Origin of the sequence: uncultured Xanthomonas sp., from assembly GCF_964278005.1 — a bacterium.
Lineage (GTDB): Bacteria > Pseudomonadota > Gammaproteobacteria > Xanthomonadales > Xanthomonadaceae > Xanthomonas_A > Xanthomonas_A sontii.
In genome coordinates this window covers 393,438-624,123 of the sequence record NZ_CAXYKF010000006.1, presented here as the reverse complement: position 1 = coordinate 624,123, position 230,686 = coordinate 393,438, and the positions used below count along the sequence as shown (strand labels likewise).

At 70.2% G+C, this 230,686-nt stretch carries 186 protein-coding genes, 1 other RNA gene, 4 pseudogenes and 2 riboswitches; of the genes and pseudogenes, 70 read left to right on the top strand and 121 right to left on the bottom strand.

Annotation, left to right across the window (positions count from 1 at the left end):
* Positions 1-90: 90 nt before the first annotated feature.
* The 5 genes and pseudogenes from ACHWVH_RS05120 (at position 91) to ACHWVH_RS05100 (ending at position 4,777) form a co-directional block, all read left to right on the top strand.
* Positions 91-1,089, top strand: coding sequence for a transglutaminase family protein (locus ACHWVH_RS05120; RefSeq protein WP_295912227.1), 999 nt, complete (start codon positions 91-93; stop codon positions 1,087-1,089).
* Positions 1,089-1,676, top strand: a complete 588-nt coding sequence (locus tag ACHWVH_RS05115; protein ID WP_295912230.1) for an RHS repeat-associated core domain-containing protein — start codon at positions 1,089-1,091, stop codon at positions 1,674-1,676. Before ACHWVH_RS05120 ends, ACHWVH_RS05115 begins: the two co-directional genes overlap by 1 nt.
* Positions 1,677-2,199: 523 nt before the next feature.
* A pseudogene (locus ACHWVH_RS05110) lies at positions 2,200-2,517 on the top strand (transaldolase family protein); the annotation flags it as partial.
* A gap of 281 nt (positions 2,518-2,798) precedes the next feature.
* Entirely contained in the window at positions 2,799-3,368 is a 570-nt protein-coding gene (locus ACHWVH_RS05105; protein WP_267085617.1) for a type 1 glutamine amidotransferase family protein, read from the top strand.
* 179 nt (positions 3,369-3,547) lie between these two features.
* A complete protein-coding gene (locus tag ACHWVH_RS05100) occupies positions 3,548-4,777 on the top strand; it encodes a hypothetical protein (RefSeq protein WP_394686786.1) in 1,230 nt (409 codons plus the stop codon).
* Positions 4,778-4,863: 86 nt separating this feature from the next.
* On the opposite strand, the gene msrA is transcribed toward ACHWVH_RS05100, so the two are convergent.
* Together msrA and ACHWVH_RS05090 are read right to left on the bottom strand one after the other, a co-directional pair.
* Complete coding sequence (msrA, locus tag ACHWVH_RS05095) at positions 4,864-5,514, bottom strand: peptide-methionine (S)-S-oxide reductase MsrA (protein ID WP_267117371.1); 651 nt, start codon at positions 5,512-5,514, stop codon at positions 4,864-4,866.
* A 103-nt stretch (positions 5,515-5,617) separates the two neighbouring features.
* The gene (locus tag ACHWVH_RS05090; RefSeq protein ID WP_394686785.1) at positions 5,618-6,139 is read right to left on the bottom strand and encodes an SgcJ/EcaC family oxidoreductase; all 522 of its coding nucleotides are present in this window, start codon (positions 6,137-6,139) and stop codon (positions 5,618-5,620) included.
* A gap of 127 nt (positions 6,140-6,266) precedes the next feature.
* Here ACHWVH_RS05090 and ACHWVH_RS05085 point away from each other — a divergent pair, with 127 nt between their 5' ends.
* Genes ACHWVH_RS05085 through ACHWVH_RS05075 form a run of 3 tightly spaced genes read left to right on the top strand, consistent with a single transcriptional unit; the run spans position 6,267 to position 9,333 of the window.
* Entirely contained in the window at positions 6,267-6,968 is a 702-nt protein-coding gene (locus tag ACHWVH_RS05085; protein WP_295923361.1) for a helix-turn-helix transcriptional regulator, read from the top strand.
* Positions 6,965-8,875 (top strand): ATP-binding protein, encoded by a 1,911-nt coding sequence (locus ACHWVH_RS05080; protein ID WP_394686784.1) that lies wholly within the window; start codon positions 6,965-6,967, stop codon positions 8,873-8,875. The genes ACHWVH_RS05085 and ACHWVH_RS05080 overlap by 4 nt, the downstream gene beginning before the upstream one ends.
* Entirely contained in the window at positions 8,872-9,333 is a 462-nt protein-coding gene (locus ACHWVH_RS05075; RefSeq protein WP_394686783.1) for a response regulator, read from the top strand. The genes ACHWVH_RS05080 and ACHWVH_RS05075 overlap by 4 nt, the downstream gene beginning before the upstream one ends.
* 153 nt (positions 9,334-9,486) lie before the next feature.
* On the opposite strand, the gene ACHWVH_RS05070 is transcribed toward ACHWVH_RS05075, so the two are convergent.
* Entirely contained in the window at positions 9,487-9,714 is a 228-nt protein-coding gene (locus ACHWVH_RS05070) for a DUF2007 domain-containing protein (RefSeq protein ID WP_295907683.1), read from the bottom strand.
* A 206-nt stretch (positions 9,715-9,920) separates the two neighbouring features.
* Between ACHWVH_RS05070 and ACHWVH_RS05065 the strand changes: the two genes are divergently transcribed.
* The 7 genes from ACHWVH_RS05065 (at position 9,921) to rlmM (ending at position 16,493) form a co-directional block, all read left to right on the top strand.
* A complete protein-coding gene (locus ACHWVH_RS05065; protein ID WP_152243394.1) occupies positions 9,921-11,672 on the top strand; it encodes a glutamine--tRNA ligase/YqeY domain fusion protein in 1,752 nt (583 codons plus the stop codon).
* Between the two features lie 507 nt (positions 11,673-12,179).
* A complete protein-coding gene (locus ACHWVH_RS05060; RefSeq protein ID WP_394686782.1) occupies positions 12,180-12,956 on the top strand; it encodes a helix-turn-helix domain-containing protein in 777 nt (258 codons plus the stop codon).
* 39 nt (positions 12,957-12,995) lie between these two features.
* Positions 12,996-13,955: a DMT family transporter gene (locus ACHWVH_RS05055; RefSeq protein WP_394686781.1), complete on the top strand. Its 960-nt coding sequence runs from the start codon at positions 12,996-12,998 to the stop codon at positions 13,953-13,955.
* A 46-nt stretch (positions 13,956-14,001) separates the two neighbouring features.
* Positions 14,002-14,382, top strand: a complete 381-nt coding sequence (locus ACHWVH_RS05050) for an STN domain-containing protein (RefSeq protein ID WP_152235587.1) — start codon at positions 14,002-14,004, stop codon at positions 14,380-14,382.
* A gap of 58 nt (positions 14,383-14,440) precedes the next feature.
* Entirely contained in the window at positions 14,441-14,848 is a 408-nt protein-coding gene (locus ACHWVH_RS05045; RefSeq protein ID WP_267103538.1) for a hypothetical protein, read from the top strand.
* A complete protein-coding gene (locus ACHWVH_RS05040) occupies positions 14,848-15,408 on the top strand; it encodes a nucleoside deaminase (RefSeq protein WP_010340017.1) in 561 nt (186 codons plus the stop codon). The genes ACHWVH_RS05045 and ACHWVH_RS05040 overlap by 1 nt, the downstream gene beginning before the upstream one ends.
* Before the next feature lie 20 nt (positions 15,409-15,428).
* Entirely contained in the window at positions 15,429-16,493 is a 1,065-nt protein-coding gene (gene rlmM, locus ACHWVH_RS05035) for a 23S rRNA (cytidine(2498)-2'-O)-methyltransferase RlmM (protein ID WP_394686780.1), read from the top strand.
* A 116-nt stretch (positions 16,494-16,609) separates the two neighbouring features.
* Here the strand turns inward: rlmM and ACHWVH_RS05030 are convergent, their stop codons facing one another.
* On the bottom strand, positions 16,610-17,725 hold the full coding sequence (locus tag ACHWVH_RS05030; RefSeq protein ID WP_394686779.1) for a Gfo/Idh/MocA family protein: 1,116 nt from the start codon (positions 17,723-17,725) through the stop codon (positions 16,610-16,612).
* A gap of 125 nt (positions 17,726-17,850) precedes the next feature.
* On the opposite strand from ACHWVH_RS05030, the gene ACHWVH_RS05025 reads away from it, so the two are divergent.
* From ACHWVH_RS05025 to ACHWVH_RS05010, 4 genes are all read left to right on the top strand, one after another.
* Positions 17,851-18,750: an SMP-30/gluconolactonase/LRE family protein gene (locus ACHWVH_RS05025; RefSeq protein ID WP_394686778.1), complete on the top strand. Its 900-nt coding sequence runs from the start codon at positions 17,851-17,853 to the stop codon at positions 18,748-18,750.
* A gap of 81 nt (positions 18,751-18,831) precedes the next feature.
* Entirely contained in the window at positions 18,832-19,554 is a 723-nt protein-coding gene (locus tag ACHWVH_RS05020; RefSeq protein ID WP_017907756.1) for a hypothetical protein, read from the top strand.
* A 43-nt stretch (positions 19,555-19,597) separates the two neighbouring features.
* The gene (locus ACHWVH_RS05015; RefSeq protein ID WP_394686777.1) at positions 19,598-19,993 is read left to right on the top strand and encodes an EF-hand domain-containing protein; all 396 of its coding nucleotides are present in this window, start codon (positions 19,598-19,600) and stop codon (positions 19,991-19,993) included.
* Between the two features lie 187 nt (positions 19,994-20,180).
* Complete coding sequence (locus ACHWVH_RS05010; protein WP_010340011.1) at positions 20,181-20,501, top strand: hypothetical protein; 321 nt, start codon at positions 20,181-20,183, stop codon at positions 20,499-20,501.
* Positions 20,502-20,755: 254 nt separating this feature from the next.
* Here ACHWVH_RS05010 and comJ read toward each other — a convergent pair whose 3' ends face one another.
* From comJ to ubiH, 3 genes are all read right to left on the bottom strand, one after another.
* The gene (gene comJ / locus ACHWVH_RS05005; RefSeq protein ID WP_394686776.1) at positions 20,756-21,238 is read right to left on the bottom strand and encodes a competence protein ComJ; all 483 of its coding nucleotides are present in this window, start codon (positions 21,236-21,238) and stop codon (positions 20,756-20,758) included.
* Positions 21,239-21,461: 223 nt separating this feature from the next.
* The gene (locus ACHWVH_RS05000) at positions 21,462-22,640 is read right to left on the bottom strand and encodes a UbiH/UbiF family hydroxylase (RefSeq protein ID WP_394686775.1); all 1,179 of its coding nucleotides are present in this window, start codon (positions 22,638-22,640) and stop codon (positions 21,462-21,464) included.
* Positions 22,637-23,851 (bottom strand): 2-octaprenyl-6-methoxyphenyl hydroxylase, encoded by a 1,215-nt coding sequence (gene ubiH, locus ACHWVH_RS04995; RefSeq protein ID WP_394686774.1) that lies wholly within the window; start codon positions 23,849-23,851, stop codon positions 22,637-22,639. Before ubiH ends, ACHWVH_RS05000 begins: the two co-directional genes overlap by 4 nt.
* Before the next feature lie 143 nt (positions 23,852-23,994).
* On the opposite strand from ubiH, the gene ACHWVH_RS04990 reads away from it, so the two are divergent.
* The 9 genes from ACHWVH_RS04990 (at position 23,995) to ACHWVH_RS04950 (ending at position 33,486) form a co-directional block, all read left to right on the top strand.
* The gene (locus ACHWVH_RS04990; RefSeq protein ID WP_295923335.1) at positions 23,995-24,579 is read left to right on the top strand and encodes a hypothetical protein; all 585 of its coding nucleotides are present in this window, start codon (positions 23,995-23,997) and stop codon (positions 24,577-24,579) included.
* A gap of 5 nt (positions 24,580-24,584) precedes the next feature.
* Complete coding sequence (locus ACHWVH_RS04985; protein WP_017913876.1) at positions 24,585-25,139, top strand: cob(I)yrinic acid a,c-diamide adenosyltransferase; 555 nt, start codon at positions 24,585-24,587, stop codon at positions 25,137-25,139.
* A gap of 24 nt (positions 25,140-25,163) precedes the next feature.
* A complete protein-coding gene (locus tag ACHWVH_RS04980) occupies positions 25,164-26,069 on the top strand; it encodes a histone deacetylase family protein (protein ID WP_267100011.1) in 906 nt (301 codons plus the stop codon).
* Positions 26,070-26,231: 162 nt separating this feature from the next.
* Entirely contained in the window at positions 26,232-28,583 is a 2,352-nt protein-coding gene (gene lptD / locus ACHWVH_RS04975) for an LPS-assembly protein LptD (protein ID WP_295923331.1), read from the top strand.
* Positions 28,580-29,941, top strand: coding sequence for a peptidylprolyl isomerase (locus ACHWVH_RS04970; RefSeq protein ID WP_150410673.1), 1,362 nt, complete (start codon positions 28,580-28,582; stop codon positions 29,939-29,941). The genes lptD and ACHWVH_RS04970 overlap by 4 nt, the downstream gene beginning before the upstream one ends.
* A 3-nt stretch (positions 29,942-29,944) precedes the next feature.
* Positions 29,945-30,922, top strand: coding sequence for a 4-hydroxythreonine-4-phosphate dehydrogenase PdxA (gene pdxA / locus ACHWVH_RS04965; protein ID WP_295923329.1), 978 nt, complete (start codon positions 29,945-29,947; stop codon positions 30,920-30,922).
* Between the two features lie 129 nt (positions 30,923-31,051).
* Positions 31,052-31,846 carry a 16S rRNA (adenine(1518)-N(6)/adenine(1519)-N(6))-dimethyltransferase RsmA gene (gene rsmA, locus ACHWVH_RS04960; protein WP_153751527.1) on the top strand — a complete coding sequence of 265 codons (795 nt, stop codon included), beginning with the start codon at positions 31,052-31,054 and terminating at the stop codon, positions 31,844-31,846.
* A 333-nt stretch (positions 31,847-32,179) separates the two neighbouring features.
* The gene (apaG, locus tag ACHWVH_RS04955; protein ID WP_043093104.1) at positions 32,180-32,563 is read left to right on the top strand and encodes a Co2+/Mg2+ efflux protein ApaG; all 384 of its coding nucleotides are present in this window, start codon (positions 32,180-32,182) and stop codon (positions 32,561-32,563) included.
* Positions 32,563-33,486, top strand: a complete 924-nt coding sequence (locus ACHWVH_RS04950) for a symmetrical bis(5'-nucleosyl)-tetraphosphatase (RefSeq protein WP_017916442.1) — start codon at positions 32,563-32,565, stop codon at positions 33,484-33,486. The genes apaG and ACHWVH_RS04950 overlap by 1 nt, the downstream gene beginning before the upstream one ends.
* Before the next feature lie 129 nt (positions 33,487-33,615).
* Here the strand turns inward: ACHWVH_RS04950 and ACHWVH_RS04945 are convergent, their stop codons facing one another.
* The 8 genes from ACHWVH_RS04945 to ACHWVH_RS04910 form a co-directional block, all read right to left on the bottom strand.
* A complete protein-coding gene (locus tag ACHWVH_RS04945; RefSeq protein ID WP_394686819.1) occupies positions 33,616-34,122 on the bottom strand; it encodes a dihydrofolate reductase in 507 nt (168 codons plus the stop codon).
* A 92-nt stretch (positions 34,123-34,214) separates the two neighbouring features.
* Positions 34,215-35,009: a thymidylate synthase gene (locus ACHWVH_RS04940; protein WP_026143716.1), complete on the bottom strand. Its 795-nt coding sequence runs from the start codon at positions 35,007-35,009 to the stop codon at positions 34,215-34,217.
* Positions 35,006-35,914, bottom strand: coding sequence for a prolipoprotein diacylglyceryl transferase (gene lgt / locus ACHWVH_RS04935; RefSeq protein WP_017916439.1), 909 nt, complete (start codon positions 35,912-35,914; stop codon positions 35,006-35,008). Before lgt ends, ACHWVH_RS04940 begins: the two co-directional genes overlap by 4 nt.
* 525 nt (positions 35,915-36,439) lie before the next feature.
* Entirely contained in the window at positions 36,440-36,931 is a 492-nt protein-coding gene (locus ACHWVH_RS04930) for a TPM domain-containing protein (protein WP_267085599.1), read from the bottom strand.
* Positions 36,931-37,890: a TPM domain-containing protein gene (locus tag ACHWVH_RS04925; RefSeq protein WP_394686773.1), complete on the bottom strand. Its 960-nt coding sequence runs from the start codon at positions 37,888-37,890 to the stop codon at positions 36,931-36,933. Before ACHWVH_RS04925 ends, ACHWVH_RS04930 begins: the two co-directional genes overlap by 1 nt.
* Before the next feature lie 42 nt (positions 37,891-37,932).
* On the bottom strand, positions 37,933-38,565 hold the full coding sequence (locus tag ACHWVH_RS04920) for a LemA family protein (protein ID WP_043093112.1): 633 nt from the start codon (positions 38,563-38,565) through the stop codon (positions 37,933-37,935).
* Positions 38,566-38,639: 74 nt separating this feature from the next.
* Positions 38,640-39,389 (bottom strand): TerC family protein, encoded by a 750-nt coding sequence (locus ACHWVH_RS04915; protein WP_010342213.1) that lies wholly within the window; start codon positions 39,387-39,389, stop codon positions 38,640-38,642.
* Positions 39,390-39,428: 39 nt separating this feature from the next.
* On the bottom strand, positions 39,429-39,809 hold the full coding sequence (locus ACHWVH_RS04910) for a diacylglycerol kinase (protein WP_010342212.1): 381 nt from the start codon (positions 39,807-39,809) through the stop codon (positions 39,429-39,431).
* Positions 39,810-39,997: 188 nt separating this feature from the next.
* Between ACHWVH_RS04910 and ACHWVH_RS04905 the strand changes: the two genes are divergently transcribed.
* Entirely contained in the window at positions 39,998-40,714 is a 717-nt protein-coding gene (locus tag ACHWVH_RS04905) for an SGNH/GDSL hydrolase family protein (protein WP_394686772.1), read from the top strand.
* Positions 40,715-40,748: 34 nt separating this feature from the next.
* On the opposite strand, the gene ACHWVH_RS04900 is transcribed toward ACHWVH_RS04905, so the two are convergent.
* The 3 genes from ACHWVH_RS04900 to ACHWVH_RS04890 all read right to left on the bottom strand — a co-directional run bounded on the left by ACHWVH_RS04900 (position 40,749) and on the right by ACHWVH_RS04890 (position 43,618).
* The gene (locus tag ACHWVH_RS04900) at positions 40,749-42,029 is read right to left on the bottom strand and encodes a sensor histidine kinase (protein WP_394686771.1); all 1,281 of its coding nucleotides are present in this window, start codon (positions 42,027-42,029) and stop codon (positions 40,749-40,751) included.
* 108 nt (positions 42,030-42,137) lie between these two features.
* On the bottom strand, positions 42,138-42,851 hold the full coding sequence (locus ACHWVH_RS04895) for a response regulator transcription factor (RefSeq protein ID WP_003481607.1): 714 nt from the start codon (positions 42,849-42,851) through the stop codon (positions 42,138-42,140).
* 92 nt (positions 42,852-42,943) lie between these two features.
* A complete protein-coding gene (locus tag ACHWVH_RS04890; RefSeq protein WP_394686770.1) occupies positions 42,944-43,618 on the bottom strand; it encodes an arylesterase in 675 nt (224 codons plus the stop codon).
* A gap of 109 nt (positions 43,619-43,727) precedes the next feature.
* Here ACHWVH_RS04890 and ACHWVH_RS04885 point away from each other — a divergent pair, with 109 nt between their 5' ends.
* The 3 genes from ACHWVH_RS04885 to ACHWVH_RS04875 all read left to right on the top strand — a co-directional run bounded on the left by ACHWVH_RS04885 (position 43,728) and on the right by ACHWVH_RS04875 (position 47,876).
* On the top strand, positions 43,728-44,330 hold the full coding sequence (locus ACHWVH_RS04885; protein WP_152180359.1) for an ABC transporter ATP-binding protein: 603 nt from the start codon (positions 43,728-43,730) through the stop codon (positions 44,328-44,330).
* The gene (locus ACHWVH_RS04880) at positions 44,327-46,810 is read left to right on the top strand and encodes an ABC transporter permease (RefSeq protein WP_394686769.1); all 2,484 of its coding nucleotides are present in this window, start codon (positions 44,327-44,329) and stop codon (positions 46,808-46,810) included. Before ACHWVH_RS04885 ends, ACHWVH_RS04880 begins: the two co-directional genes overlap by 4 nt.
* Positions 46,811-46,961: 151 nt before the next feature.
* Positions 46,962-47,876 (top strand): trypsin-like serine protease, encoded by a 915-nt coding sequence (locus ACHWVH_RS04875; protein ID WP_295937994.1) that lies wholly within the window; start codon positions 46,962-46,964, stop codon positions 47,874-47,876.
* Positions 47,877-48,076: 200 nt separating this feature from the next.
* On the opposite strand, the gene ACHWVH_RS04870 is transcribed toward ACHWVH_RS04875, so the two are convergent.
* The 5 genes from ACHWVH_RS04870 to ACHWVH_RS04850 form a co-directional block, all read right to left on the bottom strand.
* Complete coding sequence (locus ACHWVH_RS04870) at positions 48,077-49,015, bottom strand: DUF6607 family protein (RefSeq protein WP_267085595.1); 939 nt, start codon at positions 49,013-49,015, stop codon at positions 48,077-48,079.
* Between the two features lie 49 nt (positions 49,016-49,064).
* Positions 49,065-49,652, bottom strand: a complete 588-nt coding sequence (locus ACHWVH_RS04865; protein WP_394686768.1) for a Hemin transport protein — start codon at positions 49,650-49,652, stop codon at positions 49,065-49,067.
* Between the two features lie 6 nt (positions 49,653-49,658).
* The gene (locus ACHWVH_RS04860; RefSeq protein ID WP_394686767.1) at positions 49,659-51,887 is read right to left on the bottom strand and encodes a TonB-dependent hemoglobin/transferrin/lactoferrin family receptor; all 2,229 of its coding nucleotides are present in this window, start codon (positions 51,885-51,887) and stop codon (positions 49,659-49,661) included.
* A 173-nt stretch (positions 51,888-52,060) separates the two neighbouring features.
* The gene (gene hemP / locus ACHWVH_RS04855; protein ID WP_017907561.1) at positions 52,061-52,261 is read right to left on the bottom strand and encodes a hemin uptake protein HemP; all 201 of its coding nucleotides are present in this window, start codon (positions 52,259-52,261) and stop codon (positions 52,061-52,063) included.
* 192 nt (positions 52,262-52,453) lie between these two features.
* The gene (locus ACHWVH_RS04850) at positions 52,454-53,425 is read right to left on the bottom strand and encodes an aldo/keto reductase (RefSeq protein WP_394686766.1); all 972 of its coding nucleotides are present in this window, start codon (positions 53,423-53,425) and stop codon (positions 52,454-52,456) included.
* A 231-nt stretch (positions 53,426-53,656) separates the two neighbouring features.
* On the opposite strand from ACHWVH_RS04850, the gene ACHWVH_RS04845 reads away from it, so the two are divergent.
* The 5 genes from ACHWVH_RS04845 (at position 53,657) to ACHWVH_RS04825 (ending at position 58,581) form a co-directional block, all read left to right on the top strand.
* Positions 53,657-54,955, top strand: a complete 1,299-nt coding sequence (locus ACHWVH_RS04845) for a NupC/NupG family nucleoside CNT transporter (protein ID WP_017911618.1) — start codon at positions 53,657-53,659, stop codon at positions 54,953-54,955.
* Between the two features lie 65 nt (positions 54,956-55,020).
* A complete protein-coding gene (locus ACHWVH_RS04840) occupies positions 55,021-55,974 on the top strand; it encodes a ribokinase (RefSeq protein WP_394686765.1) in 954 nt (317 codons plus the stop codon).
* A gap of 94 nt (positions 55,975-56,068) precedes the next feature.
* Positions 56,069-56,674 carry a DUF4893 domain-containing protein gene (locus ACHWVH_RS04835; protein ID WP_152236693.1) on the top strand — a complete coding sequence of 202 codons (606 nt, stop codon included), beginning with the start codon at positions 56,069-56,071 and terminating at the stop codon, positions 56,672-56,674.
* Positions 56,675-56,728: 54 nt separating this feature from the next.
* Positions 56,729-57,727 carry a tRNA dihydrouridine synthase DusB gene (dusB, locus tag ACHWVH_RS04830; RefSeq protein ID WP_267103543.1) on the top strand — a complete coding sequence of 333 codons (999 nt, stop codon included), beginning with the start codon at positions 56,729-56,731 and terminating at the stop codon, positions 57,725-57,727.
* Positions 57,728-57,753: 26 nt separating this feature from the next.
* Positions 57,754-58,581, top strand: coding sequence for a class I SAM-dependent methyltransferase (locus ACHWVH_RS04825; RefSeq protein WP_267111117.1), 828 nt, complete (start codon positions 57,754-57,756; stop codon positions 58,579-58,581).
* Between the two features lie 21 nt (positions 58,582-58,602).
* Here ACHWVH_RS04825 and ACHWVH_RS04820 read toward each other — a convergent pair.
* The 5 genes and pseudogenes from ACHWVH_RS04820 to ACHWVH_RS04800 all read right to left on the bottom strand — a co-directional run.
* Positions 58,603-58,779: pseudogene (locus ACHWVH_RS04820) on the bottom strand (metal-dependent hydrolase); the annotation flags it as partial.
* 174 nt (positions 58,780-58,953) lie between these two features.
* Positions 58,954-59,637, bottom strand: coding sequence for a hypothetical protein (locus ACHWVH_RS04815; protein ID WP_394686764.1), 684 nt, complete (start codon positions 59,635-59,637; stop codon positions 58,954-58,956).
* Positions 59,638-60,310: 673 nt separating this feature from the next.
* Positions 60,311-61,384 (bottom strand): metal-dependent hydrolase, encoded by a 1,074-nt coding sequence (locus ACHWVH_RS04810; protein WP_394686763.1) that lies wholly within the window; start codon positions 61,382-61,384, stop codon positions 60,311-60,313.
* Between the two features lie 359 nt (positions 61,385-61,743).
* Complete coding sequence (locus ACHWVH_RS04805) at positions 61,744-62,421, bottom strand: hypothetical protein (protein WP_394686762.1); 678 nt, start codon at positions 62,419-62,421, stop codon at positions 61,744-61,746.
* Between the two features lie 126 nt (positions 62,422-62,547).
* Positions 62,548-63,210, bottom strand: coding sequence for a hypothetical protein (locus tag ACHWVH_RS04800; protein ID WP_394686761.1), 663 nt, complete (start codon positions 63,208-63,210; stop codon positions 62,548-62,550).
* A gap of 369 nt (positions 63,211-63,579) precedes the next feature.
* On the opposite strand from ACHWVH_RS04800, the gene ACHWVH_RS04795 reads away from it, so the two are divergent.
* The gene (locus ACHWVH_RS04795; RefSeq protein ID WP_148827875.1) at positions 63,580-63,966 is read left to right on the top strand and encodes a hypothetical protein; all 387 of its coding nucleotides are present in this window, start codon (positions 63,580-63,582) and stop codon (positions 63,964-63,966) included.
* Positions 63,967-64,035: 69 nt separating this feature from the next.
* On the opposite strand, the gene ACHWVH_RS04790 is transcribed toward ACHWVH_RS04795, so the two are convergent.
* The 3 genes from ACHWVH_RS04790 to ACHWVH_RS04780 all read right to left on the bottom strand — a co-directional run bounded on the left by ACHWVH_RS04790 (position 64,036) and on the right by ACHWVH_RS04780 (position 69,174).
* Complete coding sequence (locus ACHWVH_RS04790; RefSeq protein ID WP_394686760.1) at positions 64,036-66,006, bottom strand: tetratricopeptide repeat protein; 1,971 nt, start codon at positions 66,004-66,006, stop codon at positions 64,036-64,038.
* A gap of 637 nt (positions 66,007-66,643) precedes the next feature.
* A complete protein-coding gene (locus ACHWVH_RS04785) occupies positions 66,644-67,462 on the bottom strand; it encodes a UDP-2,3-diacylglucosamine diphosphatase (RefSeq protein ID WP_394686759.1) in 819 nt (272 codons plus the stop codon).
* The gene (locus ACHWVH_RS04780; RefSeq protein WP_267085457.1) at positions 67,459-69,174 is read right to left on the bottom strand and encodes a lysophospholipid acyltransferase family protein; all 1,716 of its coding nucleotides are present in this window, start codon (positions 69,172-69,174) and stop codon (positions 67,459-67,461) included. The genes ACHWVH_RS04785 and ACHWVH_RS04780 overlap by 4 nt, the downstream gene beginning before the upstream one ends.
* Positions 69,175-69,380: 206 nt before the next feature.
* Between ACHWVH_RS04780 and metK the strand changes: the two genes are divergently transcribed.
* Positions 69,381-70,592 carry a methionine adenosyltransferase gene (gene metK, locus ACHWVH_RS04775; protein WP_010342184.1) on the top strand — a complete coding sequence of 404 codons (1,212 nt, stop codon included), beginning with the start codon at positions 69,381-69,383 and terminating at the stop codon, positions 70,590-70,592.
* Between the two features lie 414 nt (positions 70,593-71,006).
* Here metK and ACHWVH_RS04770 read toward each other — a convergent pair whose 3' ends face one another.
* From ACHWVH_RS04770 to ACHWVH_RS04760, 3 genes are all read right to left on the bottom strand, one after another.
* Positions 71,007-72,224: a histidine-type phosphatase gene (locus ACHWVH_RS04770; protein ID WP_394686758.1), complete on the bottom strand. Its 1,218-nt coding sequence runs from the start codon at positions 72,222-72,224 to the stop codon at positions 71,007-71,009.
* A gap of 44 nt (positions 72,225-72,268) precedes the next feature.
* Complete coding sequence (locus ACHWVH_RS04765) at positions 72,269-73,345, bottom strand: Ca2+-dependent phosphoinositide-specific phospholipase C (RefSeq protein ID WP_394686757.1); 1,077 nt, start codon at positions 73,343-73,345, stop codon at positions 72,269-72,271.
* An 86-nt stretch (positions 73,346-73,431) separates the two neighbouring features.
* Positions 73,432-76,146 carry a TonB-dependent receptor gene (locus ACHWVH_RS04760; RefSeq protein WP_394686818.1) on the bottom strand — a complete coding sequence of 905 codons (2,715 nt, stop codon included), beginning with the start codon at positions 76,144-76,146 and terminating at the stop codon, positions 73,432-73,434.
* Between the two features lie 70 nt (positions 76,147-76,216).
* Between ACHWVH_RS04760 and ACHWVH_RS04755 the strand changes: the two genes are divergently transcribed.
* Complete coding sequence (locus ACHWVH_RS04755) at positions 76,217-76,531, top strand: hypothetical protein (protein WP_320744551.1); 315 nt, start codon at positions 76,217-76,219, stop codon at positions 76,529-76,531.
* A gap of 64 nt (positions 76,532-76,595) precedes the next feature.
* On the opposite strand, the gene ACHWVH_RS04750 is transcribed toward ACHWVH_RS04755, so the two are convergent.
* The 5 genes from ACHWVH_RS04750 to ACHWVH_RS04730 all read right to left on the bottom strand — a co-directional run bounded on the left by ACHWVH_RS04750 (position 76,596) and on the right by ACHWVH_RS04730 (position 85,599).
* Complete coding sequence (locus tag ACHWVH_RS04750; RefSeq protein WP_394686756.1) at positions 76,596-78,545, bottom strand: lipase family alpha/beta hydrolase; 1,950 nt, start codon at positions 78,543-78,545, stop codon at positions 76,596-76,598.
* Positions 78,542-79,522: a DUF4105 domain-containing protein gene (locus tag ACHWVH_RS04745; protein WP_167522050.1), complete on the bottom strand. Its 981-nt coding sequence runs from the start codon at positions 79,520-79,522 to the stop codon at positions 78,542-78,544. Before ACHWVH_RS04745 ends, ACHWVH_RS04750 begins: the two co-directional genes overlap by 4 nt.
* Before the next feature lie 59 nt (positions 79,523-79,581).
* Positions 79,582-80,157 carry a TetR/AcrR family transcriptional regulator gene (locus ACHWVH_RS04740; RefSeq protein ID WP_017912480.1) on the bottom strand — a complete coding sequence of 192 codons (576 nt, stop codon included), beginning with the start codon at positions 80,155-80,157 and terminating at the stop codon, positions 79,582-79,584.
* Between the two features lie 83 nt (positions 80,158-80,240).
* Complete coding sequence (ppc, locus tag ACHWVH_RS04735) at positions 80,241-82,955, bottom strand: phosphoenolpyruvate carboxylase (protein ID WP_394686755.1); 2,715 nt, start codon at positions 82,953-82,955, stop codon at positions 80,241-80,243.
* A 160-nt stretch (positions 82,956-83,115) separates the two neighbouring features.
* Positions 83,116-85,599, bottom strand: coding sequence for a prolyl oligopeptidase family serine peptidase (locus ACHWVH_RS04730; RefSeq protein WP_394686817.1), 2,484 nt, complete (start codon positions 85,597-85,599; stop codon positions 83,116-83,118).
* 210 nt (positions 85,600-85,809) lie between these two features.
* A riboswitch (S-adenosyl-L-homocysteine riboswitch) is annotated at positions 85,810-85,909 on the top strand.
* A 33-nt stretch (positions 85,910-85,942) separates the two neighbouring features.
* Here ACHWVH_RS04730 and ahcY point away from each other — a divergent pair.
* The 3 genes from ahcY to ACHWVH_RS04715 all read left to right on the top strand — a co-directional run bounded on the left by ahcY (position 85,943) and on the right by ACHWVH_RS04715 (position 88,233).
* The gene (ahcY, locus tag ACHWVH_RS04725) at positions 85,943-87,388 is read left to right on the top strand and encodes an adenosylhomocysteinase (RefSeq protein WP_017915311.1); all 1,446 of its coding nucleotides are present in this window, start codon (positions 85,943-85,945) and stop codon (positions 87,386-87,388) included.
* Between the two features lie 259 nt (positions 87,389-87,647).
* Entirely contained in the window at positions 87,648-87,932 is a 285-nt protein-coding gene (locus ACHWVH_RS04720) for a ribbon-helix-helix protein, CopG family (protein WP_267093507.1), read from the top strand.
* Between the two features lies 1 nt (position 87,933).
* The gene (locus ACHWVH_RS04715; protein ID WP_267085449.1) at positions 87,934-88,233 is read left to right on the top strand and encodes a type II toxin-antitoxin system RelE/ParE family toxin; all 300 of its coding nucleotides are present in this window, start codon (positions 87,934-87,936) and stop codon (positions 88,231-88,233) included.
* A gap of 267 nt (positions 88,234-88,500) precedes the next feature.
* Here the strand turns inward: ACHWVH_RS04715 and ACHWVH_RS04710 are convergent, their stop codons facing one another.
* A complete protein-coding gene (locus ACHWVH_RS04710; RefSeq protein WP_394686754.1) occupies positions 88,501-89,262 on the bottom strand; it encodes a class I SAM-dependent DNA methyltransferase in 762 nt (253 codons plus the stop codon).
* A gap of 533 nt (positions 89,263-89,795) precedes the next feature.
* Between ACHWVH_RS04710 and ACHWVH_RS04705 the strand changes: the two genes are divergently transcribed.
* Genes ACHWVH_RS04705 through ACHWVH_RS04695 form a run of 3 tightly spaced genes read left to right on the top strand, consistent with a single transcriptional unit; the run spans position 89,796 to position 92,792 of the window.
* Positions 89,796-91,184: a cytochrome P450 gene (locus ACHWVH_RS04705; protein ID WP_394686753.1), complete on the top strand. Its 1,389-nt coding sequence runs from the start codon at positions 89,796-89,798 to the stop codon at positions 91,182-91,184.
* On the top strand, positions 91,177-92,091 hold the full coding sequence (locus ACHWVH_RS04700) for a sulfotransferase domain-containing protein (protein WP_394686752.1): 915 nt from the start codon (positions 91,177-91,179) through the stop codon (positions 92,089-92,091). Before ACHWVH_RS04705 ends, ACHWVH_RS04700 begins: the two co-directional genes overlap by 8 nt.
* Positions 92,088-92,792: a sulfotransferase family protein gene (locus tag ACHWVH_RS04695; RefSeq protein WP_394686751.1), complete on the top strand. Its 705-nt coding sequence runs from the start codon at positions 92,088-92,090 to the stop codon at positions 92,790-92,792. The genes ACHWVH_RS04700 and ACHWVH_RS04695 overlap by 4 nt, the downstream gene beginning before the upstream one ends.
* A gap of 12 nt (positions 92,793-92,804) precedes the next feature.
* On the opposite strand, the gene ACHWVH_RS04690 is transcribed toward ACHWVH_RS04695, so the two are convergent.
* The 4 genes from ACHWVH_RS04690 to ACHWVH_RS04675 all read right to left on the bottom strand — a co-directional run bounded on the left by ACHWVH_RS04690 (position 92,805) and on the right by ACHWVH_RS04675 (position 98,345).
* Complete coding sequence (locus tag ACHWVH_RS04690) at positions 92,805-93,578, bottom strand: TorF family putative porin (RefSeq protein WP_394686816.1); 774 nt, start codon at positions 93,576-93,578, stop codon at positions 92,805-92,807.
* A gap of 5 nt (positions 93,579-93,583) precedes the next feature.
* Positions 93,584-96,124, bottom strand: coding sequence for a methyl-accepting chemotaxis protein (locus ACHWVH_RS04685; protein WP_319020012.1), 2,541 nt, complete (start codon positions 96,122-96,124; stop codon positions 93,584-93,586).
* A gap of 496 nt (positions 96,125-96,620) precedes the next feature.
* Positions 96,621-97,178, bottom strand: coding sequence for a DUF3228 family protein (locus ACHWVH_RS04680; RefSeq protein WP_017912964.1), 558 nt, complete (start codon positions 97,176-97,178; stop codon positions 96,621-96,623).
* Positions 97,179-97,424: 246 nt separating this feature from the next.
* Positions 97,425-98,345 (bottom strand): M14 family metallocarboxypeptidase, encoded by a 921-nt coding sequence (locus ACHWVH_RS04675; RefSeq protein ID WP_267103564.1) that lies wholly within the window; start codon positions 98,343-98,345, stop codon positions 97,425-97,427.
* A gap of 333 nt (positions 98,346-98,678) precedes the next feature.
* Here ACHWVH_RS04675 and ACHWVH_RS04670 point away from each other — a divergent pair, with 333 nt between their 5' ends.
* The 3 genes from ACHWVH_RS04670 to ACHWVH_RS04660 all read left to right on the top strand — a co-directional run bounded on the left by ACHWVH_RS04670 (position 98,679) and on the right by ACHWVH_RS04660 (position 101,826).
* Positions 98,679-100,049 carry an alpha-amylase family protein gene (locus tag ACHWVH_RS04670; RefSeq protein WP_394686815.1) on the top strand — a complete coding sequence of 457 codons (1,371 nt, stop codon included), beginning with the start codon at positions 98,679-98,681 and terminating at the stop codon, positions 100,047-100,049.
* Positions 100,050-100,200: 151 nt separating this feature from the next.
* Positions 100,201-101,043: a methylenetetrahydrofolate reductase [NAD(P)H] gene (metF, locus tag ACHWVH_RS04665; RefSeq protein ID WP_267117376.1), complete on the top strand. Its 843-nt coding sequence runs from the start codon at positions 100,201-100,203 to the stop codon at positions 101,041-101,043.
* 165 nt (positions 101,044-101,208) lie between these two features.
* Positions 101,209-101,826 carry a DUF4124 domain-containing protein gene (locus ACHWVH_RS04660; protein WP_267085445.1) on the top strand — a complete coding sequence of 206 codons (618 nt, stop codon included), beginning with the start codon at positions 101,209-101,211 and terminating at the stop codon, positions 101,824-101,826.
* Between the two features lie 312 nt (positions 101,827-102,138).
* On the opposite strand, the gene ACHWVH_RS04655 is transcribed toward ACHWVH_RS04660, so the two are convergent.
* The 3 genes from ACHWVH_RS04655 to ACHWVH_RS04645 form a co-directional block, all read right to left on the bottom strand.
* Positions 102,139-103,101, bottom strand: a complete 963-nt coding sequence (locus tag ACHWVH_RS04655) for a Nudix family hydrolase (RefSeq protein WP_394686750.1) — start codon at positions 103,099-103,101, stop codon at positions 102,139-102,141.
* Between the two features lie 234 nt (positions 103,102-103,335).
* A complete protein-coding gene (locus ACHWVH_RS04650; RefSeq protein ID WP_394686749.1) occupies positions 103,336-103,710 on the bottom strand; it encodes a VOC family protein in 375 nt (124 codons plus the stop codon).
* Positions 103,711-103,881: 171 nt separating this feature from the next.
* Positions 103,882-104,436 carry a TetR family transcriptional regulator gene (locus tag ACHWVH_RS04645; protein ID WP_267085444.1) on the bottom strand — a complete coding sequence of 185 codons (555 nt, stop codon included), beginning with the start codon at positions 104,434-104,436 and terminating at the stop codon, positions 103,882-103,884.
* A gap of 103 nt (positions 104,437-104,539) precedes the next feature.
* Here ACHWVH_RS04645 and ACHWVH_RS04640 point away from each other — a divergent pair, with 103 nt between their 5' ends.
* Positions 104,540-105,727 (top strand): FAD-dependent monooxygenase, encoded by a 1,188-nt coding sequence (locus tag ACHWVH_RS04640; protein ID WP_295926644.1) that lies wholly within the window; start codon positions 104,540-104,542, stop codon positions 105,725-105,727.
* Between the two features lie 117 nt (positions 105,728-105,844).
* On the opposite strand, the gene secA is transcribed toward ACHWVH_RS04640, so the two are convergent.
* On the bottom strand, positions 105,845-108,586 hold the full coding sequence (gene secA, locus ACHWVH_RS04635; RefSeq protein ID WP_295972765.1) for a preprotein translocase subunit SecA: 2,742 nt from the start codon (positions 108,584-108,586) through the stop codon (positions 105,845-105,847).
* A 163-nt stretch (positions 108,587-108,749) separates the two neighbouring features.
* Positions 108,750-109,697 (bottom strand): M23 family metallopeptidase, encoded by a 948-nt coding sequence (locus ACHWVH_RS04630; RefSeq protein ID WP_394686748.1) that lies wholly within the window; start codon positions 109,695-109,697, stop codon positions 108,750-108,752.
* Positions 109,698-109,707: 10 nt separating this feature from the next.
* On the opposite strand from ACHWVH_RS04630, the gene ACHWVH_RS04625 reads away from it, so the two are divergent.
* Positions 109,708-110,184: a DUF721 domain-containing protein gene (locus tag ACHWVH_RS04625; RefSeq protein ID WP_017909649.1), complete on the top strand. Its 477-nt coding sequence runs from the start codon at positions 109,708-109,710 to the stop codon at positions 110,182-110,184.
* 144 nt (positions 110,185-110,328) lie between these two features.
* On the opposite strand, the gene lpxC is transcribed toward ACHWVH_RS04625, so the two are convergent.
* From lpxC to mraZ, 15 genes are all read right to left on the bottom strand, one after another.
* Complete coding sequence (gene lpxC / locus ACHWVH_RS04620; RefSeq protein ID WP_010340119.1) at positions 110,329-111,243, bottom strand: UDP-3-O-acyl-N-acetylglucosamine deacetylase; 915 nt, start codon at positions 111,241-111,243, stop codon at positions 110,329-110,331.
* 252 nt (positions 111,244-111,495) lie between these two features.
* On the bottom strand, positions 111,496-112,722 hold the full coding sequence (gene ftsZ / locus ACHWVH_RS04615; RefSeq protein WP_017912957.1) for a cell division protein FtsZ: 1,227 nt from the start codon (positions 112,720-112,722) through the stop codon (positions 111,496-111,498).
* A 307-nt stretch (positions 112,723-113,029) separates the two neighbouring features.
* Positions 113,030-114,265 (bottom strand): cell division protein FtsA, encoded by a 1,236-nt coding sequence (ftsA, locus tag ACHWVH_RS04610; RefSeq protein ID WP_010340121.1) that lies wholly within the window; start codon positions 114,263-114,265, stop codon positions 113,030-113,032.
* The gene (locus tag ACHWVH_RS04605; RefSeq protein WP_017912956.1) at positions 114,262-115,116 is read right to left on the bottom strand and encodes a cell division protein FtsQ/DivIB; all 855 of its coding nucleotides are present in this window, start codon (positions 115,114-115,116) and stop codon (positions 114,262-114,264) included. Before ACHWVH_RS04605 ends, ftsA begins: the two co-directional genes overlap by 4 nt.
* A 121-nt stretch (positions 115,117-115,237) precedes the next feature.
* Positions 115,238-116,179: a D-alanine--D-alanine ligase gene (locus ACHWVH_RS04600; RefSeq protein WP_267093497.1), complete on the bottom strand. Its 942-nt coding sequence runs from the start codon at positions 116,177-116,179 to the stop codon at positions 115,238-115,240.
* Entirely contained in the window at positions 116,176-117,612 is a 1,437-nt protein-coding gene (gene murC, locus ACHWVH_RS04595) for a UDP-N-acetylmuramate--L-alanine ligase (RefSeq protein WP_267103105.1), read from the bottom strand. Before murC ends, ACHWVH_RS04600 begins: the two co-directional genes overlap by 4 nt.
* The gene (gene murG / locus ACHWVH_RS04590) at positions 117,609-118,856 is read right to left on the bottom strand and encodes an undecaprenyldiphospho-muramoylpentapeptide beta-N-acetylglucosaminyltransferase (protein WP_343229599.1); all 1,248 of its coding nucleotides are present in this window, start codon (positions 118,854-118,856) and stop codon (positions 117,609-117,611) included. The genes murC and murG overlap by 4 nt, the downstream gene beginning before the upstream one ends.
* Entirely contained in the window at positions 118,853-120,175 is a 1,323-nt protein-coding gene (gene ftsW, locus ACHWVH_RS04585) for a putative lipid II flippase FtsW (protein WP_295926636.1), read from the bottom strand. The genes murG and ftsW overlap by 4 nt, the downstream gene beginning before the upstream one ends.
* Positions 120,175-121,260 (bottom strand): phospho-N-acetylmuramoyl-pentapeptide-transferase, encoded by a 1,086-nt coding sequence (mraY, locus tag ACHWVH_RS04580; protein WP_010344435.1) that lies wholly within the window; start codon positions 121,258-121,260, stop codon positions 120,175-120,177. Before mraY ends, ftsW begins: the two co-directional genes overlap by 1 nt.
* Positions 121,250-122,785, bottom strand: coding sequence for a UDP-N-acetylmuramoyl-tripeptide--D-alanyl-D-alanine ligase (murF, locus tag ACHWVH_RS04575; RefSeq protein WP_394686747.1), 1,536 nt, complete (start codon positions 122,783-122,785; stop codon positions 121,250-121,252). The genes mraY and murF overlap by 11 nt, the downstream gene beginning before the upstream one ends.
* Positions 122,782-124,254 carry a UDP-N-acetylmuramoyl-L-alanyl-D-glutamate--2,6-diaminopimelate ligase gene (locus ACHWVH_RS04570; protein WP_394686814.1) on the bottom strand — a complete coding sequence of 491 codons (1,473 nt, stop codon included), beginning with the start codon at positions 124,252-124,254 and terminating at the stop codon, positions 122,782-122,784. The genes murF and ACHWVH_RS04570 overlap by 4 nt, the downstream gene beginning before the upstream one ends.
* Before the next feature lie 8 nt (positions 124,255-124,262).
* A complete protein-coding gene (locus ACHWVH_RS04565; RefSeq protein ID WP_043093186.1) occupies positions 124,263-126,131 on the bottom strand; it encodes a penicillin-binding protein 2 in 1,869 nt (622 codons plus the stop codon).
* A complete protein-coding gene (ftsL, locus tag ACHWVH_RS04560; protein ID WP_010344441.1) occupies positions 126,128-126,391 on the bottom strand; it encodes a cell division protein FtsL in 264 nt (87 codons plus the stop codon). Before ftsL ends, ACHWVH_RS04565 begins: the two co-directional genes overlap by 4 nt.
* Entirely contained in the window at positions 126,388-127,494 is a 1,107-nt protein-coding gene (gene rsmH / locus ACHWVH_RS04555; protein WP_394686813.1) for a 16S rRNA (cytosine(1402)-N(4))-methyltransferase RsmH, read from the bottom strand. Before rsmH ends, ftsL begins: the two co-directional genes overlap by 4 nt.
* Before the next feature lie 14 nt (positions 127,495-127,508).
* Complete coding sequence (gene mraZ / locus ACHWVH_RS04550; protein ID WP_026144304.1) at positions 127,509-127,955, bottom strand: division/cell wall cluster transcriptional repressor MraZ; 447 nt, start codon at positions 127,953-127,955, stop codon at positions 127,509-127,511.
* 326 nt (positions 127,956-128,281) lie between these two features.
* On the opposite strand from mraZ, the gene ACHWVH_RS04545 reads away from it, so the two are divergent.
* From ACHWVH_RS04545 to ACHWVH_RS04530, 4 genes are all read left to right on the top strand, one after another.
* A complete protein-coding gene (locus ACHWVH_RS04545; protein WP_295926628.1) occupies positions 128,282-129,076 on the top strand; it encodes an NRDE family protein in 795 nt (264 codons plus the stop codon).
* Between the two features lie 107 nt (positions 129,077-129,183).
* Positions 129,184-129,550, top strand: an RNA gene (rnpB, locus tag ACHWVH_RS04540) — RNase P RNA component class A.
* Between the two features lie 149 nt (positions 129,551-129,699).
* The gene (locus tag ACHWVH_RS04535; RefSeq protein WP_017914496.1) at positions 129,700-129,930 is read left to right on the top strand and encodes a DUF4160 domain-containing protein; all 231 of its coding nucleotides are present in this window, start codon (positions 129,700-129,702) and stop codon (positions 129,928-129,930) included.
* Complete coding sequence (locus ACHWVH_RS04530) at positions 129,927-130,391, top strand: DUF2442 domain-containing protein (RefSeq protein WP_017911117.1); 465 nt, start codon at positions 129,927-129,929, stop codon at positions 130,389-130,391. Before ACHWVH_RS04535 ends, ACHWVH_RS04530 begins: the two co-directional genes overlap by 4 nt.
* A 61-nt stretch (positions 130,392-130,452) precedes the next feature.
* Here the strand turns inward: ACHWVH_RS04530 and rsmI are convergent, their stop codons facing one another.
* Complete coding sequence (gene rsmI, locus ACHWVH_RS04525) at positions 130,453-131,277, bottom strand: 16S rRNA (cytidine(1402)-2'-O)-methyltransferase (RefSeq protein WP_394686746.1); 825 nt, start codon at positions 131,275-131,277, stop codon at positions 130,453-130,455.
* A gap of 81 nt (positions 131,278-131,358) precedes the next feature.
* On the opposite strand from rsmI, the gene ACHWVH_RS04520 reads away from it, so the two are divergent.
* Genes ACHWVH_RS04520 through ACHWVH_RS04505 form a run of 4 tightly spaced genes read left to right on the top strand, consistent with a single transcriptional unit; the run spans position 131,359 to position 135,379 of the window.
* Positions 131,359-133,083, top strand: a complete 1,725-nt coding sequence (locus ACHWVH_RS04520; RefSeq protein WP_394686745.1) for a penicillin-binding protein activator — start codon at positions 131,359-131,361, stop codon at positions 133,081-133,083.
* The gene (locus ACHWVH_RS04515) at positions 133,073-133,441 is read left to right on the top strand and encodes a YraN family protein (RefSeq protein ID WP_026143653.1); all 369 of its coding nucleotides are present in this window, start codon (positions 133,073-133,075) and stop codon (positions 133,439-133,441) included. The genes ACHWVH_RS04520 and ACHWVH_RS04515 overlap by 11 nt, the downstream gene beginning before the upstream one ends.
* 1 nt (position 133,442) lies before the next feature.
* Positions 133,443-133,994, top strand: a complete 552-nt coding sequence (locus ACHWVH_RS04510; RefSeq protein WP_267099979.1) for a metal-dependent hydrolase — start codon at positions 133,443-133,445, stop codon at positions 133,992-133,994.
* The gene (locus ACHWVH_RS04505; RefSeq protein WP_394686744.1) at positions 133,991-135,379 is read left to right on the top strand and encodes an FAD-binding oxidoreductase; all 1,389 of its coding nucleotides are present in this window, start codon (positions 133,991-133,993) and stop codon (positions 135,377-135,379) included. The genes ACHWVH_RS04510 and ACHWVH_RS04505 overlap by 4 nt, the downstream gene beginning before the upstream one ends.
* A 230-nt stretch (positions 135,380-135,609) precedes the next feature.
* Here ACHWVH_RS04505 and ACHWVH_RS04500 read toward each other — a convergent pair whose 3' ends face one another.
* From ACHWVH_RS04500 to ACHWVH_RS04430, 15 genes are all read right to left on the bottom strand, one after another.
* Positions 135,610-136,137, bottom strand: coding sequence for a hypothetical protein (locus ACHWVH_RS04500; RefSeq protein ID WP_267085431.1), 528 nt, complete (start codon positions 136,135-136,137; stop codon positions 135,610-135,612).
* 5 nt (positions 136,138-136,142) lie between these two features.
* Entirely contained in the window at positions 136,143-136,334 is a 192-nt protein-coding gene (locus ACHWVH_RS04495; protein ID WP_152235537.1) for a hypothetical protein, read from the bottom strand.
* An 85-nt stretch (positions 136,335-136,419) separates the two neighbouring features.
* On the bottom strand, positions 136,420-137,166 hold the full coding sequence (locus ACHWVH_RS04490; protein ID WP_152235536.1) for a response regulator: 747 nt from the start codon (positions 137,164-137,166) through the stop codon (positions 136,420-136,422).
* Positions 137,156-139,834 (bottom strand): sensor histidine kinase KdpD, encoded by a 2,679-nt coding sequence (locus ACHWVH_RS04485; RefSeq protein ID WP_267086345.1) that lies wholly within the window; start codon positions 139,832-139,834, stop codon positions 137,156-137,158. The genes ACHWVH_RS04490 and ACHWVH_RS04485 overlap by 11 nt, the downstream gene beginning before the upstream one ends.
* A 60-nt stretch (positions 139,835-139,894) precedes the next feature.
* Complete coding sequence (gene kdpC, locus ACHWVH_RS04480; RefSeq protein ID WP_394686743.1) at positions 139,895-140,521, bottom strand: potassium-transporting ATPase subunit KdpC; 627 nt, start codon at positions 140,519-140,521, stop codon at positions 139,895-139,897.
* Between the two features lie 39 nt (positions 140,522-140,560).
* On the bottom strand, positions 140,561-142,630 hold the full coding sequence (gene kdpB / locus ACHWVH_RS04475; RefSeq protein ID WP_394686742.1) for a potassium-transporting ATPase subunit KdpB: 2,070 nt from the start codon (positions 142,628-142,630) through the stop codon (positions 140,561-140,563).
* Between the two features lie 10 nt (positions 142,631-142,640).
* Positions 142,641-144,359, bottom strand: coding sequence for a potassium-transporting ATPase subunit KdpA (kdpA, locus tag ACHWVH_RS04470; protein ID WP_394686741.1), 1,719 nt, complete (start codon positions 144,357-144,359; stop codon positions 142,641-142,643).
* Between the two features lie 16 nt (positions 144,360-144,375).
* Complete coding sequence (locus ACHWVH_RS04465; protein ID WP_010341961.1) at positions 144,376-144,468, bottom strand: potassium-transporting ATPase subunit F; 93 nt, start codon at positions 144,466-144,468, stop codon at positions 144,376-144,378.
* 291 nt (positions 144,469-144,759) lie between these two features.
* Positions 144,760-146,268, bottom strand: coding sequence for an outer membrane beta-barrel protein (locus tag ACHWVH_RS04460; protein ID WP_394686740.1), 1,509 nt, complete (start codon positions 146,266-146,268; stop codon positions 144,760-144,762).
* A gap of 707 nt (positions 146,269-146,975) precedes the next feature.
* Complete coding sequence (locus ACHWVH_RS04455; RefSeq protein ID WP_394686739.1) at positions 146,976-148,559, bottom strand: CocE/NonD family hydrolase; 1,584 nt, start codon at positions 148,557-148,559, stop codon at positions 146,976-146,978.
* Between the two features lie 221 nt (positions 148,560-148,780).
* Positions 148,781-149,755 carry a thiamine-phosphate kinase gene (thiL, locus tag ACHWVH_RS04450; protein WP_394686738.1) on the bottom strand — a complete coding sequence of 325 codons (975 nt, stop codon included), beginning with the start codon at positions 149,753-149,755 and terminating at the stop codon, positions 148,781-148,783.
* Between the two features lie 133 nt (positions 149,756-149,888).
* Positions 149,889-150,359 (bottom strand): transcription antitermination factor NusB, encoded by a 471-nt coding sequence (gene nusB / locus ACHWVH_RS04445; protein ID WP_017910046.1) that lies wholly within the window; start codon positions 150,357-150,359, stop codon positions 149,889-149,891.
* Entirely contained in the window at positions 150,356-150,823 is a 468-nt protein-coding gene (ribH, locus tag ACHWVH_RS04440) for a 6,7-dimethyl-8-ribityllumazine synthase (protein WP_017910047.1), read from the bottom strand. The genes nusB and ribH overlap by 4 nt, the downstream gene beginning before the upstream one ends.
* 90 nt (positions 150,824-150,913) lie before the next feature.
* Positions 150,914-152,041, bottom strand: coding sequence for a 3,4-dihydroxy-2-butanone-4-phosphate synthase (ribB, locus tag ACHWVH_RS04435; protein ID WP_394686812.1), 1,128 nt, complete (start codon positions 152,039-152,041; stop codon positions 150,914-150,916).
* Positions 152,042-152,156: 115 nt separating this feature from the next.
* Positions 152,157-152,756, bottom strand: coding sequence for a riboflavin synthase (locus tag ACHWVH_RS04430; protein WP_394686737.1), 600 nt, complete (start codon positions 152,754-152,756; stop codon positions 152,157-152,159).
* A gap of 79 nt (positions 152,757-152,835) precedes the next feature.
* Positions 152,836-152,999, bottom strand: a riboswitch (FMN riboswitch).
* A gap of 219 nt (positions 153,000-153,218) precedes the next feature.
* Between ACHWVH_RS04430 and ACHWVH_RS04425 the strand changes: the two genes are divergently transcribed.
* Positions 153,219-153,845 carry a hypothetical protein gene (locus ACHWVH_RS04425; protein WP_394686736.1) on the top strand — a complete coding sequence of 209 codons (627 nt, stop codon included), beginning with the start codon at positions 153,219-153,221 and terminating at the stop codon, positions 153,843-153,845.
* A gap of 122 nt (positions 153,846-153,967) precedes the next feature.
* On the opposite strand, the gene ribD is transcribed toward ACHWVH_RS04425, so the two are convergent.
* The 6 genes from ribD to ACHWVH_RS04395 form a co-directional block, all read right to left on the bottom strand.
* The gene (ribD, locus tag ACHWVH_RS04420; protein WP_394686735.1) at positions 153,968-155,083 is read right to left on the bottom strand and encodes a bifunctional diaminohydroxyphosphoribosylaminopyrimidine deaminase/5-amino-6-(5-phosphoribosylamino)uracil reductase RibD; all 1,116 of its coding nucleotides are present in this window, start codon (positions 155,081-155,083) and stop codon (positions 153,968-153,970) included.
* The gene (locus ACHWVH_RS04415; protein WP_267082009.1) at positions 155,080-155,562 is read right to left on the bottom strand and encodes a GNAT family N-acetyltransferase; all 483 of its coding nucleotides are present in this window, start codon (positions 155,560-155,562) and stop codon (positions 155,080-155,082) included. The genes ribD and ACHWVH_RS04415 overlap by 4 nt, the downstream gene beginning before the upstream one ends.
* A 4-nt stretch (positions 155,563-155,566) precedes the next feature.
* Positions 155,567-156,097: a transcriptional regulator NrdR gene (gene nrdR, locus ACHWVH_RS04410; RefSeq protein ID WP_010340907.1), complete on the bottom strand. Its 531-nt coding sequence runs from the start codon at positions 156,095-156,097 to the stop codon at positions 155,567-155,569.
* Positions 156,098-156,311: 214 nt separating this feature from the next.
* Positions 156,312-157,580: a serine hydroxymethyltransferase gene (gene glyA / locus ACHWVH_RS04405; protein ID WP_017912204.1), complete on the bottom strand. Its 1,269-nt coding sequence runs from the start codon at positions 157,578-157,580 to the stop codon at positions 156,312-156,314.
* A 121-nt stretch (positions 157,581-157,701) separates the two neighbouring features.
* Positions 157,702-158,235 (bottom strand): RcnB family protein, encoded by a 534-nt coding sequence (locus ACHWVH_RS04400; RefSeq protein ID WP_394686734.1) that lies wholly within the window; start codon positions 158,233-158,235, stop codon positions 157,702-157,704.
* A 110-nt stretch (positions 158,236-158,345) separates the two neighbouring features.
* Positions 158,346-159,269, bottom strand: coding sequence for a helix-turn-helix transcriptional regulator (locus ACHWVH_RS04395; RefSeq protein WP_394686733.1), 924 nt, complete (start codon positions 159,267-159,269; stop codon positions 158,346-158,348).
* 182 nt (positions 159,270-159,451) lie between these two features.
* Between ACHWVH_RS04395 and ACHWVH_RS04390 the strand changes: the two genes are divergently transcribed.
* Both ACHWVH_RS04390 and ettA read left to right on the top strand, forming a co-directional pair.
* Complete coding sequence (locus ACHWVH_RS04390) at positions 159,452-160,924, top strand: MFS transporter (protein WP_394686732.1); 1,473 nt, start codon at positions 159,452-159,454, stop codon at positions 160,922-160,924.
* Between the two features lie 138 nt (positions 160,925-161,062).
* Positions 161,063-162,724, top strand: coding sequence for an energy-dependent translational throttle protein EttA (gene ettA, locus ACHWVH_RS04385; RefSeq protein WP_017908418.1), 1,662 nt, complete (start codon positions 161,063-161,065; stop codon positions 162,722-162,724).
* A gap of 337 nt (positions 162,725-163,061) precedes the next feature.
* On the opposite strand, the gene ACHWVH_RS04380 is transcribed toward ettA, so the two are convergent.
* The 13 genes from ACHWVH_RS04380 to ACHWVH_RS04320 form a co-directional block, all read right to left on the bottom strand.
* Complete coding sequence (locus ACHWVH_RS04380; protein ID WP_150411280.1) at positions 163,062-163,577, bottom strand: peptide deformylase; 516 nt, start codon at positions 163,575-163,577, stop codon at positions 163,062-163,064.
* 469 nt (positions 163,578-164,046) lie between these two features.
* Positions 164,047-168,525 carry a cellulose synthase subunit BcsC-related outer membrane protein gene (locus ACHWVH_RS04375; protein ID WP_394686731.1) on the bottom strand — a complete coding sequence of 1,493 codons (4,479 nt, stop codon included), beginning with the start codon at positions 168,523-168,525 and terminating at the stop codon, positions 164,047-164,049.
* The gene (gene bcsZ / locus ACHWVH_RS04370) at positions 168,513-169,679 is read right to left on the bottom strand and encodes a cellulose synthase complex periplasmic endoglucanase BcsZ (RefSeq protein ID WP_394686730.1); all 1,167 of its coding nucleotides are present in this window, start codon (positions 169,677-169,679) and stop codon (positions 168,513-168,515) included. Before bcsZ ends, ACHWVH_RS04375 begins: the two co-directional genes overlap by 13 nt.
* On the bottom strand, positions 169,676-171,964 hold the full coding sequence (gene bcsB, locus ACHWVH_RS04365; RefSeq protein ID WP_394686729.1) for a cellulose biosynthesis cyclic di-GMP-binding regulatory protein BcsB: 2,289 nt from the start codon (positions 171,962-171,964) through the stop codon (positions 169,676-169,678). The genes bcsZ and bcsB overlap by 4 nt, the downstream gene beginning before the upstream one ends.
* Before the next feature lie 59 nt (positions 171,965-172,023).
* The gene (bcsA, locus tag ACHWVH_RS04360) at positions 172,024-174,174 is read right to left on the bottom strand and encodes a UDP-forming cellulose synthase catalytic subunit (RefSeq protein WP_148829900.1); all 2,151 of its coding nucleotides are present in this window, start codon (positions 174,172-174,174) and stop codon (positions 172,024-172,026) included.
* A gap of 95 nt (positions 174,175-174,269) precedes the next feature.
* A complete protein-coding gene (locus ACHWVH_RS04355) occupies positions 174,270-174,656 on the bottom strand; it encodes a hypothetical protein (RefSeq protein WP_152181962.1) in 387 nt (128 codons plus the stop codon).
* Between the two features lie 47 nt (positions 174,657-174,703).
* The gene (bcsD, locus tag ACHWVH_RS04350; RefSeq protein ID WP_026143666.1) at positions 174,704-175,162 is read right to left on the bottom strand and encodes a cellulose biosynthesis protein BcsD; all 459 of its coding nucleotides are present in this window, start codon (positions 175,160-175,162) and stop codon (positions 174,704-174,706) included.
* Between the two features lie 219 nt (positions 175,163-175,381).
* On the bottom strand, positions 175,382-176,566 hold the full coding sequence (gene pncB, locus ACHWVH_RS04345) for a nicotinate phosphoribosyltransferase (RefSeq protein WP_279362481.1): 1,185 nt from the start codon (positions 176,564-176,566) through the stop codon (positions 175,382-175,384).
* Positions 176,567-176,639: 73 nt separating this feature from the next.
* On the bottom strand, positions 176,640-177,611 hold the full coding sequence (locus tag ACHWVH_RS04340) for a glycoside hydrolase family 113 (RefSeq protein ID WP_394686728.1): 972 nt from the start codon (positions 177,609-177,611) through the stop codon (positions 176,640-176,642).
* Positions 177,593-179,107, bottom strand: a complete 1,515-nt coding sequence (locus tag ACHWVH_RS04335) for a hypothetical protein (protein ID WP_394686727.1) — start codon at positions 179,105-179,107, stop codon at positions 177,593-177,595. The genes ACHWVH_RS04340 and ACHWVH_RS04335 overlap by 19 nt, the downstream gene beginning before the upstream one ends.
* Entirely contained in the window at positions 179,055-180,986 is a 1,932-nt protein-coding gene (locus ACHWVH_RS04330; RefSeq protein WP_043093229.1) for a glycosyltransferase family 2 protein, read from the bottom strand. The genes ACHWVH_RS04335 and ACHWVH_RS04330 overlap by 53 nt, the downstream gene beginning before the upstream one ends.
* Before the next feature lie 2 nt (positions 180,987-180,988).
* Positions 180,989-181,939 carry a hypothetical protein gene (locus ACHWVH_RS04325; protein WP_394686726.1) on the bottom strand — a complete coding sequence of 317 codons (951 nt, stop codon included), beginning with the start codon at positions 181,937-181,939 and terminating at the stop codon, positions 180,989-180,991.
* Positions 181,940-182,090: 151 nt separating this feature from the next.
* Positions 182,091-182,936, bottom strand: coding sequence for a glycosyltransferase family 2 protein (locus ACHWVH_RS04320; protein ID WP_152237103.1), 846 nt, complete (start codon positions 182,934-182,936; stop codon positions 182,091-182,093).
* A gap of 421 nt (positions 182,937-183,357) precedes the next feature.
* Here ACHWVH_RS04320 and ACHWVH_RS04315 point away from each other — a divergent pair, with 421 nt between their 5' ends.
* The 4 genes from ACHWVH_RS04315 (at position 183,358) to ACHWVH_RS04300 (ending at position 188,770) form a co-directional block, all read left to right on the top strand.
* Complete coding sequence (locus ACHWVH_RS04315; protein ID WP_295930708.1) at positions 183,358-184,509, top strand: phosphotransferase enzyme family protein; 1,152 nt, start codon at positions 183,358-183,360, stop codon at positions 184,507-184,509.
* 104 nt (positions 184,510-184,613) lie between these two features.
* Positions 184,614-186,794 (top strand): TonB-dependent siderophore receptor, encoded by a 2,181-nt coding sequence (locus ACHWVH_RS04310; RefSeq protein WP_394686725.1) that lies wholly within the window; start codon positions 184,614-184,616, stop codon positions 186,792-186,794.
* Positions 186,795-187,292: 498 nt separating this feature from the next.
* Positions 187,293-187,865, top strand: coding sequence for a nicotinamide riboside transporter PnuC (gene pnuC / locus ACHWVH_RS04305; protein WP_394686724.1), 573 nt, complete (start codon positions 187,293-187,295; stop codon positions 187,863-187,865).
* A gap of 173 nt (positions 187,866-188,038) precedes the next feature.
* Positions 188,039-188,770 carry a UTRA domain-containing protein gene (locus ACHWVH_RS04300; protein ID WP_394686723.1) on the top strand — a complete coding sequence of 244 codons (732 nt, stop codon included), beginning with the start codon at positions 188,039-188,041 and terminating at the stop codon, positions 188,768-188,770.
* Positions 188,771-189,420: 650 nt separating this feature from the next.
* On the opposite strand, the gene ACHWVH_RS04295 is transcribed toward ACHWVH_RS04300, so the two are convergent.
* The 19 genes and pseudogenes from ACHWVH_RS04295 to xerD form a co-directional block, all read right to left on the bottom strand.
* The gene (locus ACHWVH_RS04295) at positions 189,421-190,254 is read right to left on the bottom strand and encodes a hypothetical protein (RefSeq protein WP_043093238.1); all 834 of its coding nucleotides are present in this window, start codon (positions 190,252-190,254) and stop codon (positions 189,421-189,423) included.
* A gap of 4 nt (positions 190,255-190,258) precedes the next feature.
* Positions 190,259-192,550 (bottom strand): type II secretion system secretin GspD, encoded by a 2,292-nt coding sequence (gene gspD, locus ACHWVH_RS04290; protein ID WP_295926548.1) that lies wholly within the window; start codon positions 192,548-192,550, stop codon positions 190,259-190,261.
* 11 nt (positions 192,551-192,561) lie between these two features.
* The gene (gene xpsN / locus ACHWVH_RS04285) at positions 192,562-193,335 is read right to left on the bottom strand and encodes a type II secretion system protein XpsN (RefSeq protein WP_026143492.1); all 774 of its coding nucleotides are present in this window, start codon (positions 193,333-193,335) and stop codon (positions 192,562-192,564) included.
* A 178-nt stretch (positions 193,336-193,513) separates the two neighbouring features.
* Positions 193,514-194,152 (bottom strand): annotated as a pseudogene (gene gspM, locus ACHWVH_RS04280) (type II secretion system protein GspM); the annotation flags it as partial.
* The gene (locus ACHWVH_RS04275; RefSeq protein WP_267108107.1) at positions 194,133-195,257 is read right to left on the bottom strand and encodes a PilN domain-containing protein; all 1,125 of its coding nucleotides are present in this window, start codon (positions 195,255-195,257) and stop codon (positions 194,133-194,135) included. The pseudogene gspM and the gene ACHWVH_RS04275, both read right to left, overlap by 20 nt.
* Positions 195,254-196,111: a general secretion pathway protein GspK gene (locus ACHWVH_RS04270; RefSeq protein WP_017908494.1), complete on the bottom strand. Its 858-nt coding sequence runs from the start codon at positions 196,109-196,111 to the stop codon at positions 195,254-195,256. The genes ACHWVH_RS04275 and ACHWVH_RS04270 overlap by 4 nt, the downstream gene beginning before the upstream one ends.
* Positions 196,108-196,761, bottom strand: a complete 654-nt coding sequence (locus ACHWVH_RS04265) for a type II secretion system protein J (protein ID WP_394686722.1) — start codon at positions 196,759-196,761, stop codon at positions 196,108-196,110. Before ACHWVH_RS04265 ends, ACHWVH_RS04270 begins: the two co-directional genes overlap by 4 nt.
* Positions 196,758-197,174: a prepilin-type N-terminal cleavage/methylation domain-containing protein gene (locus tag ACHWVH_RS04260; protein WP_017908496.1), complete on the bottom strand. Its 417-nt coding sequence runs from the start codon at positions 197,172-197,174 to the stop codon at positions 196,758-196,760. The genes ACHWVH_RS04265 and ACHWVH_RS04260 overlap by 4 nt, the downstream gene beginning before the upstream one ends.
* A complete protein-coding gene (locus ACHWVH_RS04255) occupies positions 197,171-197,620 on the bottom strand; it encodes a GspH/FimT family pseudopilin (RefSeq protein WP_043082891.1) in 450 nt (149 codons plus the stop codon). Before ACHWVH_RS04255 ends, ACHWVH_RS04260 begins: the two co-directional genes overlap by 4 nt.
* A 78-nt stretch (positions 197,621-197,698) precedes the next feature.
* Positions 197,699-198,136 carry a type II secretion system major pseudopilin GspG gene (gspG, locus tag ACHWVH_RS04250; protein ID WP_026143220.1) on the bottom strand — a complete coding sequence of 146 codons (438 nt, stop codon included), beginning with the start codon at positions 198,134-198,136 and terminating at the stop codon, positions 197,699-197,701.
* 675 nt (positions 198,137-198,811) lie between these two features.
* Positions 198,812-200,026 (bottom strand): type II secretion system F family protein, encoded by a 1,215-nt coding sequence (locus tag ACHWVH_RS04245; protein ID WP_394686721.1) that lies wholly within the window; start codon positions 200,024-200,026, stop codon positions 198,812-198,814.
* Positions 200,027-200,159: 133 nt separating this feature from the next.
* Positions 200,160-201,890, bottom strand: a complete 1,731-nt coding sequence (gene gspE, locus ACHWVH_RS04240) for a type II secretion system ATPase GspE (RefSeq protein ID WP_043093251.1) — start codon at positions 201,888-201,890, stop codon at positions 200,160-200,162.
* A gap of 281 nt (positions 201,891-202,171) precedes the next feature.
* A complete protein-coding gene (locus ACHWVH_RS04235; RefSeq protein ID WP_320739636.1) occupies positions 202,172-204,067 on the bottom strand; it encodes a S8 family peptidase in 1,896 nt (631 codons plus the stop codon).
* 157 nt (positions 204,068-204,224) lie between these two features.
* Positions 204,225-210,245 carry a hypothetical protein gene (locus tag ACHWVH_RS04230; RefSeq protein WP_394686811.1) on the bottom strand — a complete coding sequence of 2,007 codons (6,021 nt, stop codon included), beginning with the start codon at positions 210,243-210,245 and terminating at the stop codon, positions 204,225-204,227.
* Positions 210,240-212,405: pseudogene (locus ACHWVH_RS04225) on the bottom strand (cell surface protein); the annotation flags it as partial. The gene ACHWVH_RS04230 and the pseudogene ACHWVH_RS04225, both read right to left, overlap by 6 nt.
* A 1,138-nt stretch (positions 212,406-213,543) precedes the next feature.
* On the bottom strand, positions 213,544-217,599 hold the full coding sequence (gene purL / locus ACHWVH_RS04220; RefSeq protein ID WP_394686720.1) for a phosphoribosylformylglycinamidine synthase: 4,056 nt from the start codon (positions 217,597-217,599) through the stop codon (positions 213,544-213,546).
* Positions 217,600-217,827: 228 nt separating this feature from the next.
* On the bottom strand, positions 217,828-218,634 hold the full coding sequence (locus ACHWVH_RS04215) for a DsbC family protein (RefSeq protein WP_017915605.1): 807 nt from the start codon (positions 218,632-218,634) through the stop codon (positions 217,828-217,830).
* 106 nt (positions 218,635-218,740) lie between these two features.
* Positions 218,741-220,936, bottom strand: coding sequence for a hypothetical protein (locus tag ACHWVH_RS04210; protein ID WP_394686719.1), 2,196 nt, complete (start codon positions 220,934-220,936; stop codon positions 218,741-218,743).
* A gap of 63 nt (positions 220,937-220,999) precedes the next feature.
* Entirely contained in the window at positions 221,000-221,974 is a 975-nt protein-coding gene (gene xerD / locus ACHWVH_RS04205; RefSeq protein ID WP_017916647.1) for a site-specific tyrosine recombinase XerD, read from the bottom strand.
* A gap of 231 nt (positions 221,975-222,205) precedes the next feature.
* Between xerD and ACHWVH_RS04200 the strand changes: the two genes are divergently transcribed.
* Positions 222,206-222,682, top strand: coding sequence for an RDD family protein (locus ACHWVH_RS04200; protein WP_043093259.1), 477 nt, complete (start codon positions 222,206-222,208; stop codon positions 222,680-222,682).
* 185 nt (positions 222,683-222,867) lie between these two features.
* Here ACHWVH_RS04200 and ACHWVH_RS04195 read toward each other — a convergent pair whose 3' ends face one another.
* Genes ACHWVH_RS04195 through lptF form a run of 3 tightly spaced genes read right to left on the bottom strand, consistent with a single transcriptional unit; the run spans position 222,868 to position 225,388 of the window.
* Complete coding sequence (locus ACHWVH_RS04195) at positions 222,868-223,197, bottom strand: hypothetical protein (protein ID WP_043093260.1); 330 nt, start codon at positions 223,195-223,197, stop codon at positions 222,868-222,870.
* Between the two features lie 2 nt (positions 223,198-223,199).
* Positions 223,200-224,306 carry an LPS export ABC transporter permease LptG gene (gene lptG, locus ACHWVH_RS04190; protein WP_017913040.1) on the bottom strand — a complete coding sequence of 369 codons (1,107 nt, stop codon included), beginning with the start codon at positions 224,304-224,306 and terminating at the stop codon, positions 223,200-223,202.
* Complete coding sequence (gene lptF / locus ACHWVH_RS04185) at positions 224,303-225,388, bottom strand: LPS export ABC transporter permease LptF (protein WP_295926527.1); 1,086 nt, start codon at positions 225,386-225,388, stop codon at positions 224,303-224,305. Before lptF ends, lptG begins: the two co-directional genes overlap by 4 nt.
* Before the next feature lie 107 nt (positions 225,389-225,495).
* Between lptF and ACHWVH_RS04180 the strand changes: the two genes are divergently transcribed.
* From ACHWVH_RS04180 to ACHWVH_RS04170, 3 genes are all read left to right on the top strand, one after another.
* On the top strand, positions 225,496-226,977 hold the full coding sequence (locus tag ACHWVH_RS04180; protein WP_017916643.1) for a leucyl aminopeptidase: 1,482 nt from the start codon (positions 225,496-225,498) through the stop codon (positions 226,975-226,977).
* 111 nt (positions 226,978-227,088) lie between these two features.
* Complete coding sequence (locus ACHWVH_RS04175) at positions 227,089-227,514, top strand: DNA polymerase III subunit chi (RefSeq protein ID WP_026144777.1); 426 nt, start codon at positions 227,089-227,091, stop codon at positions 227,512-227,514.
* Positions 227,515-227,629: 115 nt separating this feature from the next.
* On the top strand, positions 227,630-230,629 hold the full coding sequence (locus tag ACHWVH_RS04170) for a valine--tRNA ligase (RefSeq protein ID WP_394686718.1): 3,000 nt from the start codon (positions 227,630-227,632) through the stop codon (positions 230,627-230,629).
* Positions 230,630-230,686 lie beyond the last annotated feature (57 nt).

Here is a 230,686-nt window from a genome sequence, read left to right as displayed (position 1 = left end):
AGACAGTCCTCTTTGGCCAGACTAGGATGACCAAAGGACTTGGGGGGCAAAGGAATGCGACCAGCACTTCTTTTGTTTGGAACGTTTCTCATGCTTGGCGTATCGGGCGAGAGCTTGGCTGATCCTCCCAAGCCGGCGACTCGTCAGAGCCAGCAACGAACACCGGACGCCACGGTCACGGAGCTCCGAGCACTCCTGCAGACGCCCGAGAGCGGAATCGACTTGGCAAAGGCCAAGCTCGCTATCGACCGCATGATCGACCCGAAGGTTGACCCCACTGTCACCCTGCAGCAGCTCGACACACTGACTACTCGCATCAAGGCGCGTTTTCCGACGAATGCGACCAACCAGTCCAAGTTGGAATTGCTTGTGAACTCGCTGTCCCAGGCCGGGCCGTGGAATGACTATCGCCCTTTCAGTTACGACCTGAACGACCCATTCGGCAAAACGATCCACAATAAGCTGCTTTCAACCTACCTGAAGACCCGCAAGGGCAACTGCGTCTCCATGCCGGTGCTGCTTGTAATTCTGGGCCAGAAGCTAGGACTGGATATGACCTTGGCGACAGCGCCCGAGCACGTCCTGGCGAAGTTCCGGAACGACCGAGGCCAGTGGATCAACATCGAGGCCACCAGCTTTGGCACGAAGAGCAACGCCAGCTATGAGCAGGAAACCAACATCTCGCCGAAGGCCATGGCCAACCGCCTCTACTTGCGGCCGCTAAACAAACGCGAGTCTGTCGCAGTCATGCTGAGTACCTTGATGGAGTTTTACGGGCAGCAGCAGCGTCAGGAGCAACGCATCGCGATCGCCGACCTGGCGTTGCAGGCCGACCCCAAGGATATTGCGGCGATGCTACAGAAGGGCAACGCCTACTTCAGGTTAATGCAACAGTACATGGCGAAGTATCCGTCGCCTGCGGCCATTCCCCCAGAACAGCGTTTGGATTTCGATGCACTCCAACGCAGTAACGACCTTTGGTTTAATCGGGCCGAGGCGCTTGGTTGGACGATGCCACCCAAGACACAGGATGCGAACTACCTACAAACCATCCAACACGCAAAGGCAACGCAACAAGGAGGGCGGTGATGCACAAGCTAAAATGCGCAGGGAGCGTGCTAGCCATTCTAATCGCCGGGTTTGGCGGACCGGTCTCAGCACGTTACGTACAATCAGATCCAATCGGTATCGCAGGCGGCGTCAATACATATGCCTACGTGCAAGAAAATCCGGTTTCGTCCATAGACCCACTTGGTCTCAGAAAGGTGATCCTCTTCAACCCTGGCGACTATCCGTTCTACCAAGGCGCAATGGCGACTCCTGACATTCCAGGCGTCACCAGGGTGTTTGGGCACATGGGACCTGACCGCGTTCTCGACCAGCGCCATGATGGTCTTGCTGTGAAGCTGGACGTGGAAGGTGTCAAGTACATTATTGAGGGAGAGGGTTGGACTCCCGGTGAGCCGGTTGAATTTATGGGGTGCCGCTCAGGGCAGGGAGAGAACTCGATCGCCGAACAGTTCGCAAACAAGTATTCCACTGCTACATCGGGCGCCACGCAGTACATGTGGTACAACAATCTTGGCATAAGCGGAATCTATGGAAAGGTTCCTTACTTCCATTGGAAGAATTATGCCAATCCCGGAGTCATGCGCTCCTTTCCGCCTGGACCGTGAATATGACCATGGGAAAGCCTCTACTTCGCTGGCTCCTTCTTGCACCGTCCGTAGTTGCCAGCCTCTTATCGATGGCAGGCATGTATTGGCTATGCCATCAATTGCTGCTGCAGGCATGCCCTTCATCGTCAAAGTCGATAGAAGGGGTGACCGACCTAGCGAGTGACAACTACGGAATAGCCACCACTACATGTTCACAAAGTTGGTACCCATCTGCAGAATCTTCACTCCTGATTGTGATGCTTCTTCTATCAGTGCTGGTTTGCTGTCTCAGTGCTTATCGCTTGGCGCCCAGTCACAAACGACTTGTCAGCGCCCTTTGCGGAGTAGCGACAAGTGCATTTCTCGTCATGGCCTTTACTTGGCCAGAGTTGTAGCGCGCGAACTACTCGAAGCGCTCCTCATCAAGTCTGGCCCCTGCATTGGCAAAGGCAAGCGGCATTTGACTAGACCGATCGGAGATTAATGGGCGCTCATTCTTTTATTGCAGGGAATGGGCAAAGGGGAATGGGAAACTTGGCAGCGCCGCGGTTCGCAGACCGTGGTCATGGGCGCCTCGTTCCGTTCCACCGCGCAGATCGAGGCGCTGGCCGGCTGCGACCGCCTGACCATCTCGCCGGACTTGCTGGAGAAGCTCGACGCCGACCACGGCCCGCTGCCGCGCAAGCTCTCGCCCGGCCAGGCCGACGGCGCCAAGATCGAGCCGATCGACGCCAAGCGCTTCGCCGCCGACCTGGCCGCCGACCCGATGGCCACCGAAAAGCTGGCCGGCGGCATCGACACCTTCGCCAAGGACCTGCAGACCCTGCGCGACACGATCCGGCACAAGCTGGCCGGTTGAGTGTTGCCTGCACCCCAAGCGCGGTGATGCTGCGCTTGGGGTGCCGGGAAGAGGGAAACGGGAATGGGGAATTGGCCAAGCGGGTGCGCCTCTCGCCGCCGTTTTCCCGCCCGATCAGATGTCGTCGCTACAGGCGCTTGCGCTGCGCGATGCGCACCAACCACGAACGCCAAAACAGGCGCAGCCACAACGCGTATCACCCATGGCGCTTTCGACGCCCCGTTGGCGCGGCCGCAACTTTTCCCAGGCTATGCTGCGCGCCCGAGTGCAGAGGCAAGGCAATGGCGACGATCGCAGTGGTGATGGTGGACGGCGTGGCGGACTGGGAGATCGGCACCATCCTGCCGGCGGCGCGGGCCTGGTTCGGCGACACGATCCAGATCGCCAGCATCGACGGCAAGTCCATCACCTCGATCGGCGGGCTGGAGCTGCACCCCACCTATGCGCTGTCGGACCTGGCGCCATTGGACGCCGACCTGTGGCTGCTGCCCGGCAGCGACCGCTGGCAGGCCGGCGAGATTCCAGGACTGAGCGCACTGCTGCAGCAGCGCCTGGAGGCTGGCCGCGGCGTGGCGGCGATCTGTGGGGCGACCCTGGCGCTGGCCTACGCCGGCCTGCTCGATAGCCGCCCGCACACCAGCAATTCCGAAGCCTTCCTACGCGAGCACGCCGGCGTCTACGCCGGCAGCGCGCATTACCAGGAGCGCCGCGTGGTCAGCGCCGGCGGCCTGATCACCGCCCCCGGCACCAGCCCGGTCAGTTTCGCCGAGGAATGCCTGCGCCTGCTGCACCCCGAACGCGAGGAGCAGATCGCGCAGATGCGGCAGATGTTCGCGGCCGAGTTCGTGTAGCGCGACCAGTGCCACCTGTCATGCAGACGGTGGCGGCGCCACATGACTACACTTGTCGTCACACACCGTGAGGTACGCCATCGGCGGCTGAGCACAGCGCTGCGGTCGCCCATGACTCAGGCAGCCCGTCCCGAGGTGCGCCAGCAGGGTGCTTCCACGACGTCGACAGGAGAAGGCGCATGCGCGGATGGATGGCGCGTTATTTGTTTTCGCTGGCCCTGGCCGCCGCCAGTGCCACCGGCATGGCCGCCACACCGGCACCGACCCGGGTCGCGATCCTGGGCGTGGAGCACGCGGCGCAACTGGTTTCCGAACGCGACCAGCCGGGCGTGCTAGCGGCGTTCCTGGAGCAACTCGCGCCGGACGCGATCTGTATCGAACGCCCGCCGGAGCAGGCGGCGCGCGGCGATTACTACGAATACACCTACGAGGTGCAGGGCGTGATCCTGCCGTACGCCGCGGCGCATCCCGTCGCCCTCTGTCCGATCGACTGGATGCCGCCGGTGGAGGACGCCAGACTCGGCTTCGGCGTGGATCTGGACACGCCATTGGAACTACGCCGCGAGCAGGGGTTCCAGGGCTTCCTGTCGTTCCCCGACAAGACCGCATTGCAGCGCGATTTCCTCGCGGCGGATGTGGCCGAGAACGTGGCCGCGGTGCGGAAGTGGGCGCAAACGCCGGCGCCGCGGGCCGACCAGGACCTGCCGCGACGCCTGTACCTGTACCGCACCTTCCTGCAGGCCCAGCGCATCCGCGCCGCAGCACTGGCGCACCCGGGCAAGACCGTGCTGGTCGTGGTGGGCTATTTCCACAAACCGGACCTGGAGGCGATCCTTGCGCGCGACCCGGCGATCGCGCTGGTGCAGCCGTCGACGCTGGGGCGCCCCACCGTGGACGCAATCGCGCGCGCCACCACCGCGACGCAGCGCGCCGCGATCCTCGCCTTCAACCTGCTCGGCACCCAGGCCGACACGGGCAACGTCGATTGGGCGTGGATGGGCCGTGTCCTGGATGCCTACGCCGCCGACGCGCCGGCCGCCGAAACGGCGCTGTTGCGAACCCGCCTGGCCCTGCTGAGCGGCCAGATCGCGCCGGCCGAAGCACGGCGGCGCTACGCACGGCTCGCCGAGGAAACTCCAGCCGAGCTGGCATTCGGCTGGACCGGCGTGCAGGACCGCACCCGCGTGGATTCGTTCTTCGATCCCTTCGGCAATCTGACGGTCCGCCAGCGCGCGACGCTGGAACTGGCACGCACCGACTATGCGCTCGGCCGCAGCCGCGACGGCGATGCGGCGATCGTGCGGCTCAAGGCCGAGCTATCACCGCGCAAGGCGCTGCAACTGTCCGGCTATGCGGCGCGGCTGCGGCAGGCCGCCGCGAGCACGCGCGATTCGCGTGCCGCGAAGTAACGGGCTCGCGTCGAGACGTCACCCGCGGTCGGGGTGACCCTGGATGGCGACAGCATCCTGCGCGCACCACGCGCAGATGCGCTGGCTCAGGCCTCCAGCCCGATCGGGCAACTCACCCCGGTCCCGCCCAGGCCGCAGTAGCCGCCGGGGTTCTTGGCCAGATACTGCTGGTGCTCGTCCTCGGCGTAGTAGAACGGCGGCGCCGGGAAGCGGATCTCGGTGGTGATGGGGCCGTAGCCGGCAGCATCCAGGCGCTGCTGGTAGGCGTCGCGGCTGGCCAGCGCGGCCTCGTACTGCGCCTGGGTGGTGCAGTAGATCGCCGAGCGGTACTGGGTGCCGGTGTCGTTGCCCTGGCGCATGCCCTGGGTCGGGTCGTGGCTTTCCCAGAAGGTCTGCAGCAACTGCTCGAAGCGCACGGTCTGCGGGTCGAACGCCACCAGCACCGCCTCGGTGTGACCGGTCTGACCGGAGCACACTTCGCGATAGGTGGCATTGGGCGTCTCGCCGCCGGCATAGCCGACCGCCGTGCTGAACACGCCGGGCAGCGACCAGAACTTGCGTTCGGCGCCCCAGAAGCAGCCCAGGCCGAACTGCACCTGCTCCAGGCCGGCGAAGGCATCGCGCAAGGGGTGGCCGTTGACGAAGTGGCGGTTGTGCAGCGGCAGCGGCTGCGCGCGTCCCGGCAGGCTCTCGCCCGGGTGCGGCAGGCGCTGCTTGAAGGCACCGATTCCCAACATGGCATGGACTCCTGGCAGCGACGGCGATGTCAGGTGGATGGCGCTGCCGGAGCCCGCTTTCAAGTGCGCACGACCACCGCGGCGGCGGTGACAGGCGCGACGTTCACTTCGTTGCGGTGCTGGCCGTCGCGGCGGCGACCGGTTCCGGCATCGCCGAGCTGTGGTGGTTGATGATCAGCCAGCGCCCGTCGCGCTTTTCGTAGACGAAGGTGTAGCGCGCCTGCACCTGGCGGGTGCTGCCGTCGGGATTGTTCAGGGTGAAGGTGTAGACGCCGGCGTCGACCGCGCTGTCGTCGTCGAGCAGCCGCACCTGGCGGTAGTTGATGGCGCCGCGCGGCTTGGCGGCGAGGAAGTGGCTGAAGTAGTCCTCGATCTCGGCGCGGCTGGCGCGGACCTGGTTGGACACGGTGGGCAGCAGCACGCCGTCGCGAGCGTACAGGTCGGCCACGCGCTGCGGATTGCCGGTGGCCAGCGCCGCGTTCCAGCGGTCGAACAGGCCGGCGATCTCGCGTTCGGCGCTGCTGGCCGGTGTCGCCGGCGTACCGTCGTAATGCATCGCCGGCACGGCCAGCGCGGTGGAGGTGGTGGTCAGGCCCAGTGCCAGGGCGAACAGGATGCGACGCATGGGAAGTCTCCGTGTGCTGAGGGGATGCCGTCTCGGGGCGAAGCGAGTATCGGCAGCGGCGGCTTGCGCAACATCCGCCGGGCGGCATATCCTCGAATATGCCGTTCGGCATATCGGAGACGCGCCCGTGCACCCTCCCTCCAATGCAGGCCAGTGGCGTGAGGCACTGCGCCGCGACGCTGCCGACGCGGCGCGCTGGCAGGCGGTGGCCGCCGCCGCGGCGGCGCTGCGCGAGGCCGGCGATGCCGCGCAGGCCGCTGCGCACGTACTGGTATCTGCCAGCGCCCTGGTCGCGGCCCCGCACGCCGCGGTGCTGGCGGTGCGGGGCGCCCGCTGCCTGGTACTGGCCAGCCAGGGCGATGCGTTGCCGCCGGGCGCCAGCGTCGCCGTCGAGGCGCCGGCGCAGGCCTGGCGCCTGCGCGGCCATGCCGCCAACGAGGCGGGCGAACTGTGCCTGCCGATCGCCGCGCTGGGCGTGCCGCTGGGCACGCTGTGCCTGGGCTGGGACGCCCGCACCATCCCGGCGCCGGAAGACGTGCAGGCCTTGTCCGCGATCGCCGCGCTGCTGGCGCCGCTGGCGGCCGAACCGCCGCGTGCGCCGCGGCGACGCAAACCGGCGCATGCCGACCGCCTGGCCGTGCTCAGCGCGCGCGAGCGGCAGGTGCTGGCGCTGCTCTCGCGCGGCCTCACCAATGCCGCGCTCGGCGCCGAACTCGGCATCAGCGCCGGCACCGCCAAGGTCCACGTCGAGCGCATCCTGCACAAGCTGCAGGTGGCCGACCGCACCCAGGCCGCGGTGGTCGCGGTGCAGGCCGGGGTGGCGCTGTGAGGGCGCTGGCGCGGCGCTGGAACGACTGGCCGCTGACCCGCAAGAGCCTGGCGCTGGTGGCGTTGCCGCTGTTGCTGCTGGTGGCGGCGCTGGTGGCGATCTACAGCGTGGAGCGGCAGAACATCGCCGCCGAGAACGACGTGCGCCGCACCCTGCAGCTGCTCAGCGACCTGCACGAGGCGCATGCGCTGCTGGCCGAGACCGCCGCCGGCGTGCGCGGCTACCGGCTGGTGCGCCAGGACGCGTTCCTGACCCCGTACCGCGATGCCGAGCCGAGGCTGAAGACCGTGGTGCAGCGCCTGTCGCAACGCATCACCGACCCGCGCCAGGCGCAGCGCTTCGCCCGCATCCAGCCGCTGTTCGAGGAGAAGATGCAGGGCTGGCGGCGGCTGCTGGCGCCGGACCTGAGCCGCGAGGAAGAGATCCGCCAGCTGCGCGAGGGCAAGGTCACCCTCGACATCCTGCGCGCGGAACTGCGCGAGCTGCGCAACTACGAGACCGCGCAGTTGCAGGTGCGTACCGCCAAGGCGCAGGCGCTGCGCCAGCGCAACCTGCTGATCACCCTGTGCGCGGCGATGCTGGGCGGGCTCGGCGCGGTGCTCGCGGTGGCCTGGTTCGCCTCGTCGCTGTCGCGGCGCCTGCGCCAGCTCTCGGCCAATGCCGACCGCCTCGGCGACGGCCGGCCGCTGGCGCCGCAGCCGCCGGCCGGCGACGAACTGGGCCAGGTCGCGCAGCGCCTGCAGCAGGCCAGCACCCTGCTCGCCGCGCGCGCCGAGGAAGCGCAGTCGGCGCGCCGCGAGGCCGAGAGCGCCAACCGCGCCAAGACCGAATTCCTCTCGCGCAGCAGCCACGAACTGCGCACCCCGCTCAACGCCATCCTCGGCTATGCGCAGGTGCTGGAGATGGACCTGCCGGGCGCGGCGCAGCGCGACCACCTGCAGCACATCCTCGGCGCCGGCCGACACCTGCTGGGACTGATCACCGAACTGCTGGACATCGCCCGCATCGAGGCCGACCAGCTCGACCTGAGCCCGCGCCCGGTGCCGGTGCATGCCGCACTGGAAGAGGCGCTGGGCCTGGTCGCACCGGAGGCGCAGGCGCGCGGCATCGTGCTGCGGCCGCCGCAGTTGCCGCCGGAGTGGACCGTACGCGCCGACCCGCAGCGGCTGCGCCAGGTGCTGATCAACCTGCTGTCCAACGCAATCAAGTTCAACCGTCCCGGTGGCGCGGTGTGGGTGAGCGCCGTGCCCGAAGGCCAGTCCCTGGCCCTGACCGTGCACGACCAGGGCCACGGCCTGACGCCGGCGCAGGTGGAACGCTTGTTCACGCCGTTCGAGCGGCTCGGCGCCGAGCGCTCGGCGATCGAGGGCACCGGTCTGGGCCTGGCGCTGAGCAAGCGCCTGACCGAGGCGATGGGCGGGCGCATCGCCGTGGACAGCGGCGCGGACGGATCGCGGTTCACGATCGCGCTGCCGCTGGACCAGCCGCAGGCAGCGGCGCTGCCGGACCTGGCGGTGGCGACAACGACGGCGGGCGGGGGACATCGCCAGTTGCTGAGCGTGGAAGACAACCCGTCCAACCAGGCGCTGATCCGCACCCTGGTCGAGCGCCGCCCGCACTGGCGCCTGCACGAGGCCGCCAGCCTGGCGCAGGCGCACGCGCATCTGCAGCAGGCCACGCCCGACCTGATCCTGCTCGACCTGCACCTGAGCGACGGCAACGGCGAGGACCTGCTGCAGGCGCTGCGCGCGCAGCCGCACACCGCGGCGATCCCGGTGGTGGTGATCAGCGCCGATGCCACCGCGACCACGCTGGCCCGCGTGCAGGGCGAGCCCGTGCGTGCCTACCTGACCAAGCCGCTGGACGTGGCCGACTTCTTCTCCGTTCTGGACCGACACCTCGCATGACCCGCAACGATGTCCTCGCCGCCCGCATCCTGATCGTCGACGACGAACCGGCCAACGTGCGCCTGCTGGAAGAACTGCTGCAGCGCGAAGGCTTCCGCCAGGTGGTGGCGACCACCGACCCGCAACGGGTGCTGGGCCTGGTCGCGGCGTTCGCGCCGGACCTGATCCTGCTCGACCTGATGATGCCGGAGCTGGACGGCTACGCGATCCTGGAACAAATGGCGCGCCTGGCCGGCCCGTCCAGCTTCCTGCCGGTGATCGTGCTCACCGCCGACCCCAGCCGCAGCGCCCGCCACCGCGCCCTCGGCCTGGGCGCCAAGGATTTCCTGACCAAGCCGCTGGACACCTTCGAAGTCGCCCTGCGGGTCTGGAACGTGGCCGAGACCGTGGTGCTGTTCAAGCGCCTGCGTGCGCTGGCCGTGGCGGATGCCGTGCCCCCGGGGTGGCGGGCGGAGTGACGGGACCCGGGACCCGGGACCCGGAAAAGCGTAAATCGCGATCTGCGGTAAAAACGGCAAAGAACGTCCTCACCGGCAGTCCTCCTGCCGCAACTCGCCACGCTCGCGCTCGCCTCAGCCCCCCCGGTCCCGGGTCCCGGGTCCCGGCCTCTCCTACATCGCCCGCGTCACCTGCCCGCCCAGGCCCAGCGTCATCAGCACTTCCTGGGCCTTTTCCAGCAGTTCGTCGGCCACGCAGACATGGACCACGCCGAACGGCAGTTCGCCGGCGCCGCCGAGCAGGGCCTCGCCGAACACGAAGGCGGTGATGCCGGCGTCCTCCAGCGCGTGCTTGGCCAGGTGCGCATCGATCAGGTGCTGGGCGCGGTAGGCGATCTGCATGGCCGGCCCCTCAGCCGCGGGCGCCGCCGTCGGCGGGGTGGGCGCTGCAGGCGCGCTGCGGCCACGTGGGCTGGAGCAGATCGCCGACGACGAAGCAGGACAAGGACATGGCGGGATCTCGCAGCTGGGCCAAGCCTCAGCCTACGCGCCGGGGCGGCCGCCGGCCAGCTCGGCTAAACTTGCGCTTTACTTACTCGCTGACGCGCATGTCCGACACCCCCGCCACCGACGCCTCCGCCCCGGCCGAGAAGAAAGACTTCATCCGCCAGATCGTCCGCGAGGACCTGGCCAGCGGCAAGCACACGGCCATCCGCACCCGCTTCCCGCCCGAGCCCAATGGCTACCTGCACATCGGCCACGCCAAGGCGATCTGCCTGGACTTCGGCATCGCCGCCGAGTTCGGCGGGCGCTGCAACCTGCGCTTCGACGACACCAATCCGGCCAAGGAAGATCCCGAATTCGTCGCCGCGATCCAGGACGACGTGCGCTGGCTGGGCTTCGACTGGGCCGAGCTGCGCCACGCCTCGGACTATTTCGAGGTGTACTACCTGGCCGCCGAGAAGCTGATCCGCGACGGCCACGCCTTCGTCTGCGACCTCTCCGCCGAGCAGGTGCGCGAGTACCGCGGCACCCTCACCGAGCCGGGCCGCGACTCGCCGTACCGTACCCGCAGCGTCGAGGAGAACCTGGACCTGTTCCGACGCATGCGCGCCGGCGAGTTCCCGGACGGCGCGCGCACCCTGCGCGCCAAGATCGACATGAGCAGCGGCAACATCAACCTGCGCGACCCGGCGCTGTATCGGATCAAGCACGTCGAGCACCAGAACACCGGCAACGCCTGGCCGATCTACCCGATGTACGACTTCGCGCATTCCCTGGGCGATGCGGTGGAAGGCATCACCCACTCGCTGTGCACGCTGGAGTTCGAGGACCACCGCCCGCTGTACGACTGGTGCGTGGACAAGGTCGATCTGGCCGGCCACCCCGAACTGCTGCAGCCGCTGCTGGACAAGGGCCTGCCGCGCGAGGCGGCCAAGCCGCGGCAGATCGAGTTCTCGCGGCTCAACATCAACTACACGGTGATGAGCAAGCGCAAGCTGACCCAGCTCGTCGCCGAGGGCTTGGTCGATGGCTGGGACGACCCGCGCATGTACACCCTGCAGGGCCTGCGCCGCCGCGGCTACACGCCGGCCGCACTGCGCCTGCTGGTCGACCGGGTAGGCATCAGCAAGCAGAACTCGGTGATCGATTTCTCGGTACTGGAAGGCTGCCTGCGCGAAGACCTGGACGCGCACGCCGCGCGGCGCATGGCGGTGATCGAGCCGCTGAAGCTGGTGCTGAGCAACCTGCCCGAGGGCCACAGCGAGACGTTGACCTTTTCCAATCACCCCAAGGACGACAGCTTCGGCACGCGCGAAGTGCCGTTCTCGCGCGAACTGTGGATCGAGCGCGAGGACTTCGCCGAAGTCCCGCCCAAGGGCTGGAAGCGGCTGGTGCCGGGCGGCGAAGTGCGCCTGCGCGGCGCCGGCATCGCCCGCGTCGACGAAGTGATCAAGAACGACGCCGGCGAGATCGTGGAACTGCGCGGCTGGCTTGACCCGGAATCGCGCCCGGGCATGGAAGGCGCCAACCGCAAGGTCAAGGGCACCATCCACTGGGTCAGCGCCGCGCACGCGGTCGAGGCCGAGATCCGCCTGTACGACCGCCTGTTCTCGGTGGAAAAGCCCGACGACGAGTCCGACGGCAAGACCTACCGCGACCACCTCAACCCCGACTCCAAGCGCAGCGTGCGCGGCTACGTCGAACCCGCCGCCGCCCAGGCCGCGCCGGAGCAGGCGTTCCAGTTCGAGCGCACCGGCTATTTCGTCGCCGACCGCTACGACCACCGCGCCGACGCGCCGGTATTCAACCGCAGCGTGACCCTGCGCGATACCTGGAGCGGCGGCCAGGGCGGCTGACCAAGCGCGTGTGCGATGCCTCCAGCGACGGCGATGTCCTGGAGGAAGGCAGCGCATCGGCCGCAGACCGTGTGCCCGAACATCTGCCGCGTCGTTCGGCGCTATCGCGTCGGGACTGAAGTCCCTCCCACAGGATGGCTGCATGCGCGGCCGCTTCCTGCAGGGCTAGCGTTAGCGTTGTTTTATTGGTGAGGCATCGCGCTGAAGCGGGGGCTAAAAAGCCGGGATTGGGGACTTGGGATTGGGGATTCGGAACCCCGCAAATCGGGACCCGAAATTTTCCGCAAGTGCTGGGCGGTTGCGATTGCACTGTGGGAGGGGCTTCAGCCCCGACGGGCTTTACCGATAACGCCTGTCGGGGCTGAAGCCGCACCCACCGTGGAGTCGCGGAGTGGCTTTTTGTCGCCAGAGGCGCCGCACATACCGTGCACTCGCGAAAAATCCCCAATCCCCAATCCCCAATCCCCGCCCTTCCCCCGCCACCGCCCGCGCGCTAGCGTAACGGGCATGTCCCCCGCCTCGTCCTTCAGCCTGCGCAGCTACGGCCGCGACGGCGCCGCCCATCAGCACGACCACGTGCAGTTGGTGCTGCCGTTGCACGGCTCGATGGAACTGGAGGTGGACGGCCGCGGCGGCTATCTGGACCGTTTCCGCGCCGCGGTGGTCGCGCCGCAGACCCGGCATGCGCAGTCCGCGCTGGATGCCAACCGCTTCCTGATCGTCGATTGCCGCGCCGATGCCTTCGGCGACGACGCGCTGGAGCGCCTGCGGCGACGGCCGTTCCTCGACCTGCCGCCGCCGCTGCAGGATCTGCTCGCCGACCAGACACCGCATCCGGACCTCACTGCCGCCCATGCACGAGCCGGCGCCGCCGTGCTGGCCTGGCTGCAGGCGGACACCGCGCCGCGCGGCTGGCAGCGGCTGCAGGCGCTGTGCCGGCGCATCGAGGCCGCGCCCGGCCAGGACTGGCCGGTGCGGCGCATGGCGCTGCTGGCGCACCTGAGTCCGAGTCGCCTGCACGCGCTGTTCCGCGCCGCATTCGGGCGCACGCCGCAGGACTGGGTGGCGGCACGGCGGCTGGACTGGGTGCGCCGGCAACTGGCTTATGGCAGCCGGCCGATCGCCGCCCTGGCCCAGGACAGCGGCTATGCCGACCAGAGCGCGCTGACCCGCGCGCTCAAGCGCAGCACCGGACAGACGCCGGCCGCCTACCGTCGCCGTCATCGTCCGGCGCCAGGACAGGAGTCTGGGACAAGCCGGCCGCCGCAGGCGCCGGCATGCTGAGCCGTCACGGCTGACACGGCCGATACGGAAACGAACCGCATGCGCGAACGTCTATGGGCAGGGGTCGGCAGCGGCATGGTCGCGGGCGCGCTGTGGGGCCTGGTGTTCCTGGCGCCGCAACTGCTGAGCGCCTTTTCGCCGCTGCAACTGGCCATCTCGCGCTACCTGGCCTATGGCGCCATCGCTGCCGTGGTGCTGCTGCCGCACTGGCGCACCGCCACCGCGCCGCTGGGCGCGCCCGAATGGTGGGCGCTGCTGCGCCTGAGCCTGCTCGGCAACATCGTCTACTACGTGCTGCTGGGCAGTGCGGTGCAGTGGGCCGGCGGCGCCGCCACCGCGCTGATCATCGGCCTGTTGCCGGCGGCGGTCACGGTGATCGGCTCGCGCGCGGCCGGCGCGGTCCGCCTGCGCCGGCTCGCCGCGCCCTGCGCGCTGTGCGTGCTCGGGGTGGCGCTGGTCGCGGTGCAGACCCTGGCCGTGGCGCGGCCGCACATTCCCGCCAGCCTCGGCCTGCGTGCGGCGGGACTGGCCTGTGCGGTCGGCGCGCTGGCGTGCTGGACCGCCTACTCGATCAAGAACGCGCGCTGGCTGCGGCGGCGCCCGGACCTGTCCGGCCGCGACTGGTCGCTGCTGACCGGCGTGGTCACCGGCGCGCTGGCCCTGACCCTGGCGCTGCCGGCGTTCGCCCTGTCAGGCACGGCCCATGCCGGCGCCGACTGGATGCGCTTCTGGGGCATGTCGCTGGTGCTGGCGCTGTTCGCCTCGGTCATCGGCAACGCCTGCTGGAACCACGCCAGCCGGTTGCTGCCGCTGACCCTGGTCGGGCAGATGATCGTGTTCGAGACCGTATTCGCGCTGCTGTACGGCTTCCTGTGGGAACAGCGCTGGCCGACCGCGCTGGAACTGCTGGCGATCGCCTGCCTGCTCGGCGGCGTGCTGTGGTGCACCCTGGTGCATGCGCGGCCGCAACCCGCCGTGCGCGAAGCCAAGCCCGGTTAAGCGGCGCTGCCTAGACTTGCGCAGGTCCTCCAACGGGAATCGCGCCATGCACACCGTCCTGCGCCGTTGCTGTCCCGCTCTCGTCCTAGTCGCCGCACTGGCTGGCTGCCATGCCTCCAACGCGCCATCCGGCGCGGCGCCGAACCCGGCCGCCAACGCCAGCGCACCGGCGGCAACCGGCAAGTGCGACACCGTCCCCGACCACGCTTACGACCTGCCGGCCGGGCGCTTCGATGAGGTGTCGCAGCAACTGGCCCACGCCACCGGCTGCATGGTCGTGTACCGCGATCCAGGCCTCGCCTCGCTGCCGGTCAACGCGGTGAAGGGACAGGTCAGCATCCGCCAGGCGCTGCACCAGGCGCTGGACGGCACGGCGTTGCGGATCGCGCAGGAGAACGCGGACACGTTGACGGTCGTGCGCCGCTGAACCGGCGGCGGCGCGGGGGTTGCTACCATGGCCGCACTCCACCGCACGGAAGATCGCCATGCCCCGTCATTTCGCGTCGTTGCTGTGTTCCCTGTGCCTGATCGCCGGCATGCTGCTGTCCAGCGCCTGCGCGCGCAGCGAGACCGCCAAGCCGTCGGAGCCGGCGCCGGCACCCACGGCATCCGCACCGGGCCTGCCGATCAAGGTCGACACCAGTTGCCGCACCGATGCCGACTGCACCGTCAAGAACGTCGGCAACTGCTGCGGCGCGATGCCGGCCTGCGTCAACCGCGACAGCCCTACCGATCCGCAGGGCGTGATGGCGCAGTGCCAGGCCAGCGGGCGCATGAGCGTGTGCGGCTCGCGCGCGATCGCCGGCTGCTCGTGCGTGGCCGGGCAATGCAGCGCGCGCCCCGCGCAAGCCGATACACTGCGCGCCCCCCAGCCTGCCGAACCCGTCCGCTGATGCTCTACGCGCAAGTCCACCTCACCCTGCCCGCCTGGATCCACGACGCGGTCGATCCGCAGGCCGTCTACGCCAGCGACGCCGACAAGGTCGCGCTGGCGGTGGAACTGTCGCGGCTGAACGTGGATGCCGGCAGCGGCGGCCCATTCGGCGCGGCGGTGTTCGGCCCGGACCACCGCATCATCGCCGTCGGCGTGAATCGCGTGGTACCGCAGACCACCTCGCTGGCGCATGCCGAGAACATGGCCTACATGCTGGCCCAGCAGCGCCTGCAGACCCCGCGGCTGAACGCGGTGCTGTCGCCGGTGACCCTGGCCACGTCCTCGCAGCCGTGCTGCCAGTGCTACGGCGCCACCATCTGGGCCGGCATCGACCGCCTGCTGATCGGTGCCAGCGCCGAGGACGTGATGGCGCTGACCCCGTTCGACGAAGGCCCGCTGCCGGCGGACTGGGTCGGCGAGTTGCAACGCCGCGGCATCGAGGTGGTGCGCGGCCTGCACCGCGACGCTGCCTGCGCGGTGCTGCGCCGCTACGGCGAACTCGACAGCCCCCGCTACTGATCCCGCCGGAAGGCTTGCCCATGTCCTTCGAGAACGGCCCGCTGGTCCATGGCCTGCTGTGCTACTGCCGGCCCGGCTTCGAACCCGAACTGGCGGCCGAGCTCAACGCCCGCGCCGGCGAGGCCGGGCTGGCCGCCTACGCGCGCACCGAGCGCAACAGCGGCTACGCGCTGCTGCTCAGCGACACCGCGGTGCCGGCGCAGGCGCTGCCCTGGCGCGGGCTGATCTTCGCCCGGCAGAAGCTGCAGTTGCTGGCCGACCTGCGCGAGCTGCCGGCCAACGACCGCATCGCGCCGATCCTGCAGGCGCTTGCCGGACAACCGCGCTTCGGCGACCTGTGGGTCGAACATCCGGACTCGGACGCCGGCAAGCCGCTGTCGGGCCTGGCGCGCAGCTTCGGCAACGCGCTGCGCCCGGCGCTGCGCAAGGCCGGCCTGCTCAGCGACAAGCCGCAGCCGCGGCTGCCGCGCCTGCACGTGTGCTTCGTGACCGGCACCCACGCCCTGCTGGCGGTGGCCGACAGCGAGGACAGCGCGCCGTGGCCGCTGGGCATCCCGCGCCTCAAGCTGCTGCCGGAGGCGCCCTCGCGGTCGGCCCTGAAACTGGAAGAAGCGCTGCTGGCGCTGCTGACCCCGCACGAGCGCGAGACGCTGCTGCGCCCGAGCATGCGCGCGGCCGACCTCGGCGCCGCCCCCGGCGGCTGGACCTGGGTGCTGACCCGCCAGCACCTGCACGTGACCAGCGTGGACAACGGCCCGCTGCGCCAGCATGTGCTCGACAGCGGCCTGGTCGACCACCTGCGCGCCGACGGCTTCCACTGGAAACCGCCGCAGCCGCTGGACTGGATGGTCTGCGACATGGTCGAGCAACCGCGCCGCGTCGCCGAGCGCATGGCCACCTGGTTCCGCGAGGGCTGGTGCCGGCACGCGATCTTCAACTTGAAGCTGCCGATGAAGAAGCGCTGGGACGAGACCCGGCTGTGCCTGGACCTGTTCGCCGAGCGTGCCGAGCGCCCGCTGCAGCTGCGCGCCAAACAGCTCTACCACGACCGCGAAGAGATCACGGTGCTGGCGATCCCGGGCTGAGCGGTCGCGCGTCCACATCCGGTGTTTCGTAGCAGCGGCTCGGCCGCGATGGGTTTCCCGGGAAAGCCATCGCGGCTGAAGCCGCTCCTGTGACAAGCGCATTGGCGCCGCCACCGCTACAGCGCGATCCGCGCCCCGTCCTCCCGCGCCGAACGCTGGATGGCCTCGACGATGCGGATATCGCGCAAGCCTTCTTCGCCGGGCACGCGCAGCGGCGTGCCCTGCAGGATCGCCAGCGCATCCTCGTCCATCTGCAGCGCCTGCTGGTGGTGCACCCGCGCGTCGAACAGGCGGCCATCGCTGGCCCGGCCGCGCACGCCGTCGTAGGCCTGGAACGGCGCCAGTTCGTACCAACCCTTCGCGCACTCGGCGCGCAGCAGGTTCATGGTGCGGCCGAAGCTGGCCGCGCAGCTCGCGGTGATCCCATGCGGAAACTCCAGGGTGAAGTGCATGTGCTCGTCGACCTCGTCGAACAGCGCGGGCCGATCGGTGGAACGCCGCGCGCTGACTGCCAGCGGCTCGGCGCCGACCGTGTAGCGCGCCGCGTTGAGCGGATACACGCCCATGTCGTACATGGCGCCGCCGCCATACTCCGCGCGCAGCCGCCACGGCCGCTGCGCCGGGTCGGTGTCGCCATAGCCGGCGTAGCCCGCCTCGGCGCGCACTCGGCGCATCGCCCCGAACGGACGCGCGCCGGCCAGGGCGATGACGCGCCGGGTGTTGGGCTCGTGCTGCATGCGGTAGCCGATGCTCAGCCGCACCTTGTTGCGTGCGCAGGCCTCGATCATCGCCTGCGCCTGCTCGGCGTGCAGCGCCATCGGCTTCTCGCACCACACGTGCTTGCCGGCGGCCGCGGCGCGGAGGCTCAGCGGCGCATGCAGATGCGTCGGCGTGACCACGTAGACCACGTCGATGTCCGGGTTGTCGGCGATGCGTTCCAGCTCGTCGTAGCTGTAGACGTTGCGATCCGGGATGCGGTAGCGCGCCTGCCACTGCGGGATCTTCTTCGGCGAGCCGGTGACGATGCCGGCCAGGCGACAGTGCTTGGTCAGGGCGAGACCCGGAGCCAGACGGCTGCTGGCGTACTCGCCCAGGCCGACCAGGGCCACGCCCAGCGGCTTGCGGCGTCGCGCCGACGCGGCGGCCCAGGCGGGCGTTCCCAGCAGGCCGGCGGCACCGGCGGACAGGCCGGCCAGCAGCAGGCGGCGGCGATTCGGCGAGGACGGCAGCATGCGCAACTCCGACCGGGAGGGTTGCCCACCCTAACCGCTTGCGCGGCATCGCCACTGTGAGCGCCATCGCGCGACGCGCCGGGGCCTCTGGCACACTGCCGCCTCCCCCGCCGTCCGGAGACCCGATGCGCTGCCGACCGCTGCTCGCCGCCCTCGCCCTGCTGCTGGCTGCCCCGGCCGGCGCGCAGGAGCCCCTGTTCCGCGCCCGCGACCTGGTCGGCGATGGCATGTTCACCGACAAGATCGAAGGGCCTGCGACCGGCCCTGATGGTGCGCTGTACGTGGTCAACTTCGCCCACGACGGCAGCATCGGCCGGGTCCGGCGCGATGCCGCCGGCCGCGCGCAGGCCAGCCTGTTCGTGGATCTGCCCGACGGCAGCATCGGCAACGGCATCCGCTTCGACCGCCGCGGACGCATGTACGTGGCCGACTACGGCCGGCACCGCATCCTGCGCATCGCCTTGCCGAGCAAGCGCATCGAGGTCTACGCCACGCTGCCGGGCGCGTTCCAGCCCAACGACATCGCGATGGCGCCGGACGGCACCCTGTACGCCAGCGACCCGGACTGGAAGCACGACGGCGGCCAGCTGTGGCGCATCGACCGCGACCGCAGCGCGCATCTGCTCGAGACCGGCATGGGCACCACCAACGGCATCGAGGTCAGCCCCGACGGCAAGCGCTTGTACGTCAACGAGAGCGTGCAGCGGCGGATCTGGGTCTACGACCGTGCGGCCGACGGCGCCGTCTCCAACAAGCGGCTGTTCGCCAGCTTCACCGACGCCGGCCTGGACGGCATGCGCTGCGACGTCGACGGCAACCTGTACGTGGCCCGCTACGACGCCGGCAAGGTGATCGTGCTGGCGCCCGACGGCACGCTGCTGCACGAGGTCGCGACCAAGGGCCGCAAGCCCACCAACCTGGCCTTCGGCGGCGCCGACGGGCGCGATGTCGACGTGACCCTGCAGGACCGTGGCGCGATCGAAACCTTCCGCAGCGACCGCCCCGGCCGCGAGCACGGACGCTGATGGGATGCGTATCGCAGCGGCGTCTCAGCCCGCGCAATGGTCCCCTGGCATCCTGGCTGCACTGACTGGAGGGCCGCGCACATGCAGCCGATCGAACTGAACAACCCGGCCGGCTTCGCCGACGAATTCCTGCGCCTGACCCTGCTGCAGGGCTTCCAGTCGCTGACCAAGCGCGACCTGGAACTGCTGATCTTCGTGTTGCTGGAACGCGACGGCGCGATCTCGCGCAGCGATTCCAACAACGCAGTGGCGATGCGCCTGCGGGTGACCCCGGCCAAGGTCAAGGGCCTGCGCCGCGACGGCTATGCGCGCTGGCGTGCGCTGGTGCCGGAGGACAACGAGGCGGCGCTGCAGCGCATCGTCGCCACGGTGCTGACCGAGGACAACCTGCGCGCCGGGGCAAAGCATGTCAGCGAGCGCAGCAAGAAGGACGGCTTCCTGGCGATCCGCATCGAGCATCCCGACGACCAGCAACGCTTCGAACAGGCCATCGTCGACGTCGGCGCCATGCCCGTGTACGAGCGCAACCGCGACGTGATGGCGGTGCGCTTCGACACGCTGCTGAAGATCGCCGAGCGCTGGGGCTACCTGCAACCGGAGCCGGAGAAGGTGACGCACGAACTGCAGAAGCTGGCGCCCACCGCCGAGGAGGTCGCCGATCTATTGAAGAAGGACGTGAGCAAGCTACGCTGGGAGGACGTGCGCCGCGCGCTCAACAGCCTCGGCGCCAAGGCCGTCGCCAGCACCGCCGAGGGCGGGCTGAAGGGCCTGTTGAAGCTCGCGTTTCCGTTCATCCCCGGCTGAGCCGGGGCCGCCATCCATCGCCATACTGGAGTCCGTTGTGTCCATGTCCTGCCGTTCCCTCGCCCTGCTCTGCTGCCTGTGCGCCTGCGTCGCGCCGGCCGCGGCGCAGAATCTCAACACTGCCTCCAGCGCCACCACCGAGCCGCTGCGCGACGTGCCGGTCAACGTGCGCGCGCAGCCGCTCAGCAATGGCGTGGTCACTCACCAGGTGCAGTTGCCGGCCACGCCCGGCGAAGCGCAGGTGACCGTGCGCAGCATCCAGCCGGACCGTGTGGCCGGCAGCTACCGCATCGACTTCGAGGCGCTGGACACCGACCGCGACGGCTACATCAGCCGCAGCGAAGCGCAGGCCAATCCGTCGCTGGCCGACGAGTTCGACGCGCTGGACACCACCCGCAGCGGTCGCCTCAGCCGCGCGCAGCTCGCCGGCTGGCTGTAGCCGCAGCGACATGCGTCCCGGCGCCGCCGTGAAGGACGCCGGGACGCCGTCGGTCGCGGCCCAAGGCATATTGGAAACGCTTGCTAAACAGCGCCGACGTGCAGATGCGAACGCCCGATTTTTTTAGTGTCGATTAATTCGGCCAGGCCTATGTTCTTGACTCCTTCCCAGCAACAGGAGTCGTGCCATGAACCGCATCGTTCCTCGTCTCGTTCCGTTCGCGTTCGCGCTGCTTGCCGCGCCGGCGCTGGCCATGGCGCAGTCGGCGCCGGACGAAGTGACCCTGCACCAGAACGGCCAGATCATCAATGTCACCTCGGTCGAACCCAACTCGATCGTCGGCGACTACCACATCGACTTCGCCAAGCTCGACCGCAACCATGACGGCTACATCAGCCGCGCCGAAGCCAAAGCCGACCCGACGCTGTACGCCGAGTTCGATGCCGTCGACGTGCATCACCACGGCCGCCTGAGCAAGGCCGACCTGGAAGGCTGGATGTCGACGTGACGCGACTCACGCGTAGACTGACCCGCACCCTCTCCACCACGCGCGCCGCCTGCGGCCTTCCCGCCGCATGCGGCGCGATTGTTTTCTGAAGCGACAACACCGCAGACACCGGCAACGCGAGCGCCACAGCATCGCGCAACCGCATCACCCACACTGACGCCGCCATCGCCGCTGCATCGACCCGATCTCCTCGCAGCGCGTGTCTTCCACCACGCCACCCCGCCGCTCGGCCTCGCTCACCGCGCTGACGACAGCTACAGCAGTCCCTCCTGCAGCGGCGCATCCCGCACCCCGCCCCAGGGATCGTCCAGCAGATAGCGCGCCGCGACCGACTGCGCAGCCGGCACCAGGGTGAGCCGGTAATCCACCTCGTCGTCGCCTTCGCAGACTTCGTAGTACAGCGCGTAGTCACCAGGCTGCAGCGCCAGCGTCACATCGAAGGCCTCGGCGGCGGACGCCACCTGCACCCGCGCATCCGGATCCACCCGGAACGGCACCTGCATGCGCCGCTGCGCACGCGGATCGGGCGCGAACGCCTCGGCCAGCACCAGGTGCACCTGCGCGCCGAACGCGTCCTCGGGCAACGGATCGAACACCACGTAGTCGCGATGCAGGATCACCCCCTGCTCCAGGTTGCGCGGCCCCCAGCGGCAGGCGGCCTCGTCGAAGGCGCGGGCGCGCAGTTGCAGTTGGCTGTGGGAAATCAAAAGATCCACGTTCTGTGTCGCGTCTTGCATCGTCATCCTCCATGGCAGGGACGCGGCCTGCGTGCTGCGCTTCGCGCCCTCCCCTCACCCCACCCCCTCTCCCGAGGGGAGAGGGGCTCAAGCAAACCAGCCGAAGCTGGCTCTTCCTTCTCCCTCCGGGAGAAGGTGCCCCCGAAGGAGCGGATGAGGGTACGGGCGCCGCTCGCCGCGCGTGGTCGAATCTGCGGCCGCCGCGTCCGGCCGGAACGTGCGCTCACACGCCGGAAGCGCGCTTCCAGAAACCGTGCATCAACAGCGGCAGCTTGCCGGCCAGGCCCAGCAGCGGGCCGCGCAGCAGGGTGAGGTGCAGCTCGTCGTTGGAGAACAGCCGGTTGATCGCATCGAAGCCGTAGGCGGCGACGGTGTTGTCGCTACGGCGGCCACGCGCCCAGCGCGCCAACCGCTGCGGCGCCGCCCAGTCCACGCGCTGCGCCTGCGCCTGCTGCACCAGTGTCGCCAGCGCGGCGACGTCGCGCAGGCCCAGGTTGACGCCCTGCCCGGCCAGCGGGTGCACCACGTGCGCGGCATCGCCCAGCACCAGCAGACGACCGCGCTGGTAGGCCTCCACCAGTTGCCGGCGCAGCGGGAAGCCCAGCCGCGGCGACAGCGCGCGCACCGCACCCAGGCGGGCGCCGAAGGCCTGGGTCAGTTCGGCGCCGAACGCCGCATCGTCCAGCGCCAGCACCCGCGCCGCCTCGGCCTCGGGCAAGGTCCACACGATCGAGCTGCGGCCGTCGGCGAACGGCAGAAACGCCAGGGGGCCGCCCGGCAGGAAACGCTGCCAGGCCGTGTCCTGGTGCGGCTGTTCGGTCTGCACGAAGGCGACCACGCCGCGCTGGCCGTAGTCATGCGCCGGCGCGTCCAGCCCGGCCAGGCCGCGCACCGTGGACTCGGCGCCGTCGGCGGCGATCGCCAGACGCGCGTCCAGGCGGCTGCCGTCGTCCAGGCGCAGGCGCGCACGCTCGGCCGATGGCTCCAGCGCCTCCACCCGTGCCGGGCAATGCACCTGCACGCCGGCCGCCGGCAGCGCCGCCCACAGCTGTTCGACCAATAGATTGTGTTCGACGATCCAGCCGAGTTGGTCGCGGCCCAGGGTGTCCGCGTCGAAGGCCAGCTCGCCACCGCCGCCGGCATCCCACACGCGCATGCGCCGGTACGCGCTGGCGCGGTTGGCGACGACCTGCGGCCACACGCCCAGGCCCTGCAGCAGCGCCGCATTGTCCGGGGCGAAGGCGTAGACGCGCAGGTCCGGCGTGTCGGCCGACCAGCGCGGCGGCTCGCGGCCCTCGACCAGCGCCACCGCCAGGCCTTCGCCGGCCAGGGCCAGCGCGCAGGCCGCGCCGACCACGCCGCCGCCCACCACTACCACATCCAGCACACCGCGCCGGCTCATGCGCGCGTCTCCCGGCACAGCTGCGGCACATCGCCGCGGAAGCCCATCGCGCCGCCGACCAGGAACGACTGCAGCGGCGCGGCCTGCGCCGCCGCCAGCAGGCCCAGGCTGCGCAGCGGGCGCAGCAGCGGGGTCGGATTGGCGGTCAGCCGCGCCAGCCCGCCGGAGAACGTCACCGTGCGCTGGCGATCCTGCTCGCGGCGCTGCGCGTACTGCTGCAGCAGCGCCGGCGCGCCCGGGTCGGTGCCGTCGCGCTCGATCAGTTCGGCCAGGGTCAGCGCATCGCGCAGGCCCAGGTTGAAGCCTTGCGCGCCCAGCGGGTGCAAGGTCTGCGCGGCATTGCCCAGCAGCACCGCGCGCGCATCGGCCAGCCGCTCGGCCAGCACCTGCACGATCGGATAGGCACTGCGCTCGCCGCTACCGAGCAGGCGGCCGACGCGCCAGCCCAGCGCGTCCTGCAGCCGCTGCAGCCAGGCGCCCTCGTCCAGCGCCGCCACCGCGTCGGCGTCCTCGGCGGCCACCGCGTGGATCGCGCCGTAATGGCGGTCGCCGCGCGGCAACAAGGCAGTCGGGCCGTCGTCGCGGAAGCGCTCGTAGGCGGTGCCGTCGGGCTGGCGGCTGCCGCGCACCCGCGCCACGAACAGGGTCTGCTGGAAATCGTGGCGCGTTGCGGCGATGCCCAAGGCCTCGCGCACCGCGCTGGCGCTGCCGTCGGCACCGACCAGCAGGCGCGCGTGCAGGACCTGCTCGCTGCCGTCGCGCAGGATCCGCACCCGGCGCTCTCCATTCTCGGCGTCGGGCTCCAGCGCCACGAACTGCGCCGGGCGGTAGCGGGTCAGCTGCCGCGTCGCCGCCAGGCTGGCCTCCAGCGCCTCGCCGAAGTCGCGCGCGACGACCACCTGGCCGAAAGCCTCGCGCCCGTAGTCGGCGGCTTCCAGCCGCACCCGGCCGAAATCGCCGGCGCGGCTGACGTGGATGCGGCGGATCGGGCCGGTCGGCGTGCGCAGCCGCTGCATCACCCCAAGCGCGCTCAGCGCGTTCACCGTGGCGGCAGCGAAGCTGAGGTTGCGCTGGTCGAATACCGGCGGCAACGCGCCCGGCGGCGCGGCCTCGACCAGGCCCACGTCCACCCCCAGCCGGTCCAGGGCGATGGCCAGGCTGGCGCCGACCAGGCCGCCGCCGACGATCACTACGTCATGTCGTTTGCTCATCCGGCCATGATACGACCGGCACCCGTCTGGCCGGTGAGCGCCACCGCCCAGCTTGCGCACCGTGGCGGCAGCGGCGCACGGCGCTCGCGCGCGCCACGCTTCCAGTAGAATCCGGGGTCTTACGTGCCCCGGTGCCCGCCGTCATGACGCCTTCCGCCCACCGCCTCCCCGCCCTGCTGCTGTTGACCGCGCTGCTGGCCGCGACCCGCATCAACCACTTCGGGGCGATCCCGGACGCGTCGTGGGCGGTGTTCTTCGTCGGCGGCTTCTACCTGCGCAGCTGGACGCGCTGGGCGTTCCCGCTGCTGATGGCGCTGGCGGTGCTGGTCGACTACCTGGTCATCCGCAGCCAGGGCCTGGATTTCTGGCAGCACTACTGCGTGTCGCCGGCCTACTGGTGCCTGATCCCGGCCTATTTCGTGCTGTGGGCCGGTGGCGCCTGGCTGGCGCGGCGCTACCACGGTGCCGACTGGCGCGCCCTGGGCCTGGCCGCCGCCAGCCTGCTGGTGGCGGTGGCGCTGTGCCACCTGCTGGCGCAGGGCAGCTTCTACTGGGTCAGCCGCAGCGTGCCGAACCCGACCCTGGCCGGCTGGTGGCAGAACTACAGCGACTGGCTGCTGCCCTACCTGGGCAGCGCCAGCCTCTACGTGGCGCTGGCCGCGGCGATCCAGGTCGGCGTCGAGCAACTGGCGCGGCTGGGCCAGCGCGGCCAGCCGGTCGGTCACTGACCGGGATGGGCAACCGCCTCTCCAAGATCTACACCCGCACCGGCGACGACGGCAGCACCGGCCTGGGCGACGGCAACCGGGTCGGCAAGGACTCGGCGCGGGTCGCAGCCTACGGCACCGTGGACGAGGCCAACTCGGCGATCGGCGTGGTCCTGGCCTGCCCGCTGGCCGAGGACGTGCGGCACCTGCTGACCGCGATCCAGCACCAGTTGTTCGATCTCGGCGGCGAGCTGTGCATCCCCGGCCACGCGGCCATCCATGCCGCCGACATCGATGCGCTGGAACGGCACCTGGACCGCTACAACGACACCCTGCCGCCGCTGCAGGACTTCATCCTGCCCGCCGGCGGCGAGGCGGCGGCGCGCTGCCACCTGGCCCGCACCATCGTGCGCCGCGCCGAGCGCGAGACGGTGGCGCTGTCGCGGCAGGACGCGGTGCGCCCGGAAGCGGTGCGCTACCTCAACCGCCTGTCCGACCTGCTGTTCGTGCTGGCGCGGGTGCTGGCGCGGGCCGACGGCCACGGCGAAGTGCTGTGGCGCCACGACCGGCGCCAGGCCTGAGCCACGCCCGGGCCGCGGCCGCGCATGCTGATCTATACCCATCCTGCCTGCCTGGGCCACGCGCCCGGACCGGAACACCCGGAACGGCCCCAGCGCCTGGAGGCGGTGACCACCGCGCTGCGCGAGGCCTTTCCCGCGCTGGAATGGCGCGAGGCGCCGCTGGCCAAGCTCGGCGACCTGGCCCGGGTCCATGAGCGCGAGCTGATCGATCGCGTTCTGGCCGACCTCGACGGCCCGCAGATGCTCGACGTGGACACGGTCCTCTCGCCCGGCTCGCGCGCGGCCGCACTGCGCGCCGCCGGCGCCGGCATCGCCGCCGTGGATGCGGTGATGCACGGCGTCAGCGACACCGCCTTCTGCGCGGTACGCCCGCCCGGCCATCACGCCACCGCCGACACCGCGATGGGCTTCTGCCTGTTCAACAACGTGGCCGTGGCCGCCGCCCACGCCCGCGACACGCACGGCCTGGAGCGGATCGCCATCGTCGATTTCGACGTGCATCACGGCAACGGCACCCAGGCGATCTTCGAGCGCGAGCCGAAGGTGCAGTACCTCAGCACCCACCAGTCCGGGCTGTTCCCGCACACCGGCGGGGTCCACGACCGCGGCGTCGGCAACCTGCACAACGCATTGCTGCCACCGGGCAGCGGCGGTTTCCGCTTCCGCAACACCTGGGCCGACCAGATGCTGCCGCTGCTGGACGCGTTCAAGCCACAGCTGCTGCTGATCTCGGCCGGCTTCGACGCGCACATGCGCGACCCGCTGGCCGACCTGATGCTGGAGACCGAGGACTTCGGCTGGATCACCGCCGAACTGCGCGCAGTCGCGCAGCGGCACGCGCGCGGCCGGGTGGTGTCCCTGCTGGAAGGCGGCTACGACCTGCAGGCCCTGCGCGAGGGCAGCGTCGCCCACGTCGACGCGCTGCGCTGAGGGTCCGCGCCCGCGCGGCGGCGGCCGCGGCGCGCACACCCGGATCGAAACCCCGCCCCGCCAGGCCGATGAACCCCGTCCCCCGCCCCGGGGACGCCTTCATTGCCCCTATGCACGGGATGGGGCAAGCTAGCGACCGTTTTCGCCCGATACCTGACGCGCGTGCGCCGAACCCTTCGCCTGCTCCCTCTTCCGTTCAGTATCGCCCTGTGCCTGCCGGCATTGGCGGCTGAGAAGCCGCCGAACTGGGGCCTGTGCCCGACCCCGGACGTGCTGCCCAAGTTCGACGACGCGCAGCAGCCGGATCCCAAGCTGGCGCAGAATCGCGAGCAGCAGCCGACCAATATCGAAGGCGACCAGCTGTCGGGCACCACCACCATCCCCAACTACACCGGCAACGTCGCGCTCAAGCGCGGCGACCAGTTCATGGGCACGGACAGCCTGCGGGTGGACACCGAGACCGGCAACTACATTGCCGAGGGTCACGTGCGCTACCAGGACTCGTCGATCCGCATGATCGCCGATCGCGCCGAGGGCAATCAGGACACCGACACCCACAAGATCACCAACATCCGCTACCAGCTGCTGGCCCGCCGCGGCAACGGCAAGGCCGACTCGGTCGACCTGCAGGGTGCGCTGGGGCAGATGCATCGCTCCACCTACACCACCTGCGACCCCTCGCAGCGGGTGTGGGAGCTGCACGCACCGGAAATCGACGTCGACAACGACGAAGGTTTCGGCACCGCGCGCAACGCGATCCTGAAGATCTACAACTTCCCGATCCTGTACGCGCCCTGGTTCAAGTTCCCGATCGACGATCGCCGCAGCAGCGGTTTCCTGTTCCCGGCGATCGGCATGTCCAGCCGCAACGGCTTCGACTACACCCAGCCGTACTACCTGAACCTCGCGCCGAACTACGACGCCACCCTGTATCCGCGCTTCATGGCCCGCCGCGGCCTGATGCTGGGCAGCGAATTCCGCTATCTCTACGACGGCGGCAAGGGCGAGCTGCAAGCCGCCTACCTGCCGGACGACAAGTTGCGCGACAAGGATCGCGGCCGCTTCAGTTACCAGGGCTACCACAACATCAATGCGCAGTGGCAGGCGCGCGCTTCGCTGGCCTGGGTCAGCGACGAGCGCTACACCGAGGACTTCTCCAACCGCCTGCTCGGCAATGCGGTGTCCAACATCCAGAGCACGATCGGCGTCTACGGCACCGGCGAGACCTGGACCGCAGGCGTGATGGCCGACCGCTGGCAGCTGACCGACTACACCCTGACCGAGGATGCGCTGCCGTACAACCGCCAGCCGCGCGCCTTCTTCAACTGGGACCAGTCGTTCGGCAACTATTTCGAAGCCGGCCTGTACAGCGAAGCGGTGCGCTTCGTGCACGACGATATCCATCAGAAAACCACCGACGGCACCTACGAGCGAACCGGCGTGGTCACCGCGCGCCCCGGCGGCAGCCGCCTGGACCTGAAGCCCTACATCTCGATGCCGCTGGCCGGCGCCGCCTGGTTCCTCAAGCCGACCCTGGCCTGGCGTTATACCGCCTATCAGCTGGACAAGGATCTGGCGGCCACGCTCGGCGGCGACACCACGCCCTCGCGCAGCCTGCCGATCGCCACGGTCGATGCGGGCGTGTACTTCGACCGCGATACCAAGTGGGGCAACACCAACTATCTGCAGACCCTGGAACCGCGACTGTTCTACCTGTACACGCCGTACCGCGACCAGAACGACCTGCCGATCTTCGACACCCGCGAGTTCACCTTCAGCTGGGGCCAGTTGTTCCGCGATTCGCGTTACACCGGCGCCGACCGCCAGAACGACGCCAACCAGCTGACCATGGCCCTGAGCTCGCGCCTGCTGCGCCAGGACGATGGCAAGGAGAAGTTGTCGGTCAGCCTCGGCCAGATCCTGTATTTCAGCGATTCGCGGGTCAGCCTGCCCAACAGCGACACCACCATCGAGCAGGGCAAGTCGGCCTGGGTGGCCGATGCCAACTACATGATCAACGATCGCTGGAACCTGGGCGCCACCTACCAGTGGGATCCCAAGTACCGGCGCAAGGACCTGGCCAGCTTCCGCGCGCGCTACCTGATGCCCGGCGACGGCATCGTCAATATCGCCTACCGCTACCGCCGCGATCTGCTGGAACAGGCCGACGTGTCGTTCCTGTACCCGATCAATCCGACCTGGAGCGTCGTTGGCCGGCATTACTACTCGCTGATGGACAAGAAGCCGCTGGAAAGCATCCTCGGCGTGCAGTGGGACAGCTGCTGCCTGGCGGTGCGGGCGCTGGCGCGGCGCTACGTGCGCAACCGCACCGGCGCGCTGGATACCGCCTTCCAGATCGAGTTCGTGCTCAAGGGGCTGTCGTCCCTGGGCCAGGACACGGACCGCGTTCTGCGCCGTGCTATCCTCGGCTACAACCGCGACGACCTGTACTTGGTCCCGCCCAGCAACACCACGACCGATCCGGACGCTTACGATCCGAACCAGATTCCATGACCAAGACCCTTTCTGTTTTTCTCGCCGCCCTGGTGGCGATCGCCGGCGTGTCCGCTCCGGCCGCCGCGCAACAAACCCAACCGCTGGACCGCATCGCCGCGGTGGTCGACGAGGATGTCGTACTGCAGAGCGAACTGGATCGTGCCGTGCGCAACGTGAAGGCGCAGTATGCCGGCCGCGAGGCGCAGCTGCCGCCGGATAACGTGCTGCAGCGGCAGGTGCTGGAACGCCTGGTCTTGGTCAAGCTGCAGGTCGCGCGCGCCAACAGCACCGGCATCCGCGTCGGCGACGACGAACTGAACCGCGCCATCGCCAGCATCGCCCAGCAGAACGGCACCGACGTGGACGGCCTGCGCAAGAAGCTGGCCGCCGACGGCATGTCCTACACCGACTTCCGCAACTCGGTGCGCGACGAAATCACCGTGCAGCGCCTGCGCCAGAGCTTTGCGCAGAGCCGCATCAACGTCAGCGAGGCCGAAGTCGACGCGGCCCTGGCGCAGCAAGCCACCACCGGCACCCAGTACCACCTGGCGCACATCCTGGTCGGCCTGCCGGAAGGCGCCACCGCCGAGCAGATCAAGACCGCTCAGGGCAAGATCGACGGGGTCAAGAACCTGATCGACAAGGGCGAGATCGATTTCAACGCCGCGGCGGTGCGCTATTCCGACAGCCCCAACGCGCTGGAAGGCGGCGACCTGGGCTGGCGCAGCCTGGACGAGATCCCCAACGCGTTCGCGCAGCTGATCCGCGACATGAAGCCGGGCCAGGTCGCCGGCCCGCTGCGCGGCCCCAGCGGCTTCCAGCTGCTGAAGCTGGTCGAAGTGCGCGACGCCTCGGCCAATCCGGAAAAGAAGACGGTCACCGAGTACCACGCCCGCCACATCCTGATCCGGGTCAACGATGCGCAGCCCGACGCGGCCGCCAAGGCCAAGATCGAAACGCTGCGCGCACGCATCGCCGGCGGCGCCGACTTCCAGGCCGTGGCCAAGGAAGCGTCGGAAGACACCAACAGCCGCAGCCAGGGCGGCGATCTGGGCTGGTTCCCGGCCGACGCGTTCGGCCCGGACTTCGGCCAGCACGTCGCCAGCCTCCAGGACGGCCAGATTTCGCAGCCGTTCCGCACCGAGGCCGGCTGGCACATCGTGCAGCGCGTCGGCGAGCGCCAGACCGACGTGACCAGCGATACCCAGCGCGCCCAGGTCCGCGAGACCATCGGCCGCCGCAAGCTGGAAGAGGAATACAACCGCTTCCTGCAGGAAATGCGCGGCGAAGCCTACGTCGACCTGCGCGTGGGCAACACCGACGCCGCCACTGCGCCGGCGGCCACGCCCGCGCCGGCGCCCGCCGCCAAGCCCTGATCCATGCGCCCCTCGCTCGCGCTGGTGCCGGGCGAGCCGGGCGGGATCGGCCCGGAGCTGTGCGTGCGGCTGGCGCAACAGCCGCGCCACGACTGCCAGCTCCTGGCCTTCGCCGATCCCGACACCTTGCGCGCCGCCGCGGCGGCGCTGTCGCTGCCGCTGCAGCTGCTGCCCGAATCCAGCCCCGCCCTCGCCCCTGGCGACCTGCGCCTGCGCACGGTCGCCAATGCCGTGCCAAGCCGCTTTGGCGCGACCGAACCGGCCAACGCGGCTGCGGTGATCGCCGCACTGACCCAGGCGGCCGATGCCTGCCTGAGCGGGGAACTGGACGGCGTGGTGACCGGCCCGGTCCACAAAGCGGCGATCAACGCCGGCGGCATCGCCTACACCGGCACCACCGAACTGCTGGCCCAACATGCCGGCCGCGAGGTGGTGATGATGCTGGCCAATGCCATCGTACGCGTGGCTCTGGTCACCACCCACCTGCCGCTGCGCGCGGTCGCCGATGCACTCACGCCGGCCCTGCTGGAACGCAGCCTGCGCATCACCGAGGCCGCCTTGCGCCACGCGTTCGGCATCGCCGCGCCGACCATCGCGGTGCTGGGACTGAACCCGCATGCCGGCGAGGATGGCCACCTGGGCCTGGAGGAAATCCAGGTGATGCAGCCGGTGCTGGACGCCTTGCGCGCGGAAGGCATGCGCCTGCTCGGCCCGCTGCCGGCCGATACCGCGTTCCTGCCGCAGAAGCTGACGAGCGTGGACGCGGTGCTGGCGATGTACCACGACCAGGGCCTGCCGGTGCTCAAGTACAGCGGCTTCGAGCAGGCGGTGAACCTGACCCTGGGCCTGCCCTACCCACGCGTGGCGGTCGACCACGGCACCGCACTGGAGCTGGCCGGCCGCGGCGTGGCCGACCCGTCCAGCCTGTTCGCTGCCACTGCGCTGTGCGCGCAACTGGCGGCGCGCCGCGCGCAGTCCTAGGCGCATATCCGGGCGCCGTTCGCGATCTGCCGCAACCAGGGTACGCCGGGTGATGCCGGTCGCGGCTGAAGCCGCTTCTGCGTCGCTGCAAGCGCGCGCCGCCCCGTGCATGCCGATAAAATGCCGGCCATGACTTCCTCTTCCGGCTTCGGCGCCCCGGCCAAGAAATCCCTTGGCCAGCACTTCCTCAGCGATCGCCACTACATCGACAGCATCGTCCGCGCGGTCGATCCCAAGCCGGGCGACCGGCTGGTGGAGATCGGCCCCGGCCAGGGCGCGATCACCTTCCCGCTGCTGCGCCGGCATGGCCAGCTGACCGTGATCGAATTCGACCGCGACCTGATCGCGCCGTTGACCGCGGCGGCGGCCGACGTCGGCGAACTGACCATCCTCAACCGCGACGTGCTGTCGGTGGATTTCGCCGCCCTGGCCGAGGGCGCGCGCATCCGCCTGGTCGGCAACCTGCCCTACAACATCTCCTCGCCGATCCTGTTCCATGCGCTGGACCACGCCGCAGCGATCGCCGACATGCACTTCATGCTGCAGAAGGAAGTGGTCGACCGCATGGCCGCCGACCCGGGCAGCAAGGTCTACGGCCGGCTCAGCGTGATGCTGCAGGCGTATTGCGAGGTGACCTCGCTGTTCGTGGTGCCGCCGGGCGCGTTCCGGCCGCCACCGAAGGTGGATTCGGCCGTGGTGCGGCTGGTGCCGCGGCCGCCGCAGACGGTGGGCATCGCCGATCCCAAGCGCTTCGCCGACGTGGTCCGCGCCGCGTTCGGGCAGCGCCGCAAGACCCTGCGCAACGCCTTGAACGGTGTCTGCGATGCCGCGCAGTTCGAGGCCGCGGGCGTGCGTCCGGACGCGCGCGCCGAGCAGCTCGAGGTCGGCGACTTCGTGCGCCTGGCCAACATCGCGCACGCCTGAGCGGACGTCCCGCGCGGCGCGCGCATGCATGCGTGGTGCGAACCTCTGCGCACGCGTTGCTCCGCTCCTTGCATGTCGGCGCAGGCGTCGCCGACCTGCGCCGTAGACATGGTGATGACGGCACCGCCTCGAAACCGCAACTTGGCAAGCCGCACAACACAGACTGCCACCGCGAACGACAGCCCTCCTGCGCACTGCCAGCGGCAACAACAGGCCCGCACGGGCGGCTCGCGCAGGCGGCAGCCAGGGCCACTGCCACGCGTCAGCCGCCTGGCAGTGACAACCGCTGACGCATCTCGCCTCAAACGGCAAAACACGCTCTAAACTGTGGGGATGAACGATGACGCCCCCTATCGGATCGAGGTCGAAGTGTCGCCCCGATTCCTCGACGACCAATCGGCGCCGGAGGACGGACGCTACACGTTCGCCTACACGATCCGCATCCACAACCGCGGCCGCGTCGCCGCGCGCCTGATCGCCCGCCACTGGGAGATCACCGACGGCAACGGCCGCATCGAACGCGTCGACGGCGATGGCGTGGTCGGCGAACAGCCGCGGCTGCGCCCGGGCGAGGATTTCCGCTACACCTCCGGGCTGGTACTGGAAACCGAGCACGGCACGATGCGCGGCCACTACGACATGGAAGCCGACGACGGCACCCAGTTCATCGCCGCGATCGCGCCGTTCGTGCTGTCCGTCCCGCGGACCCTGCACTGATGGCGGTCTGGGCGATCGGCGACCTGCAGGGTTGCTACGACATCACCCAGCAGTTGCTGGAGAAGATCCGCTTCGATCCGGCGGTGGACCGGCTGTGGTTCTGCGGCGACCTGGTCAACCGCGGCGGGCAATCGCTGGAGACCCTGCGCCTGGTGCACTCGCTGCGCGAGCACAGCGTGGTGGTGCTGGGCAACCACGATCTGTCGCTGCTGGCGATCGGCGAGCGCAGCCCGGACGAACAGCGCAAGGTCAATCCCGACCTGCAGCGCATCGTGCTGGCCGAGGACCGCGACGAACTGCTGACCTGGCTGCGCATGCAGAAGCTGCTGCACGCCGACCGCCAGCTCGGCTGGATGATGATCCACGCTGGCCTGGCACCGAAGTGGACCACCGCGCTGGCCGAGAAGCATGCACGCGAGGTGGAGCAGCAACTGCACGGCAACGGCTACCGCAAGCTGTTCCGCAACATGTACGGCGACCGCCCGGCCTGGTCGCCGGGCCTGACCGGCTACGACCGCTCGCGCGCGATCATCAACCTGTTCACCCGCGCCCGCTACTGCACCCCGCGTGGGCGCATCGCGATCGAGGAAAAGGGCACGCCCGGCACCCAGGCGCAGGGTCTGTATCCGTGGTTCGAGGTGCCGGGGCGGGTCGAGCGCGACCTGAAGATCGTCTGCGGACACTGGTCGACGCTGGGCCTGACCATCACCCAGGGCGTGCACGCGATCGACACCGGCGCGGTCTGGGGCGGCAAGCTCACCGCCCTGCGCCTGGACAGCGAGGACCTGCAGGTCGTGCAGGTCCCGGGCCGGCCGGTGCAGGGACCGCCGCCGGCGGCGCGCACCGCCACGCCGCGGCGGCGCAGCGCACCGAACCGTGGACAACCGGCGCCGGCTGCTTCCGCTGCGCCCGAGCAGGAATAGGTCTAACGCGAGACGTTGCGGTTTCGCAGGAGCGGCTTCAGCCGCGACAGGCGTTCCCCGGAATGCGCGTCGCGGCTAGCCGCTCCTACGACAATCCCGGCATGTGCGCCGGCATCCGCCAGCCGCTGCTTACACCGCGCCCGCCCGGCGCCGGTAATCCACGAACTCGAAGGTCAGCGCATGCCGCGCATCCACCGGATGCGCCTGCCGCGCCACCACCTCCCATTGCGCCGGATCGAACGCAGGGAAATGCGCATCGGCGCCGTCGACCACCGTGTCGACATGGGTGAGGTACAACACGTCGGCCAACGGCAGGGTCAGGGCGAAGATGTCGCCACCGCCGATCACCGCCAGCTCCGCAGCGCCGGCCTCGCGCGCCGCGTCGATCGCCGCCTGCAGCGACGCCACCGCCTGCATGTCCGCGAACGGCACCTGCCCGGAACGGGTCATCACCAGGTTCAAGCGCCCGGGCAGCGCGCGCCCCAGCGACTGCGCGGTCTTGCGCCCCATCAACACCGGCTTGCCCAGGGTCAGCGCCTTGAAGCGCTTGAGATCGTCCGGCAGGCACCACGGCAAGTCGTTGTCGCGACCGATCGCATTGGCCCGATCCAGCGCCGCGAGCAGGCTCAACTGCAGCGAGGGGCGCGTAGACCGCTCCAAATCCGTCCCCGCCGCGACGGCGGCGCTCGCCGATTCCCGATTCCCCACTCCCGATTCCCAGCTGCTGTTCACACCGCCACCGGCGCCTTGATCGCCGGATGCGGGTCGTAGCCCTCGATGGCGATGTCGTCGTAGGTGAAGGCGAACAGATCGGTCACCGCCGGATTCAGCCGCAGCTGCGGCAACGGCCGCGGCGTGCGTGCCAGTTGTTCGCGCGCCTGTTCGAAGTGGTTGGAATACAGATGCGCATCGCCCAGCGTATGCACGAAATCGCCCACGCCCAGGCCGGTGGCCTGCGCCACCATGTGGGTCAGCAGCGCATAGCTGGCGATGTTGAACGGCACGCCCAGGAAAATGTCGCCGCTGCGCTGGTACAGCTGGCAGCTGAGCTTGCCGTCGACCACGTAGAACTGGAACAGGCTGTGGCAGGGCATCAGCGCCATCTGCGGCAGCTCGGCCACGTTCCAGGCGCTGATCACCAGCCGACGCGAATCCGGATTGCGCTTGATCTCGTCCACCAGCCACTGCATCTGGTCGATCTCGCGACCGTCGGCACCGGTCCAGCGCCGCCACTGCTTGCCGTACACCGGGCCGAGTTCGCCCTGCGCGTCGGCCCACTCGTCCCAGATGCTGACCTTGTTGTCCTTGAGATAGGCGATGTTGGTCTCGCCCTTCAGGAACCACAGCAACTCGTGCACGATCGAGCGCAGGTGCAGCTTCTTGGTGGTGACCAGCGGGAAGCCGTCGTTGAGATCGAAGCGCATCTGCCAGCCGAACACGCTGCGCGTGCCGGTGCCTGTGCGGTCGGATTTCTCCGCGCCGCGCTCCAGCACGTGCTGCAGCAGGTCCAGGTACTGCTTCACTTGCTCACCTCCGGCGGCGGCACCGGCTGCAGCACCGGCGCGCTGCGCGAGCGCCACAGCAGGAACAGGCCGAGCAGGATCAGCGGGATGCTCAACTGCTGGCCGCGGGTCAGCCAATGGAACGCCAGGTAGCCGAGTTGCGCATCCGGCACCCGCACGAATTCCACGGCGAAGCGGAACACACCGTACAGCAGCGCAAACAAGCCGGACACCGCATAGCGCGCGCGCGGCTTCATCGAGAACGTCCACAGCACCACGAACATCACCAGGCCTTCCAGTGCCGCTTCGTACAGTTGCGACGGATGGCGTGCATAGCGATCGAGCAGGCCCGCGGCGTATTGCTGCTGCAGTTGCGCGGCACTCTTCAGACTTTCCAGCGCCGGCGCATTGGCCACGCCGTCCTGTATCGGCGCGTGCGGGAAGATCACGCCCCAGCCGGCGTGGGTCAACTTGCCCCACAACTCGCCGCCGACGAAATTGCCGATGCGGCCGAAGCCCAGACCCAGCGGCACCAGCGGCGCGATGAAATCGACGGTGTCGAAGAAATGCAGGCGCGCCTTGCGCGTCCACCACAGGCAGGCCGCCAGCACGCCCAGCAGGCCGCCGTGGAAGCTCATGCCGCCGTCCCACACCTTGAAGATCAGCAGCGGGTCGGCCAGGAAATCGGACAGTGCGTAGAACAGCATGTAGCCGATGCGCCCGCCCAGCACCACGCCGAGCATCGCGTAGAACAGCAGATCGGAGAAGCCGTCCTCGTTCACCCCGGGCAGGCGCCCGGCGCGGATGCGGCGGCGGCCCAGCCACCAGGCCGAGATGAACCCGGCCAGATACATCAGCCCGTACCAATGCACCTTCACCGGCCCGAACGAGAAGGCGATGGGGTCGATCTGGTGGAGATAGGTCATGCGCAAACGTCGGCCGGGGGCAAAGAGTGCCTATTCTGCCACTGACTCCGCTGCTTGCCGCGCCTGCGGACGGCGCAGCGGGGTAGCGCTTCATCTGCTGTCAGGCGCACGCGTCTGCCACTGACTCCGCTGCTTGCCGCACCTACGGACGGCGCAGCGGGGTGGCGCTTCATCTGCTGGCAGGCGCACGAACCTGCCGCCGACCGACTCCAAGGCAATATGCTCAGCCCAGACGCCACGTGCCCCTCGTTGCTTGTGGGAGCGGCCCATGTGGCCTCCAGGCCATCAGCGGCAACGAGCAGAGCCATCGGGTTCACTCCGGCGCTATCGCGTCGGGACTGAAGTCCCTCCCACAACACCACCCGTCGCACCCATGCAGGAGCGGCATCGCCCTGATGTGGGAGCGGCTTCAGCCGCGACGAGCAGAGCCATCAGGCCCCAGCCCGGCACTCTCGCCTAGGGACCGAAGTCCCTTCCACAACACCGCCGCCTCTGCTGGCAGCGCGAACCACCACAGCAGCACACTCAATCCAGCACCTGCGGCAGGTTCGGCAGTTCGTTCTCGCCCGGCTGGCCCGGCTGTGCCGGGAAGTGCGCGGCCAGCAACGCGGACACCGCGCCAACACCAGCGATCACCGCCTGTTCGGGTTGGCCCGCACGCATCTCGCGCTCGATCAGCGCGCAGACCTGGCGCCATTGTGCGGCGTCCACCCGCCCGTGCAGTCCACGGTCGGCGACGATCTCGATGTGGTGATCGGCCAGCAGCAGATAGATCAGCACGCCGTTGTTGGCCTCGGTATCCCAGGTGCGCAACTGTGCGAACGCGTGCTCGGCGCGCAGCCGCGGCGCCATGCCACGCAGCACCTGCGCCGGTGCCAGCCCCGATTCCACTGCGAACATCACCTGCCCGCTGTGCAGGCGCTCGCCTTCGGCGATCGCCGCGCCGATGCGCTCCAGGCTGGCCGCCGGGAACAGGCGCTGTGCCGACGGCGCGAACAGGTGCCGGACCAAGCGCATCACCAGCTCCCCGAGGCGCCGCCGCCTCCGGAACTGCCGCCACCACCGCCCCAGCCGCCGCCGAAGCCGCCTCCGCCGCCACCCCAACTACCGCCACCGCCACCGCCGCCCCAGCCACCGCCGAAGCCGCCGCCACCCCAGCCGCCCCAACCGCCGCCGCCGGCCGAACGGCCCGGAGCGATTCCCACAAACAGGCCCAGCAGCAGGCCGATCGCGCCGGTCAGCGCACCGACGAACAGCGACAGGCTCAGCAGCAGGCCGACGCCGCCGCCGACCACGCCGCTCAGCACGCCGCGCACCGGGCGCGACAGCCGCGCGAACAGCACCTGCGCGACCAGCGCCGCGAACAGGCCGGCGAAGAAACCGAATCCCAGGCCGCCGCCGCGCGAGGCCGAGGCGTGCGCGCTGACCGGCGCCGGCAACGCTTCGCCGTCGATCAGCTTGACCAGCATCGCGGTCGCTTCGGAAATCCCGCCACTGTAGTCGCCTGCGCGGAAGCGCGGCACCAGGTACTCCTGGATGATGCGGTTGGCGGTGGCGTCGGGAATCGCGCCTTCCAGGCCATAGCCGGGCTGGATGCGCACGCGCCGGTCGTCCTTGGCCACCACCAGCAGGACGCCGTCGTCCACGCCCTTGCGGCCGAGCTTCCACTGGTCGAACACGCGCTGGGTGTATTGCTCGATGCTCTCGGGCGCGGTGCTGGGCACCACCAGCACCTGCAGCTGGCTGCCCTTGCGCTGCTGCAACTGCACCGCCTGCCGGTCCAGCTCCAGGCGCTGGTTCGGCGTCAGCGTGCCGGTGGTGTCGACCACCGGCGCGTCCAGCGGCGGGATCGGCGCCTCAGCCTGCGCCCAGGCCAGCCAGGGCAGCAGCGCCAGCAGCAGCACCAGCCAGACGCCGGCGAGCCGGCGGCGAGCGGCGCCACGCGACGCCGCCGATGCGACAGCGCGCTCAGTCACCACGGGTGCGGAACGCATGGTCACGCCGGCCCACGGCGGCGCTTAGTGCGCCGGCGCCGGCTGTTGCGGCTGCTGTGGAGCGGACGCGGGCTGGCCACCGAAGTTCACCGCCGGCGCCTCGGAAATCTGCGCTTCGTTCTCCACCGAGAAGTTGGGCTTCTCCTTGTAGCCGAACATCTTGGCGGTGAGCACCTGCGGGAAGGACAGGATGTAGGTGTTGTAGTCCTGTACCGCCTGGATGTAGCGGCCACGCGCCACGGTGATGCGGTTTTCGGTGCCTTCCAGCTGCGCCTGCAGGTCGCGGAAGGCCTGGTCGGATTTCAGATTCGGATAGTTCTCGCTGACCACCAGCAGCCGCGACAGCGCGCTGGACAGCTGGCCCTGTGCCTGCTGGAACTGCTGCAACGAGGCGGCGTCGTCGGCGTTGACCTGCACCTGGCCGACGCGGGCGCGGGCGTTGGTCACGTCGGTGAGCACCTGCCGCTCCTGGTCGGCATAGCCCTTGACCGTGTTGACCAGGTTCGGCACCAGGTCGGCGCGGCGCTTGTACTGGTTCAGCACTTCCGACCAGCCGGCCTTGACCGCCTGGTCCTTCTGCTGGATCGCGTTGTAGCCGCAGCCGGACAGCAACACCGCCAGCGCGGCCAGAAACAGGGAGCGGGACAACAGGCGCATGCGAGGACTCCGGCGGATGACTGCGCGCAGCTTGCCACGCCGCCGGTGAAAACGCAGCCGACCTCAGCGGTGGCTCACCACTTCCCCGCGCCGGGCACCTGATGCGCGGCGGCGCGCCGGCGCATCAGCAGGTTCAGCCACTCCACCAGCACCGAGAAGCCCATCGCCGCGTAGATGTACGGCTTGGGCACGTGCACGTCCAGGCCGTCCAGGATCAGCACCACGCCGATCATCAGGATGAAGGCCAGCGCCAGCATCTTCACCGTCGGGTTGGCGTCGATGAAGCGGCCCAGCGGATTGGCCGCCAGCAGCATCACCGCCACCGCCAGCAGCACCGCGGCGATCATCACCGGGATGTGCTGGGCCATGCCCACCGCGGTGATCACCGAATCCAGCGAGAACACGATGTCGATCACCGCGATCTGCGCGATCACCATCCAGAACACGCCCGAGGCCTTGCTGGTGGTGGGGTCTTCGTCTTCGCCGCCGGTGATCAGCTCGCGGATCTCCATCGTGCCCTTCACCAGCAGGAACAGGCCGCCGACGATCAGCACCAGGTCGCGGATCGAGATGCCCATGCCGGCGACGCTGAACAGCTCGCCCTGCATGCGCGCCAGGAACGCCAGCGACACCAGCAGCGCGATGCGGGTCAGGCACGCCACCGCGATGCCGAACTTGCGCGCGGCCGGGCGCTGCGCTTCCGGCAGCTTGCCCACGGCGATGGAGATGAACACCAGGTTGTCGATGCCCAGCACGATCTCCAACGCACTCAGCGTCAACAGCGTCAGCCAGGTGTTGGGGTCGGCGAGAAACTCGAGGGCCATGGCGTCGGATCCTTTAACGGAAGAAGAAACGGGCGGCGATCACAGCAGGCGCGGCAGCAGGATCAGGCCCCAGCACAGCACCACGTTGGCCAGCATCACGAAGACCGCGGCCGAGCCCATGTCCTTGGCGCGGCCGGCCAGTTCGTGATGCTCGGGGCCGTAGCGCTCGATCACCGCTTCGATCGCCGAATTGAGCAGTTCCACCGCCAGCACCAGCAGCAGCGAGCCGATCATCAGCACCTGCTGCACGGGCCCCTGCCCCAGCCACAGCGCCAGCGGCGCCAGGATCAGGAACAGGCACACCTCCAGACGGAACGAGGACTCGTGCAGCCAGGCCGCGCGCAGCCCCTGCCACGACCAGCGTGCCGCCATCAGCATGCGGCGCGGTCCGCGCGGCAGATGCCCGAACTGGTCGGCCACGGCTCAGCCCCGCCCCAGGGAACGGGGACGCGACGACGACGGCCGGAAGGAATCGGTCATGGGCAAGGCGCAGCGGGATAGGCGGCAATTTTGCCACAAGCCCCGCGGCACCGCCGGCATCGCCACGGATTTGCCTGCATGCGGCGCCTGCGGCACCATCGCCGATCCCCTTGCTTCGAGGAGGCATCATGCCCCGTTCGCCGCTGCGCGCACCGCTGCTCGCCCTGAGTCTGTTCAGCCTGTCACTGCTGGGCCTGTCGCCGGCGCTGGCGCTCACCCCACCCCCGCCGCCCAGCGTGCCCGACCAGGTCTCCAATGCGGCCTGGGAAGAGGACATGGCGCGTTTCGCCAAGGACGATGCCGCGCATCCGGTCAAACCCGGTGACGTGCTGTTCGTCGGCAGTTCCTCGATCCGCTTCTGGACCTCGCTGGCCACGGATTTTCCGGGCGTGCAGACGCTCAACCGCGGCTTCGGCGGCTCAGAGATCCGCGACAGCACCTGGTATGCCGACCGCATCGTGGTGCCGTACAAGCCACGCCTGATCGTGTTCTACGCCGGCGACAACGACCTCAACAGCGGCCGCAGTCCGCAGCAGGTGCGCGACGACTTCGTGGCCTTCGTGACCCGCGTGCACCGCGACCTGCCCAAGACCCGCATCGTCTATCTGTCGATCAAGCCCAGCCCCTCGCGCGCGGCGCTGATGCCGAAGATGGCCGAGGCCAACGCGCTGATCCGCAAGGCCGCAGCCGGCCTGAAGCAGGTGCAGTTCGTCGACGTGTACACGCCGATGCTGGGTGCCGACGGGCAGCCGCGCGCCGAGCTGTTCGGACCGGACAAGTTGCATATGAACGCGGCCGGCTACGCGCTGTGGCGCGACACCCTGCGTCCGTACCTGAAGGATTGAACCGTGACGCGCCCGCGCCGCCGTGCGCGGGCGCTCACGTGACCGGCGGGAACCGCACGGTCGCAAGAATGCCGCCGCCCTCGGCGCTCTCCAGGGCCACCTGCCAACCGAAACGGTCGCACAGCCGGCGCACGATCGACAGGCCCAGCCCGGTGCCTTGCGGGCGCTCCGGCTCGGCACGGAAGAACGGCTCGAAGGCGTGCCGCAAAGCGTCCTCGGACATGCCGATGCCGGTGTCGCGGATGCGGATGCGGTCGGCCTCGACCTCGACCTCGATGCGCCCGGTGTCGGTGTAGCTGCAGGCGTTGCGCAGCAGGTTGCTGACCACCACGTGCAGCACGCGTGGCGGCGCATGCAATGTCGCCGAGGCCAGCACACGCACGCTCAGGGTCACCGGCTTGCCGATCAGCAGTTCGCGCGCGTTCTCGGCCTCGTACTCGACCACGTCGGCGATCTCGAAGAGTTCGCTCTGCGGCACCACGTCCGCTTCCCGCGCCAGGATGAGGAAGGCGTCGATCACCGCCTCCATGTCGCGGCCGGCGCGCTGGATGCGCTGCAGGCTGCGGTGCAGGCGCGGCGGCAGTTCCTGCTCGGTCATGGCGATGTCGGTGGCGACGCGGATCACCGTCAGCGGGGTGCGCAGCTCGTGGCTGGCATCGCGGGTGAAGTTGCGTTCGCGGGCGACGTGGTCGGTGACGCGCAGGGCCAGCGCATGCAGGGCGGCGGCCAGTTGCCGCGCCTCGCCCTGTACGTCGGTCGGCAGGTTTTCCGGGGCCAGTTCGGCGGCGGCTGGATGCCGCGGATCCCAGCGCGCGACCCGCCGCGCCAGCCAGTTCATCGGCGACAGCAAGCGCCGCGACACCCGCCAGGTCAGCCAGGCCACCACCAGCACCGCGATCAGGGTGAGCAACGTCGGCACCACGCCGAACCAGAACGCCAGCCGCTGCGCCGGTGCGCGCAAAAACACCAGGTACAGGCGCCCGCTCTCGGTCTGGTCGACCAGCACCATCTCGCCGCCGGGGCGATCCTCGTGCAGACCGGGCGCCAACCCGCGCAGGTCGGCAGGCACCGCCGCATCGGATTGCCCGGCCGGCACCAGATAACCGCGCAGGCTGTGGCTGTTGGGCGGCGGTTGCTGCGGCAGCTGCGCGCGCAGGCGCCAGTAGTAGCGCGCCTCCTGCTTCAGGATCGAGCCGACCAGCGAGTGCTGCACGATCGCGACCACCAGATAACTGGCAAGCGTGACGACGCAGCCCGCAAACACGATGCGGGCGATCAGGGCGAGGCGAAGTTTGCGCGGCAACCCGTGCGGCATACGGCATCCGTGATCGTTGCCGCGATTATAGGAAGGCCGATCGTGAGCCTTTCGTGCAAGCGGCCCCGTTCACCGGGGCCGCTGCGGGGTCCACGATCGGGCGTTGCCTCAGCTCATCGGCTGGGCGATGTCGGCGATGCGGTAGCCGGCGCTCTGCACGGTGTGCAGCAGCGGGCGGTCGAACGGCTTGTCGATGATCTTGCGCAGGTTGTACAGGTGGCTGCGCAGGGTGTCCGAGTCCGGCAGGCCGTTGCCCCATATCTCGCGCTCGATTTCCTGGCGGGTGACCACGCGCGGCGATTCGCGCATCAGGATGGTCAGCAGGCGCAGGCCGATCGGCGACAACTGCAATTCGGTGCCGGCGCGGGTGGCACGCATGCTCACCGGATCCAGCACCAGGTCGGCCACCTTCAGCACTTCCGAACCGACCTGGCGGCGCTCGCGGCGGATCAGTGCGCGCAGGCGGGCTTCCAGTTCCTGGATCGCGAATGGCTTGGTCAGGTAGTCGTCGGCACCGAAGCCCAGGCCGGTGAGCTTGTCGTCGAGCGTGTCGCGCGCGGTCAGCATCAGCACCGGGGTCGACTTGCGCGCGTCGTTGCGCAGGCGGCGGCACACTTCGATGCCGTCCAGACGCGGCAGCATCAGGTCCAGCACCACCACGTCGTAGCTGTTCTCCGCCGCCAGGCGGTAGCCGTCCAGGCCGTCGCAGGCGTAATCCACTTCGAACCCGCGGCCTTCCAGGTACTCGCCGATCATCTCGGAAATATTGCGGTTGTCCTCCACGACCAGCACGAGCCCGGATGTTTCCTTGGTCTGACGCATAACGCTTCCTCAGTCTTCAGCTTTGTGAAACATGCCGGATGTGCGGTGGTGGCGGCGTGAAGACCGCTTCATCTGCCTGAGCGACAAAAAAATTACTGCGTGATCAATGGCTTGAGCTGAGGCCAGACATTATCCAGCACCTTGGGCTGGGCCGCCGCGGTGGGGTGCAGGCCATCGCCCTGCATCAGCGACGGGTTCAGCGCCACGCCCTCCAGCAGGAACGGCAGCAGGCCCGTCCGGTACTGCTTGGCCAGGTCCGCATAGACCGCGCGCAGGCGCTGCCGGTAGCCCGGTCCATAGTTCGGCGGCACATCGATGCCCAGCAACAGCACCTTCGCACCGGCGTCACGGCTGAGCACGATCATCTTCTCCAGGTTGCCACGCAGTTCGGCCGGGCTCAGCCCGCGCAATGCGTCGTTGCCGCCCAGTTCGATGACCACCACCGACGGCCGATGCTTCTGCAGCAGCGCCGGCAGGCGGGTCAGCGCGCCGGACGAGGTCTCGCCGCTGATGCTGGCATTGACCACCGCCGGTGGCGCCCGCATCTGTTGTTGCAGGCGCTTGTCCAGCAAGGCCACCCATCCGGACTGCACCGGGATGTTGTGCGCCGCGCTGAGGCTGTCGCCGAGCACCAGCACCGGCCCCGTCGCACCTTTGGCACAGGCGATGGCGGGCAGCAGCACCCACCATGCCAGCAGCAGCCAGGCGCGGCGCATCCAGGCCCGCTTGCTTCTCGTCTCGTCGCCACGCATTGGAGATTCCCTCATCGACAGTCAGGCCCCCACGCTTCGCGCCAGCATCGCCATCGACGTACGCGATGTCGGCAAATCCGTCAGCGGACCGGAGGGTACGGTCCACATTCTCGACAAGGTCGGATTGACCATCGGTGAAGGCGACAGCGTCGCCATCGTCGGCGCCTCCGGCTCCGGCAAGACCACCTTGCTCGGCCTGCTGGCCGGCCTCGACCTGCCCACGCGCGGCGAGATCGTGCTGGCCGGGCAGTCGCTCAACGCATTGGACGAGGAAGCGCGCGCCGCGCTGCGCGCGCGCGAGGTCGGCTTCGTCTTCCAGAGTTTTCACCTGCTGCCGTCGCTGACCGCGGCGGAAAACATCGCGCTGCCGCTGGAGTTGGCCGGACGCGAGGATCCGGCGCGGGTGCGCGAGGTGCTGGAGGCGGTCGGGCTGAGCGCGCGGGCGCGGCACTACCCGCGGCAACTGTCCGGCGGCGAGCAGCAGCGCGTGGCGCTGGCGCGCGCGTTCGTGGCGCGGCCGCGGATCCTGTTCGCCGACGAGCCCACCGGCAGCCTCGACCAGGCCACCGGACAACAGATCAGCGACCTGCTGTTCGCGCTCAACGAAGGCAGCGACACCACCCTGGTGCTGGTCACCCACGACATGCGCCTGGCGCAACGCTGCGAACACCGCTACCGGCTCGACGGCGGCCGCCTGCGCGCCGCCGACGCGGCGGATGCCGCATGAACGTGCTGCGCCACGCCGCGCGCGCACTGCGCCGCGAACTGTTCGCCGGCGATCTGCTGACCGTGTTCGCCGCGCTGGTGCTGGGCGTGGCGGTGATGACCGCGGTCGGCACCCTGGTCGACCGAGTGACCCTGGCGCTGACCGGCAGCGCCGCCGAGGTGATCGGCGGCGACCTCGGCGTCAGCGGGCGCCAGGACATCCCCGCCGCCTTCGCCGAGGAAGCGCAGCGGCGCGGGCTGCGCAGCACGCGCATGGTCAGTTTCCCGAGCGTGTTGTTCCATGGCGACGCCAGCCAGATGGCCAACATCAAGGCGGTGGGCGCGGGTTATCCGCTGCGCGGCGCGTTGCTGGTCGCGCGCGACACCGTCGGTGCCGGCAGCGAACGCGCCGGGCCGCCGCCACGCGGCGAGGCCTATGCCGATCCGCGCCTGCTCGAAGCGCTGGGGCTGAAGCTCGGCGATGCGCTGGAGTTCGGCGCCGGCACGCTGCGCGTGACCCGGGTGCTGCGCGCCGAACCGGATGCCTCCGGCGAACTGATGCAGTTGTCGCCGCCGCTGCTGGTCAACCGCGCCGACGTCGATGCCGCCGGCCTGCTCGGCCCCGGCAGCCGCGCCTCCTATCGACTGATGTTCGCCGGCGCGCCCGGCGAGATCGCCGCCCTGCGCGAATGGCTGGCGCCACGCGCCAAGGCCTATCGTCTGGTCGGCATCGAGGACACCCAGCGCGGCGTGCGTGGCGCCTTCGACCGCGCCGGGCGCTTCCTGGCGCTGGCCGCGTTGCTGGCGGTGCTGCTGGCCGGCGTCGCCACCGCGCTGGCGGCCAACCGCTTCGCCCTGCGCCGCATCGATCAGGTCGCGGTCTTGCGCTGCCTGGGCGCGCGCCAGCGCGACATCCTCGGTGCGCTGGCGGTGCAGTTGCTGCTGCTGGCGATCCCCGCCTGCGCGCTCGGCGTGGGCCTGGGCATGCTGGCCCAGGTCGGCCTGGTCGAAGCGCTGGGCAGCCTGATTCCCGACCGCCTGCCCTTGCCGCAGGCGACCCCGGCGCTGGCCGGTGCCGGCATCGGCCTGTTGCTGCTGCTCGGCTTCGGCCTGCCGCCGCTGCTGCGCCTGCGCGACGTGCCGCCGATGCGCGTGCTCAACCGCAGCTTCGCCGCGCTGCCGCCAACCTCACTGCTGGTCTACGCCGCGGCCCTGGTCGCCACCGTGGTGCTGGCGGTCTACGCCACCGGCGACGGCGTGCTGGCGGCCTGGGTGCTGGGCGGCCTGACCCTGCTGGCGGCGCTGGCCGCGGCGGTCGGCGGCGTGCTGCTGGCGGTGCTGCGGCGGCTGCAGGGACAGCTGCGCGGGCCATGGAAGCTGGGCCTGGCGGCGCTGACCCGGCGCCGCGCACTGAGCGTGGTGCAACTGGTAGGCCTGTCGCTGTCGCTGTGCGCCCTGCTGTTGCTGGCGGTGATCGGCCCCGGCCTGCTCGGGCAGTGGCGCGACCGGCTGCCGGCGGACACGCCGAACTACTTCCTGATGAACATCCAGCCCGATCAGGCCGAGCAGGTGCTCGGCACCTTGCGCACGCTCGGCGTCGCCGATGCGGCGGTGGAGCCGTTCAGTACCGGCAAGCTGGTGGCGATCAACGGCAAGCCGCCGCAACGCCGCGAGCAGGGTCCGGAGGACGATGGCGACGGCAGCGACCGGCCGATCAACTTCTCCTGGCGGCACGAGTTCCCCGCCGCCAACCGGCTGCTGTCCGGACGCTTCTGGGCCGCCGACAGCACCGCCGCCGAGGCCTCGGTGGAGGAAGGCTGGGCGCAGCGTTACGGGCTCAAGCTCGGCGACCGCATCACCCTGTTGCTCGGCGACCAGCAACGCAGCTTCACCGTCACCAATGTGCGCAAAGCCGACTGGGATTCGTTCCGGGTCAACTTCTTCCTGCTACTCAACGCCGGCGCGGTGCAGGACGCGCCGTACAACCTGATTTCCGCTTTCCATCTGCCGCGTGCCTCGGCCGCGCAACTGAGCGGACTCAGCCGCGCCTATCCGAACGTGTCGCTGCTGGACATCGACGCGATCCTGCAGCGGGTGCGCGAGGTCATCGACCGCGTCGCCCAGGCGGTGCAACTGGTGATGGGCTTCAGCCTGCTGGCCGGCGCGCTGGTGCTGTTGGCCGCCCTGCAGGCCACTGCCGGCGAGCGTCGTTACGACAGCGCAGTGCTGCGCACCCTGGGCGCGCGGCGTGGGCAGTTGCGCGGCGCGGTGCTGGTGGAGTTCGGCGCGCTCGGCCTGCTCGCCGCGCTGCTCGCGGTGGGCGCGGCGGCGATCATCGGCGTGGTGGTGGCCAAGCAGGCCTTCGACCTCGCGCTGTCGCCGCCGTGGCCGGCGCTGCTGCTCGGCGGCCTCGGTGGCGTGGCGCTGAGCCTGCTCGCCGGCTGGTCCGGTACCCGCCGCATCCTGCGCACGCCGCCGGCGCTGGCGCTGCGCGAGAACTGAGTGGAGCCGGGACTGGGGATTTGGAAGAGCGCCGCGGGCTGCGCGGACGCGATGCGGTCGCCACCGGCCCTCGGCGGCGGTCTGCCGCGACGACGGGAGCGATGCGTGCCGCGCCATGGGTAAGATCACGCTGCATCGAAAGGAGAACCACATGAAATGGATTGTCGCCTGTTGCCTGCTGGCCATCGCCAACACGGCCGGCGCCGTGGTGGTCAGGGCGGACCTGGAGGAAGCGCGCTATCGGATCCCGGCGGCGGCATTCCCTGCACTGGCCGACCTGCCCGGCGAAGGACACGGCGTGCTGATCGCGCCGCAGTGGGTCGTCACCGCCGCGCACGCGGCGCCGATGCAAATGCCCGGTATGGACCAGGAGGTGTCCATCGGCGGCGTGGCGTACAGGATCAGGCGCGTCGTCCTCCATCCCGGCTACCGCAAGCCGCCCGATGCGCTGGTGCAGGAGGCGCTGGCCTCGCGCGACTTCGCCAAGTTCTACGCGTTTCTGGCCGCCTCCGACGATATTGCGCTGATCGAGCTGGCCACGCCGGTAACGGGCGTGGCGCCGGCCGCGCTGTACCGCGGCGACGGCGAGGTGGGGATGACCGCCGAACTGATCGGTAAGGGCGCCACCGGCGACGGCAACGCCGGCCAGGATCCCCACGGCGCCCATCGCGGCGTGCTGCGCCATGCGTTCAACACGATCGTCGGCGCCGACCCACGCTACCTCTCGTATCGCTTCGACGCGCCCCCGGCCGCCCTGCCGCTGGAAGGCATCACCGGCAGCGGCGACAGCGGCGGCCCCTTGCTGATTGGCACCGGCGACGCGCGGCAACTGATCGGACTGGCGTCGTGGGGCAACTATCCGCCGGACCATCCGTTCTGGGCGACCTGGACCGCGGATCGTCCCTTCGTGCAGGGTCTTTACGGCCAGATCGTGCACGCCGTGCGCGTGTCGCGCTATCTGCCGTGGATCGAGCAGGTGATGTCCGCCTCCACGGGTGACGCGTCATCGCCAACGACGCCGCCCGCACCGGCGACGACCACACGCGCGCACGACGCGGGACGCTGAGAATCCCGCGCGGCGCCGTGCTGGCGCCGGCCTTGCGTCGCCTTGCCTCCGTTGGCGCACCTGCGGCTCAGAGCGTGAGCCGCGATCTACGCGCCTGCCAGCGCCAAGCACCATCTTCGGCGACGCGACACACGCAAGAAAAAGGGGAAGGCGCCATCCCGGCCGCCTTCCCCACCCTGGCTGTGTCGCCGGCGCTGTGCTCAGCGCGCGGCCGGCGCCGGCGCCGTCCATTGCGCGAACACCGCATCGAGTTGCGCATCGCTGACCGGCTTGCCCTGCTGCACCGCCTCGGCCTGGCCGAACAGCGGCACGATGATCGCCATGCCGTCGACTTTGGTCTTCAGCTGCACGCCCGGCGGCTTGCCGAGCAGGCCGTCCCAGCGCGCGCGCACCCTGGCCCAGTAGCCCTGGGTGGCCTTCCAGTAGGCGTAGGCCGGTGCAAAATCCACGGTCGTGGTCTTGACGTAGTCGTTGAAGCCGAATTCGCGGGCGATGGCCTGCTGGCTGCCATCGGGCTTGCGCAGCACCTTGGTGTTGAACTGCTCGTGGGTCCAGCCGGCCGGGGTCAGCGTATGCCGGTTGACCACCGCCAGCGCGTTGTAGTCGCTGCGCTTGGTGTACTCGCGGCGCGGCAACGGACGCCAGCTCAGGTCGCTGGTCCAGGTCGGATGGCCATCGGCGTAGTCCCAACGCCCGGTGCCGCAGTAGCGCGGCGCGTCGCTGACCTCGTACACGCACTGCGTCCAGGCGCCGCGGGTGGCCGCCGCGTCGAGCGGGCGCACCTGCCAGGTCTGGTCGGCGCTGAACTCGAAGCGCTGCGGCGCCTCGTAGATCCAGTCCTGGCGCCAGTGCTTGGTCACGTGGCCGCTCTTGGGCTCCACCAGCAGATGCTGCAGCACCACCTTGCGCGGACTGTCCTCGACCACGATCACCACTTCGTCGCCACCGCTGCGCATTGGCGCGGCGCGCGCGTAGCCTGGTTGCAGCAGCACGGTCTCGTCGAAGGCGAACGCCACCGTGTACTCGCCCTGCATCGCCAGGATGCTGGCACGGTCGCGCGCCGGGTCGGCGCTCTCGGCGTGGACGGGGAGGCTGCCGGCAAGCAGCAAGGCGCAGAACAGGGGCGGAGCTTTCATCATCGAGAGAGGAGTCTTGGTTGATGGGAAACGAGGAAACGCCAGCGGCCGCTCACAACCGCAGCAGCGGCCACGGCCGGTCGGGATCGGGGCGCGGCGCAGGGCATCCGGCGCGGGCGCAACAGCAGTCGTCGACCAGCACGTCGCCCTCGGCCGCCTCCAGGCGCGCGATGCGGCGGGCGATGCTGGCACCGAGCGGCGACACGCCGGCGACGCTGGCCGCCAGCACGCCATCGGCCGCGTGCAGGCGCAGCGCCCGCGCATGCCAGCCATCGCCGCGCAGGCGGCCGGCGACACGCCGCCACAGCCGCTCGGCGACGCCGCCGTCGGCGGCATCCTGCGCGGCGGGCAGCGCCGACAACAGCAGGTCCCAGGCGACGAAATCGCTGTCGGGCAGCAGGTACAGGCGCCAGCAGCACTGCTGCTGGCGGTCGTAGAAGCGCAGGCTCTCCAGCACGCCATCGCTGTCCACGTCCAGGTGCGCGGCCACGCCCCGGGCATGGCGCCAGCCGATCAGTTCGGCGCCGGTGCGGGCGCGGTACAGACACAGCACCGTGCCCAGGGCGGCCAGTTGCGCCGGGCGCGGCAGCGGCGCGGCGATCCGCTCCGGGCCGGTACGCGCTGGCGCGGCCGTGCGCATCCGCCGCTACCAGTCCAGCGCCAGGCTGACCGAGACGTTGCGCCCGGCACCGGTATAACGGTCGAGCACGGCGCTGCTGGCCAGGGTCGCGCCGGGCAGCATGTTCCAGTCGATGTAGCGGCGGTCGGCCAGGTTGAACACGCCCACGTCGAGCCGCGCACCTTCGGTGAAGTGCCAATGCGCGAGCAGGTCCAGCGTCGCGTAGCCGGCCGGCGTGTAGTAGGTCGGCAGTTCCGGCCGGCGCTTCTTCGCCACCGCGGTGGCGACCAGTTGCGCGCCCCAGCTGCTGCGGTCGTAGCCCAGCCCGACCACGCCGCGCAGCGGATCCACCGAATTGAGCGGGGTGCCGTCGGTGCGGTTGTCGCCGCGCGCATAGGCCGCGCTGGCCTGCAGCGACCAGCCAGCCCAGCGCGCATCGAGTGCGCCGAAGTCGACACCGGCCTTGGCCTCAACGCCACGGATGGTCACCCGGTCGACGTTGCGCGATTGATACAGCATCAGGCCGTCGGCGTTGAAGCCGACGAAGCGGTAGGACTCGATGAAATCGCGATAGGCGTTGCGGTAGGCGCTCAGGCCGGCATAGACGGCCGGACCGGCGTAGCGCACGCCCAGCTCGGCGCCGCGGCTGGTCTCCGGCTTCAGGTCGGGATTGGCGATCGCGGTGTAGCCGATCAGCAGATTGGTGAAGCCGATATTGACGTCGTTGTAGGGCGGCGCGCGGAAGCCGTGCGCGTAGTTGGCGTACAACGACCAGGCGTCGTCCAGGCGCCAGATCGCGCCGAGCTTGGGCGAGACGTTGCGATCGCTGATCTTCTTCGCCGCCACGCCGGGATTGTCGGTGGCGAAGATCGCGTCGACCTGCGGCGACAGCCGGTAATAGTCCGCACGCAACGCCGGGGTCAGGCTGAAGCGGCCATCGGCCAGCGCGATCTCGTCCTGCAGGTAGGCGCCGGCCTTGAGCGTCTCGGTGATCGGGAAGTCGCGGACCGGGAAGGTCTCCATGCCCACGGTCTTGCTGATCGCGCCGGTGCGCAGGTTCAGCGTGTGGCCGTCGCGCTTTTCGTGGGTGTCGGTGTGCGACAGATCGATGCCGTAGCTGATGTCGTGGACGACGCGCCCCTGATCGACCCGCTTGTGCAGATTCGCCTGCAGCCCGTACAGGCGCTGGTCGAAGTCGTGCTCCATGTGCCGCAGCGTGCCGTTGCTGCGGCGTTCGTCGGTGCGCTGCAGGCTCTGGCTGTCCTGGCGGTACAGCTGCCACTGCAGGTCGTCGGCGAGCAGCGTGTCGAGCTGGTCCACCTCATGTGCCAGCGACACGCGGGCGCGGGTCTGATGGTCGCGGCCGCGCTGCGACAGGATGCTGGCGGTGACGTTGCTCAGCGCATCGATGCGCGAGTAGTCCTCGTTGCCTTCGACGGTCAGCTTGAAGCGCTGATTGGCGCTGGGCGCGTAGACCAGCTTGCTGAGCAGGCTGCGGCCGTCGCTGCTGAGCGGATTGGGCGCGGTGCGGGCGGCGCCGATGCTGCGGTTGTCGCCCTGGGTTTCGCTTTCCTGGCCCTGGCGATGGCTGACCGCGGCCATGCCGCTCCAGCGGTCGCCGCCGAAGGCGACCAGCGCGCCGGCGAACAGGCCCTTCCATTCGCTCTCGTAGCCGAACTTCAGGCCGACGTAGCTGTCCTTGCCCGGCGCCAGGTAGTCGGCCGGGTCCTTGGTGACATAGGCGACCACGCCGCCCAGCGCATCGGAGCCGTACAGCGCGCTGGCCGGGCCGCGCACGATCTCCACGCGCTTGAGCGTGTCCATGTCGACGAAATTGCGGTTGGCGTTGAGGTAGCTGCCGAAGCTGAAGCTGTCCGAGACCGGGATGCCGTCGGTCTGGATCAGCACGCGGTTGCCGTCCAGGCCACGGATGCGGATGCCGGAGATGCCGCTGAAGCGGCCGCTGTTGCCGGTGGCGGACACGCCGGGCGTGTAGCGCAGCAGATCCTTCAGGTCGTGGACCAGTGCGCGATCCATCTGTTCGCGGTCGATCACATCGACGCTGCCGGGCACGTCGATGATGGCGCGCTGGGTACGGGTGGCGGTGACCTGCAGGCGATCGAAATCGCGGACGGCGGACGCCGCACTGGCGTCGGCGTCGGCGTTGGAGGAAGAGGGTGCGGATGCGGGAGCGGCATGCGCGCCGGCGGCCAGGGCCAGCCACAGCGCGCCGGTGAGCGGGGCGGTACGGAACATGGGGAGCATCGGTGGTCGCGGAAGACCCTCGACCGGCACGGCGCGGGGTCCGCGCCTGGCCGAGGGGGAGAGAAGGATCGCGACTGCGAGGCGTCCGCGGCCGACGCGCAAGGGCGGCGGCCAGGTGGCGGCAGATCGAGCGGGAGGCCGGCCGCGCGCGGCGGCCGGAGGCATTACTTGGTCAGGATCAGCTTGTCGTTGCTGGTGTGGCGCAGACGATAGACGCGGTCGCCGTGCTGGATCAGCACTTCGCGGCGGCCCTTGAGCAGCGCCTGGCTGCTGATGGTTTCTTCGGCCGGCACGGCGCGCGGCACGGTGCGCTCGCGCAGGCTCAGGGTCTCGGGGTGACGCAACAGCACGGGTTGAGCGGTCATGGTCGAACTCCATCCACGGGGTGCATCGAGATGATAATGATTCTCAATACTTAATCAAGACCCATTCTCGCCCGATTCGATTCGTAATCCCGATCGAAACCCCGACCACGAAAGATTCGAAAGATCGCCACACATCGACGCCTTCGCCACCGCGCCACCGCTGCACTGCGGCGGCGCAAGCGCATGCCGTCGTCAACGCACCGCAGCGTCGACCCGTTCCCACCACGCCGCGTCGTCGCGCGCGGCCAGCTCCAGCGCGGCCAGGTTCTCCAGCAGCTGCGACACCCGGCTGGCGCCGAGGATCACCGTGGACACGTGCGGGTTGCGCAGGCACCAGCCGATCGCCAGCGACGCCGGCGCCACACCCTCGGCCGCGGCCAGCGCGGTGAAGGCGCGCGCGCGCTCGATGCGGCGCTGCGCCGGCGGCCCGATCACCTCCTGCTGCAGCCAGGCATTACGCTCCTGGCCCAGCCGCGAGGCCGGATCGATGCCGTCGTTGTACTTGCCGGTCAGCAGGCCCGAGGCCAGCGGCGACCAGATGGTGGTACCCAGGCCGAGTTCGGCGTACAGCGGCGCGTATTCCTGCTCCACGCGCGCGCGGTGCAGCAGGTTGTACTGCGGCTGCTCCATCGATGGCCCATGCAGGCCCAGCGCGCGCGCCACCTGCGCCGCCTCGCGGATGCGCTCGGCCGGCCACTCGGAGGTGCCCCAGTACAGCACCTTGCCCTGGCGGATCAGCGCGTCCATCGCGCGCACGGTTTCCTCCACCGGCGTGTCCGGATCAAGGCGGTGGCAGTAGTACAGATCCAGATACTCCACCCGCAGCCGCTTGAGCGCGGCATGGCAGGCGTCGGTGACGTGCTTGCGCGAGAGCCCGCGCTGGGTGGGGCGCGGCGACTCGACGGCGCCGAAGTAGACCTTGCTGGACACGCAGAAGCCGTCGCGCGGCAGCCGCAGGTCGGCGATCACGTCGCCCATCACCTGCTCGGCGCGGCCGTGCGCATAGACCTCGGCGTTGTCGAAGAAGTTGATGCCGTGGTCCCAGGCGGCGGCGATCAGGTTGCGCGCTTCGTCGCGGCCGGTCTGCCCGCCGAAGTTGATCCAGGCGCCGAACGACAGCGCCGACAGTTGCAGCCCGGTGGCACCGAGGCGACGGTATTGCATGGCAACTCCTCCTGCTGAGCGAACCCGCGGCACGGCCGGCGGGCGGCCGCACAGTGTAGCGGCGCTGCCGCGAGGCACCGTCGGCGCCGCCACGCCGGCGGCAGCCAGGCGCCCCGCTCTTGCAAATCCCCAATCCCCAATCCCGAATCCCCCGACTGAACACGCCTCGCCTTGCCGGCCGTCACCCCCTGCACTAGGCTTCCCGTCTTTGGTCGGGGACCGGGGACGCAGATGGTCGAGGGATTGGGAAGGATCGGCTTCGGCCTGTTCGGTTTGGCGGTGTTGATCGGGATCACCTGGCTGTTCTCCAACAACCGCCGGGCGGTGGACTGGAAGCTGGTCGCGACCGGCCTGGTCCTGCAGATCGGGTTCGCCTCGCTGGTGCTGCTGGTCCCGGGCGGCCGTGAGGTGTTCGACTGGCTCGGCCAGGTGTTCGTCAAGGTGCTGAGCTTCGTCAACGAAGGCTCCAGCTTCATCTTCGGCAGCCTGCTCGACACCAAGACCTACGGCTTCATCTTCGCCTTCCAGGTGCTGCCGACCATCATCTTCTTCTCCGCGCTGATGGGCGTGCTGTACCACCTGGGGGTGATGCAGGCGGTGGTGCGGGTGATGGCCTGGGCGATCACCAAGGTGATGCGCGTGTCCGGCGCCGAGACCACCAGCGTCTGCGCCAGCGTGTTCATCGGCCAGACCGAGGCGCCGCTGACGGTGCGTCCGTACATCCCGCGCATGACCGAGTCCGAGCTGCTGACGATGATGATCGGCGGCATGGCGCACATCGCCGGCGGCGTGCTGGCGGCCTACGTGGGCATGCTCGGCGGCGGCGACCCGGCGCAGCAGGCGTTCTATGCCAAGCATCTGCTGGCGGCCAGCATCATGGCCGCGCCGGCGACGCTGGTGGTGGCCAAGCTGCTGATCCCGGAAACCGGCACGCCGCTGACCCGCGGCACGGTCAAGATGGAAGTGGAGAAGACCACCAGCAACGTGATCGACGCCGCCGCCGCCGGCGCCGGCGACGGCCTGCGCCTGGCGCTGAACATCGGCGCGATGCTGCTGGCGTTCATCGCCCTGATCGCGCTGGTCAATGCGCCGCTGACCTGGATCGGCGACGTCACCGGCCTGGCCAGCGTGATCGGCCGCCCGACCAACCTGTCCACCATCTTCGGCTACGTGCTGGCGCCGGTGGCCTGGGTGATCGGCACGCCGTGGCCGGATGCGACCACGGTCGGTTCGCTGATCGGCCAGAAGGTGGTCATCAACGAGTTCGTCGCGTATACCGAGCTGTCGCGTATCGTCCAGGGCCAGGTGCCGGGCGTGAGCCTGAGCGCGGAAGGCCGGCTGGTCGCCACCTACGCGCTGTGCGGCTTCGCCAACTTCAGCTCGATCGCGATCCAGATCGGCGGCATCGGCGGCCTGGCCCCCGAGCGCCGCCATGACCTGGCCCGCTTCGGCCTGCGTGCGGTGCTGGGCGGCTCGATCGCCACCTTCATGACCGCGACCATCGCCGGGGTGCTGTCGCACTTCGCCTGATCCGGTCGCGGCATCCGCTCCACCGTTTTCCTTTTTCAGTTCCAGTCGAGAAGCAGTACATGCCTATGAGTTCGGTCATCGTCGTCGGTTCGTTCAATGTCGACCATGTGTGGCGTTGCGAGAATCTGCCCGCACCGGGGGCGACCATCGCCGGCCGCTACAGCACCGGCCCCGGCGGCAAGGGCTTCAACCAGGCGGTGGCGGCGGCACGCGCCGGCGCGCGTACCAGCTTCGTCTGCGCGCTCGGCGACGACGCCGGCGGCGCGATGGCGCGCGGCCTGGCCGCGCAGGACGGTATCGCCCTGGTCGCCGAGGCCAGCAGCGAGCCGACCGGCACCGGCGGCATCTACGTCGACGGCCACGGCCGCAACACCATCGTCATCGGCGCCGGCGCCAACGCCGCGCTGAGCCTGGACTTCGTGCAGGCGCAGCGCCCGCTGCTGGGCTCGGCGCGGGTGCTGCTGGCGCAGCTGGAATCGCCGATCGAGACCATCGAGGCCACCCTGGCGCTGGCCCGCGAGGCCGGCCTGACCACGGTGCTCAACGCCGCTCCGGCCAATGCGCAGACCAGCATCGGCCTGCTCAAGCTGGCCGACGTGCTGACCCCCAACGAAACCGAGTTCGCCGCCCTGCTCGCCCGCCATGTCGGCGTGCGCGTGGACGCCAACGACGTCGCTGCCACCGATGGCGGCAGCCTGCACGCGCTGTGCCGCAAGCTGCTGCCGGGCGGCACCGTGGTGGTGACGCTGGGCGCGGTCGGTGCGTTCATCTCGCACCCCGAGGAGCGCCTGCTCGGCGACACCCAGCCCTACTACCGGATCGGCGCCGAAACCGCGCATACCGTGGACACCACCGGTGCCGGCGACGCCTTCAACGGCGCCCTGGTGGCGTCGCTGGCGCAGTCGCCGAACGCCGCGTTCGCTACCCATGTGCGCTTCGCCAACCACTACGCGGCGCGCTCCACCGAGGCCGAAGGCGCGGCGGCATCGATGCCGCGGCTGACGCCCGAGGCCGGCTGAGCGATCGGCGCGACGGCGCCGGCCGTCGCCGTTGCCTGCCATCACAAACCAGCGCCGGCGCTGCGCCGGCCACGCATCCGACAAGGAGTTGCCGATGCCCCGCCGTTCCGTCATCCCGTTCGCCGCGCTGTGCGCACTGCTGCTCCCGTTGTCCGCCGCCGCGGCACCGCACTGCGACTGGAACAGCCTGGCCGCCGACGCCGACCGCGCCGCGGTGACCGTCTCCGCCGAACGCCTGCAGCAGGTGATCGCGGCGCATTACGACGATGCCGAGCAGGAAAAGGGCGCGGCGCTGGCGCGCAGCCTGCTGCAGCGCGCGCAGACGCCGCAGCAGCCCGGCAAGCTGGAGGGCCGCTGGAAGGTGCGCTCGATCCAGATCGACCCACACTTCGCCTACGCCTATCCCTACTTCAAGGCCGAGATCCGCCGCGATCCCTGCGGCTACCACCTGAGCAAGACCAGCGGCTCGCAGCGCCGCAGCGGCACGCTGTATCCGCTGTCCGCCGGCAGCCATGAGCTGGCCTTCCTCGGCGCAAGCACGGTCAACGACGAGCCGGAAGCGGCCTACGCGCCCGGCCATGCCTCCGACGGCACGCACGGCAACAGCGTCGGCCGCCTGGTCGCGCTGGGCCCGAACGAACTGCTGCTGATCCTGGACGGCAAGGACAATGGCTTCGAGCTGTACCAGCTGATGCGCTGACGGCCGCGCGGGCCGCCCGGCCCGCCAGCGCATGCGCCCCGCTACACTACGCGCATGCGTATCGGCCCCTACACGATCGAACCGAAGGTGATCCTGGCACCGATGGCCGGGGTCACCGACAAGCCGTTCCGGCTGCTGTGCAAGCGGCTGGGCGCGGGCCTGGCCGTGTCGGAAATGACCATTTCCGATCCGCGCTTCTGGCAGACCCGCAAGTCGCTGCAGCGCATGGACCACGCCGGCGAGCCGGACCCGGTCAGCGTGCAGATCGCCGGCACCGAGCCCCAGCAACTGGCCGAGGCCGCGCGCTACAACGCCGACCACGGCGCGCAACTGATCGACATCAACATGGGCTGCCCGGCGAAGAAGGTCTGCAACGCCTGGGCCGGCTCGGCGCTGATGCGCGACGAGGCGCTGGTGGCGCGCATCCTCAGCGCGGTGGTGAAGGCCTCGCCGGTGCCGGTGACGCTGAAGATCCGCACCGGCTGGGACGGCGACCACCGCAACGGCCCGGTCATCGCGCGCATCGCCGAAGACTGCGGCATCGCCGCGCTGGCGGTGCACGGGCGCACCCGCGATCAGCACTACAGCGGCCAGGCCGAATACGCCACCATCGCCCGGATCAAGGCGATGCTGCACATCCCGGTGATCGCCAACGGCGACATCGACTCGCCGCAGAAGGCGGCACAGGTGCTGGCCGCAACCGGCGCCGACGCGGTGATGGTCGGTCGCGCGGCGCAGGGCCGGCCATGGATCTTCGGCGAGATCGCGCACTACCTGGCCACCGGCGAACTCCTGCCGGCGCCGCCGCTGGCGTGCGTGCGCGACACGCTGCTCGGCCACCTGCAGGCCCTGCACGATTTCTACGGCGAGGCGCAGGGCGTGCGCATCGCGCGCAAGCACCTGGGCTGGTACGCCAAGGATCGGCCGGAGAACGCGGCGTTCCGCGCCGTGGTCAACCGCGCCGAGAGCGCGCAGGCGCAACTCGCGCTGACCGCCGAGTACTTCGATGCGCTGATCGCCGGGGTGCCGCCGGCCTTGTCCGCCGCCGCCTGACGTCTTCTTCTCCCTGGAGCATCGCCATGCGCTCGTCTCCCGACACCCCGACCTATCTGCACGGCTATTCCGACACCGAACAGGCACGCCTGCTGAAACAGGCGCGGCTGCTCGAAGCCACCCTGTTCAACCAGATCGACTACACCGGCGCGCGGCGCCTGCTGGAAGTGGGCAGCGGCGTCGGCGCCCAGACTGAAGTCTTGCTGCGGCGTTTCCCGGAGCTGCATGTCACCGGCATCGACCTGAGCGAGGCGCAACTGCAGGCCGCGCGCGAGAACCTGCAGCGCATGCCTTGGTGCCAGGACCGCTACACGCTGCAGCAGGCCGACGCCGGCGACCTGCCGTTCCAGCCGCGCAGCTTCGATGCGGCGTTCCTGTGCTGGGTGCTGGAACACGTGCCGTCGCCGGCGCGGGTGCTCAGCGAAGTGCGGCGGGTGCTGGCACCGGGGTCGCCGGTGTACGTGACCGAGGTGATGAACGCCTCGTTCCTGCTGCATCCGTACTCGCCGAACGTATGGCGCTACTGGATGGCGTTCAACGACTTCCAGTACGACCATGGCGGCGACCCGTTCGTCGGCGCCAAGCTCGGCAACCTGTTGCTGGCCGGCGGTTATCGCGACGTCAGCACCGAGATCAAGACGCTGCACCTGGACAACCGCGAGCCGGCGCGGCGCAAGACCATGATCGGGTTCTGGGAAGAGTTGCTGCTGTCGGCGGCCGAACGGCTGCTACAGGCCGGCGCGGTGGATGAGGAGACCGTGGCCGGCATGCGCCGGGAAATGGCGCAGGTGCAGAGCGACCCGGACGCGGTGTTCTTCTATTCGTTCGTGCAGGCGCACGCGACGGTGTATTGAGCCGTGTTCGCGGCGACGTGCCGCACCGACCGGCTCGGGCGCGGCCGGTTCGACCCGGATCCGCCGCCACATCCGCGCCAGCGCTGCGCCGATCTGCCCGCGCGCCACCGGCGCCCGGTAAGCCGCCTGCAGCTGCCTCGGCGCGATCGCCTCCCAGCCATCGCCGCACTGCCGCGCCACCGCGAAGTTGGGGTTGTAGCGCGAAGCCACTGTGCTGGCGATGCGGAGTTGGCTCGGCCAGCTCCAGAAGCCCGGATCAACCATGCGCCTGCACACCGGAACAGTAGCGACACGGCCACATCCCCTGTTTGGTGAAAAGGCGTCCCGTCAGGAACGCCTCCCTTCATCCGCACCGCCTGAAGGGGAACACTATTAGTAAGCGTAGAGCGGGAAATATCCTTGTGAAGCGAGCGCATGAAAGGCTGCGCGGGAGGTGGAAGCGCCCATTTCGCCGTCATGAAACACGAAGTAACCCACTGCATCGCACGCTGCGACAATCGCCCAGCCCTTTTTCGGGTCCGGAGACGCGGCGTATTTGGATGCGGTGTCGACTGCAAATTTGGACCAGTAACGCGCGGAGTGTCTGATCACGCTCAGCCCGCCCAGAACCAGCGCGCCATTCTTCGACGTTGGATCGAGCCGCGCAATGCCTTCCCGTTCCAATTCCTCGAATTGCACCGCCGCCGCATCCAGGCCCTCGGCGTTCTGCACGATCTGATCCATTCGCACGATGAACGAGAACTCGTAGGCACTGAGCTGTTGGCGTAGCCCGGCCAGGTTTTCGGTCATCGGCCGGAGCGGATCGATGGCATCCAGCATGGGCTGCCGCGTGGCAATGAAGCGCTCCAGCGGCATCCCTGGGTTATAGCCGCACTTCTCGACCAGGACGGCGAGGATCTCGTCGGGCGAGGCTTTGGCATCCATCAGGCAGCTGAGGTACATGTTGTGCCGGATGCCCGCCTGGTCGATCGGGTTCTCGGCCGCCAGCACGGGAGCGGTACAGAAGGCACTGCCGACCAGGAGCGCGGCGGTTGCGACAAGAAGCTTTTTGTTCATCAACGTTCTCATGTAATGGATGGAGGGTGGCCCAGATCTCCCGACGTTCCCGCGGAGGACCCAGGCGAGGCGACCACACCGCATCGGCACACGGCGCGATGCGACGGTTTCAGGCTAGGCAGATCTGCGGCGACGCACGAGGACGAAACCGGGTCGCGACGGGAACGAACCGGGTCGAATTGGCGAATCGATGGCACCGTCACCACATCGCGCAAACGTGGCCCTGGCTGCCGGCGGACATTCCATGATCGAAGAATCAATGCCTTGCGCCGATTCGTTCCCGATCCGTCGCCGCGAATGCGCTGGAACCGCGGCGTCGCTGCAACGCGGCTGTTGCGCGCCTTGTGGTTAGGAAGCTCACCCACTCACCAGCGTCGCGTCGCCCATGCCGCGCTGGCCGCATCGCGGCCGCCGGCGCGCATTCCGTCGTCGCGGCCCTTCGAGTTTGCCGTTAGCCGTCCACGGCACGACATCGTACCTACCGTCGGACTGCTGCCTGCAGCAGGATCACAAGCCGCAGGTGGTGACGAAGTTCGATTTCAACGGGGAATCACCGCGGCAGGTGATGGTCACGTGCGGGGCAGCCGGGCACGAGAAGTATGCTCGTAAGCCCTGGCAGCCATTGCCGCTTCGTGCGACTTGGCGCCGGCAATGAAGGCGCATCGCGCCGCGCTCAACGCGCCGCGGTAGGCACCTGCGCGCTCACCGGCGCGGGCGATGCCGGCTCGGTCCAGATCCGTTGCCACATCCGCGCCAGCGCCGCACCAATCTGTCCACGTGCCACCGGCGCCCGGTACGCGGCCTGCAGCTGCCGCGGCGGCATCGCCGCCCAGCCGTCGCCCTGCTGTCGCGCCACCGCGAAGTTGAAGTTGTAGTCCGGTTCCAGGCCCATGCGCAGGTCGCTGAGCACCAGTTCGCCGTCCTTGACCTGCGCGCGCATGAAGCCGCGGTTGAACCAACTCAATCGCTGCACCGCCGGCAGCTCGCGCACCTGCGCCAGCGCCTGGGTGTTGGAAGGATAGCCCTGGAAGCGCATCGGCCCGTGGTCGGCGACCAGCGAGCGCTCGCCGATCACGTAGCCGCTCGGGGTCATCGCCACCACCCGCCACAGCAGCGTGTTGAACGGCATCGGCACCGAGAAGCGCGGCGCCTGCGCCAGGCCCATCGCCGCCAGCGCGCGGTCGGCCTCGCGGTCGACCAGCTGCTTGGCCAGCAGCGACCAGCCCAGGTAGACACTGCTCAACAGCAGTCCGACCAGCAACGCCTGCTGCGCCACGCGCCGCGCGCGGGCGAACCAGGCGATGGCGCAGGCCAGCAGCAGCCACAGCGTGTAGGCGGGATCGATGATGAACACGCTCGACCACATCGTCGGCGCTGGCCGCAGCGGCCACCACAGCTGCGTGCCGTAGACGGTGAACGCATCCAGCAGCGGGTGGGTGATCAGCGCCAGCTGGATCGCCCAGAACCAGCGGTGTGGCGCTTCGGCCACGCGTCCATGGCCGAAGCGCCGGAACAGCCACCAGATCAGCCAGCCGAGCAACGGCAGCGCGAACAGCGAATGGCTGACGCTGCGATGCACCGTCATCAGCGTCACCGGATCGCGGGTCAGCGGCAGCAGGATCAGCGCATCGAGATCCGGCACGGTGCCGAGCGCGGCGCCGGCAAGCAGTGCCGCGCGCCGATGTGCGGCCGGGGCGATGGCGGCGGCAATGGCGCCGCCGAGCACGATCTGGGTAAGGGAATCCATCGGCCGATGCTAGCAGCGATGCGGGAATGGGTGCGTGGCCGTGGCAGTGGCGCGGCAGTCGTTCGTTTGCTGCTGTCGCAGGTGTACAACACGCGGCACGGGCAGTTCGGCCCGATGCCGATCCTGCCAAGCGCTTCAAGCGAAAGCGCCGCTGCGACTGCAAGGCCATCTTCGATGACGAGGGAAGGCCATTTGCAGGAGCGGCGTTAGCTTCGGCGAGACGCCACAGGCTGAAGCCGCTCCTGCGACGACAACGGCATGTCCACGCCGAGTCGCAGCAAAGCGAATGAGCTGACGTCGCTCCCTCTGGGGAAAGGCACCCCATCAGGGTGCCCTTCCCTACCCAGGCAACGCCTGGATCAGAATCCGAATCCCTCGAAGAACAGGGTGTATGCATCGTCGGAGGACGTGGCCGCCGTGCCGGGATTCTCCGATTGGAAATAGCTGATCACGTCGGCTGCGATAACGCCCAGCCACTTCCAGAATCGTCCCTTCCTCTTCGAGGTGCCGCCCTCTGCCGCGAACTGACCGCTTTCGGCCGCCTGCCTGGACCAGTAGCGTGTGGAGTGCCTGGCCACGCTCAATCCACCCAGGATCAACGCGCCATTCCTGGAGGTGGGATCGAGCTTCGCCAAGGCGTCCCGCTCCAGCTCCTCGAATTGCGCTGCGGCGGCCTCCAAATCGTCGGCGTTCTCGACGATCTGATCGATTCGCACGATGAATGCGAATTCCTCGGCACTGAACCGCTGGCGCAATCCCGTCAGGTTTTCGGTCACAGAGCGCGTCGGGTCGATCCCATCGATGATCGGCTGCTGTGTGGCGATGAACTGCTCCAGCGGCATGCCCGGGGCGTAGCCGCACTTCTTGACCAGCAGCGTCAGGGCCTGGTCGTGCGAGGGATTGAGGTCCATCAGGCAACCGAGGTACATGTTGTGCTGGGCGCCGGCGTGGTCCATGGGATTCTCCGCGGCCAGCGCGGGGAGACCGACGGCGCTGCCGACAAGCAGGGCGGCGGTTGCGACAAAGTGCTTCTTCATGTGCATTCTCTTCATTGAACGGGGATGAGTGGGCCCGGACCCACATGGGTCATGGGCAGGCGGTCACCGCCGCATCGGCGCACGGCACGATGCGGCGGTCTTCCAGCGGAGCGGGCTGCAGCCCGGTCAGAACACGATGTCGTAGACGGTGCTGGAGGTGGTGGCCGCGGTGACCGGGTTTTCGGTGAGCAGGAAACCCACCACGTCCGAACCGACGACGGCCAGCCATCGCCAGAAGCGCCCCTTCTTCTTCGCGGTGGCGTCGCCAGCCGTGGTCTCGCCATGCTCTGCCGCGACCTTGGCCCAGTAGCGGTTGGAATGCTTGGCCACGCTCAGCCCGCCCAGCACCAGCGCGCCGTTCCTGGAGGCAGGATCGAGCCGTGCCATGGCTTCCTTCTCGAGTTCCTCGAACTGCACCGCCGCCGCATCCATGTCCTCGGCGTTCTCGATGACCTGGTCCATCCGCACGATGAACGAGAATTCGTAGGCACTGAGCTGCTGGCGCAACCCGGCCAGGTTGTCGGTCATCGGCTGGGTCGGATCGACCGCATCGATGATGGGCTGTTGCGTGGCGATGAACCGCTCCAGCGGCATGCCGGGGTTGTAACCGCACGTCTTGACCACGACGGTGAGGGCCTCGTCGGGCGAGGCATTGGCATCCATCAGGCAGCCCAGGTACATGTTGTGCTGGATGCCGGCCTGGTCCACCGGGTTTTCCGCAGCCAGCGCAGGGGCGCCGACCACACTGCCCGCCAGCAAGGCGGTTGCGACAAGGAGCTTCTTCTTCATGATGAGCGTTCTCTCGCTATATGGAAGGGATTGGAGATGGCTGGGGTTGCGTGCATCACCCCCGGGGGATATGGCCACCGCCGCATCGGCACTCGGTGCGATCCGGCGATTTCAGGCTAGGCAGGCCGCCGCCGCGGCACGAGGGCAAACCCGGGTCGCCACGGGAGGGAATCGGGTCGAATTGCCGGGGCCACGGCGCAAGCACGGCGGGCCGCGGACGCGCGAGCCGGCAGCGCGGCGCGTTGCCACCATCGGAGAATCAATACCTTAGGAGGATTTATTCCCGGTCTATACCCGCGGATGCGCTGGCATCGGCCGCAGCCCCGCTCGTAGGCTGCGGACTCTTCTTCTGCGCATTGCGAGGTTCCGATGCCTGCCTGCCGTTCCGTCTTCCATGCCGCCCTTGCCGCGGCCCTGCTGACCTTGCCGCTGATCGCCCACGGCCACGACACCCTGCCGCCGGACTGGTGCCTGGAGGAGAGCCAGGAACCGGAGGTGGTGGTGAAATTCGATTTCGACGGCGAGCAGTTGCGGCAGACGATGGACAAGTGCGGCGTGGTCGATAGCCACGAGCCGTACACCAATACGCTGAACACCATTGCCGCCTATTGCGAGGTGGTGGCGCCGTCGCGCTCGGCCAAGCCCATCGTGCTCGGCCCGACGACCTTCCTGGCACGCGATCACCACAGCGCCTACCGCATGGAGCAAGGCTTGAAGGGCGCCTGCGTGGTCTGCCCGGCCAAGCGCGGGCGCTGACGCACCATGCAGGCGCGCTCGCCGGTTAGCGCAGCCGACGATCGCCGGCAGGAGAAGTGCCGGGCTTGCTCAGCCGAGCGCGTCCCGGCGGGTGTAGGCCAGCACCGTGTCGATCCTCGACTGCAAGGCGGCGCGCGCCTCCGCCGACAGCCCTTCGCAGTGCGCGAGCACGAAATAGGCCGAGCGCAGCACGTCCCGCCAGCGCGGGTTGCTAGGCAATTTGGAGACCGCCAGGTAGCGCTCCATCGCCCGCGCACGCAGGCGGCCGTCATCGATGTTCACGCGCCAGATCCGGCTGCGCTCGGCCAACTCCAGGCGACCGGTCGCGGTGGCGCGCTCCCAGGTGTCGATGACCGCCAGCATCAGGTCGACCAGCGCGCGCCGGAAGGCATCGCGCAACGCAGGCGCGGCGGCCTCCGCTGGCGTGTGCTCGGCCTGCGCGGTGTCCGCCACCGCGCCGCGGTCGCGTTCCTGCAGGCCAAGGACGACCAGCCCATCGCCGCCGCGCCAGGGCGTGAAGGTCACGGCGAGCGGCGTGCCATGCCGTGCGACGATCTCCAGGCGTTGCGCCGCGCTGTCCTCCATCCGCTCCAGCGCCGCCTGCAACGCCGGGCGGTCGCCCTCGGCAACGCAGGCGAACACCGGCTGCCCGACCGGTTCGGCGTCGTCCGCACCGCCGAGCAGCAGGCGGCCGGCACGATTGGTGGCCAGCACCTGGCCTTCGGCATCGAGCAGGCACAGCGCGTCCTCGCGGCTGTCGAGCAGGGTCTGCAGCAGGCTGCGATCCTCGGCCAGCGCGTCCGCCTCTCGCCGATAGCGAGCCAGTTGCTCCTCGTGGCGGACCTGCCGTGCGGCTTGCAGCAAACGTTCGCGCTGGCGGCGACGCTGCAGCCACAGCCAGAGGCCGAGCGCGGCTGCGACGCCGGACACCAATGCCAGCCACAGCAGCAACGTGCGTTGCCGCAGCTGGACCTGGCGCAGGCGGTTCTCGCTTTGCAGGGCATCGATGGTGCGCTGCTTTTCGGCGGTGTCGAAGCGGATCCGCAGCCAATCCAACTGGCGATCGTGCTGCGCGCGGACCAGCGCCGCGGCCTCCGCATTCGCGCGCCGCAGCGTGGCGATGGCCGCCGCCGTCTCGCCACCGCTTTCCTGCAGCCGCGCCAACTCCTCCAGCAACGGCACCCGCACCGGATCGCCGCCGGCGGCCGCCGCCAGCGCCGCGCGCAGGCGGGCCGCGGCGGCGGCCGCGTTGCCTTCGAGGCGGGCGGTCCGCGCCAGCTGCAACTGCAGCGCCGACGGCAGCGGCAGCGCCCATGCCTCGGCGAGCGCCAGCGCACTGGAACTCCAGCGCTGCGCCTGCGCGACGTCGCCGAGCGCCAATGCCGCGCGGATCAGGCCATCGTGCACACGCAGTTCGTACACGCGGCGGCCCTGCGCCCGGTACACGGCAAGCGCCTCCTGCAGCCAGGCCAGCGCCTGCGGCGTGTCGCCGCTGTCGAGCGCCAGCTCGGCCATGGTTTCCTGCACGTGCGCGGCCTCGATGGCGTCGCCCTGCGCGCGGTTGGCGGCAAGCGCATCGCGGTAGTAACGCATCGCGGTGTCGGACTCGCGCAGTTCGCGATACACGTCGGCGATATTGGTCAGCACGGACGCAGAGACCACGCCGCGCGCGCGCTGGATGTCCAGGCTCAGCGTCAGGTTGCGCAGGGCGCCGCGGAAATCGCCGAGCCGGCGCAGCGCCGCACCGACGTTGTTCAGATCGCGCGCCTCGCCCATGCGGTCGTGCAGCGAGCGGGACAGCGTGACCGCGCACTCGAAGCGCGCCAGCGCCTGCGGCAGGCGTTCGCGGCGAAAATCGAGAATGCCGCGGCGGCGGGTGAGCTCGTAGCGCAAACGCGCGCCGCCGGCATCGCCGAGGTTGGCCTGCGCGCAATCCAGCGCCTGCTCGGCGGCGTCGAAGCGGCCGCCGTCGAGTTGCTGCTTGGCACGTGCGAACAATGCCTCGACCCGCGCATCGCCCGCCGAGTGCGGCGTCGACACGCCCGCCTGCTGCACGCACAGCAGCGGATCGGGAAGCGGACGCGGCGCGGCGGGCTCCGCGCAGCCATAGATCGTGTTCTGCGCAATCGCGGCCGGGCTCGCCGCGAGCAGGACGCCCAGGCACGCCCATCGCAGGCATGTCCGCGGCCACATGCCAGGCGCGGTGACGTTCGCCTGGACGGAATCGCCAGAAACGGCGGACCAGGCCAAGCCGAACCATGTCCCCATGGATCTGCGCGACCGGCCGCACAACGCCTTCCCTGGTTTCACGGTCTCCACAACTCCAGAACGGATCGGGATGCGGCGCACGCGCGCCGCAGCGACATGGATCAGCGTGATGCCCGGGCGCGAACGTGGATTCCTGCCCGGGCATGTCGCGCCGACGCATCGCAGTAGACCCGATGCCACGGAAGCCGGGCAAGCGCGCGTGGTGGTGATGCACACCACACACGGGCCATCGTGGAATAGCGGTCACACCGGGTTCTACGCTTCCATCCAGTGCAGGGACGGCGGTGCCACGCCCGGGGCGATTCGCGACAAGGACACCTGCGGGGCGCGCAGGCGCGGCAGCAGTGGAACGCACGACCTGCCAGTCACGCGCCAGGCTGTGCAGCGCCGCCTGGCACGATCGGCTGATTCAGGCCGCGCGCGGCCAGACGTTCTCCTGCACCAGCCGCAGGCGCGGCGGCAGTTCGCGCAGCACGTCGCCGCGGTGCGAGAGCAGGCGCAGGGTGCCGTCGGCCTCTTCGGCGAGCGCGGTGAGGTTTTCGACCCAGTCGCCGTCGTTGGCGTAGACCAGGCCGTCGCGCTCGAACAGCCCGGCGCGGTGCACGTGACCGCAGATCACCCCGTCCAGGCCGCGGCGGCGCGCGTCGTCCAGGCCGGCAGTGACGAAGCGCTCGATGTAGCGCTCGGCGGCGCTGCTCTGCCGCTTCAGGTAGTCCGCCAGCGACCAGTAGCGCATGCCCAGGCGGCGGCGCACGCGGTTGGTCAACTGGTTGCCGGTGAGGATGCGGTAGTACAGCCAGTCGCCGAACTTCTCCTGCAGGCCCCCGAACTGGGTCACGCTGTCGTAGTCGTCGCCGTGCACCACCAGCAGGCGACGCCCGTCGGCGGTGGCGTGCACCGCGCGCCGGCGCACCTGCATCGCCGGCAGCGCCAGCCCGCAGAAGCGGCGGATCGGCCGGTCGTGGTTGCCGGGCACGTAGATCAGTTCGGTGCCGCCGCGGGCCAGCGCGTGCAGCGCATCGATCACGCGCTGGTGCGCCGCGCTCCACACCGCGCGGCGCTGCGCCATCCACCAGAAGTCGACGATGTCGCCGACCAGGTACAGCTGGTCGCAGCGCAGGCCGCCGAGGAAATCGGCCAGCTCGCGTGCATGGCAATGCGGTGCACCCAGGTGCACATCGGAGACGAACACGGCGCGGCGCGGTGCCAGGCTGTTGAGCGGACTCATGCCACCACCTCTGCTTCGTTGCGGGGACGTTCGAGGTAGCGCGCGCGCTTCTTGCTGCGGATGCGCTGCAGGTCCAGCTCGATCAGGCCGTCGACGGCGTCGTTGAACGCCGGATCCACGCCGAAGGCGAGGAAGCGCGCACCGCCGGGTTCGCACAGATCGGTGTACTGCTTGTAGAGCATCGGCACCGCCGCGCCCAGCGCGTCGAGGTTGCCTTTGAGCACCTTGAAGGCCGTGTCGGCGTCCAGTTCGTCGAACGCCGACGGCGCTTCCGGATACGGGAACGGCCGCGCCGAGGCGGCTTCGCCGCTGGCGTCGCCGTAGTAGCGCGCGTAGTAGGCCACGATCTGCTCGCGCGCTTCGTAGGGCAGCGCGGCGCTGATCGACACCGCGCCGAACAGGTAGCGCACCTGCGGATGGTCCTGCAGATAGGCGCCGATGCCCTGCCACAGGTAATCGATGCTGCGGCTACCCCAGTAGTCCGGCACCACGAAGCTGCGGCCCAGCTCCATGCCCGCGGCGATGCGCGGCAGCATGCCCTCGCCGTAGCGGAACAGTTCGGCGGTGTAGAAGCCGGCCAGGCCGCGCTCGGCCAGCACCGGTGCACCGCGCGCAACCCGGTAGGCGCCGACCACGCGGGTGGCCGCGCCATCCCACAGCACGATGTGTTCGTACCAGGTGTCGTAGTCGTCCAGGTCCAGGCGCCGGCCGGTGCCCTCGCCCACCGCGCGGAAGGTCAGCTCGCGCAGGCGGCCGATCTCGCGCAGCAACGCCGAGCCGGCGCGCAGCCGGCCGACGCGGATCTGCTTGCCGTCCAGGGTATGGCCGAGGCTGCGCAGGCCGGCCACTTCCACGGCCAGTTGCGCCGGATCCTCGGCGGCGACCAGCGCTTCTTCGTTCGGCGCGGCCTGCCCACCGCTGCGGCCGAGCGCATACAGCTCGCTGCGCAGGCGCCGCATCAATTCGGCTTCGGGCAGGTCCTGCGGCAGCGCGCGGGCGCGGCCCAGGCTGAGCGCGATGCGGCGCTCGCGGCGGGCGAACATCTCCCGCGCCAGCAGCGCGGTGCCGGCCGGCTTGAACAGCGCCGAAGCGCCGTAGAACAACGCCGAATTGCGTGCATGGATGCGCACCGGCAGCACCGGCGCGGCGGTGCGCAGGGCGAAGCGCAGGAAGCCGCGGCGCCAGCGTCCGTCGGCGACGCCGCCCCAGCCCAGCCGCGAGACCTCGCCGGCCGGGAACACGATCACGCATTGCTCCTGCGCCAGCGCCTGCTCGATCGCCCGCACGCTGGCCGGCGACGGTGCGCCGCCGAGGATGCGCACCGGCAGCAGCAGGTCGCGCAGGCCTTCCAGCGCCCACAGGAAATCGTTGGCGACGATCTTCACGTCGCGCCGCACCTGGCCCACGCAGTCCAGCAGCGCCAGCGCATCCAGCGCCCCGGAAGGATGATTGGCGACGATCAGCAGGCGCCCGCGCGCCGGGATGCACTCGGCGGCGGTCGGTGCGACCACATAGCGGGCCTGCAGGAAATCCAGTCCGGCCTGGACCAGGGCGAAACCGCGCAGGTCGCGGTTGGCCTCCAGGAACGCGTCCAGCGCGTCCAGTCCCGACCATTTCTGCAGGCCGCGCAGCAATGGCCGGACCAGCCGCGAGCGGCGTCCGGCAAACCAGTGCGGGTAGCGGTCCTGAAGACGGCGTTCGAGTGCGAGCACGGCAAGCCCCCTTGCTGACTGCGCACAGCTTCGGCCGCGGCGGCGACACCGATCTTGCAATCTGACTACGGCAAAGTGACGGGCGCACCATGGCGCGCCAACCGGTTAACCTTGGGCAACGTCCGACCCGGGCAGCATGCACGCCGCCCGGCGCCCGTGTATCATTCGCCTCCATCTTTTCATCCGAATACAAGGATATAGCCGCGATGTCCAGCTATCTCTTCACCTCCGAGTCGGTCTCCGAAGGCCACCCGGACAAGATCGCCGATCAGATCTCCGATGCGGTGCTCGACGCGATCCTGACCCAGGACAAGCGCGCGCGCGTGGCCTGCGAAACGCTGGTCAAGACCGGCGTGGCGATCGTCGCCGGCGAAATCACCACCAGCGCCTGGATCGATCTGGAAGCGCTGACCCGCAAGGTGATCCTGGACATCGGCTACAACAGCTCCGACGTCGGCTTCGACGGCGAGACCTGCGGCGTGCTCAACCTGATCGGCAAGCAGTCGCCGGACATCAACCAGGGCGTGGACCGCAAGAAGCCGGAAGAACAGGGCGCTGGCGACCAGGGCCTGATGTTCGGCTACGCCACCCGCGAGACCGACAGCTTCATGCCGGCCGCCATCCACCTGTCGCACCGCCTGGTCGAACAGCAGGCCAAGGTGCGCAAGAAGAAGAACTCGCCGCTGGCGTGGCTGCGCCCGGACGCCAAGAGCCAGGTCACCCTGCGCTACGAAGACGGCGTGGCGACCGCCATCGATGCGGTGGTGCTGTCCACCCAGCACGATCCGGACATCAAGCAGAAGCACCTGGTCGAGGCCGTGCGCGAGGAAATCCTCAAGCCGGTGCTGCCGGCCAAGTGGCTGCACAAGGGCACCAAGTTCCACATCAACCCGACCGGCAAGTTCGTGATCGGCGGGCCGGTGGGCGACTGCGGCCTGACCGGGCGCAAGATCATCGTCGACACCTACGGCGGCTGGGCGCGCCACGGCGGCGGCGCGTTCTCCGGCAAGGATCCGTCCAAGGTCGACCGTTCGGCCGCCTACGCCGCGCGCTACGTCGCCAAGAACGTCGTCGCCGCCGGCCTGGCCGACCGCTGCGAAGTGCAGGTGTCCTACGCCATCGGCGTGGCCGAGCCGACCTCGATCTCGGTCACCACCTTCGGCACCGGCAAGATCGCCGACGACAAGATCGAGAAGCTGATCCGCAAGCACTTCGACCTGCGTCCGTTCGGCATCATCCAGATGCTCGACCTGATCCACCCGATGTACCAGCAGACCGCCTCGTACGGCCATTTCGGCCGCACCCCGAAGGCCTTCACCTACACCGACGGCACCGGCGCCCAGCACCAGGCCACCGCGTTCTCGTGGGAGAAGACCGACCGCGCCGAGGCGCTGCGCGCGGACGCCAAGCTGAAGTAAGCCGGCCTGCCCGCGCTTGCAAGAAAGAACGGGCCGCATTGCGGCCCGTTCTGCGTTTGGGTGGTAGGAACTGGCCAGTGGCGGACACTGGCAACGGCCATGCAGGCAGGGGTATGCCACGCCGCAGGAACGCTTCCGCGCAGGAGCGGCTTCGGCCGCGACAGGCGTTGCTTGGAACGCGCGTCGCAACGGAAGTCGTTCCGCAGGATGGACTGGGCCTCCTTGTGGGAGGGACTTCAGTCCCGACGACGGAGGGTGTCAGTCGGCTGTCGGCGGCGCTTGCCGCGGCTGCATGACAGTCGACTCCCGCAGGCAGACACGCGCGCTACCGCATCGTCGGCGTGCGCTCAAGGGCGGCCGGCTGTGCTTCGCCCTGGTCCGCCAGGCAGCAGCGATGGTCACGGCGGGAGCGCCTCAGCCGCGGCGCTGCAGCGCGGCCTGCAGCAGCGCCTGGAACTTCGGCAGCGGACACAGCCCGGTCGCGGCGTCGCTGCAACCCGGAATCTGCAGGGTCTGCAGCAGCGGCGGATGGCGCAGGCTCAGCGGGGTCAGCGCGCGCAACTGGTCCAGCGACTGCGCCTGGTAGCGCACACGCACGTAGCGCTGGCCATTGCGTGGGTCGCGCACCTGCTCCACCACCAGCGCCCCGCCGGGGGGCGCGTCGTCGCGGCCGAAACCGGGCAGGTGGAAGTGCAGGTCGAGCAGGCCGCTGAGCGCGGCGATGTGGGTGTCGCTGGCGACCAGCACGCTCAGCCGCGGCGCGTCGTCAGCGCCCAGCGTGTCCAGCAGGCGGTGCGCCAGCGGCGCGCCCGCGCGCGCGGCCATGTACTGCGGCCGTGCGTAGATCTCGAACAGCAAGGCGTGCAGTCGCGACACCGCGGCGATGCGCGCCGGCGTCGCGCGACCCCAGCCGACCTGGTCCAGCGGCATGCCTTCTGCGTACTGCAGGATGAACACCTCGGCCGTGCCCGAGGTCAGGTCCAGCGGGCCGTGCAAGGCCAGGCTGCGCCCGTTCGCGCCCGGGGTCAGCGACGAGGGCATGTGCACGAAGTCGCAGCGCTCCGTGCAGCCGAGGATCTCCTGCATGGTGCGCAGTTCGCGCGCATACGGTGCCAGCACCGCGCCCGGGCCGCCGGTCTGGCGCTGGATCGAGGCCACCGCGGCGGCGGCATCGAACTCCACCGCGCCGGCTTCCACCGGACGGAACAGCGGGTCGTCGCTGCCCTCGGCCTGGTGGCCGGCCTGCAGATGGCAGCCGGGCGCGAGGGTGTCGGCGAGCAGCTCCGCACTGACGATGGTGCGCTGATCGGAGTTGGCGTAGATGCTGACCGTGCCATCGGCCGGGCAGCCCTGCGCCGGCAGCACGCCATCGCGCAGCAGCCATTGCCGGGTGTAGTCGCCGCTGCGTTCCACCGCCGTGCGGCCGTGCGCGGTGAGCAGGCTCGGCGGCGTGTCCCACACCGGCCAGGGTTGCGGCGCCAACGCGGCGGCCGCGGCCTCGCCCGGCAGCGGCGCGCGCACGCCGTGGCGGAACAGCATCCAGACCTTCTCCACCTGCAGCGCGGGCGCGGCCTTGGACGCCGGCCGCGCCTGCGCGCCCAATGCCGCCACCAGCAGCACGACCCACAGCATCCAACGCGTTCTTGTTTTCATCATCGTCCCCAACATGGAAAGTCTCACGGTGCGCTCGTGCCGCATGCGGCCGTGACCCGGTCGCAGCGCAGGCCCGTGGCGATACCGAGCCAGTAGCCCAGCCGCTGCGGATCCGGGGCGCCAGCGTAGTAATCGGTGCTGATCCATTGCGCGCCGGCCTCCAGCGCCGCCCGTGCGCGGCGGCGGTCGTGCGCGCGCGCCTCGCGGCCATCGGTATCGGCGCGGGTGCGCACCAGGAAGCCCTGCGTCACCAGCGCGCGGATCCGCGGCGCCTCGGCCAGCGGATCCTCGATCGACAGCACCGCCGCTTCCGGCTGGTCCGGCGCGTACCAGCCGAACATCATGCGGCCGCGCAGCGATGGATGATCCTGTCGATACAGCGCCTCGTGCCGCGGATTGCCGTCGAGCACGAACAGCATGCGGCCGCGCGCCTGCGCCACCCGCGGCCAGGCATGCGCCAGCACCGCCTCGCGCAGGCTCGGCGCGGCGCCGCGCACGTCGTCGGGCAGGATCAGGCGCGCGCGCCCGACCACCTCGACGATGTCGCGGTCCAGTGAGTCCAGGTCATGAGCGTCGAACGCGGAACGGTGCGGCCACAGGCCCGGCACCGGATCGAAATCCACCGCATTGACCAGCACCACCAGCGGCGTGTGCCGCGGGTGCGCGCGCGACCAGGCGGCGAGGATCGCCAGGCAATCGCGGAAGCGCAGGCAGTGGCTGGCGTAATCCAGGCCCGGCTGGTGCAGGACCTTGGCGCCGGGCGCGTGCATGCGGGCCCGGGTCGCCGCATCCGCGCGTGCATACGGTGCGGCATACAGGCCGCCGTGCGGATCGGCGGCCACGTCGAGTTCGAGTTGCCGCAGCCCCAGCGCGAGCTGGGCCTGCAGCGAAGGATGGCCATAGGCCAGTGCCGGCCATTCGGCGGCGTCGTGCGCCTGCAGGCGCTGGCGCACCTGCGCGGTCGGCACCGGCCGATAGCTGTTATGCGAGCCGAGCAGTTGCACCTGGTCCAGGCGCAGGCCGTCGATCGGCACCGTCACCGGCACCTCTGTCGACCACGCAATTCCCGGCAGGATCGTCAGCGCCAGCCAGACGAACATCGCGGCGATGCCGACAACGCCCCACCCGCCGCACGGCACAGGGCCGTGCGGCGGGTGGCGACGTCCCGCGTGCGCAAGCGCCCGCTTCAGAACGTGTACTTCACGTTCAGCAGCGCGGTGCGGCCGGCATCGACGATGTCGGAGATCGCGGTGCTGTTGTGGCCCACGTGCGCCCAGTAGCTCAGGCGGTTGGTGAGGTTGGCCACCGACAGGTCGGCGCGCAGGTGCTCGTTGAAGGTGTAGCCCACGTGCAGGTCCACGCGGGTGATCGGCTTGACCCACAGGTCGTCCCAGGTGGCGCCGCGGTTGTAGTAGTCGTACACCGAGACGTACTCGCCGGAGTAGTGATAGGCCAGGTTCACCGACAGCGGGCCCTTCTCGTAGAACAGCTCGGCGTTGGCCATCAGGTCCGGCGCGTTCTGGATGCGCTCGTCGTGGAAGCCGTCCATGCCCAGGTCGACGCGGGTGGTCTGGCGGGTGACGTTGGCGCCGATGCCGAAGCCGTCCAGCGGTGCCGGCATGCCCTGCAGGGTCTGCCGCACCGCGGCCTCGACGCCGAGCACCTTGCCGTCGCCGCCGTTCTGCGGACGCACGTAGCGCACATTGCCGGCGCCGGTGCTGGTGCCGGCGTTGGCCGGATCCGAGCCGCTCTCGTAGATGTAGTCGGTCAGGCGCTTGTAGTAGCCGGCCAGCATCGCGTGGCCGCCGTGGCCGTTGTCCCACTCGCCGGACAGGTCGACGTTGAGCGACTTGATCGGCTTCAGGTCCGGATTGCCCTCGGTGATGACCGTGGTGCCGTCGCTGGAGACGTCGTAGTTGGCGCCGCCGCCGAGCTGCACCAGCGCCGGCCGGGTGTAGCTGGTCCACACCGAGGCGCGGTACACCGCATTGCCGTTGCCCGGGCGGTAGTTCAGGAACACGCTCGGCAGCGGCACGTCGTAGCTGGTGTGGTTGCTGCTGAAGAAGCCGGGCAGTTCGTTGCCGTTGGCGTCTTCGGGCATGGTCCAGAAGGTGTTGCGGATGCTGGTGTGCTCGAAGCGCACGCCCGGGATCACTTCCAGGTCGCCGCTGCGGAAGGTGGCCATCGCATACGCCGAGGTCACCGCCTCGTCGCCACGCATGGTCGCGCAGTTCTGGTTGTTGATCGCCAGGCTGCCGCAGGTGTCGAAGCTGGCCGCGGTCAGATGCTGGGCGATCATCGCCTTCAGCCCGCCGTTGCTGAGCTTGACCGTCGGCCATGCGTACTTGCCCGGGTACACCGAGTCGTACTGGCCGACCACCAGGCCGGTGTCGCGCAGCAGGGTGCCGTCGGTGAACTTGCTGTTGGTCCAGTCGCGCGAGGTGAAGTCGCGGGAGCTGTCGACATACTTCACGCCGAACTGGAGGTTGCTCAGCGCGCCCTGGTCGAAGTCGTAGCGCACGTCGAACTTGGCGCCGCCCTTGGTCTGGCCGCTGTAGGACTTGGTCAACTGGCCGTAGCGACGCGCATACAGGCTGCCGATGTCGCTGGCCTGGGCCTGCAGCGCCGGGGTCAGCAGCGGCTTGGGGAAGCCGTCGCCGTCGTAGCCGGAGAAGGTGCTGGCACCGCCGTACGGGAACTGGGTGGAGGCGTACTGGTCCACGCGCGCGGAGATTTCCACGTGGTCCGGGCGATCGTTGTCGCCGTAGCTGTAGAACAGGTTCGGCGACAGCGTCCAGTTGCCCAGTTGCTTGTCGGCGCCGAACTGGAAGGTGGCCAGGTCCGCCACTTCCGGGTTGGTCTCGTACCAGTAGCGCACCGCCACGCGGTTGATCTGCGGCTGGTACACGCCGGTGGTGCCGATCTGCGCCAGGCTCACGTTGGCCGGCACCAGCTGGGTGTAGCCGGTGTTCTGCTCGGTCTTGGCGTAGGCGTAGGTGGCGCGCGCGTACAGCTGCAGGCTCGGGTCGACGTGCCAGTCGAAGGACACGTTGCCGCCGTAGCGCTTGGTGTCGCCGGCGGAATAGCCGATGTTGGCGCCGGTGGCCATCAGCAGGTCCTGCGGATCGTAGCCGGGCGCCGGCTGGCCGCTGGCCGTGGTGCGCGAGAAGTACTTCTTGCCCCAGTCGCCACGCGAGGCGGCGGCGTTGGCCACTTCGCTGTTCACGTAGTGGCGCTCGTCGTAGTACGCGCTGGTGTACACGCCGAACTGGTTGTCGGCGCCGAACTTGGCGTGGAATTCGCCCGCCGCGCCCTTGCCCAGGCCGTTGTCGCCGTAGTCGCGCGCGCGGCTTTCCATACGCCCGCTGGCGGTGACGCTGCCGCCCATCGCCTCGCTGTAGTCGAAGCCGCTGGGGGTGCGGTAGTCGATGGTGCCGCCGATCGCGTCGCCGTCCATCGCCGCGGTGGAGGTCTTGTTCAACACGATGGTCTGCAGGCCCGACGGCGGCAGCAGGCTCAGCTGCACGCTGCGGCTGTAGGGCAGGCCCTGGGCCACGTTGACGCCGTTGATCAGGTTGACGTTGTACTCGGCATTGAGGCCACGCACCGAGGCGAACATGCCCTCGCCGCGCGCGGCGCCGTCGACGCCGCCGAAGTACGACTGCCCGGTGTTGACCACGTTGACGCCGGGCAGCAGTCCCAGCGCCTCGGCGATGTTGTGCACGGCGGTGTACTTCAGGTCCTCGGCCGACAGCACGTTGGCCGTGTTGGTCGCGGCCATCTGCATGTCCGCGGCGTTGTAGCGGGTGACGGCGACGGTGATCTTGTCCAGGGTCTTGGCGCTGGCGTCGGACGCGGCGGTCTGCGTCTCCTGCGCATCCTGCGCCTGGGCCAAGGCCATCGGCGCGACACCGAGCAACGCGGCGGCGATCGCCAGTGACAGGCGTTTCTGAAGATGGATCGAGTGCGACATGAAAAATCCGAACGTAGGCGCGACCAACGGAACGGGCCGCAGGCCGGGCATGGAGGGGAGAGAGGCCGTGATCGTGTTAGCGGCGGCGCGCATTGTTGGCAGGCGCGGCTGCAATTTGATGACAACGATGTCACCGCAGGTCGTCGACCGACGATTCGGCGCCTTTCCTGCGCAATTCGGCACAATTGAAACCATTCGCCGTGCCGTCTTGCGGCTGCGCCACCGATGGCAGCGCGACATCCTGGCCGCTTCCGTCGACGCGGCGGCCAACGCTCCAGCAGGCGATGCCTCGCCCAGCCCGTGGGGCGCATGAGGCGACAACGCAACCCAGCGGGCGCTCGACGAAGAACGCGCACAACCGCCCGTCACGGGCAGCGTCACCGCGTCGCGGCGGCGTCCACCTGCAATTGCGCATGCAGGATGCGGCGGATCTCCAGGATCGCCTGCGGCGTCTCCTGCACGCTGTGGCCGGAGGTGATCACCAGTTCGGAGACCGCGCCCGGCAGATGCGCGCTGCGGTACGGCACCAAGCCGTCGTCGGAGTCGGCCAGCGGCACCGCCGGATCGCGGCGGGCGATGATGGTGTGGTAGCGCACCGCCGACGAAATCGGCAGGTCCGCCGCCGCGCGCACGAACGGATCGGTGTCGCGCAGGTTGTCGATGCTGTTGGGCACGCGCATCGGCGCGCCGTCGGGGCCGTCGATCCCCTGCAGCAAGGTGTTCAAGCGATCGAGCAGCGTCACCGGCAGGCGCACCAGGCGCCCGGCCAGGCGGCCGAGGCGCCCTTCGGCGAAGGTGGTGCCGCGTTGCGGCGCGGCGATGAAGATGGCGCGGTCCACCTCCGGCAACGGCGCGAAGCGCAGCAGCGGCTGCAACTGCGCCAGCGCCTGCGGGTCCAGCGGGCGCCGGTCGCCGCGCGCGCCGATCAGGTCGTTCCACAGCGTGTCGCCGGAGTCGCTGACCAACAGGCGCCCGATCACCCCGCCCATGCTGTGGCCGATCAGGACCATGTGCTGCGAGGCCGGCGCCTGCCCCTGCGGGTCGAAATGGCGCAGGGTCTGCTGCACCAGCGTCTCGATCTGCGCGCGGTTCCAGGCGATCGGCATGTTGGTCGGATAGTAGACCTGCCAGATCTGGTAGTGGCGGCGCAGTTGTTCGTCGCCCATCAGTTCGTTGGCGACGTTGACCCAGGCCTCCGGACTGCTGGCCAGGCCGTGCAGCATCAGGATGATGCGTCGGTCCGGATCGTACGGCTGCATCAGGTACAGATGCGGCTGGTCGATGCCATCCTCGCGGCCGAGCATGGAGCGCAGCGACTGCCGCGCGAAGCCGGCACGGGCCAGCCACAGGCCATAGGCCGCAGTGAAGTTGGCCGCCAGTGGCAGGCGCTGGCCGTGCACCTCGACCTCGCCGTCGCGGTACGGATCGTAGGGCGCGACCACCACGCTGCGGGTGTCCAGCACCTGCGCCAGGCTGTCGCCGTCGAAGCGCAGCAGCACCGTGGTCGGCGCATACGGCATCTCGCTGAACGCCGGCGCGTGCGGGTTTGGCGTGGCCTTGGCGGCCGCCGCCGCGGTCGGGTCGCCGACCTTGGACGGTGCGATCTCCGCGACCAGTTCGGCGCCGAAGCCGTCGCGACGGTAGGTGCTGCGTAAGCCATCGAAGCGCAGCGTCGACGCCGGCAGCATCGCGTCCGGACGCGCCACGCCACCCGGCAGGCGGAAGCTGCCCATGTCCGCGCGCACCTGCCAGCCGGCCGTGCGCAGCGTGTCGTCGTCGTGCAACTCGCCGCTGGCGCTGCCGGCGCGCCAGCGCAGGAACAGCTCGCCGACCACCTGCTGCACGGCGTAGTTGTAGTAGTCGCGCACCTGGGTCTGCCGGTCCTCGAAGGCGCGCGCGCTGGCCGGGCGCTGGGTGTAGAACAGGTAGGCGTAGGCGTAGCGCGCGGCTTCCAGCCAGGCCTGCAGCGTCGCATCGTCCAGCGCCCTCGCCTGCCGCGGCGTGCGCACATTGGCCGCATGCACCCACAGCTCCGACAGGGTCGCCAGCCGCCGCTCCTGATCCAGCCCCTGCAGGGCGCGCAGCTGCGTGGCGCAGGCCGGAACGTCCGCCTCGCAGGTCTTGGGATCGAGCGCGAGCACGCGCAACGTCTCCAGACTGGCATCGCTGAGTTTGCCGGTGCTGAGCACGTCGCCGCGCTGGGTGGCGATGTAGTCGGCAGCGCTGCGCGACTGCACGCTGACCATGGCGCAGCCGCTGCCGAGCAGCAGCCCGGCAGCCAGCAGCGCGGTGCCCGCGCACCGCGCAAGACGTAAGTACCGGGTCATGGCGCGACGGCGGGATCGTCGCCGGGAATGCCGGCGCGGATGCGCGTGGAGAAGTCGTCGCCAACGCCAGCCGCGCGCGCGCGTTCGCCGATGCGGCCGCGCGCGCGCAGCGTGGCCAGGCTGTAGCCGGGCACGAAGCCGTGCTGCGCGTAGACGTAGGACGGCAGGTAGCCGGACAGCAGCAGGCGGATGTCGAGCGGCAGTGCGGGATCGAGCTTGCGCGCCAGTTCGAACACGATGGTGGTGCAGTTGCTGGTGGCGGTGTTGTAGAACCGCGGGGTGCGCTGCAGTTGCTGCGCCCGCGCCACGTAGCCCAGGAACAGCTGGCGCAGTTGCGCACGCGACAGGTTGAGCCGGTACAGATAGACGTCCTCGCCGCGCACGTTGCTGCGCACCGCCAGGATGTCGCGTTCGTCGGCGGCGACCATCACCTGCTCGAAGTTGCGGAAGAACCCGGCCAGCGCCGAGAACGCCTCGCCGCGCTCCTTGCGGATCTCCAGCGAGAACACCACGCGACGGCCGTCGTCGAAGCCGAACGAGACCAGGGTGTGGGCGATCGCCGGCCCCATCCAGTACGACAGCGCGAGGTCCGCCGAGGCCAGCCGCTCCAGGTCGTAACGGCGCGTCTCCCAGCGGGGGGTGTAGTCGTGGTCGCTGCGCCAGGCGAAATTGCGCACGTTGTGCAGGGTCACCACATGCCCGTCCACCTGCGGCTGCAGCAGTTGCGCGACATCGTCGGCCCAGTCGCGGTTCTGCTGCGGCTGCAGCGCCGACCAGCCCACCGCCATGCCGGCGCAGCCGACCGCGAACAGCAGCGGCAGCACGCGGTACTCGCGCGGATGCCGCAGGCCCCACAGCGCCGCGCCGCCCAAGGCGGCCCACAGCAGCGCCGAGCCGTAGCGCACCACCGCGCCGGTATGCGGCAGATAGCTCAGGAACAGCGCCCCCCACAGGCTGGCGCCGAGCACCGCCAGCATCGCCAGTGCGCGCGCCAGCCGCCATGGCCAGGCGCGTCGACGCGCGGCGCCGTCGGCGCTCACAACTCGGCCGCCGCCGCGGGCGTGGCCAGGGCGTGGCACAGCAGGCGGCAACAACGCTGCGCCAGCGCCTTGCGTTCGGCCTCGTCGCTGCCGCGCTGGCAGGCGCCGAGCATGTCCATCGCCAGGGCCAGGTCCTGCTCGCCCAGGTCCGCGCGGCACAGGCCGGCGGCGATGGCGCGCTGCAGGTACGGCAGCAGGATCGCCATCGCCCGCGTATGCGCCGCGGCGATCGTCGGATGCTCGCGCGGCATCGACCGCCAGTAGTCGGCCAGCGGCGCCGACATCGCGATGTGTTCGGCGACGTCGTACATCAGCAGGAACAGCCCGTCCGGCCGCGTGCCGATCTCGCGCGCGCAGCCCTCCAGGCCGTCCAGGCCGCGTTCCAGCAGCGCCGCCATCAACTCGGTGCGGTCGGCGAAATGGCGGTACAGGGTGGCGCGGCCGAGGCCGGCGCGCTCCACCACCAGTTCCAGCGGCGCTAGCACGCCGTGCGCGCAGAACACCTCGTCGGCGGCGTCCAGCAACAGGCGGCGGCGGTGGGCGGTATCGGCTCGCATCTCCATGCGCGGCATTATCGGACAATTTTGTCCGCTTGCAAGCGGATCACGGCCGGCCGCCGCCGGTACCCACCGGCGGCGCCCTGGAAGCACCGGGCTCAGCCGGTGTTCTGCACGCCCTGGGCGACGCCGTTGACGCAGGCCACCAGCGCCCGCAGCAGGTCCTCGTCTTCGCCGTCGGTGGCGCGCCAGCGCTGCAGCAGGTCCACCTGCAGCACGCTGATGGGGTCGATGTACGGATTGCGCAGGCGGATCGACAAGGCCAGGCGCGGATCGTGCTGCAGCAGCGACGACTGCCCGGTCAGCGCCTTCACCCAGCCCTTGGTCAGCGCCAGTTCGTCGCGGATGCGCGGGAAGAAGCGCGCGTGCAGCGGCCCGGACAGGCGCGAGAACATCTCGGCGATGTTGAGGTCGCCCTTGGACAGGACCATGGCGATGTCGTCGAGGAAGGTGCGGAAGAACGGCCAGTCCGCGGCCATCGCGCGCAGCGCGTCCTCGTGGCCGGCGTCCACCGCCGCCTGCAGGCCGCTGCCCACGCCGTACCAGCCCGGGATCACCGCGCGCGCCTGGCTCCAGGCGAATACCCAGGGAATCGCCCGCAGGTTGGACAGCGCCGCATCCTGGCCGAGCCGCCGCGACGGCCGCGAGCCCAGGGTCATGCGCTCGATCACGTCGATCGGCGTAGCCAGGCGGAAATAGCGCATGAACTCGGCATCGCCGACGAAGCCGCGGTACGCCTGGCTGCTGTGCTCGGCGACCAGGTCCATCACCGGCCGCCAGCCGGCCTCGCGCGCATCGGCCGCACGCGGGCGCAGGCTCGACAGCAGCACCGCGCCGGTCATCTGTTCGAGCGAACGCAGCGCCAGCGCGCGGATGCCGTACTTGCGGTGGATCACCTCGCCCTGCTCGGTCACGCGCAGGCGCCCGTCGACGCTGCCGCGCGGCGCCGCTTCGAGCGCGCGCGTGGTCTTGCCGCCGCCGCGCACGATCGAGCCGCCGCGGCCGTGGAAGAAGGTCAGGCGGATGCCGAGTTCGGCCGCCGCCTCCAGCAGTTCCACCTGCGCGCGCTGCAGGCCCCAGCGCGAGGCGGCGATGCCGCCGTCCTTGCCGCTGTCGGAATAGCCGAGCATCACCATCTGCACGTCGTCGCGCGCGGCCAGGTGGCGACGGTAGACCGGGTCGGCCAGCAGATCGCGCAGGGTCGCGGTGCCGCCGCGCAGGTCGTCCACGGTCTCGAACAGCGGCACGATGTCCAGCGGCACCGCGCCGTCGGCATCGACCAGGCCGCCGCGGCGCGCCAGCGCCAGCACGGTCAGCACGTCGGCGCGGTCGTGCGCCATCGAGATGATGTAGCTGCCCAGCGCATCGGCGCCGTGCCGCGCGCGCGCATCGGCGAGCGCGGCGAACACCGCGTCCAGCCGCGCATTGCCTTCGTCGTCGGCCGCCGGCAGCGCCTGTTCGCCGCTGGCGTAGGGGCCGAGCAGGCCTGCGCGCGCTTCCACCGCGCGCGCGTCCCAGTCCTGCGTGTCCAGCGCGGCGGCGACCGCGCGTGCATGCACGCTGGACTCCTGGCGCACGTCCAGCCGCGCCAGGTGAAAGCCGAAGCTGCGCACCCGCCACAGCAGGCGCCGCACCGCGAACCAGCCGGCGTGCAGGCCCTTGTTGGCCTGCAGGCTGTCCAGGATCAACTGCAGGTCGCTTTCCAGTTCGGCCGGCGCGGCATAGGCACCGGGCGCATCGTCCAGGGTCGCCTGCAGGCGCGCGCGCATCAGATCGTTCAGCAGGCGGTACGGCATGTCGCCGTGACGCGGCCGCGAGCGCGCCGCGGCCTCCGGCAGCAGTTGCCGGTAACGCTCCAGTTGCTCCAGCAGCGGCGCGCTGACCGCGACCAGGGTGGTCGACTGGCTGAGCAGGCTGGCGAGCTGCCACAGTTCCTTCAGATAGCGCTCCAGCACCGCACGCCGCTGCGCGTCGAGCGTGGCGGTGATGGTGGCGGCATCGACGTTGGGGTTGCCGTCCATGTCGCCGCCGACCCAGGTGCCGAAGCGCAGCAGCCGCGGCAGGCTCAGCGCCTGCCCGTAGGTCTGCTCGATGGCGTGCTCCAGGGTCTCGTACATCACCGGGATCACCCGGTACAGCACCTGGGTCAGGTAGAAGCCGACATGCTCGCGCTCGTCCTCCACGGTGGGACGCACCGGCGAGGAATCGGCGGTCTGCCACGAGGCGGTCAGCGCCATGCGGAAGCGCGCCGCGTCGGTGGCGCGCTCGCCCGGGGTGCGCAGGCCGTCGAGGTTGTCGACCAGGCTGGCCACCATCAACTGTTCCTTCTCCAGCAGCGCGCGCCGCACCGCCTCGGTCGGGTGCGCGGTGAACACCGGCTCCACGTCGATGCGCGGCAGCCAGTCGCGCAGTTCGTCGATGCCGACGCCCTGCGCCTTGAGCCGGCGCAAGGCGTCGAGCAGGCCGTCCGGCTGCGGCGTGTCGGCGCTGCTGCGCTGGTAATCGCGGCGGCGGCGGATGCGGTGCACGCGCTCGGCGATGTTGACCACCTGGAAATAGGTGCTGAAGGCGCGCACCAGCGCTTCGGCATCGCGCGGTGCGCGACCGGCGAGTTGCTCGCTCAGCGAGGACAGCGGCGCGGCGCGCTCGCGGCGCGCGATCGCGGTGGTGCGGATGCGTTCGATCTCGTCGAGGAACTGCGCCGAGACCTGTTCGGCGAGCAGGTCGCCCACCAGGGCGCCGAGGCGGCGCACGTCGTCGCGCAGGGGAAGGTCGGGGGTGGCGAGGACGATGCTGCTGCGGGACTCGTTCATCGGGAAACGCATGGCTCGGCAGTGGGGGCGCCGCAAGCCTAACCGAAAAGGGATCGCGTTCCCGTCGGCCGCGCGACGGTTTCAAAGCGAACCATTTGCACTGCACAGCAGCGCCCTGCGCCACGGCGGCACGCACGTGCGGCCGTGGCGCAGGCGCGGCTCAGCGCGGCGTGGCGCCTGCCGCAGCCGGCATGGACGTCGGCGTGGGCGCCGGTCCCAGATAGGTGCGCAGCCAGCGCTCGCTCTCGGCCAGCATCTGCAGCACCGACTCGCGCGCGCGGTAGGCATGCGCCTCGTTGGGCAGCATCACCAGCCGCGCGGTGCCGCCGTTGCCCTTGATCGCCGCGTACATGCGCTCGCTCTGGATCGGGAAGGTGCCGGAGTTGTTGTCCTCGGCGCCGTGGATCAGCAGCAGCGGATCCTTGATCCGGTCAGCGTAGTTGAACGGCGACATCGCCTGGTACACCGGCTGCGCCTGCCAGTAGGTGCGCTCCTCGGACTGGAAGCCGAACGGGGTCAGCGAGCGGTTGTAGGCGCCGCTGCGGGCGATGCCGGCCTTGAACAGGCGCGTGTGCGCGAGCAGGTTGGCGGTCATGAAGGCGCCGTAGGAATGCCCGCCGATGGCGATGCGGTTGCGGTCGGCGACGCCGCGCCGCACCACCTCGTCCACCGCCGCCTGCGCATCGGCGACCAGTTGCTCGACGTAGGTGTCGTTGGGTTCGCGCGCACCCTCGCCGACGATCGGCATCGACGGATCGTTGAGCACCGCATAGCCCAGCGCCAGGAACGCCTGCGGGCCCCAGTAGCCGATCGCGTTGAAGCGGTACGGCGAATCGGTGACCTGGCTGGCGGCGTCGGCGGATTTGAACTCGCCTGGGTAGGCCCACATCAGCATCGGCAGCGGGCCGTCGCGCTTGGCGTCGTAGCCCGGCGGCAGCAGCAGGGTCGCGGTCAGCTCCACCCCGTCCTTGCGCCGATAGCGGATCTGTTCCTTATGCACGTCGCGCAACTGCGGCGTGGGATGGGTGAAATGGGTCAGCGCCACCGGCTCCGCGTTCGCAGCGTCGAGCCGGTAGAAATTGCGCGGCTCCCGCGGCGTTTCGCGGGTGATCAGCAGGCGCTGGCCACTGGCGTCGAGCAAGGCCTGCGGCACCGCGTAATACGGCGCCTGCGACTGGAACAGGCGCGTGCTTTTCCGCGTGTCCAGATCGTAGCGATCCAGGAACGGTCGATCGCCCTGCGGGGAGGCGCCTTCGCCGCGCAGGAACAGGCTGTGACCGTCGGCGGCGATCAACAGGCGCGGGTTGCCGGCCGCATCGCGCTCCGTCACCGGCGTGCCCGGATCCGCGTAGCGGTCCTCCTGCGAACGCTCTACCAGCAGCTGCGGCGCCTGCGCGGGATGGTCCGGGGCCACGCGCCATTGTCTGGTCTGGCGCGTCTTCCACCAGAACTCGTCGATCAGCGCAAGGTCGCCGCGGCCCCAGGCGATGCCGGCGAAGCGCGACTGCAGGCGCGCCAGCGTCACCGGCGGTGTCTTGAACGGCGCCGCCTGCATCAGCACCGCGTCGCGCACCGCCGCTTCGCGCGCGGGGTCGCCGCCGTCCTGGGCCTCGGCCCAGACCAGGGTGGCCGGCGCGTCGCTGCGCCAGTCGATATCGCGCACGCCGGTGCGCACCGCATCGTTGCCGGTCGGCAGGCCTTCCACCAGCGGCAGCTGCGCCACCGTGTGCACCGGCTTGCCGGCGCGGTCCAGCACCTCGATGGTGCGCGGGAAGCCACTGGCCGGCACCAGGTAGGAGAACGGCCGCTGCAGGCGCTGCGCCAGCAGATAACGGCCGTCCGGCGACGGCGCCAGCGACAGATACAGGTCGGGAGACGCGATGCGCTGCATCCGCCCGTCGACGTCGACCAGCGCCGGCTGCGCGCGTAGTTGATAGTCGAACTGGCGCGCGTCGGCCTCGTTCTTCAGCAGGTCCTGGTAGGTGCGCAAGGCGGTGGCCCCACCACCGGCGGTCTGCTGCACTGCCGGCCCGGTCGGCACCGCGTCGGCGGGCGGCGCCGCGCCCTGCGCTTGCGGCTGCAGCAACACCAGCAGTTGGCGGCTGTCGGGCATCCACGCATAGCCCTCGCCGGACACCGTGTTGAGCCGCTCGGCGACACGTCGCGCCCGCCGCGCGGCGATGTCCACCACCCACAGTTCGTTGGCGCCGCTGCGCCCGTCGACCTGGTTGAAGGCCAGATGCCGCTGGTCCGGTGCCCAGGCCATGCCGGCGATCGACAGCGGCGACGGCAAGCCTTCGATCTGCAGCTCGCTGCCGTCGGCGATGCGCAGCAGCCACAGCTTGTCGCCGAAGGCGAAGCGGCTCTGCGAGCGGGTGCGCGGATGGATGCGCAGCCCGGCCAGCTTGAGTTCCGGCTGCGCGACCTGGGCGATGCCGGGCAGCGCAGGCAACTGCAGCATCGCCGCCAGATCGCGCCGCGGGCTCAGCGACAGCTGCGGCGGTCGCGGCGCATCGACGATGGCCTGCAGTGGCGCCGAAGGCAGTTGGTAGCCGCTTTCCGCAGGATCGGCGGCAGCCGCCGCCGCGGGTGCCGGGGCCGCGTTGGCGGCGGCGCTGCCGGCCGCGGCCAGGGCCGCGCACAGCAGGCCGCAGACCGGCCTGGCGACACGGCGGCGCCCGCGCACTGTGATCTGGCTCATCTCTTCCCCTCTCCTTCGCATCGATCGAACCAGCGACGGTAGCAGGGCCGGCGCGGCCCGCCCCCTGTCGATGGTTGGGCTTGGGCATGCCATTCCCCGCCCTGACCCGCGTTCAAGCGCCACACGCGGCAGCCGCTATAATCGGTTACCCCTTGTGCCGAGGGGCGCTGCGACCGGATCGAGACCGGATTCCCCGTCTCCAGACCCGGCCAGGCTCGGCGCGAGGCTTGAGCGACAACGGCGCCCGGACTTCGCGAGTTTCTCGCCATTGACCGGAGCTTTATCGATGAACGCTGCACTCAAGAGCTTTTCCACAGAGGGCGACTACAAGGTCGCCGACATTTCCCTGGCCGATTGGGGCCGCAAGGAACTGGACATCGCCGAGCACGAGATGCCGGGCCTGATGTCGATCCGTCGCCAGTACGCCGCCGCCAAGCCGCTGGCCGGCGTGCGCGTCACCGGTTCGCTGCACATGACCATCCAGACCGCGGTGCTGATCGAGACGCTGAAGGACATCGGCGCCGACGTGCGCTGGGCCTCGTGCAACATCTTCTCCACCCAGGACCACGCCGCCGCCGCGATCGCCGCCACCGGCACCCCCGTGTTCGCCTGGAAGGGCGAGACCCTGGAGGAATACTGGGACTGCACCCTCGACGCGCTGACCTTCACCCTGCCCGACGGCACCCAGACCGGCCCGGAACTGGTGGTGGACGACGGCGGCGACGTGACCCTGCTGATCCACAAGGGCTATGAGCTGGAGAACGGCGCCAAGTGGGTGGACGAGCCGTCCTCCTCGCACGAGGAGCAGGTGATCAAGAACCTGCTCAAGCGCGTGGCGGTGGAGCGCCCCGGCTACTGGACCCGCGTGGTCAAGGACTGGAAGGGCGTCTCCGAAGAGACCACCACCGGCGTGCACCGCCTGTACCAGCTGGCCGAAGCCGGCACCCTGCTGATCCCGGCGATCAACGTCAACGACTCGGTGACCAAGAGCAAGTTCGACAACCTGTACGGCTGCCGCGAGTCGCTGGCCGACGGCCTCAAGCGTGCGATGGACGTGATGCTGGCCGGCAAGGTCGCGGTGGTGTGCGGCTACGGCGACGTCGGCAAGGGCTCGGCGCACAGCCTGCGTGCCTACGGCGCCCGCGTCATCGTCACCGAGATCGACCCGATCTGCGCGCTGCAGGCGGCGATGGAAGGCTTCGAGGTCAACACCGTCGAAGACACCCTCGGCCAGGCCGACATCTACGTCACCACCACCGGCAACAAGGACATCATCCGCATCGAGCACCTGACGCAGATGAAGGACCAGGCCATCGTCTGCAACATCGGCCACTTCGACAACGAGATCCAGGTCGAGGCGCTGTACAAGCTGCCGGGCGTGCAGAAGATCAACATCAAGCCGCAGGTGGACAAGTTCGTGCTGCCCAACGGCAACGCGATCTTCCTGCTGGCCGAAGGCCGCCTGGTCAACCTGGGCTGCGCCACCGGCCACCCCAGCTTCGTGATGTCCAACAGCTTCGCCAACCAGACCCTGGCGCAGATCGACCTGTGGCAGAACAAGGACAGCTACGAGAAGCAGGTGTACCGCCTGCCGAAGAAGCTGGACGAGGAAGTGGCGCGCCTGCACCTGGAGAAGATCGGCGTGAAGCTGACCAAGCTCACCGACGCGCAGGCCGCCTACCTCGGCGTGCCGGTCGATGGCCCGTTCAAGCCGGAGCACTACCGCTACTGAGCCATTGGCAGCACATCGCCAGGCAGACAGGAACGGGCGCCGCGAGGCGCCCGTTTTTTGTGCGATCGGCGCAGCAAGCGTGTGGAGCGGAAGGGAGCTGGAAATTCGTACGGAGCGAAAAACCGCAGACGTCGCCACCTTGCGCCAACCCCTGCTCCAAGCCGCCTTTTCCGGCCAGTCGGCCGACGCGCCTGCCCAGCCAGGCATCTGTAACACACCTGTGCTACATTGATTCCAAGCCAATCGCCTGGAGCTCTCCATGGGCACTACCACCATCCGCCTGCCGGACGCGCTCAAGGCCCGCGTCGCCAAGGCCGCGGAAGCGGCCGGCACCACGTCGCACAACTTCATCCTGGAAGCCATCGCCGAGAAGGCCGAGCTGGCCGAGCGGCGCGTCGACTTCCATGCCCAGGCCGATCAGCGCTGGGCCGAGTTCCTGGAAACGGGTGAGACCATTCCCTGGGACCAAGCGCGTGCCTATTTCAAGGCACTGGCCGCAGGAAAGCCCGCAAAGCGGCCGGTAGCGCGCAAGCTGGAAGACTGAGGTGACGCGCGTCCGCATCGCTCCCGGCGTGATCGAGGATCTGGAGCGGATCGCTGCGTATTTGCGCGAGCACGAGAGCCAGCATGCCGAGGCGAGGACCGAGGAGATCGTCAGCGCGTTCGACGTACTGGCGGGTAATCCCTTGATCGGCCGCCCGGTCCATGGAGACAACCGCGAACTGGTGATGGGCCGCGGTGCGCATGGGTATGTGGCGTTGTATCGCTATGTGGATGTGACCGATACGGTGATCGTGATGGCCATCCGCGCACAGCGGGAGGCGGGCTATGCGCTCGGCGGATGAAACCGAGTCGACGTCCGCACCACCGCATCGACGGATGCCGGCAGGGGCATCGTGGATCGCCCTCGGGCCATCGCCAACTGATTGATCCTCACCTCGCCCCCGACGGCAACCAGTGCGGCATCTCGCTGTCGGCGGATTGGATACTGAATGACCTTCGGCGGGTACCGCCGGCATGGACACCAACCCAAAGGCGACACGGTCCTGCCGATACCGATGCCGCAATTGTAGATAGGACGCCGTCATCCAACGCCTGCAACGGCACGATCTTCAGGCCGTGCACTCGCTGGCCGGCGCGTACACCGAAATTTGAATCCGGCTGCGCGCGTGATACGGCGTGCGTGCCCAGTCGCTCCAGCGCGCCTCCAGGCGCAGGCCGGCGATCTGCGCCATCAGGTCCAGCTCCGATGGCCACACGTAGCGGCGGCGCTCGCTGAAGATGCGCGTACCGGATTCGCCCAGTACCACCACGCGCTGGTCGATGCGCTGCTGCAGCGGATCGGGCTGCGAGCACACCAGCATCACTGCCGCGCCATCGCCGTCGGTGTCCGGCACGTCCAGCACCTGGCTGACCTTGCCGCCGCTTTCGAACACCTCTGCACCCGGCACCGCGCTCTGGATCAGCAAGCGGCCGTCGGGCGCCAGGCAGCGCGCCGCGTTGACCATGCAACGCAGCTGCTCGGCCTGCGTCAGCAGATACCCGAATGCCGCCACCGCGTAGATCAGGCCGAACGGGCCGCATACCGGCATGTCGGCGAAATCGGCGCGGACCAGGTGCAGGCGTTCGCTGCCGGGCTTGGCACGCAAGGCCTCGAGCATCGCAGGCGAATTGTCGATACCGGTGACCGGCACATCGCAGTGCGCGAGCGGCAAGCCAATGCGGCCAGTGCCGATGCCCAGTTCCAGCGCCGCACGGCCCGCGGCCAGCTCGGCGAGGACACCGACGCACTGCTGGGTGACGGCGGCAGGCCAGCGATCGTAGAAACGGTCGTAGATCGCGGCCAGGCGATCGTACTCGTGGGTCACGGGCATCCGCAGCCACTCGTTGCCGAAGTGGCGCGACCATAGCACGCAGCGATGGCGACGCAGTGGCCACACATGCAGGGCGGCACCCTGCATGGCAGGCGCGGCGATGCGCTGCAATCGCGTGCGACACACGCCACAAAACTGCAGATGACATGCGCATTGCAGTTGGCCGCGCTTCAGTCTTTTGCTTGCGCCGCCGCATCCAAGCGAGGATGCTTTTTCCCGCGCCTGCCACGCTGAGGCAGGCGCGACAATCGCAACAGATCCCCCGCTCAATCAGGAGTATCGCCATGAAACGCCTTTTTGATTCGCTGTCGCGTTGGGTGCAGAGCCTCGGTGGCCGCAAGCTCGGCTACATCTACACCTACTGACCTCCCCCGCCACCGTCGCGTGGCATGACCGTGCGAGAGGGGGCGACCCGCCCCCTCTCCCCAGCGCTCTCCGCTTCGCACGGCCGCACGCCCGTTCGCCATCGGCTCCATGTCCCCTCCTGCGTCGCGGTGTGACCCGCCGACACGGCTATTCGTGCGGATCTGCACGTGACCGATCCGCATCCGCGCCCGCCAGGCCCGCGCGGGCACTGGGCATTCGGCAACCGGCAGGCTTTCGCCACCGATCCGCTCGGCTTCCTGCAACACTGTGCACGCACGCATGGCGACGTGGTGCGGATCGCCGAGCGCACCTATCTGCTCGCAGCACCAACCGCGATCGCCACGGTGCTCGGCGACGACGGCAGCCTCTACGCCAAATCCGATCCGGATCCGCGTGCGCGGCGCGCTGCATTTCCGGCATCGGTGATGAACAGCGAGGGCGAGGCCTGGCGGCGCAAGCGCCAGGCGCTGCAGCCCGCGTTCCGCGCCAGCCTGGTGCGCGACTACGCCGCAAAGGCGGCCGCCGCCACACAGGCGCTGCTGCGATCGCGCGGCGACATCGACAACGTGCACGACCTGCGCCTGACCATGACCGCGCTCTGCGCGCAACTGGGCGCCGGCTTCCTGCTCGGCGATGCGGTGCACGCGCCGGCGCTGCTGCGGATGCTGCCGATGGTCGATGCGATCCTGCAGCAGACGCGTACGCCGTCCGCGGCGCCGGCCTGGTGGCCGAGTGCCGGCAAGCGCCGCCTGCGTGCCGCACGCGGCGCACTGGACACCGCGCTGACGCAGATCCTGACGTCGCCACATTCTGATGGCGCAGACGCCTCGGTGCTGGAGCTGCTGCGACGCGACGCTCCGCAGGCCGACGACGACTGGTGCCGCGACGAAGCGGCGGCGATGCTGATGTCGGCGCTGGAGCCGATGGCGGCCGGCCTGACCTGGACGCTGTTGCTGCTGGCGCAACATCCATCGATCGCGCAGGCCGTGGCGGAGGAAGCCGATGCCCTGCCCGGTATCGACGGCGCATCCACCACGCCCTGCGCCGATGCGCTCGTCGAACGCCTGCCGCTGACGCGCGCCTGCGTGAAGGAGGCCATGCGCCTGTATCCGCCGGCGTGGATGACCGCGCGCATCGCGCAACGCGACACCACGCTGGGCGGCTTCGCGGTGCCGCGCGGTACCCAGCTGATCGTCAGCCAGTGGGTGGTGCAGCGCGATCCGCGTCACTTCTCCGCGCCGGACCGCTTCCTGCCGGCGCGCTGGCTGGACCCGGCGCAGACACCGGCGCGCTACACCTACTTTCCGTTCGGCGGCGGTCCGCGCAGTTGCATCGGCAGCCAGTTGGCGCTGGTGCAGATGACCGTGGTCGTGGTCGGCCTGTTGCGCGAGCGCACGCTGCACCTGGCGACGGATGCACGGCCACGGCCGTATCCGGCGCTGGTGCTGCGTCCACTCGATGTCCGCATCGCCTTGCGCCCGCGCACGACAACCCTGTCCCGCCAGTCGCCCGCGACGGCGCCCTTCCCCCGCACACCGGAAACCCCGCATGGCTGATTCCACTGCCTTCGCCAAGACCCGGGAATACTCCAACCGCTTTTTCGATTCCGCCGCCTGGAACGAACTGGAGTTTCGCGACGGCGACATCGTCATCGCCAGCTACGCCAAGGCCGGCACCACCTGGCTGCAGCAGATCGTCGCGCAGTTGCTGTTCGAGGGCGTGGCGGACGTCGACGTGTCGGCGATCTCGCCGTGGCTGGACGGTGTGTACCCGGACCGCACGAGCAAGCTCGCGCTGCTGCAGGCGCAGACCCACCGGCGCTTCATCAAGACGCATCTGCCCGCCGATGCGCTGGTGGTCAGCGATCGCGCCAAATACCTGTACATCGGCCGCGACGGCCGCGACATCGCGCTGAGCCTGTACGACCACCAGTGTGCGGTCAGCCAGGATGCGCAGGCGCGGCTGGATGCCGGGGCGGCCGAACCGGGCAAGCTGCGCGTGGTGCCGCCGCCGAGCCTGCCGATGGATGCCTACGTGGCGCATTGGCTGGCCCACGACGGCGCACCGTTCTGGCCGTTCTGGGAAGGCGTGCGCAGCTGGTGGCAGCAGCGCGCGCAGCCGAACGTGCTGCTGGTGCACTACGCCGACCTGCTGCAGGATCTGCCCGGGCAAGTGCGGCGCATCGCCGCGTTCCTGGAGATTCCGGTGCGCGAGACGGACCGGGAGACCATCCTGGCGCACTGCCAGTTCGGCTACATGCGCCAGCACGCCGCGCGCTACGTGCCGCAGGGCGCCGGGCTGTGGCGCGAAGGCGGCAAGGCCTTCTTCAACCAGGGCCGCAGCGGCCGCTGGCGTACGCTGTTGCCGGCGACCGTCGCCGCCGACTACGAGGCGCGCGCGCAGGCGGAGCTGGGCCGCGAGGCCACGCAGTGGCTGGCGCAGGGCGCCGGGGCGTCGGCATGAGCCTGTGCGTCGTCGGCGCCGGCCTCGGCCGCACCGGCACCCTGTCGCTGAAGCTGGCGCTGGAACATCTGGGCCTGGGCCGCTGCTATCACGCCATGGAACTGGCCGCGCACCTGCGCCAGGCCTTGCCGCTGTGGGACGCGGCGATCGACGGGCAGGCGGACTGGGACACGCTGTTCGCCGGCTATACCGCCACCGTCGACTATCCCGGCTGCTGCTTCTGGCGCGAGCTGGTCGCGCGCTACCCGCAGGCCAAGGTGATCCTGACCGTGCGCGATGCCGATGCCTGGTTCGAGTCGGTGCGCAGCACCATCTTCGCCAGCGACGGCAGCGTGCCGGCCCTGTTCGGCCCCGACGGCCAACGGCTGAGCCAGTTCCTGCGCCGCGACTTCGCCACGCGCATCGACGATCGCGGCTTCATGACCGACTATTTCCGCCGTTGGAACCAGGCGGTCATCGCCAGCGTGCCGGCGCAGCGCCTGCTGGTGCTCGACACCGACGCGCAGAGCGGCTGGGAACCGCTGTGCGCCTTCCTGGGCGTGCCGATGCCGGCACAGCCGTATCCACGCGTGCATGCGCGCAGCGGCGGCGGCACGCAAGCGCGCCCGCTGCCCAGCGACCCGGCGCAACGCGAGCAACGCCTGCGCGCCTACCTGGACCGGCTCGCCGTGGAGGCGTTCGCAGCGCCCGCCGACGGCTGAGCGCGCGTCCGCCTATAGCGAGAAGTTGCGCTTGATCGAGAACGACCAGGCGCCGTCGATCGGGTTGGAGACGTGCACCCGGCCCTCGCCATCCGCCACGCCGGTGGTGTAGCGGCGATAGACGCCGGCGCTGTTCCAGGCCCGTGCGTAGCTCAGGCCGAACTCGGTGCCGCGCCAGGTGCGGCTCAGGCCCACGCGCGCGTCGGTCCAGCCGTAGTCGGCGAAGTTGCGCACGTGCTGGTGGCCGGCATGCACGCTGGCCTGCCAGTCCGGCGCCAGCGGCAGCGTGGCGTCCAGCGCCAGATAACCGGAGCCGCGCGAGTGCCGGCCCTGGCCGACGCCCAGCGTGGCGCTGTTGTAGCCGAAGTAGTCGCGCGTCCAGGTGCTGGCGTAGGACAGTTCCAGCGTGCGCCAGTGCCCGGCGACGATGGCCTCGCCATAGTCGTAGCGCGTGCCGCTGGCGCTCATGCGCGCGCCGGGGTAGGCGTAGTGGTAGACGCCGGCGCGCCAGCCCCAGTCGCCATGGCTGGCCGCGTAGCCGGCATACACGTCCCACTCCACGTGCCCGCCTTCGATGAAGTACGGGCTCACGCCCGACGCCCAGGTGCCTGCGAACCAGCCGCTGTCCGCGGCCACGTCCAGCCCGCCCTGCAGCACCGGCCGTCCCCAGCTCTGCTCGAATCCGCGCGAGACGTAGTTCGAGGTCGCCGCCAGATTGGCGCTGGCGCTCCCGGCCCAGGCCGGGACGGCGACGCCCAGCGCCAGCAGCAGCGCTGCGCTGCGCATGGCGCTCACGACACCAGCTCCAGCCGCGCCCGGCCCGCCGCGGCCAGGCCGCCCGACGAAGGTGCCGCGAGCTTGAACAGCGCCACCGCGCGCTGCAGTTCCTCGGCCTGATCCTCCATCGCCCGCGCCGCCGCCGTGGCCTCCTCGACCAGCGCGGCGTTCTGTTGGGTGGCTTCGTCCATCTGCACGATGGTCTTGCTCACCTGTTCGATACCGGCGCTCTGCTCCTGCGAGGCGGCGGCGATCTCGCTCATGATGTCGGTGACCCGGCGCACGCTGGCCACGACCTCGCGCATGGTGTCGCCAGCGCCGTTGACCAGCGCCGTGCCATCGTCGATCTTGCCGACCGAGGCGTCGATCAGGCCCTTGATCTCGTGCGCCGCGGTCGCCGAGCGCTGCGCCAGCGCGCGCACCTCGCTGGCCACCACCGCGAAACCGCGGCCCTGCTCGCCGGCGCGCGCCGCCTCCACCGCGGCGTTGAGCGCCAGGATGTTGGTCTGGAAGGCGATGCCGTCGATCACGCCGATGATCTCGGCCATCTTCTTCGATGCCTCGGCGATGCCGGACATGGTGTCCACCACCTGCTCGACCACCGCGCCGCCACGCGAGGCCACGCCCGCAGTGTCCTGCGCCAGGCGGTTGGCCTGGTGCGCATGCTCGGCGTTCTGCTTCACCGTCGAGGTCAGCTCCTCCATCGAGGCCGCGGTTTCTTCCAGATTGGCCGCCTGCTGCTCGGTGCGACGCGACAGGTCGTCGTTGCCGGCGGCGATCTCGCTGGCGGCGGAGTTGATCGCGGTGGTGGCCTGCTGGATGCGGCCGACGATGCCGGTCAGCTGTTCCACCGTGGCATTGGCATCGTCGCGCATCTGCGCGAATACGCCGTGGAATTCGCCGTGCATGCGCGCGGTGAGGTCGCCCTGGGCCACGGCACGCAACAGCGCCGACAAGGCCGAGAGGTTGCCTTCGGTCAACTCCATCAGCCGGTTCAGCCCAACCACCATGCCGCGGAAGTCGTACTGGAAGCGCTCGGCGTCGCCGCGCCGGGAGAAATCGCCGGAAGCCGCGGCCTGCGCCAGTTCGGTGATGGCCTGGTTGATCGCCTGCAGGCTGCGCTTGGTGGTGCGCATCGCCTCGGTGATCGCCGCCTTCTCGCCCGGCAGCGGCTCCATGTCCACCTGCATGTTGCCGATCGCGTACTGCGACATCACCTCGACCAGACGCCGCTGCACGTCCACGTGCGCGGCCACCAGTGCATTGGTGCCGTGGACCATGCGTCCGTACTCGCCGGGGAAACGTTCGGCGTCCATCCGGTAGCTCATCTCGCCGGCGTCGTGGCGCTGCGCCATCTCCGCCTGCGCCTGCATCACCGCCTGCAACTGCGTCTGCATGCTGCCCATCGCATCCAGCAACTGGCCCAGCTCGTCGTCGCGGCGATGCCGGACCTGGCTGTCCAGGCGCCCGGCGGCGACCGCCGAAGACACGCGCACGGCCTCGGCCAGCGGGTCGAGCACCTGCCGGCGCAGCAGCAGGTACAGCGCGCCGCTCAGCAACAACGCCGAGAGCAGGCCGACCGCGGCGATGGTCCACAACAGCGCACGCGCCTTGGCCATGACCAGCGCGTACGGCACCGAGACGCCAAGCGCGAACGTCTGCGGCGCATCGCCGATCTTCAGCGGCACGAACACGTTCAACGCATCCTCGCCGTCGGCGCGGCGATGGTCGAACACCACCTGGCCCTTGGCCACGCGCGCCAGCATGTCCTTGGACCAGGCATCGCTGCGGGTCTTGCCGACCTGCTGCGGATCGCGGCTGGCCATCACCATGCCCAACGGCGACAGCAGGCTGGCATGGCCCTCGCCCATCGGCCGCAGCGCGGCGATGCGCTGCTGCAGGGTATCGAGGGTGAAGTCGACGGTGACCACGCCCAGGAAACGCCCGTTCTCCAGGATCGGCGTGGCCAGCGTGGTCATCAGCGTGTCCTTGCCGGCCACCGGGTAGTAGTAGGGCTCGATCACCACCGGCTTGTGCGTGTTGCGCGCCAGCAGGTACCAGTCGCCGTCGCCCGGCTTCTCGTAGTCGCGCAGCGCCTCGCGCACCAGCTTGCCGTTCTGCCGCGACCACCAGGTCATGTAGCGGCCGGTGGCGTCATGGCCCTCGGTGCCGACGAAGGCCTTGTCGTTGCCGTCGAACGCGTCCGGCTCCCACATGGTGCTGATGCCCAGCCACTGCGGATGCGCGTCGAGCTGGCTGCGCAGCACCGCGGTGGCGGTGGCGCGCGACAGACCGGCCGCGTGCTGCACGCGGAAGCTGTTGGCCAGCGCGTCGCTGGCGTCGAATGCCACGCCGATTTCGCGCGACACCCGCTGCGCCTCCACTTGCGCCAGGTTCTCGATGCTGGTGCGCGAGGTCGACAGCAGCGCATCGCTGCTGCGCCAGTAGATGATCATTGCGGTCAGGCCGAAGCAGGCCAGCGCGAGCAGGCCGGTACCGAGCATCAGGCGTTTGGCGACGCTGCCGCGACGGCGCTGCGGCGACGGAGTGGACATGACGACTTCCTTGGCAAGGGGGGAGGGAATACGGTCGCGGGGAACGCCCCCACGCGGCAGCCCGCCACGGCGCGCGGCACGAGTGCGCCGTGTCCGCTGCCGATGACCTGCCCGAGGCGCCTTCCCCACCGGGCCACGATGCGCGGCCGGACATTGCGTCCTGGCGCCGCTGCATGGCGACCCACCCTCTCGCTATCGTCCCGCCGTCCGCAAACTTGATGGTCATTGCGCGTCATGCCGATGAACGGACAGGGCGTCGCGGCGAGAACGCGCGGCTGCGCGCAGTTCTGTTCAGCACTTATGCGCCAGTGCACAAGCGCGTGCACGGATGCAGCACGGCGGGCCGGCGACGGCAACGTGCAGGGATGCGTGAAGGCGGCTGCGCGAATGCGTGACCGCGTCCGGAGCGATCACGCCTGCGCGCGGTAACGTGCGCCGCATGCACCGCGATGCGTGCCCGGCGAGGTCACTGCGCGCGGACCGTGTCTGGCCGCGCTTACGGCCGCCAGTTGGCGTTGTGCTCCCAGAACGCCACGCTGCGCCGATAGGCGTCGCGATCCAGCGGCACGCCCGAGCCGCCCTCCTCCACGCCCAGCGCATTGCGCAGCATGGTGATCGGCGCCATCGGGATCTCCTGCGGCTCGGCGGTATACAGGCAACCAACCACGCCCCAGTCCGCCTCGATCGGCGCGCCCTCGTGCGCGAGCTGTTCGCGGCTGTAGAGGATCGGCAGCAGGTACTCGGCCACCGGCGGCTCGACCCCTTCGAACCAGCGCACCAGGACCGGCAGCTCTTCACGGCTGCGCGCCTCGTAGCCCGAGCGCAGCAGGCGCCGGTTGGCGTCGGTGATCGGCACGGTCAGGCAGCGCGTCGAGGTCCAGTTGCGGTGCACGTGCAACTTGCAGAACGGTGCGTAGCCGTCCAGCACCTGCAGCGGCGTGTGCGCGTTGAGGTGCTGCTCGAACTGCTCGGGCGTGCAGTCCTGGATCGCATTGCGGCGGCCATCGCGCGGGAACAGACGCGTGCGGGCAAACGGCGTGAGGACGATGGACATGGGGTACATGGCAAACGAGGGCCCACAAGCGTAGCGCGCGGCAGGGTCGGTGCCCACCGCTGCCACCGTCGCAGCCGGTGGCGCAAGGCCATGCGGAACAGCGCTTAGCGGAACTTGCGATACCTCGACTGGGTGCACTGTGGGAGGCACTTCAGTCCCGACGCCGTGCAAGGTTGGGTACCCAGCAGGCGCCGCTCGTCGCAGCTGCGTGACAGGTGTCCTGCAAATCGTGCATCCACCTGGCGACTACGGATGTGCCAAGGCGTAGTCGATCGCCGCGCGTACCGCCGCCACCTGCGCGGCGTTGCACTGCTGCGGCGTGGCGCTGGCACTGTCCGGATACACCTCGGTAGTCGTGGTGTAGCGCGCGTCGGTGATGCCTGCGCACAGACCCAGCCGCTTCACCGGGTAGTTGATGACCCCCGGCGCCGCCAGCGGCGTGCCGATGAGTTCGCCGGCGGCGTCGGCCGGCGCGATATGGGTGACCTGTGCGACTGCGGACAGCACCGCCTGCTGGAACGCGGGCTGCGGGTTCTCGCTGTCGCCGACCAGGTAGAAACCGTCGGGAATGCCGCCCGGCGCGTAGGCGATGCCATCGCGCGCGGCCAGCGCCGGCCGGAATTCGGACTCGTCGCTGTCGGTGGTCTCGTGCAGGTCGATGTGCATGCGCACTTGATCGCGCAACGGCGCGACCAGGCGCAGCAGCGCAGCCGATTCCTGCGCCGGGCTGTCGGCGCGGAACGAACGGTTGGGATCCAGCGCATCGGCGTTCCAGCGGTGGATGCGCTCGTACGCCCACGGGCTCACGCACGGCGCCACCAGCACGTTGGCGCGGCCGGCGTAGTCCCCGGCATGCTGCTGCGCGAACTGCAGCGCGCCGTGCACGCCGCTGGTCTCGTAACCATGCACGCCGCCGGTGACCAGCATGCACGGCAAGGCGTGGTCCCAGTTGCGGCTGCGCAAGGCCAGCAGCGGATAACGCTCCTGCGCGTATGCCAGTTCCCCGTACGCGACCACCTCCCACTGCCCGCGCAGGCCTTCGATGGCAGCGACCACCTCGTCCTGGTAGCTGCGCCGGCGCGGCTGACCCGCCAGCCAGGCCGCCTTCTCGGCCGCGCCCCAAGGCACGCCGGGGGTTCCGATCGGATAGAAGGCTGCGCTGGTCATGATGCGGCTCCGCGTCGACAGGTGAGGGCGGCGACTGTAGCAAAGCGCATGGGCCGCGATGCGACATGTGCCATGAATGCAGCGCGCACGGCGCTCCCGAGCGGAAGCGGATGCCGATCCCGCTTTCGTACGCTGTCGCCATGAATACGTATGTAGCGCGCGCATGTTGCGCCGCGATGCGCGCTTAGCATCCTCCGGCCGCACGCCAGCCCCGCGGCGAGGTCATGCCCCTGTCCTGCAGGCGTCCTGCCTGCGCCCACGCACCGAGGAGATCGAACGATGCGCGTCCCATCCGCTGCAAATCGTCTGCTGCACCTGCACCGCTGGCGCAGCCTGCTGGTCGGCCTGCTGCTGCTCCTGGCCACCGCCAGCGCCCAGGCCGACGTCATCCTGCATGCCTTCAACTGGCCCTATGCCACCGTGGAAGCGCGTGCCGCGCAGATCGCCGCCGCCGGCTACCGCAAGGTGCTGGTGGCGCCGGCCTACCGCTCGCAGGGCGACGCCTGGTGGGCGCGCTACCAGCCGCAGGACATGCGTCTGATCGACGACCCGCTCGGCGACACCGACGCCTTCGCCAGCATGGTGCAGGCGCTGAAGGCGGTGGGCGTGGAAACCTATGCAGACGTGGTGCTCAACCACATGGCCAACGAAGCGGCCACGCGCTCGGACCTGAACTACCCGGGCAGCGCGGTGCTCGGCCAGTACGCCGCCAATCCGCAGCGCTATGCGTCGCTGCGGTTGTTCGGCGACCTCTCGCAGAATTTCCTCAGCGCCAACGATTTCGGCCCGGCGCAGTGCATCACCAACTACAACGACCCCTACCAGGTGCGCACCTACCGCATCTGCGGCGGCGGCAACGATCCCGGCCTGCCGGATCTGGTCGGCAACGACTGGGTGGTGCAGCAGCAGCGCAACTACCTGCTGGCGCTGAAGGCGCTGGGCGTCACCGGTTTCCGCATCGACGCGGCCAAGCACATGACCTTCGATCATCTGAACAAGGTGCTCGATGCGCAGGTCCGCTCCGGCGTGCTGGTGTTCGGCGAGGTGATCACCGGCGGCGGCAGCGGCAACTCCGACTACGACCAGTTCCTGGCACCGTACCTGCAGGCCACCCCGCACGCGGCCTACGACTTCCCGCTGTTCAACTCGGTGCGCAACGCCTTCGCCTACGGCGGCAGCATGGACCTGCTGGTGGATCCGGGCGCCTACGGCCAGGCGCTGCCCGGTGCGCGCGCGGTGACTTTCGCCATCACCCACGACATCCCCAACAACGCCGGCTTCCGCTACGCGATCATGGACCCGGTCGACGAGACCCTGGCCTACGCCTACCTGCTCGGCCGCGACGGCGGCGTGCCGATGGTGTACTCGGACAACAACGAGAGCGGCGACAACCGCTGGGTCAACGCCTACCAGCGCGACGACCTCAAGCGCATGGTCGGGTTCCACAACGCCGCACAGGGCCGCGACATGCAGGTGCTGGCGCACGGCGCCTGCTACCTGCTGTTCCGCCGCGGCGACCTGGGCATCGTCGGCATCAACAAGTGCGGCAATACCGTCACCGCCGCGGTACCGATGAACGGCAGCGTATTGCGCTGGAACGTCGACTACACCGATGCGCTGGGTTCCGGCAGCGTGGTGCGTATTTCCAGCGGCAGCTACACCTTCAGCCTGCCGCCGCGGCAGGCGCGGATGTGGAAGCGCTGAGCCTGGGAGCGGACGCGGCGCGCCCACCGGCGCGCCGCGCGGGGAGCGCGTCGCCGCCCCCGGGCGACGCGGCGATCGCGCGGTCGCGACTTCTTGCACATCCATCCGGATGAAGAGATATACTCGCCACACCGCCCGCTGCGTTGCGCCCATGACCGCCATCAGCTTCGAGTTCTATCCGCCCAAGACCGACGAACAGCGCGCGCAGCTCGACCGCACCGCCGCGCGGCTGAAGGCCTACGCCCCGGAGTACGTCTCCTGCACCTTCGGCGCCGGCGGCTCGACCCTGAGCTACACCTCCGAGACCGTGCGCCACCTCAAGCAGCACCACCGTTTCGAGGCCGCGCCGCATCTGTCCTGCGTGGGCGGCAGCCGCGAGGAGATCCGCGAGCTGCTCAAGCTGTACCGCGCCATCGGCTGCCGCCGCCTGGTCGCGCTGCGTGGCGACCTGCCGTCGGGCATGGGCCACCCGGGCGACCTGCGCTATGCCGCCGACCTGATCGCCTTCATCCGCGCCGAGCACGGCGACGCCTTCCATCTGGAAGTGGGCGCGTATCCGGAGACGCACCCGCAGGCCCACGACGCGCTCAGCGACCTGCGCCACTTCAAGGCCAAGGTCGATGCCGGCGCCGATGCCGCCATCACCCAGTACTTCTACAACGCCGACGCCTACTTCCACTTCGTCGACGCGGTCCGCAAGCTCGGCGTGCAGATCCCGATCGTGCCCGGCATCATGCCGATCTCCAACTTCAGCCAGCTGCGGCGTTTCTCCGAGCAGTGCGGCGCGGAAATCCCGCGCTGGATCGGCAAGCGCATGCAGGCCTACGGCGACGATGCCGAGGCCATCCGCGAGTTCGGCGCCGACGTGGTCGCCGCGCTGTGCCAGCGCCTGATCGATGGCGGCGCGCCGGCGCTGCATTTCTATACGCTCAACCTGGCCAAGCCCACCACCAACGTCCTGGCACGTCTGCGCGGCGACGTCGCCGCCGGCTGAGTGTCGCGGCCGCTGGCCGAACGCTGGGATTGGGGATTCGGGATTAGAGATTGGTAACAGCGGCGCGCGGCCTCGCTTTGGCGAATCCCCAATCTCCAATCCCGAATCCCAGCGCTCGTAAGGCATTCGCTCCGCGGTCACACCGGCTGCGGCTACCCTGCGGCGATGCGCGCCCTTCCGCCGATCCTGCTGCTGTTGTGCCTGTGCATCTTCGCCACGCCGGCGATGGCGCAGCGGGTGAACCGTTGCACCGGCCCCGACGGCACCACCGTGTTCAGCGATCGGCGCTGCGAGGACGTCGGCGCGATCGATCGCCTGCCGCCACCGGCGGCGCCCGGCAATGTCGGCAGCGCCGCTCGCGGCCTGGCGCCGCCGCAGTGCGTGCGCCGGCTCAGCGTGTTGGCGCAGCAGATCCGCACCGCGGTCGAGACCCGCGACGTCAACCGGCTATCGGCACTGTACTGGTGGAACGGCGTCTCCGACGACGGCGCGCAACGCATCTTCGACCGTCTGGAGGCGATCGTGCGCCGCCCCCTGGTGGCGATCGTGCCGGTGTTGCCGGACACCGGCGGGACGACCGCTCCCGCAGCCGGCACGTCGTCGACAGCCGCGTCCGCGACAACGGCCACGTCGGCCGCGGGGGATGCCGACGGTGGCGAGGCACCATCGCGCCCGCATCCGACCGGCCTGCGCCTGCAGCAGACCCTCGCCGGCAGCATCACCCCCGCCTCCACCGTGCTGGACCTGCGCCGGCAGTACGACTGCTTCTGGATCAGTTTCTGAGGAGCCGGGAATGGGGATTGGGGATTGGGGATTGGGGATTGGGGAATCGCAACAGCGGCATCCCGTACGCACCACCCTACTCTCGCGCAGGAGCGGCTTCAGCAGCGACGCGGTGGAGCCGGGATTGGGGATTGGGGATTCTGGAACCGCAACAGCGGTTCCCCCGTACGCGGCTCCCCCCGCCCAGGAGCGGCGCCAGCCTCGTCGGACACTGTGGGAGGGACTTCAGTCCCGACGCATTGCGCCATCGGAAACCACGTCACGTCGCGCGTCGCGGCCGCACGATAGTTGGTCCCTACGGAATCGCCGCGCTCACGCCACATCGGCCGCCAGCGGCCACAGCCCGCGGATCGCGGCGATGCCCTGGCCGCCATGGCGGCGCGCCTCGGCGACTTGCGTCGATGCCAGGCCGCCGATCGGATAGATCGGCAGGGCGACCTGCTCGCGCAGGCGCTCGAACGCCTCCCAGCCCAGCGGCGCGGCGCCTGGGTGGCTGGCGGTGGGGGCCAGCGGCCCGACCACCGCGAAATCGCAGCCGATGCGCTGCGCCGCCTGCAATTCTTCAACGGTATGACAGGACGCCGCCACGGCCTGCCCGGCCGGCAACGGGCGCGCCTGCCACTGCGGCAACTGCTCCGCGCCCAGGTGCACGCCGACACCCAGTTCCTGTGCCAGCGCCACGTCGCGGTTGAGCAGCACCTGCGCGCCACGCGTCGCGCACAGCGTCGCCGCGGTCCGCGCCAGCGGCGCCCACTGCTCGGCCGGCAGGCTGCGCGCACGTAACTGCACGCGGCGCACGCCGGCGTCCAGCGCGCGCTCCAGCGCCGCCAACCAGGGACCCGGCTCAGCCGGCTCCGGCGTCACCAGATAGCAGGCGGGCTGGCGCAGCATCGCCACCACCGGCTGGTCGGCCGGGGGCATCGCATAGCGGCCCAGCTTGTCGGCACTCACCCAGGTCAGCGCCTGGCCCTCGCGGCCGCGCGGCGTGCCCTTCCACGCCGCCACCTGGCGCACTTCCAGGCGCAGGCGCTTGTCCGGGTAGCGCTGCGGCACTTCCATCAACCAGTCGCCGACCACCGCCTCGATGCCCAGTTCCTCCTGCAGTTCGCGCACCAGCGCCTGCTCCGAGGTCTCGCCGGGTTCGCGCTTGCCGCCAGGGAATTCCCACAGCCCGGCCAGGTCGCGGCCCTCGGTGCGGCGGGTCAGCAGGATACGGCCACGCGCATCGGTGATGACGCCGGCGACGACATGAATGGATCTGAGCGGTTCGGACATGGCGCAAGCTTGCCGTTTCCGGCAGCGCCAACGCAATCAACCGGGTTCACATCGGCGACGATCGGCATGTAAGCGGCGCCAATGCAATCCGGAAACCCAGCGCTGCGCGTCGGCGTGCGCTGCTGGCCGGGCTGCCACGCCAAGGCAAGATCATGCGCAGACTGGCCCGCCACCACCGCTGCCCCTGTGCGACCGCCTGCATCGTGTCGGCGCCGCACATCCAGCGCGCACCGCTCAGGCCACCAGGCCGTGGCCGGTCCGCCACAGCACGCCGCCGGGATCGTGCAAGGTGAAATCGCGCATGTCCCAGGGCCGGTCCTCGGGCTCGCCCAGGCGCGCACCGTAGCGGCCGGCCAGGTCGGCCGCCTGCAGCCGCCGCCACCAGGCATCGACGTCCTCCACCCACAGGTGCAGCACGAGGTTGTGCGCCAGGCCCGCATGGTAGAAATCCTGCAGCAGGAATGCGCAACGGTTGCCATGGCGGAAGCAGATCAGGCCGTCGCCGAGCGGCTCGGCCGCGAAGCCTATGTCCGCATAGAACTGCGCCGACAGCGCGAAATCCTGCGCCGGCACGAAGACCTTCAGTTCCCGGCTGGGAGAGGCATCCAAGGCGATTTCTCCAAGGTGTTCGAGCGATCCATGACCGAGCATGCCACGTCGCGACGGCGCATGCGCCAGCAAGAACGCGCGCGCACGCGACGCTCTGTCCATGCCCACGCCATCCGGCCACCCGCGCGCGACCACCATCGTACGGCCGGGCTTGGCAAACGCGCCCAGCCCTCACAGAGGCTGCGTCAGATAGCGCTGCAGCGTCTCTCCCAACACCCGCACTGCGCGCGGCCGGGTCAGGCCCCTGGCTGGAAATTCCAGCACATAGCGCACCAGGGCAAAGCCCAGCATCTGCGAGGCGATCAGCGCGGCGCGCGTCTCCGCTGCCGCGCCCGGCCCGAGGTAGCGCCGTACCGCGGTACGCAGTTGCCTCTCGAAGATCTCCGTGATCCGCGCCTTCGCATCGGCGTGGCTCACCGCCGCGCGCAGCAAGGCCACCAGCTGATGGCCCGACGGTGCGTCCTCCCAGACCGCGAAGAAATGCACCGCCAGGCGCTCACCCACGTCCTCGGCCGGGAGGTCGCGCAGATCCGGCAGGCGCAGGTCGAACTCCACCGCGGCCAGGAACAACTGCTCCTTGCTGCCGTAGTAGCGGATCACCAGTGCGACGTTGGCCTGCGCCCGCGCTGCGATCTGGCGCACCGTGGTGCCGTCGTAGCCGTGCAACGCGAACAGCGCGCGTGCCGATTCGAGAATGCGGTCCTTGGTTGCCTGCGAACGGGTCACGGATGCGTCTCTGCTGGGCACAGGCGCGGCCCTTGTAAACAGAAGTTTACTCCACCCCGGAAACGGCGCAGGATGTAAACACACGCTTACCCAGGAAGATGCGATGAACGCGAACTGCGACACGCGATCGACGGAGGTCCTGATCGTGGGTGCCGGCCCCAGCGGACTGGCGCTGCGCCTGGCGCTGGACCGGCTCGGGATCGCCTCGCTGCTGGTCGACCGACATCCGGCCGGGCTGAACACCTCGCGCGCGGCGGTGATCCATGCCCGCACCCTGGAGGTGCTGGAACCGCTGGGCGTGGTGCCGCGCCTGCTCGCGGCGGGCGTGCGCACCACCACCTTCCGCGTGCGCGACGGCGACCGGGTGCTGCTGCAGATCGGCTTCGACGACCTGCCCTCGGCGCACCGCTATGCGCTGATGTGCCCGCAGAGCGCGACCGAAGCGATCCTCGCCGACGCGCTGGTGCCGGACTCGGCCACGGTGTGGCGGCCCGCGCGCCTGCTCTCGTTCGCAGAATCAGCAGATGGCATCAGCGCCGACCTGGAACTGCCGCAACAGCGCCGGCAGCGGGTGCGTGCGCGCTGGATTGTCGGCTGCGACGGGGCGCACAGTGCGGTGCGGCAGGGCGCCGGGATCGCGTTCGAGGGCGGTGACTACGCGGAAACGTTCGTGTTGGCCGATGTGCGCATGGCCTGGCCGCTGCCGCGCGACGAAGTCAGCCTGTTCTTCTCGCCGCAGGGCCTGATGGTGGTGGCGCCGTTGCCGAAACCCGACGGTACCGCGGGCGATCGCCACCGGATCGTGGCCACGGTGACGGACGCAATCGGGCCGCCGACGCTGGCGCAGGTGCAGGCCTTGCTCGATGCGCGCGGACCGCGCAGTGGGCGCGCTCGCGTCGACACGCTGCTGTGGCGTTCGGACTTCCATCTGCAGCACCGGGTGGCCGCGCAGATGCGCCGGGGGCGGGTCCTGCTGTGCGGCGATGCGGCGCACGTGCACAGCCCAGCCGGTGGCCAGGGCATGAACACCGGCATCCAGGACGCCATCGCCCTGGCGACGGCGCTGCAGCAGGCGCTACGCCAGCACGACGACCAGGGCCTGGACGCCTGGGCGACCCGCCGCCTCCGCATCGCCCGCGGCGTGGTGCGCATGACCGACGCGATGACCCGCGCGGCCACCGCCACCGCGCCGGTGACGCGCACGGTCCGCAATGGCCTGCTTGGGCTGATCGATCATGCGCCGCTGATCCAACGCAGGCTGGCGGCGCGCCTGGCGGAACTGGGCAACTGAGCGGCGGATCGCCGCCGTCCCGCACATCTGCGGGAGCAACGGAGCCGCGTCTTCACCCCTGAAGGGGGCCGGCCCGCAGCGGCGGCGCGCATGCGCCACCGTGCGGCCAGGCCAGGCTCAGCTCAGCTGGCCGTGGCAGTGCTTGTACTTCTTGCCGCTACCGCAGGGGCACGGATCGTTGCGGCCGACCTTCGGCGCTTCGCGGGTCACCTGCGCCACGGTCGGCGCTCCCGCCTCGCCGCGCTGCACCTGCTCGGCTTCCTCGTCGGCGCCGTAACCGCCGGCGTCCTGGTGCTGGAACTGGGCCTGGCGCAACTGCGCCTCCACCTGCTGGCGCTCCTGCGCTTCCAGCGCGGCCACTTCCTCCTCGCTGCGGATGCGCACCCGCGCCAGCAGGGTGACCACTTCGCGCTTGGCGTGCTCCAGCATCTCCGAGAACAGCTCGAACGCTTCCTTCTTGTATTCCTGCTTGGGCTGCTTCTGCGCATAACCGCGCAGGTGGATGCCCTGGCGCAGGTAGTCCATGCGCGCCAGATGCTCCTTCCAGCTCTGGTCGAGCACGGTGAGCATCACGTGCTTCTCCAGCGCGCGCATGGTCTCGCCGCCGATCGCCGATTCCTTCTCGCGGAAATGGCGGTCCACTTCCTCGCGCACCTTCTCGACGATACCGTCCGCGTCCAGTTCCTCGTGGCGCTTGACCAGGTCGGTGATCGACAGCGACAGGCCGAGTTCGCTGGCCAGCGTGGCTTCCAGGCCCGGCAGGTCCCACTGGTCGTCCACCGAGTTCGGCGGCACGAAGCGCGACACGATGTCGTAGATCACGTCGTCGCGGATGCCGTCGACGTTCTCCTTGACCGACTCGGCGTCCAGCAGTTCGTCGCGCTGGGCGTAGATCACCTTGCGCTGGTCGTTGTTGACGTCGTCGAAGTCGAGCAGGTTCTTGCGGATGTCGAAGTTGTGCGCCTCGACCTTGCGCTGCGCCTTCTCGATCTGCCGGCTGACCAGCTTGTCCTCGATGACGTCGTCTTCCTTCATGCCCATCATGCGCATCGCCTTCTGCACCCAGTCGGAGGCGAAGATGCGCATCAGGTTGTCTTCCAGCGACAGGTAGAACCGCGAGGAACCCGGGTCGCCCTGGCGGCCGGAACGGCCGCGCAGCTGGTTGTCGATACGCCGCGACTCGTGGCGCTCGGTACCGATGATGTGCAGGCCGCCGGCGGCCTTGACCGCGTCGTGGCGCTCCTGCCAGGCCGCCTTCAGACGCGCGCGCGTCGCGTCGTCAAGCTCCTCGCCCAGCGCGTGCAGTTCGGCTTCCAGCGAGCCGCCGAGCACGATGTCGGTACCGCGGCCGGCCATGTTGGTGGCGATGGTCACCGCGCCCGGCTGGCCGGCGTTGGCGACGATCTGCGCTTCGCGCTCGTGCTGCTTGGCGTTGAGCACTTCGTGCTTCACGCCGGCCTTGCGAAGGTGCTCGGACAGCATCTCCGAGGTCTCGATCGAGGTGGTACCGACCAGCACCGGCTGGCCGCGCTTGGCGCAGTCCTCGATATCGGCCAGCACCGCGTTGAACTTGCCCTGGCGGTTGAGGAACACCTGGTCCGGCCAGTCCTTGCGGATGGTCGGGCGGTTGGTCGGGATCACCACCACTTCCAGGCCGTAGATGCTCTGGAACTCGTAGGCTTCGGTATCGGCCGTACCGGTCATGCCGGACAGCTTCTTGTACATGCGGAACAGGTTCTGGAAGGTGATGCTGGCCAGCGTCTGGTTCTCGCGCTGCACCGGCACGCCTTCCTTCGCTTCCACCGCCTGGTGCAGGCCGTCGGACCAACGGCGGCCCGGCAGGGTGCGCCCGGTGAACTCGTCGACGATCACCACCTCGCCGTCGCGCACGATGTAGTCGACGTCGCGCTGGTAGATCGCGTGCGCACGCAGCGCCGCGTTGAGGTGGTGCACCACGCTCAGGTTCTGCGCGCCGTACAGGCGGTCTTCCTCGTCGGCGAGGATGCCGGCGGCGCGCAGCAGTTCTTCGGCGTGCTCCATGCCCGCTTCGGACAGGTGCACCTGCTTGCCCTTCTCGTCGACCCAGAAGTCGCCCTCGCCCTCTTCGGACTCCTGCTTGACCAACTGCGGCACGATGCGGTTGACGCGGATGTACAGCTCCGGCGACTCGTCGGCCGGGCCGGAGATGATCAGCGGGGTGCGCGCTTCGTCGATCAGGATCGAGTCGACCTCGTCGACGATGGCGTAGTTGAGGCCGCGCTGGAAGCGGTCGGCCTTGGACAGCGCCATGTTGTCGCGCAGGTAGTCGAAGCCGAATTCGTTGTTGGTGCCGTAGGTGATGTCGGCGGCGTAGGCGGCGTGCTTGTCGCTGTGCGGCATGCCCGGGTACACCACGCCCACGCTCAGGCCCAGCCAGTTGTACAGCTTGCCCATCTGCGCGGCGTCGCGGCGCGCCAGGTAGTCGTTGACGGTGACCACGTGCACGCCCTTGTCTTCCAGCGCGTTGAGGTACACCGGCAGCGTCGCGACCAGGGTCTTGCCCTCGCCGGTGCGCATTTCCGCGATCTTGCCCAGGTGCAGGACCATGCCGCCGATCAACTGCACGTCGTAGTGGCGCATGCCCAGCACGCGTCGGCTGGCCTCGCGGCACACCGCGAACGCTTCCGGCAGCACCTTGTCCAGGGTCTCGCCGCCGGCGATGCGGCCACGCAGTTCCGGGGTCTTGGCCTGCAGCTGCTCGTCGGAGAGCTGCTCCATCTCCGGCTCCAGCGCATTGATCTTGGCGACGATACGGTGGAGCTGGCGCAGTTGGCGCTCGTTGCGGCTACCGAAAACGCGAGTAAGCAGACTGTTGATCATTGAAGGAACCGGTTGGAAAGGAACGCCTCGACGGCCCGATCCCCAGGGAATCGACGGGCCGCAAACGAAACAGGGCGCGAGGCGCCCTGTCGATGGCAAAGCACATTGTAGCTTGGGGCGGCGCCCGGCGATTCAAGCGCCGGCACGCCAGCCCCCGCGCGGCTCAGCCACGGCCGCGGCGGCCCACCGGGATGGCGCCATCGCCGAGGAACTTGGCCGGGTTCACCACCACCCCGTCCTTCCAGACCTCGAAATGCACGTGGGCACCGGTGGAACGGCCGGTGGAGCCGGCCTTGGCCACTTCCTGGCCGACCCGCACCAGGTCGCCGACCTTCACCGACAGCCGCGAATTGTGCGCGTAGCGGGTGACATAGCCGTTGCCGTGGTCGACCTCGACCACGTTGCCGTAGCCGCCGCGCACGCCAGAGTAGCTGACCACGCCGTCGGCCACCGCCAGCACCGGGTCGCCGACGTTGGCGTGGAAGTCGATGCCCTTGTGGTTGCCGGTGCCGCGGCCGAACGGATCGGCGCGGCCGCCGAAGGCCGAGGTGATGTAGCTGTTGCGGATCGGCATCCGCGAAGGCACCGCGTTCTGGTCCAGTTGGTGGTCGAACAGCAGCGATTCGAGCACCGACAGCTGCTGGCCGGAGGTGGCGAACTGCTGCTGCAGCCCGTCCAGTTCCTTGCCGAGCTGCTGCGCGGGCATGTCGTGGCTGGGTTCGTCGTCGCCGCCACCGACGCCGACCGGCTGGTCGAAATCGAACTCGCCGTCCTGCAGCTTGCCCATGCGGGTCAGGCGATCGCCGAGCGCGTTGAGCCGGGTCGCCTGCGCCTGCAGTTCGCCCAGCCGGGCCGCCAGGGCGTTGACCTGGGTCTGCGCGTCGCGGCGCACCTGCGCCAGTTCCTGGTCCTGCCGCTCGAGCTTGGCGCGCATCTGCGCCGAACCACCCCATCCGGCTGCGGCGCTGAGGCCGATGCCGAGTACCATGCCGAGGCCGAGCACCGCACCGAGCGCGGCGAGGGGGCGACGATCGGCGAATTCGCGCAATCGCCACGGCAACGTCTTGACCCCCTTTTCACTGGAACGGATTACGATCTTCTTGAACGTCATATGAGTTTTCATGTCTAAGCGAAAGTCCGGCGAAGGCCATACCGCCACGCCGCAGCCGGCGCTGGACGCCGCACTGGCGGACAAGGCGGGCGACCCGTTGCGCCGCGCCCTGTGGCTCGACGCGCTGGACCGGCAGTTACGCCCCCATTTGCCGCCGAACCTGGCGCCCCGTTGCCGGTTGGCCAATGTGAACGGCGAACAGCTCGTTTTTCTCGTTGAGTCTCCGGTCTGGCACGCCCGGGTCAGGCTGGCCGAGGCCGACATCCTTGCTGCGGCCCGTTCCCTCGGGCTGAAAGCCACCAAAGTGACCGTCAAGACTGCGACTGCACCCGCGCATTCCCCAATGCAGCAGGCAAGAAGCACGCCGGCTCCGGTTTCTGCGGCCACGCACAAGGGGTTGCGCGAGGCCCTGGCTTCCCTGCAGGACGTCGTCTCCGCGACGCCCGATGCGACCACGGGCTCCGACCGTGGCCGTCGACGTACGTAGACACGCACGCCGCGACCGACGCATCCTAGCGGGCGTCGGGCGCGAGGTCGTTACCGATTCGTTAAATCGGCGTTAAGGGGAAAAGAAGGAACGGCCGATTGCCGATTCCGTGATACCCACCCGGCCGTCACCGGGTTGAACGGTTCAGGCGTAAGCCGCCGCCCCGTAGGCCACCGGCGCCTGCTGCGCGGCGGATTCGAAGCTGACCCACTCCCACGCCGCCTGTTCGGCGAGCAGGGCGCGGACCAGCTTGTTGTTCAGTGCGTGGCCGGACTTGTAGCCCTCGTAGGCGCCGAGGATGGCACCGCCGGCCAGGTACAGGTCGCCGATCGCATCGAGGATCTTGTGGCGCACGAACTCGTCGGCGTAGCGCAGGCCGTCGTCGTTGAGCACGCGGAACTCGTCGAGCACGATGGCGTTGTCCATCGAACCGCCCAGGCCGAGATTGCGCTCGCGCATGTACTCCAGGTCGCGCATGAAGCCGAAGGTGCGCGCGCGGGAGATTTCCTTGATGTAGGCCATCGTCGAGAACTCGATCTCCTGGCGCGACTGCTTGGCCGGGATCATCGGGTGGTCGAACTGGATGGTGAAGCCGAGCTTGTAGCCGCCGTCGTAGGGCACGAAACGGGCGATCTTGTCGCCGTCGCGCACTTCCACTTCGCGCTTGATGCGGATGAAGCGCTTGGCCTTGTCCTGCTCGACGATGCCCGCCGACTGCAGCAGGAACACGAACGGACCGGCCGAGCCGTCCATGATCGGCAGTTCGGCCGAGGACAGTTCGACGATGGCGTTGTCCACGCCGAGGCCGGCCATCGCCGACATCAGGTGCTCCACCGTCTGGATCTTGGCCTGGCCGCGGCTCAGGCCGGTGCACAGCGTGGTCTCGGTGACCAGCTCGGCATCGGCAGGCACGTCCACCGCCGGATCCAGGTCCACGCGTCGGAACACGATGCCGTGGTCGGCCGGTGCGGGGCGCAGGGTCATGTAGACCTTGTCGCCGCTGTGCAGGCCCACGCCGGTGGCGCGGATCGTGTTCTTGAGGGTGCGTTGCTGGGTCATGGCAGACAGTCTGGGAACGTCTGTTCGCACGGGAACTGAACAGACAACGAGAATATCACGCGTTTAGCTAAATTTTAACAAAGCGGTCACAGCATCCCATCGGTGCAACGCTGGCCCGTGCCGGCGTCGCGGTCGCAAAAACCTGCCGGGTCGCGGGGACCCGGCAGCAAGGGACACGGCGCGCCGGCCAGGGAGGCGCTCCTGGACGGCGGTGTTGCGGGCCGGCGCGAACGCCGGCCGATGATGCAGACCTCAGTCGGCCTGACGGCGCAGGAACGCCGGGATGTCCAGGTAGTCGCTCGGCAGGTCGGCCGCGGCCGGCGCCGGGGCGGACGCCGCGGTGCTCATCGACTCGCCGCTCGGACGACGCAGGCCCAGGCCCATCGCACCGCCGACCGCCTTGGACACGGCGTCGCCGCCATGCTCGAAGTCGCCGAACTCCGGCTGGCCGGTGGTGGCGTTGCGCACCAGCTTGATCGGCGCGCGCTGCTCCGGACGCTGCGACTGGCGCGACACCGCACGGTTCAGGCCGGTGGCGACCACGGTCACGCGCACTTCGTCCTGCATGTCCGGATCCAGCACGGTGCCGACCACCACGGTGGCGTCCTCGGAGGAGAAGCCTTCGATGGTGCGGCCGATCTCGTCGAACTCGGCCATGGTGAAGTCCGGGCCGGCGGTGATGTTGACCAGGATGCCGTTGGCGCCGGCCAGGTTGACGTCGTCCAGCAGCGGGTTCTGGATCGCGGCCTCGGCGGCGGCCTGCGCGCGGTCGTCGCCGCGGGCCGAGCCGGTGCCCATCATCGCCAGGCCCATTTCCGACATCACGGTGCGCACGTCGGCGAAGTCGACGTTGATCAGGCCCGGACGCACGATCAGGTCGGCGATGCCCTGCACCGCGCCCTGCAGCACGTCGTTGGCGGCGCGGAACGCCTGGATCATGGTGGCGTTGCGGCCGAGCACGGTGATCAGCTTTTCATTCGGAATGGTGATCAGCGAGTCGCAGTGCTGGCTCAGTTCCTCGATGCCCTTCAACGCCACCTGCATGCGGCGGCGGCCTTCGAACGGGAACGGCTTGGTGACCACGGCCACGGTCAGGATGCCCATCTCCTTGGCCAGCTGCGCCACCACCGGCGCGGCGCCGGTGCCGGTGCCGCCGCCCATGCCGGCGGTGATGAACACCATGTCCGCGCCCTGCAGCGCGTCCATGATGCGCTCGCGGTCTTCCAGCGCGGCCTGGCGGCCGACTTCCGGGTTCGCGCCCGCACCCAGGCCCTTGGTGACGTTGGTGCCGAGCTGCAGCTGCAGCTTGGCGCCGCAGTTCTTGATCGCCTGCGAGTCGGTGTTGGCGGTGATGAACTCCACGCCGTCCACGCTGCTGCTGACCATGTGCGCGACCGCGTTGCCGCCGCCGCCGCCCACGCCGACCACCTTGATCACTGCATTGGGTGCCATCTTTTCAATCAGTTCGAAATGCGCCATGTCCGTTTCCTCTTTGAGCCGTGAATGGGGAATCGGGAATGGGGAATCGGATCGCTCCGTTCGCTGTCCCGACACCCGCATTTCGGCGAGTGTTGTTGTTTGGAAGCTGGGAATGGGGAATCGGGAGTGGGGAATCGCAACAGCGCGTCTCCAGCCCGGGACCTTTTCCTCAGCGGAATTGCAAAAAAACCACGCCTACCTACCTTCTCTCACCGCTCTCCACCGATCTCACCGCAGCACTGCCTTTGCCTTTGCCTTTGCCTTTGCTCTTACCCGTTCCCAATTCCCGATTCACCCTTCCCGGCCCTCAAAACTCGCCGCGATACCAGTTCTTCAATTTCTTGAACAAGCTGCCGGCGCGGCCGGTCGGCAGCGACGGGCGGCGCGGGTGCTCGATCTGACTGCCCATCAGCAGCAGGCCCACGCCGGTGGCGTGCACCGGGTTGCCGACGACTTCGCCCAAGCCGGTGACGTGCTGGGGAATGCCCACGCGCACCGGCATCTGCACCATTTCCTCGGCCAGTTCGACCACGCCTTCCATCTTCGAGGCGCCGCCGGTCAGCACCATGCCGGCGCGCACCAGTTCCTCGAAGCCGGAGCGGCGCAGTTCCGCCTGCACCATCTCGAAGATTTCCTCGTAGCGGCCCTGCACCGCCTGCGCCAGCGAATGGCGCGGCATGCGCCGCGGCGGACGGTCGCCGACGCTCGGTACCTGGATGCTTTCCTCGGCAGTGGCCAGCTGCGCCAGCGCGCAGGCGTAGCGCACCTTGATCTGCTCGGCTTCCGGGGTCGGCGTGCGCAGCATGTGCGCGATGTCGTTGGTGACGTGGTCGCCGGCGATCGGCAGCGAGGCGGTGTGGCAGATCGCGCCCTGCACGAACACCGCCAGATCGGTGGTGCCGGCGCCCATGTCCACCAGCACCACGCCCAGCTCGCGCTCGTCGGCGGTCAGCACCGCCACCGAGGACGCCAGCGAGGACAGGATCAGGTCGTCCACCTGCAGACCGCAGCGCTGCACGCACTTGCTGATGTTGGCCGCGGCCGACTGCGCGCACACCACCAGGTGCGCGTGCACCTCCAGGCGCACGCCGGTCATGCCGACCGGGTTGCGGATGCCTTCCTGCGAATCGTCCAGCACGTACTCGCGCGGGATCGCGTGGAGGATGCGCTGGTCGGCCGGGATCGCCACCGCCTTGGCCGCTTCCAGCACGCGGTCCAGGTCGTTCCAGGTCACCTCGCCGTCGCGGATCGGCACGATGCCCGGCGAGTTCTTGCACTGCACGTGGTTGCCGGAGATCGACGCGTACACCGAGCGGATCTCGCAGCCGGCCATCAGCTCGGCTTCCTCGATCGCGCGCTGGATCGACTGCACGGTGGATTCGATGTCCACCACCACGCCGCGCTTGAGCCCGCGCGATTCGTGCGAACCGATGCCGATCACCTCGATCGGGTTGCCGGGCGAGTATTCGCCGACCAGCGCGACGACCTTGGAGGTGCCGATGTCCAGTCCAACGATGAGGGATTTGTCGCCTTTGCGGTTCATGTCTTGGAGCCGGGAATAGAGAATCGGGAATGGGGAAGGGAGAAGAGCGGGCTCTCGCGATGGGATGGAGGGTCGGCCAGTGCCGCGTGCCGCGCGGGCTGGGCCGGCGCCGCGGGCTTCTTCTCCTTGCCCGGCTCCTTACTCGGCTCTTTGCTCTCGGGTACCCATGCCACGGTGAATCCGTTGGTGTAGCGAAGATCGGCGCGCGCCAGCGGCGGCTGGCCCGGCTGCAGCAATTGCGGCAGCACCCGGGCGAAGCGCTCCAGGCGCGCGCGCGCGTCGTCGCGGCCGACCACCACCTGCACGCCGTTGCCCAGCGCCAGCGACCAGCTGCCGCGCGCGTCCAGTGCCACGCCCTGCACCGGCAGGCCGACCGGCGCGAACAGTGCGCGCGAGGTGTTGTACAGCGCGACCACGTCGGCGGCCTTGGCGTCCGGGCCGGCCAGATGCGGCAGCGCCACGTCGCGCAGTTCGTTGGGCAGGGCGAAGATGCGGCCCTGCTCGGACAGCATGCGGTCCGCACCCCAGCGCGCGAACGGGCGGTGCTCGACGACGCGCACTTCCAGCACGTCCGGCCAGCGCTTGCGCACGCGCGCACTCTCCACCCACGGCAAGCGCTCGATCGCGTCCTGCGCATCCTGCAGGCGCACCGCGAAGAAGCCGCGCCGCGCATACGGCAGCACAACCTGGCGCAACTGCTCGGCGGACACGCGCTTGAAATCGCCGCTCACCTGCAACCGGCTCAGCGGCCAGCGCTCGGCCCCGACCCAGCCGTTGAGCACGGCCACGATCGGCAGCGCGACCAGGGCCAGCGCCAGCAACCAGGCGAGGATGCGCAGGGAGGCGTTCATCGGCGCACCTTCGGGTGCGCGGGAATGGGGAATCGGGAATGGGGAATGGGCAAGGCACAAGCGGCCGCGCACGCGGCACCGCTCTTGCCCATTCCCGATTCCCGATTTCCGATTCCCGGCTTCACAGCGTCTGCTCCAGGATGCGCCAGCACAGGCCGGCGAAATCCACGCCCAGCTGCGCCGCGGCCTTGGGCACCAGCGAGTGGCTGGTCATGCCCGGGGCGGTGTTGACCTCGATCAGCTGCAGGCCGCGCACGCGGTCGCGCATCACGTCCACGCGACCCCAGCCGCTGCAGCCGGCGGCGGCGAAGGCCTGCAGCGCCAGTTGGCGGATCTCGGTCTCGTCCTCGCCGTCCATGCCCGGGCACAGATACTGGGTGTCCTCGGCGATGTACTTGGCGTGGTAGTCGTACCAGTCGCCGGCGGGGACGATGCGGATCGACGGCAGGGCGACGTCGCCGAGGACGCCGACGGTGTATTCCTCGCCCTGCACCATCTGCTCCATCAGCAGTTCGCCGCGGTAGTCGGCAGCGAAGGCGCGCACCGGCGCCAGGTCGGCCTCGGACAGCACGCGGAACACGCCGACGCTGGAGCCTTCGCAGGCCGGCTTGACGAACAGCGGGTAGCCCAGCGCGGCGGCGGCCGCGGCCAGGTCGGCCTGGGCGTCGATGCGGGCGAAGCCCGGGGTCGGCAGGCCGGCGGCGATCCACACCTGCTTGGTGCGGATCTTGTCCAGGGTCAGCGCGCTGCCGAGCACGTCGGGGCCGGTGAACGGCACCTGCAACGCACGCAGCAGGCCCTGCAGCACGCCGTTCTCGCCGTCGCCGCCGTGGAGGATGTTGAACACGCGGTCGACTTCGCCGGCGCGGATGCGCTCAAGCAAGGCGGGAATACCGTCCACCGGCTGCGCGTCGACGCCGCGACTGCGCAGCGCCTCGAGTACGTTGGCGCCGGAGTTCAGCGACACCTCGCGTTCGCTGGACGTGCCGCCGAGCAACACGGCGACGCGGCCGAACGCGGCCGGGTCGGTGACGCGCGGCGGCGGCAGGGTCTGCGCGCTCATGCGTCGGCTCCGCCGGCGAAGCCGTGCTGGGCGATGTGCTGGGCGACGTAGCCGATGTCGCCCGCGCCCATCATCAGCAGCAGGTCGCCGTCCTGCAGCACGTCCGGCAGCACGCTGCCGAGTTCGCCGACCTGGCCGACCACGACCGGCTCGCTACGGCCGCGCGCGCGGATCGCGCGCGCCAGCGAGCGTGCGTCTGCGCCCGGGATCGGCGCCTCGCCGGCCGGGTAGACCTCGCTGAGCACCAACGCGTCCACTTCCGACAGCACCGCGGCGAACGCATCGAACTGGTCGCGGGTGCGACTGTAGCGATGCGGCTGGAAGGCGACCACCAGGCGCTTGTCCGGCCAGCCGCCGCGGGCGGCGGCGAACACCGCGGCCAGCTCGCGCGGGTGGTGGCCGTAGTCGTCGACCACGCGCACGCGCGCGCCGCCGGCGGTGGTCACTTCGCCCAGGTCGTTGAAGCGGCGGCCGATGCCGGCGAAGCTCTGCAACGCGCTGGCGATCGCCTCCGGCGCCACGCCCAGCTGCCAGCCGATGGCGGCGGCGGCCAGCGCGTTGAGCACGTTGTGCCGGCCCGGCAGCGCCAGGGTCACCGGGATGCTGCTACCCTCCGGCAGGCGCAGAGTGAAGCGCATGCGCGGGCCGTCCTGGACCACGTCCTCGGCGCGCACGTCGGCGTTCTCGCTGAGGCCGTAGCTCATCACGTGGCGCGGGGTCTTCGCCGCCAGCGCGGCCACTTCCGGATCGTCGATGCACAGCACCGCCAGGCCGTAGAACGGCAGGCGCTGCAGGAACTCGGCGAACGCGGCCTGGACCCGGGCGAAGTCGTTGCCGTAGTTCTCCAGGTGATCGGCGTCGATGTTGGTGATGACCGAGATCAGCGGGTTCAGGCGCAGGAAGCTGCCGTCGCTCTCGTCGGCCTCGGCCACCAGCCACTGGCCGCCGCCGAGCTTGGCGTTGGCGCCGGCGGCGAGCAACTGGCCGCCGATCACGAAGGTCGGGTCCAGCCCGCCTTCGCTGAGCACCGCCGCGGCCAGGCTGGTGGTGGTGGTCTTGCCGTGGGTGCCGGCCACCGCGATGCCGCGGCGGAAGCGCATCAGTTCGGCCAGCATCGCCGCGCGCGGCATGATCGGAATGCGCTGGCTGCGCGCCTCCATCAGTTCCGGGTTGTCTTCGCGGATCGCGCTGGACACCACCACGCAGTCGGTACCGAGCACGTTGGCCGCCGAGTGCCCGCGCATCACCCGCGCACCGAGCTTGACCAGGCGCCGGGTCGCCGCGTTGTCGGCGTTGTCCGAACCGGAGACCTCATAGCCCAGCGTCAACATGACCTCGGCGATGCCGCTCATGCCGGTGCCGCCGATGCCGACGAAGTGCACGCGCGGAAACGCACGGACCAGATCGCCGGTGTCGTGGAGGCGGCGGATCATTGCTGGCCTCCTGCGGAGGCGGGAATGGGGAAACGGGAATCGGGAATTGGAAGAAGCGCGGCGGCTGCAGCGATCCGTGCCTGTCGCGTGTTCGTGTCTGCGTGTGTCACTGCGTGATTCTGCCCTTGATTGTGCTTGTACCCATTCCCCATTCCCGGTTCTCCATTCCCGGCTTCTTCCAAAACGATGTCCGCAATCCGCTCGGCCGCATCCGGCTTGGCCAGCTGGCGCGCGGCCTCGGCCATGGCCAGGCGCTGCGCGGGCTGCGCCAGCAGGTCGCGCAGCACGCGATGCAGGTGGCCGGCCAGGGCGTCGTCCTGCTTCAGCAGCACGGCGGCGCCGCGCTCGACCAGGTATTCGGCGTTGCGGGTCTGGTGGTCGTCGACGGCGGCGGCGAACGGCACCAGCACGCTGCCGATGCCGACCGCGCACAGTTCGGCCAGGGTCGAGGCGCCGGCGCGGCACACCACCAGGTCGGCCCAGGCGTAGGCGGCGGCCATGTCGCCGATGAAGGCTTCGACGCTGGCGGCGACGCCGGCGTCGGCGTAGGCGCGCGCGGCTTCCTCGCGCAGCGCTTCGCCGCACTGGTGGCGCACTTCCACGGTCACGCCGAGCGCGGCCAGCGCCTGCGGCAGCGCCTGGTTGAGTACGCGCGCGCCCTGGCTGCCGCCCAGCACCAGCAGCCGCGGCGCACCGTGGCGCGCAGCCAGGCGCTGCGCCGGCGGCGCCAGCGCGGCGATCTCGGCACGCACCGGGTTGCCTACCGCTTCCTCGCGCGTGGCGAAGCTGCCGGGGAAGCCGGTCAGCACGCGCCGTGCGACCCGCGCCAGCACCTTGTTGGTCAGGCCCGGCGCGCGGTTCTGTTCGTGCACCAGCAGCGGCAGCTTGAGCAGGCGCGCGGCCAGGCCGCCGGGGCCGGCCGCGAAGCCGCCGAAGCTGATCACCGCCCGCGGCGCACGCCGGCGCAGCACGAAGCCGGCGGCGCGCACCGCGCGCATCACCCGCACCGGCGCGCCGAACAGGGCCAGCGCGCCCTTGCCGCGCAGCCCGCCGATCTCGATCGTGTCCAGCTCGATGCCGTGCTCCGGCACAAGCCGCGTTTCCATGCGCCCGGCCGCGCCCAGCCACACCACCGGCACGCCGCGCGCGCGCAGCACCTTGGCGACGGCCAACGCGGGGAAGATGTGCCCGCCGGTGCCGCCGGCGAGGATCATCACCGGACGATCGCCCTGCACCGCGCTCATCCGAGCCTCCCAAAGGTCGGTTCCACGCGCGGCTGCATGCGGCTGGTGCCGCGCCCCGGGGTGCCGCCCTGGATCGCCGCGGCGACCGCGCTGGCGCTGGCCTCGCGTGCGGCGTGCAGGTCCTCGGCGTTGTCCACGGTCTGCTTGACCGGCATCGCCGCGTCGCTGCGCACCAGCGCCACCTGGCGCTCGGCGCGATTGAGTTCGTAGGACACGCGCAGCAGCAGGCCCATCGCCACGCAGGTCATCAGCACGCTGGAACCACCGGCGGAGATCAGCGGCAGGGTCAGGCCCTTGGTCGGCAGGATGCCCAGGTTCACGCCGACCGAGACGAAGCTCTGCAGGCTGATCCACAGGCCGATGCCGAAGGCGATGTAGCCGGAGAAGTGGCGCTTCATTTCCACGCAACGCATGCCCAGCCAGAACGCGCGTCCGACCAGCAGCGCGTACAGGGAAATGATCAGGCACACGCCGACGAAGCCCAGTTCCTCGGCGATGACCGAGAAGATGAAGTCGGTGTGCGCTTCCGGCAGGTAATTGAGCTTCTGCACCGAGCCGCCCAGGCCGACCCCGAACAGTTCGCCGCGGCCCACCGCCATCAGCGCGTTGGACAGCTGGTAGCCGGAGCCGAGCTGGTCGGCCCACGGATCCAGGAACGAGGTGATGCGGCGCAGGCGGTAGGGCTCGAGGATCGCGATGAAGGCGAACACCGGCAGGCCGATCACGATCGGCATCGACATGCGCGGCAGATTCACCCCGCCCAGCACCAGCATGCCGGCGGTGATCGCCAGCAGCAGCGTGGAGGAACCGAAGTCCGGCTGCAGCAGCAGCAGGCCGACCAGCGCCACCGCCACGCCCAGCGGCTTGAGCATCGCCGGCCAGGTCGCGTTGACCTCGTCGCGGAAACGCACCAGGTAGCTGGACAGCCACACGATGTACAGCACCTTCACCGCTTCCACGGTCTGGAAGCGCGAGATGCCCAGGTTGATCCAGCGCCGCGCACCGTTGACGGTGCTGCCCAGGCCCGGCACGAACACCACCAGCAGCAGGCCGAAACAGGCCAGCAGCAGCAACTGGTTGTACTGCTCGATGTTCTTCAGCTCGGTGCGCATCGCCCAGAACGCCAGGCCGATGCCGCCGGCCAGGAACAGCAGGTGACGGCTCAGGTAGTAGAACGGGCTGGTGGTCAGCTCGATCGAGCTGGAGCCGACCATGACCACGCCCAGCGACGCCAGCGCCACCGCGGCGCCGAGCAGCCACGGGTCGTAGCGGCCACCGATGGCCTCCAGGCGGGTCGCTTGGCGGGCGGGGTCGTTCATCAGCGCACCTTCAACGTGGCCAGGCCGACCAGCACCAGCACCACCGAAATGATCCAGAAGCGCACGATCACCCGCGGCTCCGGCCAGCCCTTCAGCTCGAAGTGGTGGTGGATCGGCGCCATGCGGAACACGCGCTTGCCGGTGAGCTTGAACGAGGCGACCTGGATCATCACCGACAGCGTCTCGATGACGAACACGCCGCCCATGATCACCAGCACCAGTTCCTGGCGCACGATCACCGCGATGGTGCCCAGCACCGCGCCCAGCGCCAGCGCGCCGATGTCGCCCATGAACACCATCGCCGGGTAGGTGTTGAACCACAGGAAGCCCAGGCCCGCGCCGGCGATCGCCGCGCAGATGATGATCAGTTCGCCGGCGCCGGGAATGGTCGGGATCTTCAGGTAGGCCGAGAACACCGCGTTGCCCGAGGCATAGGCGAACACGCCCAGCGCGCAGGCCACCAGCACCGTCGGCATGATCGCCAGGCCGTCCAGGCCGTCGGTCAGGTTGACCGCGTTGGAGAAGCCGACGATCCAGAAGTAGGCGATGGCCACGAAGCTGATCCCGGCCAGCGGCAGCGCGATCGACTTGAACATCGGGATGTAGAAGGTGATCGCCGCCGGCACGTCGGCGGTGTAGTACAGGAACAGGCCCGCGGCCAGGCCGAAGATCGACTGCAGCAGGTACTTCCAGCGCGACTTCAGCCCGTTCGGGTCGCGGCGCACGATCTTGATCCAGTCGTCGTACCAGCCGATCACGCCGAACGCCAGCATCACCGCCAGCACCAGCCACACGTAGCGATTGCGCAGGTCGCCCCACAGCAGCACCGACAGCAGCACGGTGAGCAGGATCAGCGAGCCCCCCATGGTCGGGGTGCCGGCCTTGGAGAAGTGGGTCTGCGGGCCGTCCTGGCGGATCGGCTGGCCGCCCTTGAACTGCGCCAGCTTGCGGATCACCGCCGGGCCCAGCCACAGCGACAGGAACAGCGAGGTCAGCGCCGCGAGGATGCCGCGGAAGGTCAGATAGCCGAACAGCCCGAACATGCTTTCGAGCTGCTGCAGCCAGCGGGCGAGTTCAAGCAGCATGCGGCGCCTCCTGTGCCTGGTTCAGCAGCGCACGCACCACGGTGTCCATGGCGCTGCCGCGCGAGCCCTTGATCAGGAGCGTGGCCGGGACCCGGGACCCGGGACCCGGGACCCGTGGGAGCGCGCCATCGGACGGCGCGCTGGTGTTCTCATGCATCTGCTTCACTTCCTGCTCTTGATCCTGCTCTTGCCGAATCCCGGCTCCCGATTCCCGATTCCCGGCCACCGCGGCCAGATCGCGCTGCAGCGCCTCGATCAGCGCCGCATGGCTGTCGAAGACGCGGCCGTTCTCGCCGAACGCCTGCGCGGCGTGGGCGCTGAGCGGGCCGAGCGCGTACAGCCGGGTCAGCCCGGCATCGCGCGCGCGGCGCCCGCCGCTGGCATGCAGCGCCTCGGCGCCGGCGCCGAGTTCGCGCATGTCGCCCAGCACCAGCCAGCGCTCGCCGCCGGCCGCGGCCAGGGCGTCGATCGCCGCGGCCAGCGAACCGGGGTTGGCGTTGTAGCTGTCGTCGATCAGCACCGCGCCGTTGGGCAGCGTGTGGGTGATCTGCCGGCCCGGCACCGGCTGCACCTGCGCCAGGCCGGCGGCGATACGCGCCGGCGCCACGTCCAGCGCCAGCGCCAGCGCGGCGGCGGCCAGGGCGTTCTGCAGGTTGTGCCGGCCCGGCAACGGCAGCGTCGCCTCGACGTCGCCGCGCGGGGTGGTCAGCACGAACTGGGTACGGTCGGCGGCCATGCGGATCTGCGCGGCACCGACCTCGGCGCCCGGCTGCAGGCCGAAGCGCAGCACCTGCGGCCGCGCCTCGCCGGTCGCCAGGCGCTGCTCGAACCACAGGCCGAAGGCGTCGTCGGCATTGATCACCGCGGTGCCGTCGGCCGGCAGCGCGGTGTAGATCGCGCCCTTGGTCTGCGCCACGCCGAGCAGGCTGCCCATGCGCTCCAGGTGCGCAGCGGCGATGTTGTTGACCAGCGACACCTGCGGCGGCGCGATGTCGGTGAGATAGGCGATGTCGCCCGGCTTGCCGGCGCCCATCTCGTAGATCGCGTAGTCGGCGTCGTCCGGCGCCTCGATCACCGCCAGCGGCAGGCCGATCTCGTTGTTGCGGTTGCCGGGATTGGCGTAGACGCTGCCGCCATCGATGCGACAGGCATGCTGCAGGATCGCCAGCAGCAGCGCCTTGACGCTGGTCTTGCCATTGCTGCCGGTGATCGCGGCCACGCGGGTGGCACGGCCACGCTGCATGCCGGCGGCGATCCGCGCCAGCGCCAGTTCGGTGTCGGCGACGACGATCTGCGGCAGTTCGATCTGCGGCTGCACGCGCTCCACCAGCAGCGCACTGGCGCCGCGCGTGGCGGCGTCGGCGACGAAGGCGTGACCATCGAAACGCTCGCCGCGCAGCGCCACGTACAGGCTGCCGGCGGCCAGGCTGCGGGTGTCGTGACTGATCGCATCGATCGCCACGTCGTCGCCGTGCAGCTCGGCGCCGGCCCAGTGCGCGATCATCGACAACGGCAGGCGCTTCATCGGGCCGCCTCCGCCGCATGCGCGCGCAGGGCCTGCGCGGCGACCTCGGTGTCGTCGAACGGATGGCGCACGCCGGCGATCTCCTGGTACGGCTCGTGGCCCTTGCCGGCGATCAGCACGATGTCCTCGGCGCCGGCGTCGGCGACCGCCATGGCGATCGCCTGCGCGCGGTCGCGCTGCACCTGCACCGCCTGCATGCCGTCGAAACCGGCCACGATGTCGGCGACGATGCGGTCGCCGTCCTCGCCACGCGGGTTGTCGTCGGTGACCACCACGCGCTCGGCCAGGCGCTGCGCGATCGCCGCCATCTGCGGGCGCTTGCCGGTGTCGCGCTCGCCGCCGCAGCCGAACACGCAGGTGATGCGGCCCTGTGCGTGCGCGCGCAGGCTCTGCAGCGCCTGTTCCAGCGCGTCGGGCGTATGCGCGTAGTCGACCACCACCAGCGGCTGCGCACCATCGCCGCCGAGCCGGTTCATGCGCCCGCGGATCGGCTGCAGCTGCGCCAGGGTGGCGGCGATGCGCACCGGCGCCACGTCCAGCGCGTGCAGCGCGCCGGCCACGGCCAGCAGGTTGTCGACGTTGAAACGGCCCAGCAACGGCGACTGCAGCGGATGCCGCTCCTCGCCGATCGCCAGGGTGAAACCGATGCCGCGCGCGTCCAGGCGCAGCGCCTCGGCGCGCACCTGCGCGCCATCCTGGCCGCGCGAGCTGACCGCGATGCGGCGCAGCGCCGGATCCAGCTTGGCCAGCAGTTCGCGGCCGAACGCATCGTCCAGGTTGACGACCGCCGATTTCAGCCCCGGCGTGGCGAACAGCCGCGCCTTGGCGGCGCCGTAACTGGCCATGTCGCCGTGGTAGTCGAGATGGTCGCGGGTGAGATTGGTGAACACCGCCACGTCGAAATGCACCGCGTCCACGCGGCCCTGGTCGAGCGCGTGCGAGCTGACTTCCATCGCCACCGCCTGCGCGCCGGCGTCGCGCAGCTGCGCCAGCAGCGCGTGCAGCGGCAGCACCAGCGGCGTGGTGAAGCCGGTCGGCTGCACCTGCCCGTACAGGCCGGCGCCGAGCGTGCCGATGCTGCCGCTGCGCGTGCCCAGCAGGTGCCAGGCCTGCGCCAGCAGTTGCACGGTGGAGGTCTTGCCGTTGGTGCCGGTGACCCCGACCATGGTCATGGTCTGCGACGGATGGCCGTGGAACTGGTCGGCCATCGCGCCCATGCGCGCGCGCAGGCCCGGCACCGCGATCGCGTCGGCCGGCGCTGGCAGTTCGGCCGGGGCCGGCGGGTCGTACAGCACCGCGACCGCGCCGTTGGCGCGCGCCTGCTCGACGAAGCCCAGGCCATGCGCGCCGAAGCCGGCGATCGCCACGAAGGCATCGCCCGGGCGCACCGCGCGGCTGTCCATGACCAGCCCGGACACCTGCACGTCATGCGCCAGCGCCACGCCCGGCAGCAGTTGCGACAGCGACATCGCGCGGGTCACTGGCGGGTCTCCTGCAGCGGCGCCGGCAACGCGGCCGGCGCCGGCGGCGCCACCGCACGCGCGCTGGGCAGCGCGGCATCGACCTCGGCGGCGGCGTCGGGCACGGTGGCCGGATCCGGCTCCACCGGCGCCGGCGGCGGCGCATGGCCGCTTTTGCCGGCAGCCTGCGCGGCCAGCCACGACTGGATGTCGTCCGGCGGCACGTCCATCAGCCGCAGCGCGCCTTCCATCACGTTGTGGAACACCGGCGCCGAGACCAGGCCGCCGTAGTACTTGGCGCCCTGCGGGTCGTTGATGACGATGACCGTGGCGAAGCGCGGATTGCTCGCCGGCACCAGGCCCGCGAACAGCGCGTTGTAGTGGCCGCGCTCGTAGCCGCCGGGGCCGGCCTTGCGCGCGGTGCCGGTCTTGCCGGCGACGTGGTAGCCCAGGATCGCCGCGCCCTTGGCGCCGCCCTGGGTGACCACCGTCTCCATCATCGCTACCACTTCCTTGGAGATCGCCGGGTCCAGCACCTGCTTGCTGTCCTCGTGCTGGCCCTTGACGAAAGTCGGGGTGACCAGGCGCCCGCCGTTGCCCAGCGCGCAGTAGGCGCGGGCGATCTGCAGCGGCGTCACCGACAGGCCGTAGCCGTAGGACATGGTGGTCTTGGACGAGCCGCTCCAGCGCGCCGGCGACGGGAACACGCCGGCCGATTCGCCGGGGAAACCGCTGTGCGGGGAGCTGCCGTAGCCGTAGCTGTGGACCTGGTCGTAGAAGGTCTGGTCCGGCAGCTTGGCCGCGATCTTGGCCGCGCCGATGTTGGAGCTGCGGGTGATCACCCCGGTCACGGTCAGCACGCCGTTGTTGCGCGGCACGTCCTTGATCGTGAAGCGGCCCACCGACATGTAGCCGGGGTTGGTGTCGATCAGCGTGTCCTTGGTCACCACCCCGGCCTTGAGCGCGGTGGAGATGGTCAGCGGCTTCATCGTCGAGCCCGGCTCGACCAGGTCGGTGACCGCGCGGTTGCGGCGCACGTCCGGGTTGACCCCGTTGACCGCGTTGGGGTTGTAGGTCGGCAGGTTGACCATGGCCAGGATCTCGCCGGTGGCCACGTCCATGATCACGATCGAGCCGCCGGCGGCCTTGTTCTCGACCAGCGCGTTGCGCAGTTCCTTGTAGGCCAGGAACTGGATGCGGCGGTCGATGCTCAGGGTCAGGTCCTTGCCCGGCTGCGCCGGCTTGACCAGGTCGATGCTCTCGACGATCGCGCCCTTGCGGTCGCGGATCACCCGCTTGGCGCCCGGCTTGCCGCGCAGCCACGAATCGAACGCCAGCTCCAGCCCTTCCTGGCCACGGTCGTCGATGTTGGTGAAGCCCAGCACATGCGCCATCGCTTCGCCCTGCGGGTAGAAGCGGCGGAATTCGCGCTGCGAGAACACGCCGGGGATGCCCAGCGCGACCACCGCATGCGCCTTGTCCGGATTGATCCGGCGCTTGAGGTACATGAACTCCTTGTCCGCCTTCTGCGAGAGCTTGGCGGTGAGTTCGTCGACCGGCAGTTCCAGCGCCTGCGCCAGCTGCGGGATGCGGTCCGGGCTGCGCAGCAGTTCCTGCGGATTGACCCAGATCGACTCCACCGGCGTGGACACCGCCAGCGGCTCGCCGTTGCGGTCGGTGATCATGCCGCGCGAGGTGGCGATCGGCAGCTCGCGCAGGTAGCGCGCCTCGCCCTGGCGTTGGTAGAAATCGCTGTTGATCAGCTGCACGTAGGCCGCGCGGCCGATCAGGGTCACCGAGCACAAGCCCAGCGCGGCACCGACCAGCACCAGGCGGCCGCGCAGGTTGAAGTTGCTGCGGGGGCGATTGCGGCCGCTCTTGTTCACGGACGCACCACCACGATGTCGCCGGTCTCGGGGAACTTCATCCCCAGCCGCTCGCGCGCGACCTGGTCGACGCGATTGCTCTCGGCCCAGGTCGCCTGCTCCAGCTGCAGCCGGCCGAACTCGATGTTCAGCTCGTCGCGGTTGTGCTCCAGCCGCGACAGCTCCACGAACAACTGGCGATGGCGATGGCGCATGTACACCACCCCGATCGCCGAGGCGATGGTGCAGGCGAGCAGCACGAGCAGCAGCAGCCGGCTCATTGGGCGCTCCTGTGGAGCGCGCCATGCGCCGGCGGGAATGGGGAAACGGGAATGGGGAATGGGGAAAAACTGGTGTCCTGCGCACGGGAATCGTCCGTGCCAGAAGGCCGGCTTTCGCTTCTACCGATTCCCGATTCCCGACTCCCGACTCCCAGCTTCTCCGCCACCCGCAACACCGCGCTGCGCGCGCGCGGGTTCACCGCCAGTTCGTCGGCGTCGGCCTTGATCGCGCCGCCGTGCAGGCGCAGGGTCGGCACGAAGGTCGTGGCCTCGGGCAGGCGGCGGTTGCTCGGCGGGGCCTTGGCGTGGCGCTGCATGAACTGCTTGACGATGCGGTCTTCCAGCGAGTGGAAGCTGATCACCGCCAGGCGGCCGCCGGGCTTGAGCCGGGCCAGCGCCGCGTCCAGGCCGGTCTCCAGATCGGCCAGCTCGCGGTTGATGTGGATGCGGATGGCCTGGAAGCTGCGGGTGGCCGGGTGGGTCTTGCTGTCGCCGCGCGGCATCACGCTGGCGATCAGCTCGGCCAGTTCGGCGGTGCGGGTCAGCGGCTGCTTCTCGCGGCGGGCGACGATGGCGCGGGCGATGCGCCGGCTCTGCCGCTCTTCGCCGTAGGTCCACAGCACGTCGGCGATCTCGCGCTCCTCGGCGCGCGCCAGCCACTGCGCGGCGCTCTCGCCAGCGTCCGGGTCCATGCGCATGTCCAGCGGGCCGTCCTTGCCGAAGGAGAAGCCGCGCGCGGCCACGTCCAGCTGCGGCGAGGACACGCCGAGGTCGAACAGCACGCCATCCAGGGCGGTGGCGGCGTCCCACTGGCCCAGCTCGGCGAAGCTGCCGCGATAGATGGACACGCGCGCGTCGCCGCCAAACGCATGTTCGGCTTCGGCGATCGCCTCGGGATCCTTGTCCATCACCAGCAGCCGGCCTCCTGGGCCGAGTTTGTGCAGCACCCCGCGCGCGTGTCCGCCACGCCCGAACGTGCCATCCAGATAGATTCCGTTTTCGATCACCTGCAGCCCGTCCAGGACCTGCGCGAACAACACCGGCACATGCGCCGCCGATGGTTGCGACACCGGGAGGTGACCGGCCTGCGCCTGTCCGCGCATCCGGACACCCCGACTCACAACTTCAGATCGAGCAATCCATCGCCCAGATCCTCGTCAGACAACGTCTGCTGGATCAGTGCGCGATGAGCCTGCTCGCTCCACAGTTCGAACTTGTCGCCCATGCCCAACAGCACGGCGCGCTTTTCAATGCCCACCGCGGCGCGATGGCTCGGCGGAATGGTGATGCGGGCGTTGGCGTCCAGCTCCAGCGCGGCCGACGAACCCACCAGCTTCTGCTGCAGGACCCGCACCACGCGCTGGGTGTTGGGCTTGGCCATGACGTCGTCACGGACCCGCTCCCACTCCTTCTCCGCATACAGCCACAGGCAGCCGGCCTCGAACGGGTTGTAGGTCAGCACCAGCCGATTGCCGCTCACGCGCGCGACGAGGTCGCGGTACGCGGTGGGAACCGCCATACGCCCCTTGTCGTCCACAGTGATTGCGGTCTCGCCCTGAAACACGACGCCTGCACCTTTCCGAATCCGCCTGGGCGGTCATTGAACCACGAAAAACCACAAAAAACCCGGTTTCCCCTCAAGTGCCCACCTTAGCAGCGCGCAACGGGTTGTCAACAACTTTGCGAGCGGTAAATCGCTAGCGGGATCAATGGTTTGCAACGATCTTTAGAGACTTGTTCAAGGCTTATCCACAAGTTACTGTTTCGTCTCAAATTTTGAGATTGAACGGAAATTCAGGCCTGTGTACGGGGCGTTAAGGCGATCGTCACCGGCCGTCGACATGTCGCCTGGGCTCGCCTCGCGTTGCGCAAGCGCGCACACTGCCGGGCATGTGTCTGGTCGTTCTCGCGCACGCTGCGCACCCGCGATGGCGCTTGCTGCTGGTCGGCAACCGCGACGAATTCCACGCCCGCCCGACCGCGCCGCTGCAGCGCTGGCCGGCCCCGGCGCAGCGCCTGCTGGCCGGGCGCGACCTGCGCTCCGGCGGCACCTGGGTGGGGCTGGACACCGCCGGCCGCTGCGCCGTGGTCACCAACGTGCGCGATCCGCTGGCGTCGATGTCCGGCGCCTCGCGCGGCGCCCTGATCGCCGACTACCTGACCGGCGCCGAGCCGGCCGACGCCTTCGCCGACGCGCTGGCGGCGCGCGCCGACGCCTACCCGCCGTTCAACCTGCTGCTGGCCGACGCCACCGGCGCCGCCTACGTGGGCAACCACCCGCCCGGCCGCAGCGCCCTGGAATCCGGCGTGCACGGCATGTCCAACGGCGCGCTGGACGCGCCCTGGCCCAAGACCCTGCGCCTGCGCGCGGCCGTGAGCGCCTGGATCGCCGCCGGCGACGACGACCTGGCGCCGCTGTGGCGGGCGCTGGCCGACGAGACCCTGGCCGACCCGGCCGACCTACCCGACACCGGGGTCGGCCCGGACCTGGAACGGCGGCTGTCGCCGGCCTTCATCCGCGGCCACGACTACGGCACCCGCGCCAGCACCATCGTCGCCGTGGACGCCGCCGGCCACGGCTGGATCCATGAGCGCCGGTTCGGCCCGGACGGGGCGTTCATTGGGGAAACGCGGCTGGAAAACCGGGACCCAGGTGCGGGGACCGGTGACCCGGAAAAGCGATGATGATGCAGGGCGGCCGTGGCTGCTTTCGGCTGCATCGCCCGTCAGAGGTACGGCTTTGGCATTTGCGGGACCCGGGTCCCGTCTTAACATGCGACAATGCCCGCGGCGGAGCCGGCCAGACAGTCGCGTCATCCCATCGCATTTCGGTGCGGCGGGATGCCGAGGAAAGTCCGGGCTCCATAGGGCAAGGTGCCAGGTAACGCCTGGGCGGCGCGAGCCGACGGACTAGTGCAACAGAAAGATACCGCCTACGTCTGCGCAAGCAGGCCGGTAAGGGTGAAATGGTGCGGTAAGAGCGCACCGCGAGTCCGGTAACGGACCGGCACGGCAAACCCCACCTGGAGCAAGACCAAATAGGGACCTCATGGCGCGGCCCGCGTCGGGTCCGGGTAGGTTGCTTGAGCGTACCGGTGACGGTGCGCCTAGAAGAATGACTGTCCACGACAGAACCCGGCTTATCGGCCGGCTCCGCCACTTTTTCAGAACGCCGAAAACTCCAAACCTTCACTGAGGGCGCGGAGCGCCAGGCGTTCATGGGCGCCCCCCCCCCCCCTTCTGGTCTCCGACCCGCTGCGAACAGGATCCTTCTTGCGAAAGTGCAATCATTGCACTATGTTCCGCACATGCCGACGATCGTCCGTTTCGCCAACAGCGTTGTCACGATGTATGCGGCCGACCATCTGCCGCCTCACTTCCATGTGCGTACCCGAGATGGTCGGGAAGCGCTGATCGTCATCGACACCCTGGCGGTTCTGTCCGGCCGCCTGAGCCGACGCGAATTGAGCGCCGCGCTTGAATGGGCCGCGGCGAACAAAGCCACCCTCATCGCCCGATGGCAGGAATTGAATCCATGAACCAGCCTCAATTCGTCATTACCAAGGTGAAGGCAGTCGCGGCGCGCGAACTTGCACTGACCTTTGCCGACGGCTTCACTTGCACCGTCGACCTCAGCGAGGTCTTGGCCTCGCATCCTTCCCTGAAAAAGGCACGGCTGCCACACGTTTTCCATAAGGTCTCGCTCGACGAATGGCAGCGCGGCGTCATCTTCGACGGCAACGACGAGTTGGCGCTCGCCAGCGACAACCTGCGCGCACTCGCGATCGAGCAAGCCGGTGACTATTCCCACCAGCAGATCATCGCCTGGATGCATCGCCACGACATGACGTTGGATTCAGCCGCCGAAGCATTGGGCTTGAGCCGGCGCATGCTCGCCTACTACCGCAGCGGCGAAAAGCCCGTCCCCAAGAGCATTGGCTTGGCGATGCTGGGATGGGAGGCCGAACAGGCAGGGTTTGATTATTCGAAAGTCGCCTGAGAACGCAGTCGCCAAAGACGACTGGCCGGCGATCGCATTGCCGCAGGGCGTTATCGCCCCCTCAACCGCCGTAAAGCGCCTTGCGCGACGCACCGGTCAGTTCGGCGGCCAGCTTGGCGGCGGTGGACGGCGGCAGGTGCTCGCTGAGCTTGGCGTAGACGCGGCGACCCTCGGCCAGCTGCGCATCGGCGTCGTCGCCGGCGCCCTGCACCATCAGCACGAACTCGCCCTTGCGCTGGTTGTCGTCGGCCTCGACCCGGGCGTGCAGGTCGGCCAGGGTGCCGTCGAGCACGGTCTCGAACAGCTTGGTCAGTTCGCGCGCCATCACTGCCGGGCGGGCGTCGCCGAAGGCGGCGCGGCAGTCGGCCAGGGACTCGGCGATGCGGTGCGAGGCTTCGTAGAACACCAGGGTGCGCGGTTCGCCGGCCAGCCGCAGCAGGCGCTCGCGGCGTGCCGAGGCCTTGGCCGGCAGGAAGCCCTCGAAGGCGAAGCGGTCGCTGGGCAGGCCGGCCACGCTGAGCGCGGCGATCGCCGCGCAGGCGCCGGGCACCGGGCTGACCCGCACCCCGGCCGCGCGCGCCGCGCGCACCAGGCGGTAGCCGGGGTCGCTGACCAGCGGGGTGCCGGCGTCGCTGACCAGGGCCAGCGACTGGCCCTCCAGCAGGCGCGCGACGATGCGCTGCGACAGCGCCTCCTCGTTGTGTTCGTGCAGCGCCAGCAGCGGCCGCTCGATGCCGAAGTGGGCCAGCAGCTGGCCGCTGCGGCGGGTGTCCTCAGCGCAGATCGCCGCCACCGTGCGCAGCGTCTCCTGGGCGCGAGGCGTCAGGTCGGCGAGGTTGCCGATCGGCGTGGCGACGACGTGCAGGGTTCCGGGCTGGGCGCTCATCTACGGGCTTTCCATGGTCAAGGGTAGAATCGTAGCGGTTTTCCCCGGCGCGCCTGGCGTGCCCAGCCGAATGGACCAGAAATGAACAAGCGATTCGCAAGGATTTCCGCCCTGTCGCTGCTGGCGCTGCTCGTCGCCGGCTGCGCCACCACCAGCGTGACGCCGAGCGCCTCGCCGGCCCAATCGGCGGCGCTGGCGCTGCTGGACCAGGGCAAGCCGAAGGACGCGGCGCAGCAGCTCGAGGCGCAGGCCGCCGGCGCCACCGGCAGCGCCCGCAACCAGTTGCTCGGCGACGCCGCCTTCGCCTGGTACGAGGCCGGCGACGCGGCCCGCGCGCGCAGCCTGCTGGCGCAGGTGCAGCCGCGGCAGTTGCCGCCGCTGAGCAAGGTACGGGTGGCGCTGGTCGAGGCCGAGCTGGCCCTGGCCGACCGCCAGCCGGCCAAGGCGCTGCAGGCGCTGGGCAGCGATCCGCAGGCGGTGCCGCAGAACCTGCGCGCGCGCTGGCACCTGGCCCGCGCGCAGGCGCTGGAAGGCACCGGCGACGCCACCGCGGCGCTGGACGAGCGCGCGCGCGCCGACAACGGCCTCAGCGGCCAGGCGCGCAGCGACAACCAGCGCGCCATCGTGCGCCAGCTGGCCGCGCTCAACGACGCCACGCTGCAGGCGCGCGCCGCCGCGCTGCCAGCCGGCGACCCGCTGTACAAATTCGTCGGCCGCGCGCTGCTGAGCCGCGGCCTGGCGCTGCCGCGTCCGTTCGACCGCGGCGAGCAGTGGGGCTTCGACACCAGCAAGCGGCCGCCGGCCGAACGCGACGGCTATCGCCCGCCGGCCAAGCTGGCGGTGCTGCTGCCGCTGAGCGGCAGCCTGGCCACCGCGGCCGCGCCGGTGCGCGACGGTCTGCTTGCCGGCTACTACGGCGAGACCCGGCGGCGTCCTGCGATCGACTTCATCGACACCACCGGCACCCCGGCCGGGGCGCTGACCGCCTATCAGAAGGCGGTCGACGGCGGCGCCGACTTCGTGGTCGGCCCGCTCGGCCGCGACGAGGTCACCGCGCTGTTCGGGCGCGACGCGTTGCCGGTGCCGGTACTGGCGTTGAACCGCGGCACCCACGCCCCGCCCGGCGGCAGCGCCGGTTTCTCGCTGGCGCCGGAAGACGACGGCATCGCCGCCGCCGAGTACCTGCTGGCGCACGAACGCCGCAATACGCTGGTGATCGGCAGCAACGACGACAACGGCCGCCGCGCGGTGGCCGCGTTCCGCGACCGCTTCAGCGAGCGCGGCGGCAAGGTCGCCGGCAGCGTCAGCGTGGCCGACACCCCTGGCGACATCGGCGCGCAACTGCGCAACGCCGGCGCCGCCGACTCGGTGCTGCTGGCGGTGAAGGGCAATACCGCCCGCGCGCTGGCGCCGCAACTGGCGCTGGCCGGTTTCGCCGGCAAGACCCGGGTGGCCACCTCGCAGCTGGTGCTGGGCACCGGCAAGCCGGAGGACGACCTGGTGCTGGACGGCATCGTCTACCCGAGCGAGCTGTGGAACGTGCGCGGCGTCGGCGGCCTACCGGCGGCGACCAGCGTGGCCGACATGCTGCCGACCGCGCGCGGCCCGGCCGGGCGCCTGTTCGCGTTCGGCTACGACGCCTGGCAGATCACCGCCTACCTGGAAAAGCTGGCGACCGGCAAGGACAGCGGCCTGCGCGGCGCCACCGGCGTGCTGCACCTGGACGGCTTCGGCAACATCGTGCGCACCCCGGCCTGGTCCACCTTCAGCGGCGGGCGCCCGACCCCGCTGCCCGATGGAAACTGAGCGGCGCCGACGCGGCAACGCGGTGGAAGCGGCGGCGCGCGCCGAACTGGAGCGCGCCGGCCTGCGCCTGATCGCCGCCAACGTCGCCTTCCGCGGCGGTGAGCTGGATCTAGTGATGCAGCAGGCGCAGAGCCTGGTGTTCGTCGAAGTGCGCTACCGGCGCAGCGCCGCGTTCGGCGGCGGCGCGGCCTCGGTCGATCTGCGCAAGCGCCGCCGCCTGCTGCTGGCGGCGCAGCTGTTCCTGGCCGCGCATCCGCAGTACGCCAACTGGCCGTGCCGCTTCGACGTGGTCGAGGCCGAGGGCGATCCGCCGCGGCTGACCTGGCTGCGCGACGCCTTCCGCGCCGAGGATTGCTGAGGTGCCCAGCGTCTTCACCCACGCCGCGGTGCCGCTGGCACTGTGGGCCGCCGCCGATCGCGGGCGCATCTCCACGCGCCTGCTCGGCGCCGGCATCGTCGCGGCAATGCTGCCCGACGCCGACGTGCTCGGCTTCGCCCTGCACATCCCCTACGCCGACGCCTTCGGCCATCGCGGCGCCAGCCACTCGCTGCTGTTCGCCGCGGTACTGGGCATGCTCGGCGCGTTGCTGCACCGACCCCTGCGCGCCGGCGCGCTGCAGGCGGCCGTCTGGCTGTTCGTCTGCACCGCCTCGCATCCGCTGCTCGATGCGATGACCTCCGGCGGCCTCGGCGTGGCCCTGGGGTGGCCGTGGAGCGAACAGCGCTGGTTCGCGCCGTGGCGGCCGATCCGGGTCTCGCCGTTCGCCAACGGTTTCTTCAGCGCGCGCGGCATGGCCACGCTGTGGTCCGAACTGCGCTGGGTGTGGCTGCCGCTGGCGCTGGCGGTGCTCACCTGGAAACGGCTGCAGCCGCCCTCGCCCTCCACTTCGTCGTCGCCACCTTCGCCATGACCACCGCCTTGCCCACCGCGTTCACCGACACCCTTTCCGCCCTGCTCGGCGCCGAGGGCTGGCGCACCGATGCCGACAGCCGCCGCCGCTATGGCGAGGACGATTCGCGGCGCTGGGCCCTGGCCGACGCGGTGGCGCTGCCGCAGACCCGCGAGCAGGTGCAGGCGATCATGCGCGCCTGCCGCGCGCACCGCGTGCCGCTGGTGGCGCGCGGCGCCGGTACTGGCACCGCCGGCGCCGCGGTGCCGTTCGCCGGCGGCGTGGTGCTGTCGTTCGCGCGCATGAACCGCATCGTGCAGCTGCGCCCGGCCGACCGCTGCGCGGTGGTCGAACCCGGCGTGCTCAACGGCGACCTGCAGCAGGCCCTGGCGCCGCACGGGCTGTTCTGGCCGCCGGATCCGTCCAGCGCGGAGATCTGCAGCGTCGGCGGCAACCTTTCCACCAATGCCGGCGGACCGCGCGCGGTGAAGTACGGCGCCACCCGCGACAACGTGCTCGGCCTGGTCGCGGTGACCGGCACGGGCGAACTGATCCGCTGCGGCGGCGCCTACACCAAGGACGCCACCGGCTACGACCTGACCCACCTGCTGGTCGGCAGCGAAGGCACCCTGGCGCTGATCGTGGAAGCGACGCTGAAGCTGTCGCCGCGGCCGCTGGCGCAGGCCGGCCTGCGCGCGCTGTACCGCGACGCCGCCACCGCCGCGGCGGCGGTGTCGCGGCTGATGGCGCAGCCGAGCACGCCGACCATGCTCGAGTTCATGGACCGCAGCGCGATCGCGCTGCTGCGCCGCAACGGCATCGACGTACCCGAGGCCGGCGCGATGCTGCTGATCGAGGCCGACGGCGACCACGACACCCTGCCCTACGCGCTGCAGGCGCTGGGCGCGGCGGCCGAGGGCGAGGGCCTGCTGACGCTGGACGTGGCCGCCGACGGCAGCGCGCGCGACCGCCTGTGGGCCGCGCGCCGTGCGCTGTCGCCGGCGCTGCGCACGATCCGCCCAGGCAAGATCAACGAGGACGTGGTGGTACCGGTGTCGCGCATCCCCGAGCTGGTGGCCGGCGTGGAAGCGCTGGCCGCCGAGTTCGACCTGCCGATCGTCGCCTTCGGCCATGCCGGCAACGGCAACCTGCACGTCAACATCATGTACGCGCCCGACGACGACGGCGAAACCGCGCGCGCGCAGGCCGCCCTGCCGCGACTGTTCGCGCTGGTCCTGTCGCTGGAAGGCACGCTGTCCGGCGAACACGGCATCGGCGTGGCCAAGCGCGACTACATGGACCAGGCCTTCAATGCCGCCACCCTGGATGCGATGCGTGCGATCAAGCGTGCGCTGGATCCGGATGGGATCCTCAATCCGGGGAAAGTGTTGCCGGAGCGGGACTGAAGCTCGGCGACTCGCGAGGCAGCCGCCGGGCGATCGGATTGGCCATGGCGGCACCGGAAACCGACAGCGCGTGGCGTTCCGCGCTGCGATGGCGGGCGACCAGCCTGGCCGCGCCATACAAGCTACAAGCCGCGAGCGCCGGAAAGACAGCCCGCGTCCTGACTCTTACGCTGGCATCTCCCAGCGAGGATCCAGAAACCGCATGCAACCGCGCCTGGCAGCGAGCCGGCCTATCGAACAGATGCGCCAGGTTCGTGCGGCAATGCCAACGCCCCCTTGCCCAAAGAAAACCTCGTGCAAGTGGTGAAGGTTCGATCCTTGTAGAAATAGTGATTGAGATCTTCGTAGTCGGAGAGACACAGCACGAGGGAGGCAGCTCCTTGGGCATCGGTTTCTCTGAGCAACGCCACTGAACGAATATGCGAACTCCCCAACTTCCGGAAACCTTCGTCATTCCTGTTCGTGACGGAATAAAGATCTGCACCGTCCATCGTGTTTGAGAAAAAATCCTCGTCCGCCCGAGGATGCGTCTTCAGCGTTCCTTGATATCGGGTGACGAGTTCGACGTTTGCATTACCGAAGACAATGCTCTGCCTGCCGAGGACAACCTGCGACAAGCCACGCGGCGTTTCATCTGCATACGTGGCCTGCAGAGGGGTTGCCGACGCCAGTGCCGATAGCGTGTCCCGGGCGTCAGCAGCTACCGCGATATGCGACAGCATGACGAACGCAATGGCGCGATAGTGTGCGTGCTTCATGCTGCCTACCTTACTGGGCGGTCATCAGCATCGCCCGAGACATGGAATTTGAAGGCGAGAATAGCGTGTTGCATCGCCGCCGGCGCAATCCGGATCAGTGCCTGCTGCGCGTGCGCGTTCATCCGCATGCCCGCGTGATCGGGCGACTCCCGACGGGCCGGCAATAGGTCCACGAGATTGGGGAGGAACTGGCGCATCGGGCCATTGAGGACAGGCCGTCTGCTCCGCATCGTTGCCGCTGCGCTGGGCGCAGGAAGATTCGGCAGAATCTGGGGACAGGATTCAGATCGTCCCTGGCGCGCCATGAGGCGCGCACTGCACCCCGATGAAGCGCAGCCCCACCCCCGGCTCGGTGGCGATATAACGCGGGGCCACGGCGCTGTCGCCGAGTTTCTGCCGCAGCTTGCCGACCAGGATGCGCAGGTAGTGGGTGTCGTCCTGGTGGGTGGGGCCCCACAGTTCGCGCAGCAGTTGCGGCTGCGTCACCACGCGGCCGCTGTGTCGCAGCAGCAGGGCGAGCAGCGCGTACTCCTTGCGACTGAGCGGCAGCGCCTCGCCGTCCAGGCGGACCTCGCGCAGGCCCAGGTGGATGTGCAGGTGGCCGTCGTCGAACACCGGCTCGGCCTCGCCGGCCACCGGCTGCATGCGCAGCAGCACGCGGATGCGCGCCATCAGTTCCTGCACGCCGAACGGCTTGGTCACGTAGTCGTTGGCGCCGGCGTCCAGCGCCTGCACCTTCTCGTCCTCGCCGGCACGCACGGTCAGCATGATCACCGGCACCGACGACCATTGCCGCAGTTCGCGCAGCACGCTGTGCCCGTCCTGGTCGGGCAGGCCGATGTCCAGCACCACCAGCTCGGCGCCGTGCGCGGCCAGTTGCGCCAGGCCAGCGGCGCCGGTGTCGGCCTGCAGCACGCGGTAGCCCTGCGCGCGCAGGCTGATGTCGAGGAAACGGCGGATCTGCGGCTCGTCGTCGATGACCAGCACGCGCGGCGGCGGAATCGGATCGGCGTGGGACTCAGTCGGCATCGGGGCGAGACGGCGGCGCGGCGGGTTCGATGAGCGGCAGGGTAATGCGGATCGTGGTGCCGCGGCCATCGGGGCCGGGCAGCGCCTCGACGCTGCCGCCGTGCGCGCCGATCATGCCCTGGCAGATGGTCAGGCCCAAGCCGGTGCCATGGCGGCCGCGGTCGCCGCGCTCGACGCTGTAGAACATGTCGAAGATGCGCGCGCGCTCGTCCTCGGGAATGCCCGGGCCGCGGTCGCTGATGTCGATGCGCAGGCGGCCCTCGACCATGCCCGCGGCGACGCGGATCGCCGCATCCGCCGGCGAGAACTTGGCCGCATTCTCCAACACGTTGAAGATCGCCTGCTCGACCAGCGCCGGGTGCACCCACAGCGTCGGCAGCTCGGCGGACAGGGCGATGTCCAGGCGCACCTGCGGCTGGTAGCGCTGCAGGCGCCGCGCGGCCGAGCCGATCAGTTCGTCCACGCCGATCCAGTCGCGGTTCAAGGTCAGCCCGGTGTGACCGAGCCGGGTCATGTCCAGCAGGTTCTGGATGTAGCGGTCCAGGCGTTCGCCTTCCAGTTGGATCGTCTCGAGCAGGCTGCGGCGGTCGTCCGCGTCCATCGCCTTGCCGTAGCTGGACAGGCTGCTGGCCGCGCCGATCATCGCCGCCAGCGGCGAGCGCAGGTCGTGCGAGACCGAGGACAGCAGGGCCGAGCGCAGCCGCTCGGTCTCGCCGCTGACCCGCGCGCTCTCCAGGTCGGCGACCAGCCGCGTGCGCAGCGCGGCCTGGCCGATGTCCTCCACCATCGCCTCGGCCAGGCGCTGCTGCTCCAGGCCCGGGCGCTGCACGCCGGCGCCGAAGCGCAAGCCGACCACGCCGATGGTGCCGCGCTCGTGGCGCACCGGCAGGAACCACCAGCTCGCGCCGGCCAGCGTATCGGTGAAGCGACCGGTGGCCTGGCCGTGGCGCTGCGCCCAGTCGGCGGCGCTGCGGTCCACCGCGGCCATCGTCGGCGCGTAGTCGTCAGCGCCGTCATGCGCGCGCTCCAGCGGCTGCAGGCGCAGCCAGGCCTCGGCGTCGAGGGTGCCGGCGAGCGCGCGGCGCCCGGCCTCCAGCACCTGGCCGAGGTCGGCGGCACTGGTCAGTTCGCGGCCCAGGCGCTGCAGTGCGGTGGTCTGCGCGTTGACCGCGCGCAGCGCCAGCACCTGCATGCGCAGGCGCGAGGCCAGGCGCCCGGCGACCAGGGCCGCGACCAGGAACAGCAGCACCGTGACCACGCCCTGGCGCGCGCCGATCTGGAAGGTGAAGCGCGGTTCGATGAAGAAGAAGTTGTAGCTGAAGAAGCTCAACAGCGCCGCCAGCACCGCCGCGGTCATCCGCGTCTTCGATGCCACCATCACCACTGCGACGATGAACACCATCGACAGGTCGTCGATGCCGACCCAACTTTCGGCGATCCAGGCGACCACCACCGCCAGCGCCGAGGCCACCGTGGCGAACAGCAGGTCGTCGCGCGACAGCCAGTGCGCGGGGCTGCGCCAGCGCCGCCGCGCCCGCGCGCGCGCTTCCGGCGAACTGATGATCACCAGTTCGTAGTGCGCGCCGCGTTGCAGCAGTTGCTGGGTCAGGGTGCGGTTGATCATGCGCGCCAGCGGGCGCTCGCGGGTGCGGCCCAGCACCAGCGTGGACACGCCGCTGCGCGCGGCATGGTCGAGCAAGGCGTCGGCGACGTTGGCGCCGTGCAGCAGCGCGGCCTCGCCGCCCAGCCGGCGCGCCAGCGCGAAGGCGCGGTCGATCTCCAGTTGCCAGTCGGCATCCGGCTGCGCCTGGGTCTGCACGGTGACCACCGTCCATGGCGCGCCGCGGCGCTCGGCCAGGCGCCGCGCCACCCGCACCAGGTAGTCGGACTGGCCACGCCCGTCGATCGCCACCATCACCGTGCGCCGCAGGGCGACGCTGGTGCGGCCCTGCGCGGCCTGCACGTCGCGCAGGTCGTTGTCGACGCGGTCGGCGGCGGTCTGCATCGCCAGCTCGCGCAGCGCGGCCAGGTTGGACGGCGAGAAGAACGCCTGCAGCGCCTGCCCGGCCTGCTCGGGCAGGTAGACCTTGCCCTGCTGCAGGCGTTCGATCAGCTCGCGTGGCGGCAGGTCGACCAGCACGATGTCGCGCAGGCGGTCGAAGATCGCATCGGGCACGGTCTCGCTGACGCGCACGCCGGTGATGCGGTGGACGACGTCGTTGAGGCTTTCCAGGTGCTGGATGTTGACCGTGCTGTAGACGTCGATGCCGGCGTCGAGCAGTTCCTGTACGTCCTGCCAGCGCCGCTCGTGACGGCTGCCCGGCGCGTTGCGATGCGCCAGCTCGTCCACCAGCACCAGCGGCGGACGCAGCGCCAGCAGCGCATCCAGGTCCATCTCGTCCAGAGTACGGCCGCGGTACTCCAGCCGCCGCCGCGGCTGCACGGTGAGGCCTTCCAGCAGCGCCGCGGTCTCGGCGCGGCCGTGGGTCTCGACCACGCCGACCACCAGGTTGCTGCCCTGCTGCTGCAACTGCCGCGCGCGCGACAGCATCGCGTAGGTCTTGCCGACCCCCGGCGCCGCGCCGAGGAACACGGTCAGGCGCCCGCCGCGCTCGCGCTGCAGTTCGCCGATCAGGGCGTCGGCCTGTTGGGTGCGGGGGTCGGGCATTTGCTGCTGGGAATGGGGAATTGGGAATGGGGAATCGCAAAGCCTACAGCGCGACGCGCCTTACCGCTTTTGCTCCTTCACATTCCCGATTCCCGTTTCCCCATTCCCGGCATCCAAGGCCAAATTCAGCGCCAGCACGTTCACCCGCGGCTCCCCCAGCACGCCGAACTGGCGCGGCTGGGTCTGCGCGGCGACCAGGGCGGCGACGGTCTGCGGCGGCAGGCCGCGCGCGGCGGCCACGCGCGCCACTTGGATGCGCGCCGCGGCGACGCTGATGTCAGGGTCCATGCCGCTGCCGGACTGGGTGACCAGGTCGTCCGGCACCTGCGCCGGGTCGATGCCCTCGCGTGCGGCCACCGCCTGGCGGGTGGCGTCCAGGCGCTTGCGCAGGTCGGGGTTGCTGCGCGCCTGGTTGCTGCCGGCCGCCGACATCGGGTCGTACTTGGCGCCGGACGGACGCGGCTGGAAGTAGCCGGCGGCGGCGAACGGCTGCGCCACCAGCGCCGAGCCGACCACGCGGCCATCGCGCGTGCGCAGGCTGCCGTTGGCCTGCTCGGGGAACAGCGCGCCGGCCAGCACGGTGGCCAGCAACGAGTACAGCGCCGCGGACGCGAGCACCAGCAGCGGCAGCACCAGCACCGCGCGCCAGCGCATCGGTTCGCGAAGGGAAACGGAAGACACGGTCATGGAGGTAATTCCGAAGGAGCGTGAGAATCGGCGCCGGGGTCAGCCCAGCGCCACCAGCAGCAGATCGATGGCCTTGATCCCGACGAACGGCAGCAGCACGCCGCCCACGCCGTAGATCAGCATGTTCCGGCGCAGCAGCGAGGTCGCCGAGGACGGGGTGAAGCGCACGCCACGCAGCGCCAGCGGGATCAGCGCCGGGATCACCAGCGCATTGAAGATCAACGCCGCCAGCACCGCGTTGGTCGGGCTGGACAGGCGCATCACGTTCAGCGCGGCCATCTGCGGGATCGAGGCGGCGAACAGCGCCGGCAGGATCGCGAAGTACTTGGACACGTCGTTGGCCAGCGAGAAGGTGGTCAGTGCGCCGCGGGTGATCAGCTGCTGCTTGCCCACTTCCACCACCGCCAGCAGCTTGGCCGGATCCGAATCCAGATCGACCATGTTGCCGGCCTCCTTGGCCGCCTGGGTGCCGGAGTTCATCGCCAGGCCGACGTCGGCCTGGGCCAGCGCCGGCGCGTCGTTGGTGCCGTCGCCGACCATCGCCACCAGTCGTCCGCCGGCCTGCTCCTGGCGGATGCGCGCCAGCTTGTCCTCGGGCGTGGCCTCGGCGATGTAGTCGTCGACGCCGGCCTCGGCGGCGATGGCCGCAGCGGTGAGCGGGTTGTCGCCGGTGATCATCACCGTCTTGACGCCCATCGCGCGCAGCCGCGCGAACTTCTCGCGCACGCCGTGCTTGACCACGTCCGACAGCTCGACCACGCCCAGCACGTGCCGGCCCTCGGCCACCACCAGCGGCGTGGCGCCGCTGCGCGCGACCTGCTCGACGCGGCTCTTCAGTTCCGCCGGCACCTGCCCGCCCAGCGCGGTGACGTGGCGGATCAACGCATCGGCGGCGCCCTTGCGGATCGACCGCGGCAGCTGCATGCCGTTGGCCGGCAGATCGACACCGGACATGCGCGTCTGCGCGGTGAAGGCGACGAACTCGGCGCCCGCCGGATCGGCCGGCGGCAGGCCCTGTTCGCGCGCCAGGCGCACGATCGACTTGCCTTCCGGGGTCGGGTCGGCCAGCGACGACAGCATCGCCGCCTCGCGCAGCTGCGCCACGTCCACGCCACTGAGCGCATGGAACACGGTGGCCTGGCGGTCGCCGTGGGTGATGGTGCCGGTCTTGTCCAGCAGCAGCACGTCGACGTCGCCGGCCACTTCCACCGCCTTGCCCGACTTGGCCAGCACGTTGGCCGACAGCGCGCGGTTCATGCCGGCGATGCCGATCGCCGGCAGCAACCCGCCGATGGTGGTCGGGATCAGGCACACCAGCAGCGCGATCAGCAGCAGCGGATCCACGTGCACGCCGACGAAGCCGGCGATCGCCGGCAGCGAGGCGACCACGATCAGGAAGGTCAGGGTCATCGCCGCCAGCAGCATGGTCAGCGCGATCTCGTTCGGCGTCTTCTGCCGGTTGGCGCCTTCCACCAGCGCGATCATCCGGTCCAGGAAGCTGTGGCCCGGCTCGGCGGTGACCTTCACCAGGATCTCGTCGGACAGCACCTTGGTGCCGCCGATGACGCCGGAGCGGTCGGTGCCGGCCTCGCGCAGCACCGGTGCCGATTCGCCGGTGACTGCGGCCTCGTTGATGGTGGCCAGGCCGTGCACGATCTCGCCATCGGCCGGGATCAGCTCGCCAGCCGACACCACCACCAGGTCGCCCGGGCGCAGTTCGGCGGCGGGCACGCTGGTCTCGCCGTCCAGCCGCACACTGGCGACCCGGCGCGCCACCAGGTCCTTGCGCGCACGCCGCAGCGAGGCGGCCTGGCCGCGGCCGCGGGCCTCGGCCACCGCCTCGGCGAAGTTGCCGAACAGCACGGTGACCAGCAGGATCGCGGTCACCGCCCAGCCGAAGCCGGCCGGGCCCTGGCCGGCCACGGTGATCAGTGCCGACAGCAGCGTGCCGGCGAACACCACGGCCATCACCGGGCTGCCCAGCAGGTGCCGCGGCGACAGCTTCAGCACGCTGTCGCGCAAGGCCGCGCGCAGCGCCGCGGCATCGAACAGCCCAGGCCGGCGCGCCGGCGAAGAAGCCACGGAAGTAGAAGGAAGCGGGGTGCTCATCGTCGTCGTCTCAGTGCGCGGCCAGGGTCAGGTGATCGGCGATCGGTCCCAACACCAAAGCCGGCGTGAATTGCAGAACGGTCAGGATCGCGATGACCGCGATCAGGGTCAGCGCGAAGGTCGGGGTTTCCACCTGCAGGCTGCCGCCGGTTTCCGGCGCCACCCGCTTGCGCGCCAGTTGCGCGGCCACGATCAGCGGCACGATCAGCGCCGGATAGCGGCCCAGCAGCAGCACCACGGTGCAGCTCAGGTTCCACCATGGAATGCCGTCGCCCAGCCCCTCGAACCCGGAGCCGTTGTTGGCGAACGCCGAGGTGTACTCGTAGAACACCTGGCTGATGCCGTGGAAGCCCGGATTGGAGGTCGCCGAGATCGAGGCCGGCAGCGCCAGGGTGACCGCGGTGAAGCCGAGCAGCACCAGCGGCTGCAGCAGGATCAGCAGCGCCAGCAGACGCACTTCCGGTGCCTCGATCTTGCGTCCGAACAGTTCCGGGGTGCGCCCGGTCATCAGCCCGGCCAGGAACACGCTCAGCAGCAGGTACACCAGGAACTGCTGCAGGCCGCAACCGATGCCGCCCCAGATCGCGTTGATCAGCATGTTGACCATCGCCACGCCACCGGTCAGCGGCGCCAGCGAATCGTGCATGGCGTTGACCGAGCCGTTGGAGGTCTGCGTGGTCAGCGACGACCAGGCCGCCGAGGCATCGACGCCGAAGCGCACCTCCTTGCCCTCCATCAGCGCGGCACTGCCGGGCGCGTGGCCTTCGGCCCACAGCGATACCGCGGTGGACGCCAGCGACATCACCAGCATGCTGCCGAATACCAGCGCGGTGAACTTGCGGCGCCCGGTGAAGGGGCCGACCATGAACGCCACCGCCACCGGGATCAGCACGATGCCCAACATCTCCAGCAGGTTGGAGAACGGCGTGGGATTTTCCAGCGCCATCGCGCTGTTGGGGCCGTACCAGCCGCCGCCGTTGGTGCCGAGCTGCTTGATCGCCACCATCGCCGCGACCGGGCCGAGCGGGATCTTCTGCGTCTGCTGGCCGGCGCTGGCGTCCAGCGGCGTGGCGACCGGACCGGCCGCCAGCGTCGAAGGCACGCCCTGCTGGGTCAGCAGCAGCGTCCACAGCAGGCACAGCGGCAGCAGGAAGCGCAGGGTCGGACGGATCACGTCGGCCCAGTAGTTGCCGAGATCGACCTCCTGCGCCGTCTCGCCGCCAGTCGCGGCCGCCTTGCGCGGCGCATCCTGGCCACGCCCACCGAACAGGCCGCGCAGCGTCGCCGCGACCAGCGCCAGGCCCATCATCGGGGTGATGAACTGCAGGCCGACCACGCCCACCGCCTGCGACAGGTACGACAGCTGCGCCTGGCCCGAGTAGTGCTGCTGATTGGTGTTGGTCAGAAACGAGACCATGGTGTGCAAGGCCACGTCCCAGCGCATGTTGGGCACCGCATCCGGATTGAACGGCAGCCAGGCCTGGGTCACGAACAGCACGAACACCAGCGCGCCCAGCACCAGGTTGCTGGCCAGGAACGCGCCGGCATAGGCGCGCCAGTGCATACCGCGCGCCGGATCGGTGCCGAGCAGGCGGTACAGCGGGCGTTCGATCCAGCCGAACAGCGCGTCGCCGCGCATCGGCACCCCGCGCATCACCTTGGCCAGGTACAGGCCCAGCGGCCATCCCAGCAGCAGCGCGAGCGCATAGACAAGCAATGTATCGATCATGGAAGTGGCACTCGGCTCAGAAATCTTCGGGGCGCAGGATCACGTACAGCAGGTAACCGGCCGCGACGATCACCGCCACGCCGCAAACGAACGAAAGCCAACCGCTCATGTCTCAACTCCGAAACAAAGGGACGGCCCGCCGCAGGGCAGGCCGCAATCGTGTGGGAACACCGCCGGACGCGGCATGCGCACGGAGGCAGAAGGGAAGCGCAACATGGCCACGCACGCCGGGTCGGACAGGCCTTCTGGCCCAGGCCGGCATTATCGAAGCCGTCGCCATAAACTCTCCGTGGCGAAGGCGCGCGGCACGCATAAATTCTGCGTAAAACCGCGCGACGCAGGGGCGTGCGCCACGTCTGCCGGCGCCGCGCCGCCGCCTGCACGGCAGCGCGCGACGACCTCAGTAATGCAGGATCGCGTCGATCAGCGCCGTCGCCTGATGGTTGCGGCGCCCGCCGTCGTAGGCGGGGAAATCGTAGGCATGCTCGTAGCGCAGCTCCGGGCGGATCTCCAGGTCCTGCGACACCCAGTGGGTGAGGCCGATGGTGTGGCTGGAGTAGCGCGTGGCGAAACCGGTGCGCTGGCCGTCGTGGTCGTTCACGAACTCGTTGCGGATCGCCAGCATGTCCGACGCGCCGAGCTGGATGTTGACGTAGTTGACGATGGCGTCGGCAGTGCTGCGCCCCAGCGGGAAGTCCGGCGCCTCGCCCAGCGCATAGCCCGGGCGCCCGGTCGGCGCGTGCGACTGCGACGGATCGGTGGCCAGCGCCTGGTCGCGCACGTAGATGTGGTAGGCCTCGGTGAGCATGTGCACCTTCGGCGAGAAGCGGTGGCCCCAGGTGAGCACGAATTCCTGCAGGTTGTTGTAGGTCTGCGCGGCGTTGTTGTACGACTCCACGCACGGATACAGCATGTCGTCGTTGCTCTTGGAGACCCAGCGCAGGCAGGCCTGCGCGCTCAGGCGGCTGGTCGCGTCCCAGATCGCCGAATCGTCGCCGCCATGCACGCCGAGCTGCAGCGTCCACTGGTCGTTGAGCTTGGTGGTGGTGAGGATGCCCATGTTGGTATAGGCATCGACCGTGTACAGGATCGAATGGGTCAACAGGTAGTTGTTCGGCGAGAACTGCGCCTCGATGTCCGGCAGCGACAGGTAGCGGCCGACCGTGACCAGCATGCCCTGCGCCACCGACGGCAGGTACAGGTCCACGTGCGCGATCATCGGATCGTTGCCGTAGATCTTGCCGTTGAGCGCGCTGTTGGGCTGCGGGTGGTGCAGCAACTGGTCGCTGGTGACGCCCTTCATCGTGGTGTAGTGGTAGTCGTAGCCGTACAGGTCGTCGAGGTGGAAGCCCCAGTCGACATGGTCGGTCTGCACCGTGTCCGGCACGCGCTGCAGGCGGATCAGCGCCTGGTTGAACTCGCCGCGGTTGGGCCGCGTGGAGTAGGACAGCGGATAGTTGCTGCGCGAGGACGTGCTGGCGTTGAGCGAAGGATTGATCCAGCCGTACAGCTCGATGCGGTTGCGCTGCATCCACTGCCCCACGCGCGTGCAGGCCAGCGCCTTCTCGACCGGGTACTGCGCATTCTCGTTGGGCACGCCGACCGGGTAGTCCACCGCGCCGAGCTGCCATTCGGCCGACGGGAACGGCGGCGAGGAGAACGGCGCCGCCAGGCCGCGGCGTGCCGGCGTCGGCGCATCGGGATCGGCCGGTTGCGCATCCTCGCGATAGGCCGAGGCCAGGCGCGAGAAGAAGCCATTGGAACAATCGGCGCTGCGTGCCTGCGGCACGGGGGCGGGCTCCGACGTCGGCATCGCCTCCGACACGGGCGCAGCCAGACCCACGGCGGCGGCATCGCCGGCGCACAGCACGGCCAGGGACAGGAACAGGGGATGGAACTTCATGGACATCGCGACGTCGGCTCGCAACGAGCCGTCCTTCGTTGGGTGGAGGGGGCAACGACGGCGCGCCGCCTCACGCGCACGCGCCATCGCAGGCGATACGCCGGGTGGCGCATCGCGGGGAGGGAGTTGGAATGCAGCGCCGCGGTGGCGGCGGCGTTATGTCGTCAACGCGCGTGCAGTGAACGCGCGCTGCCGTGTGGCGGCGGATGCTGCAGCGCGCTGCGGCAGCTATGGTGGTGTCGCGGCGCACGCGGCATGGCCGCCACGCGGGCGCGGACGGCACGCCGTTGCGTCTGCGGCACGCGGCGCCTGCAGGCGATCGGTGCGGCCTGCGACACGCTCAAGATTGCAGCCATCGATTCCACGCAAGCATCCCCGTCGTCAGCGCGGAAAGTATAGGAATCGCCGGATATCTTCGTTGCAAAGCGCAGGCGGGTTCGAATAAAAGCTGCGTAAATTCGTGTGCTGTGCTGGCGTGGTGTGCGCGCTGCTGTGGCGATGCGTGGTGCCGTACCCTCATCCGCCCCTGCGGGGCACCTTCTCCCGGTGGGAGAAGGGAGAGGCCAAAGCCCCTCTCCCGCCGGGAGAGAGGTTGGGGTGAGGGTCCGGCAAGCGAAGCGCTGGGCTGATCCAGCTGTACGAGGTTACGCCCTACCCTCATCCGCCCCTGCGGGGCACCTTCTCCCGGTGGGAGAAGGGAAACGCCAAGTACCTCAGTGCAACGGCACACTCAAGAACGACGGCGTCGCCGTCGGCGAGCTGAAGCTCACGGTGCCGCCGAAGCGGCTGGCCGAGGTATAGCGCGGATCGGTGGTGTCCACCACCAGCACCAGGCGGCGGCCGGCCGGGATCTCGACCGCGGTCGCCTGCAGCGCCAGGTCGAGCGTCACCGGTGTGCCCGGGGTCGCGTTGCGCAGGGTGTACGGCACATGGCTCAGCAACTGCGCCGAACCCGTGCCGTCCATGCTGTACAGATAAGCGAACAACGACACGTTGGACTGGCTCGGGGTCACCGTCAGCCGCAACGACGGCGCGCCGGCCAGGCGCTTGTCGCTGGACAGCACCGGGCCGCTCCACACCGCGGCGCCGGCGCGGCTGACCAGCGGGATCGAGGTGGTCACCGGCTGGCCGAGACCCTGCAGCAGGCCGCTCACCATCACCACGCCGGAATCGGCCAGGGTCGGCACGCCGGTGGCGATGCGGTAGTTCCAGCCGCTGCTGTTGCCGCTGGTCAGCGACCCGGTCGGCAACAACAGGCCGCTGGGGCCGGTCAGGCCGTAGCGGGTGGCGCCGGCCTGTACGCTGTTCCAGTCGGCATAACTGAGCCAGGTGCCGCCGAGGGTCGACAGCTGCACCGGCGCTTCACGGTCCACGCCGTTGTCGCGGCCTTTCAGGTAGCGGTCGAACCAGCGCGTGGCCTCGGTATACACCTGGTTCGGCAGGCCCAGCGCGCCCGGCAGTTCGGCGGTGGCGTGGTCGCCCTGGCTGAACATCAGATGCTTGGGCACGCTCAACCGGTTGTACAGGTTGATGTACTGGTTCGGCGGGAACAGGCCATCGTTGAACGCATTGGCCATCAGCACCGCCGGGCCGTTGCGGTTGAGCGCCTGCACCTCGTTGATCACCCCGCGTTCGGCCGCCTTGGGCAGGAAGCCCTGCACCGCGCCGTCGTAGTCGCCCACCGCCACGTGCGCGGTGATCCGCGCCAGGTCCGGACCGGGCCGACCGGTGGCGACCCCGGCGGCAACCAGCAGTCCCACGCCCTGTTGGCTCACGGTGCTGTTGGCGTACAGCGAGGCCTGCAGATCGGCCCAGCCGCTGAGCGCGGCCACCGCCTTGATCCGCGGGTCGCGCGCGGCGGCGAGCAGGCTGGTGCCGGCGCCGTAGGAGATACCCGAGACACCGATCGCCTTGGCGTCGGCCGGGGTGTTGGCCAGCGCCCAGTCGATCACTGCGCTGACGTCCTCCACCGTCGGTGCCCCGGCGATGTCGATCAGCCCCTGCGAATCCCAGAAGCCGCGCGAGGTGTAGCTGACCACCACGTAGCCGTCGTTGGCCAGTTCGCTGGCGCGGCCCACGTATTCCAGGTTGGGCAGCGACCAGCTGGCCGGCATCACCACCAGCGGGAATGGCCCCGGGCCCTGCCCTTGCGGCACCAGGACGAGCGCGCCGAGCTTGGTGCCATCGAAACTGGAAATGCTCTGGTACTGCTTGGTGAAGCCGGCCGCAGCCGCGGCGGCGGAGAACACCAGCAACATCGCGCCAAGGGCGATGCGACGTGACACGGACATGCGCATGGACTGCCTCCCAAGCGGCGCCGGACCGGGATGGCCGGCTGCCGGAACGGTACTGCCAGAACGATGACAAGGGCTCGACACGGGGCCGGGCAGGCGGACCGTACCACCGGGTACGGGCGATATTCACGCCGCAGTGCGGCACAGTATGGAAGGACCTTGGCGGGCGGCCCAAACGTGCTGGCGCCGCGGCCGGTGGCCGGCACACGCTCAGGCCACGCGGCTCAGCTCAAAAAGTGCTGGTAGCCGCTTCGCGGCGGCTGCCACCGCTGGCCGTCGGCATCGCGCACCGCGATGCCCTTGCCGGCGACGATGCGCCCGATCGGCGTCGCCGTGACCCCGACCGCCTGCAGCGCCTGCCCGATCGCCGCGCGCTGCGCCGGGTCGGCGGTGAAGCACAGTTCGTAGTCGTCGCCACCGCCCAGCTGCCAGGCGTGCACCTGCGCAGGGTCCGCGTCGGCCGGGGCGGCGACCGCCGGCAGCGCGGCCAGCTCCAGTTCGGCGCCGACGCCGCTGCGCGCGCAGATGTGCTCCAGGTCGGCCAGCAGACCGTCGGAGACGTCCACGCAGGCCCGCGCCAGGCCACGCAGGCGCAGGCCCACCTGCACCCGCGGCGTCGGCCGCAGCAGGCGCTGGCGCAGGCGTTCGTGCACGGGATCGGCGGCGGGCGCGGTCACGTCGAGGCGCCCGGCCTGCCACAGCGCCAGCGCCGCGGCGGCTTCGCCCGGCTGGCCGGTCACCCAGACCTCGTCGCCCGGCTGCGCGGCATCGCGGCGCAGCGCCATCGTCGCCGGCACGCTGCCGATCGCGGTGACCGACAAGGCCAGCGGCCCGCGCGTGGTGTCGCCGCCGGCCAGGCCGATGCCGTGCACATCGGCCAGGGCGAAGAAGCCCTCGGCGAACGCATCGACCCAGGCCATGTCGACCTGCGGCAGCGACAGCGACAGCGTGCACCAGCGCGGCTGCGCGCCCATCGCCGCCAGGTCGGACAGATTCACCGCCAGCGTCTTCCAGCCGATGTCGGCGGCCGCGGTCTCGGCCGGGAAATGCACCCCGGCGTTGAGCGTATCGGTGGTGATCGCCAGCAACTCCCCCGGCGGCGGCAGCAGCAAGGCCGCATCGTCACCGATGCCCAGCGGCAGGTCGTCCCGCGCCCGGCTGCGCGCACGCAGGCGCTCGATCAGATCGAATTCGGGCATTGGAGGGCTGGGAATCGGGAATGGGGAGTCGGGAATGGGAAAAGCAGGAGCAACAACCGGCGCGCCGGCGATCTCGGAGGGGACGGCAGTTGCTTTTGCCATTCCCCATTCCCTTTTCCCCATTCCCAGCCCCTCAGCCCCCCGACTCCACCGCGCGCCATTCCAGCGCGGCGCGGTCCAGGACGCCGTTGACGTAGGTGTGGCCGTGCTCGGAGCCGAAGCGCTTGGCGGTCTCGATGGCTTCGTTGATCACCACGCGGTACGGCACGTCCATGCGGTGCAGCAGTTCGTAGGCGGCCAGGCGCAGTACCGCGCGTTCGATCGCGTCCACTTCCTCGACCGTGCGGTCCAGGTAGCCGACCAGCGCTGCGTCCAGTTCGGCGCGGTGCTTGAGCACGCCTTCGACCAGGTTCTCGAAGTACACCAGGTCGGCGATCTCGTGCGCCTGCTCGTGCGCGAACTGCGCGATCACGTGCTGGGCGTTGCCACCGGAGATCTGCCAGGCGTAGATCGCCTGCAGCGCACGCCGGCGCGCGCGCGAACGCAGAACCGGATCCACGCCGTCGCGGCGTGGGTGGTGCTTGTGGCCAGCGGGTTTGTTCACGGCAGCAGCTCCAGCAGGTTGACCATCTCCAGCGCGCTCAGCGCCGCTTCCTCGCCCTTGTTGCCATGGCTGCCGCCGGCGCGCGCCTCGGCGTCCTCGACCTGCTCCACGGCGAGCACGCCGTTGAGCACCGGGATGCGGAAGTCCAGCGACACCCGCAGCAGGCCCTCGGCGCAGCCGTCGGCGACATGTTCGTAGTGGCGGGTGTCGCCGCGGATCACGCAACCCAGCGCGATGATCGCGGCATGCTTGCCGGCCGCGGCCAGGCGGGCGGCGACCAGCGGTAGCTCCCACGCGCCCGGCACCCGGATCACGTCCACCGCATCATCGGCGATGCCGTTGCCGGCCAGGCTCTGCCGCGCGCCGGCGACCAGCACGTCGGTGATACGGGCGTTCCAGCGGCTGGCGATGATCGCGAAACGCGCCGACTCGGGAGTGCGGAGGTCGCCTTCGTAGTGGGACATGGCGGTGGCAGCTTGAGGGGGTGGGAGAGTTTAGCAGCCGGGACCCGGGACCCGGGGCCCGGGAGAAGCAAACGAGGTCGCGCGTCGGGATCAGGCTTTCCCGGGTCCCGGGTCCCGGATTCCGATTCCCGGCTCTACGTGCTCCACCACCTCCAGCCCGAACCCGGCCAGGCCGATCTGCCGGCGCGGCGTGCCGAGTACGCGCAGCTTGCCCAGGCCCAGGTCGGCCAGGATCTGGCTGCCGGCGCCGTTGCGCCGCCACTGGCCCACGTCCTTGCCGTGCGCCGCCTCCGGCTGCGCGCGCAGCCGCGCCAGCAAGGCCTCGCTGTCGCGCGGCGCCGACAGCACCACCATCACCCCGCGCTCGGCGGCGGCGATCGCGCGCAAGGCGTCGCTGGCGGCCACGCCGAAGTCGTCGCGGCGCCAGTGCAGCAGGTCGGCCAGCGGGTTCTCCACCTGCACCCGCACCAGGGTCGGGGTGTCGGCGTCCGGGGTGCCGCGGACCAGGGCGAAGTGCAGGTCGTGGGCGATGCGGTCGCGGTAGGTGACCAGGGTGAAGCCACCGAACTCGGTCTCGATCGGCCGCTCGTCGATGCGTTCGACGGTGTGCTCGGTGGCCAGGCGGTAGGCGATCAGGTCGGCGATCGAGCCCATCTTCAGCCCGTGGGTGCGGGCGAACGCTTCCAGTTGCGGACGCCGCGCCATGCTGCCGTCGGGATTGAGCACTTCCACCAGCACGCCGGCCGGCTCCAGCCCCGCCAGCATCGGCAGGTCGCTGGCGGCCTCGGTGTGGCCGGCACGGGTCAGCACCCCGCCCGGCTGGGCGATCAGCGGGAAGATGTGGCCGGGCTGGCTGAGGTCGTGCGGCTTGGCGTCCGGCTTGACCGCGGTGCGCACGGTGTGGGCGCGGTCGTAGGCGGAGATGCCGGTGGTGACGCCCTCGGCGGCCTCGATGCTGACGGTGAAGTTGGTATGGAACTGCGCGGTGTTGCGCTGGACCATCGGCGCCAGGCCGAGCTGCGCGCAGCGCTCGCGGGTCAGCGACAGGCACACCAGGCCGCGCGCGTGGGTGACCATGAAGTTGATGTCCGAGGGCTTGACCAGCTCGGCGGCCATGATCAGGTCGCCCTCGTTCTCGCGGTCCTCGTCGTCGACGATGACCACCATGCGGCCGGCACGGAGTTCTTCCAGCAGCTCGGGAACGGAGGCGAAATTCAGGCTCGGGGTAACGGAAGGCGACATGCGGGGACTCGCGGAAAGACGGAAGGTGCCGCGCGCGCCACAGGCAGCGGCGCAGCGTGGCGGATAGGCAGAAGGCCGGACGCGGCCAGGATCAGTCCTGGCGGCCCTGCAACAGGCGTTCGACGTAGCGCGCGACCAGGTCGATCTCCAGGTTCACCGCCGCGCCGACGGCGGTCTGCGCGAACGCGGTATGCGCCACGGTGTGCGGAATCAGCGCGACCTCGAAGCCTTCGGCGTCGACTTCATTGACGGTGAGGCTGACCCCGTCCACGCAGATCGAGCCCTTCTTGGCGATGTAGCGCAGCAGCGGCGCCGGCGCGGCGAAACGCCAGCGCTGCGCGCGCGCATCGTCGTGAATCGACAGCACCTCGCCGAGGCCGTCGACATGGCCGCTGACCAGGTGCCCGCCGAGGCGGTCGCTGGGGCGCATCGCCCGCTCCAGGTTCAGTATCGCGCCCTCGGCCAGGCGGCCAAGCGTGGTCAGCGCCAGGGTCTCGGTGGAGGCGTCGGCCTGGAACGAGGCCGCGTCGAAGGCGACCACGGTCAGGCACACGCCGTTGACCGCGATGCTCTCGCCCAGGCGCACGTCGGCGAACGGCAGGCTGCCGGTGGCGAAGGTGAAGCGGAGATCGCCGCCCTGCGGCTGGCGTGCGGCGAGGTGGCCGACGCCTTCGATGATTCCGGTGAACATAGCTACGTTTCTCGCAATGGGGTGAGCGAAAAACGCCACAAGGCAAACAGGCACGCGCACAGCCGCAAGGCTGCGCGAAGGCCGTCTTCTTTCATCCGGACTATACCGTCGGCTCCGGCATCGCACCGGATCTGCTGACCTTCCCGATTCGGCGCGTCGCACCTGCGCCGGGAAGCGCTCGCGGGCTCGTGCGCGAACGCACCTACCGCCGGTGGGGAATCGCACCCCGCCCTGAAGACGTTTGTGGTCGCCGGCGAACCGGCTCGCGCATTCTAGCAGGCGCGGTCAGGCGAGCCCGGGCCGCACTGGCGATCACGACAGGACACTGCATCGCGCGGCAGGACCGCCCCCCAAGACAGCAATGTGAAATATTTGTTAAGATGCGTACGGCGACAGCGACGTCGCCCGTGTCCGCCCTGCAACGGGGCACTGACACTGCCATTCATTCGGAGAGCACCACCCATGCGCAACACCCTGATCCTGGCTGCCCTGTTGGCGGCCGTACCCTTTGCTGCGTCGGCCGAGGGCCTGAGCTATACCTATGTCGAAGCCGGCTACTCGCGCCTTGACCCGAAATCGGACGCTCTCGATGGTGCCTATGTGCGCGGCTCCGTCGCCATTGCGCCCCAGGTTTTCGTGTTCGGCGGCTACACCCGCGTTACCGACACCCGGTACTACTCGATCTTCGACGACGGCAGCCACGACCTGACCGAAAAGTACATCGCCAGCGATTCGGAGATCGGCATCGGCTACCACATGGAATTCACCGAGAAACTGGACTTCGTCGCCGATGCGGCGTTCCAGCGCAGCCAGCTCGAACTCAAGTCGAATTTCCTCGGCGACCGCTATACGACCAAGGATCATGCCAACATCGGACAGGTCACTGGCGGCGTTCGCGGCAAGCCGTCGGCACGCACCGAAGCCTGGATCAAGGGCGGCTACTTCGACGGCAACGCGATGAAGCAGGGCAAGTTCGTCGGTGTAATTGGCGGCCAGGTCAACGTCACCCGGACTTGGGGTCTGGTGACCGAGTTCCGGTTCGTCGAGCACAGCAACCAGGGCTGGCTGGGCGTGCGCGCGAGCTTCTGAGCGCGAAACAGCTCCATCAAGAAAGGTCCCGAGCGGGACCTTTCTTTTTTCGCTCGACTACCGGTAATACATCGTCGTCGATCGTAGGGAACGGTAGGCCACCGTGGCCGGCACCGTCCTTGTCAGGCATCCACAGCCGCCGGCCGCAACAGCAGACGCAGGTCGTCGCCGAGCTGGCGCACGTCCTGCAATTGCAGCGGTACGCGCTGCGCCATGGTCTCGATGCCGAGCCCGGCCAGCAGCGGACGCGCGGTATCGCCCAATAGGAGCGGCGCCATGTACACCAGCACCTCGTCGACCAGGCCGGCGCGCAGCAGTGCACCGCTCAGCGTCGCCCCGGCCTCGACCTGGACCTCGTTGATGCCGCGCTCGCCGAGCAGGCGCAGCGCCGCGTGCAGGTCGCAGCGGCCGTCGTGCAACGGCACCGCGGCGAACGCGGCGTGAGCCAGCGCCGGCGGCACGCAGTCCGGCGCATGCAGGTACAGGGTCGGTGCGCTGCCGTCGCGGACCTTGGCCTGCGCCAGGCTGCGCAGTTGCGCGTCCAGCACCACGCGCAGCGGCGGGGCCACCTCGATCGCCGCGTCCAGGCGCACGGTCAGTGCCGGATCGTCGGCCAGCACGGTGCCGGCGCCGGTAAGGATGGCGCCGGCGCGGGCGCGCCAGTGCTGCACGTCCTGGCGCGCCGCCGCGCCGGTGATCCATTTCGATTCGCCGCTGGCCAGGGCGGTGCGTCCGTCCAGGCTGGCGCCGAGCTTGATCCGCAACCAAGGCCGGCCGCGCTCGACCCGCGACAGGAAACCGCGATTGAGCGCGCGCGCCTGCGCCTGCATCAACCCGGATTGCACCGCGATGCCGGCCTCTCGCAGCAGTGCGAAGCCGCCGCCATTGACCTGCGGGAACGGGTCGGCCATCGCCGCCACCACCCGCGCCACCCCGGCCTCGATCAGCGCCAGCGCGCACGGCGGGGTGCGGCCGTAGTGCGCGCACGGCTCCAGGGTCACGTAGGCGGTGGCGCCACGGGCGCGTTCGCCGGCGGCGCGCAGCGCGAACACCTCCGCGTGCGGCCCGCCGGCGCGCTGGTGGAATCCCTCACCCACCACGACACCGTCGCGCACGATCACGCAGCCGACCATCGGGTTGGGTCGTGTGGTGTAGGCGCCGCGCTCGGCCAGGCGCAGGGCCTGCGCCATCCAGCGATGGTCGTCGGCGGAGAAGCCGGGGACGGCGTCGGCGCTCATGCGGATGCGGTAGCAGCGCTGACGTCGCGGCGCATCACCACGATCTGCAGCAACCCGAGCGGCAGGTCGGCATGGCGCTGCCAGCCCAGGCGCTCGTAGAACGGCACCAGCACCGGTTCGCAGTACAGGTACAGCCACTGCACGCCGAAGCGCGCGGCAGCCTGCACGCAGTGCGCGACCAAAGCGGCGCCGACGCCGGCACCGCGCGCCTGCGGCCGCACGTACAGCGTCGCCAGCCACGGCGAAAACTGGCGGATGCGCGCGTCGTCGTTCTGCAGCAGGCTGACCGAGCCCAGCCAGTCCTCGCCGTCCAGGGCGATCCAGCTGGTGGGAATACGTTTGTCGTCGCGATGGCTGCGCAGGTCGGCCTCGGCCTCGACCACGTTCCACTCCGGCAGCAGCGGGCCGAACGCCTGCAGATGCTCCTGCGCCAGCGCGGGAATGTGCTGCGCGGCCTCGGCCAGACAGACGATGCGCATGCGCTCAGCGCTTGCCGGTCTTGTCGCCCGGCTTGGCCGCGCGCACCAGGTCCAGCAGCGGCAACTGCTCGCTGCCCACCGGCAACTCGCGCTCGAGCTTCTCGATCTCCTCGCGGAAATCGGCCACGTCCTGGAAGCTGCGGTACACCGAGGCGAAGCGCACGTAGCCGACGTGGTCGAGCTTGCGCAGCTCGGCCATCACGTACTCGCCGACCCGGATCGAGGGCAATTCGCGCTCGCCGGACATGCGCAACTGGTGCACCACCGCACGCACCGCCGCCTCGATCTGCTCCTCGGCCACCGGCCGCTTCTGCAGCGCGCGGTCGAAGCTGGTGCGCAGCTTGCGCGCATCGAACGCCTCGCGGCCGCCGTCGCTCTTGATCACCGTCGGCAGCTTGAGTTCGATCGTCTCCAGCGTGCTGAAGCGCTCGCCGCAGGCCTCGCACTCGCGACGCCGGCGGATCGTCGCGCCGTCCTCGGACACGCGCGAATCGATCACCCGGGTATCGGTGTGCTGGCAGAAGGGGCAGTGCATTCAGGGCGCCGGGAATGGGGAAACGGGAATGGGGAATGGGAACGTCAACAGCGCAAGCGTAGCGCTTCTGACCATTCCCGATTCTCCATTCTCCATTCCCGCCTCAGCCATATAGGTGCCGGGAGTGGGGAAACGGGAATGGGGAATGGGAACGCCAAAGGCGCCAGCTAGCACTTTCAACCATTCCCGATTCTCCATTCCCCATTCCCGTTTTTCAGCCATACACCGGATACTTGCGGCACTGCGCGGTCACCGCGTCGCGCACGCGCGCCAGCACCGTGTCGTCGGCTGGGGCGTCGAGCACGTCGGCGATCCAGTTGGCCAGGTCGACGCAGTCCTGTTCCTGGTAGCCGCGGGTGGTGATCGCCGGGGTGCCCAGGCGCAGGCCCGAGGTCACGAACGGCGAGCGCGGGTCGTTGGGCACCGAGTTCTTGTTGACGGTGATGTGGGCCTTGCCCAGCGCCGCTTCCGCGTCCTTGCCGGAGACGTCGCGGCCGATCATGTCCACCAGCATCAGGTGGTTCTCGGTGCCGCCGGAGACGATCTTGTAGCCGCGCGCGATCAGGGTCTTGGCCATGGCCTGGGCGTTCTTCACCACCTGCTGCTGATAGCGGGTGAATTCCGGCTCCAGCGCTTCCTTGAACGCCACCGCCTTGGCCGCGATCACGTGCATCAGCGGGCCGCCCTGGATGCCGGGGAACACGATCGACTGCAGCTTCTTGGACAGATCCTCGAGCTTGTCGCCGGCGCCGGCGGCACTGGCGACGATGATGCCGCCACGCGGGCCGCGCAGGGTCTTGTGGGTGGTGGAGGTGACCACGTGCGCGTGCGGCAGCGGGGTCGGATAGACACCGGCGGCGACCAGGCCGGCCACGTGCGCCATGTCCACGAAGAAGTAAGCACCGACCTTGTCGGCGATGGCGCGGAAGCGCGCCCAGTCGATCACCTGCGAGTAGGCGGAGAAGCCCGCCACCACCATCTTCGGCTTGTGCTCCACGGCCAGGCGCTCGACTTCGTCGTAGTCGATCAGGCCCTGGTCGTCGACGCCATACTGCACGGCGTTGAACAGCTTGCCGGAGGCGTTGACCTTGGCGCCGTGGGTCAGGTGGCCACCGTGCGCCAGCGACATGCCGAGGATGGTGTCGCCCGGCTGCAGCAGCGCGAAGTACACCGCCTGGTTGGCCTGCGAGCCGCTGTGCGGCTGCACGTTGGCGTAGTCGGCGCCGAACAATTGCTTGACCCGGTCGATGGCCAACTGCTCGGCGACGTCGACGAATTCGCAACCGCCGTAGTAGCGCTTGCCCGGATAGCCTTCGGCGTACTTGTTGGTCAGCTGGCTGCCTTGCGCTTCCATGACCAGCGGGCTGCAGTAGTTCTCGCTGGCGATCAGCTCGACGTGGTCTTCCTGGCGGCCGGCTTCGGCGGCGATGGCGCGGGCCAGGTCGGGATCGTAGGTTTCGATGCGGGCGTCGCGCGGGAACATCGGGTCTCCGGGGGCATGAACAGAAGGCAGACGACTAGTTTAAGCCCCGCGCGCGGCCAAGGGCGAACCAAAACGCAGACGGCCTCCCGAAGGAGGCCGTCAGGCAGTGCTGCGGTGGTGCTCAGCGGCCGCTGAGCACCAGGTCGGCGATGATGCCGGTGGCGATGGCAACCAGCAGCAGGTTGCCGGTGTCGTCGCGCACCCAGCGGTAGCCGTACGGCGGGCGCCGGACCTGATAACGGTCGTAGTCGTAGACCACGTAGTTCGGGCCGTAGTAGCGCTGGCCGCGCGCCCAGCGCGGCGGACCCGGGCGGTAGTAGACGACGTCCGGGCCGTTGCGATAGCCGTCGCGGTAGCCGCGGTCGTAGGCGCGACGGGCGTCGCGGCGGTCGCGCTCACGGTCGCGCCAGTAGCGCTCGCGATCGGCATCGCGGTAGCCGCGGTCGTACCAGCCATGGTCGCGCGGATCCGGTCCCGGCGGCGGGGGCGGCGGCCCCGGAGGACCCGGAGGACCCGGAGGACCCGGCGGGCCCCAGCCCGGTCCGGGACCCGGACCGCCCGGACCGCCCGGACCCCAGGCGAATGCGGATGGCGCCATGAAACCCAGCGCCAGCGCGGACGAGAGGGCGATTGTGGCAATGCGTTTCATGTTCATGGCAACTCCGTCACGTGGTGTGGCGGTTGCATTTAGGCCGTTTTCGTCTGAACCGTCTCCTGCTGGAATCGGTTACGTATTCAGCTTCATGGATCGGGCTGGGAAAGCGTTCATCCAGCGGCATTTCCGGCCTGCGCGTGCAGGCGCAACAGCGCCGCCTGCGCCGTGTCATCGGCTGGCAAATAGACCACCAGACGGTTGCCGTTGCGCGGCGCCGACCACCAGTTGACCTGCTGCAGGTGCAGCTCGCCTTCCTGCGGATGGCGGAAGCGCTTGAGCTGGTTCTCCACGCCGCGTACCTCGCGCCGCTGCCGCCACAGCGCATCGAACTCGGGAGAGGCCGCACGGTAGCGCGCCAGCAGCGCCTCCCAGTCCGGCTCGCCCAGGTGTTCGGCCATCGCCGCGCGCAGCAACGCCACCATGTGCTGCAGCACCTCCTGGCGATCGAGCAATGCGTCGCGCCAGCGCGGATTGGTGAAGGCCTGATAGACGCAGTTGCGGTCGGCGTCCGCCAGGTCGGCCAGGGTCACACCCATCAGCCGCTCGAAGGCCGGGTTGGCGCCGAGGATGTCGAAGCGCGGGGTCTGCAGCATTGCCGGCCACGGGCCGAGCTGGTCCAGCAGCATGCGCGCGGTGCCGGTCAGGCGTTGGCACGGCGGCGGCGCCAGGGCGGTCGTGCCGCCCACGCCGGCCAGCGCCAGCACGTGCGCGGTTTCCACCTCCGAACACTGCAGGGCGCGGGCGATGGCGGTCAGCACGCGCGCCGAGGCGCGGACCGGGCGCCCCTGTTCCAGCCAGGTGTACCAGGTCACGCCGACATCGGCGAGCAAGGCCACTTCCTCGCGGCGCAGGCCGGGGGTACGGCGCCTGCCGCCGCGCGGCAGCGCCAGGCGTGCCGGATCCAGGCTTTCGCGGCGCGCGCGCAGGAAGGCGCCCAGCGCGCGGGCGCGCTCGCTGGCCAGGGCCGGGCCCGACGCAGCAGGCGCGACCGCCCGCTCCGGCCTGGAGGTGGAATGCGCGAGGTCCAGTTGCATCGTCTTCTCCACTTTTGCTGTCCGCCGGTGCCCGACGACGCCACGTCGACAGGCGGCGCAGGCGTGTCTGTCACGCCGCAGGAGACGGCGCCCGACGCGACCGTCCGAGATCAGGGAGGCAGCGCCAGTACCAGGATAAATGAGTCCTTGTACCAGTTTATCGACTCACCATACTCCGCGCCATGACCACGCCCTCCCCCGCCTCCGCCATGCCTGCCACCGCCCCCAACCTGAGCCACCGCGGCCTCGGCATCCTGCTGATCGGGCAGATGCTGCCGCTGATCGATTTCTCCATCCTCAATGTCGCGCTTGGCTCGATCGCCCACACGCTGCACGCGTCGGCGACCCAGCTGGAGCTGATCGTGGCCGTCTACGGCGTCGCCTTCGCGGTGGGCCTGGCGGCGGGCGGCCGGCTCGGCGACAACCTCGGCCGGCGCCGCGTGTTCGGTGCCGGCGTGCTGCTGTTCGGCCTGGCCTCGTTGCTGTGCGGGGTGGCCGGCTCGGTCCCGGCCCTGCTGGCCGGCCGCATCCTGCAGGGACTGGGGGCGGCGCTGGCGGTACCGCAGATCCTGGCCACCATCCACGTCAGCCTGCACGGCAAGGCGCACGCCCGGGCACTGGCGCTATACGGCTCGCTGGGCGGCATCGCCTTCGTCATCGGCCAGGTGCTGGGCGGCTCGCTGGTCAGCGCGGACATCGCCGGATCCGGCTGGCGCAGCGTGTTTCTGATCAACCTGCCGTTCTGCTTGCTGGCGCTGGCCTGCCTGCGCGCCGTGCCGGAGACCCGCGCGGCACGGCGGATGCCGCCCGACCTGGCCGGCGCCGGGCTGCTGGGGCTGTTCCTGGCCTGCCTGCTGCTGCCATTGGCGCTGGGCCCTGCCCTGCACTGGCCGCCGGCGTGCCTGGCGGTGCTGGCGGCCTGCCTGCCGCTGCTGGCGGCGCTGACCCGGGTCGAACTGTGGCAGGAACGCCGCGGACGGACGCCGCTGCTGCCGCCGGCCTTGTTGCGGCTGCCCAGCGTGCGCTTCGCGCTGTTGGTGGGCGGGGTGTTCTTCGCCTGCTGGAGCGGTTTCATGTTCGTGCTGGCGCTGACCCTGCAGACCGGCGCCGGCCTCTCGCCGCTGCAGTCCGGCAATGCGTTCATCGTGCTGGGCGCGGCCTACTTCGCCTCCGCGCTGGTCAGCGCCCGCGTGGCGGCGCGCTGCGGCCCGCTGCCGACGCTGCTGCTGGGCTGCCTGGTGCAGATGCTGGGCCTGCTGGCGCTGGCCTGGACGCTGCACGCCGTGTGGCCGCATCCGGGCGTGGGCAACCTGGCCCCGGCGACCGCACTGATCGGCGCCGGCCAGGCCTGGATCGTGGCCAGCTTCTACCGCATCGGCCTGTCGCAGGTGCCCACCGAGCATGCCGGCGCGGGCAGCGCCATGCTCTCCACCATCCTGCAGGCGGCGATGGGCCTGGGCCCGGCAGCACTCGGCGCCATCTACGCCCACGCCCGCGGTGGCGGCAGTCTGGCCGCGATGCAGGCGGCGCTGCACAGCGAGTGGCTGGCGATGCTGGTGCTGGTGATCTGCGCACTGTTGTATCTGCGCCGGCAGCGCCGCGCGGGGGAAACGGCGACGGCACCGAGCGCGGCGCTGCCGCCGATCGCCGAGTAGGCCGCGCGGCACCGCCCGAGCGTCTGCCGCCGCCACCGTGCGGCAACGAATGCCGGCGGCCGTCCGGCTATAATCCGCCATCCCTTTCGACGCCCTCCGGCCGCCGGCCGGCGGGCGCCCTGCGCCTTTGGAGCCGCCATGTCGCAATACATCTACACCATGAACCGGGTCAGCAAGACCGTGCCGCCCAAGCGCCAGATCATCAAGGACATCTCGCTGTCGTTCTTCCCCGGCGCCAAGATCGGCCTGCTCGGCCTCAACGGCGCCGGCAAGTCCACCGTGCTGAAGATCATGGCTGGCGTGGACACCGATTTCGAAGGCGAGGCGCGTCCGCAGCCCGGCACCAAGGTCGGCTACCTGGCGCAGGAGCCGGAGCTGGACCCGAACAAGACCGTGCGCGAGTCGGTCGAGGAAGGCGTGGGCGAAGTGCTGCAGGCGCAGGCCGCGCTGGAAGCGGTGTACGCCGCCTATGCCGAGGAAGGCGCCGATTTCGACGCGCTGGCCAAGGAACAGGAGCGCCTGGAGGCGATCCTGGCCGCCGGCGACGCGCACACCCTGGAGAACCAGCTCGACGTGGCCGCCGACGCGCTGCGGCTGCCGCCGTGGGACGCCAAGATCGCCAACTTGTCCGGCGGCGAGAAGCGCCGCGTGGCGCTGTGCCGGCTGCTGCTGCAGAAGCCGGACATGCTGCTGCTCGACGAACCGACCAACCACCTCGACGCCGAGTCGGTGGAGTGGCTGGAACAGTTCCTGGCGCGCTATACCGGCACCGTGGTCGCGGTCACCCACGATCGCTACTTCCTCGACAACGCCGCCGAGTGGATCCTGGAACTGGACCGCGGCCGCGGCATTCCGTGGAAGGGCAACTACACCGAATGGCTGATGCAGAAGGACGAGCGCCTGAAGCAGGAAGAGAACCAGGAAAAGGCGCGGCAGAAGGCGATCCAGAAGGAACTGGAGTGGGCCCGGCAGAACGCCAAGGGCGGCCGCTCCAAGGGCAAGGCACGTCTGGCGCGCCTGGACGAACTGCAGTCGGTGGACTACCAGAAGCGCAACGAAACCAACGAAATCTTCATCCCGCCGGGCGAGCGCCTGGGCAACTCGGTGATGGAATTCAAGAACGTCTCCAAGAAGTTTGGCGACCGCCTGCTGATCGACAACCTGTCGATGATCATCCCGCCGGGCGCCATCGTCGGCATCATCGGCCCCAACGGTGCCGGCAAGTCGACCCTGTTCAAGATGATCACCGGGCAGGAGAAGCCGGATTCGGGCGAGATCGTGGTCGGGCCGACCGTGCAGCTGTCCTACGTCGACCAGAGCCGCGACAAGCTGGAAGGCAACCACAACGTGTTCCAGGAGATTTCCGGCGGCCTGGACATCCTCAACATCAACGGCGTGGAGATCCAGTCGCGCGCCTACATCGGCCGCTTCAACTTCAAGGGCCAGGACCAGCAGAAGATGGTCGGTTCGCTGTCCGGTGGTGAGCGCGGCCGCCTGCACATGGCCAAGACCCTGCTGCAGGGCGGAAACGTGCTGCTGCTCGACGAACCGTCCAACGACCTGGACATCGAAACCCTGCGCGCGCTGGAAGACGCGCTGCTGGAGTTCCCGGGCAACACCTTCGTGATCTCGCACGATCGCTGGTTCCTGGACCGCATCGCCACCCACATCCTCGCCTTCGAGGGCGACTCGCACGTGGAGTTCTTCCAGGGCAACTACCGCGAGTACGAGGAAGACAAAAAGCGCCGCCTCGGCGACGACGCCGGCCCCAAGCGCCTGCGTTTCAAGGCGCTGAAGTAAGCCGCAGCGCGTTTCTGGCAGCACCCGCCACGGCCCGCTTCGCGCGGGCCGTGCGCGTTTTGCGTTAACTGCCGGGTGGGCCGCTATCGGACTCCGGGAGTCTGTGGGAGTCGATTGTCAGCAACGACACGCGAAGCGGTGCGCTTTCCGATGGCGCAATGCGTCGGGACTGAAGTCCCTCCCACAGTGCACCCGCCGAGTTCGCTACAAGTCCCTGTGTCGCGATGGGCCTTACCGGTAAAACCGTCGCGACTGGAGCTCTCCCACAAGCGCGCGGCACTGCACGCATGCGGAAGTGACCGCTGGGCACGCATCGCCAACGCGGGGGATCCCGGCCCTACAAGTCGTAGGACAGCACGTCCTCGAAACCGAACCTGTCGAAGTCGCGGATGCGCGAGGGATACAGGCGGCCGATCAGGTGGTCGTGCTCGTGCTGCACCACGCGGGCGTGGAAGCCCTCGGCCTCGCGCTGCAGCGGGGTGCCGTCCGGCAGCACGCCGCGGTAGCGGATGTGCCGGTAGCGCGGAATCACCGCGCGCAGCCCGGGAATGGACAGGCAGCCCTCCCAGCCGTCCTCCAGGTCGTCGGACAGCGGCTCGATCTCCACGTTGGCCAGGGCGGTGCGCGGCACTGGCGGCGCATCCGGATAGCGCGCGCTGCGCTCGAAGCCGAACACCATCAACTGCAGATCCACCGCGATCTGCGGCGCGGCCAGGCCGACGCCGCGCGCGGCGTCCATGGTCTCGAACATGTCGGCGACCAGCGCATGCAGTTGCGCGCTGTCGAAATCGGTGACCGGCGGCGCCTGACGCAGCAGACGCGGGTCGCCCATGCGGATGATGTCGCGGATCATGTGCGGACTCCTGGCAGTGGGGAATGGCCGCGATTATCCGCCGTGGCGGCGACGCGTGCAGCGCGGGCTGCGGCCTCCCCTGCCCCGACTGCGACACGCCGCGGTGCAATCTCCGTGTTGCGGCAAAGCGCTTGGCGAATTCTGCAGGAGCGAACCGTCATGCAGCCGCAGCGCGCGACGTGGCGCGCCTCCCGATGGCGCAATGCGTCGGGACTGAAGTCCCTCCCACCGTGCACCCAGCCAGCGTAGCGCGCATTCCGTCACGCGTGGTTCCGCAGCGCCGTGGGCCATCCGCCGAGATGGATGTGCACACGTGACGCCCGCCTGACGTCGCTCCCACAGGGATGCGCTGGGCATCCTTGTGGGAGGGACTTCAGTCCCGACGACGCAGGATGTCAGTCCGGCTTCGGTGCCGCTTGTCGCGGCTGTAAGACAGTTGACGTGCGCCGGTCTCCGCGCGGCACGCGCCCTACTCCGGCACGTACGGCGAGGCCAGCACCTGTGGGCGGCGGCCGAGGCCGGCGCCGAGCCGGTCGAGCACGAAGCGCACGTAGAGGTTGGTGCTGAACTGGGTGTAGTCGCGGGCGTTGTTCAGCAGCAGGCGGCCGCCCAGGAACAGCTGCGGGGCGATCTGCCATTCGGCCGCGCCGGCGATGTTGTAGGACATGCCGGTCTTGCTCTGCCCGGCATAGACCGGCGCGACGTAGCGATCGGTCAGGCCCAGCAGTGCGGCCAGCGAGGCGGCGTCGTAGGCGGCCTGCTGCATCTGCGCGCTGGTCGGGAAGTACGGGCTGTCGTCGCTGCGGAAATGCTGCACGCCGACGCTGGCGTCCACGCTCCAGTTGACCGTGCGCCCGGCGGTGCGGCCGCTCCAGTGCACCGGGAAGCCCAGGTCCACGTAGTCCTGCGGGCTGAAATAGCCGCCCTGGCCGTAGGTGTAGCCGCCCAGGTTCTTGTCGTACTGCATCGCGGTCAGGTTGAGGCCGGCGGTCAGCGACTGGTTCTCGGTGTCCAGCGCGTGCACGTACACGCCCAGGTCGACCTGGCGGTGGTCGTTGCTGGCGACGTTGCGGCCGACCAGGCGGTCGGCACTGACGCTGGCGTAGCCGCCGAGCAGGCCGTTGTCGAGGGTGGCCGACAGGCGCAGCCCGTTGCTGGTCACGCCGCCCCAGCCGAGTCCGGCGCGGCCGTCGTCGACGCCGCCGAAGGACAGCAGGCTGTCGCTGACGACGCGGCGGAACACCTGGCCGGAATAGGTGAGGTTGTCGCCGGCCTGGCCGCGGTAACCGACGCCACCGACGATGCGACGCTCGGGGAAGCCGACCGGGGTGCTGCCCAGGTCGGCACTGAAGCCACCGTTCTTGTAGGTCACCGCCATGCCGACGCCGCGCGCGTCCTGGTCCATGCGCCGCGCCCCGTTGCCGTTGGCGGCCATGGTGTACAGCGCCTGGCTGAAGCCGGCCGGGGTCAGCGCCGCGGCGGTGGGGTTGGCGGCGAGGTTGCGGAAGCGGGCGATGTCGGCGGCGCTGAGGTCGGCGCTGCGCGAGGCGTCGCCGAGGATGGCGCTGGCCAGCGTGCCGATCGCGGTGTCGGCGGCGGTGTTGCCGAGCAGGAACGCCGACAGCGGCTCGGCGTACAGCGCCTGCAGCGCTGCCGCCTGGCGCTGTGCGTTGGTCAGCGCCGGGTCGGTGTCGTTGAACAGCTTGTTGTACAGCCCGGTGTTGACCGCGTAGGTGCGCAGCGCGTTGCGGGTGGCATTGCTGTTGCCTTCGGTGAGCAGCAGTTGGTACAGGTCGCTGCCGACCAGGCTGTCGATCGGCGTGCGGTCGGCGGCCAGGGCATCGCCCATCGCCGCGGCCGGGCCGGCGCCGAAACGGCTGGCGGTGGCGTAGCCGGTGCCGAGCGTGCCGGCGTCGAGCAGGGTCGGGGTGACGTCGACCTGCAGCTTGCCCTCGCCCACCGCAAACTCGCCGTGCAGCGGCACTTCCAGATCGCGCAGCCGGCCCAGGCCGGCCTCGCCGTCGCGGGCGCGGTAGCTGGCGCCGGTGGCGAGGCTGTCGCTGTTCTCGGCCTGCACCTCGCGCAGTTCGTCGAGCACGGTTGAACCGCCGCCGGCGCTGGCCGGCGCGGCGGGCTGGCGCAGGGACGCACGCGGCGCCGCGGCCAGCAGCCCGTCGTCGGGCAGGTCGCGCGGCACGCTGCGGGCGGTGCTGCGCTGGCCCGGCACCGGCAACGCGGCCAGGGCCACGCCGACGGCGCTGGCGCTGGCCGGCGGCGGCAGGTCGTCGCTGGCGGCCACGGCCGGCGCGGACGCCGGCAGCGCGGACGCCGCGTAGCCCGGGGCCGGCACGCCGCCGCCGAGGCGGTCGGACACCACCGCGGCGCTGCGCGGCATGCGCCCGTTCATGCCGGCGAACGGATTGAGCGGGCGCCCGGCAGCGGCGTAGGACGCCGGGCCGTTGGCGGCCGGCAGGCCGTTGTCGTACTGGCCCGCCTCGCGCGCCTGCGCCGCCAGTGCGGCGCGGAAGTAGCTCTCGGCCTTGCGGTTCTTGCCGGCGCTGCGGTACACGCGGCCGGCGGCGCCAAGCACCTGCGGCGAATCCGGCGCCTGCGCCAGCGCGCGCTGCAGGTAGTCCTCGGCGCTGTGCAGGTCGCGCAGCGCGGCGGCGGTGTTGGCCGCGGCGATCAGCGTGTCCAGGTCGTTGGGCGACTGCTGCAGCTGCTGCTGGTACAACACCAGCGCCTGGCGCTGGTCGCCGGCGGCGGCGTACAGCCGCGCCAGTGCGGCCACCGCCTGCGGATCCTGGTTCTGCTGCGCCAGCAGCGGCGCCAGCGCGTCGTAGGCGGCTTCGAGGTTGCCGAGTTCGCGCAGGGCATCGACCTGGCGCAGCACGTAGCCGCTGCGCAGCGCCTGGTAGCGGCGCTGCTGCTCGGCGCTCATGTCGCTGTCGCGCAGCTGGCGCAGGGTCGCCGCCAGCTCCGCGTCCTGGTGCGCGCGCAGCAGCACGCCGGCGTATTGCAGGCGCGCCTCGGTGGAGGGGTTCTGCGCGACCAGGCGCTGCGCCAGGGTCAGCGCGCGCTGGTTGCTGCCGATGTCGGCATAGGCGCCGGCCATCGCCGCCAGCAGTGCCGGCTGTTCCAGCGCGTCGCCCAGCGCGGCCTCGGTGCGGCCCAGCAGCAACTGCGCTTCGCCACCGCGGCCCTGCTGCTGCAGCAGGCGCGCCGTGGCCGCCTGCTGTTCGACCCAGGCGGTGTTGCGCAGCGCGCTCATCTCGGCGGTGCGGGCATTGGCCGGAATGCGTTCCAGGCTGGCGTAGGCGCTGGCCCAGTCGCCGCGTTCCTGCGCGAGCAGCGCATTGGCGTACAGCGCCTCGGGCATGTCGCCGTGCACTGCGAGCAGGCCGTCCATGACGCTGCGCGCCTGGTCCGGACGCCCGGCCTGCTGGTACAGGCGCGCCAGGTCCAGCCGCACCCACGGATCGCCCGGGTTGTCGACCATCGCCTTTTCCAGCTCGCTCTGCGCGGTGACGGTGTCGCCGGCCTCCAGCGCCTGCTGCGCGCGGGCGCGCTGCAGGTTGGCTTTCAGCGCGGACTCGCCGCCGGCCTGCTGGCGCTGCGCCGGGCTGAGCCTGGCGAACAGCGCATTGGCCTCGTTGGCGCGGCCCTGGCGGCTGTACAGGGCGATCAGGCCCTGCAGCGCGCCGGCATCGTCGGCATGCAGGCGCAGCGCCTCGCGGTAGCTCTTTTCGGCTGCGGCGGCATCGCTGGCCGACTGCAGGTCGCCCAGCAACGCGTAGCCGGCGGCCTCCTCGGGCTTGAGCTTGACCGCCTGCTGGACCAGGCGCAGCGCGGCGTCGGTGTCGCCGCGGGTGCGCGCGGCCTGCGCCTGCTGCAGCTGCAGCCAGTAGCGCGCGCTGTCCAGCGCGCTGCGCCACTTGCCGTTGGCGGCCGCGGCCGGACGCAGCAGTTCCTGCGCTTCGCCGAAGCGCTGCTGGCGCAGCCGCACCGAGCCCAGGCCACCGAGCGCCTCGGCATCGCGCGGACGCGCGCGCAGCACCTGCGCGAAGCGCTGTTCGGCCAGCGCCAGGTTGCCGGCGTTGAGCGCCTTGAAGCCTTCGCCCAGCTGTTCGCCGGCCGGATCGCCGCCTTGCGCGCGGCGCTCCTGCAGTTGCGCGGCCTTCTTGGCGATCTCGGCATCGTTCGGATTGGCGGCCAGGAACGCCTGGTACAGCGGCGCATCGGCGGGGCCGGCATTGAGCCACAGCAGCGCCTGGCGCCAGCCGGCACGCGCGGGACCGGCGACATCGGCGCGCTTGCTCAGCGCGGCGAGCTGGGCGATGCCCTCGCGCCGCGACGGTTCCCGGTAGGTCTGCACCTGCGCCAGCGCCAGCGCCGCGGCGGTGTTGTCCGGCTGCGCGGCAGCCAGGCGGCGCAGGCCGTCGCGTGCGCCGTCCCAGCCCTGCGGGGTGCCGGCCAGCGCCTGGTAGTACTCCAGCGCCAGCGAGTCCGGCGGGCCCTTGCCGTCGAACAGCGCCTGGTAGGCGCGCACCGCGTCCACGTAGCGGCCGGCGGCGGCGGCGCGGCGTGCGTTGCGCAGGTCGATGTTATCGCCGGTGCCGCCGATCGACATGGCCAGGCGCTGGGTCTGCGGCGCCTGCGGATGCGCCTTCTGCAGTTGCGCCAGGCGCTTGCGCGCGTCGGTCTGGCGGCCCTGCGCCAGATCGATCTGGGCCAGGCCGAGCAGGGCGTCGGGCTGGTTCGGGTCGACCCGCAGCAGCTTGCGCCAGGCATCGGCGGCGAGATCGTCGCGGCCCTGGTCGTGCCAGTAGTTGCCCTGGCTGACCAGTTGCTGGGTGGCGTCGGCGTTCTGCGCGTGCGCGCTGCCGGCGAGCAGGCACAGGTCGATCATGCCGGCCAGGTACAGGGGTTTGAGGTTCATGCGGAGCATTGGGTTCTCCAGGCGGGCTGCAGCGCGCCGTCTGCGGAAAAGCGGTAGCGGTTGTCGAGCCAGGCGCGTCCGAACAGGATCAGCACCCGGTCGTAGTAGGGAAGCCGTGCCGCGGCGGCGTCGCCGGGCGCGGGAATGCGTTGCGCCTGCGCCTTGAGCAGCGCCGGTTCGCGCAGCGCGCTCAGGTACGGCAGCAGGGCCGCGGCGAAGCCGGGCGGCGCCTGGCCGCTGCCGACGCCCTGACGGCTGTCGATCTTCTCGTCGAGACGGCCTTGCGCGCGCAGTTGCTGCAGCGGGCCGGACAGGTCGTCGAGCAGCGCCTTGCGCAGCGGATCGGCGGCATCGAGCATGCCGGCCCACAGGTACACGCGGATGGCGTCGTAGCTGCCGATCGCGCCCTTGTCGGGGTCGACGCCGAACGCGCGGCCGTCCCAGGCGGTCCAGTCCGGCGCGAAGCCGACCGGCGCGCTGTCGCGCAGCATCCGTGCGCTGCGCGTGGCCAGGCCGGCCCACGGTCCCTTCGGATCGACCGCGGCGAAGCGCCGCAGCAACTGCAGCGGCAGGTAACTGGGGTTGAGCGTCCAGCGTTGCGGCCTGACGAACCCCTTGGCCGCCGGCAGCAGCATGCTGCCGAACCCGGGCAGCTCGGCCAGCTCGGTGCGTCGCACCAGCGCCAGCATCTGCAGACCGGCCTGGGTGTAGCCGGGCCGTTGCCACAGGCGCCCGGCCTCGAGCAGCACGTAGGCGATCCACAGGTCGGCGTCGCTGGCGCTGTTGCCATCGAGCACGCGCCAGCTGCCGTCGCTGGCGCGGCCCCACAGCCAGGCCGGCAACACCTGCTGCGGGCGGCCGCCGCACAGGTTGTGCCGGGTCCAGCCGAGCACGCGGTCGAACAGCACCTGGTCGTTGGCCACCAGCGCGAAGAACAGCGCGTAGGACTGGCTTTCGGAGGTGCTGCGCTGGTCGGCGTGCTGGAAATCGATCACCCGCCCGCTGGCATCGAGGTGCTTGCCGACGAACGCGGTCCACTCGCGCCACGGCGCGCAGGCCGGCGCCACCGCCAGCGCGGCGCGCGCCGGCGGCAGCAGCGTCGCCGCACCGGCTGCGAGCAGGCCGCCGAGCAGGCGTCGGCGTTGGCCGGTGTGTCCGTTCACTGCCCTGCCTGCAGCCGCGCCGCCGAATGTCGGCGCAGCACCACGCGCGCGGCCAGCGCCAGCAACACGCTCAGCAGCACCACCGCCAGGCCGAGCAGCAGCGGATGCTGCGAGAAGTACCAGCGCGCCCAGGTCGGCAGCGGCAGGTGACCGACATAGTAGGTCTGGTTGCCGGCCAGGCTGCGCACCTTGCCCTTCTGCAGCAGCACCACGCTGCCCTGGAAGTCCTTCAGCGTGGCCGGCTCCAGCCAGGCGTCGAAGAAGTCCTCGACGCTGGCCGGGTCCTCGGCCAGCAGCGCGACCACGCTGCGCCCGGCCTTCAGCGGCGACTGGAAGCCCATCAGCACCACGTCGCCGGGTGCCGGCTTCACCGCCACCTCGGCGGTGGTCGGCAGGTCGGTGCGGCGCGCATCGAACGACAGGAAGCCGGGCAGCTTGTCCAGCACCCAGTCGCTCATCGCAAAGCGCCGCCCGCTGGCGCCGTCGCCGATCGGCAGCGCCGCGCTCCAGCGCTGGAACAGCGGTTGCGAGCGCAGGCTGCCGAACACCAGCAGGTCGCTGTCGGCATGCTTGTCGACCTCGGCGGCGTGGATCAGGGTCACCCGCAGCGCCGGGTAGCCGGTGGACGCGCCGAGCCGGCCGAGCAGGGTCAGCAGGTTGGCCATGTCTTGGTCGCCGATCTCGTCCGGCACCACCACGGTGGACTCGGACAGGTCGGCCAGGCGGGTGAACGGGAAGCCGGCATTGCCGAACGCGGCCAGGTTCGGCATCGCCATGTAGTGATGGAACGAGCGCAGGTCCACGCTGGAATCGGCGTCGATCGCGCCGGACACGTCGGGGAAGGTGTTCTTGCACGCTTCCGCCTGCGGGCGGTCGAAGAAGAAGTGGAAACGCAGCTGGCTGTTGGCCGAGAACGGCCCGGTCGGCAGCAGCAGTTTCTGCTCCACCGGCATCGCCCCCTTGGGCGAGAGTTCGTGCCACCAGCGCAGCGGCAGCGACTCGGCATAGGCATGGCCGTTGAGCGGCAGCGTGGTGACGAAGGCATCGTTGATGCTGACGTTGAGCGCCGACTTGTTCTGCGTCTCCGGCACCGTGTAGCGATAACGCAGGTTGACCGGGATGCCGTCGCGCTGCCACACGAACAGATCCGGCGGCAGCTGCAGGCCGACCCGGATCAGGTCGGGGTGGTAGCCGCTGACGTTCAACTGCGAGGTCTGCGCGACCAGATCGCCGAAGCGCACCGGCTTGTCGCCGGAGATCCAGTTGGGCGCGTCGTAGGGCTTGCGCGGCTGCGCCGGCTTGAGTTCGCCGATGCGCGCCACCGGGCCGTTGAACGGCGTGCCCAGGCTCAGCGCGGTGGCGGCCTGCTGCAGGTCGTTGTCGTTGCGGCCCAGCACCAGCAGCAGCTTGCCGGTGGCATCGCGCGGATTGGTGATCATCGCCAGGGTCGGGCCGGCGATCTCGGTCAGGCCGGCCAGGGTCGCGGCCAGCTCCGCCGGCAGCGTCGCGGCGGTGGCGAACAGCACCGCGTTGCCGGTGGCCGGCACGTCGCCGATGGCCACGCCGAACGACGCGCCGCGGTAGCCGGCCTGCGCGCCGAACCAGGAGGCGACGATGCCGGCGCTGCGCAGCGTGGCCAGGTCCGGGCGCTGCGGGAACACGAACGGCAGTTCCAGGCGGCGCGTATCGCGCTTGTCGTAGAACGGCACCGGCAGCAGCGCCAGGTCGTTGCGCAGCACCAGCGGGGTGGCGGTCAGCGACAGCCGCGTGGACGGATCGATGTTGGCCCACAGGCTGGTGTGGTCCGGATCCTCGCAATCGCGGGTGTAGTGGCCGATCAGTTGCAGGTTGAGCCGGTTGTAGTCGCTGATCAGGCGCGGATCGATCGGCACGTCGCTCTGCTGCAGCTTGCCGGCGTTCTCGCGGCTGACCGGCAGGGTCGCCACGGTGACGCCGTTGACGCTGACCTTCAGGTGCGACAGGTCCGGCAGCAGCGCCGGCGAGTAGCTGTAGACCAGATGCAGGTTCGCCGCCTGCACCACTTCGTCGGTGCGGGTGCTGAAGGCGATACCGGCGCTGCCCTGGATGCCGCGCAGGGTCATCTCGTAGTCCACACCCAGTTGCTTGAGCGTGGCCGAGCGCTCGCGTTCGGCCGGAGACGGCAGCGGCGTGGCGGTCGCGGCGGCGGCCGGCGCCTGCGCGGTGGCGGGAAGGGTCGGCTCCTGGGCCAGGGCGAGGCCGGAGAGAACCGTGAGACAGCACGCAGCCAGGGCGGGTAGACGCATCGACGGCAACCGGATGGAAGTGAAAGAGAGGAATGAATGCGACACGATGGAACGACGACTCACGGCGCAGCCTCCTCGCCGGCGGTGCGGCCGCGCCAGCCGCTGCGCGCGCTGCTGGCGACGTGCTGGCCGAGGCGCCTGAAGCCGCGCATGCTGGCCGCGAACACGCGGCCCAGCGACACCCAGAAGCGGTCGCGGTCGTGACGGCCCCACTGCGACACCCAGATGTCGGCACGGGCGAAGGTGCAGGCCACCAGCCAGCGCTCCTGCTCGATCGACATCGGCCGGAACTGGATGCTGATTTCGCCGTCGCGGTCGTGGCGCACCATCGCCGGCAGACGCTTGGAGCTGCCGCGCTGCGGCAGCGCGATCTCCACCGGCAGGTCCGGCTCCACCGGCACCGGCTCGAGCAGACGCAGCGCCATGCCGCCGGTGGAGAAGTTGACCGTGCGGCAGGCCAGTTCGCGGCCATCGGCCAAGTGCAGGGTGGCCGGGATATCCAGCGGCACGCGGTGCGAGCGGCGCACCTGGCGCATCTCGCTGGCGGTGGCGATGGTGGCGCCGAGCAACAGCACGTTGTACGCGGTCCAGGCCAGGTTGAACCAGATCGTCTGCGCCTCGCCGCCGGGCTGCACGCTGAGCAGGCGCATCACGCCCGCAGCCAGGCCGGCCAGGTTCAGCACCAGCAGGAACAGGTAGGGCTTGGCGATCTGCCCGTCGAAGTAGCTGCGCGGCACCAGGCCACCCTTGGGGGTGACGTTGAACTTGCCGAGCTTGGGATTGAGCAGCGCCACCAGCGTCGGGCGCAGGATGTACCAGGCCAGGGTGGTCTCGTAGACCTCGTTCCACAGCAGGTGGCGGAACTTACCCTGGGTGCGCAGGTTGGTCAGGTTGGCCTGCAGGATGTGCGGCAGCGCATAGGCCAGGATCATCAGCGCCGAGGCATGGATCACGTGCGCGCCGAAGAACAGGAACGCCAACGGCGCGGTCAGATAGACGATGCGCGGCAGCCCGTAGAAGAAGTGCAGCATCGCGTTGGCGTAACACAGGCGCTGCGACAGGCGCAGGCCCTTGCCCAACAGCGGGTTGTCCAGCCGCGCGATCTGCGCCATGCCGCGCGCCCAGCGGATGCGCTGGGCGACGTGGCCGGACAGGCTCTCGGTGGCCAGGCCGGCGGCCTGCGGCACCGCGATGTAGGCGCTACGGTAGCCGCGGCGGTGCAGCTTGAGCGCGGTGTGCGCGTCCTCGGTGACGGTCTCCACCGCCACCCCGCCCACTTCCTCCAGCGGCTTGCGCTTGATCACCGTGCACGAGCCGCAGAAGAAGGTGGCGTCCCACTGGTCGTTGCCGTCCTGCAGCAGGCCGTAGAACAGCTCGCCCTCGTTGGGCACCTTGCCGTGGTTGCCGAGATTGCGTTCGAACGGATCGGCGGAGAAGAAGTAGTGCGGCATCTGCACCACCGCCAGCTTGGCGTCGCGCAGGAACCAGCCCATCGCCACCTGCAGGAACGAGCGCGTGGGGATGTGGTCGCAGTCGAAGATCGCCACGTACTCGCCGCTGGACTTCTTCAGCGCCGCGTTGATGTTGCCGGCCTTGGCGTGGAGGTTGTTGGTGCGGGTGACGTAGTGGATGCCGACCTGCGCGCAGAACGCGCGGAACTCCTCGCGGCGGCCGTCGTCGAGCAGGTAGATGTTGAGCTTGTCGGCCGGCCAGTCCATCACGCTGGCGGCGAGGATGGTCGAGCGCACCACCGACAGCGGTTCGTTGTAGGTGGGAATGAACAGGTCGACGCTGGGCCATTCACGCTGGTCGGCCGGCAGCGGCAGCGGCCGCCGGTTCAGCGGCCACAGCACCTGGAAATAGCCCAGCGCCAGGATCACGAACGCGTACAGTTCGGCAAGCAGCAGGCCCAGGCCCAGGCTGAGGTCGACCGGGCTGCTCATGCCCACGGTCTGGGTCAGACGCCACCAGATGTAGCGCGAGGACACCGCCAGCGACAGCGCCATCATCACCAGGATCGCCAGGCGGCTGCCGCTGCGCCGCAGCAGCATGGCCGCGGCGAACACCACCAGCGAGAACAGCAGTTGCTGCGGCACATCCATCGGGATGGCGACGACGAAGACCAGCAACACGGCACCCAGCAGCCACAGCGACCAATTGGCCAGGACATGCAGCGGGCGCGCGGCACGCGACGCGGAGGCAGCGCTCATCGGCGATTCCTAACAAGGGGAGGAGGTCGGCGCGCGGTCTTCCCCACCGCGCGGCGACGGCAAACAGGTGCGGCGCCCGCAGGCGCCGCATGGCATCAACGATTCAAGAAGCGCTTGAGCGGACCGCCCGGCGCCGGCACCGCGGCCTCGCGGCCGACCTCGAGCAGGCGCTGGAACAGCTGCTGCAACGGCGTGCCGGTCGCGGTGCCGATGACGGCGGCCGACACAGGCGCCGCCGGTGCGGCGGGCGCCACCGGCAATGGCGCAGCCGGCCTGGGCTCGACCGCGGCGCGCACCACCGACAGCACCGGCGCCGGCGCGGGAGCCGCCGGCGGCGGCGCGGCGGCAGCCGGCTCCGCGGCGCTGAGCCGGTCGGCGGAAAAATCCTGGTAGGCGGTGGCGCCACTGCTGCCGAGCTTGGCGAACAGGCTGGAGACGTCGTCGCCGGTTTCGGCACCCGTTTGCTTGGACTTCTTGGACATGACGCCCCTCATGACGATCTGAAAATAGTCGGTCGCTACCGCCGCGCTCAGCCGGCCCTGGCCAGCACGAAGCGGCGCAGGTCTTCGTGTCCGGACGACAACGCACGCACGCCCAGGCCGGCCGACATCCCCACCTGCATGAACCATGCCTGATACACCCCTTCCAGGAAGCCGTCGGCACCGCCGGCCTGCCCGGCCAGGCCGATGTGCAGCGGCGAGCCGGCGTGCAGCAGCTCGACGCGGTCGGCGTGCTCCTCGAAGCGCGCATAGCCCCACTCCAGCCGGTCCCAGACGCGGTTCACCGCGTCCTCCAGCTCCTGCAGGGTGGTGCAGGCGCCGACCTGGTGTTCGGCGGCGAAGCGGCGGCCGATGCGCGCCATCAGCAGGGCCAGGTCCTCGGCGCCCAGCTCCGCGGCGAACTCCTCGGCGAGCGCGCGCAGAAAGCCGCGCCACTGCCGCGAACAGGCGTGGGTGCGGTAATGGGTCTGCAACGCGTGAGCGCTCATCGAGGAAGTCTCTGGGCAGGGACGGAACGACAACGGCGTAGCGGGTGTGGCGCCCCGGGCCGACCGTCGCCGGCCGTCACTAATGCGACACAGTTCTCACTTTGTGGCGCAGTGTATCTCACTCTTTCTTCACCGCAAAGCCCTGATGCGCCGAACTGCGACCCCTGCCCGCCCGCTCCGGGACCGGCGCTGGGTCGGCACCGGCAGGGCCGCCCAGGCTCAGTGCCGCTCCTCGGCCGGCACCTGGAACACCTGCCGCAGGTAGGCCAGATAGGCCGGATCGTCGCACAGGGTCTTGCCGGGCGAGTCGCTGAGCTTGGCCACCGGCTGGCCGTTGCAGCGGACCATCTTGATCACGATCTGCAGCGGCACCAGGCCCAGATCGTTGGTCAGGTGCGTGCCGACGCCGAACGCCAGCATGCAGCGGTCGCGGAAATGCGCGTACAGCCGCATCACCTTGTCGATGTCCAGGCCATCGCTGAACACCAGGATCTTGCTGCGCGGATCCACCCGATGCCGCTGCAGATGCGCCAGCACCCGCTCGCCCCATTCGAACGGATCGCCGGAATCGTGGCGCATGCCGTCGAACAGCTTGCAGAAGTACAGGTCGAAATCGCGCAGGAACGCATCCAGGCCGACCACGTCCGACAGCGCGATGCCGAGATCGCCGCGGTACTCGCGCGCCCAGGATTCCAGCGCCGCCGCCTGCGAATCGCGCAGCCGCGGCCCCAGCGCCTGGAACGCCTGCAGGTATTCGTGCGCCATCGTGCCCAACGGGGTCAGCCCGTAACGGCGGGCGAAGTACACGTTGCTGGTGCCGACGAACTGCTTGCCGAGGGTCTGCTGCAGCACCGGCAGCAGTTCGCCATGCCAGGCGCGCGAATAGCGGCGGCGGGTGCCGTAGTCGGCGATGGCGCAGTTGTCGTAGCCCGGGGTATCGCGCAGCAGCGCGATCTTGGCCTGCAGGCGGCGCAGGCCTTCGGCATGGTCGGCGCCGCCGGCGTTGCGGAACCACACCTCGTTGACGATCGCCAGCAGCGGCACCTCGAACAGGATGGTGTGCAGCCACGGCCCACGGATATGCAGCTCGATCTCTCCGGGCACGCTGGTCGAGGCCTGCAGTTGCAGGTACTTGCGGTCCAGGTGGAACAGCGCCAGGAAATCGACGAAGTCCGGCTTGATGAAGCGCATCGCGCGCAGGTAGTCCAGCTCGTCCTCGCGGAAGCGCAGCGCGCACAGCGCGTCGATCTCTTCGGAGATCTGCGGCAGGTACTGCGCCAGGTCGATGCCCGGGGTGCGGCACTTGAAGCGGTATTCCACCTGCGCGCCGGGATGCTGATGCAGCACCGCCTGCATCATGGTGAACTTGTAGAGGTCGGTGTCCAGCAGCGAGTCGATGATCATCCGCCGATTATGCGCTCAGTGCGTTGCGGCCCCGTGGTGGCCAATCGCAGGCGTCGCGATACACGCGCGCAACTCACCGCTTCAGCACCGCCTGCGCCGGCTTGTGCTGCACGGTGAAATCGCTGTCGCGCGCGCCGCCGGCGTCCGGATCGGTGTACCAGCACCACAGCGCGATGCCGGCGATGCGCGGCTGCGCGTCGAGTACGTCGCGCCACTCGCGCAGCACCTGCGCCTGCAACGCAGTGTCGACCTCGGCCGTGCGTTGCTCCGGGCTTTCCCACGGCGCCGCCAGGCTGCCGTGCGCCGAGCGCAGGCCTAGCTCGGCCACCCACACCGGGCGGCCGCTGCGCTCGCCCAGCGCCTGCACCCGCGCGGCCGCCGCGCGCATCTGCGCGCGCCGCTGCTCGGGCGCGGCGGCCAGCGCCGGATACAGGCTGGTGCCGACGAAATCGAACCGGTCCCAGTAGCCGAAGCGCTCGGCCTGCTCCAGGCCGTCGGCGACATAGCCGATCGGGCCGCGGTAGACCTGGCGCACCGCCGCCAGCAGCGCCGGCCACTGCGGCGCATCCTGCAGCTGACGCAGCTCGGTGCCGACGATCAGCGCGCTGGCGCGCTCGTCGGCGGCGACCTGGGCCAGTTGCAGCAATGCACGCCGGTAGGCGGCGAACCAGGCGTCGCGATCGGCCGGTGCGGCCTCGCCGGCCCAGTGCCCGGGAATCCACAGGTGCACCTTCAGCACCGGCTGCAGGCCGGCGGCGCGCATCTGCCGCAATCCGACGCGGACCAGCGCCGGGCTGCTGTCGCTGCCCAGCACCGGGGTCGAAGACTGCGGCGCCGCCTGCCAGACGAAGGCGACCAACAGCGCACGCGAAGCGCCGGCCTCGGCCAGTTGCCGCAGCGACTGCTGCGCGGCGGCGCTACCCCACGGCGCCTGCGGCGACACCTTGACGTTGGCGCCCATCCAAGGCGGCGGCGCCGCACTGCAGCCGCCGGCGCTCAGCGCCAGCAGCAGTGCGGTCAGCAGTCTCACGGCGATCGGCGCCATACCCGGTAGATGCCCTGGTGGTAGACCAGACTGTAGCCCGGCAAGCCCTGCTGCCACAGCTGCGGGAAGCGTCGGTTGAGGCTGTCCAGGGCGCCGGTCTGGCTGGCGGGGTCGCTGACCACCACTTGCGCCGGCATCTGCCGCGGATCGACCAGCGCCTGCTTGAAGCGCGGGTCGAACGGCAGGATCAGTTGTTTGGCGTCGCCGCGCGCGACGATCACCGGATAGCTGGCGCGGTCGTCGAGCAGGGTCGGCAGCCGCGCCTCGGCTAGCCACGCGCCCAGGTGCGCAGCGTCGGCATGGCGCGGCGTCGTGGGCGCCTGCAGCGCGGCGATCCAGTCGCGGGTGGTGGAGGTGGCGGTGCGGGCGATCACCCAGCCGCTGGACACCGCGCCGGCCAGCAGCAGCGCCAGGCCCAGCCAGCGCAGGTTGCGGCGCAGGTCGCCCAGCACCAGCGCCGCCGGCACCAGCAGCAGGGCGAGGAAGTCCAGCGGCTGCGCCGTGAAACGCGCCCAGGTGGCGAGCGTACCGGCACCGATCACGGTGGCGGCGGCGGCCAGCACGCTGCGCCAGGTGTCGCTGTCGCGGGTGTGACGCAGCAACAGCAACAGCGGCGCGCTGACCACCCCGGCCAGCAGCAACCACAGCGGCGGCCACCACGGCTGCGCCGCGGCCTGCTGCAGCCACGGCTGCAGCGCCGCCTGCGCCGAGATGCCGCGGAAGGCGGACGTGGCGTCGCGCACGAACAGCAGCGGGTCGCCGAAGAACATGTAGTTGAGGTACATCCATGCCCCCACCGCGAACAGGAACGGCAGGTAGCACACCAGGTAGAACGCCAGCGGCGCCTGCCGCATCAGCCGCGGCGGCGCGATCAGGAACAACCACGGCGCCAGCGCCAGCGCCAGGAAGCAGGCACGCTCGTCGACGAAGAACAGCAGGCACAAGCTCGCGGCCAGGCGCAGGTAGGCGAAGGCTTCCGGATCGTCGCGGAAATGGCGCAGCGCGCGCGCGGCCACGTAGAACACCAGCAGGCCCAGGCCCTGGTTGTTGCCGGACAGGGTTGGCCACAGGAAGAACGGCTGGATCACCACACCCGCACTCAGCGCCCAGGCCCAGCCGCGGCCCAGGCCGGCGGCGATGTCGCGCCACAGCAGGGTCACCAGCGTCGCCCCGGCCAGCACGTCGACCAGGTACGGCAGCAGCGGCGTGGACAGGCCCGGCAGGCCGCCGAGCAACAAGCCCAGGTACAGCGAGGCCTGCGCGTACAGGAAGCCCAGGTACTCGATGCGGAAGCCGGCCGCGTCGCGCAACAGCAGCAGCTTGGCGTACTGCGCCATCGCGTCGTCGCTCATGTAGCCGTGCGCGAGCAGTCGGTGGCACAGCAGCGCCAGCAGCGCCGCGGTGAACACGAACACCGCGGTGCCGCGCGCGCGCGGCGGCGCGTCAGTCGTCGAGCGCGGCGCGGCGCTCTTCGGCCATGTGCTTGCTGATGCCATGGGTGGTCTTTTCCCAGTAGAACGGGTTGCGGATGAGCTGCCACAGGCCCTTATAGGCGGCGATGGACTGCAGCAGCCAATACAGCGGCACGGTCAGCGCGTAGGGCGCCAGGCGGAAGTAGTCGCGCTTGAACGCCGCCACCAGGGTCATATAGATCAGGAAGCCATTACCGAGCAGCAGGTTGAGCAGGCTCAGGTACAGCAGCGCCGGCGGGAAGAACGGATCGAAGAACTTCGAGCCCACCGCCAGCCACAGCCCGTAGCTCAACCACATCAACGGCGCGGCCAGCGCGGTGAAGAAGGTGCCGCCGACGAACAGCTGGAAGCCCCAGAACCCGCGCACGCCGGTGGAGCGGTACAGCTGCACCGGGTCGCGCATGTGCACCAGCCAGGTCTGCATGTAGCCCTTGAGCCAGCGCGAGCGCTGCCGGATCCAGTTGGGGATGCTGACGTTGGCTTCCTCGAACGTGGTCGAGTTGACCACGCTGACCCGGTAGCCCTGCTGGGTCAGGCGCACGCCCAGGTCGGCGTCCTCGGTGACGTTGTACGGGTCCCAGGCGTGGACCTTGCGCAGGATGTCCAGGCGGAAGTGGTTGGAGGTGCCGCCGAGCGGAATCGGGATGCGCAGGGTCTCCAGCGCCGGCAGGTAGAAGTCGAACCACAACGTATATTCCAGCGTGAACATGCGCGTGAGCCAGTTCTCGTCGGCGTTGTAGTAGTTCAGCCGCGCCTGGATGCAGGCCACGTCGGCCGGCGACTTGCGGAACGCGGCGACCACGCGCTTGAGCTGGTCCGGCTCCGGCTTGTCCTCGGCGTCGTAGATCGTGAGCATCTGCCCGCGGGCGAAGCGCAGCGCGTAGTTGCAGGCCTTGGGCTTGGTCTTGGGCTGCGACGGCGGCACCCGGATGATCTCGAAGAACGCCTCCAGGCCCAGCGCCTTGGCCGCCTCGATGGTCTCGGTATCGTCGGCCTCCAGCACCAGCTTCACGTCCAGCTTGGACGTCGGGTAGTCGAGCCGGCGCAGCGCGTTGGCCAGGATCGGCAGCACGTCCGGCTCCTTGTACATCGGCACCAGCACCGTGTAGACCGGCAGGTCCTCGTCGCCGAGCGCGGCCACTTCCTCGTCGCTGACCTTGATGTCGATGCGGCGCCGCGCACCGCGCCAGGCCAGCACCAGCTTCAGCCCGAAGGTGGCCAGGAACGCCACCGCGATCAGCGTGTTGAGCGCGATCAGGGTGACCAGCGGCCACAGCGCCAGGGCCGCGGCCAGCACCACCGTGAGCGCCACCAGGAACACCGACTGCGCGCGGGTGATCACCTGCCGCGCCGAATGCTCGGGCGCATGTTCGGCCAGCAGGTTCAACGCATCGTGGGTGAGCTGCGCGTCGGCGTGCTGCTGCAGGCTCCAGACGATGTCGAACTTGGAGGTGCCGACGAAGCGCACCTGCTCGCCGTAGGTGGCGCGCGCCCAGGCGAAGATCTCCGGGCCGGGATCGGCCACCGCCAGCACCAGGTGGCCGTCCTCCTCGCGCCACGGCAGCACCAGGCGCTGCGCGTAGTCGGCCAGCCGCTCCGGCTGGAACAGCGCCGGGTCGATCGGCTGCTTGAGCAGGTTGGCGAAGTGCAGCCCGAAGTGCTGCGCCAGCACCGTGTAGAAGCGCAGCGGCGCGACCCCGCGCTGGGCCAGCACCACGTCGCCCAGCCGCGAGCGCCAGCGCGCCTGCAGCGACAGCGCGTTCTGCAGCTGCGGCGGGTCGATCACCCCTGCGGCGACCAGCGCCTCGCCGATCGGCGCCTGCAGACCGCCCTCGGTGGGCAGTCGTCCGAGCCGGCCGGGCACGCTCGCCTCGGCGGCGACGCTCTCGTGTTCGCCGGACACGGTTAGAACCGCCACCAGGCGGCCACGAACGGACCGCCCGCACCGCCGGTGTTGCGCCCGACCACCGGCTGCTGGTAACCGAGCTGCAGCTGCGTGCCGCCGGGCAGCGTGTACAGCACCGAGGCCTGCAGCTTGCTGAAATCGAAGTTGTTGCCGCGGATCGGCGTGTTGTCGCCCGGCGCGTAGATCCGGTTCGGCCCCTTGCCGTTGCCCAGGCTCTGGATCACGTTGAACTCGCCGATCAGCATCCAGCGCGGCGCCAGCGCCACGCCGCTGGACACGTCCAGGCGTGCCTCGTCGGAGGCGTCGCCGCCGCGCAGCCGCACCGCCGTGCCGAGGTCGACATAGCCGTCGTGTTCGCCCAGGCGATAGCCGCGGCCGACGCTGTAGCGCAGCTCGGCGCCGTAGTCGCCCTGGCCCAGTGCCGGCCGCTCGCCATCGCGCTGGCGCGCATACGCGGGCACCAGCGCCAGCACCTGCAGCGCGCCCTGCCAGGGGCCGTCGCGGCCGTCCGGGTCGAGCCGGTAGCGCAGGCCGATTTCCTGGTCGGACCAGCCGCTGCTGTGGCGGTCGCCGTAGCCGCTGTCGTTGCGGTAGCCGACCTTGCTGAAATAGAAGTTGCCGACCAGGGTCAGGTCCGCGCTCAGCCCGTATTCGCCGTAGAGATTGAGCTGGTCCTGGCGGCTGCGCCCGGCATCGGGGAAGTTGCCCGACTGGCCGTGGCTGTTGAACACCGCGCCGCCATTGGTATGGCTGGCCTTGAGGATCACCAGCCCGTGACCGGCCTCGTCGACCCAGGCGCTGGCCCAGCAGGGGCCGGCCGCCAGGGCGAGCAGCGCCAGCGCCAGCCGCGCGCGGCGCGCAGGCGTGGCGCGGTGGGCAGCGGGCATGGGCACAGCGGACGCGCAGGCGCGCGCGTGGGTGCGCGGACGCACGCCGTCGAAATCATGCATGGTTGAGTTCCTGGTGGGGTTCCCCCGAACCGGAAAGCAGGCGCGGTCCAGGAGAGATCGGCGGAACACGTCATTTGTTAAGTGACGTACTTCCCAATATAGCGAATTTATGTTGCCATGCCGCACGCGCGCGCAACGCGGCCGATTTCGTTCAGCCTGGGCGGCGCCAGCACAGCCGGGCGAAGGTGACCCAGGCATGCAGCCAGATCACCGCCCACACCGCCACCCGCACCGGCCAGGCCCGGGTCGGCGCTTCGAACTTGCGGAAGTAGCGCCACAGCCCGCGGTGCTTGTGCCACTCGACGAACCATGGGCGTTTGCGGCTGGACACGCCGCGCACGTGCAGCACGCGCAGGCGGTTCAGCACCGCCACCGTGGCACCGGCCTGGCGCACCCGGCGGCACAGGTCCAGGTCCTCGGCATGCAGCCGATAGCCGGCGTCCCAGCCACCGATGCGGGTGAACAGCGCGCGCGGCAACAGCATCAGCGCGCCGGACAGCGCCGGCACCGGCTGCAGCGGCTGCGCCGGATCTGCCGCCAGCGCCAGCCGCGAGCCGGCCAGGGGATGCCGCAACATCGCCGCGAAGTCCGGATCGCGGCGGCGTACCGCGGCGTCGGCGCGGCCGTGCTCGTCGACCTGCTCCACGCCCAGCAGCGCCTCGCCGAGCGCGGCGGCCTGCGCGCGCAACTGGGCCAGGGTGTCGGGCTCGACCATCAGGTCGGGATTGACGAAGGCCAGCCACGGCGCGTCGCTGGCCGCGGCGCCCTGGTTGCAGGCGGTGGCGAAGCCGGGGTTGTCGGGATTGGCGATGAAGCGCACCCGCGCATCGTCCAGCGCGTGCCGCTGCACCACGGCGAGGGTGTCGTCGCGCGAGGCGTTGTCGACCACCCGGATCTGCGCCACCTCGGCTGCCGCGCGCAACCGCTGCAGACAGGCATCGATGGTGCTGCCGCTCTCGTAGGTCACCACCACCACGGCTATCTGCTGTTCGCTCATCCGCCAATTATCCCGCATGTGCCGCCCGCCACGCGCACGGCGGGCATGGCGGCGGCGGCGATTGCCGCGCATACTCTGCGCCCCGTGCGCTGCGCGGCCGCCTGCGGCCCCGCGCGCATGGGAGACGGAGCGATCCGTGTCCTCTCCTTCGCCCAGTGCAGATGCCGGTCAGCGTTGTTTCCTGTCCCAGGCTGCCGCCCCACCCCGCAGACCGCGCGCGCCGCCCGAGCCCGCGCCCATGCCGAGATGCCGGCGGCGCCCGCTTCTCCGCTCCCGATCGCGCGACCGGGCCCTGTCCCAGGCCTCCTCGCTTCTGGTCTAGACCAACCACCCGCAAGGGCCGCGCTGTGGCGCATGGCATGCCCAGGCTGCGGCCGCTGGCACGGCGCGCCGGGTCGTGCCGGCACCGCGAGGCACGCGCATGAGCGCCCGCCACCAGATGCACGGCATGGGCACGCAGACCGTGGCCGCCGACTGGCCGCCGCTGTCCGACGGCGAGGTGGAAGCCCTGCTGCAGCAGTACGCCCTGCCCGGCCGCCTGCACGCCTTGCGTTGGCACAGCCCGCGCCCGTTCTCGGCAGCGGCGGAGGTCGAGACCGCCGTCGGCACGCTGTTCGTCAAGCGCCACCATCGCCGCGTGCGCGACCTGCACGCGCTGGGCGAGGAGCATGCCTTCATCGCCCATCTGCGCGCGCAGGGCGTGCCGGTGCCGGAGGTGCTGCGCGACCGCGATGGCGCCAGCGCGGTGCGGCGTGGCCACTGGACCTATGAGGTGATGCGCGCCGGCGAGGGCGAGGACCGCTACCGCGAGGCGATGTCGTGGACGCGCTTCGCCGACACCGCGCATGCCGCTGCCGCTGGCCGCGCGCTGGCCGCGCTGCACCGCGCCGCCGCCGGCTACGCCGCGCCGCCGCGCAGCACCACCGTGCTGGTCGCCAACCTGCGCCTGTTCGCCCAGCCGCAGCCGTTGCAGGCGCTGGAGCACGATCTGGCACGGCGTCCGGCGCTGGCCGCATGGCTGCGGCAACGCGACTGGCAGGACGACCTGCGCGTGCAGCTGCTGCCCTGGCACGCACAGGCCTGGCCGCTGCTGCAGACGCCGCCGCCGGCGCTGTGGACGCATGGCGACTGGCACGCCTCCAATTTGCTGTGGCGCGGCCACGGCGCCGCCAGCGCGGTCAGCGCGGTGTTCGATTTCGGCCTGTCCGACCGCAGCTTCGCCCTGTTCGACCTGGCCACCGCGATCGAGCGCAACCTGATCCCGTGGCTGCAACTGGACGACGGCGGCACCGCCGTCGCCGATCTCGACCAGCTCGATGCGCTGCTGCACGGCTACGCCACATTGCTGCCGCTGGACGCGGCGCACCTGCGCCTGCTGGCCGCGCTGCTACCGCTGGTGCATGCCGATTTCGCGCTCAGCGAGATCGAGTACTTCGCCGGCATCACCGGCTCGGACGTGCACGCCGAGATCGCCTACCGCCGCTATCTGCTCGGCCACGCCGCCTGGTTCGGCCAGGGCGAGGGCCAGCGCCTGCTGCGGCACCTGCAACGGCGCGCGGCGGCCGCGCCATGAACCGTCGCATCCACACCGACACGTCCGCCGTCACGCCCGCCGTGCGCGCACCGCGTGGCGCTGCCGCTTCTCTCCTTCGTTTCGTTTCCCCGAGGTCGTTCCGCATGCTTCCCACACGCCGCTTCCCCGCTCCGCACGCCCTCGCGCTGGCCCTGGCCATCGCCCTGCCGCTGCCGGCCCTGGCCGCCGACGCTGCGCCGGCGCCCGCCAGCGCGCAGACCCCGGTCGAACTGGACGCGGTCAACGTGCAGGGTCGCCAGCCGCACGACCGCAGCAGCCTGAGCGGCTATGGCGACGCGCCGCTGCTGGACACGCCGATGGCGATCGACACCATCGATCGCACGCAGCTGTCCGACCGCCAGGTGCGCGTGCTCAGCGAGGTGCTGCGCGCCGACGCCGCGGTCGGCGACAGCTACGCGCCGATCGGCTACTACGAGAACTTCCTGGTCCGCGGCTATTCGCTGGATGCGGCCAACAGCTACCGCATCAACGGCCTGACCATCGCCGGCGAACAGAACGTGGCGCTGGAGAACAAGGAGCAGGTGCAGGTGCTCAAGGGTCTATCCGGGGTGCTGTCCGGCATCACCACCCCGGCCGGCGTGATCGACTACCAGACCAAGCGCCCGCAGCACGTGCGCAGCCTGGTGCTGAACGGCGACGACGACGGCAGCCGAGGTGCGGCGGTGGACCTGGGCGACTGGTTCGGCAGCGAGCGTCAGTTCGGCCTGCGCGTCAACGCCGCGCACGAGACCCTGCGCAGCTATGTCGATCACGCCGACGGCCACCGCAACTTCCTGTCGCTGGCCGCGGACTGGAACATCGACCCGCAATCGACCCTGCAACTGGACGTGGAGTACCAGGACCGCCAGCAGCGCTCGGTGCCGGGCTACCAGTTGCTCGGCGGCACGCAGTTGCCGAGCGGAGTGTCCGTGCATCGCCTGCTCGCCTACCAGCCGTGGTCCAGGCCGGTCGGCATCGAGGCGCTGAATGCGCAGGCGCGCTACGAATACCGCTTCAGCGACGCCTGGCATCTGCAGGTGGCCGCCTCGCACAGCCGCGCACTGATCGACGACTACTCCAGCTTCGCCTGGGGCTGCTACGGCGCGGCCAGCTGCGCCGGCGACGCGGTGCCCAACCATTTCAGCCGCGAAGGCGACTACGACATCTACGACTACCGCAGCCCCGCCGACAGCCGCCGCAACGACGAACTGCAGGCGATCGCCAGCGGCAGCGCCAGCACCGGCGTGCTGCAGCACCAGTTCCAGGTCGGCGTCGACTACCTGCATCGCACCATCGACCGCCACGGCTCGATCAACGAGATGATCGGCAGCGGCAACATCGACGCCGATCCGCCGCTGCTGTCGCCTGCCGACGCCGTGCTCGGCCCCAAGCGTCGGCGCCTGGACAGCGCGCAGACCGCGCTGCTGGCCAGCGACCGCATCGGCATCGGCGATGCCTGGCAGTTGCTGCTGGGCGCACGCCAGGTGCGCTACGACGAACGCGCCTGGGACCGCGACGGCAGCCTGACCCGACGCACGCGCCGTTCGGTGTTTCTGCCGCAGGCGGCGCTGCTGTTCAAGCTGCGGCCGTCGCTGTCGCTGTACGCCAGCTTCGCCAAGGGCCTGGCCCCCGGCGGCACCGCGCCGTGGTTCGCCAGCAACGCCGACAGCATCCTCGCCCCTACCAGCGCCTACCAGCGCGAGGCCGGCATGAAGTTCGAGCGCGATGGCGTGACTTTGGGCGCGGCGCTGTTCGACATGCGCCAGGCCAACCAGTACGCGCAACCGCAGGCCGACGGCAGTTTCTTGTTCGTGCAGCAGGGCCGCCTGCACAACCGCGGCATCGAACTGTCCGCCGCCGGCACGCTGGGCGCCGGCCTGCACCTGCAGGCCAGCGTCGCCGGCATCCGCGCGCGCGCCGAGGACACCGGCACGCCGGGCGACGAAGGCCACCAGGCACTGAACGTGCCGCGGCTGCGCGCCAGCGCCCAGGCCACCTGGGACGTGCCCGGCGTCAGCGGCCTGGCGCTGCTGGGCGGCGCGCAGTACAGCGGCGCCAAGTACGCCGACCGCAGCGGCCAGGTCGCCGTCGGCGGCTACAGCGTCTACACCCTCGGCGCCCGCTACGCCACCCGGCTGGGCGCGGTGCCGACCACGCTGCGACTGAGCGTGGACAACCTCACCGACAAGCGCTACTGGCGCGACGTCGGCGCCTACGAAGGCGACGACTATCTGTTCCTCGGCGCGCCGCGGACGGCGCGGCTGGCGCTGCAGTTCGATTTTTGAGGAGCTGGGAATGGGGAATCGGGATTGGGGATTCGTGAAAGCCGGAAGCGAGACATGGAGCTTCACCTTGTGGGAGCGGCTTTAGCCGCGACGCGCCGCGGCTGACGGGTTGCGGCTGATCGCTACAGTGAGAAAAACGCTGCTCCTTCAGCAAACACTGTCTTCTTCGTTCGCAAACGCCTGGCCCTGTTCTCCGGATCAACCATGACTTCTCTCGAACACCAGCCGCGCCGATGACCAAGGTGGCAATCCACTGTCATGCAGTCGAGACGCGCGAAGTGATGTGCTTTCCGATGGCGCAATGCGTCGGGACTGAAGTCCCTCCCACATTGCACTCGGCGGGCTTGCCGCCAGCCCCTGTGGGAGCGGCTTCAGCCGCGACGCGCTATTGCTGACGGGTCGCGGCTGAAGCCGCTCCTACAGCACGCGCGCAATGCACTGCGCCCGCGAATAATCCCCAATCTCTAATCCCCAATCCCCACTCCCGGCCTCCCCACCATGTCCCCGCTCGAATTGCTCGCCGTCCTGATCAACGTCCTGGGTGTGTGGCTGACCGCGCGGCGGGTGCGTTGGTGCTGGACGGTCAACGTGGTGGCGGTGCTGCTGTACGCGTGGCTGTTCTATCAGTGGAAGCTGTATTCGGACATGCTGCTGCAGGGCCTGTACGTGGTGCTGCAGGGCTACGGCTGGTGGCGCTGGAGCAACGGGCTGGGCGACGACGGCAAGGTCCAGGTCGGGCCGCTGCCGTGGGGCGAAGGCCTGCGTTCGCTGCTGGCCGGCGCCGTCGGCGCGGCGCTGTTGGGCTGGTGGATGCACCGGCACACCGATGCGGCGCTGCCGTGGCTGGACGCGGCGTTGTCGGCCTTCAGCGTGGTCGCCAGCGTGTGGGCCGCGCGCAAGCGCATCGCCAACTGGAGCCTGTGGATCGTACTGGACTGCATCTACGTCGGCGTGTTCGTGTACAAGGGGCTGTACCCCACCGCCGCGCTGTACGCAGGATTCGTGGTGTTGGCGGTATACGGACTGCGCCTGTGGCAGGCCGATCTGCGCCGCGCGCAAGCCGGCACCTGACACGCCACGCGCTCTTTGCTGCCTGGCGGCACAGCGCGTGCCGTCGTCAACTCGATGCGAATGGCGCGCCGCAGCCGCACGAGCATCACGCCAACATCAGTCGCCCGCATCGTCCGCGACCCTGCCGGCAGCGTAGTCTTGTCAGCAACGCTTCTCCACGCTCTGGATTTCGCATGCACTTCGCCACCGCAGCCGGCTTCGCCCAACGCATCGCCGATGCGCTGCTGGCGCGCATCGCCGCCGGCGAATGGCGGGCGGACCAACGCCTGCCGGTGGAGCGCGAACTGGCCGCGCTGTTCGGCTGCACCCGCATCACCTTGCGCGAGGCGCTGCAGCAACTGGAATCGGACGGGCACATCTACCGAGAGAACCGCCGCGGCTGGTTCGTCAGCGCGCCGCGGGTACGCCACGACCCCAACAGCATCGCCGGCTTCATGCAGTACGTGGCCGCGCAGGGCGGCGTCCCGCGCACCGAACTGCTCGCCGCGCAGCGCCAGCCGGCCGGCCCGACGCTCGCCCGGCACCTCCACCTGGACGATCCCGATGCCGAGGTGTTCGTGCTGCGCCGCCGCCGCTGGATCGGACGGCGAGCCGTGCTGCTGGAGACCAATGCGATCCTCGCCGTGTGGGCGCCGCGCCTGCTCGACCACGACCTGGCCGGCTCGCTGAGCGCCGTGCTGACCCAGCGCCTGGGCTTGCGGCAGGCGCGCAGCCGGCTGTCGATGTATCCGGCCACGCTCGATGCCGAGCAGGCGGTGCTGCTGCAATCCACCGCCGGCACGCCGTGCTTCCGTCTGCAACGCGTCAGCTACGATCCCGACGGACGTGCCGTGGAATTCGACATCGAGTCCTGGCGCCACGATGTGCTGGAAGTGTCGGTGGATGTGTATGCGCCGGGGAAATAAGCCGATCTGCGGCGATGCCAACCAGTCACGGGAGGTTGTGGGAGTCAACTGTCATGCAGCCGCGACGCGCGAAGTGGTGCGTGCTTTCCGATGGCGCAATGCGTCGGGACTGAAGTCCCTCCCACAGTGCATCCGGCGGGCTCGCCGCAAGCCGCTGAGGGAGTCAACTGTCATGCAACCACGACGAACGGAGTAGGCGGACGATCGGACCTCGGAAGCCGTCGGGACTGATCCCACAAAGGGGACGAGAGTCACTCCCACATCGCACCCGGACACTGCTCATCGCACAGTCGCTTGGCTTTGGCTTTGGCTGTTTCTCTGGCTTTTGACTTGCCGGGTTCCCTTCCGAAGCGGCGGCCATCGCGGGGAAAAACCCCGAAGGGGCGGCGCACAGGGATGTGCGCCGTCCGCGGCAGGGGCAGGATGCCCCTTCCGCGGATCCCCGGGATGGACGCGGACCCGGAGCGCGTCAGCGCGGAGGGCGCGAGGCAGGGTGTGCTTGACCAGCCTTCGGCTGTGGTGAAGCGCTTCTTTTGGTTACTTTTCTTTGCACAAGCAAAGAAAAGTGACTCGCCGCAAGGCGAAAGCTTTGCCCTTGCACTTGTTGTCACCATGGCTGAATTATGGGAGCGACCTCGACACCAGACGCACTAGGCATCGAACAACGCCCGTTGCGGATCCGGCGGCGGCAGCGTGTCGTACAGGCGCTGCAGCTCTTCGCGGCAGGCGCGCAGCGGATCGTGCATCAGGAAGCCGGCCAGGCGCGCGTGCCAGGCCGGCCAGCGCGTGGCCAGCGCATCCATGTCGCCGTCGGCGGCGCGGCCTTCGCCGCTGCACGCGACATGCGCGGTCTCGCACAGCACGTTGCGCCAGCCGAGTCCGGCCATGCGCAGCGACAGGTCGGTCAGCGCCGCATACCAGGAGCCATAGCTGCTGGCGTCCAGGCCGCCGGCACGCTGCCGGGCCACCCCACGCAGCACCACCGCATGGCACACCGCCGACGGCAGTTCCGGATGCAGCGGCGGCAGCGCCGCGCAGGCCCGCGCCAGGCGCTCGGGATCCTCGGGCGGCGGATTGATCTCGCCCAGCCGCGGCCACGCGCAGGCTTCGCCGGCATTGCTCCACGGCGTGGCGCTGGCGATGGCCGCGTCGCGCGCCAGGCAGGCGCTCAACTGCAGCAACCAGCCCGGCCCGGGCTGCGCGTCGGCCGCCAGCACCGCCACGTCCGCATCGCCGCAGGCACGCAGCATCTCGTCCACATGCGCCACCTCGCCGAGCATGCGCGGCCGCCGCGTGTAGTCGGCCTGCAGGCGCGTGCGCGCCAGCCAAGCCTCGATCACCCGGATGCCGCGCGGGCCGGCCTGCGCATCGTCGGCCAGCCACACGCGGGTGCCGGCCGGGGTGTTCGCTTCCAACGCGCCCAGGCAGGCGTCCAGCGCGACGTCGTCGACGCCGACCGCCAGCAGCACGATGGGCAGGCTCACCCGCTTACTTCTTGCCGCGTGCCGGCAGCGGCTTCATGGCCTCGAACTTCTGCCCGTACTCGTCGGTGAGATTGCGCGCTTCCTGCGGGTTGCGCACGATCGAGGGCGTGATCAGCACGATCACTTCCTGGCGATCCTGCTTCTGGGTTTTCTGCCCGAACAGCGCACCGACCACCGGCAGCTTGCTCAGGTACGGCACGCCGTTGCTGCCGTCGGTGGTGCTGTCGTTGATCAAGCCGGCCAGCATGATGGTGTCGCCGCTCTGCACGGCCGCCTCGGTCTTGACCCGACGGGTGTTGATCGGCACGTTGCAGGCGACGCTGGTGCCGGCGCTGGTGCCGCAATTGGTCGGCGCCGCGCCGGGCGAGCTGACTTCCTGCACGATGTCCAGGAACACCATGCCGTCCTTGGTCACGCGCGGACGCACCTTCAGGATCACGCCGGTATCGAGGTAGTTCACCGAGGAGTAGGTGGTGCCGGCGCCCAGGCCGGTGTCGACACTGACCGAGTTGATCGGAATGCGCGTGCCCACATTGAGCGTGGCCTCGGCGTTGTTGCGCACGAACACCGAGGGCGTCTGCAACAGCTTGACGTTGGTGACCTGATCCAGCGCAGTGATGACCGCTGCGGCGTTCTTGCCCAGGAAGGTCCAGCCCAGGCCACTGCTGCCGGTGATGGCACCGGCGATATCGCCCCAGATCTTGCGGCCGGCCGCGCTGGGCAGATTCGCGCCACCGCCGCTGAAGCCGATGTTGTCGGCAGTGGACGACGCGTTCACCGCCTGCTCGAAGTACCAATTGACGCCGTATTTGAGATCGCCAGTCAGGTTGACCTCCGCCACCTGCGCCTCGATATGCACTTGCATCGGCATCACGTCGAGCTTCTCGACCACGTCGCGGATCGAGCGCCAGGCCTGCGGGGTCGAGCGCACCAGCAGGGTGTTGGTTTCCTCCACCGCCGACACGCCGACCTTGTCGCCCTGCACTTCCAGGGTCACGCTGCCGTTGCCGGACGTGCGCGGCGACAACTGCAGGCTGCCATTGCCCAGGCCGCCACCGCTGCTGCCGGAGGAACTGCTGCTGCCCAGGCTGTCGCTGCTGCTGCCCAGGCTCCCGCCCAAGCTGCCGCCGCCCAGGCTGCTGCCGTCGCTGCCGTTGAAGCCGCCCAGGCCGCCGCCGTTCAACTGGCTCATCTGCGAGCCCGGCATCAGCGAGGCGTTGGAGTCGCCGCGGTTGCCGCCGCCGGCGCCGAACACTTCGGCCAGGCGGTCGGCCAGATCCTTGGCCTTGATGTACTTGAGTTCGTAGGAGAACAGCCGCGCGCCGCCGCCGGCGCTGTCGATGCGGTCCAGCCACTCCTGGATCTGGTCCAGGTAGCGCGCCTGCGGGGTGATCACCAGCACCGCGTTGGCGTTCTCCAGCGGCATGAAGCGGAACATGCCGGCGCTGGGGGTCTTGCTGTTCTCGCCGAACACCTTCTCCAGGTCGGCCGCGACCTGTTCGGCCTTGCCCGACTGGATCGGGAACACCCCCACCGACATGCCCGACAGCCAGTCGACGTCGAAGATCTGCACGGTGCGCAGGTAGTTCTCCAGCTCGGCACGGGTGCCGCCCAGGGTGATGACGTTGCGCGAGCCGTCGATGCCGACGATGGCGTTCGGGCGCGCGTAGGGCTCCAGCACCTTCTTCATCTCGCTGGCGGAGATGTACTTCAGCGGCACCACGCGCACCTCGAAGCCGCGCGCGTTGGCCGGCGAGGCGGTGCTCGGCGCCACCGTGCCGGCCAGGGCCTGGTCGGCGGGGACGATGTTGTAGCGGCCGCCGCTGTAGACCATGCGTGCGTTGTTCCAGCCCAGCACCATCTCCAGCAGGTTCAGCGCCTGCGCCGGCGACACCGGCTTGGGCGTGGCCAGGGTCACCGTGCCCTGCACGCCCGGCGCGATCACGTAGTTCTGCCCGAGCATGTCGCCGAGGATGGCCTTGACCACCGCCTGCAGCGATTCGCCCTCGAAGTTGAAGGTGGCGCTGCCGCTGCTGGCGTTGCCCAGCGACGGCGCCGGCGCCGCGGCGGCCGCGGAATTGATCATGGTGCCGCTGCCGCGGCGGATCACCGGGGTGGCGCGCTCGGGCAAGGCGTTGGGATCGGCCGGGCCGCCCTGGCCGTCGCTCTGGGTGCTGCCGGCCGCGCCGACCTGGGGGTTGATCGCGGCGCCGCGACGGATGTCCGGCGAGGGCGTGGTGGCGCAGCCGGCCACCAGGCCGATGGCGAGGAACAGGGAAAACAGACGCGGCGTCATGCGATCACTCTTCAAGGGTTCTGACCTGAGGGGTTGTTCTGGCGCTGTTGCTGCAATTGCCGACGGCGCGCTTCGATCCGCTCGCGGATGGCCTGCAACTGCTCCGACGACGGAGCCGGCGACGACGGCTGAGGGGCGCTCGGGGTCGGTGCCTGGTTCGGCACCGGGTTGGGGGTGGACTGGTTCGGCGGGCGCGGCGCGTTGGCGTTGGACTGGCCATTGGGCGCGGACGCCGGCGGCGGCATCTGCCCCTGCGCGGCACGCCCGGCCTGGCCGAGCACGGTCGGCGGCTGCCCACCCTTGCCGTCGAACACCTTCAATTCCAGGGTCTGGGTGCCGCCGCTGCCGCTGACCGTGGCCTGGCGCGGCGCCAGCGACAGCAGCCGCCAGCCCTGCACGGCGTCGCCGCCTTCCTTCAGGCGCAGCGATTCGCCCTGCTCGGTGGTCAGCGTCGCCATCTTGAAGCGGTCGGTGAGCAGCACCCCGGTCAGGCGCACGTTCGGCGCGGCGGCCTGGCCGTTGTCGGCGCTGAGGAAGAACGGATGCGGACGGCGATCCTCGGCGAACACCGGGCGCGCGGCGATCTCGCCGTACTGCGAGAAATCGCCCAGGCGCTGTGTGGTGGCCGCGGGCAAGCCTGGCAGCCGCTGCAGCATCGACGGATCGTCGGGCAGCGGCGCCACGCGTTCGCCGAGCCCGCCCAGGCCCAACGCCCAGATCAGCAGCCCCCACAGCGCCAGCGTGCCCAGCCACACGGTACGCAGGCCCATCGCTTCAATTCGCATGACGGCCCTCCACCTGTTGCGGCAGGTCCGCCGGCGCGGCATTCGCGGCGCCGGGCGCACCCGGAGGGTTGGTCGCGCTGGGGGTGGCCGGCGGCGGCGACGGCACGGCGGCCGGCTCGGTCGGGCCAGCGCCGGCGGAACCGCCGGCGTTCATCACCGGCGTGGCTGCGGCGGGGGCCGCTGCTGCCGACGGGTCCGGTGTGGTGGACGCCGCCGGCGGCGCCGGCATCGCGTTCGGACGCAGGTAGCCGGCCAGTTCGAAGGCCACGTCCAGGCCGTTGCCGCTCTCGCCCGGCGAGAGCTGGTAGCGCTGCGCCATCACGTTGAGATTGTCGATGAACAGCGCCGGCGTGCCGCTTTCCAGCGCATGCAGTACCGCCGCCAGCTCCGGCGTGCCGCAGCGCAGGCGCACCTGCACCGCCACGCGGGTGAAGCGGTCGCTGCGGTTGTCGGCGGCCAGCGGCGAGCGGTTGCTGATCGCGCAGCTGCGGTTGCCGGGGCTGGCCGTGGCCACCGCGCTTTCCAGGCGCTGCACCAGACCGGCCGAGGCCAGTTCGGCCGAAGTCTCGCGCAGGAAGCCCGGGCGCGTGGTCAGTTCGCGCTGCGCCTGCTGCAGCCGTTGCGCCACCTGCGGCGCCTGCTGCAACTGCATGCGCACGCGCAGTTCGCGCTGCTGCAGTTCCTGGATCTGCGCATCGACCTCGCGCATCGGCACGGTCCACCACGGATGCACCAGCACCAGGTAGCCCAGCGCCAGCGCCGCCAGCAGCAGCCCCAGCGCCAGCCAGCGGTCGCGCTTATCGACCTGCACCGGCATCGGCGGCCTCCTTGCGCTTGGTCCCGGCCAGCTCGGCGGTGAGGGTGAAGCGGTCGCGGTGGCTGCCCGGGTCGGCCTGCAGCACGCCGGTCAGCGACGGCGTGCGCCACAGCGGCGAACCTTCCAGCCGCCCGACCAGCGACGAGGCTTCGCTGCTGAGGCCGATCAACTGCAACTGGTTGCCCTCGATCGAGAACTTCTCCAGATAGGTGCCCTCCGGCAGGCGCTTGCTCAATTCGTTCCAGACCTCCACCGAGGCCGGGCGCTCGGCGCGCAACTGGTCGAAGAACGCAGCGCCTTCGACCAGATCGACCAGCTGCTGGCGCTGCGCGGCGACCGCGCGCGCGCGCTGCGCGCCGCTGTCCACCTGGGTGCGCAGGTGCTCCAGCGCATCGCGGCGGTTGTCCAGCAGTTGCCAGCCGGCCGCGCACAGCGCCAGCAGCGCGGTGGCGGCAAGGATCGCGTTCCAGCGCCGCATCGGGTCGGCGCGGCGGTGGCGCTGTTCCTGCGGCAGCAGATTCACTCCCAGCGGCGCGCCATCGCTGCCGGCGACGTCGATGCCGGCCAGGGTCGGGCGCAGCGCGCCGGCGCTGGCCTGCAGGTCGTCCAGCACGCGGCGCGGGGCCACCACCAGTTCGGCGTCGAGCTGGGCGTCGTCGCGGCGACCGTCGGCGCGCACGTCGTAGATCACCTGGTCGGCCTGGAACGGGGTCTGCCGGTCGATCTCGAACTTCACCACCTCGCGCAGGTGTTCGGCGGCCGCCGCCGGCAGGCGCAACCGGCGTTGCAGCGCGGCCTCGGCCGGCAACAGCCACACCCGCGGCAGCGCCGCCAGGCGCGGCCCCAGCAGCGCCTCCAGTTCGTCGGGCAGCAGCGGCCACGGCAGCGCCAGCGGCGCGCCCAGTTCGGACTCGACCTGCCGCGCCAGCATCAGTTGCTCGCCCTCGCGCCACAGCAGCAGCCGCGCCTGCGACCAGCCCAGCTGCAGTTGCCAGCGCGGCGGCAGCCACGCCATCAGCGAGCGCTGCCACCAGGCCAGCAGCCCGCCCGCACCGGGGGCGATGCGTACGCCAAGTTTGTCCATCGTGTCGCGCCACGCCGTCATCGCACCGTCGTTCCTTCTTCCCAACGCAACACAGTGTAGGCGGAGCCCGGCAGCGCCGACGAGCCTGGGCGCACCACCGCGCGCAACACGCCCTCGCGGCCATTGCCCAGCCGCGCCCGGCTTTCGATGCTGTAGGTGCCGCCACCGCCCATGCCGACCATGCCGAGCTGGGTCTGGTCGGTGCGTTCGCGCTGCGCCAGCACCTGCTGCGCGTCCAGGCCGAGCGCGGTCAGCACCGGCCCCGGCGCGAAGTCCGGCGTCGGCCGCGACACCCCACCGTACAGAGTCAGGTTGGGCAGCAGCTTGGCGTACAGCTCCGGGTCCATGCCCAGCACCAGCTGCAGCTCGGCCAGGCTTTCGAACGGCGCATCCTTGGCGCCGTAGGGCAAACCGGCGGCGGCATAGTCCGGATCCTCGGCGCCGTTGGGCTGGGTCAGGTTGTCGGGATCGCGCCAGTCCACGATCGCCGCGGCGATGCGCTCGGCGCGCTGCGGATCCTCGCCGACCGCGCGCACCAGCGCCGCCAGCAGTTGCGCATCGGCCATGTTCAGATCGACCTTGCCGCTCTCGTCGGTGACCCGCAGGTCGACGGTTGCGCCCTCGTACTGCCAGCGGTAGCGCCGGCCGTCGGCACGCCAGCCCGGCTGCGTAGGGGTGCCGGCGAGCCGGGTCAGCGCGTATTCCAGGCCGGCGCGGGCGCGCTCCTGCGCCTCGGCGCCGTCGCCGAGCACCTTGCCCTGCAGGTTCTCGGTGCGCGCGGTCAGCGCGAACGCGCCGATCAGCGCGGTCAGCAGCGCGATCAGCCACAGCACCAGCACCAGCGCCGCGCCGCGGTGGCGATGCGTCGCGCTCATTGCCGCATCTCCGCGCCGCCGGCCTGGCGCAGCGCCACCACCAGCGGCGGCCACGCCATGCCGTCGCCGCTGCGCAACTCGATCGAGACCAGCAGAGGCAGCGTGTCGGTGCGCTCCCAGCGCTCCTGCCAGGGGCCGATGGTGCCGCGCTCCGGGTCCAGGCCGCGGTAGCGGAAGCGCACCTCGCGCAGGTCGCGCGCCAGCGGCTCGGGCGGGCGCGGCGGGGTCTCGGCGAGTTGCTTGCCGGCCTGCACCTGCACCAGCGCGATCGCCAGTTGCCGATGGTCGCCCTCGCCGCTGACCCGCAGGTCGTGCAGGTAGGGGCCGCCGCGGCCGAGGTACTCGGGCAGATCGGCCACGAACTGCATGCGCTGCGGTTCGCCGACAAAACGCACCGGCTGCAGGGTGTGTGTGTCGATATCCAGCGGCAGCGATTGCGCGCCGCTCAGGCGCCGGCGCAGGAAGCCCTCGACCGCGCGCATGCGTTCGCTGCGTCCGGCGATCGCCTCGCCGCGGCCGCTGATCGCCATCGCCGAGCGCAGCGTGGCGAAGGCCAGGGTCAGGCCGCCGACCAGCAGCACCGTGGCTAGCAGCACTTCGATCAGGGTGAAGCCGCGCGCGGCGGCGCGCGGCGGCGCGCGCGTGGTCATTGCGGCACCCCGTTGCCTTGCGGGGCGACCAGGCGCAGGGTCTTCCACTGCAGCGCCTGCGCCGGCGCATCGCCCCAGCGCACTTGCAGGGTCAATTGCAGCAAGGTCGGCGCGCCGGGCGTCACCGCGGCATCGGGCGGCCGCCGCGGGTCGGCGTAGGGCGCCACGTCCAGGGTCCAGCGGTAGCGACCCTGATCCAGCGTGCCCTGGCTGCGCCCCGGCTGCAGCGGCTGCTCCACGCCCTGCGCCGCCAGCAGCGACTGCGCGTACAGGGTGGCGCGGCTCAACTGGTCGGCACGCTGCACCTGGCGTGCGGCGCCGGACAGCGAGCCCAGCAGCAGGGTCAGCGCCAGCGCCAGCAGCGCGAACGCCACGATCACCTCGATCAGGGTGTAGCCGCGCTGGCGGTTCATGGGCCCGCCTGGTCCGGTGCGCGCCCGACCGTGACCTCGCCGGTCAGCCAGGTCACGTCGACGCGCCAGCGCGCCTGGCGCGCCTGCAGGTCGATGCGCCCGCCGGTGGAGGCGCCGTCCTCGAAGAACTGGATCGCGCCCTCGCCGTCGCGGCGCTGCGCCTGACGCGCACCGGTGAAGCGGATCGTCAGCGACGGCGGGATCTCGCCGTGGCGGCCGTTGGGCGCCTGCCAGCGATGCGCCTGCGGATCGATCAGGAAGCGCTGCGGCTGGCCGCTGGCGATCGCCTGGGCGCGGGTGTAACGCAGTTGCGAGGCGATCTCCTTGGCCGCCGAGCGCAGGCGCATGCCGTCGATGCCGCCGGTCAGTACCGAGGCCGCCAGCAGCGCGGCGATCGCGATCAGGCCCACCACCAGCAGCATCTCCAGCAGCGACACGCCGCGCATGCGCGCACGCGCAGCCGGCGCGCACGCCGGCACGCCGAAGCGCAGCGCGCCGGCAGGGGCCCGGATCACGGCGTCGGATCACTCGTACTTGATGTCGGCGTCGTAACTGCTGCCGCCGGGCTGGCCGTCCTTGCCCAGGCTGATCAGGTCGAACGGCCGGCCTTCGCCGGGCACCTTGTATTCGATCGGGTGGCCCCAGGGGTCGTTCAGTTCGGCCGGCTTGGCGTACGGACCGAGCCAGCCGCTGACGCCGCCCGGCGCGGTGACCAGGTCGTCGAGCTTGGACGGCAGCTTGCCGGTGTCGAGCTGGTAGTTGTCGACCTTGCCGGCCAGGGTCTGGATCTGCGACTTGGCCAGGTTGGCCTTGCCGCGGTCGGCGCCGCCGAGCACGCGGCTGCCGACCAGGGTCAGCACCGCGCCGATCAGCACGATGACGATGATGATTTCCAGCAGGCTCATGCCCGCCTGGCGTGCGGCGGACGGGGAACGGGTCAGGGAGCGGCGAAGAGTGCGCATTGCATCGGATCCTTGCGGTGGAAGACCTATGTAGCCGAACACAGTGACGATGGCAGCCGGCGGCGGCCGGCGGTACAGCGGCGCGTCACGCACGCCGTCACGCCGGGCGGTGGAGGATCCGCGCCGCGCGCACGCACGGCCGCGGCCGGCGCGCGCGGCGCCGCTGGCAATGGGACAGGGGCGGCGGCGGAAGGTTCCCGACCGGGACCGCGCGGCGTCACATTCCGCGGCAGTCGCCCGAGGCCCGGACGGGGCCGGGCGTTCGGCGCCACATGCGCCATGGCGCCCCGCGCGGACGCAGCAGGCAAGGCCGCTGCCGTCCATGGCGTCGCATTACCGGCTCCGGAGAGACCGGCCCGGCCATCCATGGCCGGGCGTTCGGCCATGCGCGAACCTGCGGTTCGCAAGCGCATGGCCTCCTTCGATTCATTGATCCGCTGCGCCAGACGCACGCGCTGCCATCCGTGGCGCAGCACTACGAGCGCCGGAACCACCGGCCCGACCATCCCTGGCCGGGCGTTCGGCGCCACATGCGCCATGGCGCACCGCGCGGACACGCCAGGCAAGGCCGCTGCCGTCCATGGCGTCGCATTGCCGGCTCCGGAGAGACCGGCCCGGCCATCCATGGCCGGGCGTTCGGCCATGCGCGAACCTGAGGTTCGCAAGCGCATGGCCTCACCCAATCGCATTGGTGAGGTCGTAGAGGGGGACGAGGACGGAAATGATCACCAGGCCGACCACCGAGGCCAGGACCAGGGTGATCGCCGGCACCATCGCCGCCAGCAGGCGGTCGATGGCCTGCGCGGTCTCCTGCTCGAAGGTGTCGGCGGTCTTCAGCAGCATGATGTCGAGCGCGCCCGATTCCTCGCCGACCTGGATCATCTGCAGCGCCAGGCGCGGGAAGCGCTTGCCCTTGGACAGCGATGCCGACAGGCCGTGGCCGTTCTTGACGTCGTCGGCGGCGGCGCCGACGTCGGCGGTCAGCGCCAGGTTCGACAGCACGTTGCGGGAGATGCCCAGCGCCGCCAGCAGCGGCACGCCGTTGCGCAGCAGGGTGCCGAGGGTACGGGTCAGGCGCGCGGTCTCCAGCCGCGAAATCAGCACGCCGACGAAACGCTGGCGCAGCAGCCAGGCGTCGAAGCTGGCACGGAACGCGGGGTCGCGGCGCTTGCGATCCACCGCCAGCACGGTTACCCCGGGCACCACCAGCAGCACGATCCACCAGTCGCGCACGAACAGGCCCACGCTCAGCACCGCCTGGGTGAACCACGGCAGGGCCACGTCCAGGCTCTCGTACATCTGTGCGAACTGCGGCACCACGTAGCCGAGCAGGAACAGCAGCGCGCAGCCGACCACGCTGACCAGGATCGCCGGATAGATCAGCGCGTTGATCACCCGCCCGCGCAGTTCGCGGCTGCGCTCCAGGTACTCGGCCAGGCGCTGCAGGGTGTCGTGCAGGCTGCCGCCGGCCTCGCCGGCGCGCACCATGTTGATGTACAGGCGCGAGAACAGCCCGTGCTGGCGCTCCAGCGCGGCGGACAGCGGCGCGCCGCCGCGCACCGCGTCGCGGATGTCGCCGACGGTGCGCTTGGAACGTTCGTCCTCGGGCAGCTCGAGCAGGATCGACAGCGCGCGATCCAGCGGCTGGCCGGCGCCGAGCAGGGTCGCCAGCTGCTGGGTGAACTGCACCAGCGCCGCGCCGTCGAACGGCTTGGGCCGGAACAACCCGCGCAGCGAGGTGCCGCCGCCTTCGGCGGCGAGCCGGGCCTGCATCGGCATATGCCCCTGCTCCTGCAGGCGCAGCGCCACCTCCGCCTCGCTGGCGGCTTCCATCTGCCCTTCCAGGACCTCGCCATGCGAGTCCAGGGCCTTGTAGCGGTACAGAGGCATCAGGGCTGGGAGTGGGGAATGGGGAATCGGGAATGGTAGAGCGCATCGCGCGCGGCCCCTGAGTTCCCGAACGCGGAACGCCGACGCATGGCGCAGCGACACGTCGTCACCACCGGAGCGCACGCCGCGCGCATCAGGTTTCCTCCGTCACGCGCAGCACTTCCTCGATCGTGGTCTGGCCGCTGAGCGCCTTGGCCAGGCCGTCCTCGTACATGGTGCGCATGCCGGCCTCGCGCGCCAGTTGCTCGATCTCGCCCATGCCGGCGTGGCGCATCACCGCACGGCGCAGCACGTCGTTCATCACCAGGAATTCCATGATGGTGGTGCGGCCGACGTAGCCGGTCGGCGCGATCGCCGAGGGCCGCGGACGGTACAGGAAGATCTCGCCTTCCGGCTGCAGCCGGCGCAGTTCGAACTTCTCGATCTCCTCCGGCGAGGCCGCATAGCGCTCGGCATGGGTCGGCTCCAGCCGCCGCACCAGGCGCTGGGCGAGGATGCCGTTGATGGTGGAGGTCAGCAGGTAGTCCTCCACACCCATGTCGAGCAGGCGGGTGATGCCGCCGGCGGCGTTGTTGGTGTGCAGGGTCGACAGCACCAGGTGGCCGGTCAGCGCGGACTGGATGGCGATGCGCGCCGTCTCCAGGTCGCGCATTTCGCCGATCATGATGATGTCCGGATCCTGGCGCACGATGCTGCGCAGCGCATGCGAGAAGTCCAGACCGATCTGCGGCTTGGCCTGGATCTGGTTGATGCCCTCGATCTGGTACTCGACCGGATCCTCGACGGTAATGATCTTGACGTCGGCGGTGTTGAGCTGGCTCAGCGCGGTGTACAGCGTGGTGGTCTTGCCCGAGCCGGTGGGGCCGGTGACCAGCAGGATGCCGTGCGGCTGCTCCAGCACCTTGCGGAACTGCGGCAGGAACGCGTCGGTGAAGCCGAGCCGGTGGAAGTCGAACACCACGGTCTCGCGGTCGAGCAGGCGCATCACCACGCTCTCGCCGTGCGCGGTGGGCACGGTGCTCACGCGCAGGTCCAGTTCCTTGCCCTGCACCCGCAGCATGATGCGGCCGTCCTGCGGCAGGCGGCGCTCGGCGATGTTGAGCTTGGCCATGATCTTGACGCGGCTGATCACCGCCGCGGTCAGGTTGGCCGGCGGGCTCTCGCCGTCGATCAGCACGCCGTCGACGCGGTAGCGCACCTTCAGCCGGCTCTCGAACGGTTCGATGTGGATGTCCGAGGCGCGCAGTTCCACCGCGCGCTGGATCACCAGGTTGACCAGGCGGATCACCGGCGCCTCGGACGCCAGGTCGCGCAGGTGCTCGATGTCGTCGGCGGCGACGCTGTCGCCGTCGGCGGTTTCCACGATCGCGCCCATCGCGCTGCGGCCCTGGCCGAACCAGCGCTCGATCAGGTCGTCGATCTCCGAGCGCAGGCCGACCCGCGGCAGCACCTGCAGGCCGGTGGCCAGGCGCACTGCGTCGGCGGCATAGGCGTCGTGCGGATCGGCCGTCCACAGTTCCAGCACGCCGTCGCGCTCGCCGAGCGGACACACATGGAACTGCTTGAGGAAGCGCAGCGATAGTGGCTGCGCCTCGGGCAGGCTCTCCGGCGCGGTGGCCGGCAGCTGCTTGGCGTCGAGCAGGGGCAGGCCCAGGACTTCGGCGCTGAGCTCGGCATGGTCGCGCTCGGAGACCAGGCCCAGGCGCGCCAGCAGCGCCAGCAGGCTGCCGCCGGACTCGCGCTGCAATTGCCGCGCGCGCGCCAGGTCGCCGTCCTTGAGCCGGCCCTTGGCCAGCAACGCCGCGATGATGCGGGTTTCGGGCGTCTCCACGGCGACGGCAGTGTCCTTCACGAGCGCATTCACGCGATCCCTCCCAGATGACCGTGCGACTTTAGCAGTTCGGCATGACCCGACGCCGAATCCGGCGCACTCCCCCGCCGCTGTCTACCGGGCGGCCAACGGACCGGCACCGACAGGCCCGCCACGGTCATCGGCCTGACATCCTGGCAGGACATGCTGGGCAGTTGCGTTGCGCGCTGCCGCGGTCGCGGAGTGGGCCGACACGGCGCTGCCCGCAGATGCAGGAAACCCGGCCGGAGCCGGGTTTCCTGGAACCGCATGGCGCTTCCCTGCGCCGCGTACGCTTACTGGCGCGCGACCAGGCTGACGCCGTTGTAGGTGCTCTCGCCGACCAGCTTGATGTAGTAGGTGCCGGCCTGCGGCGCGGTGAAGCGCACCGTCTCGTTGTTGCCCGGACGGGTCGACTTGGCGTCGGCGTTGCCGGTGCCCGGCTCCTTGCCGAAGCTCACATACAGCGACACATTGCCGCTGCCGCCGTAGGTGAGGAAGCTCAGCACCGCACCGGCCTTGGCCTCGAAGCTGTACAGCGCCTCGTTGCCCGCGGCACCGGCCAGGCCCGCCACCGCCACCTTGTTGGTCAGCGCGGTCGCCGGCGGCGCGCACTGCTCGGTGGCCGGATCGCACGGCTCTTCCAGCGCCTTGGCCAGGGCGGCCTTGGCGTCGACGATGCCGGTGCCGATCGGGGTGCTGGACGGGATCGACACCGGGAACGGACGCGCGGTCTGCTTGAGCAGCGTCTCCAGCGCCGCCGGGGTCAGCGGCGCCTTGCCCGCGGCGATCAGCGCGCTCTGCACCAGCGCGGCCACCGCGGCCACGTGCGGCGAGGCCATCGAGGTGCCGCCCAGGCCCATGTAGGTGTAGTTGCCGGAGGTCGGCGTGGTCGCGCCGCTGTAGCCGTTCTGCCAGATGTAGCCGCCCGGGTTGCCGTCGACGCTGCCGCCGCCGCCCGGACCGGACAGGTCCACCTTGGCGCCGAAGTTGGAGTAGTAGGTGATGCCGCCGGTGATGCGGGTGGCGCCGACCGCGATCACGTTGTCGCAGCTGGCCGGGCTGAAGTTGGCGGCATTGGCGGTGTTGTTGCCGGCGGCCACCACCACCGTGGTGCCGCGCGACACCGCGCCGTTGATCGCGTCCTGGGTGGCGCTGTCGCAGGCACCGCCGCCGCCCAGGCTCATGTTGATGACCTCGGCCGGGTTCTGGTTGGCCGGCACGCCGGACACGGTGCCGCCCGAGGCCCAGACGATGGCGTCGGCGATGTCGGAGGTGTAGCCGCCGCACTTGCCGAGCACGCGCACCGGCAGCACGGTGGCGTTGGGCGCCACGCCGGCCATGCCGATGCCGTTGTTGGTCGCTTCGGCGACGGTGCCGGCGACATGGCTGCCGTGCCAGGAGCTGTCCTCGGCCACCGAACCGGCGTAGCACTCGTTGTCGTTCTCGACCCAGTCGCCGTAGTCCAGCGCGCCCGGCACGCGGGCGTCGGTCGGACGCCGCGAGACTTCCTTGTCGGAGATGAAGTCGTAGCCCTGCAGCAGGTTCACCGCCACGTCCGGGTGGTTCGGCAGGATGCCGGTATCGAGCACCGCGACGACGACACCGTCGCCCTTGGATACGTCCCACGCGGCCGGCAGGTTGATGCCGCCGGTGGCGTTGCTGTAGTGCCACTGATACTGCGCGTACAGCGGATCGTTGGGCACCAACTGCGGCTGCACCTGCGTCTTGGCCCGCAGCACCTCGACCGGGCGCAGCTTGGCGTCGACCTGCGCGTACTTCACCGCCGGGTCGGCGGCGATCTCGGCCACCACCTTGTCCAGGTCGGCCTTGCTCAGCTTGCCGGTCAGGCGAATCAGGTCCGCACCGATGCCGAGGGTGCGCACGTACTCGGCGCGCACGCTGGCCGCGGCCGCGCGCGAGATGCCGTTGCCGCCGCCGAGGCTGGCGCGGCCCACCGCCGACTGCACCGCCGACAGCTTGGCGCTGCGATCGCTGGCCGCGGCGCTACCGGCGTTGTAGCGCACCAGGATGCGGTTGGAGGTCACCGCATCGGCCGGCGCGGACCTGCCCGGTTCCTTGACCGGCAGCGGCGCCGAGGCGCTGGCCGCGATCGCGCTCGAGGCTCCCAGCGACATCGCCAGCATGGCGGCGGCGATGGCATTGATACGAAGGTTTTGCTTGTCGATCACGTTGACGTCCTCTTCAAAGTTTCGTGGATCAGGCGACAGTTGCGGCCGTAAAACTCCCTTTTTCCGAATCCGTTGGCCGGCCCAGCCAAGGTCCTGTGGTCTGCCCCCTCAGGCCATTGCGTGGCGGACGGCGGCACGCGCCGCCGTCCGCGATGGATCACCAGCCGAAACCGGCACCGATGCCGATGGAGCTGTCGTCGCTGCTGAAGGCACCGCCGATGGTCACCGTGGCGCGGTCGCTGAAGGCGCGCTGGTAGCCCACCGACAGCGCCGACTCGCCGTTCTGGAAGCCGATGCCGGCACCGACCCGGTTCTGGGTGCGGATGCCGGCGGCGCTGGTGGCCATGTTGAGCATGGCCGCGCTCATCGCGCCCTGGCGGTCGATGCGGCGGTCCTGGTCGCGCAACCGCGCATCGACGTCGCCGCGCAGCACCTCGAAGCTGTCGGCCATGGTGCCGAAGCGCGCATCGGTGTACGACTTGGCCGTAGCCACGCCGTTGTCGAGCTGGCTCTTGTTGACCGCATCGGTGGCCTGGGTGCCGGCGGCGACGTTGGCGAGCTGGCGCTCGTTGCCGGCGCTACCGATGGAGACCGTCTGCGCACGATCGGCCACCGACCCCTGCCCCAGGGCGACCGCCCCCTGCGCGGTGGCGCTGGCGCCCTGGCCAAGGGCGGTGCCCGAGGCCGCACTGACGCTGGCGCCCTCGCCCATCGCCACCGCGTTGGTCGCCACCGCCGCGATGCGGCTGTTGGCGCCCACCGCGGTGCTGCCGTCGGCATTGACCTTGGCGTTGCTGCCGATCGCGGTGTCGTTGGGGCCGTGCGCGTAGGCGCTGCCACCGATGGCGGTGCCGGTGACGTCGTTGGCGCGCGCGGCGGTCCCCACCGCCGTGGCGCTGGAGGCGACCGCCGTGCTTTCGCCGACCTGCGCGGTGCCGATGCTGCCGGCCACCGGCGTCGCCGCCGCCGCGGTTGCAGCGGTCGCGGCCGACGCCGCAGGCGCCGCTTCGGTGGCCTGCGCGGCCACCGCACTGGTGCCGACCATACGCGCGCTGCGTGCCGCAGTGCCGCTGCCGCCGGTGCGCGCATCCAGTTCGCTGACCTTGCCGTCCAGCGCCGCCAGCGCCGCACCGACGTTGTTGTAGCTGGCGCCCTGGATCACGTACGTGGGCGCCACGAACAGGCCCTGCGCGCCGAGTCCGGCGCCGCCGCCCAGGAACGTGGCCATATTGCTCAGCGACTGGTACAGCTGGCCGCCGTTGATCGCGTCGGTGCTGCCGGCGGCGACGCTGCCGGCGGTCAGGTTGACGATGCGCCGGGTGGCCGGGCCGCCACGGCCGTTGCCGCTGCCCAGCGACACGGTGTCGGCCTCGTACACCCGCGAGCCGGCGCCGAGCGCGACCGCGTTGTCCGCCGAGACGCCGGCATTGGCGCCGAGTGCGACGCCGTTGCTGCCGCTGTTGCGGACGAAGCTGTTGTAGCCCATCGCCACGCCGTTCTCGCCGATCGCGTTGGTCTGCAGGCCGATCGCGGTGCTGCGCGCACCGGTCGCCGAGCTGCCGGCACCGTTGGCGGTGGCACCGGCGCCGGCGGCGACGCTGCCCACGCCCAGCGCGGAACTGCGCAGGCCGCTGGCGGTGGCGCCGGCACCGGCCGCGGTGCTGTCCACGCCGCTGGCGCTGGCCACCGCGGTGCCGGAACTCTGGAAGCGCGCGCTGGTGTCGCCGGCCGCGGTGGCCACCGCGTCCAGCTGCGCCTTGTTCACCGCATCGGTGGCGTTGACCGCCGCGCCGACGTTGGTGATGCGGCGCGTGGCCGGCGCGGTGACGCCGTTGCCGCCACCCACCGACACCACGTTGGCTTCGCTGGTGCGCGCGCCTGAGCCCAGGGCGACGCTGCCGGCGCCGCTGGCCGAGGCGTTGATGCCCAGCGCCGTGGCGTTGGTGCCGCCGTAGGCGAAGGCGTTCTGGCCGATCGCGGTGCCGCCTTGCGCGGTGGCCCAGGCGAACTGGCCGACCGAGGTGGTCTGCGCCGCGGTGGCCCAGGCCGAGGCGCCGAGCGCGGTCGCATCCTCGCCGGTGGCGCGGGCGCTGTAACCCAGCGCCGCGGCATAGGCGCCGGAGGCGGTGCTGCCCCAGCCCAGCGCCGAGGCGTAGTTGCCCGCCGCCGCCGCGCCGTAACCGAACGCGCTGGTGCGAGTGCCGCTGGCGGCGCTGAAGGCGCCGACCGCGGTGCTGTAGTCGCTACCGGCGTTGGCCTTGTAGCCGTCGGCCGTGGCCTGCAGGCCGCTGGCGACGGCACCGGCGCCACTGGCGCTGCTGAACGTGCCGCTGGCCTGCGCACCCGCGCCCAGCGCGGTGGCGCCGGCGGCGCTGGCGGTGGTGGTGCCGTCGAGCAGCACGTTGCCGGACGCGTCGGTGTAGTACAGCGAGCCGCCGATCGCGGTGCTGGATTCGCCGGTGGCGGTGGCGTTGTAGCCGGACGCGGTGGCGTAGCGGGCACCCGCCAACGCGCCGCTGCCGAAGGCCGAGGCACCGGTGCCGTAGGCGTTGCTGGCCTCGCCGGCGGCGGTAGCGTAATTGCCCTCCACGTAGCTGCCGACATCGTCGGCCGGATCGCTGCCGCCGCTGGCCTTGAACTGCTTGCCGGTGGCGTCGGCGGACTGCTTCACCTCGTTCAGTTGCGCGACGTTGACCGCATCGGTGGCCTCGGTACCGGCGGCGACGCTGGTGATCTGCCGCTCCTTGCCGGCGCTGCCCACCGAGACGGTGTTGTCGCGCGCCGCCTCGGAGTTCGCACCCAGGGCCACGCTGTTGACGCCGGATGCATAGGCGCCGTAGCCGAACGCACTGGCGCTGTCGGCGCTGGCGTAGCTGAGGCTGCCGAGCGCGCTGCTGAAGTCGGCGGTGGCACCGGCACCGGCACCGAACGCCGCGCTGTTGGCGCCCGAGGCCTCGGCCGGGATCAGGCCGAAGAACGAGGTGCCGCCGACCGCCACGCTCTCCTCGCCGGAGGCCACGCTGTACTCGCCCACCGCCACGCTGCCGCTGCCGGACGCGGTGGAGGAGACGCCGACCGCGGTGCCGTAGCTGCCGGAGGCCAGCGCGCCATAGCCCAGTGCCGAGGACAGGTAGCCGGTGGCCTCGCTGTAGCCGCCCAGTGCGGTGGCGCCGATGCCCGAGGCAGCGCTGCGGAAGCCGGTGGCCGTGGCCTGGTTGTCAGAGGCCACCGCTTCGTTGCCGGTGGCGGTGGCATAGGTGCCGCTGGCCTGCGCGCCGGCACCGCTGGCGGTGGCGCCGATCTCGCTGGCCTGGGCGTTGCTGCCGATGGCGATGCTGTTCTCGCCCGACGCCTGGCTGGCGTTGCCCAGCGCGACCGCATCGACGCCGCTGGACACGGCGTTGAAGCCGATCGCGGTCGCCCCGGCGGCCACGGCATTGGCGCCGCCACCGAGCGCGGTGGCGCCGTCGGCGGTGGCGTTGGCGGCCTCGCCGGCCGCCAGCGCGTTGTCGCCGTCGACCAGGGCGCCGGCATCGCTGTCGGCACTGCCGCTGGCCTGGAAGTACTTGCTGGTGGCCGCCGCCGCCTGCTTCACCGCATCCAGCTGCGCGACATTGACCGCATCGGTGGCCTCGGTGCCGGCAGCGACGTTGGTGATCTGCCGCTCCTGCCCGGCGCTGCCCACCGACACGCTGTAGGCGCGGTCGGCGACCGCCCCGGCACCCAGCGCCACCGCATTGGCGGCGGTGGCCTCGCTGCCGGCACCGATGCTGATCGCGCTTTCCGCGTCGGCCACGGTGTTGGTGCCGATGGCGATGGTGTTGACCTGGTTGCCCAGCGCCTGGAAGCCCATCGCCACGCTGTAGTTGCCGTAGCCGAACGCGCCGCGACCGACCGCGGTGGCGCTCAGCCCCGGCGCCCAGCTGTTGAAGCCGATCGAAGTGGCGCCGCTGCCGCTGGCCCACGCCCCGGTACCGAACGCCGAGGCATTGGTGCCGGTGGCCCAGGCCGAGGTCCCGAACGCCGACGCGCCATCGGCCGTCGCCCAGGCGTAGGCGCCGACCGCACTGGCGTCCTCGCCGCTGGCCCAGGCGTTGTCGCCCTGCGCCAGGCTGTAGTTGCCGGTCGCACGCGCCTTGTAGCCGCCGGCGGTGCTGTGGTCGCCGGTGGCCTGCGCACCGTAGCCGGTGGCGGTGGCGACGCTGCCCGTCGCCTGCGCGCCCGCGCCGAGCGCGGTGGCGTTCTCGCCGGCATTGGCACCGACCAGCACCGGCTTGCCGTCGGCATCGACGATCGGCTGGCTGTACTGGTCGTAGGCCTGGCCGCGGCCGCCGATGGCGGTGCCGCCGGTGCCGCCGGCCGTGCTGCCGTTGCCCAGCGCCACCGCGTCATCGCCCATCGCCGCCGCGCCGCTGCCGAACGCCGCCGCGCCGCTGCCGTAGGCATTGGCCGCATCGCCGGCGGCCAGCGCGCCGGCGCCGTCGGCATAGGCGCCGACCGTGCCGCCGCCGCTGTGGGCGAAGAACTTGGAGGTGCTTTCGGCAGTGGCGCGCACCGCATCCAGCTGCGCGAGGTTGACCGCATCGGTGGACTGCGTGCCCGCGGCGACATTGACGACCTGCCGCTCGCTGCCGGCATCGCCGACCGAGACCGTGTTGGCCCGGCGCGCCACCGCGTTGGCGCCCAGCGCCACGCTGTCGGCCGCAAACGCTGTGCTGTAGTAGCCGAGCGCGGTGCTGTTGGCGCCGCTGGCCCAGGACTGCGCGCCCAGCGCGCTGGCATGGTCGCCCGGTGCATAGGCGAAGTAGCCCAGCGCGGTGCTCTGCAGGCCCGAGGCCTCGGTCATGCTGCCGCTGGCGGTGGATTCGTCGCCCGAGGCGATCGCGCCGGCGCCGAACGCGGCGGCATTGGCGCCGCTGGCCTGGGTCTGTACGAACAGGCCCAGCCCCGGAATCAGGTCGGCCGGACCGCCGACCGCGACGCTGCTGGTGCCGGTGGCCACGCTCTGCGTGCCGACCGCCGTGGCGTAGTCGCCGGTGGCGTTGGCCACCGCGCCGAAGGCCGACGCCTGCGCACCGCCGGCGTAGGCACCCACGCCCACCGCCGAGGCGGCGAAACCGCTGGCATCGGCGCTGGCGCCCAATGCGGTGCCGCCGACCCCGGCGCTGGTGGCGCCGGTATCCACCGCCACGCCGCTCTTGGTGATCAGCGGCTCGCCGTTGGCGTCCACCGCCACCCCGCCGACCGCCACCGCCGCCGGCCCGGTGGCCTGCGCGTTGCTGCCGAAGGCGGCGCTGTTCTGCCCGGCGGCCACCGCGCCGCTGCCCACCGCGGTCGCCCCGCTGTTGAGCGCGTCGGCGCCGGCGCCAAGGGCGGTGCTGCCGTTGCCGATGGCATTGGCGGCCTCGCCGGCGGCGAGCGCGTCGTCGCCTTCGACGTAGGCGCCGGCGTCGCTGTTGCCGGCGCTGGCCTGCAGGTACTTGCCGGCCTCCTGCAACTGCGCCACGTTGACCGCGTCGGTGGCTTCGGTGCCGGCGGCGACGCTGGTGATCTGCCGGGTCAGGCCGTTGCCGACATCGCCGACCGACACGCTGTTGTCGCGCGCGGCGTAGGAATGCGCGCCGAGCGCGACCGCATTGGTCGGCGCCTGGTTGCGCGCATCGTCCAGCCAGGTGCTGACCCGCGCGCCGTAGCCGATCGCGGTGGCATCGCTGCCGTTGGCCTGGCTGTCGGTGCCGAGCGCGGTGCCGTTGCTGTGGTAGGTCGAGGTCACCGCACGTGCGCCCAGTGCGACGCTGTCGGGGTTCCAGGCGATGGCCTTGTAGCCCAGCGCGATGCCGCTGTCGCCGGCGGCCAGCGCATAGCTGCCCAACGACACCGTGCGCGGCGCGAACGAACCGGCGCTGTGGCCGATGGCGACCGAATCGACGTTGCCCGGCAGGTTCGGGAACACGTTCGCGTTGTAGCCCAGCGCGATCGCGTAGTCGGACTGGCTCTGCGCGCCGGCGCCCAGCGCGATGCCGCCGACGCCGGTGGCGGCGGCGATGCCCACGCTGTTGCCGGCGCTGGCCGCGGCGGTGCTGACGCCGCCCACGGCGACGCTGTCGGTGCCGCTGGCCAGCGCGTTCATGCCCATCGCCACCGCACTGGTGGCGGTGGCGCGCGCGCCGATGCCCATCGCGGTGGCGTAGTCGCCTGCGGCGCGAGCGCTGTAGCCCACCGCCGTGCCCAGGTCGCCGGCCACTTCGGACAGGCCGCCGACCGCGGTGGCACCATCCTTGAAGGTCTGCGCGTGATAGCCCAGCGCGGTGCTCTGCACACCGCCGGCCGAGGTGCCGGTGCCGACCGCGGTGGTCAGCGGATCCAGCGCCTGCGCGCCGCCGCCGACCGCGGTGGCGGCCACGCCCAGGGCCTGGGTGGTCTGCTCGCGGCTGCCGACGATGAAGCCGTTCTCGTCGTACTCGTACACCGTCGCGGTGCTACCGATGGCCGTGGCCGAGGTGCCGACCGCCGTGGCATCGGTACCGACCGCACTGGCGTGGGCGCCGCTGGCGACCGCGCCGCTGCCCAGCGCCGAGGCGCCGAGGCCGGCGGCGGTGCTGGTGGACCCCACGGCGGTGGTGTAGTCGCCATCGGCCAGCGCATCGGCGCCGGCGGCGGTGGCCTGCTGGCCCTGCGCCAGCGCGGTGCCGTCGCCGCTGCCGGCGAACAGCCGCGCGGTGCCGTCGGCCACCTGCTTGACCGCGTCGAGCTGGTCCAGGTTCACCGCATCGGTGCCTTCGGTGCCGGCGGCGACGTTGGCGATCTGCCGCTCCTTGCCGGCGCTGCCCACCGAGACGGTGTCGGCGCGATCGGCGACCGATCCCTGGCCGAGCGCGACGCTGCCGCTGGCCGCGGCCTTGGCGCCGTAGCCCAGCGCGGTGGAATCGTCGGCCTGCGCCCAGGACGCGGCGCCGAACGCGGCGCTGGACGCGCCATCGGCCGAACTGAGCCAGCCGACCGAGGTGGAGAACGCACCGTTGGCCCAGGCGCCGGCGCCGAATGCGCTGCCGCCCTCGCCCTGCGCCTCGGTGGTGAACAGGCCGAGCACGCTGCCGCCGACCGCGGTGCTGGACGCCCCGCTGGCCAGGCTCGAATAACCCAGCGCCACGGCATTGCCGCCGCTGGCGTTGGCGCCGTAGCCGACCGCGGAAGCGAAGTCGCCGCCGGCCTGGCTGAAGCCGCCGTTGGCGGTCGCGGCCAGCCCTGTGGCGGCAGCGGAGAAACCGGTGGCGGTGCTCTGCAGGCCGTCGGCGCGTGCCGCCGTGCCCAGTGCGGTGGAGAACGCGCCATTGGCCTGCGCGCCGGCGCCGAACGCGCTGGCGCCCTGCTCGGCCGCCGTGGTGGTGCCTTCCAGCAGCACCTCGCCGTTCTCGTCGACGATCGACAACGCGCCGCCGACTGCCGTTGCCGAGGCGCCGACGGCGGTGGCGTTGCTGCCGACCGCAGTGGCGTTGCCGCCGAGCGTGGTGGCGCCGCTGCCCAGTGCGCTGGCGCCGTTGCCGATGGCGTTGGCGCCTTCGCCGGCGGCGATCGCATTGGCGCCCTCGACGTAGGCGCCGGCATCGCTGGCGTCGCTGCCGCTGGACTGGAAATACTTGGCGGTGGTGTCGGCGGTCTGCCTGACCGCGTCGAGCTGGGCCACGTTGACCGCATCGGTGGCCTCGGTGCCGGCGGCCACGTGGGTGATCTGGCGCTCGCCGCCGGCCTTGCCGACCGAGACGCTGTCGTCGCGGTCGGCCACCGCGTCGGCGCCCAGCGCCACGCTGTTGCGGCCCTGCGCGACCGCGCTGTTGCCCAGCGCGGTGCTGTTGAAGCCGCTGGCGCTGGAGAAGCCGCCGACCGCGGTGGCGTATTCGCCGGTCGCGTCGGCCGCCACGCCGACCGCGGCGCTGGCCGCGCCGGAGGCGATGCTCTCGGCGCCGAGCGCGGTCGCGCCATCGCCGCTGGCGGTGCTGTAGTAGCCGAGCGCGCTGGCTTCCACGCCGCTGGCGTCGCTGAGAGTGCCGCTGGCCACGCTGCCGTCGCCGCTGGCGTTGCTGGCCGCGCCGGTCGCGGTGCTCTGCGCGCCGCTGGCGTTGCTCTCGGCACCGACCGCGGTGGCGTAGTCGCCGCTGGCGCTGGCGTTGTCGCCGATCTGCACGGCCTGCGCCTGGGCGCTGCCGGGAAGGGCGCCGGCGCCCAGCGCCAGGGCGATCGCGCCGGCCAGGGCCAGGCCGTGTGCGCGTGCGGCACGGCGATCGCGGACGACCGCACCGCGGGCATCGCCGCTGGCCAGTTCCGACGCCACCACCCACATCCCCAACGCGTTGTTCCAGACCTTGCGATAAATCCGATTCATCGACGACTGCTCCTCAATTCGGCTGGTTTTTGGTCAAAAAGCCACCCTCGCCCGGCGTTCCGGCCGGCCGACCCCCTGTCGGTTTTTTGGTGCCGCACGTCCCTTGCCGGGACGCGAGAGGCTCACGCCTGTCGCTGCTCGGAGCTGTAGATGAACCGAGGTGGAATGCGGAACTGACCCGAGTGTTAACTCGGCCTCTCGAGTACGTCAAGTTTTTGACTTAATGCGACACGCGCCGTGACACAGACCGCGAATTCAGCCTGATTTCGTTAAATTTTCGATAAATATCAATGAAAACAACCAACTCGCGCCAATTTTTCGGCACGGACCTTGCCAGCGTTGACACACCGCGCTTCGGGCGATTTCGTTTCCTGTCAAGGACTTGACGCGGCCGGGTGGTAGAAGCGCAAAAGCGCGCCCAGGCATGCCGAGTGACGGCTCCAGACGGCTGCGCATGGCGCCGACTGCGCGAAATGGGGCGAGCGGTCGCGCGGCGGAGCGACCTTGTGCCGCACGACGGCGGGTGCTGCCGGGCCGTCGCTACACGGCGAAGAGCACCACGCGCGGGAGGACGCACCATTCGCTTGCAAGCGGTGGCGGATGGCGCAGGCACACGCACGCTGCAGCGATGACGGCACCGCGCAAGGCGCACCGCACCGCGATATCCCGCAGGAACGGCTTCAGCCGCGACCGCGCACGGTCAGCTCATGCGCAGGCGGGATGCGCCGAGGAAACCCACTCGACACACGGGAAATCGACGGCATCGGCCGTCAAACCGCCAGTTCGGCCGGCCTGGATGCGGTCCTGCGTCGGGACTGCAGTCCTTCCCACATGGGACACTGCGACCCGCGATTCGGCGCATGCGCCACGCCACCAATCACGGCAGTGCATTGTGCATCCCACAGCGATGGCAGCGCGGCACAGACCCGAGCAACGTAGCCGGCAGCGCCGGCCCGCACATCGCGGCAGCAGGCGCTGCCGACGGCGCCCTGGCAAGAGCCAGCGCCAGCACGCGATCAGGTCGCAGAACACGTCGCCGTCGGCAGCCCACCAGACAGGCGCGCCGCCATCGCGGCGAGCGCGCCGGGGGCGGGCTTCAGCCCACCCACACCCGCGCATTGCGGAACATGCGCAGCCACGGCGCCTCGTCCGGCCACTCGGCCGGATGCCAGCTGAGGTTGAGCGAGCGCAGGGTGCGTTCCGGGTGCGGCATCAGGATGGTCACCCGGCCGTCGTCGCTGGTCAGGCCGGTGATGCCGTCGGGCGAGCCGTTCGGGTTCAGCGGGTACTGCGTGGCGACGGCGCCATGGCCGTCGACGAAGCGCAGCGCCACACGCGCGGCGGCCTGGTCCACGGCAGTGTCAAACTCGGCGCGGCCTTCGCCGTGCGCCACCGCCACCGGGATCCGCGAGCCGGCCATGCCGCGCAGGAAGATCGACGGCGATTCCACCACTTCCAGCAGGCTGGTGCGCGCCTCGAACTGCTCGCTGCGGTTGCGCAGAAAGCGCGGCCAGTGCTCGGCACCGGGAATGATGTCCTTGAGCTGGCTGAGCATCTGGCAGCCGTTGCACACGCCGAGGGCGAAGGTATCCGGACGCGCGAAGAACGCGGCGAAGGCATCGCGCAGCGCCGGCCGCTCCAGGATCGAGGTGGCCCAGCCGCGGCCGGCGCCGAGCACGTCGCCGTAGCTGAAGCCGCCGCAGGCGGCCAGGCCGACGAAGTCGGCCAGGTCGACGCGGCCGCCGATCAGGTCGCTCATGTGCACGTCGAAGGCGCGGAAGCCGGCGCGCTCGAACGCATTGGCCATCTCGATCTGGCCGTTGACGCCCTGCTCGCGCAGGATCGCCACCTTCGGCCGCTGGCCGCTGGCGACGAACGGCGCGGCGACGTCCTCGGCCGGGTCGAAGGCCAGTTTCGGCTTCAGCCCGGGCGCGGCGAAATCGCGCGCCAGCGCGCGTTCCTCGGCGGCGCTGTCGGGGTTGTCGCGCAGCGTCTGCATGGCGTGGGTCACCGACCACCAGGCATCGAACAACTCGTCCCAACGCCATTCGGCCAGGGTCTTGCCGCCCAGGCCCACGCGTACCGCCGCAGCGGTGCTGGGGCGGGCGATACGCTGCGCACACTCGGTCAGCGCATGGCGCTCGACCAGGTCGGCGAACGCCGCACGGTCTTCGCGCGCGACCTGCACCACCGCGCCCAGTTCCTCGTTGAACAGGCTGCGGAACGGATCGTCGCCCCAGGCATCGAGGGTGATGTCCAGGCCCTGCCGCGAGGCGAACGCCATTTCGCACAGCGCGGCGAACGCGCCGCCGTCGCTGCGGTCGTGATACGCCAACAGCAGGCCGGCCTCGCGCGCATCGCGGATCAGCTCGAAGAACGCGCGCAGCCGCTGCGGATCGTCCAGGTCCGGCACCGCCCCACCGAACGCCGGCAGCGCACCGTCGCCATGCACCTGCGCCAGCACCGAACCGCCCAGGCGCTGTTTGCCGCCGCCCAGCCCGATCAGCCACAACTCGCTCTCGGCCTCGCGCGCCAGCAACGGCGTCAACTGCGCCCGCGCATCGGCGACCGGCGCGAAGGCGGAGACGATCAGGGAGACAGGCGAGACGCTCTTGTGCGTCTCGCCGGGACTGGAGAATGGGGAATCGGGAATCGGAGAAGCGGCGGCATCGGTGGCGGACGCATCGCGCTGTTCCCCATTCCCGATTCCCGATTCCCGATTCACGGCGGTCACCGCCCATTGCGCCTGCATCGACAGCGAGTCCTTGCCCACCGGGATGCTCAGGTCCAGCTGCGGACACAGTTCCATGCCCACCGCCTTGACCGCGGCGTACAGGCGCGCGTCCTCGCCGTCGTGGTTGGCCGCGGCCATCCAGTTGGCCGACAGCTTGACCTGGTCCAGCGCCTGCACCGGCGCCGCGCACAGGTTGGTGATCGCCTCGCCCACCGCCATCCGCGCCGCCGCGGCGGCGTCGAGCAGGGCCAGCGGGGTGCGCTCGCCGATCGCCATCGCCTCGCCGGCATGGGTATCGAAGCCGGCCAGGGTGATCGCGCAATCGGCCAGCGGCAACTGCCAGGGACCGATCATCTGCTCGCGCGCGGTCAGGCCACCGACGCTGCGGTCGCCGATGGTGACCAGGAAGCTCTTCGCCGCCACGGTCGGATGGGCCAGCACACGCAGCCCGGCCTCGCGCAGGTCCAGCGCCTCGGTGTCCAGCTCCGGCCAGCGCGGCGCCGGCGGCTGCCGGGTGTCGCGATGCATCTTCGGCGGCTTGCCGAAGAGGACGTCCATGGGCAGATCGATCGGATGCTGGGAATGGGGAGTGGGGAATGGGGAATGGGCAACAGCGGAGCCTGCCGGCTTTTCACCATTCCCGATTCCCGATTCTCCATTCCCACCGCCGAGGACCCCGTAACCCACGACGAGCCGTTCCTCGGCGGTCGCCACGCCCACGGCGGCAAACGGGCAGCGCTCGCGTTCGCAGATCGCGGCGAATTCGGCCAGGCACGCCTGCGGCACGCCGAGCACGTAGCGCTCCTGCGATTCGTTGCACCACAGTTGCATGGGCGACAGCGAGGGGTCGTCGCTGGGCACGCGGTCCAGGTCGATGAGGCCGCCTACGTTGGAATCGTGCAGCAGTTCGGGAATGGCGTTGGACAGGCCGCCGGCGCCGACGTCGTGGAACCAGCGGATCGGGTTGTCCGCGCCCAGCGCCACGCAGCGGTCGATGACCTCCTGCACGCGCCGCTCCATCTCCGGGTTGTCGCGCTGCACGCTGGCGAAATCCAGGTCCTCGGCGCTGTCGCCGGAGGCCACCGAACTGGCCGCGCCGCCGCCCAGGCCGATCAGCATCGCCGGACCGCCGAGCACGATCACCGCGTCGCCGGGCTGCAGCGGGATCTTCTCCACCTGCACGCGATCGATCGCGCCCAGGCCGCCGGCCAGCATGATCGGCTTGTCGTAGGCGCGGGTCAGGTCCTGCGTCTCCGGCAGCTCGAAGCTGCGGAAATAGCCGAGCAGGTTGGGCCGGCCGAATTCGTTGTTGAACGCGGCGCCGCCGAGCGGGCCGTCCAGCATGATCTCCAGCGCCGGGGCCATGCGCGGGTTGAGCGGCCGCGCGCCCTCCCACGGCTGCGGCAGGCTGGGAATGCGCAGGTGCGAGACGCTGAAGCCGGTCAGGCCGGCCTTGGGCTTGCCGCCACGGCCGGTGGCGCCCTCGTCGCGGATCTCGCCGCCTGCGCCGGTGGAGGCGCCCGGGAACGGCGCGATCGCGGTCGGGTGGTTGTGGGTCTCGACCTTGATGCAGAACGCCGACGGCGTCACCGCCTCGCTGCGGTACTCGCCGCTGGCCGGATCCGGGCGATAGCGCGCGGCCGGATGCCCTTCCACCACCGCCGCGTTGTCGCTGTACGCGCTGAGCGTGTGCTGCGGGGTCTGCTGGTGGGTGTGCTTGATCATCCGGAACAGCGAGCGGTCCTGCTCCTTGCCGTCGATGGTCCAGCTGGCGTTGAAGATCTTGTGCCGGCAGTGCTCGGAATTGGCCTGCGCGAACATCATCAGTTCCACGTCGGCCGGATCGCGGCCGAGTTCGCCGAAGCGCTGGCGCAGGTAATCGATCTCGTCCTGGGCCAGGGCCAGGCCCAGCCGCGCGTTGGCCGCTTCCAGCTGATCCAGCGGGATGCGCTCGACCTCGCCGCGCGCCGGCGCCTGGAACAGCGCCTGCGCCTGCGCGGCATCGTCCAGCAGCGACTGCGTCATCGGATCGTGCAGCAGCTTGGCCAGCGCGGCCTGGTCGGCCGGCGCCTGCGGCCAGCCGGCCAGGTCCAGGCGCGTGCCGCGTTCGACCCGGCGGATCGCCAGCCCGGCACCGCGGACCAGTTCGGTGGCCTTGCTCGACCACGGCGAGCGCGTGCCCAGCCGCGGCACTACGTAGCGCGAGCAGGTGCCCGCCTCCGCCGGCGCCGGCGCGTCCTGCGCCTGCAGGATGCGGCGGGCCGCGACCAGGTCCAGTTGCCCGGCGTCGTCGCCGTCGAGGAAGTACACGTGCCAGGCGCCGACGATGCGCACGCCGGGAACGAGGGACTGCAGGCGGGTTTCGAGCCGAGCGCGACGGAACGGCGAAAGGGCGGAAGCGCCCTCGAGGACGATCATGTCCGGGGAACCGTGTGAGGAAACGGGCTGGCTATTGTAGCGGAGAGCTGGGAATGGGGATTCGGGAATGGGGAATCGGCACAGCCGGCCGCCGAGCGGGGTCGGCGCCAGCGGACGTGCTAGAGGTGGTTGGGCGACAGCGGACGCGGCGCTCCAGCGGCAAAACGCGGCGCGGCAACAGCGGTGGCGCAGAGGCCGCACCGCCGACCAAGGGGGAGAGACGGGCGTTCAGCGGCTTCCGCCCGCCTTGGTCGCTTCCGCCGCGCGCTTGTCCAGCGCCTCGCGCATCTTGGCCGGGGGCAGGTAGCCGCCGATCTGGGTGCCGTCCGGGGCGAAGATCGCCGGGGTGCCGTTGACGCCCAGGCGCTGGCCCAGGTTGTACTGCATGGTCACCGGGTTCTTACAGTTGGTCGCGCTCGGCACCTTGCCGTTGGCCTTGGCATCGGTCAGCGCCTGCTTCTTGTCGGCCGCGCACCACACCGCGACCATATCCTTGTAGTCCTGGCTGCCCAGGCCCATGCGCGGATACGCCAGATACTCCACGGCGATGCCCTGCTTGTTGAGCTCGCCGATCTCGCTGTGCAGCTTGCGGCAGTAGCCGCATTCGATATCGGTGAACACGCTGATGGTGTACTTGGGATTGGCCGGGGCGAACACGATGCGGTCGGCACGCGGCGCCGACTCCAGCAGCTTGCGGCGGTAGCTCAGCAGGCCTTCGCTGGAGGCGAACTGCTTTTCCTGGATGTCGAACGGCTGCGCCTGGAACAGGTAGCGGCCGTCGTCGGAGACGTACAGCACCTGCCCGCCGACCACCACTTCGCGGAAGCCGGGGAACGGCGCGGCGCCGATGTAGTCGGGCTTGAAGTTGGGATCGAGCTGCAGCAGCGCCGAGCGTACGCGCTGCTCGCCCGGTGCGCCGGCAGGAGCGGCGGCGGCCGGCTTGGCAGCGGCAGCGCCGCCGGTGGGCGAAGCCGGCTGCGCGCAGGCGGAAAGAGAAGTGGCGCACAGCAGCGCAAAAAGAGCAAAACGGAGCATTGGCTATCCATGAGGGCTGCGAACCGGCTGGATTGTCGCATACCCCCTTGTCCGCTCGATGTAGACAGGCTGAGCGGGGGGCACGCCGTCGCAGCAAGGGCGCGGATCAATATTTCGCGTGCTCCGGATAGCCGCCCGCACCCGCCGGATCGCGCAGCGCCAGTGGCAGCGACCAGCGCAGCAGACCGCCATCGGTCAAGGCCCAGAGCGTGGCGCCGTCCCACGAAAACGCCAGTGCGGTCAGCGAACCGCGCGCCGGCGAGGCCAAGCGCAGCGGTGTCTGCGCGGCGGCGATCTGCCACAGCGCCAGCTGCGGCCCGGCCGCGGCGGGGGCGTCGCTGCCCAGCGCCAGCAGCCGGCCGTGCGCCGAACGGGCCGCCGCCTTCAGCGCGTCGGCGCACCCCAGCAAGGCCGACAGGCGCACGCGGCCGTCGTCCATATCCAGCACGTGCATACCGACGAAGCGCGCTTCGGGCTGCGCCTTCGACGCGCCGGACGGCGCGAACTGCGGCGTCCCGGTGCCGTGGTCGGCCAGCATCAGCACGAAGCCGCTGGCGATCCAGCGACCCTGCAGCGACCCCAACGGGGTGGGCACCCACTGTGCCACGCCGGAGGCGTCGGCCGGATCGGGGCGACCGAAACGCTGCGGCAACGCGAACGCGCGCAGGACACGCCCGCTGGTCGGATCGAGGGCGGCGATGCCCTGGGCATCCTCCACCCACAGCGCATGCGGGTCGCGCAGGCGCACCGGCCACAGCTGCGCATTGCCCTTCTTCGCCGCATCCATCAACGCCTGTCGCGGCGCGCCGAACACCGGCGCGAACGCCCAGGGTCCATCCGCCGCCGGTACCGCGGCGGTCGGCGCATTCAGGATGAACCGACTGCTGCCGAACGCACCGCCGCCGCCAGCGTAGCTGTGATCGAAATACACGGGGCGCTGCGCGGCATCCAGTTCCCAGCGCGCGTCGCCATCGCTGCCCTCGCCATCGACCCGGTAGCGATGCAGGCGCCGCGAGGCGACGTCATAGACATACAGGACGGCGGACTCGCCAGCGGCGCCGGCCAGGAACCACACGCGGCTGCCCTGCGCATCGGACATCAGCCGTTGCGCACCGCCCTCGCCCTGCCAGACCGTTTCCGTCTGCCAGCGTGTGCCGTCGTGATGCAGCCGCCACAGCCGGGTGCTGGCGCCCGTCCCGCCCAGCACCTGCATGCTGAGCAACAGATCGCCGTCGGGCAGCGCCAGCAGATCGCGCGGGTAGCGGGCGCCGCTGTCCGCCGTGGCCAGTTCGCCGCCGAGCGCGTCCCAGGGCAGCGCGTCGAACGGCAACAGCGGCACGTCGTTGCGCGGCGGGACAAACGCGATGGCCGGCACCGCACCGGCGCGCTGCGGCGGCTGCGTCCATGCCAACGGCGACGCGGCCACACGCACCGGCTGCTGCGGCACGCTCGCGGCGAGCGCCTGGCGCACGGCCTGGAACAGCACCGCCGGCACCACGCGCTGGCTCAACCGCGACGGCTGCGACGCACCGCCCAGCGGATTGAACTGGGTGATCTGCCTGATCACGCTGTAATCCGGATTGGCGTAGTTGTCGGTGCGCTCGATGCTCAGCGCGGTGGTCGCATGCCCCATGGCCGCGGTCATGTCGAAGACGCATACCCTCAGTTCCAGACGCCCGCTCATTCCCTGGCGTTCGCTGCGCGTGGCGCAGTATTCCGCATAGCGCGTCTCGCGGAACACAGCCAGTTCGGCGCGATCCTGTGGCGCCCAATCGCTGCGCTCGCGCGCCTGTTGCAGGCGCGTGCGCGCCTCCTCCTCAGTCAGCGCGCCCTGCTCCACCGCCGCCTGCAGCATCGGCTGCGCGAAGCGCTCGGCCAGCGCCGCGCGCAGGTCCTGGCGGCGTGACAGCAGGACCCGGCCCCAATCGTCGGGCAGATACGACAGCGGCAAGGTCTCGTTGCGTTCCTGGAAGCCCCCCTGCGCCTGCACGACGCCACGTACCGCGGCCTGCACCTGGGCATAGGGCGCTGCGATCAGCAGATGCGCAGCCGTGGCCGGTTCGCGCTGCCCGCCCGGCAGCGTCCAGAACAGCAGATCCTCGTGGCGACGCACCGCCGGTGCCTGCGCCTCCAGCGCCGTGCCGGCAGCCGCGATCTGCCACGCGCTGTCGCCAGGCTCGGCCGGCGGCATGGCGGACGGCTGCACCGGCCCGGCCGCGAACGCGCTGCCGAGCGCGAGCAGCAGCAGGCCGGCACAAGCTCGTGCCGGCGCATGGGAAACGCGATGTCGCAACTCGCTCATGGACGCACTCGATGGAAGGAAAAGGATGCCATCGCCGGCGGCAGCGGCAGCTGCAGTTGCCGCTCAGCCACGCGGATGATGCTTGCGGTGCAGGCTCTGCAGGTGCTCGCGCGCCACCAGCGTGTAGATCTGGGTGGTGGACAGGGAACTGTGGCCGAGCAGCATCTGCAGCGCGCGCAGGTCGGCGCCGCGGTTGAGCAGATGCGTGGCGAAGCTGTGGCGCAGGCCGTGCGGGCTGATCCGCACCGGATCGATCCCGGCCACCGCCGCATAACGCTTCACCAACACCCAGAACTGCTGGCGGGTCAGCGCGCGGCGCGCGGCGTCGATGAACAGCGGCACCACGCCATCGCTGGCCGGCACCGCCTGCCCCGCCGCCAGCGCGGGGCGGGCGCTGTCCAGATAGCGCTGCAGCCAGTGCTGCGACTCCTCGCCCAACGGCACCAGCCGCTCCTTGCTGCCCTTGCCGGTAACCCGCAGCACGCCCTGGCGCAGATTGACCGCGTTGGCCGGCAGGTTGACCAGCTCGCTGACGCGCAAGCCGGCGGCGTACATCAGCTCGAGCATGGCGCGGTCGCGCAAGCCTGCCGGCGCGGTCGCGTCCGGCGCCGCCAGCAGCGCATCGATCTGGCTTTCGGCCAGCGCCTTGGGCAGCGAACGCGGCAGCCGCGGCGGCTCCAACAGCGCGGTCGGATCGTCGCTGCGCTCGCCGCGGCGCACGCGCAGCGCGAAAAACGCGCGCAGCGACGACAGCCAGCGCGCATTGCTGCGCGGCGAATAGCCCAGTTCGGTACGCCAGGCCAGGTAATCGAACAGCGCCTGCCGATCGGCACCGGCCAGCCCGCCGCCGGCACCGTCGCGCCAACGCGCGAAGCCCTCCAGGTCGCGGCGGTAGCTGTCCAGGCTCTGCCGCGCCAACCCCTGCTCGGCCCAGGCCGCATCCAGGAACTGCTGGATCGCCGCCGCATCGGCCTCACGCAGCGGCGCGAGCCGTTGTGTCTGCTGGCGGCGTTCGGCGGGGGAATGCAGGGAGGGCATTTTGGGGATTGGAGATTCGGGAATCGGGAATCGGGAATCGGGAATCGGGAATCGGGAATCGGGAATCGGGAATCGGGAATCGGGAATCGGGAATCGGGAATCGGGAAAGCCTAGCGGCTTTGCCGGGGGGCGCAAGGTCGATGTGGGCGGGACGAGCGCAGGGCTGCGCATGCCCGAGCCGCGCGCAACGCAGTCCACCGCAAAGCGTGCGACTGGCTCTAAGCTGTGTCGATGAGCGCACCGCCTCCCGCTTCCGCCCCCCGTCCACGCGCGCTGCTGCTGTGGCGGCTGCTGGCACTGTTCTACGACGCCTGGCCGGTGCTGGCGCTGTGGTTCGTGGTCTCGACGCTGTTCACCCTCGGCTACACGCTGGAAGGCCATGCGCCGCGCGAGAACATCGCCCCGTTCAGCGCCCTGCAGTGGCTGCTGTGGCTGTGCTGCTGGGTGGTGGCCGGCCTGTACGCGACGCTGAGCTGGCGTCGCGGTGGCCAGACCCTGGGCATGCGTCCATGGCGGCTGCGCCTGCACGGCGCCGATGGCACCACGCCGCGTTGGGGCGCACTGTGGCGGCGTTATCTGGTCGGTACCGTGTCGTTGTTACTGGGCGGGCTGGGGTTCTGGTGGGCGCTTTTTGATCGCGAACGGTTGACATGGCATGACAGGGCCAGCGGCACGCGCTTGAGCCGCCAGCCCAAGGCCAAGCCATGACCGCAGCACATGGGCGCGCGGCAGCGCGCCAACCGCTCCTGGCACATCGAGACCGCTGCGGCGCGGCATGACCGCGCCAGCGGCACTCGCCTGACCCGGCTACCGAAAGCGAAGCTCTGACTGCACTGCCTGGGCGCGCGGCGGGGTGTGACCCACGTGGCGTGCGAAGACGGCGAGCAGCGTCATTACCGATCTTGGTGCTTGCGCAGCGATTCGGCCTTGCGCGAGGCGAGCTTGGCGCCGATCCACCGCTCCAGGAATCGGCCCAGCCAATAGCTTGCCCACAGCATGCACAGGAGCAACAGCAACGGCACGACGGCCTGCGGCAACCGATCCAGCAGCGGCATCAGTCCGATTGTGGCCAGCGGAAGCAAGATGGGCAGGAACGGCAGTATCTTCACCAACGACCGGACATGGCCATCGAAATGCGGATTGCTCGCCAGCCACTGGCAGCACGCCATCGTTGCCAGATACAGAACGCAGAACGCCAGCCCGGTCGTGCTCGGACGCCGCATCGCTAACTGCTGCGTTTGCGGAACAGCAACCAGGACACGGTGAGCATCACCAGCGGCGGCAAGGCGTAGGCGATGCGGTAGTCGAACTTCAGGGCGCCGGCCATGCGTCCGAAGAACAGCTGCAGCAGCCAGAACACCAGGGCGAACAGGATGCCCAGGAACAGGCGCTTGCCCATGCCGCCGCTGCGCAGCGCGCCGAACGCGAACGGGATCGCGGCAAAGCACAGCGCCAGCACATTCAGCGGATAGAACCAGCGGCTCCAGTACTGATCCTCGTAGTCGCGCGCATCCAGGCCATTGCGGCGGCGGTACTCGATGCTGGTGTGCAGGTCGCGCGCCGACAGGTTGCGCGGCTTGGCCAGGCCCGAGGCCAGCGCCGCCGCATCCAACTGCGATTGCCACGGCAGGCTTTCGAACTTCTCGCGCTGCACCGAGCGTTCGGCGAAGGTGTCGCGGTAGGCCTGCTTGAGCGTCCAGCCGTTGTGCCGGTGCTCGGCGATGGCGGCATGGGTCAGCGACGCCAGCCGGCCGCTCTCGTCCAGCGTGTACAGGCGCACGTCGCGCAGCTCCAGCCAGGTGCCGCCGCCGTCCTCCAGGTGCTCTTCGCCGGCCTGGGCATTGAGGAAGGTGTTGCCCTCGCGCGCCCACAGCCCGGAATAGCGCGCCATGCTCATGTCGCCGTTGTACTTGGCGTTGGCCTTGATCGCGTCGGCCTGGTTCTGCGCCCATGGCGCCAGGGTCTCGCCGTTGACCACCATGACCACGGTCAGCACTGCCATGGTCGAGGCCGCCGCCAGGCTCAGCCGGCGCCGCGACAGACCCAGCGCACGCAGCGCGGTCAGTTCGGAGGTGGCCGCAAGCTGACCCAGGCCCATCAGCACGCCGATCACCGCGCCGGTGGGGAACAGGGTGTAGGCGCGGCGCGGCACCGTGTAGGCCACGAACGCGGCGGCATGACCCAGGCTGTAGCTGCCGGTGCCGATGACCTTGAACTCGTTGGACAGGGCCATGATCACGTCCAGGCCCAGCAGCACCGCCCAGGTCAGCAGTACCGTGCCGAGCACGGCGCGGCCCACGTACACATCGTGCAGGTTCGGGCGCAGCCTCATGCCGGCTGCCTCCGCGGCCGCGACAGCCGGCCATCGCGCAGGTACATCCAGACAGACAAGGCCAGCAACGGCAGCGTCAGCCACCACAGGCCGAGCGCGCGCGGCAGCTTCTCGGTGCTCAGCCACTGGGTGCCGAGGAACATCAGGTTGGTGCCGACCAGGTAGGCCAGGAACGCCAGCATGATCCGGCCGTAGCGCTGCTGCCGCGGCGAACTGCGCGACAGCGGCAGGGTCAGCAGCGCGAAGGCCAGCGCCAGCAGCGGCGGCGCCAGGCGCGCATGCAGTTGCGCGTTGGCCTGCGGGCGCGGATCGCCGATCAGCTTGGCGGTGGGCAGCAATTCGGGGTCATCGTCCTTGCGCGCGGCGTTGCGGTCGGGCAGCGCCACGTCGTTGCTGACGAAGCGCATCATCCGGTAGTCCAGCCCGTCGCCGGCCAGCGGTCCCTCGACCCGGTAGCCGTCCTCCAGGCGCAGGTAGCGGTCGGCCTTGCCCTCGAAGAACATGGCGCCGCGCTGCGCGGTGACCACGTCCAGGCGGCCGTCCTTCTGCCGCTGCATGAACACCTTGCTGAGCTTGGTGCCGTCCCCGGACAGGGTGCTGATGTAGACGATGCCGCCGTCGGACAGCGTGGTGAAGCGCCCGGCCTCCAGCCCGGCCATCAGCAGGCTGTGGTTGGCCTCGTCGATCAGCCGGTCGGAGGTACGGTCGGCCCAGGGGCCCAGCCACAGCGAGCACATGCCGACCAGGGTCACCACCGGGATCACCAGCATCAGGATCGGCCGCAGCAGGCGCTGCGGACCCACGCCGATGGCGGTGATCACCGCCATTTCCGAGTCGCGGTACAGCCGCGCCAGCGCCAGCAGCAGGCCCAGCATCAGCGCCAGCGGCAGGATCAGCGGCAGATACACCACGAACTGCAGGCCCAGCTGTGAAAACAACAACTTGGCCGGGATGCGGCCATCGGCGATGTTGCCCAGGATATCCACCAGCACACCACCGACGCTGACCACCAGCAGCACGATCAGGGTGGCCGAGAAGCTCTGGACGAAATCGCGCAGCAGGTATCGATCGAGCTTCGGCATGGGGGTGGGTTGATTTAAACTCTCGGATTCGTTCGCGGCTGCCCCAGCCTATCCGACTGGGGGTAAAGAGTCCGCGATTGTACGGATTTGCCAACGGAATCTGATCAATGGCCCTGGAATTCACCCTGAACCACGACGCCCCGGCCACCGCGGCGTTCGACTGCATCGTCGTCGGCGTGTTCGCCGACAAGCGCCTGTCCCCGGCCGCCCAGGCCCTGGACGCGGCCAGCGGCGGACGCCTGACCGCGCTGGCCGAGCGCGGCGACGTCAGCGGCAAGACCGGCGCCACCGCCCTGCTCCACGACCTGCCCGGCGTGCAGGCGCCGCGCGTGCTGACGGTGGGCCTGGGCGACGCCGCCAAGTTCGGCGTGCCGCAGTACCTGAAGGCGGTCGGCGACGCCGCGCGCGCCCTCAAGAGCGGGCCGGCGGCCAGCGCCCTGCTCACCCTGAGCGAGCTGGAGGTCAAGGGCCGCGACCAGGCCTGGGCGATCCGCCAGGCGGTGATCGCCAGCGACCACGCCTGCTACCGCTACACCGCCACCCTCGGCAAGAAGAAGCCCGACGACAGCGGCCTCGCCCGCCTGGCCGTGCACGGCGACGACACCGACGCGCTGGCCCAGGGCGAGGCGATCGCCGCCGGCGTGAAATTCGCCCGCGAACTGGGCAACCTGCCGCCGAACCTGTGCACCCCGGCCTACCTGGCCGAGACCGCCGCCGCCTTCGCCCGGGGCGTGGACGGCGCCGAGGCCGAGATCCTCGACGAGACGCAGATGCAGGAACTGGGCATGGGCTCGCTGCTGGCGGTGGCGCGCGGCTCGGCCAACCGCCCGCGGCTGCTGGTGCTGAAGTGGCATGGCGGCGGCGACGCCCAGCCCTACGTGCTGGTCGGCAAGGGCATCACCTTCGACACCGGCGGCGTCAACCTGAAGACCCAGGGCGGCATCGAGGAGATGAAGTACGACATGTGCGGCGGCGCCAACGTCATCGGCACCTTCGTCGCCGCCGCGACCGCGCGCCTGCCGCTGAACCTGGTGGTGGTGGTGCCGGCGGTGGAGAACGCGATCGACGGCAACGCCTATCGCCCGTCGGACGTGATCACCAGCATGTCCGGCAAGACCATCGAGGTCGGCAACACCGACGCCGAGGGCCGCCTGATCCTGTGCGATGCGCTGACCTACGCCGAACGCTTCAAACCGGCGGCGCTGATCGACGTGGCCACCCTCACCGGCGCCTGCATGGTCGCCCTCGGCCACCAGACCGCCGGCCTGATGAGCAAGCACGACGACCTGGCCGCCGAACTGCTGGCCGCTGGCGAGCACGTGTTCGACCGCGCCTGGCGCCTGCCGCTGTGGGACGAGTACCAGGGCCTGCTGGATTCCAGCTTCGCCGACGTCTACAACATCGGCGGCCGCTGGGCCGGCGCGATCACCGCCGGCTGCTTCCTGTCGCGCTTCACCGAAGGCCAGCGCTGGGCGCACCTGGACATCGCCGGCGTCGCCAGCGACGAAGGCAAGCGCGGCATGGCCACCGGCCGCCCGGTGGGGCTGCTGTCGCAGTGGTTGCTCGACCGCGTTGCGGCCGGGAATTGAGAACCGGGAATCGGGAATCGTGAAAAGCGCCCTGTCTGACCCAACCGGAGGCGGCGCACGCGCCGCCACCCGCTGTTCCCATTCCCTATTCCCCATTCCCCACTCCCAGTCCTGATGCGCGCCGACTTCTACCTGATCGCCAAGCCGCGGTTCCTCAACGAACCGCTGCGGCTGGTGTGCGAGCTGGCGCGCAAGGCCAACGACGCCAACCTGTGGACGCTGGTGCTGGCCCGCGACATGGCCCAGGCCGAGGAACTGGACGAGCTGTTGTGGGCGTTCGATGCCGACGCCTACATCCCGCACCAGATCGCCGACGCCGATGCCGACGAGGAAGAGGCGCAGGTGCTGATCGTCCCGCCCGGCGTCGACGCGCCGCAGCGGCCGCTGGTGATCAACCTGCGCGATGCGCCCTACCTGGGCGCCTGCGACCGCGTCCTCGAAGTGGTGCCGGCCGACCCATCCGCGCGCGACCCGCTGCGCGAGCGCTGGAAGCAGTACAAGGCCCAGGGCTACGCGGTCAGCAAGCACGATATGTGATGAAGCGGAGAATCGGGAATGGAGAATCGGGAATCGTTTCTCCAAGCGCCGCATTGAGGCGGCCCCTGCTCTGCGCTCCATCGATTCCCCATTCCCGATTCCCGATTCCCAGCCCATGACCACCCTCGCCTCCAGCTACGATCCCACCTCCTTCGAATCGCGCCTGTACGCGCAATGGGAAGCGTCCGGTTACTTCGCGCCGTCCGGGAAAGGCACGCCGTACACCGTGCTGCTGCCGCCGCCGAACGTGACCGGCACGCTGCACATGGGCCACGCCTTCCAGCAGACGCTGATGGATGCGCTGGTGCGCTACCACCGCATGCGCGGCTTCGACACGCTGTGGCAGGTCGGCAGCGACCACGCCGGCATCGCCACCGAGATGGTGGTGTCGCGCAACCTGACCCTGGAAGGCAAGGGCGAGACCCGCGATTCGCTGGGCCGCGACGGCTTCATCGCCAAGGTCTGGGAGTGGAAGCAGCATTCCGGCGACACCATCGAGCGGCAGATGCGCCGCCTCGGCACCTCGGCCGACTGGTCGCGCAGCACCTTCACCATGGATCCGCAGCCGTCGGCGGCGGTGATCGAGGCCTTCGTGCGCTGGCACGAACAGGGCCTGATCTACCGCGGCCAGCGTCTGGTCAACTGGGATCCGGTGCTGAAGACCGCGATCTCCGACCTGGAGGTGGAGAACGTCGAGGAAGACGGCTTCCTGTGGTCGATCGCCTACACGCTGGACGACGGCGCCAGCTACGAACACGTCGAGCACGATGCCGACGGCAACGAGACCCTGCGCGAGACCCGCGACTACCTGGTGGTCGCCACCACCCGCCCGGAAACCCTGCTCGGCGATACCGCGGTGATGGTGCACCCGGAGGATGCGCGCTATGCGCACCTGATCGGCAAGACGGTGACGCTGCCGCTGACCGGCCGCCGCGTGCCGGTGATCGGCGACGATTACGTCGACCGCGCGTTCGGCACCGGCGTGGTCAAGGTCACCCCGGCGCACGACTTCAACGACTACCAGGTCGGCGTGCGGCATGGGTTGCCGATGATCAACATCCTGACCAAGGACGCAAAGATCATCGGTGCACCAGAGAGCCATGCAGAAATCAGCGCCGAGCTGTCGAAAAACGATCCGTCCGGTAGCGGCGTGCTCATCCCCGATGACCTCTTCAGCCCCGAACGTATTCCAGCCAAGTACCGCGGTCTGGACCGCTTCGACGCACGCAAGGCCGTGCTGGCCGACCTCGAAGACCTCGGCATCCTGGTCGAGACCAAGCCGCACAAGCTGCAGGTGCCGCGCGGCGACCGCACCGGCCAGGTGATCGAGCCGTACCTCACCGACCAGTGGTTCGTGAAGATGGACGCGCTGGCCAAGCGTGGCCTGGAGCTGGTCGAGTCCGGGCAGATCCAGTTCGTGCCGCCGAACTGGATCAACACCTACCGCCACTGGATGGAGAACATCCAGGACTGGTGCATCAGCCGCCAGCTGTGGTGGGGCCATCGCATTCCGGCCTGGTTCGACGACACGGGCAAGTACTACGTCGGCCGCGACGAGGCCGACGCGCGTGCCAAGGCCGGCCTCGGCGCCGACGTCGCCCTGCACCAGGACAGCGACGTGCTGGAAACCTGGTTCTCCTCGCAGCTGTGGCCGTTCTCGACCATGGGCTGGCCGGATCCGCAGGCGATGGCCGAGCGCGGCTTCGACCGCTACCTGCCGTCGAGCGTGCTGGTCACCGGCTTCGACATCATCTTCTTCTGGGTGGCGCGCATGATCATGGCCACCGACAGCTTCACCGGCAAGGTGCCGTTCCGCCACGTCTACATCACCGGCCTGATCCGCGACGGGCAAGGCCAGAAGATGTCCAAGTCCAAGGGCAACGTGCTCGATCCGCTGGACATCATCGACGGCATCGACATCGAGGCCCTGGTCGCCAAGCGCACCACCGGACTGATGAAGCCGCAGGACGCCCCCAAGATCGAGAAGGCCACCCGCAAGGAATTCCCGAACGGCATCATCGCCCACGGCGCCGACGCGCTGCGCTTCACCATCGCCGCGCTGGCCGGCCACGGCCGCGAGATCAAGTTCGACCTGGGCCGCGCCGAGGGCTACAAGAACTTCTGCAACAAGCTGTGGAATGCCAGCCGGTTCGTGCTGATGAACACGCGCCAGGAAGATGTGGACGCAGCGACCATCACGAACGCGTCGCCACGCGCCCAGGTGGCGAACCACGCGGACACCGCTTCGAATGCCGGTTCAGCCTCGCTTGCACCGGCCACCGATGCCGAGAAGTGGATCCTGCTGCGGTTGCAGGCGGTCACGGCCGAGGCGCAGGCGCAGTTCGCCGCGTACCGTTTCGACCTGCTGGCGCAGTGCCTGTACGAATTCGCCTGGAACGAGTTCTGCGACTGGTTCCTGGAACTGGCCAAGCCGGCGCTGAGCGGCGACGATGCGGCCGCCGCCGACAGCACCCGCCACACCCTGCTGCACGTGCTGGAAACCCTGCTGCGCCTGCTGCACCCGCTGACCCCGTTCCTCACCGAGGAACTGTGGCAGCAGGTGGCGCCGCGCCTGGGCATCGCCGCGCCGACCATTTCGCTGCAGCCGTACCCGGAGGCGGCGGCGATGGACGTGGCCGCCTACGCCGGCGCCGCGGCCGACGTGGAATGGCTGAAGGCGATGGTGTCGGCGCTGCGCCGCGTGCGCAGCGAACTGCAGGTGGCGCCGTCGCGGCAGGTGCCGCTGCTGCTGCAGGGTGGCCAGGCAGAAGACCGCGCGCGAATCGAACGTTTCGCCGCGCAGCTGCGCTTCCTGCTCAAGCTGGAGTCCATCCAGTGGCTGGACGACGGCGCGCCGTCGCCGGCCGCGGCCACCGCGATCGTCGGCGAACTGACGCTGCTGGTGCCGCTGGAAGGCCTGGTCGACCTGGATGCCGAACGCCTGCGCCTGGACAAGGAAATCGCCCGCGTCGCCGCGGAGAAGGACAAGAGCGAGGCCAAGCTGGGCAAGTTCACCGACAAGGTGCCGGCCGCGGTGATCGAGCAGGAACGCCAGCGCCTGGCCGACTGGAGCGCACAGCTCGACGGCCTGCGCGCGCAGCGCGCCAAGCTGTAGCGCGAGCGATTGGGCCGCCTCCGCCCATCACGGCGGTGGCGGAGGCATCATCATGCA

Coding starts and splice junctions, on each gene's coding strand:
- ACHWVH_RS05120 (WP_295912227.1), top strand. CDS start 91: ATGCTTGGCGTATCGGGCGAGAGCTTGGCTGATCCTCCCAAGCCGGCG.
- ACHWVH_RS05115 (WP_295912230.1), top strand. CDS start 1,089: ATGCACAAGCTAAAATGCGCAGGGAGCGTGCTAGCCATTCTAATCGCC.
- ACHWVH_RS05105 (WP_267085617.1), top strand. CDS start 2,799: ATGGCGACGATCGCAGTGGTGATGGTGGACGGCGTGGCGGACTGGGAG.
- ACHWVH_RS05100 (WP_394686786.1), top strand. CDS start 3,548: ATGCGCGGATGGATGGCGCGTTATTTGTTTTCGCTGGCCCTGGCCGCC.
- msrA (WP_267117371.1), bottom strand. CDS start 5,514: ATGTTGGGAATCGGTGCCTTCAAGCAGCGCCTGCCGCACCCGGGCGAG.
- ACHWVH_RS05090 (WP_394686785.1), bottom strand. CDS start 6,139: ATGCGTCGCATCCTGTTCGCCCTGGCACTGGGCCTGACCACCACCTCC.
- ACHWVH_RS05075 (WP_394686783.1), top strand. CDS start 8,872: ATGACCCGCAACGATGTCCTCGCCGCCCGCATCCTGATCGTCGACGAC.
- ACHWVH_RS05070 (WP_295907683.1), bottom strand. CDS start 9,714: ATGCAGATCGCCTACCGCGCCCAGCACCTGATCGATGCGCACCTGGCC.
- ACHWVH_RS05065 (WP_152243394.1), top strand. CDS start 9,921: ATGTCCGACACCCCCGCCACCGACGCCTCCGCCCCGGCCGAGAAGAAA.
- ACHWVH_RS05060 (WP_394686782.1), top strand. CDS start 12,180: ATGTCCCCCGCCTCGTCCTTCAGCCTGCGCAGCTACGGCCGCGACGGC.
- ACHWVH_RS05055 (WP_394686781.1), top strand. CDS start 12,996: ATGCGCGAACGTCTATGGGCAGGGGTCGGCAGCGGCATGGTCGCGGGC.
- ACHWVH_RS05050 (WP_152235587.1), top strand. CDS start 14,002: ATGCACACCGTCCTGCGCCGTTGCTGTCCCGCTCTCGTCCTAGTCGCC.
- ACHWVH_RS05045 (WP_267103538.1), top strand. CDS start 14,441: ATGCCCCGTCATTTCGCGTCGTTGCTGTGTTCCCTGTGCCTGATCGCC.
- ACHWVH_RS05040 (WP_010340017.1), top strand. CDS start 14,848: ATGCTCTACGCGCAAGTCCACCTCACCCTGCCCGCCTGGATCCACGAC.
- rlmM (WP_394686780.1), top strand. CDS start 15,429: ATGTCCTTCGAGAACGGCCCGCTGGTCCATGGCCTGCTGTGCTACTGC.
- ACHWVH_RS05030 (WP_394686779.1), bottom strand. CDS start 17,725: ATGCTGCCGTCCTCGCCGAATCGCCGCCGCCTGCTGCTGGCCGGCCTG.
- ACHWVH_RS05025 (WP_394686778.1), top strand. CDS start 17,851: ATGCGCTGCCGACCGCTGCTCGCCGCCCTCGCCCTGCTGCTGGCTGCC.
- ACHWVH_RS05020 (WP_017907756.1), top strand. CDS start 18,832: ATGCAGCCGATCGAACTGAACAACCCGGCCGGCTTCGCCGACGAATTC.
- ACHWVH_RS05015 (WP_394686777.1), top strand. CDS start 19,598: ATGTCCTGCCGTTCCCTCGCCCTGCTCTGCTGCCTGTGCGCCTGCGTC.
- ACHWVH_RS05010 (WP_010340011.1), top strand. CDS start 20,181: ATGAACCGCATCGTTCCTCGTCTCGTTCCGTTCGCGTTCGCGCTGCTT.
- comJ (WP_394686776.1), bottom strand. CDS start 21,238: ATGCAAGACGCGACACAGAACGTGGATCTTTTGATTTCCCACAGCCAA.
- ACHWVH_RS05000 (WP_394686775.1), bottom strand. CDS start 22,640: ATGAGCCGGCGCGGTGTGCTGGATGTGGTAGTGGTGGGCGGCGGCGTG.
- ubiH (WP_394686774.1), bottom strand. CDS start 23,851: ATGAGCAAACGACATGACGTAGTGATCGTCGGCGGCGGCCTGGTCGGC.
- ACHWVH_RS04990 (WP_295923335.1), top strand. CDS start 23,995: ATGACGCCTTCCGCCCACCGCCTCCCCGCCCTGCTGCTGTTGACCGCG.
- ACHWVH_RS04985 (WP_017913876.1), top strand. CDS start 24,585: ATGGGCAACCGCCTCTCCAAGATCTACACCCGCACCGGCGACGACGGC.
- ACHWVH_RS04980 (WP_267100011.1), top strand. CDS start 25,164: ATGCTGATCTATACCCATCCTGCCTGCCTGGGCCACGCGCCCGGACCG.
- ACHWVH_RS04970 (WP_150410673.1), top strand. CDS start 28,580: ATGACCAAGACCCTTTCTGTTTTTCTCGCCGCCCTGGTGGCGATCGCC.
- pdxA (WP_295923329.1), top strand. CDS start 29,945: ATGCGCCCCTCGCTCGCGCTGGTGCCGGGCGAGCCGGGCGGGATCGGC.
- rsmA (WP_153751527.1), top strand. CDS start 31,052: ATGACTTCCTCTTCCGGCTTCGGCGCCCCGGCCAAGAAATCCCTTGGC.
- apaG (WP_043093104.1), top strand. CDS start 32,180: ATGAACGATGACGCCCCCTATCGGATCGAGGTCGAAGTGTCGCCCCGA.
- ACHWVH_RS04950 (WP_017916442.1), top strand. CDS start 32,563: ATGGCGGTCTGGGCGATCGGCGACCTGCAGGGTTGCTACGACATCACC.
- lgt (WP_017916439.1), bottom strand. CDS start 35,914: ATGACCTATCTCCACCAGATCGACCCCATCGCCTTCTCGTTCGGGCCG.
- ACHWVH_RS04930 (WP_267085599.1), bottom strand. CDS start 36,931: ATGCGCTTGGTCCGGCACCTGTTCGCGCCGTCGGCACAGCGCCTGTTC.
- ACHWVH_RS04920 (WP_043093112.1), bottom strand. CDS start 38,565: ATGCGCCTGTTGTCCCGCTCCCTGTTTCTGGCCGCGCTGGCGGTGTTG.
- ACHWVH_RS04915 (WP_010342213.1), bottom strand. CDS start 39,389: ATGGCCCTCGAGTTTCTCGCCGACCCCAACACCTGGCTGACGCTGTTG.
- ACHWVH_RS04905 (WP_394686772.1), top strand. CDS start 39,998: ATGCCCCGTTCGCCGCTGCGCGCACCGCTGCTCGCCCTGAGTCTGTTC.
- ACHWVH_RS04900 (WP_394686771.1), bottom strand. CDS start 42,029: ATGCCGCACGGGTTGCCGCGCAAACTTCGCCTCGCCCTGATCGCCCGC.
- ACHWVH_RS04895 (WP_003481607.1), bottom strand. CDS start 42,851: ATGCGTCAGACCAAGGAAACATCCGGGCTCGTGCTGGTCGTGGAGGAC.
- ACHWVH_RS04890 (WP_394686770.1), bottom strand. CDS start 43,618: ATGAGGGAATCTCCAATGCGTGGCGACGAGACGAGAAGCAAGCGGGCC.
- ACHWVH_RS04880 (WP_394686769.1), top strand. CDS start 44,327: ATGAACGTGCTGCGCCACGCCGCGCGCGCACTGCGCCGCGAACTGTTC.
- ACHWVH_RS04875 (WP_295937994.1), top strand. CDS start 46,962: ATGAAATGGATTGTCGCCTGTTGCCTGCTGGCCATCGCCAACACGGCC.
- ACHWVH_RS04870 (WP_267085595.1), bottom strand. CDS start 49,015: ATGATGAAAGCTCCGCCCCTGTTCTGCGCCTTGCTGCTTGCCGGCAGC.
- ACHWVH_RS04865 (WP_394686768.1), bottom strand. CDS start 49,652: ATGCGCACGGCCGCGCCAGCGCGTACCGGCCCGGAGCGGATCGCCGCG.
- ACHWVH_RS04860 (WP_394686767.1), bottom strand. CDS start 51,887: ATGTTCCGTACCGCCCCGCTCACCGGCGCGCTGTGGCTGGCCCTGGCC.
- hemP (WP_017907561.1), bottom strand. CDS start 52,261: ATGACCGCTCAACCCGTGCTGTTGCGTCACCCCGAGACCCTGAGCCTG.
- ACHWVH_RS04850 (WP_394686766.1), bottom strand. CDS start 53,425: ATGCAATACCGTCGCCTCGGTGCCACCGGGCTGCAACTGTCGGCGCTG.
- ACHWVH_RS04845 (WP_017911618.1), top strand. CDS start 53,657: ATGGTCGAGGGATTGGGAAGGATCGGCTTCGGCCTGTTCGGTTTGGCG.
- ACHWVH_RS04840 (WP_394686765.1), top strand. CDS start 55,021: ATGAGTTCGGTCATCGTCGTCGGTTCGTTCAATGTCGACCATGTGTGG.
- ACHWVH_RS04835 (WP_152236693.1), top strand. CDS start 56,069: ATGCCCCGCCGTTCCGTCATCCCGTTCGCCGCGCTGTGCGCACTGCTG.
- dusB (WP_267103543.1), top strand. CDS start 56,729: ATGCGTATCGGCCCCTACACGATCGAACCGAAGGTGATCCTGGCACCG.
- ACHWVH_RS04825 (WP_267111117.1), top strand. CDS start 57,754: ATGCGCTCGTCTCCCGACACCCCGACCTATCTGCACGGCTATTCCGAC.
- ACHWVH_RS04815 (WP_394686764.1), bottom strand. CDS start 59,637: ATGAACAAAAAGCTTCTTGTCGCAACCGCCGCGCTCCTGGTCGGCAGT.
- ACHWVH_RS04810 (WP_394686763.1), bottom strand. CDS start 61,384: ATGGATTCCCTTACCCAGATCGTGCTCGGCGGCGCCATTGCCGCCGCC.
- ACHWVH_RS04805 (WP_394686762.1), bottom strand. CDS start 62,421: ATGAAGAAGCACTTTGTCGCAACCGCCGCCCTGCTTGTCGGCAGCGCC.
- ACHWVH_RS04800 (WP_394686761.1), bottom strand. CDS start 63,210: ATGAAGAAGAAGCTCCTTGTCGCAACCGCCTTGCTGGCGGGCAGTGTG.
- ACHWVH_RS04795 (WP_148827875.1), top strand. CDS start 63,580: ATGCCTGCCTGCCGTTCCGTCTTCCATGCCGCCCTTGCCGCGGCCCTG.
- ACHWVH_RS04785 (WP_394686759.1), bottom strand. CDS start 67,462: ATGAGTCCGCTCAACAGCCTGGCACCGCGCCGCGCCGTGTTCGTCTCC.
- metK (WP_010342184.1), top strand. CDS start 69,381: ATGTCCAGCTATCTCTTCACCTCCGAGTCGGTCTCCGAAGGCCACCCG.
- ACHWVH_RS04770 (WP_394686758.1), bottom strand. CDS start 72,224: ATGCTGTGGGTCGTGCTGCTGGTGGCGGCATTGGGCGCGCAGGCGCGG.
- ACHWVH_RS04765 (WP_394686757.1), bottom strand. CDS start 73,345: ATGTTCGTCTGGCTGGCGCTGACGATCCTGCCGGGAATTGCGTGGTCG.
- ACHWVH_RS04760 (WP_394686818.1), bottom strand. CDS start 76,146: ATGGCCTTGGCCCAGGCGCAGGATGCGCAGGAGACGCAGACCGCCGCG.
- ACHWVH_RS04755 (WP_320744551.1), top strand. CDS start 76,217: ATGAAAAATCCGAACGTAGGCGCGACCAACGGAACGGGCCGCAGGCCG.
- ACHWVH_RS04750 (WP_394686756.1), bottom strand. CDS start 78,545: ATGACCCGGTACTTACGTCTTGCGCGGTGCGCGGGCACCGCGCTGCTG.
- ACHWVH_RS04745 (WP_167522050.1), bottom strand. CDS start 79,522: ATGCTGGCGGTGCTCGGCGCCAGCCTGTGGGGGGCGCTGTTCCTGAGC.
- ACHWVH_RS04740 (WP_017912480.1), bottom strand. CDS start 80,157: ATGCCGCGCATGGAGATGCGAGCCGATACCGCCCACCGCCGCCGCCTG.
- ppc (WP_394686755.1), bottom strand. CDS start 82,955: ATGAACGAGTCCCGCAGCAGCATCGTCCTCGCCACCCCCGACCTTCCC.
- ahcY (WP_017915311.1), top strand. CDS start 85,943: ATGAACGCTGCACTCAAGAGCTTTTCCACAGAGGGCGACTACAAGGTC.
- ACHWVH_RS04720 (WP_267093507.1), top strand. CDS start 87,648: ATGGGCACTACCACCATCCGCCTGCCGGACGCGCTCAAGGCCCGCGTC.
- ACHWVH_RS04710 (WP_394686754.1), bottom strand. CDS start 89,262: ATGCCCGTGACCCACGAGTACGATCGCCTGGCCGCGATCTACGACCGT.
- ACHWVH_RS04700 (WP_394686752.1), top strand. CDS start 91,177: ATGGCTGATTCCACTGCCTTCGCCAAGACCCGGGAATACTCCAACCGC.
- ACHWVH_RS04695 (WP_394686751.1), top strand. CDS start 92,088: ATGAGCCTGTGCGTCGTCGGCGCCGGCCTCGGCCGCACCGGCACCCTG.
- ACHWVH_RS04690 (WP_394686816.1), bottom strand. CDS start 93,578: ATGCGCAGCGCAGCGCTGCTGCTGGCGCTGGGCGTCGCCGTCCCGGCC.
- ACHWVH_RS04685 (WP_319020012.1), bottom strand. CDS start 96,124: ATGTCCACTCCGTCGCCGCAGCGCCGTCGCGGCAGCGTCGCCAAACGC.
- ACHWVH_RS04680 (WP_017912964.1), bottom strand. CDS start 97,178: ATGTCCATCGTCCTCACGCCGTTTGCCCGCACGCGTCTGTTCCCGCGC.
- ACHWVH_RS04675 (WP_267103564.1), bottom strand. CDS start 98,345: ATGACCAGCGCAGCCTTCTATCCGATCGGAACCCCCGGCGTGCCTTGG.
- metF (WP_267117376.1), top strand. CDS start 100,201: ATGACCGCCATCAGCTTCGAGTTCTATCCGCCCAAGACCGACGAACAG.
- ACHWVH_RS04660 (WP_267085445.1), top strand. CDS start 101,209: ATGCGCGCCCTTCCGCCGATCCTGCTGCTGTTGTGCCTGTGCATCTTC.
- ACHWVH_RS04655 (WP_394686750.1), bottom strand. CDS start 103,101: ATGTCCGAACCGCTCAGATCCATTCATGTCGTCGCCGGCGTCATCACC.
- ACHWVH_RS04640 (WP_295926644.1), top strand. CDS start 104,540: ATGAACGCGAACTGCGACACGCGATCGACGGAGGTCCTGATCGTGGGT.
- secA (WP_295972765.1), bottom strand. CDS start 108,586: ATGATCAACAGTCTGCTTACTCGCGTTTTCGGTAGCCGCAACGAGCGC.
- ACHWVH_RS04630 (WP_394686748.1), bottom strand. CDS start 109,697: ATGACGTTCAAGAAGATCGTAATCCGTTCCAGTGAAAAGGGGGTCAAG.
- ACHWVH_RS04625 (WP_017909649.1), top strand. CDS start 109,708: ATGTCTAAGCGAAAGTCCGGCGAAGGCCATACCGCCACGCCGCAGCCG.
- lpxC (WP_010340119.1), bottom strand. CDS start 111,243: ATGACCCAGCAACGCACCCTCAAGAACACGATCCGCGCCACCGGCGTG.
- ftsZ (WP_017912957.1), bottom strand. CDS start 112,722: ATGGCGCATTTCGAACTGATTGAAAAGATGGCACCCAATGCAGTGATC.
- ftsA (WP_010340121.1), bottom strand. CDS start 114,265: ATGAACCGCAAAGGCGACAAATCCCTCATCGTTGGACTGGACATCGGC.
- ACHWVH_RS04605 (WP_017912956.1), bottom strand. CDS start 115,116: ATGAACGCCTCCCTGCGCATCCTCGCCTGGTTGCTGGCGCTGGCCCTG.
- ACHWVH_RS04600 (WP_267093497.1), bottom strand. CDS start 116,179: ATGAGCGCGCAGACCCTGCCGCCGCCGCGCGTCACCGACCCGGCCGCG.
- murC (WP_267103105.1), bottom strand. CDS start 117,612: ATGATCCGCCGCCTCCACGACACCGGCGATCTGGTCCGTGCGTTTCCG.
- murG (WP_343229599.1), bottom strand. CDS start 118,856: ATGAGCGCGGTGCAGGGCGATCGTCCGGTGATGATCCTCGCCGGCGGC.
- ftsW (WP_295926636.1), bottom strand. CDS start 120,175: ATGAACGACCCCGCCCGCCAAGCGACCCGCCTGGAGGCCATCGGTGGC.
- mraY (WP_010344435.1), bottom strand. CDS start 121,260: ATGCTGCTTGAACTCGCCCGCTGGCTGCAGCAGCTCGAAAGCATGTTC.
- murF (WP_394686747.1), bottom strand. CDS start 122,785: ATGAAGCGCCTGCCGTTGTCGATGATCGCGCACTGGGCCGGCGCCGAG.
- ACHWVH_RS04570 (WP_394686814.1), bottom strand. CDS start 124,254: ATGTCGCTGTCGCAACTGCTGCCGGGCGTGGCGCTGGCGCATGACGTG.
- ftsL (WP_010344441.1), bottom strand. CDS start 126,391: ATGAGCCGGCTGCTGCTGCTCGTGCTGCTCGCCTGCACCATCGCCTCG.
- rsmH (WP_394686813.1), bottom strand. CDS start 127,494: ATGCGCGGACAGGCGCAGGCCGGTCACCTCCCGGTGTCGCAACCATCG.
- ACHWVH_RS04545 (WP_295926628.1), top strand. CDS start 128,282: ATGTGTCTGGTCGTTCTCGCGCACGCTGCGCACCCGCGATGGCGCTTG.
- ACHWVH_RS04535 (WP_017914496.1), top strand. CDS start 129,700: ATGCCGACGATCGTCCGTTTCGCCAACAGCGTTGTCACGATGTATGCG.
- ACHWVH_RS04530 (WP_017911117.1), top strand. CDS start 129,927: ATGAACCAGCCTCAATTCGTCATTACCAAGGTGAAGGCAGTCGCGGCG.
- rsmI (WP_394686746.1), bottom strand. CDS start 131,277: ATGAGCGCCCAGCCCGGAACCCTGCACGTCGTCGCCACGCCGATCGGC.
- ACHWVH_RS04520 (WP_394686745.1), top strand. CDS start 131,359: ATGAACAAGCGATTCGCAAGGATTTCCGCCCTGTCGCTGCTGGCGCTG.
- ACHWVH_RS04515 (WP_026143653.1), top strand. CDS start 133,073: ATGGAAACTGAGCGGCGCCGACGCGGCAACGCGGTGGAAGCGGCGGCG.
- ACHWVH_RS04505 (WP_394686744.1), top strand. CDS start 133,991: ATGACCACCGCCTTGCCCACCGCGTTCACCGACACCCTTTCCGCCCTG.
- ACHWVH_RS04500 (WP_267085431.1), bottom strand. CDS start 136,137: ATGAAGCACGCACACTATCGCGCCATTGCGTTCGTCATGCTGTCGCAT.
- ACHWVH_RS04495 (WP_152235537.1), bottom strand. CDS start 136,334: ATGCGCCAGTTCCTCCCCAATCTCGTGGACCTATTGCCGGCCCGTCGG.
- ACHWVH_RS04490 (WP_152235536.1), bottom strand. CDS start 137,166: ATGCCGACTGAGTCCCACGCCGATCCGATTCCGCCGCCGCGCGTGCTG.
- ACHWVH_RS04485 (WP_267086345.1), bottom strand. CDS start 139,834: ATGCCCGACCCCCGCACCCAACAGGCCGACGCCCTGATCGGCGAACTG.
- kdpC (WP_394686743.1), bottom strand. CDS start 140,521: ATGACCGTGTCTTCCGTTTCCCTTCGCGAACCGATGCGCTGGCGCGCG.
- kdpB (WP_394686742.1), bottom strand. CDS start 142,630: ATGAGCACCCCGCTTCCTTCTACTTCCGTGGCTTCTTCGCCGGCGCGC.
- kdpA (WP_394686741.1), bottom strand. CDS start 144,359: ATGATCGATACATTGCTTGTCTATGCGCTCGCGCTGCTGCTGGGATGG.
- ACHWVH_RS04465 (WP_010341961.1), bottom strand. CDS start 144,468: ATGAGCGGTTGGCTTTCGTTCGTTTGCGGCGTGGCGGTGATCGTCGCG.
- ACHWVH_RS04460 (WP_394686740.1), bottom strand. CDS start 146,268: ATGTCCATGAAGTTCCATCCCCTGTTCCTGTCCCTGGCCGTGCTGTGC.
- ACHWVH_RS04455 (WP_394686739.1), bottom strand. CDS start 148,559: ATGCGCATGTCCGTGTCACGTCGCATCGCCCTTGGCGCGATGTTGCTG.
- thiL (WP_394686738.1), bottom strand. CDS start 149,755: ATGCCCGAATTCGATCTGATCGAGCGCCTGCGTGCGCGCAGCCGGGCG.
- ribH (WP_017910047.1), bottom strand. CDS start 150,823: ATGTCCCACTACGAAGGCGACCTCCGCACTCCCGAGTCGGCGCGTTTC.
- ACHWVH_RS04430 (WP_394686737.1), bottom strand. CDS start 152,756: ATGTTCACCGGAATCATCGAAGGCGTCGGCCACCTCGCCGCACGCCAG.
- ACHWVH_RS04425 (WP_394686736.1), top strand. CDS start 153,219: ATGCGCAACACCCTGATCCTGGCTGCCCTGTTGGCGGCCGTACCCTTT.
- ribD (WP_394686735.1), bottom strand. CDS start 155,083: ATGAGCGCCGACGCCGTCCCCGGCTTCTCCGCCGACGACCATCGCTGG.
- ACHWVH_RS04415 (WP_267082009.1), bottom strand. CDS start 155,562: ATGCGCATCGTCTGTCTGGCCGAGGCCGCGCAGCACATTCCCGCGCTG.
- nrdR (WP_010340907.1), bottom strand. CDS start 156,097: ATGCACTGCCCCTTCTGCCAGCACACCGATACCCGGGTGATCGATTCG.
- glyA (WP_017912204.1), bottom strand. CDS start 157,580: ATGTTCCCGCGCGACGCCCGCATCGAAACCTACGATCCCGACCTGGCC.
- ACHWVH_RS04400 (WP_394686734.1), bottom strand. CDS start 158,235: ATGAACATGAAACGCATTGCCACAATCGCCCTCTCGTCCGCGCTGGCG.
- ACHWVH_RS04395 (WP_394686733.1), bottom strand. CDS start 159,269: ATGCAACTGGACCTCGCGCATTCCACCTCCAGGCCGGAGCGGGCGGTC.
- ACHWVH_RS04390 (WP_394686732.1), top strand. CDS start 159,452: ATGACCACGCCCTCCCCCGCCTCCGCCATGCCTGCCACCGCCCCCAAC.
- ettA (WP_017908418.1), top strand. CDS start 161,063: ATGTCGCAATACATCTACACCATGAACCGGGTCAGCAAGACCGTGCCG.
- ACHWVH_RS04380 (WP_150411280.1), bottom strand. CDS start 163,577: ATGATCCGCGACATCATCCGCATGGGCGACCCGCGTCTGCTGCGTCAG.
- ACHWVH_RS04375 (WP_394686731.1), bottom strand. CDS start 168,525: ATGCTCCGCATGAACCTCAAACCCCTGTACCTGGCCGGCATGATCGAC.
- bcsB (WP_394686729.1), bottom strand. CDS start 171,964: ATGCGTCTACCCGCCCTGGCTGCGTGCTGTCTCACGGTTCTCTCCGGC.
- bcsA (WP_148829900.1), bottom strand. CDS start 174,174: ATGAGCGCTGCCTCCGCGTCGCGTGCCGCGCGCCCGCTGCATGTCCTG.
- ACHWVH_RS04355 (WP_152181962.1), bottom strand. CDS start 174,656: ATGTCCAAGAAGTCCAAGCAAACGGGTGCCGAAACCGGCGACGACGTC.
- bcsD (WP_026143666.1), bottom strand. CDS start 175,162: ATGAGCGCTCACGCGTTGCAGACCCATTACCGCACCCACGCCTGTTCG.
- pncB (WP_279362481.1), bottom strand. CDS start 176,566: ATGATCATCGACTCGCTGCTGGACACCGACCTCTACAAGTTCACCATG.
- ACHWVH_RS04340 (WP_394686728.1), bottom strand. CDS start 177,611: ATGGCGCCGATCGCCGTGAGACTGCTGACCGCACTGCTGCTGGCGCTG.
- ACHWVH_RS04335 (WP_394686727.1), bottom strand. CDS start 179,107: ATGGCATCAGCAAGCACATGGCCGAAGAGCGCCGCGCCGCGCTCGACG.
- ACHWVH_RS04325 (WP_394686726.1), bottom strand. CDS start 181,939: ATGCATGATTTCGACGGCGTGCGTCCGCGCACCCACGCGCGCGCCTGC.
- ACHWVH_RS04320 (WP_152237103.1), bottom strand. CDS start 182,936: ATGAGCGAACAGCAGATAGCCGTGGTGGTGGTGACCTACGAGAGCGGC.
- ACHWVH_RS04315 (WP_295930708.1), top strand. CDS start 183,358: ATGAGCGCCCGCCACCAGATGCACGGCATGGGCACGCAGACCGTGGCC.
- ACHWVH_RS04310 (WP_394686725.1), top strand. CDS start 184,614: ATGCTTCCCACACGCCGCTTCCCCGCTCCGCACGCCCTCGCGCTGGCC.
- pnuC (WP_394686724.1), top strand. CDS start 187,293: ATGTCCCCGCTCGAATTGCTCGCCGTCCTGATCAACGTCCTGGGTGTG.
- ACHWVH_RS04300 (WP_394686723.1), top strand. CDS start 188,039: ATGCACTTCGCCACCGCAGCCGGCTTCGCCCAACGCATCGCCGATGCG.
- gspD (WP_295926548.1), bottom strand. CDS start 192,550: ATGACGCCGCGTCTGTTTTCCCTGTTCCTCGCCATCGGCCTGGTGGCC.
- xpsN (WP_026143492.1), bottom strand. CDS start 193,335: ATGCGAATTGAAGCGATGGGCCTGCGTACCGTGTGGCTGGGCACGCTG.
- ACHWVH_RS04275 (WP_267108107.1), bottom strand. CDS start 195,257: ATGACGGCGTGGCGCGACACGATGGACAAACTTGGCGTACGCATCGCC.
- ACHWVH_RS04270 (WP_017908494.1), bottom strand. CDS start 196,111: ATGAGCGCGACGCATCGCCACCGCGGCGCGGCGCTGGTGCTGGTGCTG.
- ACHWVH_RS04265 (WP_394686722.1), bottom strand. CDS start 196,761: ATGACCACGCGCGCGCCGCCGCGCGCCGCCGCGCGCGGCTTCACCCTG.
- ACHWVH_RS04260 (WP_017908496.1), bottom strand. CDS start 197,174: ATGAACCGCCAGCGCGGCTACACCCTGATCGAGGTGATCGTGGCGTTC.
- ACHWVH_RS04255 (WP_043082891.1), bottom strand. CDS start 197,620: ATGCGCGGCGTGTCGCTGCTGGAGATGCTGCTGGTGGTGGGCCTGATC.
- gspG (WP_026143220.1), bottom strand. CDS start 198,136: ATGCGCACTCTTCGCCGCTCCCTGACCCGTTCCCCGTCCGCCGCACGC.
- ACHWVH_RS04245 (WP_394686721.1), bottom strand. CDS start 200,026: ATGCCTCTGTACCGCTACAAGGCCCTGGACTCGCATGGCGAGGTCCTG.
- ACHWVH_RS04230 (WP_394686811.1), bottom strand. CDS start 210,245: ATGGGCATCGGCGCGCGCGCCACCGCCACCAGTGCGGTGGCGATGGGC.
- purL (WP_394686720.1), bottom strand. CDS start 217,599: ATGATCGTCCTCGAGGGCGCTTCCGCCCTTTCGCCGTTCCGTCGCGCT.
- ACHWVH_RS04215 (WP_017915605.1), bottom strand. CDS start 218,634: ATGCTCCGTTTTGCTCTTTTTGCGCTGCTGTGCGCCACTTCTCTTTCC.
- ACHWVH_RS04210 (WP_394686719.1), bottom strand. CDS start 220,936: ATGAGCGAGTTGCGACATCGCGTTTCCCATGCGCCGGCACGAGCTTGT.
- xerD (WP_017916647.1), bottom strand. CDS start 221,974: ATGCCCTCCCTGCATTCCCCCGCCGAACGCCGCCAGCAGACACAACGG.
- ACHWVH_RS04200 (WP_043093259.1), top strand. CDS start 222,206: ATGAGCGCACCGCCTCCCGCTTCCGCCCCCCGTCCACGCGCGCTGCTG.
- ACHWVH_RS04195 (WP_043093260.1), bottom strand. CDS start 223,197: ATGCGGCGTCCGAGCACGACCGGGCTGGCGTTCTGCGTTCTGTATCTG.
- lptG (WP_017913040.1), bottom strand. CDS start 224,306: ATGAGGCTGCGCCCGAACCTGCACGATGTGTACGTGGGCCGCGCCGTG.
- lptF (WP_295926527.1), bottom strand. CDS start 225,388: ATGCCGAAGCTCGATCGATACCTGCTGCGCGATTTCGTCCAGAGCTTC.
- ACHWVH_RS04180 (WP_017916643.1), top strand. CDS start 225,496: ATGGCCCTGGAATTCACCCTGAACCACGACGCCCCGGCCACCGCGGCG.
- ACHWVH_RS04170 (WP_394686718.1), top strand. CDS start 227,630: ATGACCACCCTCGCCTCCAGCTACGATCCCACCTCCTTCGAATCGCGC.